This is a genomic window from Delftia sp. WSY_22 (assembly GCF_043104185.1).
In the GTDB taxonomy this organism is placed as follows: Bacteria; Pseudomonadota; Gammaproteobacteria; order Burkholderiales; family Burkholderiaceae_C; genus Comamonas; species Comamonas tsuruhatensis.
Genome location: NZ_JBICKN010000018.1, coordinates 278,853 through 462,649 on the forward strand (window position 1 = coordinate 278,853; position 183,797 = coordinate 462,649).

Annotated in this window: 162 protein-coding genes, 2 pseudogenes and 2 riboswitches (1 of these 166 only partly in view); of the genes and pseudogenes, 95 read left to right on the forward strand and 69 right to left on the reverse strand. The window is 67.5% G+C overall.

Features of this window, described 5'->3' with window-relative positions; all coding sequences use genetic code 11:
• Positions 1–232, forward strand: the end of a protein-coding gene (locus ACF8NF_RS11125) for an arylamine N-acetyltransferase (protein WP_392450599.1). The gene continues 563 nt to the left of window position 1, outside the view; the window shows 232 of its 795 coding nt (coding positions 564–795); its start codon lies off the left edge, out of view; its stop codon occupies positions 230–232.
• A 4-nt stretch (positions 233–236) separates the two neighbouring features.
• Here the strand turns inward: ACF8NF_RS11125 and ACF8NF_RS11130 are convergent, their stop codons facing one another.
• Positions 237–1,241 (reverse strand): LacI family DNA-binding transcriptional regulator, encoded by a 1,005-nt coding sequence (locus tag ACF8NF_RS11130; RefSeq protein ID WP_392450600.1) that lies wholly within the window; start codon positions 1,239–1,241, stop codon positions 237–239.
• 229 nt (positions 1,242–1,470) lie between these two features.
• Here ACF8NF_RS11130 and ACF8NF_RS11135 point away from each other — a divergent pair, with 229 nt between their 5' ends.
• The 4 genes from ACF8NF_RS11135 (at position 1,471) to ACF8NF_RS11150 (ending at position 4,931) form a co-directional block, all read left to right on the forward strand.
• On the forward strand, positions 1,471–2,439 hold the full coding sequence (locus ACF8NF_RS11135; RefSeq protein WP_343740140.1) for a tripartite tricarboxylate transporter substrate binding protein: 969 nt from the start codon (positions 1,471–1,473) through the stop codon (positions 2,437–2,439).
• Between the two features lie 43 nt (positions 2,440–2,482).
• Positions 2,483–3,640, forward strand: coding sequence for a mandelate racemase/muconate lactonizing enzyme family protein (locus ACF8NF_RS11140; protein WP_392450601.1), 1,158 nt, complete (start codon positions 2,483–2,485; stop codon positions 3,638–3,640).
• Positions 3,641–4,056: 416 nt separating this feature from the next.
• Positions 4,057–4,515, forward strand: coding sequence for a T6SS effector amidase Tae4 family protein (locus ACF8NF_RS11145; RefSeq protein ID WP_080518216.1), 459 nt, complete (start codon positions 4,057–4,059; stop codon positions 4,513–4,515).
• A gap of 5 nt (positions 4,516–4,520) precedes the next feature.
• Positions 4,521–4,931 carry a hypothetical protein gene (locus ACF8NF_RS11150; RefSeq protein WP_392450602.1) on the forward strand — a complete coding sequence of 137 codons (411 nt, stop codon included), beginning with the start codon at positions 4,521–4,523 and terminating at the stop codon, positions 4,929–4,931.
• Positions 4,932–4,978: 47 nt separating this feature from the next.
• On the opposite strand, the gene ACF8NF_RS11155 is transcribed toward ACF8NF_RS11150, so the two are convergent.
• The 4 genes from ACF8NF_RS11155 to ACF8NF_RS11170 all read right to left on the reverse strand — a co-directional run bounded on the left by ACF8NF_RS11155 (position 4,979) and on the right by ACF8NF_RS11170 (position 11,590).
• Complete coding sequence (locus ACF8NF_RS11155; RefSeq protein ID WP_392450603.1) at positions 4,979–6,325, reverse strand: sigma-54-dependent transcriptional regulator; 1,347 nt, start codon at positions 6,323–6,325, stop codon at positions 4,979–4,981.
• The gene (locus ACF8NF_RS11160; protein ID WP_133073555.1) at positions 6,322–8,202 is read right to left on the reverse strand and encodes an ATP-binding protein; all 1,881 of its coding nucleotides are present in this window, start codon (positions 8,200–8,202) and stop codon (positions 6,322–6,324) included. Before ACF8NF_RS11160 ends, ACF8NF_RS11155 begins: the two co-directional genes overlap by 4 nt.
• Before the next feature lie 46 nt (positions 8,203–8,248).
• Positions 8,249–9,556 carry a dicarboxylate/amino acid:cation symporter gene (locus tag ACF8NF_RS11165; RefSeq protein ID WP_016446285.1) on the reverse strand — a complete coding sequence of 436 codons (1,308 nt, stop codon included), beginning with the start codon at positions 9,554–9,556 and terminating at the stop codon, positions 8,249–8,251.
• A 459-nt stretch (positions 9,557–10,015) separates the two neighbouring features.
• Complete coding sequence (locus tag ACF8NF_RS11170) at positions 10,016–11,590, reverse strand: methyl-accepting chemotaxis protein (RefSeq protein ID WP_392450604.1); 1,575 nt, start codon at positions 11,588–11,590, stop codon at positions 10,016–10,018.
• A gap of 259 nt (positions 11,591–11,849) precedes the next feature.
• Here ACF8NF_RS11170 and ACF8NF_RS11175 point away from each other — a divergent pair, with 259 nt between their 5' ends.
• The 5 genes and pseudogenes from ACF8NF_RS11175 to ACF8NF_RS11195 all read left to right on the forward strand — a co-directional run bounded on the left by ACF8NF_RS11175 (position 11,850) and on the right by ACF8NF_RS11195 (position 15,381).
• The gene (locus ACF8NF_RS11175) at positions 11,850–12,833 is read left to right on the forward strand and encodes a MerR family transcriptional regulator (RefSeq protein WP_392450605.1); all 984 of its coding nucleotides are present in this window, start codon (positions 11,850–11,852) and stop codon (positions 12,831–12,833) included.
• On the forward strand, positions 12,794–13,426 hold the full coding sequence (locus ACF8NF_RS11180; RefSeq protein WP_160852366.1) for a lipocalin family protein: 633 nt from the start codon (positions 12,794–12,796) through the stop codon (positions 13,424–13,426). The genes ACF8NF_RS11175 and ACF8NF_RS11180 overlap by 40 nt, the downstream gene beginning before the upstream one ends.
• Entirely contained in the window at positions 13,423–14,472 is a 1,050-nt protein-coding gene (locus tag ACF8NF_RS11185) for an NAD(P)/FAD-dependent oxidoreductase (RefSeq protein WP_244388086.1), read from the forward strand. The genes ACF8NF_RS11180 and ACF8NF_RS11185 overlap by 4 nt, the downstream gene beginning before the upstream one ends.
• 86 nt (positions 14,473–14,558) lie before the next feature.
• Positions 14,559–14,672: pseudogene (locus tag ACF8NF_RS11190) on the forward strand (DUF2256 domain-containing protein); the annotation flags it as partial.
• 100 nt (positions 14,673–14,772) lie between these two features.
• A complete protein-coding gene (locus tag ACF8NF_RS11195) occupies positions 14,773–15,381 on the forward strand; it encodes a DUF4337 domain-containing protein (protein WP_012206105.1) in 609 nt (202 codons plus the stop codon).
• 97 nt (positions 15,382–15,478) lie between these two features.
• On the opposite strand, the gene ACF8NF_RS11200 is transcribed toward ACF8NF_RS11195, so the two are convergent.
• Positions 15,479–15,970 carry a hypothetical protein gene (locus ACF8NF_RS11200; protein ID WP_016446290.1) on the reverse strand — a complete coding sequence of 164 codons (492 nt, stop codon included), beginning with the start codon at positions 15,968–15,970 and terminating at the stop codon, positions 15,479–15,481.
• Positions 15,971–16,269: 299 nt separating this feature from the next.
• On the opposite strand from ACF8NF_RS11200, the gene ACF8NF_RS11205 reads away from it, so the two are divergent.
• Positions 16,270–16,764 carry a MerR family transcriptional regulator gene (locus ACF8NF_RS11205; RefSeq protein ID WP_310044072.1) on the forward strand — a complete coding sequence of 165 codons (495 nt, stop codon included), beginning with the start codon at positions 16,270–16,272 and terminating at the stop codon, positions 16,762–16,764.
• 25 nt (positions 16,765–16,789) lie between these two features.
• On the opposite strand, the gene ACF8NF_RS11210 is transcribed toward ACF8NF_RS11205, so the two are convergent.
• Positions 16,790–17,485, reverse strand: coding sequence for a type 1 glutamine amidotransferase domain-containing protein (locus ACF8NF_RS11210; protein WP_310044069.1), 696 nt, complete (start codon positions 17,483–17,485; stop codon positions 16,790–16,792).
• Positions 17,482–18,408: an NAD-dependent epimerase/dehydratase family protein gene (locus ACF8NF_RS11215; protein ID WP_252651980.1), complete on the reverse strand. Its 927-nt coding sequence runs from the start codon at positions 18,406–18,408 to the stop codon at positions 17,482–17,484. The genes ACF8NF_RS11210 and ACF8NF_RS11215 overlap by 4 nt, the downstream gene beginning before the upstream one ends.
• 832 nt (positions 18,409–19,240) lie before the next feature.
• Between ACF8NF_RS11215 and ACF8NF_RS11220 the strand changes: the two genes are divergently transcribed.
• Positions 19,241–19,657, forward strand: coding sequence for a jacalin-like lectin (locus ACF8NF_RS11220; protein WP_074922946.1), 417 nt, complete (start codon positions 19,241–19,243; stop codon positions 19,655–19,657).
• A 129-nt stretch (positions 19,658–19,786) separates the two neighbouring features.
• Here ACF8NF_RS11220 and ACF8NF_RS11225 read toward each other — a convergent pair whose 3' ends face one another.
• The gene (locus ACF8NF_RS11225) at positions 19,787–20,671 is read right to left on the reverse strand and encodes a LysR family transcriptional regulator (RefSeq protein WP_017407463.1); all 885 of its coding nucleotides are present in this window, start codon (positions 20,669–20,671) and stop codon (positions 19,787–19,789) included.
• Positions 20,672–20,790: 119 nt separating this feature from the next.
• Between ACF8NF_RS11225 and argC the strand changes: the two genes are divergently transcribed.
• Complete coding sequence (gene argC, locus ACF8NF_RS11230; RefSeq protein WP_209801951.1) at positions 20,791–21,759, forward strand: N-acetyl-gamma-glutamyl-phosphate reductase; 969 nt, start codon at positions 20,791–20,793, stop codon at positions 21,757–21,759.
• A gap of 78 nt (positions 21,760–21,837) precedes the next feature.
• On the opposite strand, the gene ACF8NF_RS11235 is transcribed toward argC, so the two are convergent.
• The 12 genes from ACF8NF_RS11235 to ACF8NF_RS11290 all read right to left on the reverse strand — a co-directional run bounded on the left by ACF8NF_RS11235 (position 21,838) and on the right by ACF8NF_RS11290 (position 36,182).
• Positions 21,838–23,019: a DUF993 family protein gene (locus ACF8NF_RS11235; RefSeq protein WP_209801952.1), complete on the reverse strand. Its 1,182-nt coding sequence runs from the start codon at positions 23,017–23,019 to the stop codon at positions 21,838–21,840.
• A gap of 13 nt (positions 23,020–23,032) precedes the next feature.
• Positions 23,033–24,646, reverse strand: a complete 1,614-nt coding sequence (locus ACF8NF_RS11240) for a GMC family oxidoreductase (protein ID WP_016446298.1) — start codon at positions 24,644–24,646, stop codon at positions 23,033–23,035.
• 11 nt (positions 24,647–24,657) lie between these two features.
• Entirely contained in the window at positions 24,658–25,443 is a 786-nt protein-coding gene (locus tag ACF8NF_RS11245) for a 3-ketoacyl-ACP reductase (protein WP_338500504.1), read from the reverse strand.
• Entirely contained in the window at positions 25,440–26,975 is a 1,536-nt protein-coding gene (locus tag ACF8NF_RS11250) for a GMC family oxidoreductase (RefSeq protein ID WP_343740132.1), read from the reverse strand. The genes ACF8NF_RS11245 and ACF8NF_RS11250 overlap by 4 nt, the downstream gene beginning before the upstream one ends.
• The gene (locus ACF8NF_RS11255) at positions 26,972–28,087 is read right to left on the reverse strand and encodes an ABC transporter ATP-binding protein (protein WP_343740131.1); all 1,116 of its coding nucleotides are present in this window, start codon (positions 28,085–28,087) and stop codon (positions 26,972–26,974) included. Before ACF8NF_RS11255 ends, ACF8NF_RS11250 begins: the two co-directional genes overlap by 4 nt.
• 28 nt (positions 28,088–28,115) lie before the next feature.
• A complete protein-coding gene (locus ACF8NF_RS11260) occupies positions 28,116–29,000 on the reverse strand; it encodes a carbohydrate ABC transporter permease (RefSeq protein ID WP_047216922.1) in 885 nt (294 codons plus the stop codon).
• Positions 28,993–29,865: a carbohydrate ABC transporter permease gene (locus ACF8NF_RS11265; RefSeq protein WP_016446303.1), complete on the reverse strand. Its 873-nt coding sequence runs from the start codon at positions 29,863–29,865 to the stop codon at positions 28,993–28,995. The genes ACF8NF_RS11260 and ACF8NF_RS11265 overlap by 8 nt, the downstream gene beginning before the upstream one ends.
• Positions 29,866–29,879: 14 nt before the next feature.
• Entirely contained in the window at positions 29,880–31,127 is a 1,248-nt protein-coding gene (locus ACF8NF_RS11270) for an ABC transporter substrate-binding protein (protein WP_392450606.1), read from the reverse strand.
• Positions 31,124–32,683: an aldehyde dehydrogenase family protein gene (locus ACF8NF_RS11275; RefSeq protein WP_392450607.1), complete on the reverse strand. Its 1,560-nt coding sequence runs from the start codon at positions 32,681–32,683 to the stop codon at positions 31,124–31,126. The genes ACF8NF_RS11270 and ACF8NF_RS11275 overlap by 4 nt, the downstream gene beginning before the upstream one ends.
• A 103-nt stretch (positions 32,684–32,786) precedes the next feature.
• A complete protein-coding gene (locus tag ACF8NF_RS11280) occupies positions 32,787–33,566 on the reverse strand; it encodes an enoyl-CoA hydratase/isomerase family protein (protein WP_043791169.1) in 780 nt (259 codons plus the stop codon).
• Positions 33,559–35,154, reverse strand: a complete 1,596-nt coding sequence (locus ACF8NF_RS11285) for an acyl CoA:acetate/3-ketoacid CoA transferase (protein ID WP_046985419.1) — start codon at positions 35,152–35,154, stop codon at positions 33,559–33,561. Before ACF8NF_RS11285 ends, ACF8NF_RS11280 begins: the two co-directional genes overlap by 8 nt.
• The gene (locus ACF8NF_RS11290) at positions 35,151–36,182 is read right to left on the reverse strand and encodes a Gfo/Idh/MocA family protein (protein WP_392450608.1); all 1,032 of its coding nucleotides are present in this window, start codon (positions 36,180–36,182) and stop codon (positions 35,151–35,153) included. Before ACF8NF_RS11290 ends, ACF8NF_RS11285 begins: the two co-directional genes overlap by 4 nt.
• Before the next feature lie 110 nt (positions 36,183–36,292).
• Here ACF8NF_RS11290 and ACF8NF_RS11295 point away from each other — a divergent pair, with 110 nt between their 5' ends.
• The 3 genes from ACF8NF_RS11295 to ACF8NF_RS11305 all read left to right on the forward strand — a co-directional run bounded on the left by ACF8NF_RS11295 (position 36,293) and on the right by ACF8NF_RS11305 (position 39,658).
• A complete protein-coding gene (locus ACF8NF_RS11295; protein WP_016446309.1) occupies positions 36,293–37,309 on the forward strand; it encodes a LacI family DNA-binding transcriptional regulator in 1,017 nt (338 codons plus the stop codon).
• 208 nt (positions 37,310–37,517) lie between these two features.
• Entirely contained in the window at positions 37,518–38,501 is a 984-nt protein-coding gene (locus tag ACF8NF_RS11300) for a DUF1852 domain-containing protein (RefSeq protein ID WP_034366714.1), read from the forward strand.
• 104 nt (positions 38,502–38,605) lie between these two features.
• Positions 38,606–39,658, forward strand: coding sequence for a methionine synthase (locus tag ACF8NF_RS11305; protein WP_343740126.1), 1,053 nt, complete (start codon positions 38,606–38,608; stop codon positions 39,656–39,658).
• A 36-nt stretch (positions 39,659–39,694) separates the two neighbouring features.
• Here ACF8NF_RS11305 and ACF8NF_RS11310 read toward each other — a convergent pair whose 3' ends face one another.
• On the reverse strand, positions 39,695–40,276 hold the full coding sequence (locus ACF8NF_RS11310) for a GDSL-type esterase/lipase family protein (RefSeq protein WP_312841470.1): 582 nt from the start codon (positions 40,274–40,276) through the stop codon (positions 39,695–39,697).
• Between the two features lie 148 nt (positions 40,277–40,424).
• Entirely contained in the window at positions 40,425–40,844 is a 420-nt protein-coding gene (locus tag ACF8NF_RS11315; protein WP_312841471.1) for a thioesterase family protein, read from the reverse strand.
• A gap of 217 nt (positions 40,845–41,061) precedes the next feature.
• Between ACF8NF_RS11315 and ACF8NF_RS11320 the strand changes: the two genes are divergently transcribed.
• The 4 genes from ACF8NF_RS11320 (at position 41,062) to ACF8NF_RS11335 (ending at position 46,111) form a co-directional block, all read left to right on the forward strand.
• Positions 41,062–42,762, forward strand: a complete 1,701-nt coding sequence (locus tag ACF8NF_RS11320; RefSeq protein ID WP_343740125.1) for an electron transfer flavoprotein-ubiquinone oxidoreductase — start codon at positions 41,062–41,064, stop codon at positions 42,760–42,762.
• A gap of 404 nt (positions 42,763–43,166) precedes the next feature.
• Entirely contained in the window at positions 43,167–44,138 is a 972-nt protein-coding gene (locus ACF8NF_RS11325) for an ABC transporter substrate-binding protein (protein WP_016446314.1), read from the forward strand.
• Positions 44,139–44,262: 124 nt separating this feature from the next.
• Positions 44,263–45,147: an ABC transporter permease gene (locus tag ACF8NF_RS11330; RefSeq protein ID WP_016446315.1), complete on the forward strand. Its 885-nt coding sequence runs from the start codon at positions 44,263–44,265 to the stop codon at positions 45,145–45,147.
• A gap of 169 nt (positions 45,148–45,316) precedes the next feature.
• Complete coding sequence (locus ACF8NF_RS11335) at positions 45,317–46,111, forward strand: ABC transporter ATP-binding protein (RefSeq protein ID WP_016446316.1); 795 nt, start codon at positions 45,317–45,319, stop codon at positions 46,109–46,111.
• 67 nt (positions 46,112–46,178) lie between these two features.
• Here the strand turns inward: ACF8NF_RS11335 and ACF8NF_RS11340 are convergent, their stop codons facing one another.
• The 3 genes from ACF8NF_RS11340 to ACF8NF_RS11350 all read right to left on the reverse strand — a co-directional run bounded on the left by ACF8NF_RS11340 (position 46,179) and on the right by ACF8NF_RS11350 (position 48,978).
• Positions 46,179–46,565, reverse strand: a complete 387-nt coding sequence (locus ACF8NF_RS11340) for a cupin domain-containing protein (protein WP_160852402.1) — start codon at positions 46,563–46,565, stop codon at positions 46,179–46,181.
• A 76-nt stretch (positions 46,566–46,641) separates the two neighbouring features.
• The gene (locus ACF8NF_RS11345) at positions 46,642–47,454 is read right to left on the reverse strand and encodes an AraC family transcriptional regulator (protein ID WP_392450609.1); all 813 of its coding nucleotides are present in this window, start codon (positions 47,452–47,454) and stop codon (positions 46,642–46,644) included.
• Positions 47,455–47,514: 60 nt separating this feature from the next.
• Entirely contained in the window at positions 47,515–48,978 is a 1,464-nt protein-coding gene (locus ACF8NF_RS11350; RefSeq protein ID WP_343740122.1) for an MFS transporter, read from the reverse strand.
• A gap of 91 nt (positions 48,979–49,069) precedes the next feature.
• Between ACF8NF_RS11350 and ACF8NF_RS11355 the strand changes: the two genes are divergently transcribed.
• Both ACF8NF_RS11355 and ACF8NF_RS11360 read left to right on the forward strand, forming a co-directional pair.
• Positions 49,070–49,960 (forward strand): LysR family transcriptional regulator, encoded by an 891-nt coding sequence (locus tag ACF8NF_RS11355; RefSeq protein WP_016446320.1) that lies wholly within the window; start codon positions 49,070–49,072, stop codon positions 49,958–49,960.
• A gap of 257 nt (positions 49,961–50,217) precedes the next feature.
• A complete protein-coding gene (locus tag ACF8NF_RS11360; protein ID WP_047216913.1) occupies positions 50,218–51,699 on the forward strand; it encodes an amino acid permease in 1,482 nt (493 codons plus the stop codon).
• A 50-nt stretch (positions 51,700–51,749) separates the two neighbouring features.
• Here ACF8NF_RS11360 and ACF8NF_RS11365 read toward each other — a convergent pair whose 3' ends face one another.
• The 3 genes from ACF8NF_RS11365 to ACF8NF_RS11375 form a co-directional block, all read right to left on the reverse strand.
• Complete coding sequence (locus ACF8NF_RS11365) at positions 51,750–52,106, reverse strand: VOC family protein (protein WP_392450610.1); 357 nt, start codon at positions 52,104–52,106, stop codon at positions 51,750–51,752.
• Positions 52,107–52,191: 85 nt separating this feature from the next.
• Complete coding sequence (locus ACF8NF_RS11370; RefSeq protein WP_313282483.1) at positions 52,192–52,959, reverse strand: helix-turn-helix domain-containing protein; 768 nt, start codon at positions 52,957–52,959, stop codon at positions 52,192–52,194.
• A gap of 5 nt (positions 52,960–52,964) precedes the next feature.
• The gene (locus ACF8NF_RS11375; protein ID WP_012206124.1) at positions 52,965–53,420 is read right to left on the reverse strand and encodes an Lrp/AsnC family transcriptional regulator; all 456 of its coding nucleotides are present in this window, start codon (positions 53,418–53,420) and stop codon (positions 52,965–52,967) included.
• A gap of 584 nt (positions 53,421–54,004) precedes the next feature.
• Between ACF8NF_RS11375 and ACF8NF_RS11380 the strand changes: the two genes are divergently transcribed.
• Positions 54,005–55,525, forward strand: coding sequence for an ATP-binding protein (locus ACF8NF_RS11380; RefSeq protein WP_392450611.1), 1,521 nt, complete (start codon positions 54,005–54,007; stop codon positions 55,523–55,525).
• A gap of 51 nt (positions 55,526–55,576) precedes the next feature.
• Here the strand turns inward: ACF8NF_RS11380 and ACF8NF_RS11385 are convergent, their stop codons facing one another.
• A complete protein-coding gene (locus ACF8NF_RS11385) occupies positions 55,577–56,068 on the reverse strand; it encodes a DMT family transporter (protein WP_343740120.1) in 492 nt (163 codons plus the stop codon).
• 98 nt (positions 56,069–56,166) lie between these two features.
• Here ACF8NF_RS11385 and ACF8NF_RS11390 point away from each other — a divergent pair, with 98 nt between their 5' ends.
• Positions 56,167–57,084 carry a LysR family transcriptional regulator gene (locus ACF8NF_RS11390; RefSeq protein WP_343740119.1) on the forward strand — a complete coding sequence of 306 codons (918 nt, stop codon included), beginning with the start codon at positions 56,167–56,169 and terminating at the stop codon, positions 57,082–57,084.
• Between the two features lie 15 nt (positions 57,085–57,099).
• Here ACF8NF_RS11390 and ACF8NF_RS11395 read toward each other — a convergent pair whose 3' ends face one another.
• Positions 57,100–58,704 (reverse strand): fatty acid--CoA ligase, encoded by a 1,605-nt coding sequence (locus ACF8NF_RS11395; RefSeq protein ID WP_343740118.1) that lies wholly within the window; start codon positions 58,702–58,704, stop codon positions 57,100–57,102.
• A gap of 169 nt (positions 58,705–58,873) precedes the next feature.
• Positions 58,874–58,985, forward strand: a riboswitch (glycine riboswitch).
• Between the two features lie 15 nt (positions 58,986–59,000).
• A riboswitch (glycine riboswitch) is annotated at positions 59,001–59,119 on the forward strand.
• A gap of 25 nt (positions 59,120–59,144) precedes the next feature.
• Here ACF8NF_RS11395 and gcvT point away from each other — a divergent pair.
• From gcvT to ACF8NF_RS11470, 15 genes are all read left to right on the forward strand, one after another.
• The gene (gcvT, locus tag ACF8NF_RS11400) at positions 59,145–60,311 is read left to right on the forward strand and encodes a glycine cleavage system aminomethyltransferase GcvT (protein ID WP_209801978.1); all 1,167 of its coding nucleotides are present in this window, start codon (positions 59,145–59,147) and stop codon (positions 60,309–60,311) included.
• A gap of 133 nt (positions 60,312–60,444) precedes the next feature.
• Positions 60,445–60,819 carry a glycine cleavage system protein GcvH gene (gene gcvH, locus ACF8NF_RS11405; RefSeq protein ID WP_012206130.1) on the forward strand — a complete coding sequence of 125 codons (375 nt, stop codon included), beginning with the start codon at positions 60,445–60,447 and terminating at the stop codon, positions 60,817–60,819.
• A 71-nt stretch (positions 60,820–60,890) separates the two neighbouring features.
• Positions 60,891–63,782 carry an aminomethyl-transferring glycine dehydrogenase gene (gene gcvP / locus ACF8NF_RS11410; protein ID WP_046985417.1) on the forward strand — a complete coding sequence of 964 codons (2,892 nt, stop codon included), beginning with the start codon at positions 60,891–60,893 and terminating at the stop codon, positions 63,780–63,782.
• Positions 63,783–63,937: 155 nt separating this feature from the next.
• Positions 63,938–66,166, forward strand: a complete 2,229-nt coding sequence (locus tag ACF8NF_RS11415) for a PAS domain-containing sensor histidine kinase (RefSeq protein ID WP_017404836.1) — start codon at positions 63,938–63,940, stop codon at positions 66,164–66,166.
• The gene (locus ACF8NF_RS11420) at positions 66,163–66,864 is read left to right on the forward strand and encodes an RluA family pseudouridine synthase (protein WP_034366148.1); all 702 of its coding nucleotides are present in this window, start codon (positions 66,163–66,165) and stop codon (positions 66,862–66,864) included. The genes ACF8NF_RS11415 and ACF8NF_RS11420 overlap by 4 nt, the downstream gene beginning before the upstream one ends.
• A 340-nt stretch (positions 66,865–67,204) precedes the next feature.
• Positions 67,205–68,326, forward strand: a complete 1,122-nt coding sequence (locus tag ACF8NF_RS11425) for a branched-chain amino acid ABC transporter substrate-binding protein (RefSeq protein ID WP_016446333.1) — start codon at positions 67,205–67,207, stop codon at positions 68,324–68,326.
• Between the two features lie 100 nt (positions 68,327–68,426).
• Positions 68,427–69,353 (forward strand): high-affinity branched-chain amino acid ABC transporter permease LivH, encoded by a 927-nt coding sequence (gene livH / locus ACF8NF_RS11430; protein WP_016446334.1) that lies wholly within the window; start codon positions 68,427–68,429, stop codon positions 69,351–69,353.
• Positions 69,353–70,591, forward strand: a complete 1,239-nt coding sequence (locus ACF8NF_RS11435; protein WP_016451503.1) for a high-affinity branched-chain amino acid ABC transporter permease LivM — start codon at positions 69,353–69,355, stop codon at positions 70,589–70,591. The genes livH and ACF8NF_RS11435 overlap by 1 nt, the downstream gene beginning before the upstream one ends.
• Positions 70,592–70,643: 52 nt before the next feature.
• Positions 70,644–71,411, forward strand: a complete 768-nt coding sequence (gene livG / locus ACF8NF_RS11440) for a high-affinity branched-chain amino acid ABC transporter ATP-binding protein LivG (protein WP_016446336.1) — start codon at positions 70,644–70,646, stop codon at positions 71,409–71,411.
• Positions 71,412–71,419: 8 nt separating this feature from the next.
• Positions 71,420–72,121: an ABC transporter ATP-binding protein gene (locus ACF8NF_RS11445; protein WP_026062223.1), complete on the forward strand. Its 702-nt coding sequence runs from the start codon at positions 71,420–71,422 to the stop codon at positions 72,119–72,121.
• A gap of 167 nt (positions 72,122–72,288) precedes the next feature.
• Complete coding sequence (gene pdxK, locus ACF8NF_RS11450; RefSeq protein WP_016446339.1) at positions 72,289–73,209, forward strand: pyridoxine/pyridoxal/pyridoxamine kinase; 921 nt, start codon at positions 72,289–72,291, stop codon at positions 73,207–73,209.
• Positions 73,206–73,982 (forward strand): SDR family NAD(P)-dependent oxidoreductase, encoded by a 777-nt coding sequence (locus tag ACF8NF_RS11455; protein WP_046240202.1) that lies wholly within the window; start codon positions 73,206–73,208, stop codon positions 73,980–73,982. Before pdxK ends, ACF8NF_RS11455 begins: the two co-directional genes overlap by 4 nt.
• A 292-nt stretch (positions 73,983–74,274) precedes the next feature.
• Entirely contained in the window at positions 74,275–75,249 is a 975-nt protein-coding gene (locus tag ACF8NF_RS11460; RefSeq protein ID WP_016446341.1) for a hypothetical protein, read from the forward strand.
• A gap of 134 nt (positions 75,250–75,383) precedes the next feature.
• Complete coding sequence (ligD, locus tag ACF8NF_RS11465) at positions 75,384–78,068, forward strand: DNA ligase D (RefSeq protein ID WP_392450612.1); 2,685 nt, start codon at positions 75,384–75,386, stop codon at positions 78,066–78,068.
• Positions 78,065–79,054 (forward strand): Ku protein, encoded by a 990-nt coding sequence (locus ACF8NF_RS11470; RefSeq protein ID WP_310043981.1) that lies wholly within the window; start codon positions 78,065–78,067, stop codon positions 79,052–79,054. The genes ligD and ACF8NF_RS11470 overlap by 4 nt, the downstream gene beginning before the upstream one ends.
• Before the next feature lie 202 nt (positions 79,055–79,256).
• Here the strand turns inward: ACF8NF_RS11470 and ACF8NF_RS11475 are convergent, their stop codons facing one another.
• Positions 79,257–79,715 carry a hypothetical protein gene (locus ACF8NF_RS11475; RefSeq protein ID WP_193584794.1) on the reverse strand — a complete coding sequence of 153 codons (459 nt, stop codon included), beginning with the start codon at positions 79,713–79,715 and terminating at the stop codon, positions 79,257–79,259.
• Here ACF8NF_RS11475 and ACF8NF_RS11480 point away from each other — a divergent pair.
• The 6 genes from ACF8NF_RS11480 to ACF8NF_RS11505 all read left to right on the forward strand — a co-directional run bounded on the left by ACF8NF_RS11480 (position 79,623) and on the right by ACF8NF_RS11505 (position 86,035).
• A complete protein-coding gene (locus ACF8NF_RS11480) occupies positions 79,623–81,710 on the forward strand; it encodes a catalase (RefSeq protein ID WP_392450613.1) in 2,088 nt (695 codons plus the stop codon). The two genes, ACF8NF_RS11475 and ACF8NF_RS11480, sit on opposite strands and share 93 nt — an antisense overlap.
• A 345-nt stretch (positions 81,711–82,055) precedes the next feature.
• A complete protein-coding gene (locus ACF8NF_RS11485; protein WP_016446347.1) occupies positions 82,056–83,117 on the forward strand; it encodes a DNA topoisomerase IB in 1,062 nt (353 codons plus the stop codon).
• Positions 83,118–83,279: 162 nt separating this feature from the next.
• A complete protein-coding gene (locus ACF8NF_RS11490) occupies positions 83,280–84,875 on the forward strand; it encodes a sigma-54 dependent transcriptional regulator (protein WP_016451495.1) in 1,596 nt (531 codons plus the stop codon).
• A gap of 95 nt (positions 84,876–84,970) precedes the next feature.
• Positions 84,971–85,498 (forward strand): hypothetical protein, encoded by a 528-nt coding sequence (locus ACF8NF_RS11495; RefSeq protein ID WP_016446349.1) that lies wholly within the window; start codon positions 84,971–84,973, stop codon positions 85,496–85,498.
• 70 nt (positions 85,499–85,568) lie between these two features.
• Positions 85,569–85,847: a GlsB/YeaQ/YmgE family stress response membrane protein gene (locus ACF8NF_RS11500; RefSeq protein ID WP_016446350.1), complete on the forward strand. Its 279-nt coding sequence runs from the start codon at positions 85,569–85,571 to the stop codon at positions 85,845–85,847.
• Between the two features lie 44 nt (positions 85,848–85,891).
• Entirely contained in the window at positions 85,892–86,035 is a 144-nt protein-coding gene (locus tag ACF8NF_RS11505) for a hypothetical protein (RefSeq protein WP_349335670.1), read from the forward strand.
• 92 nt (positions 86,036–86,127) lie between these two features.
• Here ACF8NF_RS11505 and ACF8NF_RS11510 read toward each other — a convergent pair whose 3' ends face one another.
• Entirely contained in the window at positions 86,128–87,747 is a 1,620-nt protein-coding gene (locus ACF8NF_RS11510) for a hypothetical protein (RefSeq protein WP_392450614.1), read from the reverse strand.
• A gap of 233 nt (positions 87,748–87,980) precedes the next feature.
• On the opposite strand from ACF8NF_RS11510, the gene rpoN reads away from it, so the two are divergent.
• From rpoN to ACF8NF_RS11545, 7 genes are all read left to right on the forward strand, one after another.
• The gene (rpoN, locus tag ACF8NF_RS11515) at positions 87,981–89,315 is read left to right on the forward strand and encodes an RNA polymerase factor sigma-54 (protein WP_017404821.1); all 1,335 of its coding nucleotides are present in this window, start codon (positions 87,981–87,983) and stop codon (positions 89,313–89,315) included.
• A gap of 184 nt (positions 89,316–89,499) precedes the next feature.
• Complete coding sequence (locus tag ACF8NF_RS11520; RefSeq protein WP_047216897.1) at positions 89,500–89,808, forward strand: hypothetical protein; 309 nt, start codon at positions 89,500–89,502, stop codon at positions 89,806–89,808.
• A 49-nt stretch (positions 89,809–89,857) separates the two neighbouring features.
• Positions 89,858–90,052 (forward strand): hypothetical protein, encoded by a 195-nt coding sequence (locus ACF8NF_RS11525; protein WP_016446355.1) that lies wholly within the window; start codon positions 89,858–89,860, stop codon positions 90,050–90,052.
• Positions 90,053–90,385: 333 nt separating this feature from the next.
• The gene (locus tag ACF8NF_RS11530; RefSeq protein WP_392450615.1) at positions 90,386–94,225 is read left to right on the forward strand and encodes an ATP-binding protein; all 3,840 of its coding nucleotides are present in this window, start codon (positions 90,386–90,388) and stop codon (positions 94,223–94,225) included.
• A gap of 93 nt (positions 94,226–94,318) precedes the next feature.
• The gene (locus tag ACF8NF_RS11535) at positions 94,319–95,596 is read left to right on the forward strand and encodes a Zn-dependent hydrolase (protein ID WP_392450616.1); all 1,278 of its coding nucleotides are present in this window, start codon (positions 94,319–94,321) and stop codon (positions 95,594–95,596) included.
• A gap of 254 nt (positions 95,597–95,850) precedes the next feature.
• Positions 95,851–96,834, forward strand: coding sequence for a tripartite tricarboxylate transporter substrate binding protein (locus ACF8NF_RS11540; protein ID WP_016451487.1), 984 nt, complete (start codon positions 95,851–95,853; stop codon positions 96,832–96,834).
• Between the two features lie 60 nt (positions 96,835–96,894).
• Positions 96,895–97,449, forward strand: coding sequence for a bacteriohemerythrin (locus ACF8NF_RS11545; RefSeq protein WP_223275325.1), 555 nt, complete (start codon positions 96,895–96,897; stop codon positions 97,447–97,449).
• 90 nt (positions 97,450–97,539) lie between these two features.
• Here the strand turns inward: ACF8NF_RS11545 and ACF8NF_RS11550 are convergent, their stop codons facing one another.
• The 3 genes from ACF8NF_RS11550 to pobA form a co-directional block, all read right to left on the reverse strand.
• A complete protein-coding gene (locus ACF8NF_RS11550) occupies positions 97,540–97,977 on the reverse strand; it encodes a universal stress protein (protein ID WP_016446360.1) in 438 nt (145 codons plus the stop codon).
• Between the two features lie 99 nt (positions 97,978–98,076).
• Positions 98,077–98,859, reverse strand: a complete 783-nt coding sequence (locus ACF8NF_RS11555; protein WP_043791151.1) for a 2OG-Fe dioxygenase family protein — start codon at positions 98,857–98,859, stop codon at positions 98,077–98,079.
• 131 nt (positions 98,860–98,990) lie between these two features.
• Positions 98,991–100,166 (reverse strand): 4-hydroxybenzoate 3-monooxygenase, encoded by a 1,176-nt coding sequence (pobA, locus tag ACF8NF_RS11560; RefSeq protein ID WP_392450617.1) that lies wholly within the window; start codon positions 100,164–100,166, stop codon positions 98,991–98,993.
• A gap of 170 nt (positions 100,167–100,336) precedes the next feature.
• Here pobA and ACF8NF_RS11565 point away from each other — a divergent pair, with 170 nt between their 5' ends.
• The gene (locus ACF8NF_RS11565) at positions 100,337–101,119 is read left to right on the forward strand and encodes an IclR family transcriptional regulator C-terminal domain-containing protein (protein WP_016446366.1); all 783 of its coding nucleotides are present in this window, start codon (positions 100,337–100,339) and stop codon (positions 101,117–101,119) included.
• Between the two features lie 34 nt (positions 101,120–101,153).
• On the opposite strand, the gene ACF8NF_RS11570 is transcribed toward ACF8NF_RS11565, so the two are convergent.
• Positions 101,154–102,053: a LysR family transcriptional regulator gene (locus tag ACF8NF_RS11570; protein ID WP_046985988.1), complete on the reverse strand. Its 900-nt coding sequence runs from the start codon at positions 102,051–102,053 to the stop codon at positions 101,154–101,156.
• Positions 102,054–102,256: 203 nt separating this feature from the next.
• On the opposite strand from ACF8NF_RS11570, the gene ACF8NF_RS11575 reads away from it, so the two are divergent.
• Positions 102,257–103,264, forward strand: a complete 1,008-nt coding sequence (locus tag ACF8NF_RS11575) for a tripartite tricarboxylate transporter substrate binding protein (protein WP_267179130.1) — start codon at positions 102,257–102,259, stop codon at positions 103,262–103,264.
• 75 nt (positions 103,265–103,339) lie between these two features.
• On the opposite strand, the gene ACF8NF_RS11580 is transcribed toward ACF8NF_RS11575, so the two are convergent.
• Together ACF8NF_RS11580 and ACF8NF_RS11585 are read right to left on the reverse strand one after the other, a co-directional pair.
• Positions 103,340–104,482: a DSD1 family PLP-dependent enzyme gene (locus ACF8NF_RS11580; RefSeq protein WP_392450618.1), complete on the reverse strand. Its 1,143-nt coding sequence runs from the start codon at positions 104,480–104,482 to the stop codon at positions 103,340–103,342.
• Positions 104,483–104,493: 11 nt separating this feature from the next.
• Positions 104,494–104,898, reverse strand: a complete 405-nt coding sequence (locus ACF8NF_RS11585) for a GFA family protein (RefSeq protein ID WP_016446370.1) — start codon at positions 104,896–104,898, stop codon at positions 104,494–104,496.
• A 110-nt stretch (positions 104,899–105,008) separates the two neighbouring features.
• Between ACF8NF_RS11585 and ACF8NF_RS11590 the strand changes: the two genes are divergently transcribed.
• From ACF8NF_RS11590 to ACF8NF_RS11635, 10 genes are all read left to right on the forward strand, one after another.
• Entirely contained in the window at positions 105,009–105,548 is a 540-nt protein-coding gene (locus tag ACF8NF_RS11590) for a DUF6886 family protein (RefSeq protein ID WP_016451480.1), read from the forward strand.
• A gap of 165 nt (positions 105,549–105,713) precedes the next feature.
• Positions 105,714–109,802 (forward strand): TOMM system kinase/cyclase fusion protein, encoded by a 4,089-nt coding sequence (locus ACF8NF_RS11595; RefSeq protein WP_392450619.1) that lies wholly within the window; start codon positions 105,714–105,716, stop codon positions 109,800–109,802.
• 17 nt (positions 109,803–109,819) lie between these two features.
• Complete coding sequence (locus tag ACF8NF_RS11600) at positions 109,820–110,605, forward strand: BMA_0021/BMA_0022 family TOMM bacteriocin (protein WP_016446373.1); 786 nt, start codon at positions 109,820–109,822, stop codon at positions 110,603–110,605.
• Positions 110,580–111,446 (forward strand): class I SAM-dependent methyltransferase, encoded by an 867-nt coding sequence (locus ACF8NF_RS11605; protein WP_392450620.1) that lies wholly within the window; start codon positions 110,580–110,582, stop codon positions 111,444–111,446. The genes ACF8NF_RS11600 and ACF8NF_RS11605 overlap by 26 nt, the downstream gene beginning before the upstream one ends.
• On the forward strand, positions 111,403–113,613 hold the full coding sequence (locus ACF8NF_RS11610) for a TOMM precursor leader peptide-binding protein (RefSeq protein ID WP_392450621.1): 2,211 nt from the start codon (positions 111,403–111,405) through the stop codon (positions 113,611–113,613). The genes ACF8NF_RS11605 and ACF8NF_RS11610 overlap by 44 nt, the downstream gene beginning before the upstream one ends.
• Positions 113,614–113,732: 119 nt before the next feature.
• Complete coding sequence (locus ACF8NF_RS11615) at positions 113,733–114,677, forward strand: FHA domain-containing protein (RefSeq protein ID WP_016446376.1); 945 nt, start codon at positions 113,733–113,735, stop codon at positions 114,675–114,677.
• Between the two features lie 198 nt (positions 114,678–114,875).
• Entirely contained in the window at positions 114,876–115,211 is a 336-nt protein-coding gene (locus tag ACF8NF_RS11620; protein WP_223275358.1) for a hypothetical protein, read from the forward strand.
• Positions 115,212–115,305: 94 nt separating this feature from the next.
• Positions 115,306–115,713 (forward strand): GFA family protein, encoded by a 408-nt coding sequence (locus ACF8NF_RS11625; protein ID WP_016446377.1) that lies wholly within the window; start codon positions 115,306–115,308, stop codon positions 115,711–115,713.
• A gap of 189 nt (positions 115,714–115,902) precedes the next feature.
• A complete protein-coding gene (locus tag ACF8NF_RS11630; protein WP_392450622.1) occupies positions 115,903–117,888 on the forward strand; it encodes a HEAT repeat domain-containing protein in 1,986 nt (661 codons plus the stop codon).
• Between the two features lie 205 nt (positions 117,889–118,093).
• On the forward strand, positions 118,094–118,534 hold the full coding sequence (locus ACF8NF_RS11635) for a hypothetical protein (protein WP_043793056.1): 441 nt from the start codon (positions 118,094–118,096) through the stop codon (positions 118,532–118,534).
• Between the two features lie 36 nt (positions 118,535–118,570).
• Here ACF8NF_RS11635 and ACF8NF_RS11640 read toward each other — a convergent pair whose 3' ends face one another.
• Positions 118,571–119,050: a GNAT family N-acetyltransferase gene (locus ACF8NF_RS11640; RefSeq protein WP_074931903.1), complete on the reverse strand. Its 480-nt coding sequence runs from the start codon at positions 119,048–119,050 to the stop codon at positions 118,571–118,573.
• A 129-nt stretch (positions 119,051–119,179) separates the two neighbouring features.
• Positions 119,180–122,680, reverse strand: a complete 3,501-nt coding sequence (locus tag ACF8NF_RS11645; protein WP_392450623.1) for an IPTL-CTERM sorting domain-containing protein — start codon at positions 122,678–122,680, stop codon at positions 119,180–119,182.
• 504 nt (positions 122,681–123,184) lie between these two features.
• On the opposite strand from ACF8NF_RS11645, the gene ACF8NF_RS11650 reads away from it, so the two are divergent.
• On the forward strand, positions 123,185–123,484 hold the full coding sequence (locus ACF8NF_RS11650; RefSeq protein WP_392450624.1) for a hypothetical protein: 300 nt from the start codon (positions 123,185–123,187) through the stop codon (positions 123,482–123,484).
• A 34-nt stretch (positions 123,485–123,518) separates the two neighbouring features.
• Here the strand turns inward: ACF8NF_RS11650 and ACF8NF_RS11655 are convergent, their stop codons facing one another.
• The 3 genes from ACF8NF_RS11655 to ACF8NF_RS11665 all read right to left on the reverse strand — a co-directional run bounded on the left by ACF8NF_RS11655 (position 123,519) and on the right by ACF8NF_RS11665 (position 125,934).
• Complete coding sequence (locus ACF8NF_RS11655) at positions 123,519–124,223, reverse strand: SDR family oxidoreductase (RefSeq protein WP_016446383.1); 705 nt, start codon at positions 124,221–124,223, stop codon at positions 123,519–123,521.
• A 30-nt stretch (positions 124,224–124,253) separates the two neighbouring features.
• Entirely contained in the window at positions 124,254–125,255 is a 1,002-nt protein-coding gene (locus tag ACF8NF_RS11660) for an NADP-dependent oxidoreductase (RefSeq protein WP_392450625.1), read from the reverse strand.
• A 73-nt stretch (positions 125,256–125,328) separates the two neighbouring features.
• Positions 125,329–125,934: a TetR/AcrR family transcriptional regulator gene (locus tag ACF8NF_RS11665; RefSeq protein ID WP_392450626.1), complete on the reverse strand. Its 606-nt coding sequence runs from the start codon at positions 125,932–125,934 to the stop codon at positions 125,329–125,331.
• A gap of 70 nt (positions 125,935–126,004) precedes the next feature.
• On the opposite strand from ACF8NF_RS11665, the gene ACF8NF_RS11670 reads away from it, so the two are divergent.
• The 4 genes from ACF8NF_RS11670 to ACF8NF_RS11685 all read left to right on the forward strand — a co-directional run bounded on the left by ACF8NF_RS11670 (position 126,005) and on the right by ACF8NF_RS11685 (position 129,779).
• Entirely contained in the window at positions 126,005–127,315 is a 1,311-nt protein-coding gene (locus ACF8NF_RS11670; protein WP_016446386.1) for a flavin-dependent oxidoreductase, read from the forward strand.
• A 98-nt stretch (positions 127,316–127,413) separates the two neighbouring features.
• The gene (locus ACF8NF_RS11675) at positions 127,414–128,316 is read left to right on the forward strand and encodes a glutamate ABC transporter substrate-binding protein (protein ID WP_016446387.1); all 903 of its coding nucleotides are present in this window, start codon (positions 127,414–127,416) and stop codon (positions 128,314–128,316) included.
• Positions 128,317–128,319: 3 nt separating this feature from the next.
• The gene (locus tag ACF8NF_RS11680; protein WP_034348097.1) at positions 128,320–128,982 is read left to right on the forward strand and encodes an amino acid ABC transporter permease; all 663 of its coding nucleotides are present in this window, start codon (positions 128,320–128,322) and stop codon (positions 128,980–128,982) included.
• Complete coding sequence (locus tag ACF8NF_RS11685; RefSeq protein WP_016446389.1) at positions 128,979–129,779, forward strand: amino acid ABC transporter permease; 801 nt, start codon at positions 128,979–128,981, stop codon at positions 129,777–129,779. The genes ACF8NF_RS11680 and ACF8NF_RS11685 overlap by 4 nt, the downstream gene beginning before the upstream one ends.
• A gap of 19 nt (positions 129,780–129,798) precedes the next feature.
• Here ACF8NF_RS11685 and ACF8NF_RS11690 read toward each other — a convergent pair whose 3' ends face one another.
• A complete protein-coding gene (locus tag ACF8NF_RS11690; protein ID WP_016446390.1) occupies positions 129,799–130,035 on the reverse strand; it encodes a hypothetical protein in 237 nt (78 codons plus the stop codon).
• Between the two features lie 174 nt (positions 130,036–130,209).
• On the opposite strand from ACF8NF_RS11690, the gene ACF8NF_RS11695 reads away from it, so the two are divergent.
• The gene (locus tag ACF8NF_RS11695; protein WP_016446391.1) at positions 130,210–131,592 is read left to right on the forward strand and encodes a PLP-dependent aminotransferase family protein; all 1,383 of its coding nucleotides are present in this window, start codon (positions 130,210–130,212) and stop codon (positions 131,590–131,592) included.
• Here the strand turns inward: ACF8NF_RS11695 and ACF8NF_RS11700 are convergent.
• Positions 131,573–133,051, reverse strand: coding sequence for an MFS transporter (locus ACF8NF_RS11700; RefSeq protein WP_392450627.1), 1,479 nt, complete (start codon positions 133,049–133,051; stop codon positions 131,573–131,575). The genes ACF8NF_RS11695 and ACF8NF_RS11700 overlap by 20 nt on opposite strands.
• Positions 133,052–133,179: 128 nt before the next feature.
• On the opposite strand from ACF8NF_RS11700, the gene ACF8NF_RS11705 reads away from it, so the two are divergent.
• From ACF8NF_RS11705 to ACF8NF_RS11725, 5 genes are all read left to right on the forward strand, one after another.
• The gene (locus tag ACF8NF_RS11705; protein ID WP_046238351.1) at positions 133,180–134,082 is read left to right on the forward strand and encodes a LysR family transcriptional regulator; all 903 of its coding nucleotides are present in this window, start codon (positions 133,180–133,182) and stop codon (positions 134,080–134,082) included.
• Between the two features lie 149 nt (positions 134,083–134,231).
• Entirely contained in the window at positions 134,232–134,705 is a 474-nt protein-coding gene (locus tag ACF8NF_RS11710; protein WP_223275322.1) for a BLUF domain-containing protein, read from the forward strand.
• Positions 134,706–134,765: 60 nt separating this feature from the next.
• Complete coding sequence (locus ACF8NF_RS11715) at positions 134,766–136,550, forward strand: putative bifunctional diguanylate cyclase/phosphodiesterase (RefSeq protein ID WP_392450628.1); 1,785 nt, start codon at positions 134,766–134,768, stop codon at positions 136,548–136,550.
• A 177-nt stretch (positions 136,551–136,727) separates the two neighbouring features.
• A complete protein-coding gene (locus ACF8NF_RS11720) occupies positions 136,728–137,135 on the forward strand; it encodes a PRC-barrel domain-containing protein (RefSeq protein WP_016446396.1) in 408 nt (135 codons plus the stop codon).
• A gap of 120 nt (positions 137,136–137,255) precedes the next feature.
• On the forward strand, positions 137,256–137,630 hold the full coding sequence (locus tag ACF8NF_RS11725) for a c-type cytochrome (RefSeq protein WP_392450629.1): 375 nt from the start codon (positions 137,256–137,258) through the stop codon (positions 137,628–137,630).
• Positions 137,631–137,632: 2 nt separating this feature from the next.
• On the opposite strand, the gene ACF8NF_RS11730 is transcribed toward ACF8NF_RS11725, so the two are convergent.
• Positions 137,633–138,568, reverse strand: a complete 936-nt coding sequence (locus ACF8NF_RS11730; RefSeq protein WP_016446398.1) for a LysR substrate-binding domain-containing protein — start codon at positions 138,566–138,568, stop codon at positions 137,633–137,635.
• Positions 138,569–138,657: 89 nt separating this feature from the next.
• Between ACF8NF_RS11730 and ACF8NF_RS11735 the strand changes: the two genes are divergently transcribed.
• Both ACF8NF_RS11735 and ACF8NF_RS11740 read left to right on the forward strand, forming a co-directional pair.
• Positions 138,658–140,028: an MFS transporter gene (locus tag ACF8NF_RS11735; protein ID WP_392450630.1), complete on the forward strand. Its 1,371-nt coding sequence runs from the start codon at positions 138,658–138,660 to the stop codon at positions 140,026–140,028.
• A complete protein-coding gene (locus ACF8NF_RS11740; protein WP_016451462.1) occupies positions 140,025–140,663 on the forward strand; it encodes a LysE family translocator in 639 nt (212 codons plus the stop codon). The genes ACF8NF_RS11735 and ACF8NF_RS11740 overlap by 4 nt, the downstream gene beginning before the upstream one ends.
• Positions 140,664–140,706: 43 nt before the next feature.
• Here the strand turns inward: ACF8NF_RS11740 and ACF8NF_RS11745 are convergent, their stop codons facing one another.
• The gene (locus ACF8NF_RS11745) at positions 140,707–141,600 is read right to left on the reverse strand and encodes a LysR family transcriptional regulator (RefSeq protein ID WP_016446401.1); all 894 of its coding nucleotides are present in this window, start codon (positions 141,598–141,600) and stop codon (positions 140,707–140,709) included.
• Between the two features lie 133 nt (positions 141,601–141,733).
• Here ACF8NF_RS11745 and ACF8NF_RS11750 point away from each other — a divergent pair, with 133 nt between their 5' ends.
• From ACF8NF_RS11750 to ACF8NF_RS11765, 4 genes are all read left to right on the forward strand, one after another.
• Positions 141,734–142,588, forward strand: a complete 855-nt coding sequence (locus ACF8NF_RS11750) for an amidohydrolase (protein WP_034366747.1) — start codon at positions 141,734–141,736, stop codon at positions 142,586–142,588.
• A 77-nt stretch (positions 142,589–142,665) separates the two neighbouring features.
• Entirely contained in the window at positions 142,666–143,670 is a 1,005-nt protein-coding gene (locus tag ACF8NF_RS11755; RefSeq protein WP_392450631.1) for a Bug family tripartite tricarboxylate transporter substrate binding protein, read from the forward strand.
• 11 nt (positions 143,671–143,681) lie between these two features.
• Entirely contained in the window at positions 143,682–144,200 is a 519-nt protein-coding gene (locus tag ACF8NF_RS11760; RefSeq protein WP_016451460.1) for a carboxymuconolactone decarboxylase family protein, read from the forward strand.
• 4 nt (positions 144,201–144,204) lie between these two features.
• Positions 144,205–144,879, forward strand: a complete 675-nt coding sequence (locus ACF8NF_RS11765; protein WP_392450632.1) for a hypothetical protein — start codon at positions 144,205–144,207, stop codon at positions 144,877–144,879.
• Positions 144,880–144,908: 29 nt separating this feature from the next.
• On the opposite strand, the gene ACF8NF_RS11770 is transcribed toward ACF8NF_RS11765, so the two are convergent.
• Positions 144,909–145,904, reverse strand: a complete 996-nt coding sequence (locus ACF8NF_RS11770) for an NAD(P)H-quinone oxidoreductase (protein WP_392450633.1) — start codon at positions 145,902–145,904, stop codon at positions 144,909–144,911.
• A 140-nt stretch (positions 145,905–146,044) separates the two neighbouring features.
• Between ACF8NF_RS11770 and ACF8NF_RS11775 the strand changes: the two genes are divergently transcribed.
• The gene (locus tag ACF8NF_RS11775; RefSeq protein ID WP_016446407.1) at positions 146,045–146,920 is read left to right on the forward strand and encodes a LysR family transcriptional regulator; all 876 of its coding nucleotides are present in this window, start codon (positions 146,045–146,047) and stop codon (positions 146,918–146,920) included.
• Positions 146,921–147,046: 126 nt separating this feature from the next.
• Here the strand turns inward: ACF8NF_RS11775 and ACF8NF_RS11780 are convergent, their stop codons facing one another.
• On the reverse strand, positions 147,047–147,310 hold the full coding sequence (locus tag ACF8NF_RS11780; RefSeq protein WP_310043904.1) for a VF530 family protein: 264 nt from the start codon (positions 147,308–147,310) through the stop codon (positions 147,047–147,049).
• Between the two features lie 123 nt (positions 147,311–147,433).
• Here ACF8NF_RS11780 and ACF8NF_RS11785 point away from each other — a divergent pair, with 123 nt between their 5' ends.
• The 6 genes from ACF8NF_RS11785 (at position 147,434) to ACF8NF_RS11810 (ending at position 153,475) form a co-directional block, all read left to right on the forward strand.
• Positions 147,434–148,990, forward strand: a complete 1,557-nt coding sequence (locus tag ACF8NF_RS11785) for a methyl-accepting chemotaxis protein (RefSeq protein ID WP_016446409.1) — start codon at positions 147,434–147,436, stop codon at positions 148,988–148,990.
• A gap of 55 nt (positions 148,991–149,045) precedes the next feature.
• Positions 149,046–149,351, forward strand: coding sequence for an NIPSNAP family protein (locus ACF8NF_RS11790; RefSeq protein WP_016446410.1), 306 nt, complete (start codon positions 149,046–149,048; stop codon positions 149,349–149,351).
• A 111-nt stretch (positions 149,352–149,462) separates the two neighbouring features.
• Positions 149,463–150,455 (forward strand): ABC transporter substrate-binding protein, encoded by a 993-nt coding sequence (locus tag ACF8NF_RS11795; protein ID WP_016446411.1) that lies wholly within the window; start codon positions 149,463–149,465, stop codon positions 150,453–150,455.
• A 19-nt stretch (positions 150,456–150,474) separates the two neighbouring features.
• Positions 150,475–151,338 carry an ABC transporter permease gene (locus ACF8NF_RS11800; protein WP_034366761.1) on the forward strand — a complete coding sequence of 288 codons (864 nt, stop codon included), beginning with the start codon at positions 150,475–150,477 and terminating at the stop codon, positions 151,336–151,338.
• Positions 151,335–152,060 carry an ABC transporter ATP-binding protein gene (locus ACF8NF_RS11805; RefSeq protein ID WP_013801847.1) on the forward strand — a complete coding sequence of 242 codons (726 nt, stop codon included), beginning with the start codon at positions 151,335–151,337 and terminating at the stop codon, positions 152,058–152,060. Before ACF8NF_RS11800 ends, ACF8NF_RS11805 begins: the two co-directional genes overlap by 4 nt.
• 47 nt (positions 152,061–152,107) lie before the next feature.
• Positions 152,108–153,475 (forward strand): LLM class flavin-dependent oxidoreductase, encoded by a 1,368-nt coding sequence (locus ACF8NF_RS11810; RefSeq protein ID WP_267179122.1) that lies wholly within the window; start codon positions 152,108–152,110, stop codon positions 153,473–153,475.
• Positions 153,476–153,506: 31 nt separating this feature from the next.
• Here ACF8NF_RS11810 and ACF8NF_RS11815 read toward each other — a convergent pair whose 3' ends face one another.
• On the reverse strand, positions 153,507–154,400 hold the full coding sequence (locus ACF8NF_RS11815; protein ID WP_392450634.1) for an amino acid ABC transporter substrate-binding protein: 894 nt from the start codon (positions 154,398–154,400) through the stop codon (positions 153,507–153,509).
• Positions 154,401–154,581: 181 nt separating this feature from the next.
• On the opposite strand from ACF8NF_RS11815, the gene corA reads away from it, so the two are divergent.
• Both corA and ppk2 read left to right on the forward strand, forming a co-directional pair.
• A complete protein-coding gene (corA, locus tag ACF8NF_RS11820) occupies positions 154,582–155,556 on the forward strand; it encodes a magnesium/cobalt transporter CorA (protein WP_012206223.1) in 975 nt (324 codons plus the stop codon).
• A gap of 114 nt (positions 155,557–155,670) precedes the next feature.
• On the forward strand, positions 155,671–156,591 hold the full coding sequence (gene ppk2 / locus ACF8NF_RS11825; RefSeq protein WP_017404332.1) for a polyphosphate kinase 2: 921 nt from the start codon (positions 155,671–155,673) through the stop codon (positions 156,589–156,591).
• Between the two features lie 138 nt (positions 156,592–156,729).
• Here ppk2 and ACF8NF_RS11830 read toward each other — a convergent pair whose 3' ends face one another.
• Positions 156,730–162,807, reverse strand: coding sequence for a DUF4011 domain-containing protein (locus tag ACF8NF_RS11830; RefSeq protein ID WP_392450635.1), 6,078 nt, complete (start codon positions 162,805–162,807; stop codon positions 156,730–156,732).
• Positions 162,808–163,004: 197 nt separating this feature from the next.
• The gene (locus ACF8NF_RS11835; RefSeq protein ID WP_348649967.1) at positions 163,005–163,280 is read right to left on the reverse strand and encodes a metal/formaldehyde-sensitive transcriptional repressor; all 276 of its coding nucleotides are present in this window, start codon (positions 163,278–163,280) and stop codon (positions 163,005–163,007) included.
• Between the two features lie 45 nt (positions 163,281–163,325).
• Between ACF8NF_RS11835 and dmeF the strand changes: the two genes are divergently transcribed.
• Entirely contained in the window at positions 163,326–164,357 is a 1,032-nt protein-coding gene (gene dmeF, locus ACF8NF_RS11840) for a CDF family Co(II)/Ni(II) efflux transporter DmeF (RefSeq protein ID WP_047216872.1), read from the forward strand.
• A gap of 2 nt (positions 164,358–164,359) precedes the next feature.
• Here dmeF and ACF8NF_RS11845 read toward each other — a convergent pair whose 3' ends face one another.
• Positions 164,360–166,030 carry an ABC transporter substrate-binding protein gene (locus ACF8NF_RS11845; protein ID WP_016451452.1) on the reverse strand — a complete coding sequence of 557 codons (1,671 nt, stop codon included), beginning with the start codon at positions 166,028–166,030 and terminating at the stop codon, positions 164,360–164,362.
• A gap of 115 nt (positions 166,031–166,145) precedes the next feature.
• Entirely contained in the window at positions 166,146–167,648 is a 1,503-nt protein-coding gene (locus ACF8NF_RS11850) for a leucyl aminopeptidase family protein (protein WP_392450636.1), read from the reverse strand.
• Between the two features lie 213 nt (positions 167,649–167,861).
• Here ACF8NF_RS11850 and ACF8NF_RS11855 point away from each other — a divergent pair, with 213 nt between their 5' ends.
• Positions 167,862–168,200, forward strand: coding sequence for a DUF6616 family protein (locus ACF8NF_RS11855; RefSeq protein WP_017404661.1), 339 nt, complete (start codon positions 167,862–167,864; stop codon positions 168,198–168,200).
• 55 nt (positions 168,201–168,255) lie between these two features.
• Here the strand turns inward: ACF8NF_RS11855 and ACF8NF_RS11860 are convergent, their stop codons facing one another.
• From ACF8NF_RS11860 to ACF8NF_RS11870, 3 genes are read right to left on the reverse strand one after another with little or no spacing between them, the layout of a single operon-like run.
• A complete protein-coding gene (locus ACF8NF_RS11860) occupies positions 168,256–168,930 on the reverse strand; it encodes an RraA family protein (protein ID WP_392450637.1) in 675 nt (224 codons plus the stop codon).
• 39 nt (positions 168,931–168,969) lie between these two features.
• Positions 168,970–169,956 (reverse strand): Bug family tripartite tricarboxylate transporter substrate binding protein, encoded by a 987-nt coding sequence (locus tag ACF8NF_RS11865; RefSeq protein WP_392450638.1) that lies wholly within the window; start codon positions 169,954–169,956, stop codon positions 168,970–168,972.
• A gap of 47 nt (positions 169,957–170,003) precedes the next feature.
• On the reverse strand, positions 170,004–170,882 hold the full coding sequence (locus ACF8NF_RS11870; protein WP_288899280.1) for an NAD(P)-dependent oxidoreductase: 879 nt from the start codon (positions 170,880–170,882) through the stop codon (positions 170,004–170,006).
• A gap of 188 nt (positions 170,883–171,070) precedes the next feature.
• Between ACF8NF_RS11870 and ACF8NF_RS11875 the strand changes: the two genes are divergently transcribed.
• On the forward strand, positions 171,071–171,727 hold the full coding sequence (locus ACF8NF_RS11875; protein WP_012206234.1) for a GntR family transcriptional regulator: 657 nt from the start codon (positions 171,071–171,073) through the stop codon (positions 171,725–171,727).
• 6 nt (positions 171,728–171,733) lie between these two features.
• Here the strand turns inward: ACF8NF_RS11875 and ACF8NF_RS11880 are convergent, their stop codons facing one another.
• From ACF8NF_RS11880 to ACF8NF_RS11905, 6 genes are all read right to left on the reverse strand, one after another.
• Positions 171,734–172,987: an MFS transporter gene (locus ACF8NF_RS11880; RefSeq protein WP_392450639.1), complete on the reverse strand. Its 1,254-nt coding sequence runs from the start codon at positions 172,985–172,987 to the stop codon at positions 171,734–171,736.
• An 84-nt stretch (positions 172,988–173,071) separates the two neighbouring features.
• The gene (gene aroQ, locus ACF8NF_RS11885) at positions 173,072–173,509 is read right to left on the reverse strand and encodes a type II 3-dehydroquinate dehydratase (protein ID WP_074924075.1); all 438 of its coding nucleotides are present in this window, start codon (positions 173,507–173,509) and stop codon (positions 173,072–173,074) included.
• A 26-nt stretch (positions 173,510–173,535) separates the two neighbouring features.
• On the reverse strand, positions 173,536–174,597 hold the full coding sequence (locus ACF8NF_RS11890; RefSeq protein ID WP_074924077.1) for a Gfo/Idh/MocA family protein: 1,062 nt from the start codon (positions 174,595–174,597) through the stop codon (positions 173,536–173,538).
• Positions 174,598–174,608: 11 nt separating this feature from the next.
• On the reverse strand, positions 174,609–175,760 hold the full coding sequence (locus ACF8NF_RS11895; protein WP_212645280.1) for a porin: 1,152 nt from the start codon (positions 175,758–175,760) through the stop codon (positions 174,609–174,611).
• A gap of 91 nt (positions 175,761–175,851) precedes the next feature.
• Entirely contained in the window at positions 175,852–176,685 is an 834-nt protein-coding gene (locus ACF8NF_RS11900; protein WP_154834055.1) for a shikimate dehydrogenase, read from the reverse strand.
• Between the two features lie 35 nt (positions 176,686–176,720).
• Positions 176,721–178,115 carry an MFS transporter gene (locus tag ACF8NF_RS11905; RefSeq protein ID WP_017404655.1) on the reverse strand — a complete coding sequence of 465 codons (1,395 nt, stop codon included), beginning with the start codon at positions 178,113–178,115 and terminating at the stop codon, positions 176,721–176,723.
• 186 nt (positions 178,116–178,301) lie between these two features.
• Between ACF8NF_RS11905 and ACF8NF_RS11910 the strand changes: the two genes are divergently transcribed.
• Both ACF8NF_RS11910 and ACF8NF_RS11915 read left to right on the forward strand, forming a co-directional pair.
• Positions 178,302–179,072, forward strand: a complete 771-nt coding sequence (locus ACF8NF_RS11910) for an IclR family transcriptional regulator C-terminal domain-containing protein (protein ID WP_012206241.1) — start codon at positions 178,302–178,304, stop codon at positions 179,070–179,072.
• Between the two features lie 22 nt (positions 179,073–179,094).
• Positions 179,095–179,532, forward strand: coding sequence for a DUF4440 domain-containing protein (locus ACF8NF_RS11915; RefSeq protein WP_392450641.1), 438 nt, complete (start codon positions 179,095–179,097; stop codon positions 179,530–179,532).
• 16 nt (positions 179,533–179,548) lie between these two features.
• On the opposite strand, the gene ACF8NF_RS11920 is transcribed toward ACF8NF_RS11915, so the two are convergent.
• The 5 genes and pseudogenes from ACF8NF_RS11920 to ACF8NF_RS11940 all read right to left on the reverse strand — a co-directional run.
• Complete coding sequence (locus ACF8NF_RS11920; RefSeq protein ID WP_074924087.1) at positions 179,549–180,574, reverse strand: aldo/keto reductase; 1,026 nt, start codon at positions 180,572–180,574, stop codon at positions 179,549–179,551.
• A 74-nt stretch (positions 180,575–180,648) separates the two neighbouring features.
• Positions 180,649–181,545, reverse strand: a complete 897-nt coding sequence (locus tag ACF8NF_RS11925) for a sugar phosphate isomerase/epimerase (RefSeq protein WP_016450427.1) — start codon at positions 181,543–181,545, stop codon at positions 180,649–180,651.
• 65 nt (positions 181,546–181,610) lie between these two features.
• Positions 181,611–182,495: a 4-hydroxyphenylpyruvate dioxygenase gene (locus tag ACF8NF_RS11930; protein WP_034366790.1), complete on the reverse strand. Its 885-nt coding sequence runs from the start codon at positions 182,493–182,495 to the stop codon at positions 181,611–181,613.
• A gap of 167 nt (positions 182,496–182,662) precedes the next feature.
• Positions 182,663–183,622, reverse strand: coding sequence for a Gfo/Idh/MocA family oxidoreductase (locus tag ACF8NF_RS11935; RefSeq protein ID WP_016450429.1), 960 nt, complete (start codon positions 183,620–183,622; stop codon positions 182,663–182,665).
• Between the two features lie 82 nt (positions 183,623–183,704).
• A pseudogene (locus tag ACF8NF_RS11940) lies at positions 183,705–183,797 on the reverse strand (protocatechuate 3,4-dioxygenase); the annotation flags it as partial.

Below are 183,797 nucleotides of genomic sequence, written 5' to 3' on the forward strand. Positions count from 1 at the left end.
TTTCGCCCCCGCCAACTACCTGAACTCCACGCACCCGGATGCCATCTTCGTGCAAAAGCGGGTGGTGGTGCTGCACCAGCCGGCCGGCCGCATGATCCTGGTGGGCGACGCGCTCAAGACCATCACGGCCAGCGGCACCGAGACCAGGCAGCTGGCCCCTGATGAAATCCAGCACGCGCTGGGCAGCCTGTTCGGGCTGGCGCCCGAGCGCCAGGCGGCTGCCCTGTGCTGACCCTCTAAGCCAGGCGGGTCGAATCCCGCTCGATCAGCTCGAACCCCAGGTCGAACGCCGAGCGCCCGGCACTGCGGCCCTGGCAGCGTGCCAGCACGAGTTCGGCGGCCAGGCGGCCTATGCCCGGCCCGTCCACATGCACGGTGGTCAGCGACGGCAGCAGATGGGCCGCGAAATCGGCATTGCCGAAGCCCGAGACGGCCAGATCCACGGGCACGCGCAGGCCGCGCGCCTGGGCTTCCACCAAAATGCCGTGGGCCAGCATGTCCGAGCTGCAGACCACGGCCTGCAGATCAGGCTGCTGCGCCAGCAACTGGTCCAGCGCCTGCCGGCCCAGCTCCAGGCTGCCGGGCGCGGACACGGTGACCGTGGGCACCTCGCGGCCCCAGGCTGCAAGAAAGCCCTCGCGCCGCTGCTGGGCCCGGTGGTCGCTGCCCGTGGCCATGCCCACGCGCTGCAGGCCGCGCGAGAGGAAATAGCCGGCCAGCGCGCTGCCCACCTTCAGGTGGGAAAAGCCCACCACCATGTCCAGCGGCCGGTCGCTGAAGTCCCAGGTTTCCACCACGGGAATGCCGGTCCTGCGCAGCTGCTCGCGCGCCTTGCCGGACTGCACCAGGCCCATCATCACAATGCCGTCGGGCTGGCGCCCGATCATGGCGTTGAGCACCTCCTCCTCGCGCTGCTCGTCGTAGAAGGTCTGGCCCAGCAGCAGCTGATAGCCCTCCTGCGCCAGCGTGGCCGTCAATGACTGCACCGTGGGCAGGAACTGCGACACCGACAGCGCGGGCACCACGCCGGCCACCATGCGGCTGCGGCGGGACTTGAGCCCGCCGGCCAGCAGGTTGGGGATGTAGCCCGTGGCCTCCACGGCCTGGCGCACGCGCTCGCGCGTCTTCTCCGAAACGATGGAAGGATTGCCCAGGGCGCGCGAGGCCGTGATCAGCGAGACGCCGGCCGCCTCGGCCACGTCGTGCAGCGTGGCGGGCCTGGGGGGTGTGGGTGTGTTCATGGGCAAGCGCGATCGCGGGCGGGTATCGGGGACGGGCCTGAAGATAGCAGACCGCCCTCTACGCACGGGCGCCAGGCCTGCCCTGCATCGCAGAAATCGTGATTGACAGCCAAAATGACAACGATATCATTTTGCTGAAAGCGCAAATCCTTGCATCTAAAAAATGGCATCGGCGCTTTTTCATTTCCCCGGAAATGACAACGATGTCATTCACAAATCAGGAGACAAGATGAATCACATTCTTCGTGCCATGGCGCTGGCCCTGGCCGCACTCGCTGCCTTTTCTGCGTCGGCCCAGGCCTGGCCAGACAGGCCGGTCACCCTGGTCGTGCCCTTCCCCGCCGGCGGCTCCACCGACCAGGTCGCGCGCGCCGTGGCGCCCAGGCTGGGCGACAAGCTCAGGCAGTCCTTCGTGGTGGAGAACAAGGCCGGCGCCACGGGCACCATCGGCGCGGCCTTCGTGCAGCGCGCGGCGGCGGACGGGCAGACCTTTCTCGTCACCTCGCTGGGCCCGCTGGTCATCGTGCCCCACCTGATCAAGAACCTGCCCTACGACGCGCTCAAGGACTTCGACCTGATCACCGTGGCCGTGCAGTCGCCCAACGTGCTGGTCGTGCCCGCAAGCTCGCCGCACAACAGCGTGGCCGACGTGGTCGCCCACCTCAAGGCCCATCCGGGCAAGATGAGCTTTGCCTCGGCCGGCCACGGCTCCAGCGACCACCTGACGGCCGAACTGTTCTGGCAGCAGACGGGCACCCAGGGCGTGCACATCCCCTACAAGGGTGGCGCACCGGCCCATGCCGACCTGATCGGCGGCCAGGTCGATGCCTCGTTCCAGAACATCAATGCCGTGATACAGCACATCCGGGCCGGCAAGATGCGTGCCCTGGCCGTAACCAGCCCGCGCCGCTCGCCCGTGCTGCCGGACCTGCCCACGCTGGCCGAGGCCGGGGTGAAGAACGTGGAGGTCGCCTCCTGGCAGGCCATCGTCGCGCCCAAGGGCCTGCCGCCTGCGCTGCGCGACAAGGCCCATGCGGCCTTTGTCGAGGCGCTCAACGATCCCCGGGTGCGCGAGCAGTTCGTCTCCATCGGCTACGAGATGGTGGCCGGCACGCCCCAGCAGTTCGCCGAGTTCCAGCGCCAGGAATACGCTCGCTGGAAGTCGGTCATCGAGGCCGGAAAGATCAGCATCGACTGATGCCTGCCCCTGTCCTTTTCCCAACCCCCGCACTCCCGCAGCCATGACTTCTTCCGCGCTCTCCGAAACCACCAGCCAGGACCGCATCCAGTGGATACGCCTGTCGTCCTGCTACCTCCCCCTGGCCCGGCCCATCAGCGATGCCAAGGTGCTCACGGGCCGCCAAAAGCCCATGACCGAGGTCGCCATGCTGTTCGCCGAGATCCAGACCCGCGACGGCCACCGGGGCCTGGGCCTGAGCTACGCCAAGCGCGCAGGCGGCCCCGGCCAGTTCGCCCATGCCAGCGAGATCGCGCCCACCCTGCTGGGCGAAGACCCCAGCGACATTGCGCGGCTGTGGACGCGCATGTGCTGGGCCGGCGCCTCCGTCGGCCGCAGCGGGCTGGCCGTGCAGGCCATCGCGGCCTTCGACGTGGCGCTGTACGACATCAAGGCGCGCCGCGCGGGCCTGTCGCTGTCCAAGCTGCTGGGCTCGCAGCGCGAATCCGTGCGCTGCTACAACACCTCGGGAGGCTTTTTGCACACGCCGCTCGATGAACTCAAGCGCAACGCCAGCGCCTCGCTGGAGCGCGGCATTGGCGGCATCAAGCTCAAGGTGGGCCAGCCCGACTGCGCGCTGGACATACGGCGCGTGGAGGCCATGCGCGCCCACCTGGGCGATGCCGCGCCCATCATGGTCGATGCCAACCAGCAATGGGACCGCCCCACGGCCCAGCGCATGTGCCGTGTCTTCGAGGAATTCAACCTGGTCTGGATCGAGGAGCCGCTGGACGCCTACGACCACGAAGGCCACGCCGCGCTGGCCGCGCGCTTCGACACGCCGATTGCCACCGGCGAGATGCTGACCAGCGCCGCCGAGCACGGCGATCTCATACGCCACCGCAGCGCCGACTTCCTCATGCCCGACGCGCCGCGCGTGGGCGGCATCACGCCCTTCCTGCAAATCGCCGCCCAGGCCGAACTGGCCCACCTGAGCCTGGCGCCCCACTTCGCCATGGAACTGCACGTGCACCTTGCCGCCACCTGCGCCAACGAGCCCTGGGTGGAACACTTCGACTGGCTGGAGCCGCTGTTCAACGAACGCCTGGAAATCGCCAATGGCCGCATACTCGTGCCCACCCGCCCTGGCCTGGGGCTGAGCCTGAGCGAGCAGGCACGGCACTGGACGCGCGAAAGCGTGGAGTTCGGGGAGCGGGGTTGAGGGAATTGGGGGCGTCAGGCCTCAAAGGCTTACGCCCCGTACTGCAGAGAAATCGCGCCATCAGTCACTGGAGTAGGCCCAGACTCAATGGGACCTACTTTCATTCCAGCGGCCATTCGAGATAGATGTAATTACCTGAAACAAAAAAGAAAAGGTCGGACAGAAGATTGTTACGATGCTTGCCGCCAGACAACGATCCGCCCCATTGGGGATTGCAAACCTGCACGCCAGCCTGCCGATCAAGGGAAAAATGCGAGTGGTAAGCCCCCGTCCCGATTGCAGCCAGCCCGGACACTCTCCATCACTTTGCGGGATCGACATGAAGATTGGCGTATAGCAACGAAAGGCTAATTTTGATCAAACCAAATTTTCATCGGCTATGGCAGGAGTTTCCTGACCACGTCAGATTCAAGACCATGAAAGATCTATACACAGAACTGGGTGGTGCTGCCGAGAAAAATATCTACTTACCAGGCTTCGGTCCCAATGGAAACACATGTGCCAGCCGGTTGAGCGTTGCCTTCAACAAGGCCGGTGCGCCGATCAACGCAGCCTTGGCGGGTACGGCTGGTGCACGGACATTGGGAACAAAAGACGGTTCTCGCATCATTTATGGCGTAGCAGATTTTCGATCCTATCTTTTGAAATCACTTGGCAAACCATCCACTGATGCCGTCAGCCCATATGATGACAAATTTCGCGGCCTGAAAGGCATCATTGCCTTCAGCGTGAACTGGAGTGGCGCCACAGGTCATATCGCCTTATGGAATGGAGTCCATTATCGTGAACCGGGCTATGACAACTACTCCACTTACACAAATCCGGACAACCCATCCATCAAAACTTCACTTGGTGAATTTTGGGAGCTCACTTGATGCGCATGGCTTTGCTGGCATGTGGTCTGGTCATCGCCGGATGCACCCCAGACACGAATCCCGCAGGTGGCGCTCGCACGCAAGTGCAGCGCGACGTTGAAAGCTATGCCATCGCAAGCTGCCTGACCCAGCAGACTGAGCCCTATCTCAAGGACCAAGGAGATGCCTGGGCATCCGTTGTCGTGCAGCGCATGCACGGGGATATCGAAGTGCTGGCGGGCATTGCCGAACAGGTGCAGAGGGAGAACACCAAGGGCGCCAACGGCGATATGGCCGTCATGCGCGACGAAACCCGTCCCGGGCAGGGCAAGCCATTGCCCGTGCTGCACTGTGGCGAGGTGATCGACCGGCCCGCCGTGCGCGCTGCGATTCAAAAGGCGATTGCGGCACTGCGCCCGTCCTACGAATCCAGGTAGGCCAAGCCGTTTCCCGAAAATCCGGGTTGGAGGCGGGCAACCAGCCCCTACCCATCCAGCCCGTACTTGCGGATCTTGTCGTGCAGCGTGGTCTTGGGCATGGACAGGGCTTCGGCCGTGCGCGCCAGGCTGCCGCCGTGGCGGCGCAGGGCGTCGGCGATGAGGGCGCGCTCGAAGGCCTCGACGGTGGCGGACAGCGGCCGGGGCGCGGTGTCCTGCCCGGTGGTGCCGGCCGGCTGGCCGAAGGGGGGCGAGCCGGCCTCGATGCCCAGCACCGTGCGCTCGGCCACGTTGCGCAGCTCGCGCACGTTGCCGGGCCAGTCATAGCCCAGCAACTGCTGCACGCGCGCGGTGGTCAGCTCGGGCACGGGCCGCTGGTGGCGCGCCGCGCCCTGCAGCGCGAAATGCTCGAACAGCAGCGGCACGTCCTCGCGCCGCTCGCGCAGCGGCGGCAACGAGACGGTGGCCACGTTCAGGCGGTAGTAGAGGTCGGCGCGGAACAGGCCCTGCCTGCTGAGTTCGAGCAAATCCACCTTGGTGGCCGCGATCACGCGGCAGTCGATGGGAATAAGGGTGTTGGAGCCCAGGCGCTCCAGCACACGCTCCTGCAGCACGCGCAGCAGCTTGATCTGCATGGGCACGGGCATGCTCTCGATCTCGTCCAGGAACAGCGTGCCGCCGCTGGCGTGCTCCAGCTTGCCGATGCGCTTCTTGCCCGCGCCGGTATAGGCGCCGGCCTCGCTGCCGAACATTTCGCTGTCGAACAGCGTGTCGGGCAGGCCGCCGCAGTTGACGGCCACGAAGTTGCCATCGCGCCGCGCGCTGGCCTCGTGCAGGCAGCGCGCCACCAGTTCCTTGCCCGTGCCGGTCTCGCCCTGGATCAGCACATCGGCCGCGCTTTGCGCCAGCCCCGTGAGCATCTGGCGCAGCTGGCGCATGTTGGGCGCGCGCCCTATCAGCCGGTGCTCCAGGCTGTCGCGCTGCTGCAGTTGCTGGCGCAGCGCGCGCACCTCCAGCACCAGGCGGCGGCGCTCCAGGGCGCGGCGCACGGCGCCGACCAGGGTTTCGGGGGCGAAGGGTTTCTGGATGAAGTCCTGGGCACCGTCCTTCATGGCCTGCACGGCCATGGAGATGTCGCCGTGGCCGGTGATCAGCACCACGGGCAGCTCGGCATCCATGGCCACCAGTTCGCGCAGGAAGGCCATGCCGTCCATGCGCGGCAGGCGGATGTCGCTGACTACGATGCCCGCGAAGTCGCGCGACAGGCGCCGGCGCGCCTGCTCGGCGCTGCCCACGCTTTCGCAGGCGATGCCTTCGAGCTGCAGCGCCTGCTCGCAGCCGAGCACGATGTCGGGGTCGTCCTCGATGATCAGGACTTTGAGGGCGTCGGTCATGGTGTGTCGGCAGAGGGTGTGGAGGGAGCCAGGGCCAGGCTCAGCGTGAAGACGGCGCCGCCGCCCGGATGGTTGCTGCCCGTCAGCGTGCCGCCGCATTCACGCACGATGCCGGCCGACAGCGCCAGCCCCAGGCCCAGGCCCACGCCCTCTTCCTTGGTGGTGAAAAACGGCTGGAACAGATGGGCCTGCGCCGCTTCGCTCAGGCCCGGCCCGTGGTCGCGCACGGTGACCTGGGCGCGGCCATCGGCCACGGCGCAGGCCAGCTCCAGGCAGGGCGCGGGCTGGCCGCGCATGGCGTCCAGGGAATTGTTGATCAAGTTGATCAGCACCTGCTCGATGCGGTTGCGGTCGCACCAGGCCACGGCCTCGGGCACGCCGTCATCGCGCAGGATGCGGGCGCCGGTCTCGGCCACGCGCGACTCCAGCACGGCCAGCGCATTGTCCAGGGCACGCGCCAGCGACACGGCCTGGCTGGCGCCGCTGGACTTGCGCGCGAAGTTGCGCAGCTGGCCGGTGATGCGGCCCATGCGGTCGGCCAGTTGCGCCATGCGCTCCAGGTTCACGCGCGTGGTTTCGGTATCGCCGCGCTCCAGAAAGCGCTGGCTGTTGCCGGCCAGGGTGCGCAGAGCCGTCAGCGGCTGGTTGAGTTCATGGGCCACGCCCGTGGACAGCTGGCCTATCACGGCCAGCTTGCCGGCCTGCACCAGTTCGTCCTGGGCGGCGCGCAGCGTGGCCTCGGCGTGGGTGCGCTCGGCCACCTCGGCCTGCAGCGCCTCGTTGGCGGCCGACAGGTCGGCCGTGCGCTGCTCCACCTTGCGCTCGAGCTCGTCGTGCGCGGCCTGCAGCGCCTCGCGCGCGGCCAGCCGGTCGCGCAGGTGGCGGCGGCGCTCGTTGACCATCATGGCCAGCAGCAGCACAAAGGCCGCGCCCACGGCCGCGGCCAGCGCGCGGCTCTGGGCCAGCTGGTCGACCTGCTCCAGGTGCGATAGCACGGTGATCGTCCAGGGCGTGCCCGGCAGCTGGCGCGACTGGGCCAGGAAGCGGCCGCTGACCGGGTAGACCGAGCCCGGCGATTCCTCGCCATGGCGGGCAATGCGCACCAGGCGCGCGCCCTGGCCCAGGTCGCGCAGCACCTGCAGGCCCAGCGGCTCCAGCGCGCGGCGGTTGTACTGGCGCGTGTGGTCGAAGGCGGCGCGCGTGCCCTCGTCCAGCGTGCGCAAGGTGGTGAATTTCCAGTCGGAGACCGTGCCCAGGATGACGACGCCGTTCTCGTCGCCCACCAGCACGGGCGCCTCCACCGTGGACCACGATTGCTCCAGCTGGTCCAGGCTGACCTTGACCACGGCCACGCCCAGCGTGTGGGTGTCGTCGCCCAGGGTGGAGGCCAGGTAGTAGCCGGGCTCGCCGCGCGTGGTGCCTATGCCGAAGAAGCGCGCGCTGCCCGTGGCCATGGCCGTGCGGTAGTAGGGGCGAAAGCTCAGGTCCTCGCCCATGTAGCTGTCGGAGCGCCGCCAGTTGCTGGAGGCCACGACGTGGCCGCGCGCATCGACCAGGTAGGCGGTCAGCGTGCCCGCGCGGTCGTTGAGCTGCTCCAGGTAGGCGTTGACGCGGTTGGTGAGCTGCTCGTCGCCGGGCTCGGCCAGCAGCCTTTGCACATTGCCTTCCAGTGCCAGCACGTCGGGCAGGAAGGCGTATTTGCCGATCTCGCGCTGCAGGCTGGCGCCGTACAGCTCCAGCCGGTGCATGCCCGTGGCACGCAGATCGGCGATGCCCAGCCGCTGCGCCATCAGGTACGCACCCCAGCCGCTCAGCCCGCTCAGGGCAAGCCACAGCAAAAGCAGGATGAGCTGGCGCAGGGGGCGGCGGGCGGGCATGGTGAAGGCACCAATGTTATCAGTGCCCCCCAGCGCCGCCTGGGCCTCAGGCCGAGACAGCGGGCCGCCCTTCCTGGGAGTGCTCCATGGGCAGCAGCGACTCGTCGTCGTCCGTGGTGGCATTCGGATCGACCGCGCCTTCCCACTTGGCCACCACGGCCGTGGCAATGGCATTGCCCAGCACATTGGTCAGCGTGCGGCCCATGTCCAGGAAATGGTCGATGCCCAGGATCAGCAGGATGCCGGCCTCGGGCAGGCCGAACATGGGCAGCACGGCGGCCACCACCACCAGCGAGGCGCGCGGCACGCCGGCAATGCCCTTGCTGGAGACCATCAGCACCAGCAGCATGGTGATCTGGGCCGTCAGCGTCATGTCGATGCCGTAGGCCTGGGCGATGAAGATGGCCAGGAAGGTGGTGTAGACCATGGAGCCATCGAGATTGAACGAGTAGCCCAGCGGCAGCACGAAGCCGATGATGCGCGGCTTGATGCCGAACTTCTCCAGCTGCTCCATCAGCTTGGGATAGGTCGATTCGCTGCTGGCCGTGGAAAAGCCCACCAGCAGCGGGCCGCGGATCAGGTTCAGCAGGCGGAAGATGTCACGGCCCAGCACGACGTAGCCGGCCACGATCAGCAGCACCCACAGCGTGGCCAGGGCCAGGTAGAAGCACAGCATGAACTTGCCGAACACCGACAGCATGCCCAGGCCATGGATGGTGATGGTGCCGGCCACGGCGCCGAACACGCCCACGGGGGCGAAGCGCATCACGTAGTCGGTGACCTTGAGCATGATGTGGACCACTTCGTCCATCAGGCCCACCATGGAACGCGCGGCCTGGTTGTGCAGGTTGCCCAGCGCAATGCCGAAGAACAGCGCGAACACCAGGATCTGCAGCACCTCGTTGGTCGCCATGGCCTCGAAGATGTTCTTGGGGAACACATGGGCGATGAAGTCCTTGAGGTTCAGCGCCGAGGTCTTGAGGTTCAGGCCCTCAGCCGACGACGGCAGGGCCACGCTCAGGCCATGGCCGGGCTGCAGCACGTTCGCATAGATCAGGCCGATGGCCAGCGAGCAGAACGAGGCCACGATGAACCAGCCCAGCGCGCGGCCGCCGATGCGGCCCACGGCCTTGGCGTCGCCCATGTTGGCCAGGCCCGACACCAGGGTGGCGAACACCAGGGGCGCGATGATCATCTTGATCATGCGCAGGAAGACATCGGTGAGGATGCCGAAGTAGCTGGCGATTTCCTTGGCGGCCTCGGGCGTGGGCGCGTAGCTGTTGCAGGCATAGCCCACCAGCACGCCGAGGACCATGGCCACGAGCACCATGGTGGTCAAGCGATTGAATTTCATGCGGATTTTTTCGTTGGACGTATTTCGGTCTTGCAAGCGAGCCCGGTCCGCCGCAGCCCCCGGGCCTCTGCCGGATGCCATTGCGAAGACGGGCTTGTCTCCCTGCACACACAACCACGACGCACGTGGCCTGCGCCTGACAGTGCACAGACCGTGCCAGCCGCATCCGGCACCTGCGCCACGCGCTAACTGCTTGATTCGCCTATATCGACCTTACTTTTATGCATAAGGTGGAACGGAAATCCGAACAATGAAATGCAGGCTCCGTTCGGAAAACCGGATGGCGCGATCTGCGGGCTCCGGCCCTCCCGGGCCATGGCGCAACTGTTTGAACGCCGGCCGGTGCCCGGGCAGGACGGCAGCAGCGGCTGATGCTCCGGCGCCTGTAGAGAGGCCCGCTCTCCCAAAGTCCCGCACCGCGTCTTCACCAGGTGCATCACACCCTGCGCCATCCCTGCCTCAACCCTGCGTCTGGGGCCCCAGGCGAAAAACGCTCACGGACTGCACAAGGTCATGCGCCTGCTGGCGCAGGCTCGTGGCTGCCGCCGCCATTTCCTCCACCAGGGCCGCATTTTGCTGCGTCGCCTGGTCCATCTGCGTGACCGCCTCACCCACTTGTGCCACGCCGCTGCGTTGTTCGGCAGAAGCCGCGCTGATCTCGCCCATGAGGTCGGTGACGCTGCGTATGCTCATCACCACTTCAGCCATGGTGCCCCCCGCGCGGTCGGCCAGCACAGAGCCCTGCTCGACCCGCTCGACGCTGTCGGAGATCAGGGCCTTGATCTCCTTGGCCGCCGCCGCGCTGCGGCCGGCCAGGCTGCGGACCTCGGAGGCCACCACAGCGAAGCCGCGGCCCTGTTCACCGGCACGCGCAGCCTCCACCGCAGCGTTCAGCGCCAGGATGTTGGTCTGGAACGCGATGCCGTCAATGACGTTGATGATGTCGGCGATGCGGCGCGAACTTTCACTGATGCCCTTCATCGTGTCCACGACCTGGGTGACCACCTCGCCCGCCTGCCCGGCCACGCCGCTGGCCTGCTGCGCGAGCGCGTTGGCCTTGCCCGCGCCATCCGCGTTCTGGGTCACGGTCGCTCCGAGCTGCTCCATGGAGGCCGCCGTCTGTTCAAGCGCGCTGGCCTGGCTCTCGGTTCGCGAGGACAGGTCGGTGTTGCCCTGGGCAATCTGCGTGCTTGCACTTGCCACGGATTCGCTGCCGCTGCGCACGACGGCCACGACCTGCGATAGCGCATCACTCATCTCGCCGAGGCTGCGCAGCAGGGTCCCCACTTCATCATGGGTGGTGGCCTCCACCCGCTGCGTCAGATCCCCGCAGGCCACCGCGCGTGCCACCTGGATGGCCCGGCCGATGGGGCCGGTGATGGAGCGCGTGACCCAGGTGCCCAGCAAGGCGGCCAGCACGACGGCCACCAGCGCGCCCCCCAGCTCGAACGCCAGCGTCATTGCCGCCAGCGACTCGGTGCGTGTCAGGCGCTCGGCCATGAGCTGCTCCTCCTCCCGCACCAGGTCCGCCTGCAGTGCGCGCAGCCCATCCATGGCCGCCTTCTCGCGCCCCAGGGAGAACTCGCGAACCAGATCCTCGACGGTCGCCGTGCCGTCCTGAACTTGCCGCCGCAGCGCCTGCAGCGGCTGCACCGCCTGCACGAATTCACGGTGGCGCAGCCGGATTCCGTCGAGCCGGCGCTGCTGGGCGGGGTTGTCCTCGGTCAGGCGTACGGCCTCCTGCCAGGAGGCCTCGAACTCCTTGAGTCCTTCGTCCCAGGGGGCCAGAAAACGGGAGTCGCCCGACAGGAGATAGCCCCGCGAGGCCGTCTCCATGTTGACCATGCCCGTGAGCATGCGCTGTCCCTGGGACATCACCTTGAAGGTGTGCTCGTTCCATTGCTGGGCCTCCTTGAGCCGGGCCTGGCTGCTCACGGCCAGCGCGATGACAAGAAGAAAAATGGCGATGACGCATGCGAAGGCAGCTGCGAGACGGCGGGCCAGTGGCCAGTTGGACAAATTCATGATGATCATCGGTACGGACTGCGTGGCCGGAAAGACTGCACACGGGCGCGGCGATCACGATGTCAAGCCTCGCCTGCGCCTGGGGCAGTCATCTCCTGGCCGGGATCTACAGAGCACTCGCGCCAGCGGCTGCCGGGTGGCGGCCAGCAGGCCTGCGCTTTGTTTCTCTATGTAATATATTGGACAAAACATATTTTTGTCCTAGACAATTCGCAAAATCCCTCAAAACATTCCGGCCATGGCCGGACGTTTTGTTCCCTTCAGATCAATGACGCCACTTTCTGACCCCCTGCCTTTGGCGCCTGGTCCCGGGCTGCCCATCTCGGCCGTCGAACGCGAGACCGGACTTGCCAAGGACACCCTGCGTGTCTGGGAAAGACGCTACGGCTTTCCAAGGCCTGAACGGGATTCGGCAGGCGATCGCCGCTACCCGGCAGACCAGGTTCGACAACTGACCCTGATCCGGCGGCTCATGGATACGGGGCTGCGCCCCAGCAAGCTGATGGGGGTGGACCTGGACGGCCTGCAGGCGCTGCTGGCCCGCGCCGACACCTCGCCAGCCATGGATTTGTCCAGGACAAATTCAGAGAATGCAGCAGACTCTGAACGCTTTGCACCCATGCTCAACGCCATTGCTGCCCATGATCCCGCCCAGCTCAGGCATTGCCTGAGCCTGGCCCAGTCGCGCATGGGCCTGGCCGGTTTCGTGACCACGCTCGTGGCCCCGCTGACCACGGCGGTCGGCGATTTCTGGGCACAGGGGCGTTTTGAAGTGTTCGAAGAGCACCTGTACACCGAGGTGCTCACCGGCGTCTTGAGGCAGGCGATCGCCTCGCTCGTCCCGCCTTCCCCGCCGCCCGCGCCCAAGGTGTTGCTGACCACGCTGCCGCAGGAGATGCATGGACTTGGGCTGCTCATGGTCGAAGCCCTGCTGACCCTGGAAGGCTGCAACTGCGTATCGCTGGGCACCCAGACGCCCATCGGCGACGTGGCACAGGCCGCGCGGGCGCATCGCGCCGACATCGTGGGGCTGAGCTTCAGCAGCGCGCACAACGGAGCGATGGCGCAGGCTTGCCTGGGCGAGCTGCGCAGCCACCTGCCGCCGGCCATCGAGTTGTGGGCCGGTGGAGCATGCCCGGCGCTCTATTCCAACCCTGTCACGGGCATCACGCCGGTGCGCCATCTCACGGATCTGCAACCGCTGGTCGCCCGATGGCGGCAGACGACAAGAACATCAAGGACATCCGCATGAACTTTCCCGCCCCCCGCCCCGTCTTCATCGCCAGGCGGCGCACCCTGCTGGCAGCGACCCTTGGCGCCGGCCTGCTGGCCAGCGGTTGCGCCAGCATGCGCCCGCCAGGCTCGGTCACGCCCGTCTCACCGTTCGACCTGCAGCGCTACCAGGGCCTGTGGTACGAACTGGCACGGCTGGACCATGGTTTCGAGCGGGGCATGACCGATGTGACCGCCGAGTACACGCCGCAGGCAGACGGCAGCGTGAAGGTGGTGAACCGGGGGTTTTCCGTGCCCCGGGGCCAGTGGCAGCGCGCCGTCGGCAAGGCCCTGTTCACGGGCAAGCCGGACACGGCTTCGCTCAAGGTCTCCTTCTTCGGTCCGTTCTACGGCGGCTACCATGTGGCCGCCCTGGACCCTGACTACCGCTGGGCGCTGGTCCTCGGGCCGGACACGCAGTACTGCTGGATACTGGCCAGGGAGCCGAAACTGCCCCCGCAGACCCTGCAATCCATCGTCGCCAAGGCCGCGGAACTGGGCGTCGATACCGGCGCGCTGATCTGGGTCAGCCATGATCGGCACCAGGAAGCGCGCAGCCAGGAGGCCTTGTGAACAGCCTGCCCCCCGTCGCGGTGATCGGCGCAGGAATGGCGGGTTTGGCCTGCGCACAGTTGCTGGCCGAGGCTGGCTGCCGCGTGGATATCTTCGAGAAAAGCCGAGGCCCATCCGGGCGCATGAGCACACGGCGCGCGCAGGATCCGCAGGGTGCGTGGCAGTGCGATCACGGCGCCCCATCGTTTGCAGCCCAGGACCCGGAGTTCGTGCAGGAGGTGCGCCAGTGGGAGCAGCACGGCGTTGTCGCCGCCTGGCGTCCGCGCGCAGTGCGCCTGCAGGGCACAGACGCGGTGCCCGCAGAGGCAGGCCCCGACCGCTGGGTGGGCGTGCCGCGCATGACCTCTCCCGCAGCGTTTCTTGTCCAGCGGCTTGGACAGCAGGGGCATGGCGTACGGCTGCACCTGCAGGCCACGGTGCAGCATTTGCAGCACGGGCCTGCCCGCTGGACAGTGCACTGTGCCGAACAAGGGCAGATGGGGCCGGAATACTGCGCCCTGGTGCTGGCAGTGCCTGCACCGCAGGCGGCAGCCTTGCTGGAGCCGGTCTCGCCCTATGCTGCGGCACTGGCCGCCAGCGCACGCATGCAGCCTTGCTGGGTGGCCATGCTGCGCACCGACGCCCCCCTGCCGCTGGACTGGGATGCGGCAGAAATCACGGATGGCCCGCTGTGCTGGGTGGCACGCGACAGCGCCAAGCCAGGGCGGCAAGGGCAACAAGGGCAGCAGACCTGGGTACTGCATGCCAGTGCACGGTGGAGCCAGGATCACATCGAATCGGACGCTGAATCCGTGGCCCGGCAACTGCTGCAGGCATTCGAGGCCCTGGCCGGCTCTCTGTCCGACTCCCTGCCAGGCGGCCTGCGCGTCACTGCCCACCGCTGGCGCTATGCGCTGCCGGCACCCCACCTGGTCAACCGCTGCTGGTGGGACGCGCCTGCGGGCCTGGGCCTGTGCGGCGACTGGATGTGCGGCGCAGGCGTCGAAGGCGCCTGGCTCAGCGGACGGGCGCTGGCCCGGCGCGCCCTGGCCACGCTGACGCGCTGAACTGCAGGAACGCCCGCGCCATGCACAAGAAGCCCCACCTTCCCTCCAAGCTGTGTGCGTGCTGCGGTCTTGCGTTCACATAGCGCAAAAAATGGGCACGTGATTGGGACGAGGTCAAATACTGCTCGCAGCGCTGCCGCAACGCGCGACTGCCGCCTGATCCCACTCCCCCATCTGCAGGCCGTCAGCCAAGGCGCTGACCTCCAAGCGGGCCATGCGCCCGCACATCCTGGGAGCCCTGGATTGTCGCAAGGCCGGCCCCATAATGCGCCACCCCATTGCATCAAGGAATTGGCACCTATGTCTTCCGGCGGCTTTCACGTCCACGGCCCACACGATCACGAACTCGAACATGCTGCCCAGGGCGAGCATGGCCAAACCGCCCACCACGGCATCGGCGGCGGCAGCCTGACCAACCAGATCGCCATGTGCACGGCAGTCATCGCCACGGTGGGCGCCATCTTCGCGTACATGGGCGGCGCCACCCAGGCCAATGCCGGGCTGTACAAGAACGACGCAGCCATCAAGAAGACCGAAGCGGCCAACCAGTGGGCCTTCTTCCAGGCCAAGAGCACCAAGCAATCGCTGTCCGAGTTCGCGCGTGATCTGGCGACCACGGAGGACAGGCGGGCGGCCTACCAGGCCAAGGTGGAGCGCTACGAAAAGGAAAAGGACGACATCAAGCGCGATGCCGACCGCCTGGAAGCAGAGGCCCGGCAATGGGACGAGAAGTCAGAGATGCAGATGCACCTGCATCACCGCTGGGCGCAGGCCACCACCGCGCTGCAGGTCGCCATTGCCCTTGCAGCCATCGCGCTGCTGACCAAGAAGAAATGGCTGGAATACGCCATGCTCGGCGTGGCAGCGCTGGGCCTTGGCGTGGGCGGGCTGGCCATGCTGCACATCTAGAGCGTGTGGCAAAGCCGCAAAGCCGCATATCCGCATATCCGCCCTGGAAGGCAGCTGTGAAACAGCCCCCCCCCGATTCCCCGGCCTTGCCCGCGGCTCAGTCCTCGCTGGGACGGGGGTAGCCTGCCTCTGCCCAAGCTTGCGCAGACGTCCGGGTGAGCTGATGGTCCGGCCTGACTCCCACCTTGGCCAGCTCGCTGCCGTCGGCGGCAGTGGCGGTGAGCGTGGCGCTGGGATTGTCCTCATCGGGCTCGATATCCAGAGAGACGGTCACGCGTGACCCGCCCACCACGATCTGCACATCCTTGTGCAACTGCGCTGCCAGATGCTGCTCATGCCGGCGCATCACCTCGTGCGCCGTCTTCACGAGCGTGTTGAAGGCGGAAACGTCCAGCGGCTTGGGATTTTTCTTGTCGCGGCCCATGGTCCACGGGCCGACCAGGCTTGGCTCCGCCTGGCCGTCCTGGGTCATGGCAACGGCCCAGCCATCGTCGTCTTCATTCTTGATGACGCGGGCCTCCCAGCCGTTGTGATGCCAAAGGCGGTCTTCGAAGATTGAGACGACTTCTTGTTCGAGTTCTGCGGACATGTCCAGACCCTTCCCTTGTGGAAACTATCGAGCCCGAAATTCTACTGTCCATCCATACAGTTCGCGCGCAGGGGTCTATTGCGCAAGCGGCGGCTTCCACGGGGCCATGACACCCGGCAGATACGGTAGCCACGGCAGTCAAAGCAGGCGTGCAGGCTGGTCAGCGGCTGACCGAGCTGCGTCAGGTTGCCTCGCTTGCACGTTGCACTCGCCGCAAATTGCCGCTGGAGCGAAGGGCTTGCGAATGCGATAAGCTTCAAGTCTTATTGAAGGTCAAGGCATCCCTGCCGAGGTCACGTATGAACATTGGCGAACTGAGCAAACGCACAGGCCTGTCCACATCACGCATTCGTTTTTATGAGCAAAGCGGTCTGCTGCAAGCGGCTGAGCGTGGCTTGAATGGCTACCGCAGCTATCCGCCTGAGATGGTGCAGATGCTGGAGCTGATTGCGATGGCGCAGGGCGTGGGTTTCAGCCTGGATGAAATTCGTGCACTCTTGCCGCCCGGCCTGCAAGGCTGGGACCATGAGGCCGTCGTGGGCGCGCTGCGCCAAAAAATTGCCGATATCAAGGCCATGGAGAAAAAGCTGCAGACCAGCAAAAAGCAGTTGCAGGCTTTGTTGTCCGATATTGAAGCGCGGCCAGACAACATGGATTGCCACGACAACGCACGCCGTGTGCTCTCCCATGTACTGGCCCAGCAATCCGAATCCCTGGCCTCTGAAGCAGCGGCCGAAGAAAAAATGAGCAAGCTCATGCGCACCGGACACAAGAAGCGGGCAAGCGCGGCATAGGCCTTCGGCAGTTTGGAACGCGGCCCTAGCGCCTTGCCAGAGCCTGCACCACCTGCTTTGCAGTCGCTTTGGCCGACCCCGGGTTTTGCCCGGTGATGAGGCGGCCATCGGCCACCACATACGACATAAAAGGCAGCAAGGCTTTCTGATAGCGCGCACCGCGCATCTTCATTTCCTGCTCGGCGTTGTAGGGCATGGACCGGGCCACTCCGGCCAGGATTTCTTCCGTCCATGAAAAACCCGTGACCCGTTTGCCCGCGACCAGCAAAGAGCCGTCGCTGAGCTGCGTATTGAGCAGGCCGCAGTAGCCGTGGCAAACCGATGCAACGATGCCACTTCGCTCCCAGATGCTGCGTGTGATGCGCTGCAGCCCCGCACTATCGGGAAAATCCCACATCACCGCATGCCCTCCGGTGAAGTAGATGGCATCGAAATCGTTCGCATCGATATCGGCAGGTGCCGCAGTGTTCGCCAGCAGGGCCATGCGCGCGGGATCATCGAGCCAGGCTTTGGCCGAAGCATCGAAGTGCGGCCATTGGAGTGCGCGCGGCTCCAGCGGTACGGCGCCACCCAGCGGGCTCACCAGTTGCTGCAGATACCCTTGCGCAGCAAACACATCCCAGGCATGGGTCAGCTCCGACAGCCACAGCCCTGTGGCGTGCGCAGGGTCGTCGTAATGAGCGACATTGGTGACGACATGCAAGATACGTGGCGTGCTCATGATGACTCCTGCGCGATGTGCTTGAGGCCCTGTGCGTAGCTGGTGATAGCAAAGTCGGGAAAGCGGCGCTTGAACTTGGACGAATCAAACACATTGTCGTGCGCGTAGCGTGGCAGCAGTTCACGCAGTTCGCGCACGGGCTTGGAGACCCAGCCAGCAACCACCATGGCCAGGTGGCTCAGTACCTTGTAGCGCGGCTCAACCCCAAAGGTTGCAGCCGCCAGGTTCACAAAGGCCTGATAGGTCAGCCGCTCGTCCCAGCAAGGCAGATGCCATGTCTGACCATACGCATCTTGCGCATTGCCAATGGCTGCCATGGCGCGGCTTGCATCGGGCGTCCAGATCAGGGTGCGCAGCTTGTCGTCACGCACCGGCACTTTGGCCTTCTGGCCCGCCTTGAGCGGGCCGATCACCAGGGTGTTGGTGATGCTTTGGGTTTTGCCGGGGCCGTAGAACTCTGGCGCGCGGGCAATGGCGACGGGGATATCGCCGCGCTGCATCTCGGCCAGCACCATCTCGGCCATCAAGGCGCGCACGCGCCCCTTGCGGCCCACCGGGGCAAAGGCGGTTTCCTCGGTCTGCCGCTGCGCGGTTTGCGGGTACATGTAGGTGTTGTCGAAGTAGACAAACTTGGCCCCCGCTGCCCGCGTGGCATCGAGCGCGTTGCGCAGCATGGCAGGAAATTGCCCCTCCCATAACTCTGTGTCTGGTGGCAGGCCAGCGGTGAAGTACACGACCTCGCTGCCACGCACGGCCTCCAGGGTTTGCGCGGAATTCATCAGGTCGGCGGACACCAGCTCGTCCGTATCGTTCACCTTGCGCGGCTTGCGGCTGACCAGGCGCAGGTTCTGCGTGTAGTTGCGGTGGAGCTCGCGCGCCAGCTCCACAGCGATCTGGCCATTGGCGCCCAAAATGGTTTGCATATCGATCCTTGCAGCATCTTGTGTGATGAGAGGATATGGAGCTTAAGCTTCAACTTGAGTTGAAGGTCAAGCGGCAAAACTGCAGTTCCCTGATATCAGGTCGAAGCCCCCTGCCGGCTCGCTGGCTGTCTGAAGAAACCCGGCACTTCCATCATGTCGGGGAGCCTGGGGCCTGGACACTGCGGCCTGCTTTGGTGCACCTGGTGAAGGCCCGGTTCGGGTCGGCAGCGCCTGTGCATGAGCCGCGATGGTGGACTTGCCTCTTTGCGGTTGCTCATCTGTGGTCCGAACTTGTCGGCTTTATCGAGACTGCCACCGCACACCGCCATCAATTGCTGCAATGGGTGCAATGCGAGCAATGGCAGTAATGTGTGTACAGCAGCTATTTGATGCAATCAGAATGCACCACCACCATTGAAAAGAAGAAGCCATTCTCAATCCAACGATTGAATTGACAACTTCCGATGGACGCCGCTTATTCAATGTGACAGAATGAAACGCCAGCAATGAATGGCCTGAAGACCTCTGATGATGGCAGTGGCAAATACCGCCATAACGATCGCAATGACAGGACGAAAAACCGGATGTGCCGCTATTGAGATCCAGAAATCAAATCGTGTTGACTTCGCGCATTTCGGAGGGATCGTTTGGTCAATGAACGTCAGAGCGTGCTCTTGTCGACCGCACCTCATTTGCACTGGAAGCGCACTACGGCCATTGTCGCAATTCGGCCAATAATTGAATTCAGCCTCTGGCTTTCGAGCCTTACGCTTCTATGAACATCGCCCCGTAGAAGCCAAAAAACCAAGGGCGATTGACAACGGAGATTTATATGCCTTACAAGAAAAGTCAACAAGTCGGCGGTCAGGGTGGAGACGAATTTTCCGATGATCTGACCCAAGTGGTTCGAATTGTGAGGATTTCGATCAGGCATGGAGCCAGAGTCGATGCCATCCAAACCACATGGCTTCTGACAGACGGAACACAGCTCACTGGTGCACGCCATGGTGGCGGGGGCGGCGAAGAAACTGTGATCGAGTTTGGCAGCAACGAGCACATCGTTACGATACAAGGGCGAAGCGGAAGTCGAATTGATTCCCTGACCATTACCACCAACAAGAAGTCCTACGGCCCCTACGGAGGCGACGGAGGGAAACCCTTCGGCCCCATTCCTGCTGAAGCAGCGGGTGGATTCTTTGGTCGTTCCGGCACAAATGTTGACGCGATAGGCGTTTTCATTCCAGCGTAGTGTCAAACCGGTGATGGTGCCATCGCATCAACAAGGCACCGAAACGGACTGGGATGAAGCCGAGGTTTATTCCAGTCCGCTCATCGGCTCTATGGATTCCTGCTGTCAATCAGGCATCAATCAGCAAAGTCAACGCCCCCGCATCCCCATCAAAACCTCAATCGTCACCGTCGTCGCGTCGTCATCCGGCCTTTTGCGATGCGCGATGCCCAACGCCCTTGACAGTGCTGGCCGCAGGGGTCGCGTGGTGATGCGGGGGTCAGGCTGCGGTGCGCCGGCCTCGTGGGGCAGCAGCGCGGCGCCGTAGCCCGCTGCCACCAGGCTCTTCATTGCGTCGTTGTAGTTCAGCTCGATGCGTGCCTGCGGCCGGGCGCCGCCTGCGGCAAACCATTCGGCGGTCTGGCGCGACAGCCGGGTGCCACGGTCGTTGGCGATCAGCGGGCGGGCCGCAAGCCAGGCGGGCGTAATGTGCCGCGGCGGCTTCCAGGCGGCCGGGATGAAGGCCAGCACCGGGTCCTGGCGCCAGGCCTGCACCTGCAGCCCGCGCAGCACAGGCTGCGGCAGGGCAACGATGCCGATGTCCAGGCTGCCGGCCGCCAGGCGCGCCAGGGCTTCCTCGCTGGTCATCACCGCCACTTGCACGTCGATCTCGGGATGCCGGGCGGCCAGGGTTTCCAGCGCCTGGGGCAAGAGGTGCGCGAGTGCGCCAGTGGAGGCGCCCAGGCGCACGCGGCCCCCGCGCGTGGCGATCTGGCGCTGCACGGTCTGCAGGAGATCGTCGGCCTCGGCCAGGAGCTGGCGCGCCTTGTCTATCAGCAGGCTGCCGGCCGATGTGGCGGTGACGCCGGCCGGTGCGCGGTGCAATAGACGAGTTCCCAGACGCTCTTCGAGCTGCGCCACATGCAGCGTCACCGTGGGCGGCGCCAGGTGCAGCACCTTGGCGGCGGCGGCGAATGAGCCCAGGTCGGCCACCGTCAGCAGGGTGCGCAGACGGTCCAGATTGATTTCGCGCATGGTGCGGTGTCCCAGGTTGCCAGCAATTCAGGAATCATGAATCCGTAGTTTGTCAGATTCAACTGGCCTGCATGCGGCAGGCGCTGCACCATGCGCTCCACACCCAATCGGAGCAACCCATGACCTCTCTTGTTTTCATCGATGGCGACCAAGGCACCACCGGCCTGCAGGTGCGCGAATGGCTGGCGGATCGGACCGACCTGCGCCTGCTGCAGCTGCCGGCCGACCAGCGCAAAAGCACGGCGCACCGCGCCGAGGCGCTCAACGACTGCGACATCGCCTTGCTGTGCCTGCCGGACGAGGCTGCGCGCGAGGCCGTGGCGCTGGTGCGCCGGCCCGGCGTGCGCGTGATCGATGCGAGTTCTGCGCATCGCACCGCGCCGGGCTGGGTCTATGGCCTGCCGGAACTGGAGGCAGGCCAGGCTGAACGCATCGCCCATGCCCGGCGCGTCAGCAATCCCGGCTGCTATCCGACAGGTGCTCTGGCACTGCTCAGGCCCTTGATCGACGCGGGCCTGCTGCCCCCCGACTACCCGCTGGCCATTCACGCGGTATCGGGCTATTCGGGACGGGGCCGCGCAGGGCTGCTGGACCATGAGGGCGCTGCCGCCGCCACTGCCGTGCCCCTGCAGGTCTATGGCCTGGGGCTGCACCACAAGCACGTGCCCGAGATACAGCAGCATGCCGGCCTGGCCCATGCGCCGGTGTTCGTGCCGGCCTATGGCCACTACCGGCAAGGCATCGTGCTGACCATCGCCCTGCATCTGCGGCTGCTGCCCGCCGGTGTGACCGCCCGCAGCCTGCACGCTGCGCTGCAGGCGCGGTACCAGGACCAGCCGTGCATCGAGCTGCAACCCCTGGAGGAGGACGCCGATGCGCAGCGGCTCGATCCGCGCGCGCTCAATGGCAGCAACCGGATGCGGCTGGCGGTGTTCGGACAGCCGCAGGAGCAGCAGGTGCTGCTGACCGCCGTGTTCGACAACCTGGGCAAGGGCGCCGCCGGCGCGGCGGTGCAGAACCTTGATCTGATGCTCGGGCTGCAGCCGATGCTGCAGCCAGGATGCGATGAATCCCTGAGCGTGGTGTGAGCCTGGTGTGAGCGTGGAGTGTGTGCGGTGTGAGCTGCCGGCCTGGGGAAGACGGGGCAAGATCCGGGCAATCCTGCTTCAAGCCTCGACGCCACAGGCCACTGACAGATAGCTTTTCATGCGCGCGCTGGCCCGTTCCGGGTCCGCCAGCGCACCGCAGGCATCGGCCAGCTCGAACACCTTGGCAAAGTGCACGGCCCCGCGTGCAGACTGCATTCCGCCGGCCATGGAGAAGTGCTTCTGGTGGCCATTGAGCCAGGCCAGGAACACGATGCCTGCCTTGTAATGCCGCGTGGGCGCGCAAAAAATCTCGCGCGACAGCGCCACCGTGGGATCCAGCAGTTCCCGGAAGCGTCCGCTGCGGCCCTGGGCCAGTTCGGCCAGCGCCACGGCCGCCACCGGGGCGATGGGGTCGAAGATGCCCAGCAGGCCGTGGGAGTGGCCGCCCTCACCGGCTGCCGTCCCATCGCCGGCCATGAGTTCGGCGTAGTGGAAATCGTCACCCGTGTACATCTTCACGCCCGCAGGCAGCCTGCGGCGCAGCGCCCTCTCCCATTGCGCATCGAGCAGCGATACCTTGATGCCTTCGACCTTGGGCGCCTTCGCTGCGATCAGCGCGGCGACGGTATCAAGGGCCTGCACCAGGTCCGTACTGCCCCAGTAGCCGCGCAGCGCAGGGTCGAACATCTCGCCCAGCCAGTGCAGCACCACGGGCTGGTCGGCAGCGTCCAGCAGCCGGTCATAGAGTTGCAGATAGTCCTGCGGGCCGCGCGCGGCCTGGACCAGGGCGCGGCTGGCCATGAGGACCACGGGGCAGCCTTCGGCCTGCACCACATCCATCTGCTCGCGGTAGGCCCCCTCGACCTGTGCCAGCGTGACCCCGGGTTGCGCCGCCAGCTGGTCGGTGCCCGCGCCGCAGGCCAGCTGGCCGCCCACTGCCCGCGCATGGCGCGCGCTGCGCTGGATGAGTTCGCGTGCCGATGGCCAGTCCAGGCCCATGCCGCGCTGGGCCGTGTCCATGGCTTCGGCGACCTTGAAGCCCAGGCGGTACAGATGCTCGCGGAAGGCCAGCGTCGCCTCCCAATCGATGGCAGGCGGGCCATCCCAGGGATGCGTGGTTGCCAACGGGTCGATCACCACATGGGCCGCTGCGTAGACGCTGCGGTTGAAGGCAGGGGCCGGGCCCGCGGGAGCGATGGGACTGGCCTTCATGGCCAGTGGCACGAGACGGCCGTCGCTTCGGGGAAGGAGGATCTGCATGGGGTCTCCTGCCTCAAGCCAGTCGGCCGAGGATGTGGTCGGCAGCCTTCTCGGCCACCATGATGGTGGGAGCGTTGGTGTTGCACGAGGGGATGAAGGGCATCACGGACGCATCGGCCACGCGCAGCCCCTCCATGCCGATGAGCTGCAGTTGCGGCGTCACCACGCTGTCCGGATCGTGCTCGGGGCCCATGCGGCAGGTGCCCACGGGATGGTGGTCGGTCTTGGCATGGGCGCAGGCGTAGTCAGACAGTTCGGCATCGCTGTCCCGATGTCCGCCCGGCAATACCTCGCCGTGCACGTAGCGCCGCAGCGCTGGCTGGCCCAGCAGCTTGCGCGCAAGGCGCAGGCCCTTGATGGACATGGCCCGGTCATGCGGGTCTGCCCAGTAGTTGGGATCGATCAAGGGCGCCGACGCCGGGTCAGCATCCGCGAGCCGGACCGTGCCACGCGAGCGGGGGCGCAGGTAGGCCGTGTTCAGCGTCACGCCCGCGTTCTCCAGCCCGGTCATTCCGGCTTCTATGCCCGAGCCCAGCCCCAGATGGAACTGGATGTCGGGCGAGCGCGCGAGCGCATCGGGGTCGGCATACCAGAAGCCCCCGGTCTCGAAGAGGCTGGAGGCGGCCGGCCCTTTCTTGAGCAGCAGGTACTGCAGGCCCGCCCAGGCCGCGTGCCAGGGGCGCTGGTATTTGTCGTAGGTGTGGTCGCCCGTGCATTCGGCGATCACGAACAGGTCCAGGTGGTCCTGCAGGTTGGAGCCGACACCAGGGAGGTCATGCACAGGCGCAAGCCCCACGCTGCGCAGATGGTCGGCAGGGCCTATGCCGGAGTGCATCAGCAGCCTGGGCGAGCCTATGGCGCCCGAGCAGACGATGACTTCGCGGCTGGCGTGCACGCTGAAAGGCGTGCGGCTGGTGCCCGAGACCGCCTCCACGCCAACCGCGCGCCTGCCCTGCACCAGCACGCGCAGCGCCTGGGTCTGCAGCTGGATAGTCAGATTGGGGCGGCGCATGCGCACCGGATCGATGAAGCCCGTGGCGGCCGACGCACGGCGCGCATTCCACTGCGTGAGCTGGTAGTAGCCCAGGCCCTGCTGCGCGGCGCCGTTGAAGTCAGGGTTGAAGGGCATACCCATTTCCTGGCCGGCCTGGAAGAAGGCCTCGCAGATGGGCAGCGGGCTGACGGGGCAGGACACGCCCAGCGGGCCGCCGTAGCCGTGGTACTCGTTGGCAAAGCGCTGGTTGTTCTCCGACCGCTTGAAGTACGGCAGCACGTCGCGCCAGGACCAGCCCGTGGCGCCGCCCAGGCGCTCCCAGTCGTCATAGTCTGCCGGCACGCCGCGCGTGTACAGCTGGGCGTTGATGGTCGAGCCGCCACCGATGACCTTGGCCTGCGTGTAGCGCAGCACGCGCTGGTTCAGATGCCGCTGCGGCACGGTCTGCCATCCCCAGGAGCCCCGGCCCCGGGTCATGCGCGCAAAGCCCGCAGGCCAGTGGTACAGAAGATGCGAGTCCCAGCCCCCGGCCTCCAGCAGCAGCACGCGCACCGAGGGGTCGGCGCTCAGCCGGTTGGCCAGCACGCAGCCGGCCGAGCCCGCGCCCGTGATGATGTAGTCATAGCTGTCCATGGTCATCCTCCTCACAGCCGCGCGATGGAGAGCGCGCCATCCACATGCAGCACCGACCCCGTCGCAAACGCCAGCCTGCCGCTTGCCAGCGCGCCGGCGGCCTGCGCCACGTCCTCGGGCCGGCCCCAGCGGCCCATGGGCACAAGGCCCGCAGCGATCAGGCCGTCGTACCGATCGGCAGCGCCCGCCGTCATGGCCGTGCGGACGATGCCGGGGCGCAGCTCGAACACGCCAATGCCGTGCGCCGCCAGGCGCAGCGCGAACAGGCGCGTCAGCATGCCCAGGCCGGCCTTGGACAGGCAATACTCGCCGCGCTCCACCGACGCCATCTCGCCGCTGACCGAGGACACGGTGACGATGGACCGCGCAGCGCCCGAAGGCGCAGCCAGCATGCGCTGCGCCACGGCCTGCGTGAAAAAGAAGCTGCCGCGCAGGTTGGTGGCCATCACCCGGTCGAAGTCCTCGGCGCGGATGTCCAGCAGATCGCCGCGGCGCGGCGATCCCATGCCTGCGTTGTTGACCAGGCAGGACGGCACACCGCCCCAGGCGCAGACCGCATCGAGCACACGAGCGTGGTCGTGCACGTCGGCCAGGTCGCCGCGCACATGCAGCGCACGCGCGCCGCAGGCCTGGATCTGCGCGACGCTGGCGCCGTCACTGGCACCATCGTCCTGCAGCGTGGTGATGGCCACGTCAAAGCCGTCGTGCGCCAGTTGCAGCGCAATGGCGGCGCCTATGCCCTGGCTGCCGCCGGTGACCAGGGCCACGGGGCGCCGTGCCGTCGATTGCGGATTCATGGCAGCAGCTCCTGAAGGTGGTGACGCAGGTGACTGCCCACGCGCAGGGCCTGGGCAGCCACGGTCAGCGCGGGGTTGACTGCGGCCGAGGACGGGAAGAATCCCGCATCGACCACATACAGGTTGTCCAGCTCCCAGGCCTTGCAATGCGGGTCCAGCGCCGAGGTGGCCGGATCACTCCCAAGGCGCACCGTTCCGCACTGGTGCGACACCACCTCGGTGCCGAAGCCGCGCGACAGCACCAGCGGGTAGCCGGTGCCGCGCAGTATCTGGGCGCAGCGCGCCACCCAACGCTGGTGGGCGCGCAGGTTGGTGCGGTGCCAGTGCAGGTCGATGGCTCCGTCTGCGCGCAGCGTGACGCGGCTGCTGGGGTGGGGCAGGTCCTCGCTTTGCGCGTACCAGTCCACACTGCGCTCGGCCAGCGCGCTGCGCAGCCACCTCGGGGTGCCCGGCAGGGCGGCACGCAGCATGGGCTCGCGGATCTTTCCCAGCAGTTGCAGGCTGCCCAGCGGCGGGCCGCCCGCGCCGTCGCCGAAATAGAAGTCGTGCAGCGCCAGCGTCTTGGGAAAGCGCGTGCGGTTGCGCCTGAACGGGTGCCATGCCATCAGGGCCGTGGTGTTGTGCGTCATGTAGTGGCGGCCCACCACGTCGCTGCCATTGGCCAGGCCGCGCGGATGCCACGCATTGGCCGAGCGCAGCAGCAGGGCCGCCGAGTTGATGGCGCCGGCACTGAGCACGAACAGCCCCGCCGTGATGCGGCGCGCCACGCCGCGGTCCACCACCTCCGCCGCGACGACGCGCCGCCCGCCCGCATCGGTGAGCAGGCGCTGAACGTGCACGCCGGTGTGCAGCCGCACATTGCGGTGCGCCAGCGCAGGCCGCAGCAGGCAGGTTTCGGCATCGCCCTTGGCCCCCACCATGCAGGGCACGGCGTCGCAATTGGCGCAGCGCCGGCAGTGCCCGCCCGGTCCCAGGTCGATGGCGCAGGGCATGGGAAACGGCCGCAGGCCCTGGGCACGCAAGCGCTGCTCGATGCGCGAAAGCAGCGGCTCGTGCGGCACCGGGGGATGGGCATAGGCCGTGCTGCGCGGCGGCTCCGTGGGGTCGGCGCCGCCCTGGCCGCGCACGCCGAACAGCTGCTCGGCCAGGGCATACCAGGGTTCAAGATCGGCATAGCGCAGCGGCCAGGCGGGCGAGATGCCCTCCTCATGCTCCACCGCCTCGAAATCGCGCTGCCGAAAGCGCAGCATGGCCGTGCCGTAGAACTTGGTGTGCCCGCCCACGAAATAGAACATGCCGGGCCGAAACGCCCGCCCGCTGGCGTACCAGACCTCGTCGGTCTGGTAGCGTCTTTCGGCGAAGACGGCCTCGATGTCCCAGTTCTGCGCCTCGCGCGGCAGCACCGGGCCGCGCTCCAGCACCCATACGCTCGCACCGCTGTCCGCCAGTTGCAGGGCCACGGCCGAGCCGCCCACGCCCGAGCCGATGATGAGCACATCGCAGTCCAGCCCGTTGTGCGCCATGGCGGTCATGCGATCAGCGCCTGGGTGGCGGCATCGAAGCAGACCAGCCGAGACAGGTCGATCAGCAGGCGTGCCCTGTCCCCGGCGCGCAACGGCGTATCGGGCGGCAGCCGCGCGGTGAACGCATGGCCACCGAGCTCCAGCAGGGCCAGCGTGTCCGATCCGGTGGGCTCCAGCAGTTCGACGCGGGCCTCGGCCAGGCCCTGGCCGGGGGCGGCCGGCACGCCTTCGGGCGCCAGGCCCACGGCCTCGGCACGTATGCCGGCAATGACTTCGCGGCCCGCATGGCCCTGCAGCGCGGTGGCCAGCGGCTGCGGCAGGGGCAGGGACTGGCCGCCGATATCGAGGAAGGGACCGCCCTGCCCCTCACCCGCCCCCTCACCCACGCGCGCAGGCAGCAGGTTCATGCGCGGCGACCCCATGAAGCCCGCCACAAAGGTGTTGGCCGGCCGGTTGTAGACCTGCTGCGGCGTGCCCAGCTGCTGCAGCACCCCGCCCTTCATGACGGCGATGCGCGTGGCCAGGGTCATGGCCTCGATCTGGTCGTGCGTGACATAGATGATGGTGGCGCCCAGGCGCTGATGCAGCTTCTTGATCTCGGCGCGCATGTCCACGCGCAGCTGGGCATCGAGGTTGGACAGCGGCTCGTCGAACAGGTAGAGCTGCGGCTCGCGCGCCAGCGCCCGCCCTATGGCCACGCGCTGGCGCTGGCCGCCCGACAGCTGGCGCGGCTTGCGCCCCAGCAGGTGCTCTATCTGCAGCAGCCTGGACACCTCCTGCACCCGCGCAAGGCGCCGCGACTTGTCCACCTTGCGCATCTCCAGCGGAAAGCCGATGTTGCCCGCCACGGTCATGTTGGGGTACAGCGCATAGGACTGGAACACCATGGAGATGTCGCGCTCGGCCGGCGCTGTGTGGGTGATGTCGCGGCCGCCCAGCGCCAGGCGGCCGCCGCTGGGCGGCTCCAGGCCCGCGATGATGTTCATCAGCGTGCTCTTGCCACAGCCCGACGGGCCGACGAGGACCAGGAATTCGCCCTCCTGCACGGCAATGCTGATGTCCTGCAGGATGCTGGCCGCGCCGAAGCGCTTGTGGATGCGGTCGAGATCAAGGAATGCCATGGAATGCCTCACTGCAAGATGCTGGGCATCAGCCTTTGACGGCGCCGGCCATCAGCCCGCGCACGAAGAACCGGCCCGATACCAGGTACACGGCCAGCGTCGGCAAGGCCGCAATGAACGCCCCCGCGAAGTGGACGTTGTATTCCTTGACACCGGTGCTGCTGTTGACCAGGTTGTTCAGCGCCACGGTCAGCGGGTAGGAGCTGAAATCGCTGAACGAGGCGCCGAACAGGAACTCGTTCCAGATGCTGGTGAACTGCCATATCGCGGCCACCACGACGATGGGCAGGCTGTTGGGCAGCAGCACGCGCCACAGCAGCCCGAAGAACCCCGCGCCATCCATGCGCGCCGAGCGCACCAGCTCGGCCGGGAAGGCCGCGTAGTAGTTGCGAAAGAACAGCGTGGTGAAGCCTATGCCGTACACCGTGTTGACGAAGACCAGGCCCTTGAGGCTGCCCGCCAAGCCCAGCGCCCCCAGCATCTTGGCCATGGGGATCAGCACGATCTGGAATGGAATGAAGACCGACAGCAAGATGGCGCCGAACAGCAGGTCCGCCCCCCGGAAACGGAACTGGGTCAGGATGCAGCCGTTGAGCGCGCCCAGGGCCGTGGACAGCAGCACGGATGGCACGGCCACCAGGAAGGAATTGAGGAAGAACGGCCGCAGCCCCGTGGCCTGCACGCCGATCTGCGCCGTGCTCCAGGCGCTGCGCCAGGGCGCCAGCGTCCACTGCCCGGGCAGCGCCAGCAGGTGGCCGCTGCGGATCTCGTCGAGCGGCTTGAACGAATTGGCCAGCATCACATAGACCGGCAGCAGGAAGACCGCCGCCAGCAGGACCAGCGCCGCATACAGCAGCACGCGCCAGGGCTGAAGCCGCCGTGTCAAGGACCAGGGTGTGCGCAGCTCAGTCATGGCGACCTCCTGCGCTGCGCATGGCGCCCCAGAGATAGGGCAGGACGATGGCGCCCACGGCCAACAGCATCAGCACCGAGCTGGCCGCGCCCACGGCCATCTCGTTGCGGGTGAACGAGTATTGATACATGAACACCGAGGGCAGCCAGGTCGAGCGGCCGGGCCCGCCATTGGTCAGCGCAATCACCAGGTCATAGGACTTGATGGCCATGTGCGCCAGGATCACGAAGGCCGATACGAAAACCGGCCCCAATTGCGGCAGGATGATGCGCCAGTAGACCTGCCAGGTGCGCGCGCCATCGAGCCGCGCCGCATGGATCTGCTCGGAGTCCACCCCGCGCAGGCCCGCCAGGAACAGGGCCATGGCAAAGCCGCTGGTCTGCCACACGGCGGCGATGACCACGCAGTAGATGGCCATGTCGCCGTCCTTGATCCAGCCGAACGCAAAGCCCTGCCAGCCCAGCAGGTGCATGGATTTTTCCAGGCCCACGCCGGGGTCGAGCAGCCATTTCCACGCCGTTCCCGTGACGATGAAGGACAGGGCCATGGGGTACAGGAAGATGGAGCGCAGCACGGCCTCGGCGCGGATCTTCTGGTCGATCAGGATGGCCAGTACCAGGCCCAGCGCCATGGCAATGGCGATGTAGAGGCTGGCGAACACCGCGAGGTTGTTCGCCGAGATCTTCCAGTTCTCCAGCCCCAGCAGCCGCGTGTAGGCAGCGGTGCCGGCCCATTCATGGCGCGGCAGCAGGGTCGATGCCGTGAACGACAGATAGACCGTGAACAGAATGCATCCGTACACGCACACCAGCGTGAGCAGCACGCTGGGGCTGAGAAGCAGCCTGGGGAGCCAGCCGGCCTTCATGGCAGGGTCCTCCATCAGTCGGCCAGGGCCGAGGCCAGCTCGGCCACGGCCCTGGCATCATCGATCTGGCCGTTGAAGTGGCGCGTGACCACGTCATAGATGGCGTTCTTGGCCGATGCGGCCGTCGCATGGCCCAGCGCAATGGAGCCCAGCATGCTGCGCCGGCCATCGGCCTCGGCCACGTCGCGGATGGCCTTTTTGCCGCATTCGTCGAAGGCCGTATCCGCCACGTCCAGGCGCGCAGGCGCCGCACCCTTGACGACATTGAACGCCGACTGAAAGGCCGGCTCCATGATGGCGGCCGCCAGCTTGCGCTGAGCGGCCGCCTTGCCCGCGTCGGACAGCCTGAACATCACGAACTGGTCGGAACTGAAGGCCACCATGCCCTGGGTGCCCGGGAAGCGGTAGCAGGCAAAGTCCTTGCCGGGCTGCTTGCCGGCGTTGAGGAACTCGCCCTTGGCCCAGTCGCCCATGATCTGGAAGCCCGCCTTGCCGGCGATGACCATGCCCGAGGCCACGTTCCAGTCGCGCCCCGAAAAATCCTTGTCCACCAGGCTGCGGATCTGCGCCATGCGCTGGAATACCTTGCGCGTGGTCGCCGACCGGATGGTGGCCGGATCGCGCTCGATGAAGGCCTTGCGGTAGTAGTCGGCGCCGCCCGTGGACAGGGCCACGCTGTCGAACACGATGGCCTCCTGCCAGGGCTGGCCGCCATGGGCGATGGCGATGAAGCCGGCCTGGCGCACCTTGCGCGCCGCCGCGATGAATTCGTCAAAGCTCGCCGGCTGGGCCGTCACGCCCGCCTGGGCCAGCACCTGCCGGTTGGCCCACAGCCAGTTGGTCGAATGGATGTTGACCGGCGCCGCGATCCAGCGGCCCTGGTAGCGCGAGAATTTCTGCACCTCCTGCGGCACGCTCTTGTCCCAGCCCTCGCGCGCGGCCAGGGCATCCAGGTCGGCGACCACGCCCTGTCCACCCCAGTCCAGGATGTCGAAGCCCAGCATCTGCACCGCCGTGGGCGGGTTGCCCGAGGTCGCGCGGGCGCGCACCGCCGTCATGGCCGCCTCGCCGCCGCCACCGGCCACGGGCATGTCGTTCCAGCGCACGCCCTGCTTTTCCAGCCCGCTCTTGAGCAGGTTCAGCGCGGCGGCCTCGCCGCCAGCGGTCCACCAGTGCAGGACCTCGACGCTCTGCCCGGCCATGGCGGCCGGCGGTGTGGCAAAGGCCATGGCCAGCGCCATGGCAGTCAGTGGCCGCTTCATGCCGTGCCTCCTTCGTGGATGGGCAGATACCAGTGGCTGCGCGCCCCCAGGTGCATGTGCAGGGTCTTGGCCTGGGTGTAGTCCTCGGCGGCACGGCGGCCCAGCTCGCGGCCCAGGCCGCTTTGGCGGTAGCCGCCGAAAGGCAGCTCGGCATGGCCTTCGAGGAAGGTATTGACCCAGACCGTGCCGGCCTTGATGCGCCGCGCCGCCGCCAGGCAGGTGCTGAAGTCACGGCTCCAGACGGCGGCCGACAGGCCGTAGAGCGTGGCGTTGGCCAGGTCGATGGCATCGTCCAGGTCCTCGAAGACCAGCACCGCGAGCACGGGCCCGAAGACCTCCTGCCTGGCAACGGCCATGTCCGGCGTCACGCCGGCCAGCACCGTGGGCTCCACATACAGGCCCGGGCGCGCCATGCGGCCGCCGCCCAGCACCACGCGGGCGCCGGCCTGGCGCGCGGCCTCGATGTGGGTAAGGATGGCGTCCAGCTGGCGCTGCGTGGTGATGGCGCCCACCTGCACGCCCTGGTCCAGCGGATCGCCCACGCGCACCTGCCGAGCGCGCTCGGCCACGGCAGCCACGAAGCGCTCGGCGATGGCCGCCTGCACCAGCACGCGGCTGCCGCTGTTGCAGCACTGGCCGGCATTGAAGTGCATGCCCAGCACCGTGGCATCGACGGCCGCCTCGAAGTCGCAGTCGGCAAAGACGATCTGGGGGTTCTTGCCGCCCAGCTCCAGGGACAGCTTCTTGAGCGTCTGCGCCGATGCTGCGGCCACCTTCCAGCCTGTTTCCGTGGAGCCCGTGAAGGACAGCATGTCGATGTCCGGGTGCGCGGCCAGGACCTCGCCGACAGCGCCACCGCCGCCTGGCAGGATGTTGACGGCACCGGGCGGCAGGCCGGCGTTCATGAGGATCTCGCCCAGCATCAGCGTGGTGGCCGATGTTTCCTCGGCCGGCTTGACCACGGCCGTGCAGCCGGCGGCCAGCGCAAAGGGCAGCTTCTGGCTGACGATGAGCAGGGGAAAGTTCCAGGGCGTGACGATGCCGACCACGCCCAGCGGCTCGCGCAGCACCACACCCAGCGTCTGCTCGCCCAGCGTGTCATAGCTGTCGCCATGCAGGTTGCGCGCCAGTGCGGCGGCGTAGTGCCACAAGTCGGCCGCCGCGCCCACCTCGTCCAGCGACTGGGCCAGCGGCTTGCCGGTCTCCAGCGTCTCCATACGCGCCAATTCCTGCCTGCGGTCCAGCAGGCGTTCGGCCACGGCACGCAGCACGCTGGCGCGCTGCGCACCCTTCATGCGGGGCCAGGGCCCGTGGTCCGCAGCGCGGCGTGCTGCGGCAATGGCACGCGCGGCATCGGCCCGCCCGGCCCGCGCATGGATGCTGGCCACGGTGCCGTGGGCCGGGGAGCGGCGTTCCAGCGTCGCGCCGTCGGCCGCATCGGCCCAGGCGCCATCGATGAGCAGCCGGCCATGGAACGGGGGCCTGTGGACGAGGCCGGCCATGGCCCCTGCATTCACTGCAGGTGCATGGGCTGGAGGCAGGTTCGCGGCAGTCATGGTGGCGGTCTCCTTGGGTGGTTCAGGGGTGAGGCAAGGGCGGGACGGCGAATCGGCAGGTCGGCAGGTCGGCAGGTCGGCAGGTCGGCAGGTCGGCGCAGATTCAGCGGCCCAGGTAGCGCGGCACGCGCTTTTCCTTGAAGCTGAGCAGGCCTTCGGCTGCATCGGCCGTGCTCGCGGCCAGGGCTGCGGCCATGGCTTCCAGCGCGGCGGGTGCGTCTTCGCCGGCGGCGGCATTGATCAGTTGCTTGGTCAGCTGCAGTGCCACGGGCGCCTGGCCTGCCATGTCGTGGGCCAACGCAGCAGCGCGCAGGCCCAGTTCGCTGGCCGGCACCCGTTCATGCACCAGCCCGCAGGCCAGCGCCTGATCGGCGGACAGCCGCACGCCGCCCAGGGCCAGGTACTTCGCGTGGCCGGGGCCGATCAGCCGCACCAGCCGCTGCGAGCCGGACCAGCCGGGACAGGTGGCGATCGATGCCTCTGGCAGCGCGAACTGCGCCGTATCGACGGCGATGCGCACATCGCTGGTGATGGCCAGCTCCAGCCCGCCGCCGAACGCATGGCCGTTGAGCGCCGCAATCACGGGCTGGCGCAGCCGCGCCCACCGGTCGAACACCTGGTGGCCACGGCGCACCCACTGCCGCCACATGTCCAGCGGCTGCAGCGCGGCCCAGGCATGGATGTCGGCGCCCGCGCAAAAGGCCCTGTCGCCACGGCCGGTCAGCACCACGGCACGGATGGCGCCATCGGCCTCGATCTCGCGCGCCATGTGCTCCAGTGCGTCAAGCATGCAGGGGGTCAGCGCGTTCAGCCGTGCGGGCCGGTCTATCGTGACCTGGGCCACTGGGCCCTGGCGCACCAGTTGAACCAGGGTCTCAGCCACGGCGGACCTCCCGGGCCTGCAGGGCCAGGCCAAAGGGCGCATCGTGGAACAGGCGCTCATCCATACGCCGCAGGTCGGGCGCCACCTGCAGCGCCATGCCGGCCTGCTCCAGCACATCGCGCTGCAGGTCCACGCCGGGCGCGATCTCGCGCACGACCAGTCCCTGGTCTTCGAGGTCGATGACGCAGCGCTCGGTCACATAGCGCACCCGCTGCCCGCGCTGGCGCCCGACCAGGCCGCTGAAGCTGATGTGCTCGGCCGTGCCGACGAACTTGCGCGTGCCGCCCTCCTCGAGGATGTCCAGCCGCCCGTCTCCCACGCGCAGCCTGGCGCCGGCCGTGAAAAGTCCGCAGAAGACGATGCGCCGCGCATGGGCCGTGATATCCACAAAGCCGCCGCAGCCGGCCGTCAGATAGGGCCTGGCGCCCAGCCGCGAGACATTGACGCTGCCATCGCCATCCACCTGCAGGAAGGACAGCAGCGTCACATCGAAGCCCCCGCCCTGGAAATAGGTGAACTGCTGGGGCGAGGCCACGATGGCATCGGCATTGGCCGCGCAGCCAAAGGCAAAGCCCAGCAGCGGCATGCCGCCGACGGCGCCCTGCTCTATCACCCAGGTCACCTCGCCATGCAGGCCCTCCTCGAGCAGGATGCGCGGCACATTGGCCGCAATGCCAAAGCCCAGGTTGGCGGCATGCCCGTGCGCCAGTTCCATGGCGGCGCGGCGCGCAATCACCTTCTCGGGCCCCCAGGCCTGGGGCTCGAAGCCGGACAGCGGTTGCGCAACCTCTCCGCTGATGGCCGGGTCATACACCGTCTGCGTGGTCTGCCACTGATCGGCATCGACCACCACATGGTCCACCAGATGGCAGGGGACGCGGACATCGTGCGGCCTCAGGTGGCCGGCCCTGACGATGCGCTTGACCTGGGCGATGACGATGCCGCCGTTGTTGCGTGCGGCCATCGCCTGCTCCAGCGCACCCAGCAGCGCGCCTTCGTGCTCATAGCCCAGGTTGCCGCGCTCATCGGCCGTGGTGGCGCGCAGGACGGTCACGTCGGGCGCCACAGCGGGAAAGAACAGCCAGTCGCGCCCGTCGAAATGCTGCAGGCGCACTACCGGATGGCGGCTGGCCGGCTCGTTCATCGCGCAGCCCTGCTGTGCGGGATCGACAAAGGTGCCCATGCCCGCCTGGGTCAGCACGCCCGGGCGCCGCGCAGCCGCCTCGCGGTGCATGTCGAACAGGATGCCGCTGGGGATGTTGTAGGCCTGGATCTGGTTGTCCACCACCATGCGCCAGATCGCAGGCATGGGCAGCGAGGACGGGCCGCTGGGATACGAGCCGGCCAGGACACGCGACAGCAGCCCGGGCCGGGCCAGATGGTCCATTCCCTTGATGCCGTACATATCGCCGGCCGCAATCGGGTGCAGCGTGGTCAGGTTGCGCGGAGCACCCTCGCGTTCGAAGCGCTCGCCAATGGCGGCCAGCACCTTGTCGGGGCAGCCCAGCCCGCTGGACGAGCTCACGCTGACGATGTCGCCGTCGCGCAGCAAGGCTGCAGCCTGTGCGGCGGTGATGTGCTTGCTCATGCGGCTGCCCCCCGTTCCCGTGCCAGGGGATTGGCTATGGGCACGGCCCGGCCCGTGCGGCAGGCCTGGGCCATGGCCACCGCCGCCGCCAGCGAGCGCACGCCGTCCTCGCCGGTGGCGGCAGGCAGGCCTTCGCCACGCAGCGCGGCGCAGAACGCGGCCACCCCATGCGCGTAGAGACCGTGGTGCTCCACGGCAATGGCCTGCTCGCCGGCCCCATTGCGCAGCAGCACCTCGCCGCCCGGCCGCTGCGTCATCACATCGCGCCCGATGAGCGAGCCCGAGGTGCCATGGATCTCGATGCCGGTTCCCGCATGCGCCACGGTGAATGCCGCATGCAGTTGCGCCAGCACGCCGTTGTCCAGCCGCAGCACGGCCATCACGCCGTCCGCCACGCCGTTGCGAGACAGCGGTCCTTGCTGCTCCAGCGCCACCGCCTCCACCGGCTCAGCCCCCAGGATGAAGCGCAGTGCATCCACGTCATGCACGCCGATGTCGAGGATCACGCCACCGGCCTCGGGCCGCTCCAGCCGCCAGCCCTGCACAGAGGGCGGCAGTTCGATGGCGTGGAAGACGCGCGCAAACAGCGGCTGGCCCACGGCGCCATCGCGCACCAGCTCGCGCATCCTGCGGTGCGTTGCCGCGTTGCGCAGGTGGTGGTTGGTGCCCAGCACCACGCCCGCGGCCCGGCATGCCCTCACCATGTCCAGCGCATGCTCCACGGTCAGCGCCAATGGCTTCTCGCACAGAACATGCTTGCCGGCCGCTGCCGCAGCAAGGACCTGGGCGTGGCGCAGTTCGTTGTCGGAGCTGACGTAGACCACCTGGACTGACGGGTCGGCCAGCAGGGCGGGCACCGAGTCGTAGGCGCGGGCAATGCCCTGCCCGGCAGCAAACTGCGCCGCGCGCTTTGCACTGCGGCTGGCGACCGCCGCCACCGTGTGCCCGCGCTGCGCGCGGATGGCACCGATCATGTGATCGGCAGCAATGGTGCTGGCCCCTATCAATCCCCAACCGACCTCGCTCATGATCTCCCTCCATGTATTGATAATTTCTATTGGAACGTTCTAATTGATTATTGGAACGTTCCAAAAGAAGATCAAGCACAATCGCGCCGACCCAGGGAAAACACCGAACCATGATGAACAAGCCCCCTTCCGTGCGCGCCGTGACCATCCTTGACGTGGCGGCTGCGGCCCAGGTCTCCAAATCAACGGTGTCGCTGGTGCTCAAGGGCAGCCCCCTGATTCCGGCCGAGACATCGGAGCGCGTGCGTGCAGCGGCAGCGCAGCTCGGCTACGTCTACAACCGCCGCGCCGGAGAGCTGCGGCGCCAGTCGTCCAACATGGTCGGTGTCGTGATCAACGACCTGATGAACCCCTTCTTTGCCGAGGTGCTGGCGGGGCTGGAGCGCAGGCTGGCCGATGCCGGCTTCATCACGCTCATGGCCCACACCAGCGAAAGCCTGGAGCGCCAGCAAAAAGTGCTGACCACCATGCGCGAGCACAACGCGGCCGGCATTGCGCTGTGCCCGGCGCTGGACACGCCGGCCTCGCTGGCGCAGGACCTGCAGTCATGGGGCATTCCCCTGGTGGTCATGATCCGCACGCTGGGCGAGGGAAGCTACGACTTCGCAGGCGCCGACAACGCCCACGGCGTGATGGCGGCCACGCGCCACCTGCTGGCGGCCGGGCATCGCCGCATCGGTTTTCTGGGAGGGCTGGACGGCCTGATGCTGGAGCAGCGCCTGAGCGGCTGCAGGGCCGCCTTTGCCGATGCGGGCCTGGCTTTCGATGAAGACCTGGTTTTCTCCGCCAGCCCCACGCGCACGGGAGGGCATGACGCCATGCGCAGCCTGCTGGCCGCGCAGCCAGCCATCAAGGCGGCCATCTGCTACAACGATCTGGTGGCCTTTGGCGCACTGTCTGCCCTGGACGAAAACGGACTGCGCGCAGGCAAAGACTTCGCGCTCATGGGCTTCGACAACGTGTTCGATGCCGCGCATTCCCATCCCCCCCTGAGCACGGTGGACGTGCGCCCCGCCGAGCTTGGCGAACAGGCTGCCACCTTGCTGCTGGCACGCATGGCCCATCCGGGCCAGCCCCGCCAGCAGTTGTTGGCCAGGCCCAAGCTGGTGCTGCGCCAGTCAGCCTGAAGACCGCGGCGCGGTCGGAACTGGCCCGGATACCGACTGGCTCCACCGCGCTGAGCGGGATGCGCTCTGGCCTGCCGGCTTTTGATGAACCAGGCTCATGGTTTCATGAGATAAGACCACTTTACTTCATCGATTGCCGTCCATAACATCCGCACCTATTGCTTGCCCGCAGTTTTCGGCAAGGGCATGAATCAGGTCGCAGATCACAATGAACCAAGAACTCAGCTTCCATCTCAAGCGCATTCGTTTCGATGAAGACTATCAACCATCGGACAGCACGCGAATTACCACCAACTTTGCCAATCTGGCCCGTGGCGATTGCCGGCAGCAGAACCTGCGCAACACGCTGAGGATGATTGACAACCGCTTCAACGACCTGGCCCACTGGGACAATCCCACGGGAGATCGCTACTCGGTGGAGCTCGAGATCATCTCGGTCGAAATGGGAATTGGCGCCAGAAACGGCCTTGGTGCGTTTCCGTTGATCGAGATATTGAAGACCAGCATCCTCGACAAGAAGAACCACAAGCGCATAGACGGCATCGCAGGGAACAATTTCTCCTCCTACGTGCGCGACTACGATTTCAGCGTTGTGCTTGCGCAGTACAACGCCAACCGATCCGAATTCGGCACCCCCGATGATTTTGGCGACTTGCATGGAAAGCTGTTCAGGCAATTTTCCAGTTCAGGCACCTACAGGCAGCACTTCGACAAGCCGCCCGTCATCTGTATCAGCGTGTCCACCAGCAAGACCTACCAGCGCACCGGAAACCGGCACCCCATACTGGGCATCGAGTATCGGCAGAGCGAGTTCTCCTCGACCGACCGGTATTTCGAGAAGATGGGAATGCAGGTTCGCTTCTTCATGCCTCCAAATGGCGTTGCGCCACTGGCCTTCTACTTTCACGGCGACCTGCTGAACGACTATACGAATATCGAGCTGATCGGCACGATCAGCACCATGGAGACCTTCCAGAAGATTTATCGCCCCGAAATCTACAACGCGAATTCTGCAGCCGGGATGCTCTATCAACCCAGCCTGAAGAATCACGATTACTCGTCGACGCAGATTGTCTATGACCGGGAAGAGCGCAGCCAGTTGGCTGTCAAGCAGGGCAAGTTTGCAGAGCAGCACTTCATCAAGCCGTACAAGAATGTGCTTGAGCAATGGGCTGCCGATTTCGCCCTGTAGCCACCCGCCGCCATGCCTGCCATGGCACCCAATCCGTGGCGGGCCGGGAAAACCGTCCCGGAGCACGCCCGCCATACCCCTGTTTGATTTGAAGGAATTCCCAGATGTTCGAAACCTCGATCGCCGGCAGCCTGCCCAAGCCCGCCTGGCTGGCTGAAACCAACAAGCTCTGGCCCCAGTGGAAGGCCGAAGGCGATGCGCTTCGCCAGGCCAAGGCCGATGCAACCCTGCTGTGGATCAAGGCCCAGGAAGACGCAGGCCTGGACATCGTGTGCGACGGCGAGCAGTCGCGCCAGCACTTCGTGCACGGCTTCCTGGAGCAGGTCGAGGGCATCGACTTCGAGAACAAGGTGAAGATGGGCATCCGCGACAACCGCTACGACGCGATGGTGCCGCAGGTGGTGTCGGCCCTGCGCCTGAAGGGCCGCGTGCATGCCTTCGAGGCCCAACTGGCACGCGCGCACACCAGGAAGAAGCTGAAGTTCACGCTGCCCGGCCCCATGACCATCGTCGACACCGTGGCGGACCGCTTCTATGGCGACAGGGTGAAGATGGCCTTCGCCTTCGCCGAGCTGCTCAACCAGGAGGCCCTGGCGCTGCAGGCCGACGGCGTGGACATCATCCAGTTCGACGAGCCCGCCTTCAACGTCTACATGAAGGACGCCGCCGACTGGGGCGTGCAGGCGCTGGAACGTGCGGCGCAGGGCCTGACCTGCACGACGGCCGTGCATATCTGCTACGGCTACGGGATCAAGGCCAATACGGACTGGAAAAGCACCCTGGGCGATGAATGGCGCCAGTACGAGACGGTGTTCCCCGCGCTGGCCAGGAGCCGCATCGACCAGGTGAGCCTGGAGTGCATCCACTCCCACGTGCCGCCCGACCTGATGAGGCTGCTGGCCGGCAAGGACGTGATGGTCGGCGTGATCGACGTGGCCAGCGACGTGGTCGAGACCCCCGAAGAGGTGGCCGACACCATCGGCCGGGCGCTGGAGTTCGTGCCGAAGGAGCGGCTGTTCCCCTGCACGAACTGCGGCCTCGCACCCATGGGCCGCGACGTGGCGTGGCGCAAGCTGCAAGCGCTGGCAGCAGGCACGCGGCTGGCAAAGGAGCGGTTGGCGGCGGCCCCACATCAGGCACTGCGAGACACGGCCTGAGTGCCCCACAGCTTGAAATGGCCCGGCTCTGCAGGCTCAGCGCGGTAGCCCGTCAATCGTCTGGATCAGCAGTTGCGCCAATCGGTCGCTGGCCGCCTGCGTGCGGTGCACGCCATCCGGGTTCAGGTCTTCGTCACCCCGAAAGTCCGCATCCCAGCCGGCGTGCGGTATGCCCTGTTGCGTGGCGACGTCGTGCATCACCGCGTTCAGGGCGTCCAGGTTGTCCGTCCATTCCACGGGAAAGCGCCCCAGCGGCATGCCGGGCAGGCCCGTGAACACGGGAGTGGAGCCACATTCCCGGCTGATGCGCACGGCCTCCAGCAGGTCGGCCCGGTACTCGTCTGGCGGAACCAGGCCGAAGCCGTCATTAGCGCCCAGGGCGATGACCGTGACGCGGCTGCTATGCGGCACGTCGGCAAACGTCAGCATGAGTTTTTGCAACCGCAGGCCGTTGATGCACCTGTCATCCAGCGTCCACCAGGGGCGTGCCGCCTGGATGCGCTGCACCGGCGTGATGTCCACGCCGTAGCCGTTGAGAATGCTGTCGCCGTTGAGCTCGATGCTCAACGGGCAGCGATAGCCAAACAGCCGGCACAGCAGCTTTTGCAACCAATCCATATCGAACCTCCTGGGGAATGCGGGCATGGACGACACGGCATGTGTCGTTCACCCGATGATCCGCGAGGCTCCCGCGCCCACAGGCACTCCGGGCGCCACGGCCTGGCGTGCAGTCCCCAGGTACATCATCTGAAGGGCGCCAGGGCCGCTATCCCACCATCTCCCGCACCCAGCCCGGCAGCTCGACGGCCTTCTGCCTGGGAAAGTCCACCCAGATGACGGTGCCGCCACCGGCCGCGCAGATCACGCCGGGTTCGGAGACGCGTTCCATGGTTCCCCAGGTCTCGAAGGTGGTGCGGCCGGGGTCGCTGACGTACATCTTGAGCAGCACTTCGTCGGGATAGGCCAGCTGCTGGTGGAAGTTGCAAAAAGCATTGACGATGACCGGCCCCTGCCCACCCGGCGTAGGCGCCATGCCCGCTTCAACCATCCAGTCGATGCGTGCAGTCTCCAGATAGCGGAAGTACATGGCGTTGTTGACATGGCCCATGGCGTCCATGTCGCCCCAGCGCACTTTGAATCGCATCTCGTGAACCCATTTTTTATATTCTGGAATCTCTATGCGCATGCCTGCAGTCTCCTTGTTGTAGCGCCACCGCAAGGCACCATGCCCCGCAGCCCCCGGTCACTGTGCAGCAGGGCGGATTCCCGCGCTGTCACCTATCAGCAACGGCAGGGTCCAAGCACGTCATAGAATCCACCGCATTGCGGCTTTTGCGCTGCAACCGAACAAACGTTCGGTCTGCCGACCATCCTGTTTTTCAATATCCAAGCGAGACACCCCGATGACGAACGAAGAAATCCTGGCCCAGTACGGGCCGCGCGAAGCCATGGAATACGACGTGGTGGTGGTCGGCGGCGGCCCCGGCGGGCTGGCCACGGCCATCCGCCTCAAGCAGCTGGCGGCCGAAAAAGGCCAGGATGTCTCCGTCGTCGTGCTGGAAAAGGGGTCGGAACCCGGTGCCCACATCCTGTCGGGCGCCATCATGGACCCGCGTGCGCTGACCGAGCTGATCCCTGACTGGAAGGAAAAGGGCGCGCCCCTGACCCAGCCCGTCACCGATGACGCCATGGTCTTCCTGGGCGAGAAATCCGCCCTGCGCACGCCCAACTTCCTGCTGCCGGCCTGCTTCCAGAACCATGGCAACTACATCGTTCGCCTGGGCTACGTGGTCAAGTGGCTGGGCGAGCAGGCCGAGGCACTGGGCGTTGAGATCTTCCCGGGCTTTGCCGCTGCCGAAGTGCTCTACAACGAGGACGGCTCGGTCAAGGGCGTGGCCACCGGCAACATGGGCATCGGCAAGGACGGCGAGCCCACGGGCGAGTTCCAGCTGGGCATGGAGCTGCACGCCAAGTACACGATCTTTGCCGAAGGCTCACGCGGCCATCTGGGCAAGCAGATCATCGCCAAGTACCAGCTGGACGCCGGCAAGGACCCGCAAAGCTACGGCCTGGGCATCAAGGAGCTGTGGGAAATCGACCCGGCACGCCACAAGCCCGGCTTCGTGATGCACACGGCCGGCTGGCCCATGGACAGCAAGACCTACGGCGGCGCCTTCCTCTACCACCTGGACGACAACAAGGTCACGCTGGGCTTCATCACGGGCCTGGACTATGCCAACCCCTACCTGAGCCCCTTCGAGGAATTCCAGCGCTGGAAGACCCATCCCAACATCCGCTACTACCTGGAAGGCGACGAGTCCAAGGGCATCAAGCCGGCCAAGCGCCTGGGCTACGGCGCGCGCGCCATCACGGCCGGCGGCCTGCTGTCCCTGCCCAAGTTCGTGTTCCCGGGCGGCGCGCTCGTGGGCTGCGACGCAGGTTTCCTGAACGTCAGCCGCATCAAGGGCAGCCATGCCGCCATCAAGACCGGCATGCTGGCCGCCGAGGCCGCCTATGACGCCATCGTCGCGGGCCGCCAGGGCGACGAGCTGGGCGCCTATGTCCAGGCCTTCGAGAACAGCTGGCTGTACGAAGAGCTGAACAAGTCGCGCAACTTCAAGGCCTGGTTCAAGAAGGGCCTGACCACGGCCACGCTGATGAACGGCATCGAGCAGTTCGTGCTCAAGGGCAACATCCCCTGGACGCTGCACCGCGACAAGCCCGACCACGCCTACCTGAAGCCGGCGGCCGAGTGCAAGCCCATCGACTACCCCAAGCCCGATGGCAAGCTGACCTTCGACCGCCTGTCCAGCGTCTTCATCAGCAACACCAACCACGCCGAAGACCAGCCCGCCCACCTGACGCTCAAGGACGCCTCGGTGCCCGTGGCCATCAACCTGACCAAGTACGCAGGCCCCGAGCAGCGCTACTGCCCAGCCGGCGTCTACGAGTTCGTGGACGACACGGCCCAGGGCGGCAAGCGCCTGCAGATCAACGCCCAGAACTGCGTGCACTGCAAGACCTGCGACATCAAGGACCCCACGCAGAACATCGTCTGGGTCACGCCCGAAGGCGGCGGAGGGCCGAACTACGCGGGCATGTGATCCGCGCGCCACACCGGCCCTTCTCTGAAGCCTGCCCAAGCCTGCTTGTGCAGGCTTTTTCTTTGAGCCTCGTCAAAGCAACATCGGTGCAGAAAGCATAGAAGGCCATCCGAAATGCCATCGCACGCAATAAAAATGCACGGCAAAGCCAAAAACAGGCCCTTGAAGACGCAAACCTGCATCGCCAAACCTGTCCAAGACGCATGAAAAAGTTGCACCTAGGGCATTCCCCGCAGATTTCATGCCAATTTTTAGATACAAACCTATAGGTGAAAACCGGGTCGTCCAAACGCCAAGGCGTACAGGGCGGCTGCAGTAGACTTTGCCGCGAAGCGCCGCGACCGTCCTGTGCGGCCTTCTGCTGAGCAAACAGGAACAACCACAAGCACGTTGGAGATACACGTATGAAGCACTTGTCTTGGGCGCCCCTGGGCGCGCTGGCCCTGGCAATTTCCGCCATTGCGGGCGGCGCCCACGCCGCTGACGAGAAGTCGGTCGCAGTGACCGCCATCGTCGAGCATCCTGCACTCGACGCCGTGCGCGACGGCGTGCAGGCCGCGCTCAAGGAAGCAGGCTACGAAGCCGGCAAGAACCTCAAGTGGCAGTACCAGAGTGCCCAGGGCAACACCGGCACGGCCGCGCAGATCGCTCGCAAGTTCGTCGGCGACAAGCCTGATGCCATCGTCGCCATCGCCACGCCCTCGGCCCAGGCCGTGGTCGCCGCCACCAAGACCGTGCCCGTGGTGTTCTCCGCCGTGACCGACCCCGTGGCCGCCAAGCTGGTGCCCAGCTGGGAGCCTTCCAAGAACAACGTGACCGGCGTGTCCGACCTGCTGGCCCTGGACAAGCAGATGGAGCTGGTCAAGCAGGTCGTGCCCAACGCCAAGCGCGTGGGCATGGTCTACAACCCCGGCGAGGCCAACTCCGCCGTGGTCGTCAAGGAACTCAAGACCCTGCTGCCCAAGCTGGGCATGACCCTGGTGGAAGCCGCCGCTCCCCGCTCCGTGGACGTCAGCAGCGCTGCACGCAGCCTGGTCGGCAAGGTCGATGTGATCTATACCAACACCGACAACAACGTGGTCTCGGCCTACGAGTCGCTGGTCAAGGTCGGCCAGGACGCCAAGATCCCGCTGGTGGCCTCGGACACCGACTCCGTCAAGCGCGGCGCCGTGGCTGCCCTGGGCATCAACTACCGCGATCTGGGCGAGCAGACCGGCCGCATGGTGGTGCGCATCCTCAAGGGCGAGAAGCCCGGCGACCTCAAGACCGAAGTCAGCACCAAGATGGAGCTGTTCGTGAATCCGGGCGCCGCCGAGAAGCAGGGCGTCAAGCTGTCCGACGCGCTGGTCAAGTCGGCCGCCCAGGTGATCAAGTAATACCCGGGGTTTGCCTGCCCGGGACCAACCCGGGCAGTGCGCCCACGGTGGCAGGCGCCATGGCAACATGGCCCTGCCCTTTTTTTAAGTCGTTTTCCGTTCCCACGCGCCTGTCGCTCTTCCTATGTCCCTCTTTTCATTGCTCGGTGCCGTCGAGATCGGCCTGATCTTCAGCCTGGTGGCGCTGGGCGTCTTCATCTCGTTCAGACTGCTGCGCTTTCCCGACCTCACGGTGGACGGCAGCTTTCCGCTGGGCGGCGCCGTCTGCGCCATCCTGATTTCCACGGGCACCAATCCCTGGCTGGCCACGCTGGCCGGCACGGCCGCTGGCGCCGTCGCGGGCCTGATCACGGGCTGGCTCAATGTGCGCCTGAAGATCATGGACCTGCTGGCCTCCATCCTGATGATGATCGGGCTGTACTCGGTCAACCTGCGCATCATGGGCGGCCCCAACGTGCCGCTGATCAACGAGACCACGCTGTTCACCCTGCTGCAGCCCGACAGCGTGGCCGACTATGTGATGCGCCCGCTGATCCTGTTCGTCATCGTCGTGCTGGCCAAGCTGGGCCTGGACTGGTTCTTCGCCACCGAACGGGGCCTGGCCATCCGCGCCACGGGCTCCAACGCCCGCATGGCACGCTCGCAGGGCGTGAACACCGGCGCCATGATCCTGCTGGGCATGGCGATCTCCAACGGCCTGGTCGGCCTGGCCGGCGCGCTGTTCGTGCAGACCCAGGGCGGCTCGGACATTTCGATGGGCATCGGCACCATCGTCATCGGCCTGGCTGCCGTGATCGTGGGCGAGTCCATCCTGCCTTCGCGCCGCATCGTCTGGGCCACGCTGGCCGTGGTGGTGGGCGCCATCGTGTACCGCTTCTTCATCGCAGCGGCCCTCAACAGCGATTTCATCGGCCTCAAGGCCCAGGATCTGAACCTTGTCACCGCGCTGCTGGTGACCGTCGCCCTGGTGATCCCCCAACTGAAGCGCAAGTTTGCGCAAAGGAAATGACACCCCCTGAGCGGCTATGCCGCTTCCCCCTCTCTACTCGCTGCGCGAGGGAGGGGAACGACGCCATCGCTGCGGGGCGGCCCTTGCTCGGCGTCCCTGAGTTTGGACCGCGTCAGTTCAAGCACCACGCCTTGAGCGACTGAACGAAGAAATACCGGAGATTGCACTCATGCTGAGCGCACAACAACTCGAAATCACCTTCAACCCCGGCACGCCCATCGAAACGCGGGCGCTGCGCGGCATGTCGCTGGACATTCCCGACGGCCAGTTCGTCACCGTCATCGGCTCCAACGGCGCCGGCAAGTCCACCTTCCTGAACGCCGTCTCGGGCGACCTGTCCGTGGACAAGGGCCGCATCGAGATCGCCGGCCAGGACATGACGCGCCTGCCAGTGTGGGCACGTTCCGAGCGCGTGGCCCGCGTCTTCCAGGACCCCATGGCGGGCACCTGCGAGGACCTGACCATCGAGGAAAACATGGCCCTGGCCCAGCGCCGCGGCACCTTCCGCCGCCTGAGCCGCGCCGTCAAGGCCGAGATGCGCGACAACTTCCGCGAACGCCTGTCCATCCTGGGCCTGGGCCTGGAAAACCGCCTGACCGACCGCATCGGCCTGCTGTCGGGCGGCCAGCGCCAGGCCGTGAGCCTGCTGATGGCGGCGCTGCAGCCTTCGCGCATCCTGCTGCTGGACGAGCACACCGCCGCGCTCGACCCGCGCACGGCCGACTTCGTGCTGCAGCTGACGGCGCGCATCGTCTCCGAGGCCAAGCTCACCACCATGATGGTCACCCACAGCATGCGCCAGGCGCTGGACGTGGGCGAGCGCACCGTGATGCTGCACCAGGGCCAGGTCGTGCTCGACGTCAGCGGCGAGGAACGCGCCCGCATGGACGTGCCCGACCTGCTGCAAATGTTCGAGAAAGTGCGCGGCGAAAAGCTGGCAGACGACGCGCTGCTGCTGGGCTGAGCGCTCCGCACTCCAGGAAACAAGGGGCGCTGCGGCGCCCTTTGTTCATGGGATGGCTACGGGCTGGCTAAACCCACACGTCGTTCAACGCCGTCCTCTCGCCGCCTTCCTCCCCGGTGTTCAGCACGCCGCGCGGCTCGATCAGCATGAGGCGGGCTTCCCGCTCGGCGCTGGGCTTGTGCTCCGTGCCTTTGGGGACCACGTAGAGCTCGCCCTGGCGCAGCAGCACATGGCCATCACGGAAGTCGATGCGCAGCTCGCCGTCCAGCACCAGGAAGGCTTCATCCGTTTCGGCATGCGAGTGCCAGATGAACTCGCCCTGCACGCGCACGATCTTGAACTGGTAGTCGTTCATCTCGGCGACGACGCGGGGGCTCCACTGGCCGGTGAAGCGGCTGAATTTGTCAGGGAAGTTGATGGCCTCGTAGGGGCGGTTTTCAACGGGGAACGTCATGGGCAGACCTTATGAAAGCGTGTGAAGCCTCCATGCTAGGAAGCGCCTTCCCTGCGGTCTTGCACGATCGTGCAGCTCAGGCCGCGCCCAGGCGCCTGAGCCAGCGTGCGGGCGGCACGCCATAGGCCATGGCGAACTGGCGTGCCATGTGGCTCTGGTCGAAGAACCCGGCCTGCAGGGCAGCCTCGGCCACGGGCTGCCCCGCCAGCAGTAGGCGCCGCACGGTGTCCAGCCGGCGCATGCTCAGGTAGCGGTAGGGGCTGGTGCCGTAGAGCGCGCGGAAATCCCGGCACAATCGCCAGCGGTCCAGGCCGCTGGCCTGGGACAGCGCCTCCAGGGTTACGCCCTGCTCCAGCGAATCATGGATGCAGGCGCGGGCGCGCTCCACGGCCACCAGGTCCGGCAGACGCCTGAGCTTGCGCCGACCGGCCACGGCCTCCAGGGCCAGCGCCAGGTCGTAGAGGGCATCGTCGCGTGCCAGCGGCTCAAGGTCCTCGCCCAGGCATTGCAGCAAGGGCAGCAGCGCAGCCTTGAGCCGGGGATCAGCCGAAAGTCCTCCCTCGACGAAAGGCAAGGGCCTGCCGCCCAGCATCTGCTGGATCAGGGCCGGCTCCACATAGACCATGCGGTAGCGAAAACCTGCGTCGGTGCCCGCGTGGCCGTCATGCAATTCGTCAGGGTGCAGCACCATGGCGCCACCGGGCAGGCTGTGCCGCTGGCTGCGGCGGTAGGCAAAGCTTTGCACGCCGGACAGCGTCAGGCCCAGCGCGTAGGTGTCGTGCCTGTGGGGCGCATAGCCGTGCCCGCCGAAGTAGGCCTCGATGCGCTCCAGGCCTGCGCCCAGCTGCGAATGCCGGACCCAGTCGCTGGAGATGCTCGTTTCTGCCATGTGGGTTGGTGGTGAGGGGTGTGCAAAGCCGCCGCAGATGGTAACTGCGGGCCAGTGACCTCAAGGCGAGCAGGCAGGCTGCTCCGCGCCCGGCACGGACTGGATTGCCGGTGCGCGGCGCATGGCCGCCGACACCACCCACCCCAGCAGCGCGATCAGCGCGGCACCCCATTCGGCCTGCTGCAGCCCCCGGGCCGTGGCCTCGCGCAGCGCATCGGGCGCCGTGATACCGGCCAGCGGCGCCGTGGCCACCATCACCAGCAGGGCCAGCCCCATCGCTGCGCCCACCTGCTGGGCCGTGGCCGCAATGCCCGAGGCCACGCCCTGCTGCGCAGCCGCCACGCCCTGGCCGGCGACCACCCACATGGCGGTCCAGCTGGCGCCCTGGCCCAGGCTGAGCACCACAAAGCCCGGCACCAGCCAGACATAGCTGCCGCCCAGCGGCAGTGCCCAGGCCATGTACGCCAGGCCGAGGGTGCCTGCGGCCCAGCCGCCCATGAGCACGGTGCGCGGCGTGGAGCGGTGCAGCCAGTGTTCGGCCCAGCGGATGCCCAGCGTGCAGACCGCCGTGGGCAGCAGGAAGGCCAGGCCGGCCTGCAGCGGGCTCCAGCCGTAGATCTGCTGGAAGTACAGCGCCAGAAAGTAGTACTGCACGCCAAAGCTGCTCATGAAGATCATGGTCAGCAGCATGGCCGAGCGCAGGCTGGGCACGCGCAGCAGGGACAGCGGCATCAGCGGCGAGGCGATGCGCGCCTCGATGCGCCAGAACAGGACCAGCGCCGCCATGGCCACGGCCAGCGTCCCCAGCGTGGCGGCGCTGGCAAAACCCCATTCAGGGCCTTGCACCAGGGCCGTCACCAGCAGGCTGCTGCCCACGGTCACGCTCAGGCAACCGGCCAGATCAAAGCCCTGGCCCGGTGCGGCACGCCCGGTACGGGCCGAGGGCGGCAGAAAGCGCAGCGCCGCCATGGCACACGGCCAGGCCACGGGCACCAGCACCCACAGCACCCAGTTCCAGCCCAGCGTCTGCGTGAGCACGCCGCCCAGCAGCGCGCCGGCCGCCAGCCCGCCGGCCGACGCCATGCTCCACACGGCCAGGGCGCGGTTGCGCTCGGGCCCGGCCGCATACAAGGTATTGATCAGCGACAGCGTGGCCGGAAACAGCAACGCCCCTGCCACGCCCTGCCCTGCGCGGCCCAGCACCAGTTGCCAGGGCTGGGAGGCGAAGCCGCCGACCAGCGAGGCCAGGCCGAACAGCGCCATCCCCGCCACATACATGCGCCGCTTGCCCAGCAGGTCCGCACAGCGCCCGCCCAGCAGCAGGCAGCCGCCAAAGGCCACGCTGTAGGCACTGACCACCCATTGCAGGTGGTGCGCATCCATCTGCAGCTGCTGGCCCATGGCGTCGAGCGCGACGAAGACGATGGTGGCATCCAGCGCAATCAGCAACTGGGACAGGGACAGCAGCGCCAGCGCGGCGCGCGGGTGGCGCAGGGCGCCAGCGGGGGAGTCGTTCACAAGCATGGGAGCGATCCTAATTAATGCATTTCTGAAGATAAACATCAGATATTCATTTTTCTTATGCAAAATCGAATCAATCAAACTTGCCATCGCCATGGACCTCAACGCCGTTCAATTGCTCATCAAGGTGGCCGAAAGCCGCAGCTTCACCCAGGCGGCAAGCCTGCTGGGCACCAGCCAGTCCCGCATATCGCGCGCCGTGGCGCAGCTGGAGAAAGACCTGGGCACGCGGCTGCTGCACCGCAATACGCGCAGCGTGTCGCTCACGCCAGACGGCTGCGCGCTGGTGGACCGCTGCGCCCCGCTGATCGCCGGGCTGGAGGAGGCGCGCCAGCTGGTCAGCGACCGGCGCTGCGCGCCCAGCGGCGTGCTGCGCATGACGGCGCCGTCCATGCTGGGCCGCATCGTGCTGGTGCCGCTGCTGGGGCAGTTGCTGCGCGAGCATCCGCAATTGCAGATCGACACCAGCTTCACCGACCGCATGGTGGACATGGTGGAAGAAGGCTTTGACGCGGCCGTGCGCATCGGCCCGCTGGCAGACAGCCGCATGATCGCCCGCGCCCTGCCGCCGCTGCGCTGGGTGACCGTGGCCTCGCCCGCCTACCTGGCGGCGCGCGGCACGCCGCAGACGCTGCAGGAGCTGGCACAGCACAGCTGCATGGCCGTCTACAACCACTACCTGGGCCGGCGCGTGCCCTGGCAGTTCCTGGCGGGCAACGGCGAGATGCTGGACTGGCCGGCGCCGCAGACCGTGACCTTCGACAGCGGCGATCCGCTGGTGGAAGGCTCGCTGGGCGGCCTGGGCGTGGCCCAGGTCATGGAGTTCGCGGTGCGCGAGCACCTGCAGGCGGGCAGGCTGGTGCGGCTGCTGCCCCAGCACGAAGGCCGCGCCCGCGAGCTGTCCCTGGTCTACCCGCGCACGCGCCAGGCTTCGCCGCGCATCAAGGCACTGGCACAACTGCTGCTGGCGCAGACACAGTGGTGAGGCGGCAGCGGCCAGCCGAGCTGGCGTGGCGCCGCACACACAGTGGGTGCTGATTCAGATCGGCTTATGCGGGTGAAGGGAGATTAAACTGCTGCCTTTCCACGATGGCTGCGTTCTCGGACAATCACGCCTTTTCGTGGTGCATGCACCTTGATGGGGCCGCGACAGCGCGGCTCTTTTGTTTTTACCTGTTTTGCATTCCTGCCCCCGCGCCGGCCAGCGGCCACGCGGGATCTGATCCAACCATCGACACATCCATGGCAGCAGACAACTCCAAGAACGCCGCTCCCACCGCACTCAGGCGCGAACTCAAGGCGCGGCATCTGTCCATGATCGCCATCGGCGGCTCCATCGGCACCGGCCTCTTCGTTGCCTCGGGCGCCACCATATCGCAGGCCGGCCCCGGCGGCGCCCTGCTGGCCTACATGATCGTGGGCCTGATGGTCTACTTCCTCATGACCAGCCTCGGCGAAATGGCCGCGAACCTGCCCGTCTCGGGCTCGTTCGCCACCTACGGCGCGCGCTACGTGGACGAAGGCTTCGGCTTCGCGCTGGGCTGGAACTACTGGTACAACTGGGCCGTCACCATTGCCGTGGACCTGGTGGCCGCCCAGCTGGTCATGGCCTACTGGTTCCCCGACGGCAACGGCATGCTGTGGAGCGCCCTGTTCCTGGCCATCATGTTCGGCCTCAACGCCATCTCGGTCAAAGGCTTCGGCGAGGCCGAGTACTGGTTCGCCGCCATCAAGGTGACCACCGTCATCCTCTTCATCGGCGTGGGCGTGCTCATGATCCTGGGCATCGTGCGGGGCGGCGCGCCTGAAGGCATCTGGGGCAACTTTGCCCTGTGGAGCCAGGGCGATGCGCCCTTTGCAGGCGGTTTCTCGGCGCTGATCGGCGTGGCCATGATCGTGGGCTTTTCCTTCCAGGGCACGGAGCTGATCGGCATTGCCGCTGGCGAATCCGAGAACCCCGCCAAGAACGTGCCCCGCGCCGTGCGCCAGGTGTTCTGGCGCATTTTGCTGTTCTACGTCCTGGCCATCCTGGTCATCAGCCTGCTGATCCCCTACACCGATCCGCAACTGCTCAAGAACGACCTGGGCGACATCAGCGTGAGCCCCTTCACCCTGGTCTTCGAGCGCGCGGGCCTGCTGTCGGCCGCCGCCGTGATGAACGCCGTGGTGCTGACCTCGGTGCTGTCGGCCGGCAACTCGGGCATGTACGCCTCCACGCGCATGCTCTATACGCTGGCCTGCCAGCGCATGGCGCCGCGCATGTTCTCGTACGTCAACAAGCGCGGCGTGCCCACGATGGCCCTGCTGGCCACCACGGTCGTGGCTGCGCTGTGCTTTCTGACCAACATCTTCAGCCCCCAGCTGGTCTACATCTGGCTGCTGAATCTGTCGGGCATGACGGGCTTCATCGCCTGGCTGGGCATCGCCATCAGCCACTACCGCTTCCGCAAGGGCTACGAGGCCCAGGGCCTGGACCTGAACCGGCTGCCCTACCGTGCATCGTGGTTCCCGTTCGGCCCCATCTTCGCCTTCGTGCTGTGCATGGTGATCACGCTGGGCCAGAACTACGAGGCCTTCATGGCAGACCGCATCGACTGGACCGGCGTGGTCGCCACCTATATCGGCCTGCCGTTGTTCCTGCTGATCTGGGGCGGCTACCGCCTGGTCAAGGGCACGCACATCGTGAAGTACAAGGACATGCAGCTGGGCTCCAACGTCGACTGACGCCCTCCCAGTCCCCATGAAAACAGCCCGCAGATGCGGGCTGTCGTCTTTCAGGCATCGGCCGACCACACGGCCAGCTCGTAGCTGTCCGGATCGGTGAAGTGGAACCTGCGCCCCCCCGGGAACGCGAACACCGCGCGGCTGATCACGGCACCGGCCGCTTCCACGCGGCGCTGCGCCTCGGCCAGATCGTCGGCGTAGAGGATGACCAGCGGGCCGCCGGGCCGCACCTCCTCGCCCGTGGTGAAGCCGCCCGTCAGCCGGCCGTCGCTGAACTCGGTGTAGCTCGGCCCGTAGTCGGTGAAAGTCCAGCCGAAGGCCTCGCCGTAGAACGCCTTGCTGCGTGCGATGTCGGCCACGTTGAATTCGATGTTGTCGATCTGGTGGTTGTTGCCCCTGATGCCCATGTGATGCTCCATTGAATGTCGGTAGGCCGCCATCATCGGCCACGCAGGGGCATGGCATCTTGAACAAAACGGCCAGCCGGGCCGCTCAATCCAGCAGTTGCTGCAGGGCAGCGCGGGGCGTGATGCCGCACAGCGCCCTCACCTCGCGCGACAGATGCGCCTGGTCCGCATAGCCGGCCTCCGCCGCCAGGGCCGCAAGACCTGCCTGCCGGTCAGACCGTGCCAGGGCCAGCAGGCGCTGAAAGCGCAGCACGCGCTCCAACGTCTTGGGGCCGTAGCCAAACTGCGCGTGGCACAGGCGGCGCAGGCTGCGCTCGGACATGTCCAGCTGCGCGCGCATGGCGGCCAGCACACCGGATTCGTCCCGCCCGGCTGCAGCCGCCACACCGAACAGCTGCATGGCCTGCCGGTCCGGCACTGGTGCGTCGCGGCCCATTTGCAACAGTCCATGGATGAACACGGCCTGCCCTGCGCCCGGCTGCGCATCGTTGATGCGATGCACCCACTCGCGCGCGCGCGGCCCCAGCAGATCGCCCAGTTCCACCGCCTGCCCCACGATCTCGTCCATGGGCAGGCCCAGCCAGGCGCTGGCCGCACCGGGGCCGAAGCGCGCGCCCCATACCTCGGACCCCGGCACGAGCGCGGGCCGCGCAGCCACCCTGTCAGGCCCCACGGCCAGCAGCCGCCCGCCCTTGCAGACGATGTCCACGCAGCCATCGGGCACCACGAGAAAGCCGCCGGCATAGTCCGGGGCCACGGTGCTGCTCCACAGGCACTGGAAGTGCGGCTGCAAGGCGGGCGGCGGGGAGTGTTCGCGGTAGGGAGCGGGCGGCGGCGCCTGGCCAGAGGGCATGGACTTCAGACCCCCAGCGGCAGGTCGGCCTTCTTCAACGTGCGCAGCACAAAGCTGGACTGGCTGTGGCGTATGCCCTTGATCTTGTAGAGCTTCTCGCGCAGGAGGCGCTCGTAGTCGCGCGTGTCCTTGACGACGACGCGCAGCAGGTAGTCGTACTCGCCCGAGACCAGGTGCGCCTCCACCACCTCGGGAATGGTCGCCAGCATCTCGCCGAATTTCTCCAGCGTGTTGTCCGAATGGCTGTCCAGCGTGACCTGCACCAGCACCGTATCGCCCAGGCCCAGCGCCAGCGGGTTCAGGCGCACGGTATAGCCCTCGATCACCCCCGCCTCTTCCAGCTTCTTGATGCGTGCCCAGCAGGGCGAGGCGCTCAGGCCCACGGCCGCGCCGATTTCCTGCAGGCTGGCGCGCGCGTTGGCCTGCAGGGCGGAAAGAATCTTTCTGTCGAGGATGTCCATGGCCGGCAATCTACTGCAAAACAGGCAGGTGCAGAATAATTTTCTGTAGCAACGCCTGTTTTGAAGAAATAAAGCAGCATTTTCTGAGGCCAAACGCGCACACTTGTCTGCATGGGAGCACGCTTACCGGCGCAGCAAAACCATTCACCCAGCCCCGCCGACTACCGCCAGCGCCCGGATGCGTGATCCCCTCAGGAACCCGTTACAGGCCGCCCCGCTTATCCGCAGTGGGGCGGCCTGTTGCATTGGGGCACCCGGCAGGCATCCGCAGACACCCGGCAGCGCTTTCCCGCAACGGCGGCCGGTGCACAATGCCTCCCGCAAACGTGCACGCCCATGCACTGACCCTGACGTCGGGCATGCATGGGCGCTCGCCACATCAACCAATCGGCCCCTTGATCCACACCCAAGACAATCCCACCGAAGGCCGCCGGAGGCACTGGCCAACGGATTCTGCAATGCGATGGCTGGCGCAAGCCCTGGCAGCCGCAGCGCTTCTGGCACTGCTCACCCGCTTGCTGCCCAACCCCCAGGCAGCCCAGGGCATTGCGGTCTTTCCCGGCAGAAGCATGGCGCCGGCCGCCATGCTGCTTTACGCGTACATGGGCTCGGCCCTGGCCATCACGCTGATGAGCCTGATCCTGTGGTGCTGGCTCAGGGAAAGGCTCTACATTCTTTGCGCCGCGCTCCTGGCAGCCGGTTTTGCCTACGCTGCTTTCCGTTACCGGCCCGAAGGCCTGTGGCTGCCCGGCGCCGACCAGCCCCAGCATGCGCTGTCCATCGCCTACTGCAGCTTCTGTGTGGTGGCGACGGTGTTTTTCAGCCAATTGTTCGAGTTCCGTCGCCATTGGATCTGGGCTGCGCACCTCTTCAGCGTGGTGGCCTGGCTGAATGCCATCGCACTGGGCCTGGCACTGTTGGGTGGCTATGCGCAGATCTCGCGTGCCGTGGTGTTCACGGCCCTGGTGTCCACATCGTTCGGCGCCGTCTTCGTGCTGTACCTGCTGGTGGTCCGAAGGCAGTGGCAATACCTGCCGGGCGCGCTGGCGTTTGCCGTGCCATCCGCCCTGGGCATCCTGAACCTGCTGAGAACCCAGGGCCTGCTGCCCGATGTCGCGCTGCCATCGGCCCAGATGCTGTGGTTTGCCGGGCGTGTTTCCGAGGCCATCCTGCTGGGAATGGCGGTGACCAATCGCACGCGGGTGGCGGAGCGCGCCCTGCGCAGTGAGCGGATGCAGGCCCTGTCACGCGCCCAGGCGGCCGAGCGCGAGCTGGAGTCCAAGGTCCTGCAGCGCACCGCACAGCTGCAAACGGCCCAGCAGGCCCTGCAGACGGCCTTGCACAGCGAGCGGGAGATGCGGCTGGAACAGCGCCAGTTCTTCAACATGATCAACCACGAGTTCCGCACCCCGCTCACCATCGTGGACGGCGCCGCGACCGAGCTGCAGACGTTCCCGACGACGGATGCGGACTCCCTCATCGAGCAGGCGTCCCAGATACGCAGGGCTTCGCGCCGGCTGATGACCCTGGTGGACACCTGCCTGATCAGCGACCGGCTGGACGCGGGCGCGTTCCGGCTGCAACTGGAGCAGACGCCATTGGATGAACTCCTGGAGGAGTCTGCAGAGCTCGTCGGCTGGTCCCGGCGGCATCGCCTGAAACTGGATCTGGAACAAGGCCCGCAGCAATGGCAATGCGACCCTGTCCTGGTGCGCATCGCCATCTCCAACCTTGTCGGCAACGCCATCAAATATGCCAAGGCGGGCGACATCACCCTGGCCGCCCGCTGCGATGCGTCCGGTGACCTGCTGATTTCCGTCAGCGACCAGGGACCGGGCCTTGCACCCGAAGCGGCAAGACAGGTTTTCGAGCCCTATGAACGCGCAAGCGCCACCCGGCACGTCAACGGGCATGGCCTGGGCCTGTCCGTGGTCAGGCGCATCGCCAGGCTGCACGCAGGCGACGCGTTCTTCCAGCCGGCTGCCGCAGGCGGGGCCTGCTTTGTCATCCGGCTGGGCCGGCTCCCGCCCGGCACGGCAGATGCCTGCCAGGAATGTCCGCCAGCGGCAAGGCCGGCCGCCGTGCCGCCGGGCATGCCCGCCTGACGCGGGCAAGGCCGGGGCCTTTGCCCCTGAAGCAGGGCGTGCTCGCTGCGCTCATGGCGCCGCCGCTGCACGGGCCGTCCCGCCCTGCACCACCAGCAGCACGCCACCCAGGATCAAGGCCACGCCTGCCAGGCGCGTCGCACTGACCGGCCGTGCGCCCAGGCCCATCAGGCCGAAGTGGTCCACCAGCACCGAGACCACGATCTGCCCCGCCACCACACAGACCAGGAAGCCGCCTGCGCCCAGCTTGGGTGTCACGGCCGCCGCGCTGGCCACATAGATGGCCCCCAGCACACCGCCTATCCATAGCCACCATGGCCCTGCTGCCGCCTGGGCCATGGCCGGAGCGGGCGCGCGCAGCACCCACAGTGCAGGCACCACGACCATGACGCTCACGGCCAGCGAGGCCAGCGCGCCCCACAGCGGGTGGCCCAGCAGGCGGCCCACCAGGGCATTGCTGGCAGCCTGGAATGGCAGCATGGCCCCCGCCAGCAGCGCCAGGGCCACGGGAGCAAGGGCGGTGAATGTGCTTTTACCTGTCATGCGGCAAGACCTTTCTTCTTCTGTCAATCGATGCCTGCATGCTCTCGCATCCAGCACGTTGATGGAAATCATTTGTGTGCACGGTCTATATTCATGGAATGGATGAACTGCGCCGGATCGACCTCAACCTGCTGCTGGCCCTGCACGCCCTGCTGGCCGAAAAACATGTGACGCGCGCGGCCCTGCGGCTGCACAAGAGCCAGCCGGCCATGAGCCATTCGCTGGCGCAGTTGCGCGAGCATCTGGGCGACCCGTTGCTGGTGCGGCGCGGCGGCCGCATGGCGCTGACGGCACGCGCACAAGGCCTGGTGCAACCGCTGGCGGATGCGCTGGGCAGCCTCAACGGCTTGCTGGCACAGGCGGAGTTCGACCCGGCCCACGCACACGGACGGCTGCGGCTGGCGCTGTCGGACTACGCATCGCGCATCGTGCTGCCGCCGCTGATGCGGCATCTGCGCCAGCACGCACCCGGGCTGGACCTGGCCATCAGCCAGTCCACGCGCGAGGTGATGCTGGCCCAGCTGGCCGATGGCGAACTGGACCTGGCCCTGGGCCCCTTCCCCGACGCACCCGACCTGCCCGAGGGCATCGAGGTGCAGGATCTGTTCCAGGAACAGTTCGTGAGCGTGGCCGACCAGGCCGTGCTGCCGGCACGCGGCGGGCTGTCACTGCAGGACTGGCTGCAGCGCCCGCACGTCATGCTGGCCATGCGGCCCGACGCCAGCGAGGAGATCGAACGGGCGCTGGCCGCCCAAGGCCTGAGCCGCCGCGTGGTGCTGGCCCTGCCCCACTGGAGCGCGGCGCTGGAGGTGCTGGCAGGCACCGACCTCGTGCTGACCGTGGGCAGCCGCGCCATCGGTGACCTGCGCCGCCACAAAACGCTGCGCCGCTTCACTCCTCCGCTGGAGCTGCCCGAGTTCGCCTACCAGCAGGCCTGGCATGTGCGCAAGCAGGGGGATGCCATGCATCGGTGGCTGCGCAACTCGATGGCGCAGTGCTGTACTGCGCAGAAGTAAACGCAGGCCGCAGCCTCAGGCTGCCACCACCACCCTCAGCAACTGCTTCTGTATCTTCCCGCTGGCCGTCTTGGGCAGGGCCTCGCGGAAGTGGTAGCGGCGCGGGCGCTTGTAGGCAGCCAGGCGGTCGCCGTGGACCAGGAAGGCGTCCAGCGCCTCGGCCGTGGGTGTGGCGCCCGGCTTGGCAACCACGTGGGCGGCGACGATCTGGCCCCAGCGCTCGTCGGCCTCGCCGATGACGGCGACCTCGAGCACGTCGGCGTGTTCGACCAGTGCGTCTTCCACTTCGCGGGGATAGACGTTCTCGGCACCCGAATTGATCATGTAGTCGATGCGGTCGCGGATCCAGAGATAGCCGTCGTCGTCGATGTGGCCCAGGTCGCCCGTGTGGTACCAGCCGTGCGCCAGGGCGCGGGTGTTGGCGTCGGGGCGGTTGAGGTAGCCGGCCATCATGCAGGGGCCGCGCACGAGGATTTCGCCCACCTCGCCGGGCAGGCAGGCCTCGGCCGGGTCGGTGGGGGCGTTGTCTTCGCGCAGGCGGGCCACGATGAGGTCATGGCCCATGGAGGGCAGTCCGGCCGAGCCCGCGTGCGAGAGTTGCTCGCGCGGCAGCAGGACGGACATGCAGGGGCCCATTTCCGTGGTGCCGTAGACCTGGACCAGGTCGCAGCCGACCTTGCGCGTCCATTCGCGGATCAGGTGCGGCGCCATGGAGGCGCCGCCGTACTCCACCAGCCTCAGCGCGGGCGCCTGCTCAGGCGAGGCAATGGGGTCGGCCAGCAGCATGGTGATCATGGTGGGCGCCGCGAAGAAGAAGCTCACGCGCTCTTCGCGGATCAGGCGCCAGGCCTCGGCCACGTCGAAGCGGCGCAGCAGCACCTGGGTGGCGCCGGCCTGCAGGCGCGGCAGAAAGCTGGTGTGCAGCTCGGCCGTGTGGTTGAGCGGCGCCATGGCCAGGCCCACGTCGTCGCGCGTGAACTGCATGGTCTGGTGCATGAGGGCGTTGTGCGCCAGCTTGCTGCGGTGCGTATGCAGCACGCCCTTGGGCCGGCCCGTGGTGCCGCTGGTGTACATGAGGATGCAGGGGTCGCTCTCGCGCACATGGGCCTGGGGCGGCGCGCTGCTGCGGCCCCTGGCCAGGGCGGACAGGCGCTGCGTGGCCCAGACCGGCAGCGGGTCGGCCGGGGCATCGTCGGCAAAGATCCAGTGCTCGATGCCCGTTCCAGTGCCGCCGCCTTCGGCCTTGAGCAGGGCCTGGGCGCGTGCGGCCACCTCGCCGCCCTCGTGCTCGAAGACCAGGGCGCGCGCTGCGCCGTCCTTGAGGATGAAGGCCAGCTCCTGCGCCGCCAGCCGGTAGTTGATGGGGTTGAAGATGGCGCCCAGGCGCGCGGCCGCCAGCATGGTGAAGACAAAGGCCGGCGTGTTGTAGAGAAAGGCTGCGACCACGTCGCCATGGCCTATGCCCAGCTCGGCCAGGCCATGGGCGTGGCGGTTGACTTCGGCATCGAGCTGGGCGTAGGTCCAGGCGCGGCGCTCGCCGCCCTCCCACGCGACCAGGGCTTCCTTGTTCGGCAGGTAACGTGCCGGCCAGGCCAATGTGTCTCCCAGCGTCTGCTGCATGTGCGCTTCTTCCTTCTCGCTCACGAGATTTCATATATCGATGCACCTCAATGTAGGAGATTTTTTAGACAGTTATGCAATTTGCAAATGCATCCATGCAGGCAAGCGCATGGAGTTGCAGTCGGCCCGCGGAAATCCCGAAGCCGCGCGGACGCTGGCCGCAGCTAGAATGCGCCGGTCAGGAGAGAGTGCCCGCCCGGCCGCAACGGTCGCAGGCAGCGGCACCGCCGAAGGCGCAGGGTTCGCCCCGAACGCTCAGGCAAAAGGACTGGCACCGCCTGCCGCCACGGCCGCAGGCGTTCCTAGCTGGAGAGAGATGCAGGGCACGGCGGTGTGCCCCATCCACCGAAGGAGCAAGCCCCACGCATGGAAGGTGCGGGTGAATCTCTCAGGTAAAGCGGACAGCAGGGCAGCACATCCCGGAGGACCGGGATGGCGTTATGCCTTGTTCCTTGCCTGAAAGAGAGCCCTCCTTGTCCGCTGCCTCCACCACCGATCTGCTCAGGACCCCGCTGTTCGACCTGCACCAGGAACTGGGCGCGCGCATGGTGCCGTTTGCCGGCTACTCCATGCCCGTGCAATACCCGCAGGGGCTGATGGCCGAGCACCTGCACACGCGCGAGGCGGCAGGCCTGTTCGATGTCTCGCACATGGGCCAGATCAGCCTGCGCGGCCCGGATGCCGGCGCGGCGCTGGAATCGCTGCTGCCCATGGACGTGCTGGGCCTGGGCGAACACCGCCAGCGCTACGGCCTGCTGCTCAACGACGCGGGCGGCATTCTGGACGACCTGATGTTCGTGCGCCGCGAGGACGACCTGTTCCTGATCGTCAACGGCGCCTGCAAGCATGAAGACCTGGCGCACATCCAGGCCCGCATCGGCCAGCGCTGCGAAATCGAGCCCCAGTTCGACCGGGGCCTGCTGGCGCTGCAGGGCCCGCAGGCCGCAGCCGCCATGGAGCGCCTGCTGCCCGACACGGCCGGCCTGGTGTTCATGACAGGCGGCCACTTCGACTGGGAGGGGGCCGAGCTGTACATCACGCGCAGCGGCTACACCGGCGAGGACGGCTTCGAGATCTCCTTGCCCGCCAGCCACGCCGAGGCCTTTGCCCGTGCCCTGCTGGCCCAGCCCGAAGTCAGGCCCGTGGGCCTGGGCGCGCGCAATTCGCTGCGCCTGGAAGCCGGCCTGTGCCTGTACGGCAACGATCTGGACACGACCACCACCCCGGCCGAGGCCGCCCTGAACTGGGCCGTGCAGAAGGTCCGCCGCGCAGGTGGCGAGCGCGAAGGCGGCTTTCCCGGCGCGGCCACCGTGCTGGCCCAGCTGCAGTCGCCCGAGCTGCTCACGCGCAAGCGCGTGGGCCTGGTGGCCCTGGAGCGCGTGCCCGTGCGCGAAGGCACGGAGCTGCTGGATGCCGGCGGCCGCAAGGTCGGCCAGGTCACCAGCGGCCTGCTGTCGCCCACGCTGAACCAGCCCGTGGCCCTGGCGTACGTGGAGCCGGGCAGCGCCGCCGTCGGCACCACGCTGCAGGCCATGGTGCGCGGCAAGGCCGTGCCCATGCAGGTGCAGGCCACGCCCTTCGTGGCGCCCCGCTATCACCGCGGTTGAGGACAGCCTGCGCGCTTGGCGTGGATCGAGTTCGGCGGATTCGTTTTTCCTGCCATCGCATGCCGCTACAGTGCGCACTGACCTTTCTCAAACCGCCTTTCACAGGTTTTTTCAGTTTCTATCGGAGCAAGCCATGAGCATCCAGTATTCCAAGGACCACGAGTGGATCAACGCCGCCAACCCTGACGCGGCCATCGTCGGCATCACCCTCCACGCGCAGGATGCGCTGGGCGACGTGGTGTTCGTCGACCTGCCCGCCGTGGGTACCAGCTTCAACCAGGGCGATGTGGCCGGCGTGGTCGAGTCCGTCAAGGCCGCCGCCGATGTCTACATGCCCGTCAGCGGCGAGATCGTCGAAGTCAACGAGGCCCTGCGCGACGACCCCTCCCTGGCCAACAGCGACCCGCTGGGCGAAGGCTGGTTCTTCAAGGTCAAGCTCAGCGACGCAGGCCAGCTGGCCGCGCTGCTCGACGAAGCCGCCTACACGGCCTTTGCCCAGAGCAACTGACGCCACTTTCCGGCCAGGACGGGCGCCAGGGCCCGCCCTGGCGCTTTTCAGCTTTTGAGACAGGTCCCTCCATGCTGATGTCCTCCACCCAGCCCCTTGCCGCCCTCGAGAACGCCACCGAATTCGTGGCCCGCCATATCGGCATCGCGCCCGAAGACGAGGCCCACATGCTCAGCGCCATCGGCGCGGCATCGCGCGATGCGCTGATCGACGCCATCGTCCCGCCCTCCATCCGGCGCCACCAGCCCATGGCGCTGCCGCCAGCGGCCACCGAGGCCCAGGCGCTGGCCGAACTCAAGGCGCTGGCAGGCCGCAACCAGCTGCTCAAAAGCTTCATCGGCCAGGGCTACTACGGCACGCACACGCCCGGCGTCATCCTGCGCAACATTCTCGAGAACCCCGCCTGGTACACGGCCTACACGCCCTACCAGGCCGAGATCTCGCAAGGCCGCATGGAGGCCCTGGTCAACTTCCAGACCATGGTCTGCGACCTGACGGCCATGCCGATTGCCAACGCCTCCATGCTGGACGAGGCCACGGCGGCCGCCGAGGCCATGACGCTGGCCAAGCGCTCCGTCAAAAGCAAGAGCAACCGTTTCGTGGTGGCCGGCGATGCCCACCCCCAGACCATCGAGGTGATACAGACGCGCGCCGCGCCGCTGGGCATCGAGGTGCTGCTGGCCAACTCGCTGGAGGAATGGAACCAGCTGATGGAGGGCGACTACTTCGCCGTGCTGGCCCAGTACCCTGCCACCAGCGGCCGCATCGACGATCTGCGCGCCGACGTGGACAAGGCCCATGGCAAGCAGGCCGCCTTCATCGTGGCCACCGACCTGCTGGCGCTGACCCTGATCACGCCGCCCGGCGAATGGGGTGCCGACATCGTGGTGGGCACCACCCAGCGCTTTGGCATGCCCATGGGCGCCGGTGGCCCGCACGCCGCCTTCATGGCCTGCCGCGACGAGTTCAAGCGCTCCCTGCCCGGCCGCCTGGTCGGCGTGAGCGTGGACGTGCACGGCAAGCCCGCCTACCGCCTGGCACTGCAGACGCGCGAGCAGCACATCCGCCGCGAAAAGGCCACCTCCAACATTTGCACGGCCCAGGTGCTGCCCGCCGTGGTGGCCAGCATGTACGCCGTCTACCACGGCCCCGAGGGCCTGGAGCGCATCGCCCGCCGCGTGGCCTCGTACACGGCCATCCTGGCGCGCGGCCTGGCCGAGCTGGGCGCGCCGCTGCGCGAGGCGCCCAGCTTCGACACGCTGAGCCTGCACACGGGCGCGGCCACCCAGGCCATCGTGGAGCGTGCCGTGTCCCTGGGCGCCAACCTGCGCGTGTATTTCAAGGAATACCTGTGCATCTCGCTGGACGAGACCACCACGCGCGCCGATGTCGAGCTGCTGTGGAAGATCTTCGCCCGGGACGGCCAGGCCCTGCCCAGCTTCACCGCCTTCGAAAAGGGCGTGGAGCCGCTGATTCCCGACGGCCTGCGCCGCAGCAGCGCCTTCCTCACACACCCGGTGTTCAACACCCACCGCTCCGAGACCGCCATGCTGCGCTACATCCGCCAGCTGTCGGACAAGGACCTGGCGCTGGACCGCAGCATGATCCCGCTGGGCTCCTGCACCATGAAGCTCAACGCCACCAGCGAGATGATTCCCATCACCTGGCCCGAATTCGCCCAGGTGCACCCCTTTGCCCCGGCCGACCAGCAGCAGGGCTATGCGGAACTGGACAAGCAGCTGCGCGACTGGCTGTGCCAGGCCACGGGCTACGCCGGCATCAGCCTGCAGCCCAATGCCGGCAGCCAGGGCGAGTACGCGGGCCTGCTGGCCATCAAGGGCTGGCATGCGAGCCGGGGCCAGTCGCACCGCAACGTCTGCCTGATTCCCAGCAGCGCCCACGGCACCAACCCCGCCAGCGCGCAGATGGTGGGCATGCAGGTGGTGGTCACCGCCTGCGACGCCAACGGCAACGTCGACATGGCGGACCTGGCGGCCAAGTGCGAGCAGCACAGTGCCAACCTGGCCTGCATCATGATCACCTACCCCAGCACGCACGGCGTGTTCGAGACCCAGGTCAAGGAGCTGTGCAAGCTGGTGCATGACCACGGCGGCCGCGTCTACGTGGACGGCGCCAACATGAACGCCCTGGTGGGCCTGGCCGCGCCGGGCAGCTTCGGCGGCGATGTCAGCCACCTGAACCTGCACAAGACCTTCTGCATCCCGCACGGCGGCGGCGGCCCGGGCGTGGGCCCGGTCTGCGTGGTCGAGGACCTCGTCCCCTTCCTGCCCGGCCATGCCACCACGGGCCTTGCGGGCGGCACGGGCGCGATCAGTGCCGCGCCGCTGGGCAATGCGGCCGTGCTGCCCATCAGCTGGATGTACATCCGCATGATGGGCGCCCAGGGCCTGACCCTGGCCACCGAGACCGCCATCCTCAGCGCCAACTACATCAGCGCCCGGCTGCGCGACCACTACCCCACGCTGTACGCGGGCGAGCACGGCCATGTGGCGCACGAGTGCATCCTGGACCTGCGCCAGTTCAAGGAAAGCACGGGCGTCATGGCCGAGGACGTGGCCAAGCGCCTGATCGACTACGGCTTCCATGCGCCCACGCTGTCCTTCCCCGTGCCCAACACGCTGATGGTGGAGCCCACCGAAAGCGAAAGCCTGTACGAGCTGGACCGCTTCGTGGACGCCATGATCGCCATCCGCGAGGAAATCCGCGCCATCGAGCAGGGCCGCCTGCCCCAGGACGACAACCCGCTCAAGAACGCGCCGCACACGGCCGAGACCCTGCTGGCTTCGGAATGGACCCACCCGTACAGCCGCGAGGCCGCCGCCTACCCCGTGGCTGCCCTGCGCCAGTCCAAGTACTGGTGCCCCGTGGGCCGGGTGGACAACGTCTACGGCGACCGCAACCTCTACTGCAGCTGCATCCCGGTCGACGCTTACCTGAGCTGAAGCACCTGCCACCCAAAGGGGCGCTTGTGGCGCCCCGCCCGGCGCGCGTACACTGCGGCCCTGCCCGCGCCGGGCCCCGGTCCATCTGCCGGGCGCCAGGCGCGGGCGACCAGGATTTGTGCGGCAGATGCCGCTTTCCCCAGCGCCAGCACGCGATGAGCAGCCAAGACCCTTCCGACCAGCCTCGCGACGACGAGCACCTGCCCCTGCATGCCTTGCTGGCGCCCGGCGCCGACCTGCCCCCCGTCGAACGTTTCCCCTCCTTCCAGCCCGAAGACGATCCGCTGCAGGCCCTGGTCGCCGAGCTGCGCAACTACCAGCGCGAGCTGGAGATCCAGAACCGCGTGCTGGACTACAGCCAGGCCGTGGCCGAAAGCGCCTCCGAGCGCTTCGAAGCCCTGTTTGCCAGCATTCCCCTGCCCCTGCTGGTGGTGGACGAGCACGACATGGTGGTGCAGGCCAACGCCATGGCGCACAGCGCCTTCCAGCCCACCGAGCATGACCGGCTGCTGGTCAATTTCGCGCCCTTCGTGCACCCTGACGACGCCGAGCGCGTGCGCGAGACCTTCGTTGCGGCACGCGAGCTGGGCCGCACCGAGGCCCACGAGGTCTGCTTCGACATCACCGAGCAGCACCAGCTGCGCGCCGACCTGCATGTGGCCTGCATCGCCATCCCGCAGCAAAGCGGCCCGCCCATTGCGCAGTACCTGTGCGCCGTGGTCGACCAGGGTCCGCTGCTGGCCGAGCGCCTGGCGCTGCAGCAGCGCAACCACCAGCTGTTCCTGAGCGAGCGGCGGCTCGAATCGGTCATCAACTCGGCCCTGGACGCCATCATCTGCCTGGACCACGAGCAGCGCATCACCGTCTTCAATCCCACGGCTGCCGCCCTGTTTCTGTGTCCGCCGCACGACGCGCTGGGCAGTCCGCTGGAGCGTTTCCTGCCCGATGCGGCCCAGGCCCTGTCCTTTGCGCCACTGACCACGCAGGCCGTGCTGGGCGAGATGACGGCACGCACGGCCAGCGGCCGCGAAATCCCGGTCGAGGTCAGCGTCTCCTTCGAGCACCACAGCGGCGGCGAGACCACCACCGTGTTCGCGCGCGACCTCACCAGCCGCAAGAAGGCCGAGGCCCAGCGCAACGAGCTGGAAGACCAGCTGCGCGAATCGCACAAGATGCAGGCCCTGGGCACCATGGCCGGCGGCATTGCCCACGACTTCAACAACATCGTGGGCGCCATCCTGGGCAATGTGGAGCTGGCCAAGGCCGACTGCGGCGGCAATGCCGCAGCCATCGAAAGCCTGCAGGAGATCGAAAAGGCCGGCCGCCGCGCGCGCGACCTGGTGCGCCAGATCCTGACGTTCAGCCGCAATGAACCGCCGCAGCGCAAGCCCGTGCAGGCGCGCGAGGTCATGGGCGACACGGCGCGGCTGCTGCGCGTGACCCTGCCGCCCGCCGTGGAGCTGCAGGTGCACGTGCCGCCGCAGATGCCGCCCATGCTGGCCGACGCCATGCAGGTGGAGCAGGCCCTTTTCAACCTGTGCACCAATGCCATGCACGCCCTGGGCGAGCGGCGCGGCCTGATCCAGATGGATGCCGACCTGGTGCGCCCGGACCAGCGCCTGTGCGAACGCCTGGGCCTGCCGCCCGTCAGCTACGTGGCGCTGTCGGTGCAGGACAACGGCCCCGGCATGGACGCACGCACGCTGCAGCGCATCTTCGAGCCCTTCTTCACCACCAAGCCCGTAGGCCAGGGAACGGGCCTGGGCCTGCCCGTGGTGCACGGTGTCATGCGCAACCACGGCGGCGCCGTGGACGTGTACAGCATCCCCGGCCAGGGCAGCCGCTTCACGCTGTACTTTCCTCCGGCCGACCCCCTGACGCCGGCCGACTCTGCACCGGCCGAGCCCCTCGCCGCCCAGGCGCTGCCCAGCGCACCCGAGCCCCTGGCGGCCGCGGAAACCCCGACCGGCCCGCAGTTCGCCCTGCTGCCCGACCCGCAGGCCGCGCAGCAGCATGTGATGTACGTGGACGATGACCAGGCCCTGGTCTTTCTGGTGCAGCGCCTGCTGCGCCGGCGCGGCTACCAGGTCAGCGGCTTCACCGATCCGCACGAGGCCATCGAGGCGCTGCGCGCCGCGCCCCAGGACTGCGACCTGCTGGTCACCGACTACAACATGCCCGGCTACAGCGGCATCGACCTGGTGCACGAGGCCCTGTCCATCCAGCCGCAGCTGCCCATCGCGCTGGCCTCGGGCTACATCACCACCGAGATCGAGCAGGCCGCATTGGCTGCAGGCGCCAGGGCCCTGGTCCACAAGCCCAACGACGTGGAAGAGCTGTGCGCCACGGTGCACAGGCTGCTGAATGAGCGGGGAACGGCTTGACCCCTGAGCAACGCGATGGCGGCGCCAGTGCAGGTGACGGCGCAGGCGTCATCTGCCTGCACGAAGATGCCGAACTGCTGGTGCTGGACAAGCCCAGCGGCCTGCTGTGCGTGCCCGGGCGCGGCCCAGACAAGCAGGACTGCCTGAGCGCCCGCGCCCTGCAGCGCTGGCCCGATGCGCTGGTCGTGCACCGGCTGGACCAGGCCACCTCGGGCCTGGTGATCATGGCGCGCAGCCTGGCCAGCCAGCGCCTGCTGAGCGAGGCCTTTGCGCAGCGCCGCGTGCACAAGCGCTATGTGGCCGTGGTGGCAGGCAGCCCCACCGCGCGGCAAGCCGGCGCATGGCAGAGCATCGACCTGCCGATTGCAGCCGACTGGGAGCGGCGCCCGCTGCGCATCATCGATGCCGTGCAGGGCAAGCCCAGCCAGACCCTGTGGCGCGCCCTGCCAGGCGCGCAAGCCACCGAAGTCCGGGACGCAATCACCGCGCGGGTGCAGCTGCAGCCCGTGACGGGGCGCACCCACCAGCTGCGCGTGCACATGGCCGCGCTGGGCCATCCCATCCTGGGCGATGCGCTCTATGCCGATGCCGCCGTGCAGGCGCTATCGCCGCGCCTGCTGCTGCATGCGCAGCTGCTGGAGCTGGCGCATCCCCTGTCTGGCGAGACGCTGCGTTTCGAATCCGCCGCGCCGTTCTGATCCATCGCAGGAACACGCAAATCATCGCCACCGCGTACGTTGCTGCAATGCAACATTCAGCGTACGTGTTTCCCCTTCTTGCAGTTGGTCATATTGACTTCATGAAGCACCGTCAGGGTGCATCGTCGGCATCAGCCGTTTTCTTCGGCCAAAACAGCCCCCGCCCGACGGCGCAGGCCGCGATGGGAGCCTTAGCGAAAAGCCTGTTGCCGCGCCAGCCCCGGGATACCCTGTTGCCATTGGTAACCAGGCGATTAACCTGTGCTTCTTTGCGCGGCTAGCCCCTACAGGAGCCACCGCGTTTTTCAGAACGCTTTACCCAAAGTTGAAGGAAGTACTCATGAGCATTCCGTTCCGCATGCACACCGTCGTCGCCGCCCTGGGTTTGGCTGGCGCCGCCCTGTTCTCCACAGCGCATGCGCAAATCAAGATCGCCATGGTGGTTCCCACCACCGGCCCGCTGACGCAGTACGGCGACATGGTCAAGGAAGGCGTGAACACCGCCGTGGAAATGGCCAATGCGGCCGGCGGCGTCAACGGCAAGAAGATCGAGCTGGTGTCCGTCGATGACGCCTGCGAACCCAAGCAAGGTCCCGTGGCCGCCAACCGCGTGGTCAACGCCAAGATCGGCTACGTGATCGGCCCCGTCTGCTCGGGCGCATCGATTGCCGCAGCCCCGATCTACAACAACGAAGGCGTGGTCGTGGTGACCCCCTCGGCGACGTCCCCCGCCCTGACCGACGGCAAGAACTACCACTTCATCTTCCGCACCATCGGCCGCGATGACCAGCAGGGCCCGGCCGCCGCCAAGTTCATCCTGGAAAAGGCCAAGCCCAAGAAGGTTGCCGTGCTGCACGACAAGCAGTCGTATGGCCAGGGCATTGCATCCTCCGTGCGCGACGACCTGAAGAAGGCCGGCGTGGAAGTGGCCCTGTTCGAAGGCATCAACGCCGGCGACAGCGACTACTCCGCCGTCATCACCAAGCTCAAGAGCGCCGGCGTGGACTTCATCTACTACGGCGGCTACCACCCCGAAATGGGCCTGCTGCTGCGCCAGGCTTCCGAGCAGGGCCTGAAGGTCCGCATGATGGGCCCCGAAGGCGTGGGCAACCCCGAAGTCAACGCCATCGCCGGCAACGCCGTCGAAGGCATGCTGGTGACCCTGCCCGCAGACTTCTCGGCCAACCCCAAGAACGCCGCCGTGGTCAAGGCCTTCAAGGACAAGAAGCGCAATCCTTCGGGTGCCTTCCAGCTGACCGCATTTGCCGCCACGCAAGTGCTGCTGGACAGCATCAAGGCCGTGGGCGACAGCCCCGCCAAGGTGGCTGACCACCTGCACAAGTCCAACTTCGAGACCGTTCTGGGCTCGGTGGGCTGGAACAAGCAGGGCGACCTGAAGTCCTTCGACTTCCAGGTGTTCGAATGGCACAAGGACGGCAGCAAGTCGGTCGCTGCCAAGTAATCCCCCTCCGTCTGACTGACCGGGGCACGCATTCGGCGTGTCCCGGTCGTCTGCATCCTGGCCTTTTAGGCCTTTTCCTGTTTTGGGGCGGCATTACACCATGTCAGAACTCTTACCTCAGCTGATACAGCAGCTGTTCAACGGACTGTCCCTGGGCGCCATCTATGCCCTGATCGCCATCGGCTACACGATGGTCTACGGCATCATCGGGATGATCAACTTCGCCCACGGCGACATCTACATGATCGGGGCCTACATCGGCCTGGTCACGCTGTCGGCCATAGGCACGCAAAGCGGCCTGCCGGTGTGGGCCATCATCGGCCTGATGCTGGTGGTCTCGGTCTTCGTCACCGGCGTCTATGGCCTGGTGGTGGAGCAGGTGGCCTACAAGCCGCTGCGCCGCAGTCCCCGCCTGGTGGCCCTGATCTCGGCCATCGGCATGTCCATCTTCTTGCAGAACTGGGTGGCCCTGGGCCAGGGTGCGCGCGACATGGCCGTGCCCTCGCTGCTGCCGGGCGCGCTGCGCTTCGGTGCCGAAGGCGGCTTCGAGATCTATGTGCCCTACTCGCGCATCCTGATCATCGTGGTGGCCATCGTGCTCATGGTGCTGCTGACGCTGTACATCCGCCACTCGCGCATGGGCCGCGCCTCGCGCGCCTGCGCCCAGGACATGCACATGGCCAGCCTGCTGGGCATCGACACCAACCGCGTGATCTCGTTCACCTTCGTGCTGGGCGCCATGCTGGCGGCCGTGGGCGGGGTGCTGATCGCGCTGGCCGTGGGCAAGCTCAACCCGTTCATCGGCTTTCTGGCCGGCATCAAGGCCTTCACGGCCGCGGTGCTGGGCGGCATCGGCTCCATCCCCGGCGCCATGCTGGGCGGCGTGCTGCTGGGCGTGGCCGAAACCTTTGCGGCAGCCTACATCTCGTCCGAGTACAAGGACATCGTGGCCTTCGGCCTGCTGGTGCTGATCCTGCTGTTCCGCCCCACGGGCCTGCTGGGCAAACCTGAAGTGGAGAAGGTCTGATGAAAACCAAACCCACTTTGAACCTGCGCGACGCCCTGATCGCCACGGTGATGACGGCCGTGGTCGTCACGCCCATCTTCGGCCTGCACCTGGAACGCGCCGGCACCCGCACCATCATCAACCCCGACTGGACGGTGGTGGCCTGGGCCTGCGCCCTGGTCTTCCTGGTGCAGCTGCTGCGCCCGCTGATCGCGGCGAAGATGCCCAAGGTCTCGCTGCCCTCGCTGCCGCAGGCGCGCCCCAGCCACCGCAACGGCCTGATGCTGGCGGCCCTGCTGATCGCCGTGTCCTGGCCGTTCTTTGCGGGCCGCAACGCGGTGGACATCGCCACGCTGGCCATGATCTACGTGATGCTGGGCCTGGGCCTGAACATCGTCGTGGGCTTTGCCGGCCTGCTGGACCTGGGCTTCGTGGGCTTCTACGCCGTGGGCGCCTACACCTATGCGCTGCTCTTCCACTGGGCCGGCTGGTCCTTCTGGGAAGCGCTGCCGCTGGCCGGTGCCGCTGCCGCGATGTTCGGCTTCGTGCTGGGCTTTCCGGTGCTGCGGCTGCGCGGTGACTACCTGGCCATCGTGACCCTGGGCTTTGGCGAGATCATCCGCCTGCTGCTGGTCAACCTGACCAGCATCACGGGCGGGCCGGACGGCATCTCCAGCATCCCCAAGCCCACGGTGCTGGGCCTGGAGATGACGCGCACCCCCTCCACCGAGGGCGGCACGACGTTCCACCAGTTCCTGGGGCTGGAGTTCAGCTCGCTGCACATGGTGATCTTCCTGTACCTGATGGCGCTGCTGCTGGCCGTGGTCACGCTGTGGATCTCCAACCGCCTGGTGCGCATGCCCATAGGCCGCGCCTGGGAGGCACTGCGCGAGGACGAGATCGCCTGCCGCTCGCTGGGCCTGAACCCCATGAAGATCAAGCTGTCGGCCTTCACGCTGGGCGCCATGTTCGCCGGCTTCGGCGGTGCCTTCTTCGCGGCGCGCCAAGGCATCGTCAACCCCGAGTCCTTCACCTTCATCGAGTCGGCGCTGATCCTGTCCATCGTGGTGCTGGGCGGCATGGGCTCGCAGCTGGGCGTGATCATCGCGGCCATCTTGCTGACGGTGCTGCCCGAGCTGGCACGAGAGTTCTCCGAGTACCGCATGCTGATCTTCGGCCTGGTGATGGTGCTGATGATGGTCTGGCGCCCGCAGGGCCTGCTGCCCATGCGCCGTCGCCATGTGGAGGTGCGCTCATGAGGCATGCCGACACCATGATTTTTGGGACAACAGATAGCAGCAAGGGCCGGCAATGAGCGAGTATTTGCTAGAAGTCAAAGACCTGTGCATGCGCTTCGGCGGCCTGCTGGCCGTGGACCACGTGGGCTTCAACGTGCGTCCGCAGGAAGTGTTTGCCATCATCGGCCCCAACGGCGCCGGCAAGACCACGGTGTTCAACTGCATCAGCGGTTTCTACCAGCCCAGCAGCGGCTCCATCGCGCTGGACGGCAGCGCCATCGAGGGGCGCAGCAGCCACCACGTGGCCAACCACGGCGTGGTGCGCACCTTCCAGAACGTGCGCCTGTTCAAGTCCATGACGGTGCTGGAAAACCTGCTGGTGGCACAGCACCGCCGCTCGGGCGTCAACCTGCTGTCGGGCCTGTTCAACACGGCGGGCTACCGCCGCAGCGAAGAGGAAAAGATCGAGAGCGCCCTGCACTGGCTGGACGTGATGGGCCTGCGCGAGTTCGTCAACCGCGAGGCCGGCAACCTGGCCTACGGCCACCAGCGCCGCCTGGAGATCGCGCGCTGCATGATCACCAAGCCGCGCGTGCTCATGCTCGACGAACCCGCCGCCGGCCTGAACCCGCAGGAGAAAAAGGACCTGCAGGGCCTGATCGACCAGCTGCGCCGCCAGTACGGCATTGCCGTGCTGCTGATCGAGCACGACATGGGCTTGGTCATGGGCGTGTCCGAGCGCATCCTGGTCATGGAGTACGGCAAGCCCATCGCCATGGGCCTGCCGGATGCCATTCGCAACGATGAACGGGTCATCAAGGCCTATCTGGGAGAAGCCTGATGCCTGCCATGCTGCAACTGGAGAACATCTCCACCCACTACGGCGCCATCTGCGCGGTCGACAGCGTCAGCCTGCACGTCAACCAGGGCGAGATCGTCTCGCTGATCGGCTCCAACGGCGCCGGCAAGACCTCGCTGCTGATGACGGTGTGCGGCAACCCGCGCGCCAGCTCGGGCCGCATCTCGTTCGAGGGCGAGGACATCACCCAGCTTCCTTCGCACCACATCATGCGCAAGGGCATTGCGGTCTCGCCAGAAGGGCGGCGCATCTTCTCGGACCTCACGGTCACCGACAACCTGAAGATGGGCGGATTCTTCCTGGACAAGCCGCAGATCGAGGCCGGCATCGAACATGTGTTCGGCCTCTTCCCGCGCCTGCGCGAGCGCGCCCACCAGCGCGCCGGCACCATGTCGGGCGGCGAGCAGCAGATGCTGGCCATCGGCCGCGCGCTGATGAGCAAGCCCCGCCTGCTGCTGCTGGACGAACCCACGCTGGGCCTGGCGCCGCTGATCATTGCGCAGATCTTCGAGATCATCCAGACCATCCGCGCCGCTGGCGTCACGGTCTTCCTGGTCGAGCAGAACGCCAACCGCGCCCTGCAGATCGCCGACCGCGGCTATGTGCTGGAGACCGGCAAGGTGGTGCTGGAGGACACCGGCGCCAACCTGCTGACCAACGACGCCGTGCGCCGCGCCTACCTGGGCGCCTGACAACGCACAGGCGCCCAGCGCTCCACGGGCCCGCCCTTTGGCGGGCCTTTTTCTTTTCACACGCAGATCGCACAGTGGTCTGGTCCTGCGCGGCCGATTGTGGGGTCTGCGGCCTGGGCGCAGGCGTTATAAAACACGTCCCTGCCTCTCATTGCTCCCCCACGCCCATGAACGCCCCCGCCCCCCATGACATGCTGCAACCCCTGGCCATCGACGTGGTGTCCGTGCAGTCCCAGGTCGTCTACGGCCGCGTTGGCAACAACGTGGCCATGCCCACGCTGCAGGCCCTGGGGCTGGCGGCGGCGGCCGTGCCCACGGTGGTGTTCAGCAATACGCCGCACTATCCCAGCATCCACGGCGGAGCAATTGCCGCCGAGTGGTTTGCGGGCTATCTGCAGGACCTGGGCGCGCGCGGCGCGCTCGGGCAACTGCAGGCCGTTCTGGCCGGCTACCTGGGCGGGCCGGACCAGGCCGGGCTGCTGGCGGACTGGGTGGCGGGCCTGCTGCAGCAGCGCCCCGGCCTGCGCGTGGTGGTGGACCCGGTGATTGGCGACCACGACAGCGGCATCTATGTGGACCCCGCCATGGTCGAGGCCTACCAGCGCCACCTGCTGCCCCTGGCCGACGGGCTGACACCCAACCATTTCGAGCTGGAACGGCTGACCGCGCGCCCTGTGCACGGCATGGACGATGTGGTCCAGGCCGCGCGCAGCCTGCTGACCGGCCGCACGCAGTGGGTGGCCGTGACCAGCGCGGCGCCCGAGCTGGGCGGCGAGCATGCACTGCGCATGCGCGTGGCGCTGGTCACGCGCGAGGACGTGCATGTGGTCACCCACGCGCGCGTGGATGCGGTGCCCAAGGGAACGGGCGACTTGTTCAGCGCCGCGCTCACCGGCCACTGGCTGCAGGGCGCCAGCCTGCGCGAGGCGGCCGAGCGCGCCTGCGAACGCATCGTGCAGGCGCTGGAGCGCACGCGGCAGGCGCGCAGCGCCGAGCTGCTGCTGCCCTCGGACCCCGTCGCCGCCCGGGCAATGACCGCGCAGGCAGCACCGGCAGCACGGGCACAAGCGATACCATCGCCCGCATGAACAATGCATCGCCTCTCCTTTCCCTGACGATTCTCACGGGCGCTTCGCGCGGCATGGGCCTGGCCATGGCCCGGCAACTGCTCGATGCCGGCCATGAGCTGGTCACGCTGTCGCGCTCCACCAGCGAAGACCTGAACCGGGCCGCCGCCACGGCAGGCGCCCCGCTGCAGCAGTGGAGCGTGGACCTGGGCGAGCCCGAGGCAGCGGCCCGCAGGCTGGGCGAATGGCTCGCCGGGCTGGACGCCACGCGCTACGCCAGCGTCACCCTGATCAACAACGCGGGCGTGATTCCGCAGATCGCGCCGCTGTCGCAGCTGCGGCCCGCCGACATCGCCCAGGCCATGCGCGTGGGACTGGAGGCGCCCATGCTGCTGACGGCCGCCTTCCTGGCCGCCACCGAAGGCTGGACGGCCGTGCCGCGCAAGGTGCTCAACATCTCTTCCGGCCTGGGGCGGCGCGCCATTGCCTCGCAGGCCTCCTACTGCGCGGCCAAGGCCGGCATGGACCATTTCAGCCGCAGCGTGGCGCTGGACGAGGCGCTCAAGCCCCACGGCGCGCGCATCTGCTCGCTGGCGCCCGGCGTCATCGACACCGACATGCAGGTGCAGCTGCGCAGCGCCGATGCCGCAGCCTTTCCCGACGCAGGCAACTTCGCCCAGCTCAAGGAGGGCGGCAAGCTGTCCACGCCCGAGCAGGCCGCCACCCTGGTGCTGGGCTGGCTGCAGCGCGCGGATTTTGGCGAGCAGGTCGTGGCCGACGTGCGCCAGCCCTGAACGCACGGGTCTGGCAGGCCCGATGCCGCAATGGAAATCCCGGCAGCAGACAGAAACATATCGCCGTGCTGCCGGAAACAATCCAGCCATTCGCCCTGGAAAATATTCCGCAAGTTTTACCGGTTGCAGGAATCATTTCCCATATCCAGGCCGCGCATTGCCTTCAAAAACGTCATCTGGCAAAGGATGACGTTTTTCGTCTGCGTTTGCCAGTCCCGCTTTTCCAATCCTCCTACAGTGGCATTTATTGCGGCTGGCAAGAATGGGGCACTCAACTCCAGGAAATCCAGCCATGTCCATTGCCTATTCCGATCCCCTGGCAACGCCAGTGGTCCCTGCGGCCAATACATCCGTCAGCGGTGTTTCATGGGCGGCGATATTCGCGGGCGCCATGGCGGCGGCCTCGCTGTCGCTGCTGCTGTTCATTCTGGGCACGGGCCTGGGCCTGTCGTCTGTCTCGGTATGGACCGGCCAAGGCATGGATGCCGGCGCCCTGGGGTGGACGGCCGTGGCCTGGATCGCCTTCACCCAGCTGGCCTCCGCCGGCGTGGGCGGGTACCTGGCCGGGCGGCTGCGCACCCGCTGGCAAGGCGTGCATACGGACGAGGTCTACTTCCGCGACACGGCCCACGGCTTTCTGTCCTGGGCGCTGGCCACGCTGGCCATGGTGGCCCTGATGGGCGCTGCGGCCGGTGGTGCGGTGTCCGGCGCCTTCAAGGCGGCGCAGACCGTGGCCACCAGCGCCTCCAGCGTGGTGGGTGGCGCGATCGGCGCCGCCGGCGGTGCGGCTGCTGGCGGTGCCGCAGCCATGGCCGGTGCCTCGGGCGCCGATGCCTCGCCCCAGGGCCTGGCCTACTGGACCGGCAGCCTGTTCCGCAATTCCGCGGCAACCTCCGGCAGCACAACGCCTGCCGACATGGCCAGCGCCACGCGGGAGGCCGGCGTGATCTTTGCCCAGTCGCTGCGCACCGGCCAGCTTTCTGCGGCCGATGAGCAATATCTGGCCCAGCTGATTGCGCGCAATTCCGATATTCCGGTGGAAGAAGCGCAAAAGAAAGTGCGAAGCACCTTTGATTCCGTACAGATGCAGATAAAGCAGGCCGAGCAAAAGGCAGAAGAGGCCAAGCAAAAGGCCAAGCAGGCCGCTGAAGAAACGCGAAAGGCCACCGCCCATTCCATGCTCTGGCTGTTTGTTTCCCTGATGCTGGGCGCCTTTGTGGGCAGCCTGTGCGCCACCTGGGGTGGCCGCCAACGCGATGCCATTTGATTTTGCATCGCAGTCAACACCATCCAACCATTCATTGAACGGAGGCCATTCATGCGATCCATACTGCTTTTTCTTCTGGGCGTGCCCATTCCCATCATCATTTTGATTGCACTGATGTTCTGAAGGAGCGCCGCATGCCCGCACCGCGCCGCAGCAACCCGGTCACGCAGCAGCCGCGGCGGGCTGCTGCGGCCGGCGGGCAGGACAAGGCTGCCGCTTCGCTGGCGGCCTACCGGCAAAAGCGCGACTTCACGCGCACGCCGGAGCCCTCGGCAGAACCTTCCAGCGACGCGATTGCAGGGCAGCCCGGCACGGGTGTCCTGCAATTCGTCATTCAAAAGCACTGGGCCAGCCATCTGCACTACGACTTCCGGCTGGAGCTGGACGGCAGCATGAAAAGCTGGGCCGTGCCCAAGGGCCCCAGCTACGACCCGGCCGACAAGCGCATGGCCGTGCAGGTGGAAGACCACCCCATGGCCTACAACCGCTTCGAAGGCCAGATTCCGCCGGGCCAGTACGGCACGGGCAAGGTCATCATCTGGGACCGGGGCACCTGGTGGCCACAAGGCGACGCCGCCGAGGGCCTTCGCAAGGGCAAGCTCAAGTTCGAGCTGCGCGGCCACAAGCTGCAGGGCCGCTGGACCCTGGTGCGCATGCGCGGCAAGGACGATGCCAAAAAACCCGCGTGGCTGCTGATCAAGGAGCATGACGGGCTGGAACGCGCCGCCGGCGAATTCAGCGTGGTCGAGGACATGCCCGACAGCGTGGCGGGCCTTCCCCTGGAACCTGCAGCAGCGGCAACGACAGAAACAGAAACAGAAACAACAACAGCAACAGCGCCAGCGCCAGCACGAAAGCAGCACGCCGGCACCGCGACCATGCCGCAGGAGATCGCCCCCCAGCTGGCGACCTTGGTGGACCGCCCGCCCACGGAGGCCGGGCAATGGATCTTCGAGAGCAAGTTCGACGGCTACCGCCTGCTGGCGCGCGTCGACAGCGGTACCGTGCGGCTTGTCACGCGCAACGGCAAGGACTGGACCGCCAGAATGCCTGCCTTGGCCCGCGCCTTGGCGGCCCTGCCCTTGCAAACAGGCTGGATCGACGGCGAGGTGCTGATGCTGGACAGCGACGACCGCCCCGACTTCCAGGCCCTGCAGAACGCCTTCGACGGCGAGCACACCGACCTGCTGGTCTTCTTCGCCTTCGACCTGCTGTGGCACGACGGCCAGGACCTGCGCCAGCAGCCCGTGGAACAGCGCCGCCAGCGGTTGCAGGAGCTGCTGCACAAGGCGCCGTCGGACCGCGTTCGGTTCAGCCAGGCCTTTGACGCCCCGCCCGCCGACCTGATGGCCGCCGCCTGCCGGCTGGGCCTGGAGGGCGTGATCGGCAAGCGGCGCGGCAGCGCCTACGTCTCGCGGCGCAGCATGGACTGGATCAAGCTCAAGTGCGGCCACCGTCAGGAGTTCGTGATCGCCGGCTATACCGATCCCCAGGGCTCGCGCACCGGCCTGGGGGCCCTGGTCCTCGCCGTGCATGGCGAGGACGGGCAGCTGCACGCGGCCGGCAAGGTCGGCACGGGTTTCAACGCACGCACCCTGGCCGACCTGCGCCAGCGCCTGGACGGCCTGGCCACCGGCACATCCCCGCTGGCAGACACCCGGGGCCTTGGCAGCCAGGTGCACTGGGTGCGCCCCACCCTGCTGGCCGAAGTCTCGTTCGCGCAATGGACCGCGGACGGCCGCATCCGCCACGCCGTATTCCAGGGCCTGCGCACGGACAAGCCTGCGCGCCGCATCGCAAAAGAGGAGCCACAGCACGTGCCATCGACCGCATCTTCACCCCGCACCGCAACCCGCCACAAAGCCGCCCCGCCCCGCATGGCCAAGGCGGCGCGCCTGCCCGCCACGATCGCCATCACCCATGCCGAGCGTGTCATCGACCCCTCCACCGGCATCACCAAGATGGAGCTGGCGCGCTACTACGCCACGGTGGCCCCCTTCATGATCACCCACCTCAAGGCCCGGCCCGTGGCCATGGTGCGCGCGCCGGAGGGCATCGAGGGCGAGCTGTTCTTCCAGAAACACATGGACCAGACGCCGCTGCAGGGCATTGCCGCCCTGGCGCCCGAACTCGATCCCGGCCATGCGCCGCTGATGGAGGTGGCGCGGCGTGAAGGCCTGGTGGCGGCCGCGCAGATGAACACCATCGAATGGCACACCTGGAATGCCCGCCGGGACCGCATCGACCGGCCCGACCGCATGACCTTCGACCTGGATCCCGGCGAGGGCGTGCCCTGGACGCAGGTGCAGGAAGCGGCCACCTTGCTGCATGTGCTGCTGCAGGAGCTGGAGCTGCCGGCCTTCCTCAAGACCAGCGGCGGCAAGGGCCTGCATGTGGTCGTGCCGATCAAGCGGCTGCTGGACTGGGACACGGTCAAGGCCTTCTCCCAGGCCGTGGTCCAGCACCTGGCCAGCACCGTGCCCCAGCGCTTCGTGGCCAAGAGCGGGCCACGCAACCGCGTGGGAAAAATCTTCGTGGACTACCTGCGCAACGGCTTTGGCGCCACCACGGCCTGCGCGTGGACAGCGCGTGCGCGGCCCGGCATGGGCATCTCCGTGCCCGTGGGCTGGAACGAGCTCGACAGGCTCACGGGCGGCGCGCACTGGACCATTCGCTCGGTGGACCAGCGCCTGCGCCTGGGCAACTCGCCGTGGGAGCACTACGGCACGGCGGCCACCAGCCTGGGCCGCGCCATGAAGGCGCTGGGCTTCGAGGCACCGGCCCGCGAAGAGCCGCCAACGAGGAAAGCACAACGATGACCAGGAAAGCCACATCTCCCCGCACGGCCCCGGCCGTCTCCTCGCGCAGCCTGTGGAAGGGGGCCATCAGCTTTGGCCTGGTCCACATCCCGATAGGCCTGTATGCGGCCACGGCCAGCACGGACATCGACTTCGACTGGCTGGACAAGCGCAACATGCAGCCCGTGGGCTACAAGCGCATCAACAAGGTCACGGGCAAGGAGGTGGCCTCGGCCGACATCGTCAAGGGCGTGGAATTCGAAGAAGGCCGCTACGTGGTGCTGAGCGCCGAAGAGATTGCCGCCGCCTTTCCCAAGACCACGCAGACCATAGAGATCGAGGCCTTTGTCGATGCCGACGATATCCCCTTCATCTACCTGGAGCGGCCCTACTACACCGCCCCCCTGCACCGGGGCGGGAAGGTCTACGCACTGCTGCGCGAGGCGCTGCGCAAGAGCAACAAGGTGGGCGTGGCCAAGGTCGTCATCCAGGCCAAGCAGCACCTGGCCATCCTGATCCCCTGCGGCCGGGCGCTGGTGCTGAACCTGCTGCGCTGGGGCGGCGAGATCCGCTCCTTCGAGCAGCTGGACCTGCCGCCGCTGGACGCAAGGGCCGCAGGCATCAAGGCCGCCGAAATGACCATGGCCCTGGCACTGATCAAGGACATGAGCCAGGCCTGGGACGCCGACCAGTTCCGCAACTCCTTCAGCGAGGAAATCCACCAGCTGGTGCAGGCCAAGGCCCATGCGGGCGACGTGCAAAGTGTGCCAAGGCAGCAGGACGCGCCCGCCGCACCCGCCAACGCAGCCGTGCTGGATCTGACCGCCCTGCTCAGGAGCAGCCTGGGCAAGGCAGGCAGCGGGGCCCCCGCCTCCGCGGCCAAGGAAAAAAATACCGGGGCGGCGGCAAAAGCTGCAAAAGCTGCAAAAGCGCCCGCGACCCGGACAACGCCCAAGCCCCGAAAGCCAGCGTCCAAGGCGCCTGCAAAACGTTCAACATCCAAATGAAACGGACCATTGCCGTTTTGCATAATCTACAAATGGCATTTCATGATAAAAAATACATGCATTTTTTGCCGCAAAAATGGATTCCACGATATGCATAGCAAATTCCAATGATTTACCAAAAGTAATCTTCCGAATTTCCTACACGCCGTGGATTTTTCAGGCAGCACAATGAAATTGCAGTGATGACGGCATCGCTGTTTACTTAAGGAGTATGGAAATGACGCAACAGACCAATAACCCTCAAGGCAACACGGCCAGCAACCAGCAAAACGACAAGAACAAGCAGAACCAGCAGCAGCAACAAAACAATCCGGGGCAGCAGCAGCAAAGCAATCCCAATAATCCCAACCATCAGCAACAGCAGAGCAACCCCCAGCGCAACCAGCCGGGTCAGCAGCAAAAGCAGGACAGCCACCAGCAGCGTTGAGCCGCAGGTTGCATGACCTGAAAAAAGGGTCCTCCGGGCCCTTTTTTTATTTTCCCATTGCGGCAACTGAAAAACATACCGTTGCTCCGCTTGAAATATCCGCGTCAAAAGAACATGGCGTTCATTCCCAAGGAGTGCATCATGGCCAAGAAAGCCCCAGCTGAAAAGAAATCCCCATCCCAATGCCCCGTTGGCCACGGCGGAGAACTCCAGCAGCAGGCCGAAGCCTCTCATCCTGTATTGACGACGCAGCAGGGCATACCGGTTGCGGACAACCAGAATTCATTGAAGCAAGGGCCAAAGGGACCCACGCTTCTGGAAGATTTCATATTGCGCGAGAAAATCACGCATTTCGACCATGAGCGCATTCCGGAGCGGATCGTCCATGCACGCGGCACAGGTGTCCACGGTTATTTCCAGCTGACCGATTCACTGGAGCAGTACACCACCGCAAAGGTGCTGACCGAAACCGGCAAGCAGGTGCCAGTCTTCGTGCGCTTTTCCACCGTGGCCGGCGGCGCAGGCTCGGTGGACACCCCGCGGGACGTGCGCGGCTTCGCCATCAAGTTCTATACCGAAGAGGGCAACTGGGATCTGGTCGGCAACAACATTCCGGTGTTCTTCATCCAGGACGCCATGAAATTCCCCGACCTGGTCCATGCCGTGAAGATGGAGCCGGACCGGGGCTTTCCACAGGCTGCCACGGCGCACGACACGTTCTGGGACTTCATCTCCCTCATGCCCGAGTCCATGCACATGGTCATGTGGATCATGAGCGACCGCACCATCGCGCGCAGCCTGCGCATGATCGAGGGCTTTGGCGTGCACAGTTTCCGGCTGGTCAATGCGCAAGGCAAAAGCACCTTCGTGAAATTCCACTGGCGGCCCGAGCTGGGCATCCAATCCACCGTCTGGGACGAGGCCCTGAAGCTGCAGGCCGCCGACAACGACTACCACCGCCGCGACCTGTTCGAGGCCATCGAGGCCGGCGACTACCCGGCCTGGGAGCTGTGCGTGCAGCTGTTCTCGCAGGAACAGGCCGACGCCCTGCCCTATGACCATCTGGACCCCACCAAGATCATTCCGGAAGAGGAGATACCGCTGCGCAAGATCGGCCGCTTCGTGCTGGACCGCTGGCCCGACAACTTCTTTGCCGAGACCGAGCAGGTCGCCTTCTGCCCGGCCAACCTGCCCCCGGGCATCGACTTCAGCAACGATCCGCTGTTGCAGGGCCGCCTTTTCTCCTACCTGGACACCCAGCTGTCGCGCCTGGGCGGGCCCAACTTCACGCAGCTGCCCATCAACGCGCCCAAATGCCCGTTTGCCCACGACCAGCGCGACGGCCATATGCAGACCCAGGTGCCCAAGGGCCGCGTGGCCTACGAGCCCTCCAGCCTGCAGGCCGACAGTCCGCGCGCCTCGGCGGCGCGCGGCTTCAGGCACTTTGCCCAGGATGACGGGGACGGCGCCAAGGGCCGCATCCGCCCCGAAAGCTTTGCCGACCACTACAGCCAGGCGCGCATGTTCTACGCCAGCCAGAGCGCGGTGGAGCAGGCCCACATCGCCAGCGCCCTGGTGTTCGAGCTGTCCAAGGTGCAGACGCCGCATGTGCGACTGGTCGTGGTGGGCCACCTGCAGGTGATAGACGCCGACCTGGCAAAGCGCGTGGCCGACGGCCTGGGCCTGCCCCAGCTGCCGCCTGCCGCCAAGCCTGCCGTGCCCCCGCAAAAGCTGCCGCCCAGCCCGGCCACGCGCATCATCGACCGCATGAAGCCCACGCTGCAGGGCCGCTGCGTGGCCATCCTGGTGGATGAAGGCTCCAGCGCCCGGCACATTGCCGCCTTCCACAAGGCCCTGGTGGCGCAAAAGGCCAGCGTGAAGATCATTGCGCCCAAGATCGGCGGCGCCACGCTGGACGACGGCAGCCACCTGCCCGCAGACGGCCAGCTGGCCGGATCGCCCTCGGCGCAGTTCGACGCCGTGGTGTCCATCCTCACGCCCCAGCGCGGCGAAGCCCTGGCCCGGGAAGCGGCCGCCCAGGACTGGTTCCGCGATGCCTTCGGCCACCTCAAGGCCATTGCGGCCTGCAAGGCCACCGGGCACATCCTGCAGACCGCGGGCATCACGCCGGACGAGGGCGTGTTTCCCATCGACACGCCCAAGCCCTTTGTCGAAGGCGCCAAGAAACGCTTCTGGGACCGCGAGCCCACGCTGAGGACGCTGGCCTGAGGCCGCAGGCCACCGGTTTTCGCGAATCATTGCTACCAAATGTCAACGCTTCGGCCCCGTGCAAGGGTCCGGGCATGGCGATTGCTGCAGCGGCTGCATGGCCGCTGCGGCCCGCCACCATCACAGGAGAAACCGTTCCATGATCGCTGCACCACCCACACCGCCTGCCACACCTCCCGTCGCTCCGCCGGTCAATCCGCCGCCGACCGAGCCGCTGGTGCCACCCGTGGGTGATCCTCCGCCGGCTCCGGCGCCTTCACCCTATTCCGATCCCCCCATCGCACCTCCGCCGCCGCCGCCGCAGGGGTTGCACTGACTGCAGACCTCATCCATGTCAACGACCGCATGCCCGGCTGGCGCCGCGTGCGGCGTGGCAAAGGCTTTTCCTATGTGGACCAGGACGGCAGGCCCGTGCGCGACGCCCAGGCGCTGGAGCGCATCCGCAAATTGGCCATTCCACCGGCCTATGTGGATGTATGGATCTGCCCTGACGCCCGGGGCCACCTGCAGGCCACGGGCCGCGATGCCCGCGGGCGCAAGCAATACCGCTATCACCCGCAGTGGCAGGAGCAGCGCAAGCAGGTCAAGTTCGACCGCATGCGCGAGTTCGGCCGGCATCTGCCCGCCATTCGGCGTGCCGTGGCGCGGGACCTCAGGCCGGGGCGGCCGCAGCTCGAAACCGTGGTGGCCACCATCGTCTGGCTGCTGGACTGCACGGCGCTGCGCGTTGGCAATGACGAGTATTCAGAAGCCAATGGATCCTTCGGCCTGACCACGCTCAGGAACCGCCACGCCCAGGTGCGCGCCGGAGAGCTGACGCTGAGCTTCAAGGGCAAGAGCGGCGTCGCCCAGCAGGCCCGCGTGTCCGACCGGGCCGTGGCCCGCATCGTCAAGCGCTGCCAGGACCTGCCGGGGCAGCGGCTTTTCCAGTTCGTGGACGACGAGGGAGATGTTCACCATGTGCGCTCCGAGCACGTGAACGACTACATCCGCAGGATCTGCAGCAAGGCCGGGGCAGACGAGGCAGACGGACCGGACTTCAGTGCCAAGGACTTCCGTACCTGGCATGCCAGCGTGTACGCGCTGGAGCTGGCCATGGCCGCCGCAGCGTCACCGGCGGGCAGCCGCCATCCGGGCGCGCTCACCTTCACGGACCTGATCGCCGAGGTGGCGCGGCGCCTGGGCAATACCTGTACGGTTTGCCGCAAGTTCTACATCCATCCCCAGGTACTGGCCCTGTGCGAGCAGCCCGGACAATGCCCGCCCGCCGCGACCGCTGCACCCGCACGGCGCACGCGCGGGCTGAGCGCCAAGGAATGCCTGTTCCTGGGCCTGCTGGAGCCCCAGCCCCGGCCCCGCAGGACCCCGCCCCGCCGTGGCCAGGGCGCCAGCCGCCGGCCCGCCTGATCCGCTTGATCCCCTCTTTGCGGCGACGGCGGCGGGGACCGGACCACCCGGCAAGCACTGTGCCTGTGGACTGACACAGATGCATACATCCCAGCCCCTAAACTGCCGGATCATGAATTTTTGTCAAAACAGGCTGCGGCCAGCAGCTCTGGAGGCCATGGAATGAACCACGTGCTGATCGTCGATGACGACGCGGACTCGGCAGCCACCATGCGCGAACTGGTGGGCGTGGACCGCTTTTCGGTCGCCGTGGCCCACACCCTGCGCGATGCGCGCCGCCAGATGGCCATGCAGCCGCCCAGCCTGGTTCTGCTGGACCTGCAGCTGCCCGATGGCAACGGCATGGACCTGTTCGGCGACCGGCAAGTGCCGCAGGACTCGCAGATCGTGCTGGTGACCGGCCATGCCAGCCTGGACTCCTCCATCGAAGCCCTGCGCCGAGGCGCCATGGACTATCTGGTCAAGCCCGTGGGCATAGGCCGGCTCGAGGACATTCTTTCGCGCTTTCTCATCCCCACGCCGGGCCTGTCGGGCGCGGACAGCCGCAACGGCGCAGGCCCGGCCTCCGATCAGATCACGGCACAAGACCATTGCGCACCCGCTGGCAGCTACTGCGCGCAGGAAGGCCGCTTTGGCCGGCTCCTGGGTCAATCGCCTCCCATGCAGCGCCTGTACCAGCAGATGGAGCGCGTGGCGGGCACCTCGGTCACGGTGTTCCTCACGGGGGAGAGCGGCACCGGCAAGGAGGTCGTGGCGCAGACCCTGCACGACTTGAGCCAGCGGCGCAGCCGCCCGTTTCTTGCCGTGAACTGCGGCGCCATTTCGCCGCATCTCATCGAAAGCGAGATCTTCGGCCACGAAAAGGGCAGCTTCACGGGCGCCGACCGCCAGCACCAGGGCTTTTTCGAGCGCGCGGCCACGGGCACGCTGTTCCTGGACGAGATCACGGAAATGCCCATGGAGCTGCAGGTCAAGCTGCTGCGCGTGCTGGAGACCGGCCGCTTCATGCGCGTGGGCTCCACCCAGACGCTGCAGACCGATGTGCGCGTGATCGCCGCCACCAACCGCTGCCCCTTCGAGGCCGTGGCCAGCGGCAGGCTGCGCGAGGACCTGCTGTACCGGCTGAACGTCTTTCCCATCGAGCTGCCGCCGCTGCGCGAGCGCCTGTCCGACGTCCCGCTGCTGGCCCAGCACTTGCTGCAGGCCATCTCGCAGCGAGAGGGCCAGACCAAGCAGTTCACGGCGTCGGCCCTGAGGCAGTTGGCACAGCACAGCTGGCCCGGCAATGTGCGCGAGCTGCGCAATGCCGTGCAGCGTGCCTACGTCATGGAGCCCGGCCCGCAGGTAGGCACCGAATGGCTGCCCCGCCCACCGGTGGCCATTGCCCAGCCCGCCCCCATGCCGGTGTCATTGCACGCATCCGTGCACACATCCGTGCCTGCACAGCTGGCCGCCAACGCCCCGCAGTTGCCGCCCACTGCGCAGGCCGCGCCTGTCGCCGTGCATCCGTTCGCCGACCACGGAGCGGCAGGCGACGCCTACGACCTGCCCGATATGGAGCCGGCCACCATACAGCTGCCCATCGGCATGACCATGGCGCAGGCCGAGCGGCTGCTGATCCAGGCCACGCTCAAGCAGTGCAAGTACCAGAAGGAACGCACGGCCGCCGTGCTCGGCATCAGCCTCAAGACGCTGTACAACCGGCTCAAGGACTATGCGGGCGGCAAAAAGGACAGGACGGACGCCGAACCCGGCTGACACGTGCGCAGACGCGCACAGCACCTGCTGCCGTTGCCTTGCGGGCACGCTGCTTGCCACCCTGCAAGCACCTTTGAGCAACCAAGGACAAGCCCATGGACTCCTCTCCTGCCCGCGCCTACGGTGTCTTCAAGCCCGTGGGCCACATGGTGGTCTCTTTTCCCACGGCTGCGCAGGCCGATGACGGCATGGCGGCGCTGCAGGCGCTGAACCTGCCCGAGCAGGACGTACGGCGCTACACCGACCGGGAAATGCTGGCCCAGATCGACCAAGACCTGCGACAGGCCAGTCCCGTGGCCGCCGTGGGCCAGGAACTCAATCTGGTCAAGGCCCACCAGGCCCTGGCCGAGCGCGGCTACCACTGGCTGGTGGTACGGGTGGACAGCGACGAGGCCGCACGCAACGCCGCCGATGCCCTCAAGGCCGCCGGCGCCGAGCGCGCACAGCTCTACGGCCGCTTCATCATCGAGGAATTGATAGAACACGCCGCCGATCTGCCCCAGGTCAGCGAGTCGCCCGACCGGGGCCTGGACGCCCAGACACCTTCAGGCCGCGAAGCCGAGCGTGCACAAATCCGCCCTGCGCCGGCCCGGGGCAACGGCACCCCGCAACCGGAGCGCTGAGTCGCTTGCGACTGGCAGGCACGCCGATTGCCATTGATATTCAACTGCAACTTTTGTCAAAGGCGATGCCATGGATTTCCTCATCTGGCTGATGGTGGGCGGGCTGATCGGCTGGATCACCAGCATGGTCACGAACACCCAGGCCCAGCAAGGCATTTTGCTCAACGTGGCAATAGGCGCCATCGGCGCCTTGCTGGGCGGCTGGCTGCTGGCGCCGCTGCTGGCGCCCTCGGCCATGGATGCGCAGGCGCAGGTGCCGGCCACATCCATGTCCATCTTCATTTCCATGGCCAGCGCCGTTGCGCTGCTGGCCATCTTCAACCTGTGCAAACCGCGCATGCGCCACTGAGCCGGCCCGGCCACGGGCCATTGACTTGCAGGAAAGGAGCCTCCATGAGCAAAGATCCCTTCCAGACCAGAAGTACCGCTGGCAGCACCGACCTCTCCCGCCATGGCAGCGCCGTGTGCAAGAAACCGCTGCGCTCCATTGCCACGGCGCTGGCGGCGGGGCTGCTGATCGCGCGCCTCGCACGCTGACCGGGCTCGGCCCTCCTCTCTTTTTCGACTTTCCTGCTTGCTGACTGCGCGCCCCGGCGCGCAGTCCTGTTTCCAGGGCCGCGAATGCCAGCTCAGTCCAGGCTTTGCGCAAGACAATCCTGCGCCGCCATGGGCACGCGCGGCAGGACCAGCGAGACGGCCAGGCCGCCGCTGGCTCCATCGCCGTCGCCTCCCCCGCTGCCGCCCTCGGCCCACGCCACGCCACCGCCAGCCAGGCACAGCCGGCGCGCCAGGGCCAGGCCGCAGGAGGCATCTGCATCGGCGTCGCTCAAGCGCACGCCGGGGCGGGATTCCTGCGGCCGCTGCGGCGCCTCGGCGCTGGCTGCGGCCACTACGCCCGCTTCGCCCCCTTCGCCCGCTTCGCCCGCAGCGCCCGATTCGCCCGGACCCGCCCCCTCCGGCCCCGGCCCGGCGCCCTGCCAGTGGGCCACGGCCTCGATGCGGATCTCCACCTGCTCGCCCTTGGCGGCCGATGCCGCAAGATGTCCGCCCACGGGATGTGCCGCCATGCGCACGCGGGCGCCATCGGGCAAGGCCTCGCGCACGGACAGGAAAATGCTGATCAGCGCCAGCTCCAGCTCGTCAGGGTCCACATACACGCCCAGGCGCGCGGCCGGCTGGCCCGGCGGGCTGGCCTCGGCGGGCTCAGCCACCTCCAGCGCCACGCGCTTTCCCAGCACCACGGCCAGCGTGCCCCGCACCCCCGGCAACCAGCGGTACAGATCCACCACCAGCGCATGCGTGCTGTGGCGCGGCCCGAAGCGCAGCAGCTGCTGTGTCAACCGGCTGGCCGTGTCCACCGAACGCAGCATGGCCTGTGCAGGCAGGCGCAGGTTCGGGTCCTCCGAACGACGCTCAATCAGATAGGCGCTGTTGCTCAGAACGCCGAGCTGGTTGTTGAACTCATGGGAGAAGCGGCCTGCCAGCCGGCCGACCACCTGCAGGCGCTCATTCTGGATATGGGCCTCGCCGGCTTCGTTGTCCCGCTCCCCCGGTGCGCCGCCGGCCTGGCTGCGCCGGGCCGGCCTCATCGGGTCCGCCCTGCCACGCAGGGCCAGCCCCGCCAGGCCCAGGCCGGCCAGCGCAAACAACACGATCGCCGCCCAGATCACGCCCCTCAGGAGCGGGGAACACGCCGGATCCAGCGCGGAACAGGGAACCCAGCTCACCCAGGTCCAGCCCTGGGCCGTCCTGCTGAAGAAAACGCGCAGGGTGCCGCCCTGCGCATCGGGCACATCCAGCCAGCCGTGCGCCAGGCTGGAAGCCAGGCGCTCGCTGAAATCAGCGGGCAAGGCAGGCTGACCCGTTGCCGCAGCCGTGCCGGCCGGCACCGCACGGCCCGCGCTGTCCACCAGAAAGCCGGACCATCCTGCCTCCAGCAGCGGTTGGACGGCAGCCAGCGCCTGCTCGGCATTGGCAGCGCGTGGCTCCTGCCTGTCCAGCAGGCGGGCCGCGGCCATGCTGGCGATGCGAACGGCCTGCTCCTGCGCCGCGTGCCCGGATTGATAGGCGCGCAACAGCAGCCAGGACGAGGCAGCCAGCACAAGCACCAGCAAGGCCAGAAGCAACAGGGCCCGTCTCAGGCGCATGGACATGGATGGCCCGCGTGCGGCGCCGCGCGCCCCGCCTTGCGGGACTGCATTGAGGGTTCCCGGCGGCGGGACCGTGTGAAAACCGGTGGATTGGTACATGGCAAAGTTTGCAGAAAACCTTGCGCCCGAGCGGAAATTTTTACCGCAGGCGCCTTGAGCGGCCCTGCTGTTGCAAAGCCGATACCCGCAGCGACGGCCGAACCCCGGGCCCCTGTGCCTTCTGCGCAGCAAGTACGCAGCAGGTTTCGTGCCCAAAGTGTATCCAGACGATTCGCCACGCTGATCGGGGCATGAACGTTGCGTCCTTGTGGCCATCGCAACAAGGAGACGAGATGGGTTCCATGCACCTCAAGGCGGACATACGCCAGTCCCAGACGCTTTCCCCGCGCTTGCAGCACGCGGTGCGCATGCTGCAGATGTCCTCGCTGGACTTTGCCGCGATGGTGCGCAGCAAGATGGAGGACAACCCATTCCTGGAAGATGCCGAGCCCGCAGATGACCGCGACCTGTGGGTGGCCGACATGCACCTGGGCGCGCGCCAGGCCGTTGACGCGGAAGGCTCCGCCATGGACACGGCTGCCTGCGAAACCACGCTGGCCATGCACCTGCACGGCCAGCTCAACGTGACGGCCATGACGCCACGCGACCTGTGCATGGCGCGCGCCATCGTGGAATCGCTGGACGACGACGGCTATCTGCGCACGGACCTGCAGGAGCTGGCCGGCCTGCTGGCGCTCAGCCCGGCGCCCGATGCGCAGGAAATGCTCATCGCCCTGCGACTGGTGCAATCGCTGGATCCGGCGGGCGTGGCCGCGCGCAGCGTGGGCGAATGCCTGTTGCTGCAATGCCCGCAGATGGCCGACGCCACGCTGCGCCAGCTGTCGCAGACCCTGCTGCAGCACCACATGGACGCGCTGGCCGCGCGCGACGTGCCGCGGCTGGCCAAGGCGCTGCAGGTGCCGGCGGCCCAGATCGTGCAGGCCATGGATGCCATACGGCGCCTCAACCCCAGGCCTGGCTGGAGCTTCGGCTCCACGCGCGTGGACTACATCGTTCCCGACGTGATCGTGCGCAGGGGACCGAGCGGCTGGAATGTGCAACTGAACCCCGCCGTCGTGCCGCGCGTGCGACTGAACAGCGTCTACGAGCAGCTGTTCCAGCGCCACCGCTGCACGGGCCAGGCCCAGCTGGCCGACCATCTGCAGGACGCGCGCTGGACCGTGCGCAATGTGGAGCAGCGCTTTTCCACCATCCTGGACGTGGCCCGGGCCATCGTGCGAAAGCAGGAGCTGTTCCTGGAGTTCGGCGCCATGGCCATGAAGCCGCTGGTGCTGCGCGAAATTGCCGAGGAAGTGGGTGTGCACGAATCCACCGTCTCGCGCGTGACCAACAACAAGTACATGGCCACGCCCACGGGCGTGTTCGAGCTCAAGCACTTCTTCTCGCGCCCCATGCTCAGTGCCAGCGGCAGCGCCTGCTCGGCCACGGCCATCCGCGAGCTGATCGGCGACATCATCGCGGCCGAATCCGATGCCCGGCCCCTGTCCGACGTCGATATCGCACGCCAGCTGGGCGCCCAGGGCCTGGTCGTGGCCCGCCGCACCGTCACCAAGTACCGCCAGCTGCTGCGCATAGCGCCGGCCGACCGGCGCAGGCGCCACGGCTGACACGGCACCTGCCGTCGCGGCCGCGGCCTTGCGATGGCCCTTGGCGCCGCTGCCCGTGGCGGTGTGTCCTGCCAAGCCCCACTGCCGTGCAGCGGCTTGTCGCTCCCCCAGGTCCTGCCTTGTCCGACAGTTGCAGGCCGCCGTCCGGCCTAAGGTGAAGGCTCATGGATTGAAGGAGACCGCCATGGACACCCCTCCCCGCAGAGTGCACGCCCCCCTCGAACGCCAGCGCAGCGAGAACAACCACATCCGCGATGGCCGCTGGCCGCTGCGCATCGCCGCCCTCACGGCCGCCGTCGCACTGATCCTGGTGCTGATGTTCAACTTCATGGCACCCAGGGGGCGGCTGGATGCGCCCAGCGCCACCGGAACGCCAGCGACAGAACCCACCTCCTCTGCCTCGCCGGCCGCACCTGCCGCACCTGCCGCGCCGTCCATGACGCCGCCGCAGGCCGATCCGGCCACCGCACCCGCCACCACCGCGCCACGCTGAGCCCGCCTGCGCACTTGTATCAACCCTTCCCCTCAGGACAGCAGCAGCCATGAACCACCCCCTGCCCCACGCACCCAATATTCCCCAGGTGCCGACCACGCCCAACGACCCCGTGGCACCCGACGATCCCAACCGCCAGCCCGGCCGCCCGCGCGGACCCGAGCCGATAGATCCCCCCACCACGGCGCCCCCCATAGAATTGCCGCCCGCGCCCGAGCAGGAACAGACCCGCAAGGGAGAGTGACATGCCCCGAGGAGACAAATCCACCGATACCCATGAGCGAAAACGCCAGGCCCGGCACATAGTGCCCAGCCACGAATCGCGCGGCGCAGGCCATGAAGAGGCCGAAAGGCGCCTGTGGGCCACCGTGGACAAGGACAGCGGCGGCGGCAGGCAATCGGGCTGCGGCCGGGGCCGGCAAGCAGCGCATTGCGCTGCCCGCAAGAGCGCCCGCAGGCGAGGCGCCGCACCTGCAGCGCAATCCGCCTCGCGATAGCTGCGCCGCCCCCGCGGCCCCGGCGCCTGGATCAACGACACAGGCCGGCCCGCGAAGTCGGCAATCCCGTGGGAGAACCCGTGAATTCAGAAGACAGTTTTGGATTCCTGCCGCAGCGCGGCGAAATGGCGGCACGCGTGCGCGCCCACGACTGGGAGGGCACGCCCCTGGGCTCGCCGCAGAGCTGGCCGCAAAGCCTGCGCAACGCCGCCAGCCTGATGCTGGGCTCGCGCTTTCCCATCATCATCTGGTGGGGCGATGACTTCCGGCTGATCTACAACGACGCCTACATTCCCTTCCTGGGCACCAGCAAGCACCCCAAGGCGCTGGGACAGGCCGGCGCGCAATGCTGGAGCGAGATCTGGGACGACATCGGCCCCATGCTGGAGGGCGTGCTGCGCACGGGCCAGGCCACCTGGTCCACCGATGCGCGCTACTTCTTCGACCGCGAGCTGCCGCAGGAAGAGGTCTTCGTCACCTTCACCTACGGCCCCATCCTGGCCGATGACGGCATCACCGTGCAGGGCGTGTTCTGTCCCTGCACCGACACCACCGAGAAAATCGTCAGCCGGCGGCGCCTGGAGACGCTGCACCGCCTGGGCATCCGCACGCTGGACATGCGCAGTGCCAAGGACGCGGGCGAAAAGGTCTGCGCCGTGCTGGATGAAAACCCCTACGACGTGCCCTTCGCCATCATCTACGAATGCCAGGCCGCCCCGGATGCAGGCAGCGCAGACACCGCTCCCCCGGCCTTCCAGCTACTGTGCTCCACCGGCATGGACACCGACCTGGCGGCCGACCCCGCGCCCTGGCCGCTGGCCCAGGCCGTGCAATCGGGCCAGCCGGCCAACGTGGACCTGGCGCAGCTGGGCCTGACCCTGCCTGGCGGCCCCTGGCCCGAACCCTCGCGCCTGGCGCGCATCGTGCCCGTTCGCTGGTCGGGCGACGGCCAGGCCTCGGGCGTGCTGGTGCTGGGCGTCAGCCCGCGCCGCCCGCTGGATGCGGAGTACTGCGCCTTCCTCGATATGGTGGCAAGCCACACGGGCGGCGTTGTCGCGCACGCCGTGGCCTATGAGCAGGAAGCGCGGCGCGCCCGGGCCCTGGCCGAGGTGGACCGTGCCAAGACCGTGTTCTTCTCCAACGTCAGCCACGAGCTGCGCACGCCGCTGACGCTGATCCTGGGGCCGCTGGACGATGCCCTGCGCGAGCACGGCGGCCACCTGCCGCCCGATCAGGCGCAGATGGTCCACCGCAACGCGCTGCGCCTGCAAAAGCTGGTCAACGCCCTGCTGGACTTCGCGCGCATCGAGGCCGGGCGCATGCAGGCCAGCTACGAGCCCACGGACCTGGCCCGCGCCACGGCCGAGCTGGCCAGCGTGTTCCGCTCGGCCATGGAGCAGGCGGGCCTGCGGCTGCGCGTGGACTGCCCGCCACTGCAAGGGCCGGTCTACGTGGACCAGGACATGTACGAAAAGATCGTGCTCAACCTGCTGTCCAACGCCTTCAAGTTCACCTTGCAGGGCGAGATCGCCGTGGCGCTGCACGACGCGGGCCCTGCGGTGGAGCTGTCCGTCAGCGACACCGGCTCGGGCATTGCGCCCCAGCACCTGCCCCATCTTTTCCAGCGCTTTCACCGCATTCCGGGCAAGCCAGCCCGCACGCACGAGGGCACGGGCATCGGCCTGGCCCTGGTGCAGGAACTGGTGCGGCTGCATGGCGGCACCATCACGGTCACCAGCACGGAGGGCGAGGGCAGCCGCTTCACCGTGCGGCTGCCCAAGGGCAGCGCGCACCTGCCGGCCGAACAGGTGAACCCCATCGCGTCACCGTCAACCCCGCCGCCGCCGGGGCACGGCGCGGGCGCCCCGGCCGCACGCCAGCTCGTGGACGAGACGCGGCAGTGGGTGCCGGGCGAATCGCCCACGCACGCCCCGCACGCCCCGCACGGCGTGCCGGCTGGTGCCGAACCGCAAGGCCCCCGGCCGCGCATCGTCTGCGCCGACGACAACGCCGACATGCGCGGCTACATCGGCCAGTTGCTGCGTCCGCTGTACGAGGTGGAGGTGGCGGGCGACGGCCGGGCCGCGCTGGACTGCATCCGGCGCCAGCGGCCCGATCTCGTGATTGCCGACGTGATGATGCCCGTGCTCGACGGCTTCGAGCTGCTGCATGCGCTGCGCAGCGACGAGGCCACGCGCTCCATCCCCGTCATCATGCTGTCCGCGCGTGCAGGCCAGGAGGCCCAGGTCGAAGGCCTGCGCGCAGGCGCGGACGACTACCTGGTCAAGCCCTTTTCGGCGCGCGAGCTGCTGGCGCGCGTCGCCTCGCTGCTGCAGCTCGAGCGCGTGCGCGAGCAGGCCCATGCCGCCCTGCGCGCCAACGAGAAAAGGCTGCGCGCCATCATCGACCAGATGCCGGCGGGCGTGGGCGTGTCCGACATGGGCGGCACCATGGTGCTCAGCAATGCGCTCATGGACCGATTCGTCCCGCGCGCCATCCCGTCCACCCTTGCCGACCGCGTGCAGCGCTGGCGCGGCTGGGACGACAAGGGCCGGCCCATACCGCCCGAGAACTGGCCCGGCAGGCGCGCGCTGCGCGGCGAGGTGGTCATGCCGGGGCTGGAGATGCTGCACACCGACGACGAGGGCCGCGAATGGTGGATGCGCGTCAGCGCCGCTCCGCTGCGCGATGACGGCGGGCAGCTCGTGGGCACCTGCTCCGTCATCCAGGACATCACCGAACTCAAGCGCGCCGAGCAGCACCTCAGGGAGGCCGACCGGCGCAAGGACGAGTTCCTGGCAACCCTGGCCCACGAGCTGCGCAATCCGCTGGCACCCATCAGCCACGGCCTGCAAATCCTCAAGCGCACCGTCCATGGCGACGACAGCGCGCGCCGCAGCCAGGAGATGCTGGAGCGCCAGGTCAACCACATGGTGCGCATGGTGGACGACCTGCTGGAGGTCTCGCGCATCACCACGGGCAAGGTCCAGCTGCGCAAGGAGGTGGTGGACCTGAACAACGTGCTGCAAGGCGTGGCGGCGGCCAGCCATGCGGTCATGGAATCCGGCGGCCACCAGCTTCGGCTGGAGCTGCCCGCCGAGACCCTGCTTCTGCCGGCCGACCCCGTGCGGCTGGCGCAAATGGTCACCAACCTTCTCAACAATGCCGCCAAGTACACCGATCCCGGCGGCCACGTCGTGCTGGCGGCCTGGGCAGAGGGTGCGCAGGCCGTGATCTCCGTGCGTGACGACGGCATAGGCATCCCCGCCGCGCTGCTGGACAGGATCTTCGACATGTTCATGCAGGTGGACCGCGGCGGCCGCCGGGGCCAGGGGGGCCTGGGCATCGGCCTGACACTGGTGCGCAGCCTGGTGGAGATGCACGGCGGCAGCGTGCAGGCGCTCAGCGAAGGTCCGGGCCAGGGCAGCGAATTGCGGCTGCGCCTGCCCTTGCCGGCCCATGCACCTGCCGATGCATCCGCCCATGCACCCGCCGATGTGCCCTCCCTGCCCGGCCCGGCCGCAGGCGCGCAGTCCGGGGATGCGCCAGCCTTCGGCCGCATCCTGGTGGTCGATGACAACGCGGACGCCGCCGACACCCTGTCCATGCTGCTAGGGCTGCTGGGAGCCGAGGTCGAGATCGCCCGCGACGGCCCCGGCGCGCTGGCCATGCACGACGCCTTCAGGCCCGACGTCGTGCTGCTGGACATCGGCCTGCCCGGCATGGACGGCCTGGAAGTTGCGCGCCGCATCCGCGCCCGGCAGGACCGCGACCAGGTCCTGCTGATCGCCCTCACGGGCTGGGGGCAGGAGGATGACCTGAGACGATCGCGCGAGGCCGGCATGGACCACCACCTGGTCAAGCCCGTGAGCTTCGACACGCTGGAGCGGCTGCTCAGGAGCCTGCGCACGTCTGCATGAGCACCGCCTTTGCGCGCGACAATCCCCGCTTCGCCCAGCCTGCCTGCGCTGCCTGCGCGGCTCGCGCGCCTGCCGCAGAACTCACCGAGACCCATGACCGCCCTGCCCCCCATCAATGCCGAGCGCCTTTGGCGCCGTGTCCAGACCCTGTCCACCTTCACCCTGCCCGACCGGCCCTGGACCCGCCGCGCCTTCTCGCCCGAGTTCGACCAGGCCCGCGCCTGGCTGCGCGCCGAGTTCGCGGCCGCGGGCATGCAGGTGCATCTGGATGAAGGCGGCAATCTGGTCGGCCGCCTGCCGTCTGCCCAGGCCGCTGCGGGCGGCGCAGAACGCGCCCCCATCTCCACCGGCTCGCACTGCGACACCGTGATGATGGGCGGGCGCTTCGACGGCATCATCGGCGTGCTGGCCGGCATCGAGGTGGCGCACTGCCTGCATGAAAACGGCATCGCCCTGCAGCACCCGTTCGAGGTGATCGACTTCCTGTCCGAGGAGCCCAGCGACTACGGCATCTCCTGCATCGGCAGCCGCGCGCTGTCGGGCAAGCTGGACGCCGCCATGCTGGCGGCACGCAACCCGCAAGGCGAAACCCTGGCCGAAGGCATGCGGCGCATCGGCGCACGGCCCGAGGCGCTGGACCGCCCGCTGCGCAGCGCCGGCGGCACGGCCGCCTTCGTGGAGCTGCACATAGAGCAGGGCCCGGTGCTGGAGCAGCGCGGCCTGCCCATTGGCGTGGTGACGAACATCGTGGGCATACGCCGCGTGGGCTTCACCGTGCACGGCCAGGCCGACCACGCAGGCACCACGCCCATGGACATCCGACAGGACGCGCTGGTGGGCGCGGCGCGCATCATCGATGCGGCCAACCGCAAGGCCGCTGCGCTCAATGGCCAGCCCCACTATGTGGTGGCCACCGTGGGCCGGCTCTCGCTCACGCCCAATGCCTCCAATGCCGTGCCCGGCCTGGTCGAGATGATGATGGAAGTGCGCAGCGACCACGCCGGCGTGCTGGAGAGCTTCCCCGAGGAACTGCTGGCCGAAGTCCTGCCCGGCCTGGCCGCCCTGCGCGTGCGTGCCGAGATGGCCGACGTGAGCCGCTCCCAGCCCACGGACTGCGCTGGCCTGGTCATGCAGGGCGTGGAGCAGGCCTGCGACAACCTGGGCTACGCCCACATGCGCATGCCCAGCGGCGCCGGCCATGACGCCGTCTACATGGCGCCCACCGGCCCCATGGGCATGATCTTCATCCCCTGCCTCCACGGCCGCAGCCACGCGCCCGAGGAATGGATAGAGCCGTCCCAGCTGCTGGACGGCACCCGGGTTCTGTACGAGACGGTGCGCGTGCTGGACAGGCAGTTGGCGCAGGGCTGAGCGCCTGGCCTGCGGCCAGGCACCAAGGCGGCATAAAATAGCCCGCTTCCCTCTGGAGCAGGCACAAGCTGCTCCTTGGTGGAAGCCCCTGTGGCACAGATTGCGGAAATCCGCCCAAATAGCGGGTTTCCCAATGCAAGATGGCGGAACCACCCTCCCCGATCATCGACAACCCACCGCATGGGCGACCCGGCGCTGCCGGTCCGCTGCGAGAGGGTTGCACCGCCCCATCAGACCCTGGAGTTTCTTCTTTCATGTTCCGCCAACTGATCACCTGCACCGCCGTGGCCGCCGCCATGGGCCTGAGCTTTTCCGCAGCCGCCCAAGGCGCGGCGGCCGACTATCCGAACAAGCCCGTGCGCATGATCGTGCCCTTCCCGCCCGGCGGCGGCACCGACATCCTCGCGCGCGTGGTGTCCAACAAGCTCACCGAAGTCAGCAAGTGGACCGTGGTGCCCGACAACCGCGCGGGCGCAGGCGGCACCATCGGCATCACCGAGGCCGCCAAGGCGGCGCCCACGGGCTACGACATGGTCATGGGCCAGAAGGACAACGTGGTCCTGGGCCCCTACCTCTACAAGAACCTGCCCTGGAACCCGGTCAAGGACCTGGTGCCCGTGGCCCACGTGGCCTACACGCCCATCGTGATCGCCACCAGCGTGAACTCGCCCTACAAGACCCTGGCCGACATCGTGGCCGCTGCCAAGCAGCACCCGGGCAAGGTGACCTACGGCTCGCCGGGCAATGGCACCAGCATCCACCTCTCGGGCGTGCTGCTGGAGAAAGCGGCGGGCATCCAGCTGGTGCACGTGCCCTACAAGGGCTCCAACCCGGCCCTGATGGATGCGCTGGCCGGCAACGTGGACCTGCTGGTGTCCTCCGTGCCCTCGGCCATCGGCCAGATCAAGGCCGGCAAGCTGCGCGCCATCGCCGTGACCTCGGCCAAGCGCTCGTCCTCGCTGCCCGACACGCCCACGCTGGCCGAATCGGGCCTCAAGGGCTTTGACGTGAGCACCTGGTACGGCCTGTTCATGCCCAAGGGCACGCCCACGGCCATCGTGACCAAGGTCAACGCCGAAGTGAACAAGCTGCTGGCCATGCCCGAAGTGCGCGACGCCATCCAGACCCAGGGCGCCGAGCCCCAGTCCATGACCGTGGCCGACTTCGACAAGATGTTCCAGGCCGACTTCAAGCAGTCCAAGCAGATCGTCGAGTCCTCGGGCGCCAAGATCGAGTGACGCCGCGTCTCCTTGATGCAGATCAGACTGATCTGCATCAAGGGGCGATGTGACAGTCCCGTGAATACTTCTCCGGAAATCATCGAATTCCTGGAGAACGCCATGGCATTGCTGGTCTGGGTCCCCGAGCTGGACACCGGAATTGCAGAGATCGACAGGCAGCACCGCCGCATCGTCGACTACATCAACAAGCTCTACGAGCTGCGTTCGTCGCCCGACCGCGAGGCCCTGGGCGATGTCATCGGCGAGATGATCGACTACACCGTCTCGCACTTCGTGTTCGAGGAAAGCCTGATCGAGAGCGCCGGCTACATGTTCGCCGGCCCGCACAAGAAGGTGCACGAGCTGTTCACGCGCCGCGTGATCGAGATGCAGACCCGCTTCGATGCCGGCGAGGACGTGGCCGCCGAGCTGCACGGCATGCTCTCGCGCTGGCTGTTCAACCACATCCGCAACGAAGACACCGGCTACGTGGACTCGGCCAAGGCCTATCTGCGCATGGCGCGCGAGTCCAGTCCTGCCGCCGAGAAGGAAAGGCTCAAGAACGAAGTGCTGCAGGAGCTGGAACTGCAGCGCAAGAAAAAGGGCTGGCTGGCACGGCTGCTCAATCGCTGATCGCCCTCTCCCCCTGCAGCGCACCAATAAAAACGGCTCCCGAAGGAGCCGTTGACGTTTCACCCGGCGAAGGGCCGAGCGGTCCGGTGATTACTCGCGCACCACCAGCACCGGCACGCGCACGGCGCCCAGCACGCGCTGGGTCACGCTGCCCAGCATCAGCTTTTCCAGGCCACGGCGGCCTTGCGAGCCCATGATGATCAGGTCGGCGCCCGTGCTCTCGAGCACGCGCACGATGCCTTCGTGCACCGCATGGCCTTCGCCCACCACGGTGGTGGCGGTGATGCCGGCCTCGTCGGTGATCTTCTTGACGGCGTCCAGCGTGGTGTTGGCCTCGGCCGTGGCCGCGCTCAGGTACTGCGACTGGCCGTAGGCGAAGTCGGCGCCCACGCCCGTGAACGGATAGGGGTCCACCACGTAGACCGCCGTCAGCGTGCTGCCAAAGACCTTGGCCAGCTCCACGCCCTTGTGGACCGCCAGCATCGAGCTGTTGGAGCCGTCCACGGGAACCAGGATGTGCTTGAACATGCGTTTTCTCCTTTGTGCTTGGCCGCCCTCAGGAATCGGGGGCGGCCGGGTCGATGAACCAAAGTGTGCGCCCATCATGCGCCAGCGTCTTGAGCTGCATCAATCCTTGCGGCGACGCGTCAGCTCCGAGCCCTGGAAACCCTGGCGGCGATAGGTCAGCACCAGGGTATCGCGCACACCGCCCGGCTGCTCGGGCTGTATGGGCGTGGTCTCGTGGATCATGCGGGCATCGTCCAGCAGCATCACCGACCAGGGCTCGGTCAGCGTGAAGCGCTGGCCGCTGGGGCCCGTGGCCTCGAAGATACGCGTCTCGCCGCCCTTCACGCCCTCGCGCCCGACCAGGATCACGGCCACCAGGTCCACGCCGTCGCGGTGCGCGCCTTCGGGCGTGGGCCGGCCAATGCCGTCCGTGGTGTCGATGCGGAACTGGTGGGACTCGATGAACCAGCGCTCGTGCTGCACATCATCGCCCTGGGCGCAGAACACCTGGTCGGACAGGCCGGCCAGCGCCAGCAGCAGGCGGCTCCAGGTGGCGCTTTGCGCCGTGGCATCGCGCATGGGATCGAACATGCGCAGCATGCCGCCATGCAGGGCGTTGTATTCCACCGGCTGCCAGTGCGCGCGGTGCTCCACCTGCTGCAGCCCGTCCTGCCCCGCGATGAAGCAGGAATGGCGGCGGCGCCGGTAGCGCCCGCCGTCCTTCAGAAAGGCATCGGGCGGCAGCTGGGCCCAGTCGGCATCGAGCGCATGCAGCTCGGTCAAGGACACGCCCGCCCAGGCCGCGAATTCATCGGGGCGCAGCACCGCGTAGCCTGCGTCGCGCAGCGACTGCGCTGCATTCTGGGGAGCGATATAGGGAGGGGGAAACGTGATGTGCGCCATAACCTGCCAAGCTTACTCCTCGCCCGCACCCGTCCGGGCGAGGCGGGCTGCAAATTTGCGCAATGCTGTGGCGACAGGCGCGCATCAATGCGGGCGCAGCCTCGGCGGCGCCCGGGGCCCCACGCCGGCCCTCACACCAGCGGCAACCCCACATAGTTCTCCGCCAGCGAGGTCGAGCCTGCCCGGGAGTTGACGATGTAGTCCAGTTCCGCCTCCTGCACCTTGGTGTCGAAGCCGCCCGCGTCGGGGAAGCGGTGCATGAGCGAGGTCATCCACCACGAAAAACGCTCGGCCTTCCAGACGCGGCGCAGGCATTGCTCGGAGTAGCCGTCGATGCCTTCGGGCGCCTTGTCGCGGTAGTACTGCGCGAAGGCGCTGGACAGGTAGCCCACGTCCGAGGCGGCCAGGTTCAGGCCCTTGGCGCCCGTGGGCGGCACGATGTGGGCCGCGTCGCCGGCCAGGAACAGGCGGCCGAAGCGCATGGGCTCGGTCACGAAGCTGCGCAGCGGGGCAATGCTCTTTTCCAGCGAGGGGCCGGTGACCAGGCGCTCGCGTGCCTCGGGGTCCAGGCGCAGGCGCAGTTCGTTCCAGAAGGCTTCATCGCTCCAGTCCTCGACCTTTTCGGTCAGCGGCACCTGCAGGTAGTAGCGGCTGCGCGTGGCGCTGCGCTGGCTGCACAGTGCAAAGCCGCGCTCGGTCTGGGCGTAGATCAGTTCGTGCGAGACGGGCGGCGTGTCCGACAGCAGGCCCAGCCAGCCGAAGGGGTAGACCTTCTCGAAGGTGCGCACCTTGTCCTGGGGCACGCTGGCGCGGCAGATGCCGTGAAAGCCGTCGCAGCCGGCGATGAAGTCGCATTGCAGCTCATGGACCTGGCCGTCCTTCTCATAGCGCACGACGGGGCTGTCGCCATCGAAGCCCACGGGCTGCACGTTGGCGGCCTCGTAGACCGTGGCCAGGCCCTCGGCGGCGCGCACTTCCATCAGGTCGCGCGTGACCTCGGTCTGGCCGTAGACCATGACGCGCTTGCCGCCGGTCAGGCCGTGCAGGTCGATGCGGTGGCGCTGGCCGCCGAACAGCAGCTCGATGCCGTCGTGCGGCAGGCCTTCGGCGCGCATGCGGGCATCGGCGCCGGCCTGCTCCAGCAGGTCCACGGTGACCTGTTCCAGCACGCCGGCGCGGATGCGTCCCAGCACGTAGTCGGCGCTGCGCTGCTCGATGATGACGTTGTCTATGCCCGCGTGGTACAGCAGCTGGCCGAGAAGCAGGCCGGCAGGGCCTGCGCCGATGATGGCGACTTGGGTACGCATTGATCTGTCTCCGTTGCGTTGTTCGATGTCATGGCCGGTTCATGCCATGGCCTGGTCCCAAGACTAGTTTTGAGGCAGCGCAAAGACGAGGGGCTGGCACATGAGTTGCGCGGTGATCGCGCAATCTGCGCGACAATCGCGCACTACCTGCATGCCCGCCCTCCCCGCCCATGAACCAGCCCTTTCCCATCGACCCCGATGACTTCATCGCCGGACTGGCCAAGGGCCTGGCCGTGCTGGAGAGCTTCGACACCGAGCGCCAGCGCCTGAACGCCACCATGGCGGCCGAGCGCTCGGGCATCACGCGCACGGCCGCGCGCCGCCATCTGCTGACGCTGGCGCACCTGGGTTACCTGGAGACGGACGGCAGCCATTTCTGGCTGGCGCCCAAGGTGCTGCGGCTGTCGGGCAGCTACCTTGCCTCGGCGCGGCTGCCGCGCATCGTCCAGCCCGTGCTCTACCGGCTGGCGGCGCAGACCCAGCTGTCGTTTTCCTGCGTGGTGCGCGATGGCCACGAGGTGGTCATCGTCGCGCGCAGCGCCCTGCACGAGCGCGGCCAGCGCCTCATGGCCCACGGCCTGCACCTGGGCAGCCGCCTGCCCGCCCACGCCACCTCCACGGGCCGCGTGCTGCTGGCCGCCCTGCCTGCGGCCGAGCTCAGGCAATGGCTGGCCTCGCACGACCTGCGGCGCCTGACCGCCCACACGGTCACCGACAGCGCAGCGCTCGAAGGCGTGCTGGACGAAGTACGCCGACAGGACTTCTGCCTGGCCCTGGAAGAGCATGAGCTGGCCGTGCAGGCCCTGGCCGTGCCGCTGCGCAACATGGAGGGCCGCACGGTGGCCGCGCTCAACATCGTGACCTCGCCCCAGCGCATGGCGCCGGCCGACATGGTGGCCGAGCTGCTGCCGCTGCTGCAGGAGGCGGCGCGGGAGCTGCGGCCGTTGCTCTGAGGCCTGGCTGAACTGCCGCCGTCGCTGCAACCGCTCAGAGCGGCGCGCACACCAGCCGGCTCAGTTCGCGCAGGGCCAGAGAAGTCTTGCGGATCAGCGGCGTGGCCTTTTTCTTGGCCGACTGCGCCAGGCACAGCGTGCTCACCACATGGGGCGATTCGATGGGAATGCCCACCAGCTCGGCATCGGTCAGGTGGCTGCGCATGGCGCTGTCGGTCAACGCGGCGTAGCCGTAGCCGCCGCGCACCAGGTCCAGGATGGCCGGCACGCTGGACACTTCCCAGACCACGTTGAGCTTGACCTGGGACAGCGTGGCCTGGGCCTCCATCAGCTTGCGGAAGATCTGGCCGTGCTGCGGCATGATCAACGGAAACTGCGACAGCTCGTCAAAGCGCACGCTGCTGCGCCCGCCCAGCGTGCGCGCCGGGCCGATCAGGCACAGGCGCTCTTCCAGCACGGGCGTGACCTCGATGTGCGGATGCGGCTCGGGCGTATAGACCAGGCCCAGGTCCATGCGGCCCGAGGTCAGCCATTCGGCGATGTTCATGGAAAAGCCCTCGACCACGGCCAGCCGGGCCTTGGGCATGTCCTTGCTGAACAGGTCGATCAGCGGCAGCGTCAGGCGCCGCGCCAGGCTGGGCGGCAGGCCCACCACGATGCGGCCCACGGGCTCGTCGCGCTGGCTGCCCAGATCCTCCTTGGCCAGCGCCACGCGCTGCATGATGGCGTGGCCGTGCTCCAGCAGGCGGCGGCCCGCGTCGGTCAACGTCACGCCGCGGCCGGTGCGAATCAGCAGGGTTTCGCGCAGCTCGGTCTCCAGCGCCCGCACCTGGCGGCTCAGTGCGGGCTGGGCCGTCTCCAGCAGCACGGCCGCCTTGCTGAAGCTGCCGGTCTCGGCCACATGCACGAACGTCTCTATCTGCTGCAAATTCATGTTCTCTCGCCTCCTCACTTATGCCATTTTGCTATAGCTGCTAGCGCCAGCCACGGCTAGGTGCTTTGCAACGAACTGACACAATGCGGCGACTGGATGATCCAGCCGCTCCCGCAAGAGAGCGTAAAAACAAGAGCAGCCTGTGCCTTGCCGGCATAGGACCAAGCCCCCCAGCAAGCCCAACAGCGACTCGGAGACAAACCATGAAAGACAGCGCCTTCCGCATCAATCGCCGCCAGGCGGGCCTCGCCCTTGGCGCCCTGGCCATGGGCGCCCTGGCACCCGCGCGTGCCCAGTCGGGTGCCGCCGCCAACTGGCCCACCAAGCAGGTGCGCATCATCAACCCCTTCCCCGTGGGAGGCGGGCCGGACGGCACCTCGCGCCTGGTGGCCGACAAGCTGGCGCGCCTGTGGAACCAGCCCGTCATCGTGGAAAACCGCCCGGGGGGCAACGGCTTCATCGCCATCGAGGCCTTCAAGCGCGGCGCCACCGACGGCACGGACATCATCCAGCTGGACAACGTCCACCTGGCCGCCTATCCCCACCTGTTCAAGAAACTGCCCTACAGCATCGACAAGGACTTCGAAGTCGTCCTGCCGCTGTTTCGCACCTTCTTCTTCGTCTGCGTGCCGGTCAACAGCCCCTACAAGACCGTGGCCGACCTGATTGCCGACGCCAAGGCGCGCCCCGGCAAGCTCAACTACGGCTCGTGGTCCGTGGGCAACCCGGTGCACCTGGGCTCGGCCCTGCTGGAGTCGCTGACGGGCACCAAGATGGAACACGTCATCTACAAGGAAACCAGCCAGCTGTACACCAGCGTGGCCACGGGCGAGCTGGCCTTTGCGCTGGGCTCCTCGGGCACGGCCGGCCCGCTGATGCGCTCGGGCAAGCTGCGCTTTCTGGCCGTGCTGGCGCCCCACCGCCTCAAGGGCTATGAAGACGTGCCCACCGTGGCCGAGTCCGGCGGCCCGGCCGATGCCGTGGTCACCGGCTGGAATGCCTTTGCCGTCTCCAAGTCCACGCCGCCGGCCGTGGTCGAGAAGATCCGCCAGGACACCATGAAGGCCCTGCGCGAGCCCGACATCCAGCCCAAGTTCCAGACCTTCGGCTACGAGAACTACTTCCCCACGAACGAAGAGTTCAAGGCCTTCATCGTCGAAGAGAACAAGCGCTTTGGCGACGTGATCCGCCGCGCCAAGATCGAGCTGTAAGCCACAGGCCACAGCAGGCCGCAGACGCAAAAAAGCCGCCGCGCCGCAAGGCCGGCGGCTTCTTTCATGCCGTCTTCAGCGCGACATCCCGCGCGCCGCAATCGGCCACAGCGCGTGCACCGTGCCGCCCTGCAGCAGCACCAGCTCGTCGTGCAGGTTGAATGTCGGGTCCACGTGCGAGGGCAGCAGCTGCAGCACGCTGCCCAGGGCGGGCGCCTGGGCGCCAGGCTCCACGCATACCACGCTGTGCTCGTCATTGATGGCCACGCAGCGCAGGCCCGGCGTGCCGTAGACGGCGGGCGGGCCGCATTCGGCCGAGGTGGATTTCAGGCCCGCATCGAGGATGACGCGGTCCGGCGCGGGCGTGCTCATCACCGTGGACAGCAGGAACAGGCTGCGGCGAAAGGCCAGCGCCCCGCCCCATTCGTTGGCGCCGTAGTCGCCATCCATGAAGGCATAGGAGCCCGGCTGCAGCTCGGTGTAGACGCCGCTGGCCGCATCGAACTCCACGCTGCCCGTGCCGCCGCCCGTGATGGTGTGGCAGGCCAGGCCGTTGTCGCGCAGCAGCTGCGCGCAGGCCGCCGCCCGGCTCGCAGCCTCCTGGCAGGCCTGCGCACGCTCTTCGCGGCTGCGCCGGTGCTGCGCCGCGCCGTGGTAGGCCTGCAGGCCCGCGAAATTCAGGCCCGGCAGGTCACGCGCCTGCCGCGCCAGGGCCAGCACGGCCTCGGGGCCCGTGACGCCGCAGCGGCCCTGGCCCACGTCCACCTCGACCAGCACGTCGATCTCCACGCCCGCCTGCGACATGGCCTCGGACAGCTGCACCAGGTTGGCCGCGTTGTCCACGCACACGGCCATGCGCGCCGTGCGCGCCAGCCGGGCCAGCAGCGCGTGCTTGGCGGGTCCCACCACCTCGTTGCTGATCAGGATGTCGCGCACGCCGGCCGCCACAAAGGGCACGGCCTCGCTCACCTTCTGGCAGCAGATGCCACGCGCGCCCAGCGCCAGCTGGCGCAGCGCGATCTGGGGGCACTTGTGCGCCTTGGCATGCGGGCGCAGCGCCACGCCATGGCGGTCGGCCCAGTCCTGCATGGCGCGCAGGTTGGCATCGAAGGCCGTCAGGTCCAGCGCCAGGCTGGGTGTGTCGATGCGATCGAGCGGATCGCCGGGCCGTGCGGCAGGCTCCAGTGCCAGGCCGCTGGCGTCATCGTGCAAGGGCATGGTGCTGTGCCTCATTCCTGCGGGGGCGCGTACTGGGCGATGACCTCGGCCTCGGTCATGGTCGGCGTCTGGTTGGCGAAGTCGTAGTAGCCGGGCTTTCTGTCGATGTAGATCTGCGTGGCCAGCTCGAAGTCCTGCGACTCGAAGGCGCCGGCCGGCACGAAGTACTCGCCCGTGGCGTGCAGCCGGTAGTACAGGTGCGTGCCGCATTGCCTGCAGAAGGCGCGCTCGGCCCATTCGGAGGAGGCATAGGTGCCTATGTGCTCGCCGCCCTCGAACTTCACATCGGGCCCGCAATGCACCGCCAGCATGGGGCCACCGCCCCAGCGCCGGCAGTACCCACAGTGGCAGGCCCCGATTTCCCGGGCCTGGGGAGAGACAAAGCTGACAGCGCCGCAAAGACAGTGACCGTTCATGGTGCATGGACCTTTCCGTGGGTTGCGAGTACCTGGGATTATTCACAGGTGTCGCGCATCATAGGGGATGGCGGGCCGCCTGCAAATCGCCGCGCCCTACACTGCGCGCCATGCGACTTTTTCATTTCAGCGAAGACGGGGACATCCGGCAGTTCCAACCCCGCCCGGTCCTGAAGGCGGCCCCCCGCCGCCAGGGACAGGAGTGGCTCAACGGCCCCCTGGTGTGGGCCATCGCACAGACGCATCAGCGGCTGTACCTGTTTCCGCGCGAATGCCCGCGCATCGTCATATGGCCGCACGAGCACAGCACCAGCGAAGACAGGGCCCAATGGCTGAACGCCCTGCCCGATGGAGCGCTGGCCGTGGCCTATGTGGAGACCGCCTGGGCCGCGCGCCTGCAAGCGGCCCGGATACACCGGTACGAGCTGCCGGCCGATACGTTTGAAAGCCTGGAGGACGCCGGCATGTACGTGAGCCGGCAGGCCGTGCAGCCCCTGCGCCGGGACCTGCTGGTCGATCTGCCGCAAGCGCTAGCGGAATGCGGCACCGAGCTGCGCATCGTCGATTCGCTGCAGCCGCTGCGCGGCGTCTGGGACAGCTCGCTGCATGCCAGCGGCATACGGCTGCGCAATGCGGCCAGCTGGGCCTGAGCGCCGGACGCCACGGCGACGGCAACCATGGGCAAGCACGTAGGCAAAAACAGGCAATTGCATTCGGACGTACGCTATAGTAACGAACGGTATCAAAAGCACGGTCTGCCGTATGACAAATGGACGACTGGATACCCTCCAGGAGGATACCCAACCGAGGCTGAAATGCACGATGCCATCACCAACCCCACGCAAGCTGCGGTGACCCCGGTGGCGCCAGCCCCCCTGGAAATACCCGATTACGAACTGCTGGAAACCTTGGGATCGGGTGGCTACGGCACCGTCTACCGTGCGCGACACCGGCGCACGGGTGCATCGGTGGCCATCAAGGTCGTCAGGCTGCAGGAAGGCGGCCGCCAGGTGGAGCGCTTCCACCGCGAGACCATGCTGTGCGCGTCCCTGCACCATCCGCACATCGTCCAGTTGCTGGACAAGGGCGAGCAAGGCGACTGCGTCTACGGCGTCTTCGAATATGTGCCCGGCGAGACCCTCAAGAGCCTGATCCGCCGCCAGGGCGTGCTGACTGCCGCCGAGGCCGGCCGCCTCATGGCCGAGGTGCTCGATGCGCTGGACTGCGCGCATGCCGCCGGCATCGTGCACCGCGACCTCAAGCCCGACAACGTGATGGTCACCTCCACGGGCGCGGTGCGCCACGCCATGGTGCTGGACTTCGGCATTGGCACCGTGATCCCGCAGTTTGCCGGCCCGCAGGTCTCGCAGCTCACCATGGGCGACGAGTGCCTGGGCACGCCCGCCTACAGCGCGCCCGAGCAGCTGCGCGGCGAGCCGCCCAGCGCACGCACCGACCTGTATGCCTGGGGGCTGATGTTCCTCGAATGCCTGACGGGCACGCCCGCCGTGCAGGGCGCCTCGGTGGCCGAGATCGTGCACCGCCAGCTCAGCCCGCAGGAAGTGCAGCTGCCGCCGGCCATCTCCACCCACCCCATCGCCACCTTGCTGCGCAAGGCGCTCAAGAAGCGGCCCGCGGAGCGCAGCGACTCGGCGGCGGCCCTGCTCAGGGACCTCATGCGCGTGCGGCTGGACGATCTGGTGGGCCAGTTGCCCGCCGCCGCCCAGGTGCAGCAGGCGGACCTGACACGCACCGTGGCCACCACACGCGTGTTCTCCGAAGTGCGCCAGCTCACCGTGCTGTGCTGCAGCGTCTCCCTGTGGCCGGGCAGCGACATCCACGGCATGGACAGCGCGGCACGCACCGCAGGCCAGCCCTCGCAGGGGCTGAACATCGAGGACATCGAACTGCTGCAGCGCGAGGAACTCACGCTGTTCTCCGACGTTGCCACCCGGCGCGGCGGCATGCTGGCGGGCACGCTGGGCGACCGCATGCTGGTGCTCTTCGGCTACCCGCACACCAGCGACACCGATGCCCGCCAGGCCGGCATGACGGCGCAGGAGCTGCTGACGCTCAGCCGCAGCCGCGCGGCTGCCATCGAGCAGGTCCACGGACTGCACCTCGGAATCCGCATGGGCCTGCACACCGGCATGGCCGTGGTGGTCGGCGGCGAAGCACCCTCGGGCCATGCCGTCAACGTGGCCATGCGGCTGGAGGCCATCGCCGATGCGGGCACCCTGCTGGCCAGCGAAAGCAGCCACCGCCTGCTGTCGCGCCATGCGCGCTTCGAGAAGGCCGGCAGCCTGCGCCTGCCCGGCCAGCCTGCGGGCATGCAGACCTATCGCCTGGAGCTGGAGCAGCCAGCCGAGCTACTGCAGGGACCTGTGTCCGATGCGGCCTTGCAGTGCATAGGCCGCGAACCCGAACTGCAACGCCTGCACGACGCATGGGCGCGGGCCCGCGAAGCCGGGGGCAATGCGCTGTGGATTCGCGGCGAGCCGGGCATCGGCAAATCCTGCCTGGCCGACATGCTGCTCGTCCACGCCAGGACACAGGGCGCGAACACCGTGGTGCTGCAATGCCAGCCCGAGCACCGCAACACCGCGCTGACCCCTTTCCTGGGCCTGATACGGCAGCGGCTGGAGGCGGCAGATCCCCCGCAGGACCACCGCGAACAGATGCGCGAAGCCCTGCGCGCCGCAGGCTGCGATGCCGAGGCCGCCCTGCCCATTCTGTGCGCCTGGCTCTCGCTGCCCCTGGGCGACTGCGAGCCCAGCCGCATCTCGGCCGTCATGCAAAGGGCGCTGCTGCTGCAGTCCACCGCGCAATGGCTGCTGCACATGTCCGAAGCCGAGCCCCTGCTGCTGGTCGTCGAGGACGTGCACTGGGCCGACCCCACCAGCATCGAACTGCTGGAGCAACTGGTAGCGCGCCTGCCCGGGCGGCGCGTGCTGCTGGTGCTCACGGCACGTCCGCAGTGGCAACCGCCCGAGGGCCTGCAGGCCGACTGCGTGGACGTGCGGCGCCTGGAAGACGCCCAGGCCACCGAACTGGCCCGCCAGACGCTGGCACCGCGCCGGCTCAGCCCTGCCGTGATCCGCCACGTGGTGGAACGCACGGACGGCGTGCCGCTGTTCATCCAGGAAATGGCGCGCATGCTGCTGGATGCCCACCTGGTGGAGGAAGACGGCGTCTGGGACTTTCGCCATGCCGAGCTGCCGGCCGCCATTCCGCTCACGCTGCGCGACTCGCTGGTCAGCCGCTTTGACCGCATCGGCCCGCTCAAGCCCCTGCTGCAGCTGGCCGCCACCATGGGCCGGCACTTCGACTTCGACCTGCTGTGCGCCTGCCTGGAACGCCCGCAGGGCGAAGTCGGGCAGGAACTGGCCGCCCTGGGCCAGGCCGGCCTGGTGATTGCCGACGAACGCGCGGGCCCGGGCGCCTACATGTTCCGCCACGCGCTGATCAGGGACACGGCCTACGAATGCATGCTGGTATCGCAGCGCCGGCTGCTGCACCGCGACGTGGCCCTGGCCCTGATGCAGCACCAGCCGCAGCGCGTTGCGGCGGAACCCGCAGGCGTGGCCCAGCACTGGGCGGACGCCGGCGACCACGCCCAGGCCGTGGCCCTGGCCGTGCGGCAGTTGCGCATCACCCAGCTGCGCTCGCTCAACGATGAAACCATTGCCTACGCGCGCCATATCGACGACTGGCTGCAACAGCTCCAGGGCGTGGCCCAGCGCGAGGCGCGGCTGGACGTCAACAGCTACGTGACCCAGGCGCTGATGAACAAGCACGGCTGGGCCCATGCCCAGGTGGTGGAAAGCATCGCGCTGTCGCAGGAGCTGCTGGCCGGCCCGGGCGCCAACGCCGTGGCCGACTACAAGCAGGTGCAGCACCTGTGGATGCTGATCACCTACCACCACGTGGCCAGCAACCGCGAGGAAGTGCGCCAGCTCAGCCACCGGCTGCTGGAGCAGGCCGTGCGCCAGCAGGACACGGGCGTGCTGGTGGCCGCCCAGACCTACCTGGGACTGGCCCACTACTCCGACGGCCGATTCGAGCAGGCCGAAGAAGCGCTGACCGACGCCATCACCCGCTACGACCCCGTGGCCCATGCCCACCATGCGGCCGAGTTCGGCTTCGACACCCGTGTCTGGGCCACCTGCGGGCGCGCCCTGGTGCGCTGGTTCGCCGGCTTCGGGCAGGCCGCGCTGGCCGATGCGGCCGACGCCGTGCGCCTGGCGCACGAGGTCTCGCACATTCCCTCGCTGAGCATGGCCCTGCTCTACCAGGGCCTGGTCCACCAGGCGCGCGGCGACCGGGCCAGCGCGCTGGCCACCACGGGCGAGCTGCTGGACATCACGGCCCGCTACGGCCTGCCAGCGTTCTCGGGCTATGCGGACATCATCCGCTGCTGGGCCCTGGGCGAGGGCACGGCAAGCGAAGACAGCGAAGGCATAGCGCGCGCCAGCGCAACGGCGCAGGTGCTCTGGGACATGGGCTGCCGCTACTGCCAGACCTACTACCGCTCCTTCGTCGCCGAAATGCTGGCGGCCAGCGGGCGCTGGACCGAGGCCCTGGACAAGATCGACGAATGCCTGCGCCTGGCCGACGTGCTGGACGAGCGGCTGCACAGCAGCGAGCTGCACCTGAAGAAGGCCCGCTTCCTGCTGGCCATGGGCGCCGACCACGCGGCCGTGCAGGACAGCCTGGCCCAGGCGGCCGGGACTGCGCGCACTGCCGGCAAGTACCGCACCGAAACCGAGGCACTGGCCCTGTCGCAGGCCCTGGCACCCGCCAGGCCTGACGTGGCCGCGCGCCTGAGTGAGCTGGCCGCGCTGCGGCCTGAACTGTCCGTGCACCTGTCCGGGCCCCTGCCCGGCCAGGCGCATTTTTCTTGAACCGAGGATGAAGTCACATGACCACCCAGCTGCAGAATACTGAACCGTTGCTCGCATTCCGCCTTGCCTACCTGCGGGCCATCGCCCGCTCCTGGCAGGATGACGCCTACCGCCGTGACCTGCTGGGGCAGCGCGACATCCAGCCCATGCTGCACCGCGACTTCAACCTGCCGACCCAGTGGCCCCAGGTCGATGTGTCGCTGCGCCTGAGCGACGACCCCACCCAGCGGGCCGAATGGAAGCCCGTGCTCACGGCCGGCTGGATCGGTCCCGACGATGAATTCGTCATCGTCCTGCCCCAGGCGCCCCAGACCCATGCCTCCGAGGCCCTGGCCGCCTACTACCAGCTGTTCCCCAACTTCATGGGCGTGAGCACCTCGTTCGAGGAGCCGAACAACGGCATGCTCAGGGCTGCCCTGCCCACGGGCCTGGGCATCCCCGGCGGCGGCCCCGACTCGCTGCTGGCCTTCGGCGGCGTGGTGCTGCGCGCCATCGCCCTGGCCTGGCAGTCGCCCGAGTTCCACGCGGAGCTGACGCGCGACGACGGCAAGGACAAGGCCCCCGTGCTGAGCCAATGGCTGGGCTACAACAACCCGTTCAACTTCCAGGTCCGCTTCGAGACCGAACAGGCCTTCACCTGGGACGCCGCGCGCGGCGAATGGAACCTGCAGCGCGCAGACGGCACGGCCATCAAGAACGGCATCGTGCTGAACTACCCGGTGGCACCCGCCGAGCAGGACCTGTGGGCCATCGCCCTCACCTCCTACAACAACACCGGTGACGCCTATCCCTTCACCTGCTGATACGGCACCGGCGCAGCTGCAAGGGGCCACGGCCACCTTGCTGCTGACGCTGGCGGCACGTGCCCGCGCTGCAGGTGCGGCAGCTCCCCCGGAGCTGCACGACCTGCCGCCCTTTGCCGACCCCGAGGCGTGCCGCATCGCGGCGGCGCTGCCCCAGGCCAGCGAGGCGCACGCCGCCGACCCCGCCTTTGTGCGCAGCGTGGTGCTGCGCACGCAGCTGTTCGACCGGCTCACCACGCAATTCCTGAGCGCGCATCCGTCCGGCCTGTGCATTGCGCTGGGCGCGGGCCTGTGCACGCGGCGCAGCCGCCTGGCGGCCCTGGCCGGCACCGCACGCTGGCTGAACGTGGACCTGCCCGACGCCATTGCGCTGCGCGATCAATACATGGACGGCGACGAAACCCGCCTTGCCTGCTCCATCCTCGACACCTCCTGGCTGGACGCCGCCGCCCTGCCCGGCAACCAGCCCGTTCTGGTGCTGCTCGAAGGCGTCTGCCCCTACCTTCCCCGGGCGCCGCTGGAGGCCATGCTGCAGCAGCTGGCCCAGCGTTTTGCCGCGCCCGGCAGCCCGCCGTGTACCGTGGTGCTCGACCATGTGCACCCGGCCCTTGCACGGCTGCCCATGCAAGTGGGCGGCATGCGGCTGCCCGTCGTCTCCGGCTTTGCGGACGGCGCCCAGATGGAGCGCATCCACCCCGCCATCCGCATCAGCCTGCAGGAGCACCTGTATGCCCGGTTCTCGCAGCAGCACCAGCTGTTCGAGACCGCCTTCCACGCCACCACCGGCCAGCATCCGTATGCCGTCGTCCGCCTTGAACTGGGAGCCCCGTCCCTTGCCTGAGCCTGCGGCCCCGGACCTGTTTGCCGACGCCTTCCGCTGGCACGAGAAATTCCTGTCCCCCGTGCAGCAGGGCGACCGCCTTTTGCTGACCAGCGAACGCGACACCCTGGCCCTGGGCTCCGCCGCCGTGCTGGCGCTCAACGCCCCGCTGCAGGCCGGCACCAGCCTCATGCAGCACTGCGCCACAGCGCCCGATGCACCGCTTGCGCAGATGCTGCACGCCCTGGGCGCCCTGCTGCGCCAGGGCCTGGTCCAGCCGGTGCTGCACAGCGGCTTGAACGGCCACGGTTATCTGCAACCGGATTTCTCGGCCCCGCCCGTGCGCCTGCAGGCATCGGAGCAGATCGACATCGTCCTGCTGACTGCAGCGCTGGACAGCACAGCCGCCTGCCACTGGGCTGCGGCCGTGGCCACGCAGTCACCCGCCCCCGCCCCGCTCACCATCGTTTTCTGCGACGACTACCTGGACCCGCGCCTGGGCGCCATCGACGCCGGCCAGCGTGCCGCAGGCCGGCCCTGGCTGCTGGTCCGGCCCGCGGGCGAGCAGGCCATGGCCGGGCCCTTGTTCACGCCCCATGCCGGCACCGCATCGGCCTGCTGGCATTGCCTGGCGCACCGCTGGCAACGCAACCATCCCGCACGCGCCGCGCAAGGCGGCCCGCCGCACGACAGCGGCCGCTGCCCGCCCGTGCGCGCCGGCGCCGACCTCATCGCCACGCGGCTGCAGGCCCTGCTGCCCACGGTGCAGCGCCTGCTGGCGCACACCGATGCGGCGCAAACCGTGTGGACGCTGGAGCCCCCCCAGGCCCACCCCGTGGCCGCCCGCCCGCAATGCCCGAACTGCGGCACACCGGGGCTGATGGCACTGCGCCAACGCGAACCCATTGCGCCAGTTCCCGGCACGCATGCCGCGCGCGCCGACGGCGGCTGGCGCAGCGTGCCGGCCGAGACCACGGTGCAGCGCCTGTCCCGGCACGTCAGCCCGCTGACCGGCGTGATTGCCCGGGTCACGCCGCTGACGGCCGAGACCGACGAAGCGCTCACCGTCTACCGCAGCGAAATCTTCAGAACGCCCGCGCCTGGCAGCGGCTTCCTGGCAGCCCCCCCGACACAGCTGTGCCTGGGCAAGGGCCTGTCGGCCATGCAGGCCCGCGCCAGCGCCATGTGCGAAGCCGTGGAGCGCTACGCCGCCTTCCACCAGGGCGATGAAGCCGTGGTCGTCGCCCCCGCCGCGCAGCTGGATGCGCCCTGCATTCCTCCCACAGCGCTGGCCCGCTTCAGCGACCGGCAGACCGCCCGCTTTGCCACCGACAGGCCGCCGCATGCCGTGGCCCCCGGCGCCGGCCAGGGCGAACCCCTGTGGTGGGCGCCCGCCTGGTCCCTGACCGCCGATGCGCGCCGCTACCTGCCGCTGGGCTTTTGCCTGGCCCATGCGCCCGCGCAAAGCCAGCACCATGTGGGCTGGACCTCCAACGGCTGCGCGGCCGGCAACACGCGGGAAGAAGCCATCCTCCAAGGCTTCATGGAACTGGTGGAGCGCGACGCCGCGGCCATCTGGTGGTACGGCCAGATCCGCAGGCCCGCCATCGCGCTGGACGGCATCGCCGCAGCCACGCGCCAGCGCCTGGCGCGCAGCTGCGGCCCGCAATGGTCGTACTGGCTGCTGGACATCACCCATGACTTCGGCATACCGGTCGTGGTCTGCGTGGGCCGCCACGCGGATACCGGCCATTGGGCCGTGGGCTTTGGCTGCAGCCTGGACCGCGCCCTGGCCTGCGAACGCGCCCTCACCGAAATCAGCCAGCTGATCGCGGCGGGCAAGGGCTTTGCCGTGCCGCAGCAGGTGCAGGCCTTTCTGCATCCGCTGGACGGCACCGATGCGCCGCCGCAACAGCCTGCGCAGCAGGCGGACACCGCGCCGCCGGACGTTGCCCGGGCCATTGCGCACTGCGTGGACATCGCACGGGGCCTGGGCCTGGAAACCATCGTCTACGACCACTCGCGCCCCGACATCCCTCTGTACACCGTCAAGGTCGTGGTTCCGGGCCTGTGCCATATCTGGCCGGAACTGGGCAATCCACGGCTGCGCGACGTGCCCGTGGCCCTGGGCTGGCGCAGCCGGCCGCTGCAGGAATCCGAGTTCAATCCGCAGGCGCTGTACGTTTGACAAACTGAAACGCGCAGCGGGCATGTACTCTCTCGGCTTGGCAACAGGCTGCCGGCTCCGGGCCAATGCGCCCCCAGCCCACCCCCTGTTCACACAAGCCCCAAGGAGAATTCGAGGCGATGGCCCTCTTTCGTAACCAACTCGACGGCAGCATCGTCGTGCTGCGGCCCCTGCATACCTTCGGCCGCCACCCCTCGGTCTGCCAGACCGTCATGAAGGCGCCCGACGTCTCCCAGGTCCACGCCCTGTTCCGCTGGAACCGGCAGACCTGGGAAATCGTGGACCAGAGCCGCAACGGCACCATGCTCAACGGCGTGCGCCTGGTCGCCGGCCGCTGGACCGTACTGACCGTGGGCGCCAGGCTCAGCATGGGCGAAGGCGCAGAAGCGGCCTGGACCGTGCAAGACCTGGGGCCGCCCGTCACCTGCCTGAGCCCCGGCCCGGGCCTGCCCCAGGACGCCCCCCTGGCCCTGAACCCGCGCGGCACCCTGCTGCCCGACGCCCAGGAGCCCGAAGCCAACGTCTTCTTCGAAGACGGCCGCTGGCTGCTGGAGTCCGGCGACGGCACCGAGCCCCTGGTGGACGGCGCCATGGTCCACACCTCCGCAGGCAGCTGGGAATTCGTGCAATGCGACGACCTGGAATCCACGCGGGAAAGCAGCTTCGACCCGCATGCGCCCAAGCCGCCGGACGTGTCCTTTCGCTTCCACGTCAGCCAGAACGAGGAGCACGCCAGCCTGACCGTCATGAGCGACGGCAAGCCCATCGCGCTGGGTGAACGCATACACCACTACACCCTGGTCACCCTGGCCCGCGTGCGCCAGCAGGACGCCCACAAGGGCCTGGCCCCCGCAAGCCAGGGCTGGATAGAGCTCGATGCGCTCTCGCGCATGCTGGGCGTGGATTCGTCGTACGTGAACATCCAGATCTTCCGCGCCAAGCACCAGATCCTCAGCGCCCTGCCCGAATGCGCGGCCTTGCCGGCCCTGGTGGAGCGGCGGCGCGGCAGCCTGCGCTTCGGGGACTTTGCGTTCGAGATCGAGGGCGGCGCGCGCAGCGCCTGAACGGCGAACTGCAACGGAGAACGGCAGGCACACGGCGCATCGCTCGCCGTATGTAATCAGCTGTAATTTTCTTGTTGTGCACACGTCAATAAAGTGGGAACCGGTTCCTGCCGCCTGCGGCAAGGACCTCTCACCCTCCTCCCGGACCGGGTTGCCCGAGTCCACTGGCGCACCTGGAAACCGCAAATGAGCATGGACATGCGACGTGTACTGTTGATCCCCGCCAGCGCGCGGCCCGTTGACCCTGGCCTGGCCAGCCTTTCCATGGACGCACAGGTCTGGGAAAACGGCTATCCCCTGGTCGTCGGCAAGGCCCGCCACGGCCTGCTGCAGGACTTCTGGCGGCACTACTACGGCGAATCCGCCGCCATGTTCGTGGCCTCGGACCAGCTGCTGGAACTGCACAACGACATCATGGCCGCCATCCCCGCCTGCGTGGGCGAGATGCCGGTGCTGCGCTTTCTCAACGACCTCGGAAGAATGTGCCTGCAGGCGCATGGGGACGGCAGCGGGCTGCAGGTCATCGGCGACTGACGAAACGGATGACTCCTGGGGTTGCCGCGCATCCCTGTCGCGGCATTGGGGCGCATGCACAATGGCATGCGCCTTTTTTCGTGCCCGCCCGACCATGAGCAACGCCCCGGATAGCCCCCCTCTTGCCCTGACCGGCAGCTGCCTGTGCGGCGCCATCGCCTATGCACTGCGCTCCACGCCCCAGGCCGTCTCGCACTGCCACTGCCGCATCTGCCAGAAGGCCCACGGTGCCGCATTCGCCACCTACGGTAGCGTGCCGGCAAAGGACCTTGTCTTCACCCGGGGCCAGGAGCAATTGCGCTCCTTTGCCTCATCGCCCGGCATCACGCGCTGCTTTTGCCAGCAATGCGGCTCATCGCTGTCATGGCACAGCCAGCATTACGAAGAAGGCGCATGGATCTCCGTCGCACTGGCCACGCTGGATTCGGAGTTTGTCGTGGGCAGGCAGCGGCATGTGAACCGGGGGGCGGGGATGGCGTGGGTGGATGGTGGGACAAGGTGATCGGGCGGATGGGGTCGGCCAAAAGCGGCCGGATGCCAAGGCCTGCCCGGCCGGTCGACCGGTGGACGACTTGTCCAGTGGCGGCCCTGGGGCGGCACCTATGATGCAGGGCGCGCCAGACGAGCCTGTGCTGGTGGTCTTCTCGGACAAGCAGAACCAGGGCAATCCGGACCGGCCCTTCCAGTACTTATGAACGACAACCCAAGCCAGGCACTCGCAGAGCAGCTGCAGAGCTCCACAAAAAACGTCGATGTGTTCTTGGCGCTGCAAGCGCTGTCCTGCGCTGCCCCCGCAGTGGCTTTCGAGGCCATCACGACATTCATGAGGTCCGCACCGGCAAATCAGCTGCCCCTGGCCCGAAATGCACTGCTGGAGCTGGCGGACCGCGCTCCCGCGCTCCTGGTGAGCGCGACGCTGGACGAAGACGCAAAGGTGGCTGACGCGGCCAGGCAGGCCTTGTTGATCCGTCCCTCCAATGAGGCACTGCCCCTGTACCTGCGCATGGCCAAGTCCAAGAGCGTTGACGAAGCCTGCTCGGGCTGCATGTACCTGGGCCGTATCTCCTCGCCACAGGCCCGGGCGCCTTTGTTCAAGGCCTTGGGCCACCGCAGCGCAGCGGTGCGCGAGTATGCGGCGACATCCATTCACAGCCACGCCGACGAACACTGGATCGCCGACCTGCTGGAGGCCATCCGCACGCTGCGGCGTGAGGAGACCGACAAAAAGAAAGACTTTGGCGAGGTGATCAACACGCTGTGCAGCGCGGTGGTCCAGAAATCCACACACGCCTGCCTGGACCTGCTGATGGAAGGACTCCACGATGCGGACGCCAGAGTCCGCGGGACCTGCATCAGCGCACTGGGGCGCCTGGGCGATACGGCAGCCGTGGTCCCGCTGATCGAGACGCTTGAACACCCGCGCCGCGGGATGCCGCGGGAGCTGAGGACGGCATTGGTCAAGGTGCTTGGCGAGTTGGGCGACGCGCGTGCGATCGCGCCACTGCTGCGTGCCGGAGTGACCGTTGCAGCACCGGCGCTGGGCCCGCTGAAGGCGCAGGAAGCCGTGCCTGAACTGATGGCCGCGCTGGAGCAGGCAAGGACACCGCGCGATGCCGACGAGCTGGCCGAGGTGTTGGCCCAGCTGCAAGGGCCCGGCGAGTCGCAGTGGCCCCGCGCAGGGTTGCGCACGGCGTCGCTGCAGGTACGCCGAGCCGCCGCGCTGCAGCTGGCGCGCACCGCGCCCCAGGAAGCGGCCCAGCATCTGCGCGCCATGCTGCCCCAGCTGTGCGGCGGCGACGCCGTGGGCGTGGCCGAAGCGCTGGCCTTGATGGGCTCAGCAGAGGGTTTCGAAGGCTTCGCGAAGGCATTGGCGGACGACCCCCACCACTGGAATGCCAGCGCCGTGGCGTACGCCTGCCAGAATCTTCGCGGCCCCCAGGTGCAGGCCCTGCTCCTGGGGCTGATACCCGGCATCCGCAACGAATACGTCCACCACGTCTGCAAAGCGCTGGCAGCGCAAGGGGCTGACGTATTGCCTGCGCTGATCGCTGCAGCCCAGGCAGCCGGCGACAGCTTGCGATACCGCTACGTGATGGCGCTTGCCGAATTCCGCGACCCCCAGGGGGCCGGTTTGCTGGCGCCTCTGATGGTCCGCCGCAACCCGTTGCGGGACGCCGCCATTCTGTCGCTGTCAGCCACGCCCAGCGCCGAGGCCAGCGCGGCGCTGGCTGCGGCATTGCTGCAAGCCGAATCGCCGGCTGATGCCCGGCTGATCACCGAAACGCTGGCGAAGGCAGCCACGCGCGAGGCGATTCCCGACCTGATACGGGCGCTGCAGGCCGACCTCGCCACCGAAGAGATATTGGAAGCCTTGGGCCGTCTGGGCAGTCTGGGCGACCAGGCGGTTGTGCCTGCACTGATCGATCAACTGAGCAGCCCCAACGCGCGCCGCCGCCAGGCAGCAGCCATGGCGCTGGGGCAGATCGCGGACCCTGCGGCAGGGGCACCGCTTGTCCGCCTGCTGCTGAAAGAGTTTCATCTGGAGGTGGCGCAGGCCGCAATGCAAGCCTGGCTGGCCATGGGCGCGCAAGATGGTGGCGTACTCGATGGGCTGGGCGCGCCGGGCACGCGCGCATTCCTGTTGGCCAGTGCCAGACAGCTGCGCAGGGAACGCTGACACGCACATCCCCGCACGGATTGCGGTGCGCCCGGTCAGGATCTGCCATCGCTGTAGAGCCGGCATTTGGTGCGGCTGCTTGAGGCTGAGAGCTGCCCGGCCCCTTGACGAAGATTCACCGTGCCTTCAGGCAAAATCCAGACGATCGGGAAAGCTTGGCGTCAGGTCTGCCGGGAAGCCGAACTTGAAGAAGGGAACAGTATCAATGGCACTGACGAAAAAGGGCGAGTTCTGGTACGGGACAACGTCCGGCGACACCCAAGCCGAGCTGCGCAGCTACAGCGTTGCGAATCGCCATGAGGCCGTCCGGTTTGCCTCGTCCAAATGCGATTGCGGCTGCCGGACTTTTGCGCTGCAGACGGATGAAGAAGCCGGCGTGGCCATCCGCACCTGCACCGACTGCGGGCAGGAACACCTGATGGGCGACAGCGCGGAACATGTTGAAGAGGCCACCCCTGAGGCACACGAGTGCGTGTGCGAGAACGAGACGTTCGAACTGATGTCCGGCGTCTCCGTGTACGAAGGCACACACGACGTGCGCTGGTACTACATCGCTTGCCGCTGCGTGGAGTGCAATCTGGTTGGGGTCTTCGCAGACTGGAAGTGTGAAGCGGGTGATGCAGCGGCCTTCCTCGCCAAGGTATGAGCGCGCGGGATCAAGACGCGCTGCTCAAAGATCTGGTCAAGCGGGTTTGCCGGGTGCATGCAGGCGATAGCGCAAAAAGCGAGTCCCCTCGATATCCAGTGCGCCATCTGGCCGAAATCCCAGCTTGAGAATCCCTTTTATTCTGGTTCTTGAAGGTGGCAGCAAAATCGTGATGGAGCTCAGCCCCAAGCCAGTGAATGCACGTTTCACTATCTCTTGATAGATGGCTTTGCCACTTCCCCAGAATTTGGGGTGAAGCACCAAAGCGAGGTCGGCATCACCTTCCTCGTACTGCAAACCGCCCCAGCCGGCAAATTGCTGATCAATTTCAAACGCCCATGGCCCATAGCCGTATTGCTGCCACTGGGCATCCTTTTGCCGAGCCCATTCATTTGCTTTCGCCAGGTCGAAATTCGCACTTCCAAGCGGCATTTGTCGCAGCACATCTGGATTGTTGTTCAGCGAAACAATGTGAGCCGGATCAACTTCAGTGAGCCGCTTAAATTTCAAATTCATGCCTGTATCTGGTTGTCTATCCATCAAATTCAAAGCCTACCAAAACGGTGGTTGCCGACCGTCTATCTGAGCGTCAACCAAGGGGCAGCAGTCCACAGTGCGGGGTTGCTGCCGCTGCAAGCCAAGGCTTCACTTTCTGATCGGCGGTGCGCAACCACTGCTCGACGCTCGGCAACGCACCGCCACCAGACCCGCTGCCAGCAGCGAAAGCAACGCCAGCGCCCAGGGGCCGAGCGCGGGGATGGCCTGCGGGGCCAGCAGCACGGGCAGGCCGGGGTCGGTGATCTGGTTGGGCACGGAATCGCTGTCACCCACGCCGCCATCGGCCAGGGTGAAGGTCACGCTCAGGCCGTCGGGCGCAAACTGCGCGCCGGGCAGCGCATACCAGTGCGGCTGCGCGCAGGCAGCGCCGGTGCAGCCCAGCCCATCGGGGCTGGGGCCGTATTTGTAATAAACGGCCCCCTGCGGCACTGGTGTGGTGAAGTGCACGGTCACCTGTGCATCTGCATTGCCAGCGACACGCCCCAGCACCAGGCCCAGCGGCGCGTGCACCGCACGCACATGGGACGGCAAGGGCGCGGGCAAGGTGGAGGCAAAGGCGGCGCTGCTGATCTCCCAGCCGTTCGCACTGTCCACCTCCACCGCCCCCAGATTGCCGTTGCCGCCCGCACCCTGCCACGGTGCGCTGCACTGCTGCGCTGCGCCGCCATATTCACCGCTGCACTGCCATTTGTGTTGGCCGCCGGCGGATAGCACGGTCCCTGGCGTACCCGTGGCGCACAGATTCGCGCTGGGCTTGAAGGCCACAGCGCCGTTGGCCGCTGAGCCGCAGGTCGCATCGACCGGGTCGTGGGTGAACGTGGCCGAAACGCTGCGCGGACTGGTCACGTTGGTGAGCTGGCATGCTCCCGTGCCCGCGCAATCGCCTGACCAACTGGTGAAGTGATAGCCCGCATCGGGCGTGGCGGTGCAGCTTGCGTCCTGGCCGTGGGTGACGGGGTTGGGCGCGCAGGTGACCGTGCCGTTGGCCGGGGCGGGGGTGATGCTGATGGGGTATGTGTTCAGCGCGAAGGTGGCACTCACGCTGCGCGGGCTGGTCACGTTGGTGAGCTGGCATGCACCCGCCCCCGCGCAATCGCCTGACCAACTGGTGAAGTGGTAACCCACATCAGGCGTGGCGGTGCAGCTTGCGCCCTGGCCGTGGGTGACGGGGTTGGGCGTGCAGGTGACCGTGCCGTTGGCCGGGGCGGGGACGATGCCGATGGAATAGGTGTTGAGCACAAATGTGGCACTCACGCTGCGCGGGCTGGTCACGTTGGTGAGCTGGCAGGTGCCCGTGCCCTCGCAATCGCCCGACCAACTGGTGAAGTGATAGCCCGCATCGGGCATGGCGGTGCAGCTTGCGTCCTGGCCGTGGGTCACGGGGTTGGGCGTGCAGGTGACCGTGCCGTTGGTGGTGGCGGGGGCGATGCTGATGGGGTAGGTGTTCAGCGCGAAAGTGGCACCCACGCTGCGCGGGCTGGTCACGTTGGTGAACTGGCATGCCCCCGTGCCCGTGCAATCGCCTGACCAACTGGTGAAGTGATAGCCCGCATTGGGCGTGGCGGTGCAGCTTGCGTCCTGGCCGTGGGTGACGGGGTTGGGCGTGCAGGTGACCGTGCCGTTGACGGCGGCGGGGGTGGCGATGGAGTGGGTGTTGGGCGTGAAGGTGGCCGAGACGGTGCGCGACGCGGTCACGCTGGTGAACTGGCATGCACCCGTGCCCGTGCAATCGCCCGACCAACTGGTGAAGTGGTAGCCCGCATCGGGCGTGGCGGTGCAGCTTGCATCCTGGCCGTGGGTGACGGGGTTGGGCGTACAGGTGACTGTGCCGTTGGCCGGGGCGGGGACGATGCCGATGGAATAGGTGTTGAGTACAAATGTGGCACCCACGCTGCGCGGGCTGGTCACGTTGTAGAGAATGCACGCGCTGGCAGTGCCCGCGCAATCGCCCGACCAATGGGTGAAGTGGTAGCCCATCGCGGGCGAGGCGACGCAGATGGTGTCTTGCCCATGGGACACGGGGTTGGCCGTGCAGTTCACGCTGCCGCCGGTGACGGCAGGGGTGGCGATGGCGTAGGTAATCGGCGCGAAGGTGGCTCCCACGCTGTGCGCGCTGGTCACGTTGGTGAACTGGCATGCACCCGTGCCCGCGCAATCGCCCGTCCAGCCGGTGAACTGAAAGCCCGTTTGCGGCGTGGCAGTGCAGCCAGCGGCCTGGCCGTGGGGCACGGGATTGGGCGTGCAAGACATGCTCCCGCCCGTGGTGGCAGTGGTAGTGATGGCGTAGGTGATGAGCGTCGTGTTGGCAGAGACGGTGGTAGCCCCGAGCACCACGGGCTGGCAAGCCCCCGTGCCGCTGCAGGCGCCGCCCCAACCGCTGAAGGGGCGGGCGACAGGGTCGTGCGCCGTGGCCGTGCAGGTGGCGCTGGAGCCATGGGTCACGGGGTTCGGGGTGCACTGTGCGCTGGCGATGCCCGCATCCGTGTTGACTGTCACCATGTACTGGCGCGGTGCCAGGCAAGCGGCCGTGGTGCCGCCGCTGATGCCCGCGCAATTCCAGCGGAAGGCATCGGACGCGGCAGACTGGTTGGTGGCCGAACCGGCGCTGCACAAGAGGGTTGGCAAGGTGAGCGAAGGCGCAGTGCTGCCACACGCGCCATTGGTGGGCGGCGGGGCGAAGGTGGCGCTGATGGTGCAATTGCCGGTAATGGTCGCAGTGGTGTAGGTGTTGCCCGCAAGCGATCCGCCGCAGCCGCTGACCTGCACCGTATAGCCCGGTGGCGTGGTGAGCGTGAAGCTGGCCTGCTGCCCCGCCGCTACATCGCGCCCCGCCTCGATGCTGCCGCCGCCCGTGGCCTGGGAGGTAACGAGGTAGGCGCGAGGCACGGAGCATTGCGGCGAAGGGTTGCCGCCGTAGCTGCTCTGGCACACCCAGGAGAAGGAGTAGGTTTCACCCATCACGCCGCTGGTCGTGCCCACGCTGCACAGCAAGGCGTCTGGCGGATAACGGCGAGGCGTGGTGCTGCTGGCACTGCCGCACACGCCATCGAGCTGCACGGAGCCGGCCTCGACCGTCATCCCGATGGAGGTCTGCGGCTCGGCCACCCAGGCCGGCTTGTGGCTCGCGCCTGAATACCAGGTCAGCCCGTCGTTGGTGGCCGTGGTGATCTGGCGGCGGATCATGGTCTGGCCGATGCTGCGCACCACCACCCAGGCAAAGTCGCCCGCCGCCACGATGCGGTCGCCCGTGAACACGCGCATGCCCGGCGTGGCCGCGTCGGCGGTGAAGGGGGCACAGGCCGTCATGTCCACGAACGGCGTGGCGGCGCTGGCGTCGGTTGCGCACACTTGCAGCTCGAACTGGTCGATCTGGGTGAGATTCATCTTCACCTGCGTGATGCGCAGCGACTGGCTGCCAATCGGGATGCGGTTGGCCACCCACAGTTTGGTGTGGTAGCTGGAGTTGTGCTGGATGAGCCACGGGTCATTGGCGGCTGCCAGGTTGTCGAATACCGTGACTGCACCAGCAGACACTGAAGCCGCCGCCGTCAGCAGCAGCATGGCAATTCGAAGGGCAAGGGTTTTCATGGCGATGGGGTGGGTGGGTGGAGCGGTGTTCCACCCAGCCGCGATCGGCCATGAAAAATGCTTTCAGCACTTGTGTATCAAGCGCTGAAAGCCATGTTGATGCAAGCGTGTGGCACGGGTGGATGCGCACTGCCGGCCATCTTGCGGGCGCGCAGCCCTGGCGGCTTGACTGTGCGTTCGTGCCGCGCTTGACTGGACGTTTCGCAAGCCTCACCCCCCCAAAAAAAGGGGCGTTCCCCTCCCCTCCCGCGCTATCATCCGCCCCGGCCCCCTGTCCCGGGGCTGATGCTTCAAAACATCCGTCGTATAGCGGCACAGCCTCTCCGAAAGCGAGGCTTGGTACACCGAATCCATCAGTCAACGCAGATGCGATGGCCTGTGGATTCGATCCGCAATGGAGCACGGAACAATGAACGCCGTTTCTCTCGCCTGCGCGCCGTCTTTTGGCGCAGCCCCTCCCTCATGCCAGGCCTTTGTGCCCGGCCAACTGCGGAGGGACATGGCATGAACCCCGCCCAGCCCTCCCCCACCACGGACAGCCACAGCACCCGGCAGCTGTCCAACGCCCTCACCCAGGTGGACAATCTCGTGCAGCAAGGCTGTGCAGAAATCTCCGCCATCGCCCAGTTGGCCCTGGCATGGCTGGAGCCCCCCAAGGGCCATCGCCACCTGGACGTGGTGGCCCGCGCCCTGCAAAGCATCCGCGACAGCGCCGACACGCTGGCCGACTACGCCGGCACCGAGGCCCAGACCATGGGCTGCGGATCTGCCATGGCGCGCACTTCATGGCCCGGCCTGTGTTGATGGTCCGGCCACGGGCTGCGACGCTCATCCAGGCTCAGGCGCCCTGCGGCAGATAGCTTGGCCGGGCCGCCGTCATGCCGCGCTTGACCTGCTGGGTGAGCTCGTCGGCCAGCACTTCATCGAGCCCGGCCTCCAGTCCGTCCAGCGCGCGGCTGACGATGTCCTCGGGGCTGGACTTCGGTGCGTCAAGCCCGCGCGTGAGGTCGGTATCGACATAGGCCATGTGCAGGCCCAGCACCTGTGTCTTCTGCCCTGCAAGCTCGCTGCGCAGGGCGTTGGTGAGCGACCAGGCGGCCGACTTGCTGGCCGAGTAGGCGGCCAGTTCGCCGCCATTGACCCAGGAGGCCACCGACAGCACATTGAGCAAGGCCCCGCCGCCGTTGGCCTTGAGAACCGGCGCAAAGGCCTGGCTCATGCGCAGCACGGCGAAGAAGTTGGTCTCGAAGATGCGCCTGGCGACCTCTTCGCTGTCGGGCGCCAGAAAGCCGCCGGGCTGCGCGATGCCGGCGTTGTTGATCACCAGCGTGACGTCCGACGCCTGCGCTGCGGCGGCGGCCACGTCCTGCGGGCGGTTCACGTCCAGCTGCAGGGCATGCACGCCGGGCTGGGTGACGGTGGCGGGGTCGCGCGCGCCGGCGTAGACCTTGCGGGCGCCACGGGCAAGCAGCTCGCGTGCGAAGGCCAGGCCGATGCCGCGATTGGCACCGGTGACGAGAACAACAGCGTTTTCAATTTTCATGGAGCACTCCAGGGGTGGGGGGAAACAGATTCAACGGATCTTGATGACGACCTTGCCCTTTGCGTGGCCGGCTTCGGCATAGGCAAGGGCCTCGTTGGTGGACTCGAATGCGAAGACCTTGTCCACGACCGGGCGGATGGCGCCCGCCTCGATGAGGCGGGTGATCTCGCGCAGCTGGCCGCCGTCGGCCTTCATGAAGAGAAAGGAGTAGTCAATGCCACGGCTTCGCGCCCGGCGCCTGATGCCGGAGCTGAGCAGCCGCATCACCAGCTTCACGAACAAGGGCGCCGCGATTGCCCTGCCAAATGCGGGATCGGGCGGGCCGGAGATGGAGATCAGCTTCGCGCCGCCCTTGAGCACGCGCAGGGATTTGCCAAGCGTCTTGCCGTCCTGGCTGTTGAGCACCACGTCGTAGTCGTGCAGGACGTCCTCGAAGTCCTGCGTGCGGTAGTCGATGACGACATCCGCGCCCAGGCCCCTGACCAGCTCGAAGTTGGCCGCGCTCGTCGTGGTGGCCACAGCGGCGCCCAGGTGCCGGGCCAGCTGGATGGCGAACGTGCCCACGCCGCCGGAGCCGGCCTGGATGAAGACCTTCTGCCCCCTGGCCAGCCGTGTCGTCTCGACCAGGACCTGCCAGGCCGTCAGGCCCACCAGGGGAATGGAGGCGGCCTCTTCCATCGTGAGCCCCTTGGGCTTGGGCGCCAGCGATGATTCCCTGACCGGCACGAACTCCGCGAACGTGCCGATCCGGAAATCGTCCGTGCGTGCATAGACCTCGTCACCGGGCTTGAACTGCCGCACGCGCGGGCCGGCCTTGACCACCACGCCGGCCACGTCGTGGCCCAGGATCAGGGGCAGGCGATAGGGCAGGATGAGCTTGAATTGCCCGTCTTTGATCTTGGAGTCCAGCTGGTTCACGCCTGCGGCATGGACCTGGACCAGGACTTCGTCGTCACGCAGCTGCGGCTCGGGTACGTCTGCCAGCTGCAAGGCGCGGTTCGCTCCATAGCTTTCCAGAATGAATGCCTTCATGGCTCTCCTTTATATGATGATCATCATATGTAAAGACGAAAAAAATCCAGGCACATGCACTGGGCATGCGCCATCACTGGCTGGCCGGCGCCAGGTGCTTGAGTGCTGCCTCGCGCAGGCTGTCGGACAGGGCCGGATCGTCCACCGCCCGTGCCAGCAGCAGGCTGCCGACCATGGTGGACAAGGTGACGAGCGCGCGCTCGTGGGCACCGGGCTGTCCCCAGTCCGGTGATTGGCGGGCGATGAGATCGACCATTTCCTTGATGTGGCCCGTGGCCACGCGGCGCACCTCCGGCGCCTGGCGCGAGGTCTCGGAACCCAGGGCCGCCAGGGGGCAGCCCACCTCGGCGCGCTGGACATGTTCCTTGGAAAGATAGGCGGCCAGCATGGCATGCAGCGCCATGCCGGGCGGCGCCTTGGCCACCACGTCGGCGACAGCGGCACAGGACTCGGCGCAGGCCTTGCCCGCAGCTTCCGCCAGCATGGCGTCGCGCGAGGCGAAATGGGCGTAGAAGGCGCCATGCGTCAGGCCCGCCTCCTTCATGATGTCAGCCACCCCGGTGCCGCCATAGCCGCTGCGGCGGATGGCACGCGCCGCCACGGAGACGATGCGCTCATGCGTGGCCTCCTTGGCGGAAGCCCGGGTGCTGGAATTGGTGTTTCGCATGATGGTCATCATACATTGTTTGCGCCATGCACGCGCCGCAGATGGGACATCCGCCCGCAGCCATTGCATGGACAATCCCGGCATGTCTGCTGCTGCTTCACACCACAATCCATCCCGCCCCGTGCTCATTGCCGGCGGCGGCATCGGTGGCATGGCCACTGCCCTCACGCTGCACCAGATCGGCGTGCCCTGCATCGTGTTCGAGTCGGTGGCGCAGCTGCAGCCGCTGGGCGTGGGCATCAACCTGCAGCCGAACGCGGTGCGGGAACTGCATGACCTGGGCTTCGGCAACGATGTGCTGGACACCATCGGCCTGCAGGCCCGGGAATGGGCGCTGGTCGGGCGCAACGGCAACGAGGTGTATGCCGAGCCGCGCGGGCTGCAGGCCGGCTACCGCTGGCCGCAGTACGCGGTGCACCGGGGGCAGCTGCAGATGATGCTGTTCAACGCCGTCAGGCAGCGCCTGGGCGACGACGCCGTGCAGCTGGGCCGGCGCGTGGTGGGCTACCGGCAGGATGCCGAGGGCGTGACCGCCCTCATCGACACCCGCGATGGCCAGCGGCTGGAGGTGCAGGGCTCGCTGCTGGTGGCGGCCGATGGCCTGCACTCGGCCGTGCGCGCGCAGATGCACCCCGCGCAGCCGCCCATACAGTGGGGCGGCGCCATCATGTGGCGCGGCACCACGCCCGGGGTGCCGGTGCGCACCGGCGCGTCCTTCGTGGGCGTGGGCTCGCTGCGCCATCGCGTGGTGCTGTATCCCATCACGCCGCCGGACCCCGTCACGGGCCTGGCCACCATCAACTGGATCGCCGAGATCACGGTGGACAACCAGGGCGGCTGGCGGCAGGGCGACTGGAACCGGCGCGTGGCGCTGGAGGAATTCATCCACCACTTCGACGGCTGGGACTACGGCTGGCTGGACGTGCCGGCCATGCTGCGCGGCGCCACGGATGTCTTCGAGTACCCCATGATCGACCGCGACCCCGTGCCCACCTGGGTGGACGGCCGCGTGGCCTTGCTGGGCGATGCGGCGCATGTGATGTACCCGGTGGGCTCCAATGGCGCCAGCCAGGCCATCGTGGACGCGCGCGTGCTGGGTGCGCAGTTCCTTGCCCACGGCGTGGGCCCGCAGGCGCTGCGCGCCTATGACGACAAGCTGTGCAAGGACCTCTCGGCGCTGGTGCTGCGCAACCGGGGGGCCGGCCCCTTCGGCCTGCTGGGGCTGGTGGACGAGCGCTGCGGCGGCGTCTTCGACCATATCGACGAGGTGCTGCCACGCGAGGAGCGCGAGGGCTTCATGGCCCGGTACAAGGCCGCTGCCGGCTTTGCGATCGAGACGCTCAACGCCGCGCCCCCCACCATTGCGCCGGGGCAGCGCGTGGCCGGGGCCTGAGCCCTTGTGCGGCGGCAAGGGCCGCGAGTCGCCATAATCGGCCCTTGCCCCTGGCAGCCATCCCCAGATTTACATCACAGACCCAGCAGGAAGACCCCATGCCGATCCAATCCATTCTGAAATCCACCGTGGTGGCACTGGCGATCGTGGGCAGCGGTTCGCTCTTTGCGCAGGGCGCGCCCCTGAACACAGCGGCGTTCGACGCCCTGATTGCGCAAGGCCCCGTCGCCGACGCCGCGACCATCGCATCGAGCACCTGGGCCAGCAAGATCAAGCAGGCCGGCACGCTGCGCCTGGGCAGCACCCAGACCTCCAATCTGTTTTCCCTGCTCAACGAGAAGGACGGCAAGATCCGCGGCTTCGACGCAGGCCTGGCCCAACTGCTCACGCGCTACATCCTGGGCGATGCCTCCAAGTACCAGTTCGCGCAGGTCACCTCGTCCACGCGCGAGCAGGTGCTGATCAACAACCAGGCGGACATGGTGATTGCCACCTACTCCATCACCCCTGCCCGTGCCGAGAAGATCTCGTTTGCCGGCCCCTACTACACCTCGCAGGCCGGGGTGCTGGTCAAGGCAAGCAACAAGACCGTGCAGTCGTACAGCGATCTGGGCGGCAAGAAGGTCGCCACGCAGGCCGGCTCCACGGGGCCTGCCATCCTGGCGCAGCACGCGCCCAAGGCGGTCGTGCAGGAGTTCCAGACGCACCAGGAAGCGCTGGACTCCCTGCGCCAGGGCCGCGTGGACGCCTATGTGACCGACTACACCCTGCTGCTCAACACCCTGAGCCTGGGCACCGGCGACGCGCGGCTGGCGGGCGCGCCCTTCGGCACGCAGGATTCCTATGGCATCGGCCTGCCCAAGGGCTCGGACGGCGTGGCCTTCATCAACGCCTTCCTGAAGAAAATCGAAGCCGACGGCACCTGGGCCAAGCTGTGGACCATCTCCATCGGCCAGCGCACCGGCAGCACGGCCGTTCCCACGCCGCCCGCCCTGCCCTGAGCGATGGGTGACGTCTCCCGGCTCCTCGCCGACCACGGGCCTGCCTTCTGGCAGGCCCTCTTGCTGACCTGGAAGCTCACCGCGTTCTCGTTCCTGCCCGGCTTCCTGCTGGGCGTGGTCGTCACGGTGCTCAGGTTGCTTCCGCTGCCGCCGCTGCGCTTCGTGCTGACCGCCTACGTCGAGATCTTCCGCAACATCCCCAGCGTGGCGCTGCTGATCTTCATCGTGTTCGCGCTGCCCGATCTCAACGTCGTGATCGACTATGAGCCCAGCGTGGTCCTGGCCCTGGCGCTGGTGTGTTCCGCGTTCACGGCGGACTATCTGCGCGCGGGCATCAACACCATTGCCGGCAGCCAGATCGAGGCCGCGCTCAGCCTGGGCATGCGGCCCATGCAGATCATCTCGGCCGTGGTGCTGCCGCAGGCGCTGCGCTCGGTGGTGCAGCCGATGACGTCGCTGCTCATTGCGCTGATGCTGTCCACCTCGCTGGCATCCCAGGTGCCGCTGGCGGGCCGGGAACTCACCTCGCTCGTGTCCAAGATCGCCAACGACTCCGCTGCCGGCATGGCCGCCTTCGCCGTGGCCGCCGCGATGTACGTGGCCACCGGATTGCTGATCGCCTGGGCGGGCGCCATCCTGGAAAAGAAGCTGCGGATACTGCGATGAGCCGTTCTCTGGAAGACATTCTGTTTGGCGCACCCAGCCCGCAGGCCCGGCGGGTCACGCAGGTGGCCAGCCTGATCGCGGCGGCCCTGCTGCTGGCGCTGGCCGCGGGCATCGCGCTGCGCTTTCATTCGGCAGGCCAGCTCGAGGCCCGGTTCTGGGAATTCTTCGCCTGGCCCACCACCTGGGCCTTTCTGGCCAAGGGCCTGCTCGGCACGCTGGCATCGTCGGCCATGGCCGCCGTGATTGCGCTGGCCCTGGGGCTGGTGCTGCTGGCGGGGCGCCTGGCGCGGCCCCGCATCGTGCGCTGGCCCAGCGTCGCCGTCATCGAATTCCTGCGCGGCACGCCCACGCTGCTGCTGATCTATGTCTGCTTTCTGGTGCTGCCCGCCGCCGGCATCAAGCTGAGCACCTACTGGATGCTGACCCTGCCCATAGGCCTGAGCACCGCCGCCGTGGTGGCCGAGGTCTACCGCGCGGGCGTGCTTGCCGTGCCCCGCGGCCAGACCGATGCCGCGCGAAGCCTGGGACTGACCGAGGTACAGGTCTTCCGGCTCGTCGTCTTCCCCCAGGCGGTGCGCTTCATCGTGCCGGCGCTGGTCGCGCAACTGGTCATCGTGGTCAAGGACACCACCTTCGGCTACATCGTCACCTATGGCGAGCTCATGCAGAACGCCAAGGTGCTCATTGCCAACTACCACGCGCTGGTGCCCGTGTACCTGGTGGTGGCGGTGCTCTACTGCCTTGTGAACTACGCGATATCCAGGGCGAGCAGGCGGCTGAACCGGCCCGTGCACTGAGGCCCGCCAGTGCCTGCCCTCAGGGAAGGCTCAGATCCATGCCGAGCATCCTGGCAAGGCCGAAGGTGAAGGCCAGCACGCACAGCAGCAGCAGCGTGAAGACGGCAGCGATCTTGCCGCCCGCAATGAGCAGCTCGCGCCTGTCCGCCCCCTTCTTCTTGCCTTGGTCGTAATGCCACTTGATGGCGAAGAACATAGCCGTGCCGAATACGAGCGCCTTGAACGTGACGAAGACTACGGGGATCCAATCGATCATTTTGAGAACTTCCAGCCAATGACTTGGCACTGTCCACGGTGGGGAGCCCCCCTCCCGGACATGAGAGGCAGAGCGTCAGCAACGGCCATGCAAGCACGGTGCTGCCACACCTTGTGGCGCATACTACCCAAAAGCAATTTCCATACATGGACCCCAACATCGCTGCTGAAAACCATGCAAGATGACTCTTTGCCAAGCTGGCTGCCGCGCCTGGCCGTGCAGCGCGGCCCCCGTTTTCTGCAGATTGCGGATGCCTTGCAGGCAGCGGTGGCGGACGGATCGCTGAAACCGGGTGACCGCCTGCCTCCGCAGCGCCTGCTGGCAGCGCAGCTGGATGTGGACCTGACGACCATCACCCGCGCCTACGACGAGGCCCGGCGGCGCCACCTGCTGGAGGGACGCGGCGCGCGAGGCACCTATGTCGCGGCGCCGAAGGTCGAATGGAGCTCGGTGCTCGACCTGAGCATGAACACCCCGCCGCCGCCCGAGGGCGTTGACTTCGACGACATGCTCAAACAGGGCTTGTCGCAGGTATTGATGAGGGCCGATGCCCAGCTGCTGATGACCTACCACCTGGGCGGGGGCAGCGACTCCGACCGCAAGGCCGCAGCCCAATGGCTGGAGCCGATGTTTGGGAGTCTGGATGACCGGCAGATCGTTGTCTGCCCCGGGGCGCAGGCGGCGATCGCCGCCCTGATTCTTGCGCTGACCGCGCCGGGCGACGTGATCCTGGCGGAGCCCGCCAGCTATCCCGGCCTGCGTGCCGCAGCGGCCCAGTTCGGCCGGCGCATCCTGGCGGTGCAGGCGGACAGGCAGGGGATGGTGCCGGAGATGCTGGAGCAGGCCTGCCGCGAGCACAGGCCGGCGCTGGTCTACCTCAATCCGACACTGCAGAACCCGACCGCCATCACCATGTCGGAAGGCCGGCGCAAGCAGCTGGCCAGCGTGGCCAGGCGCTGCCAGGTGCGCATCGTCGAGGACGACCCCTACTGGCTGCTGGCCGACGCCCCGCCGCCGCCCATTGCCGCATTCGCCCCGCAGCAGGTGTACTACATCTCGACCCTGTCCAAATGCCTGACGCCCGGCCTGCGCGTGGCCTTCGTGCTCATGCGCGACCCGCATGAACGCCAGCGCTTCCTGGTGGCGCTCAGGTCCTTTGCGCTGATGGCCACCCCCGTGACGGCCGCGCTGGCCACGCAGTGGATCCTCGATGGTTCGGCCGGGCAATTGATGGACGGCGTGCGCAAGGAGGCGCGCCTGCGCCACCGGATGGCCAGGGACATCCTGGCGGGGCGGTACAGCGGCGCCGGGGACGGCCTGCATGTATGGCTGGAGCTGCCGGGGTACTGGACTAGCGCCCAGCTGGCACGTGCCGCCGACAGCGAGGGCATCGCCGTCACGCCCGCGCAGGCATTCGCCACCGGCAGCGAATCCGTGAATGCCATCCGCATCTCCCTGGGCAGCATCAAGGACCGTGGACGCCTGCACGCCGGTCTTCAACGGCTGTCCCATCTGCTTGCACGGCTGCCGGAGTCGTTCAGCGCTGCCGTGGTGTAGCCGCGCCGGTCGCGGGAGCGCGGCTTGCGGCCGCAGCCGCAATCGCAATCGCGAGCGCAGCCACGACCAGCACTGCCGCGACTGCGAACGTGATCCGCATCGCGTGGGCAATGGCCCCGGGATGCGCCGCGGCGATGTCGGCCGTCCCTGACGCGAACGCGAACACCATCCCCATCACGGATGCGCCGGTGACGAGCCCAAGGTTGCGCGACAGCCCGAGCATGCCCGACATCACGCCACGCTGGTCCGCAGCGACATCGGCCATGACGGCCGTGTTGTTGGCGGCCTGGAACAGCTGGTAGCCAGGGGTCAGGACGGCGATGGCGGCAACGTAGCCCGCAACACCGAACATCGCCGCAAGCACGGACAGGGCGAATGCGCCCGCCGCCATGGCGATGAGTCCGGCGATGACCATGGGGGCAGCGCCCAGGCGATCGACGACACGGCCGGCCGGGACACCGCTCAGGATGGCGATGAACGGGCCCACCGACATCACGAGCCCGACCGTGGTTTCGTCAAGCCCGAGCCCGCGAGACAGATAGAACGGCCCGACCACCAGCGTCGCCATCATCACCGTCGAGACGAGCGCATTCATGGCCAGGCTCGCGCTGAAGCCCGGATCGCGGAACCGCTCCAATCGGATCAATGGCGATGCGGCTGCCGCCTGGGCCCTCGCGAAGAGCACGACGCCGAAGGCCGCAGCCGACAGCAAAGCCCCGTTGAGCGAACCGAAGCTTGCGCGCCCCAGCGTCATGGCGAGTGCATAGGCCACAAGCGTCAGAGCGAGCAGCAAGGTGCCCAGGTGGTCGAAGCGCGCCCGATCCGCCTGCGCCCCTTGGCGATGCACGGGCAGGTATCGATGCGCGAGAAGGAATGTCAGGACGCCCAGCGGCAGGTTGATGAGGAAGATGGCCCGCCAGCCGGGTCCGGCGATCAGATATCCGCCGAGTGCTGGACCGAGGGTGGTGCCCATCGCGGACATCGTTCCGAGCAGGCCCATCGCGCTACCGGTCCTTGCCTTCGGAACCGTCTCGGCAACCAGCGCCATGGAGAGGGCCATCATGATGGCCGCGCCCAGGCCCTGCACCGCCCGGGCGGCAATCAGCAGCCAGAGAGTGGGAGCCAGGCCGCAAAGGACCGAGGCCAGCGTGAACAGGACGATGCCGGCCAGCAGCAGCCGTCGACGGCCCAGGACATCGCCAAGCCGGCCGGCGCTGACGGTCAGGGCGGTGATGGCCAGCAGATAGGCCAGGACGATCCACTGGACCTGCTGGAAGGACGCGTTGAACGCCTGCGCGAAGGTGGGCAATCCCACGTTGGCGATGCTGGTGCCCAGCGAGGACAGCAGCATGGACAGCGAAAGGCTGGCCAGCACCCACCGGACCGGCGGCCCCTGTTGCGCACCGCCGGCCCCTGCCCCACCTGTTCCGGCACCGATCGGTTTCGACGTGGACTTCATCTTTGGCGACTCCCATATTCAAGTTCTCAGGAGCCTAGTGCCGTGCCTGGCATGGCGGAAGGCGCACTGCTCTCACTTTATTCATGCGTTTGACGCCATGTCGCTACCCGCTGTGCTACGGTCAATCCATGCCGAAGCCCGATCTCAACCTGCTTGTCACCCTGGATGTGCTCCTTGCGGAGGGAAACGTTGCGCGCGCAGCCCAGCGGTTGCGGCTGAGCCCTTCGGCAATGAGCCGGGCGCTGGCGCGGCTGCGTGAGACCACCGGCGATCCGCTGCTGGTCAGGGCCGGGCGGGGTCTCGTTCCCACACCGCGAGCGCTTGAGCTGCGCGAGCGGGTCAGCCAGCTGGTGCAGGACACGGAAGCTGTTCTGCGCCCTGCCGGGCAGCCCGACCTCGGACAACTGGTGCGCACGTTCACGCTGCGCACCAGCGAAGGCTTCGTGGAGAATTTCGGACCGGACCTCATTGCCCGCGTGGGCCAGCAAGCGCCCGGCGTACGGCTTTGCTTCGTGCAAAAGACCAACAAGGACAGCGGCCCGCTTCGCGACGGGACGGTCGACCTGGAGACCGGCGTTGTCGCAAGCACGATAGGTCCGGAGGTGCGCGCGCAGGCGCTGTTCCGAGACCGTTTCATCGGCGTCGTGCGCCAGGGCCATCCGCTGAGCCAGGGCGAGATCACACCCGCGCGCTATGCGAGCGGCAGGCATATCCTGGTGTCCCGGCGGGGGCAGGAAAAGGGGCCCATTGATGAAGCCTTGAATGCGCTCGGACTGCAGCGGCAGATCGTTGCGACCGTCGGCGGCTTTTCCAGCGCGCTGGCCCTGGCCCGCGCCAGCGACCTGATCGCCAGCGTTCCCGAACGGCACACCGGCAACCTGCGCGCGCAAATGCACAGCTTCCCCCTTCCGGTCTCCATGCCGCAGATCACGGTTTCATTGCTCTGGCATCCCAGGCTGCATGCCGATCCTGCGCACCGCTGGCTGCGCGGGTGCGTACGGGAGATTTGCGCAAAGGCTGATTCGCCATGAGCGCCCGCAGCCAGCGGGCTGCCATCGCCGCACCCATGCACCCATGCAGATACCCATGCAGATGGGCCAGCCCATCTGCAGACCAAGGCTGACCAGCGCCAGATGCAGCAGGCGCTGGAGGCCGGGATGGTTACATATGCAACAACGGGTTGCACACCTACGTGGACCGTCCTGCGCAGGCCATACCATCGCCGGCCTACAACACAGAAAGGCGCGAGGTTATGCAGGAGAGTTCTCTGGAGTGCTTCCTCTATCACAGTCAGTTGGCACCAGGGGCCGACACCACCTGCATCGCGGGCATCATCAAGACCGCACGCTCGTTCAACGGGTCGGCCGGGATCACGGGCATGCTGGTTTTCGACGGGGAACGTTTCTTTCAGTATGTCGAAGGGCCGGCACGGCAATTGGGTTTGCTGGTGGAGTCGATCTCGCGCGACGAAAGACATATCAACTTCACGCCGATGTTCCCGCAAACGCGCATTGATCAAAGGCGTTTCGCCAAGTGGTCCATGGCCTATGTGATTGTGGAAGATACAGAACATCTGGGCACGATTTCCAAGCTTGAAGGCCCTGGTGCGCTGGCCAAATTGCAGGAGCTGTTGCCGCTGCTGGATGTTCAGTAATTCCTTGGGCCAAAGCGGAGCGGGATTTTCATGATGTGGGTTCACTGAGGCAGGAAATCGATGCTCACCCGTTGGACTACCGAATCCGAGAAAGAGCAACTGCTCGGACTTCAGACCGCTGAAATCCTGGACATGACCGCCAGACGGGAATTTCAGCGCATCACCCAGCTGACCAGCCAGATGTTCATGGTGCCGATTGCCATCATCACGGTTCTGGACGAGCACAGGCAATGGTTCAAGGCGCCCGTAGGTGTGGACATGGACGGCAGCCTGCGCACGGACGCCTTCTGCGACCACACCATCAGAAACGAAGGAATCATGGTGATTCCTGACACGCACCTTGACCGCAGGTTCTCAGGCAATGCGCTGGTAACCGGCCAACCGAACATCAGGTTCTATGCCGGCGTTCCCCTGATCATGAAATCCGGCCATGCCATCGGCAGCCTGTGCATCATCGATACCCGACCCAGAACCTTCTCTGAAGAGCAAGGCCGGCAACTGGCCGCCATGGCTGCGATAGTGCAGGCTCAGATCCAATACCATCACAGCATTGGAAAAGTAGACGAGGTCACGGGCTTGCAAAATCGCTCGCAGCTCCAGTCCGACCTGAACAGCCTTTGCATTGTGGCCCCGCAGGAGGCACGCAGCCTGGTATTGATGGAAGCGATCAACCATTGCAGCCTGCTGGAAATGAGCAATGCGCTGGGCTTGAATTATGTCGAGCAGCTCCTGCGTGACATTGCGAAGGCCGTCACGGACATGACGGGACCGCGCGCAACCGTGTACCACGTGGGCTTGGCCAGGTTTGCATGGATCATCAGCGCAGGCAGGCAAGAAGATGAAGAGGCCCTGGTCAGGCAATTGCTGAAACACCTGCAAAAGCCCATCACCAGTGCCGATCTCCGGTTCGAACTTCAGCCCCGGGCAGGCGTGGTGCGGTTCCGCCTGGCCCAGGCCGAGGTCGATGATGTCATTCGCAAGGCCATGGTGTCCGTGCAGCAGGCTGGCCACGACCATCGGTCACTTCACCGCTATGAGGAGAACGAGGACAGCCGCCAGCGAAGATCCTATCGGCTATTGCGGGACTTTGGGCATGCGCTGGACAAGGGGCAGCTGCGGCTGGTGTACCAGCCCAAATTCGACAACCGCAGTTTCAGCTGCAAGGGGCTGGAGGCGCTCATCCGCTGGAAGCACCCGGAAATGGGGGAAATCCCGCCCAGCGAATTCATCCCCCTGGTGGAAGCCACGCCGTTGATCCATGGCCTGACGCGGTTCGTGATCAAAACGGCGCTGGCGCAGGTTGCGGCCTGGAAAGCGGAAAGTCTCGACCTCCAGGTCTCCATCAATGTCTCGCCGCGCAATCTGGACGAGGTCGATTTTCCGGACTACCTCAACGCCATGTGCAGTCAATATGGCGTTGCCCTGGAAAATATCGTGATCGAGTGCACCGAAAGCGATGTGCTGACAGGCCATGGCACGGTCCAGGCGCTTCAGCACATCAGAAAACTCGGAATCCAGGTCGCACTGGATGATTTTGGTGCCGCCTACTCCAATCTTGCGTCACTCAAGAATCTGCCTGCCGAGATATTGAAGATAGACCGCTCCATGGTCTGCGACGTCGATACCAATGAACGGGCGCTGGCCGTGCTCAAATCCATCATGACCATGGCCTCGGACCTTGGCTACCGCCTTGTGGCAGAAGGCGTTGACAGCGCCGAAGTCTTCGATCTGCTGGTTTCGCTGGGGTTCGATGAGATACAGGGCTACTATTTCAGCAGGCCCATGGAGGCATCGGAAATCAGGAAGTTCGTCGAAGAGCGCAATCGATACGCACAGGGGAAATGAAGGGCCTTGCCCATGGCATGCCGGGCGCAGGCGCAGGCAATTGGCGGGACGACTGTAGGCAGTCTCCTCACCGTGGCGCTGGATCGGCTGACATGGCTTTGCTTGGTTTTCCGATCTCGCCGCTGCCGGGCTGCGCTCCTAATGAGGGCTTCAAATTTTGTTTTCCAGGAGTTCTCTATGACAGGTCTCAAGACGCTGAAGATGGGTTTGATCGCAACCGCGCTGATCGCAGCCACGGCCTCGACCAGCTGGGCACAGCCCGTGGCGGGCACCACCACCTTGGGCGTGGCGGCCACCGAAGTCCAGGCCGTGGCCACGGGCTGGAGCCTGAAGAAGTCCGTGCTGGGCAAGAGCGTCTACAACGAGGAAGGCAAGGCCGTGGGCAAGATCGACGACGTGATCGTCGCACCCGACAAGGCGGTCTCCTACGCCATCGTCGGCGCCGGCGGCTTCCTGGGCATGGGCAAGCATGACGTGGCCATTCCGGTGAACCAGTTCCGCGTGGAAAACAACAAGATCACGCTGCCCGGCGCCACCAAGGACGCGCTGAAGGCGCTGCCCAAATTCGAGTACGCCAAGAAGTAAGCCGGGCGCGCGCCCTGCTTCTTTGACAAGCCCTGCGTTGCAGGGCTTTTTCGTGGGCGGCCGTGCAGGACCATATGATCGCGGCGGATCAGATTCATACCAAAAAATATCCGCGAGTCAATGAAAACAATCGTCGCCGTATCCTTGGAAATATCGCTGTGCATTCAGGCATTGCCCTGCCTTGCAGACAACAGCAATGGAAAGCAGCTCTACCTGTCCAGATGCGCCATGTGCCACGGGGCAGACGCCAAGGGTACGGGCCCGCTGGCCAACAAGAGCAATCCACCCACCCCCGACCTGGCGACCGCCGCGTTCAGAAAAAGGCTCCATGACTATCCGGGCGTGATCGTCTCGTCCGTCATTCTTCGCCCCAATGGCGACCTGATTCCCAGGACCTTGCGGGAAAACGGGGTGAAGGTGCCGCCCCATGCCTGGACCGTGAAGGATTTCCGCGACCTCAATGAATACTTCAGTGGCCTGGTTGCGAAGAAGTAGCCCTATATATCGAGTTTCTGCGCGCGCATATGCTCGCGCACCGCATCGACCAGGATGCTGGCCAGCCGGTCCACGGGCGCCGGCGCATCGAGCGTGGCACGGCCCAGGATCAGATCCATGGACGGCAGGGCCGGCAGGCCCAGGGCCTGCGCATCCAGCGGCTTGACGTGCGCGGGCAGGCCGAACGGCGTGCGCACGGACAGGCCCAGGCCTGCAGCCGTGGCGGCCCAGACGGCGGACAGGCTGGCACTGTTGAAGGCATGGCGCCAGGCCATGCCCTTCTTGTCCAGCGCAGCCGTCACGATGTCCCGCAAGGGGCAAGGCGCATCGAGCATGGCCAGGGGCAGCACGTCGTCGTCCTGCGCTGCACCACTGCGCCAGCGTGCCCAGCCGGCGTCGGCCGCGTCCATGGATGCCGGGCCAATCCACTGGAGCGGCAGCCGCATGATGTGCTCCCCATGCACGCACGCGTGGTTCACGCCCGCATCCCATAGCAGGGCCAGGTCGAATTGCCCGAGGGCGATGCGCTCGCGCAGTTCATCGCTGCGGGCCACGCTGGCTTCGATGCGCACATGGGGATGGGCGCGCGCGAACTGCCCCAGCACATGGGGCAGCACGCTTTCGCCCAGGTCCTCCTGCAGGCCCAGGCGCACCAGGCCCCGCAGTTCGCTGCCGCGCACGGCCGCCACGGCGCGGTCGTTGAGTTCGAGCAGGCGCAGCGCGTAGCCGCGCAGGGTTTCTCCGGCCTCCGTCAGCACCAGCCCCCGGCCGGACTTGCGCAGCAAGGGCGTGCCGCATTGGGATTCCAGCTTCTTGAGCTGGGCGCTGACGGCCGAGGTGGAGCGGCCGAGCTTGTCCGCGGCGCGGGCAAAACTGCCCAGTTCGACGCCGGTGCAAAACGTGCGCAGCACATCCAGGTCATAGAGCACACGTGTCATTGCCAAGCCTTCATCGTGCTAAAAAACTGGATTATAGATACGAAATTATTTGATTTTCAGGATGGTTGGGGCTGACCATACTGCCGGCCATGACCTCTTCTCCTGCCGGCCGCAGCGCCAATCCCAGCCCCTTGGCTTCCCCCCACCCGCCCCGCCACCGATGGAAGGTGCTGGCCGCTGGCGTCATCGCCAACGCCGCGTTTTCCGTGGCTTTCAGCGGCATCCCCATGACGGCCATCCTCATGCGTTCGGGCTACCAGCTGGACACGCAGACGCTGGGCCTGGCGCTGGGGCTGATGGGCCTGGGCATTGCGCTCAGCGAACTGCCCTGGGGCCTGCTGACGGACCGCTGGGGCGACCGGCCGGTGCTGCTGCTGGGCCTGTGCGGCACGGCCTTGGCCCTGGCGGCGATGGCGCTCTGGGCCTCGCCATCGCCGGACCATATCCCTTCGTTCGGCCTGCTGGCCGGCGGGCTGGTGCTGGTGGGCCTGCTGGGCGGCAGCGTCAACGGTGCCAGTGGCCGGGCCGTCATGGGCTGGTTTGCCGAAGGCGAGCGCGGCCTGGCCATGAGCATCCGCCAGACCGCCGTGCCCTTGGGCGGCGCCATTGGCGCCCCCTTGCTGACCGGCCTGGCCACGCATGCAGGCTTTGCCGCCGTCTATGGCGTGCTGGCGGCGCTGTGCCTGGCGGCGGCGGTGTTTGCAGCGCTGTGGATTCAGGAGCCATCGCATGCACCGGCCTCAGGCAAGGCCGCTGCGCCAGGCCGGGCCGGGCCATCCGCGCCAGGGCCCCTGCGCGATCGGCAAGCCTGGCGCATGGCCGCCGGCATCGGCATCCTGTGCGCCCCGCAGTTCGCCGTGCTCTCGTTCGGAACGGTGTTTCTGCATGACCATGCCCACCTGGGGCTGGGCGTGGCGGCGGCCGTCATGTCGGTCGTGCAGCTCGCCTCCATGGCCCTGCGCATCTGCAGCGGCCGCTGGACTGACAGGCGCCAGAACCGCCCGGCCTTTCTGCGCGCCTGCTGCCAGCTCACCCTGGCGTTGTTCGCGGGCATGGCGGCCCTGAGCTGGAGCAGCCATCCGGGCGCATCGGCAGTGTCGCCCGCCATGGGCCTGGTGCTGATGGTGATGCTGGGCGTGTGCGGTATCTGCGTGTCCGCCTGGCACGGCGTTGCCTACACGCAGTTGGCCGGGCTGGCCGGCGCGGCCCGCGCGGGCACGGCGCTGGGCATGGCCAATACCTCGGTGTTCGCGGTGTGCTTCCTGGTGCCGCTGGCCGTTCCGCACTTGCTGTCGGCCCAGGGCTGGGGGCTGGTCTGGGCCTGCGCGGCGGCCTGCGCGGGCTGGGCCATGCATCTGTTTGCACGGGCCGGGGCGGCCGGCAACCCCGGGGCCACGCAGGGGGCGTTATTGAACGAGAATACCGGCTGTCTTCCCACGGCCTCCTCGCACCGACCATGACCATCGCCCACTGGCTTGTTTTCTGCGGCGTCTCGCTGCTGATGTGCTTCACCCCCGGCCCGGCAGTGCTGCTGGCCATCTCCAACTCGGTGGACGTGGGCGCCAGGCGAACGGCCCTGAGTTCGCTGGGCAGCTCGGTGGGCATCTTCGTGGTCTCCGGGCTGGCCATGATCGGCATGGGCACCATTCTCAGCATGTCGGCCCACGCATTTCTGGTCATGAAGGTGGCAGGCGCCATGTACCTGATCTGGCTGGGCGTCAAGCGCTGGCGCAGCAAGGACGCGCTGCTGGGCAGCGACGCCGGCCTGGCGCCTGCCCACCGGCGTGAACGCGGTAACTGGCAGCTGGTGGCGCAGGGCCTGGGCGTGTCGCTGACCAATCCCAAGGCCATCCTGTTCTTCTCCGCGCTGTTCCCGCAATTCGTCATCCCGGGCGAGCCGCTGCTCACGCAGTACCTGGTGCTGACCACCACGTTCGCGGTGTGCGCCCTGATCTCGCACGCCTGCTATGTGCTGCTGATCTCCATGATCAAGGGCCACGTGCTGGCGCACGCCAGGCTGTTCAACCGCATCGTGGGCGGCACCTTCATCGCGCTGGGCCTGGGATTGCTCAGGACGCGGCACAAGCTGGGCTGAGTGCGGGCCAGGGCTTCGCACTGGCCGTTCAACAGCTGTCGGATCAACCCGGCAAGCCCAGCCGCTCGCTCACCACCCGCTTGATCAGCTGCTCTGCAAAGCGCGTGACGCGGGTGGACGGGCGTGCGCGCGGAATGGCCAGCACCAGGCGGTTGCGCACGACGGGCGAGATGATCTGCGCGATCGACAGCTGCGAAGGCGAGGCCGTGCCCTGGATGGCGCTCAGCGGCAGCACGGAGTCGCCCATGCCCCGGGCCACCAGCGAGAGCACGGTGTGCACGGAATCGACCTCGGCCAGCATGTGCAGCGGCACGCCGCGCGGCACGGTGTAGCTCTCCAGCAGCTTGCGCAGCGCGTTGGGGCCGCGCGCCATGACGAGCTTGCGCTGGGACAGCGCCGCCATGCGGACCTTGGCGGGCAGCGCATGCCTGCTGACCAGCACCAGTGGCTCGCGCAGCAGGGTCTCCGTGGTGATCTGCGGCGAGTGCGGGGGATCGAACAGCAGGGCCATGTCCACGCGCCCGGCGATCAGCCATTCGCGCAGGCTGATGCTCAGGTTCTCCTCGATGGAGATGGTGACGTCGGGGTACTGCTGCAAAAAGCCCTGCACCAGGTCTGCGGCGATGGAGCGCGCCACCCAGGGCGGCAGGCCGATGCTGATGCGCCCGCGCGGGCTGCGCAGCCGGTCCTGCATGTCCGATTCGGCCTGCGCGGCCAGCGCAAAGATGCCGGCCGCATGCTGCAGCAGCGCCTGGCCCGGCTCGGTCAGCACCACGCCGCGCCCGGTGCGCTCCAGCAGCCGCTGTCCCAGCTCCCCCTCCAGCAACAGCACCTGTCGGCTGAGGGCCGGTTGCGACAAATGCAGGGCGGCGGCGGCGCGGCTGAAGCTGCCGGCCTCGGCCACCGCAGCGAAATAGCTCAGGCGCGTCAGGTCCATGGTTCTCCTTGGCAAGGGCTTTCAGCATGCTTTTGGCTGATAGCAGGTATCAGCCAAGTCTATGCCTCATTCGCGGCAAGCCCGCCCACAATCGCCACAAGCCTTCGCTGTCGCTGCCTTGTTGCAAAGCCCCATGCCTGAACTCACCTACGCCCTGTCCCCCTCCAAGCCCGCGCTGCAGCTGCCTGCGGGCGCCTGCGATACCCATGTGCATGTGTTCGGTCCCGGCACCCAGTTTCCCTATGCGGCCGGGCGCAGCTTCACCCCGGCGGACGCGGGCAAGCACACGCTGTTTGCACTGCACCGCCACCTGGGCGTGTCGCGCTGCGTGATCGTGCAGTCCGCCTGCCACGGCCTGGACAACAGTGCGGTGCAGGACGCGATTGCCGCCGGTGGCGGCAACTACCTGGGCGTGGCGCTGGTGGCCGCCGATGTGTCCGATGGCGAGCTGGCGCGGCTGGCGGGTGCGGGGTTCCGGGGCGTGCGCTTCAACTTCATGCGGCACCTGGCCGGCGCCTGCATTGAAGACGTTCTGGCACTGACCCCGCGCCTGGCCGCGGCCGGCCTGCATCTGCAGGTGCATTTCGAAAGCAGCCTGGTGCATACGGTGGGCCGGCAGTTGCAGGCCAGTGCCGTGCCCGTGGTGATCGACCACATGGGGCGCGTGGATGCGCGCCTGGGCGCAGGGCATGCAGATTTCCAGGCGCTGATGCAGCTGCTGGCCGACCAGCCGCAGTTCCACGTCAAGGTCAGCGGCGTGGACCGCATCGACAGCCAGCCGCCCTATGCCCAGGGCAAGCCGCTGGCGCGCCTGCTGGTGGAGCGCTTTCCCACGCAATGCCTGTGGGGCACGGACTGGCCCCACCCCAACCACACGCACGTGCCCGACGACGGCCTGCTGGTCGATGCGCTGGCCGACATCGCGCCCACGCCAGCGCTGCGGCAGGCCCTGCTGGTGGACAACCCGCAGCGGCTGTACCGGTTCTGAGGACCGCACACGGCGCCCGTCGCCTGTGGCTCATCGCCGGTCGCCCTGCCCACAGATACCCATAAAAGGAGACATCCATGACAAGCATCCCTTCCACCCGCCGCAGGCGCTGCCTGTCCATGGCGCTGGCGGCCCTGGCGCCCCTCGCTGCCCTGGTTTGCGCCGTATGGCCCGCGCTTGCGCCCGCGCAGCCGCAGATGACGCGCATCGTCGTGGCCTTTCCGCCGGGCGGCCCGGTGGACTTCGTGGCGCGCACGCTGGCCGAGCAGTTGGGCAAGGAGCTGGGCAGCATCGTCGTGGTCGAGAACAAGGCCGGTGCCAACGGCGCCATTGCGGCCGAATACGTATCGCGCGCACAGCCGGACACGCGCACGCTGTGGCTGACCAGCGTGGGCGCCGTGGCCATCAACCCGGCGCTGTACCCCAAGCTCGGCTACAAGCCGGCCACCGACCTCGCACCGGTGTCGCTGGTGGTCAGCAACGTGGAGATGCTGGTGGTCAACGCCAAGGCGCCCTACGGCAACGGCGCGCAGTTCGTGGCAGCCGCACGCCAGGCCCGTACACCGCTGACCATGGCCTCGTCCGGCACGGGCAGCGTGCCGCACCTGGCCATGGAATTGCTCAAAGAGCATGCGGGCATCCAGCTCGCCCACATTCCCTACAAGGGCGCCGCGCCCGCCATCACGGATGTGGTGGCGGGCCATGTCGATGGTTTCTTTGGCGACATTCCCGGGCTGATCGGACAGATCTCCGCCGGCAAGCTCAAGCCCGTTGCCATTGCCGCCAGCCGGCGCCACCCGCGCTTTCCCGAGGTCAGGACCTTTGCCGAGATCGGCATCACCGGCGTGGATTCGGACAACTGGTACGCCCTGTTCGCCCCCAAGGGCACGCCAGCGGCCGAGACCGAAAAAATGAGCCAGGCCGTGCAGCGGGCGCTGAACACGCCCTCGGTCAAAAGCCGCCTGGAAGCCGCTGGCACCGAAGTCGTGGGCAGCACGCCGGCCGAGCTGGCCAGGGCGCTGCAGGCCGACACCCTCAAATGGAGCCGCGTGGTACGCGCCAACGGCATCACCCCCGACTGAAGCGAGCCCCCATGAGAATCCAACCCGTACTCCCCGGAACCCGCCCCGAACTGGCGGCTGTGGAATCGCGCATCCTGGCCGAACGCGGCCGCATTTCCGAGCTGTACCAGGTGCTGCTCAACAGCCCGCCCATCGCCCACGGATGGGAGCAGATGCTGTCGGCCGTGCGCAATCGCAGCAGCCTGGATGCAGGGCTGCGCGAGCTGGTCATCCTGCGCGTGGCCGTGCTCAACGGCGCGCCCTATGAATTCAATGCCCATGTGCCCCATGCCCACAAGGCGGGCAAGAGCGATGCGGCCATCGAGGCGACCCGCAGCATCCCCTGCGCCGCGGATGCGCCGTGGACCGAGCAAGAGCACCTTGCCATCCGCCTGACCGATGCCATGACGCGCGACATCACCGTCGCCGACGCGCTGTTCGCCCAGGTGCAGGCCCGCTTCAGCGCGCAGGAGCAGGTGGACCTGGTGGCCACCATCGCGGCCTACAACATGGTCTCGCGCTTTCTCACCGCATTCCATATCGGGCACTGAAGGCATGGCTGATTCCCGCATACCTGCCGACTGCCTGCTGCTGCGATGGACGATGGCAGCGCCCTGCCTGGCAAGCGCCAAGGCACTCGCAAGAAGCGCCTACGGTCCTGCGTTTGGCGACGCCCTCACCCAGGCGGCAGGCCTGGGCGTGCGCCTGACCGTCCAGCGATTCGCCTGGTCGGCCAGCACGGGGCGCATCTACGTCTATGTGGAGCTGCCGGGCCGCATCGGCGTCTCGCGGCCTGCAGTGCTTGCCGTGCAGGCGGCGGCGCAGGCCATGCTGCCGGCCGCATCAAACCTTGGGGCGTCCAGGCTGACGCTGGCCTTCGACCGGCCCGGCGCCTCGCACGGGCAGCAGCGCCATGCCCACTACACGGTGGAGATGGACCCGGCCGAAGGCTGGGCGCCCGAGATCTTTCGCTGGTACGACGAAGAACACATGCCGGGCCTGGCCGCCGTGCAGGGCAACATCCATTCACGCCGCTACCTGAACCACGACGGCGGCCCGCTGTCCCTGGCCTGCTATGACCTGCAAAACCCCGGCGTGCTGGGCTGCCCGGCCTGGCTGCAGGTGCGCGCCACGGCCTGGAGCGACATCACGCGGCCGCATTTCACGCACACCGTGCGCACCATGTTCGCGACCGTGGACGCGGGGGATGCGGCCTGGCCGCCCTATTGAGCGCCCTATTGAGCGCCCTATTGAGCGCCCTATTGACCGCCCTGCCCGGGAATCAGCAGCAGCTTGCCCACGCTCTGGCCCGACTCCATGCGCCGGTGCGCCTGCGCGGCCTCGGCCAGCGGCCAGGTGCTGTCGATCACGGGGCGGATGGTGCCGGCAGCCAGCGCGGGCAGCCAGCGCTGGGCAAAGCGCCGGACCATGGCCTGCTTGACTTCGGGCGGGCGCGACTTCATCACCGTGCCGAAGATCCTCAGGTGCCTGTACAGCAGCACGTCCATGGGCACGGCCGCCGCCAGCGCGCCGCCCAGCAGGCCCACGCAGACCATGCGCCCGCCCATGGCCATCGAGCGCAGGTTGCGCTCCAGATACGGGGCGCCGATGAAGTCCACCACCACATCCACACCCTGGCCGCCGGTCTGCTCGGCCACCACGGCCTGGAAGTCTTCGCTGCGGTAGTCGATGAACACGTCGGCGCCAAGGCCCATGACAGCCGCCCGCTTGTCGCCGCTGGCCGTGGCGAACACGCGCGCCCCGGCCGCATGCGCCAGCTGCACCGCCGCCGAGCCCACGCCGCTGCCGGCCGCGTGGATGAGCACGGCTTCGCCAGGCTGCAGTTGGGCCAGGTGGAACAGCGCCTCATGCGCCGTCACGAAGACTTCGGCCACCGCGCCGGCATCCGTCAGCGAAAGGCCCTCGGGCACATGCATGGCCATGCGGTGGTCGATGCGCGACAGCTCGGCATAGGCGCCGCCGCCCACGATGCCCATGACGCGGTCGCCCACGGCGAAGCCCTGCACCTCGGCGCCCACTTGCACCACCGTGCCGGCGATCTCCAGGCCCATGAGGTCGGATTCGCCAAAGTGGGCGCGGCCATAGGCGCCCTTGCGGTGCGAGACATCGGCACGGTTCACGCCGATGGAGGCATTGCGCACCAGAAGGTCATGGGGCCGGACTTCGGGCCGGGCCACGTCGCGGACCACGAGCACTTCGGGGCCGCCGAAATCGTCGAAAACAATGGCTTGCATGCGGGCGTCGTCATTCATGGCGAAAGAGTGTCCAAAAACAGGTTGAAGAAACGAATGCCCCAAGCTTACGACTGCCGCCAGCCGCTCGAACGCAGCGATTTCGCTCTACAGTGCTGCAAATCTGCATCACGCCAACCGCCATGAACTGGGATGACACCCGCATCTTTCTCGCCCTGACACGCGCCCCTTCCCTGCGCGCGGCCGCACGCATCCTGGGCGTGGACCAGGCCACCGTGGGCCGCCGCCTGAACGCGCTGGAGGCCGAGTTGGGCAGCAAGCTGTTTTTGCGCGCCAGGGATGGCTACCTGCTCACGGCCGCTGGCGAGGCAGCGCTGGGCGCGGCGCGACGCATGGAGGGCGCGGCGCTGGACCTGCGCACGCGCATCGAAGGCCTGGACGACAGCCCGGCCGGCCTGGTGCGCGTGACCAGCACCGACTCGATTGCCACAGAATTCCTGCTGCCCGCCATCGAGCGCCTGCAGCAGCGCTGGCCCGGCATCCGCGTGGACCTGGAGGTGTCCACCCAGATGCTCAACCTGGGCCGCCGCCAGGCCGACATCGCGTTTCGCAACGTCCGCCCCGAGGCGCCCGAGCTGGTGGTGCGCCGCGTGGCGGCATGGCCGGTAGGGCTGTTTGCGAGTGCCGCCTATGTGGCGCGCTTTGGCGAGCCCGTGGCCGAGGACGAACTGCGCGGCCACCACCTCGTGGTCTACGGCCCCTTCCTGGAGCAGCGGCCCGTTCCCACCATGGTGGACGTGCCCGCGCGACAGGCCAGGATCGCCATGGCCGCCAACTCCAGCCTGCTGGTGCGCAAGGCCGTGGCGGCCGGCATAGGCCTGGGCGAAATGCCCGTGAGCATGGGCGAGCGCGAAGGCCTGCTGCGCATCTGGCCGCAGCGCCAGCGCTCGGACGACTACGAGGTCTGGCAGGTCATGCACCCCGACCTGCAGCGCACGGCCCGGGTGCGCGTCACGGCCGAGTTCCTGGCCCAGGCGCTGGGCGCGGAGCCTGCGTGATGCAGAGCTTGTCCAGGGCGGCGGCAATCACGGCGGCAGGGATGCAGGCATGCAGCGGGAGCCGATGATCGGCAGAACCTGCGCCAGCGCACCGGACAGGCTGCCCGGTGGCCACCGGCTTCGCCTTCAGTCTTGGGAAGCAGGCCTGGGCCTGTCCTTGCGCAGCATCTCCAGATAGAGCGCCTCCACCTTCTCGCGCGCCCAGGGCGTCTTGCGCAGGAACTTCAGGCTGGAGCTGACGCTGGGGTCCAGCGCAAAGCAGCGCACCGGAACCTGCCGCGCAAGCCCGGCCCAGCCGTAGCGGGCCTCCAGGGCAAGGACGATGGCTTCGAGCGTGACGCCGTGCAGCGGATTGCGGGGCTGGGCGACGGGAGGCGGGGTTTCTTGCATGGCGCGATTTTCGCCCGCCTTTGCAGTGCTGCGGACCGCAGCTTTATTTGTAATTACATGCAACCACGCCGTAAGTTTCTGTAGCATTGTGGCGTTCCTGGCCTTCTGCTGCACTCCCCGACCATGCCCGCCCTGTCCCTTCGCCAGAAACTGCTGGCACCGCTGGTTTTCTGCCTTCTCGCGCTGCTTGCGCTCACCCTCTTCAACGCCTACCAGGCACGCGACAAGGCCTACGAGGCCCGGCAGCAGGCGCTGCGCGACTTCGTCGATGCGGGCGACAGCCTGATTGCGGCGATTGCCGCCGAGGCCAAGGCCGGCAAGCTGACAGAGGAAGAAGCCAAGGCCACCGCCATTGCCCGCGTGGGCCAGTTGCGCTATGCAGGCGGCGCAGGCTACATCACCAGCATCACCACGGATTCCGTGGTGCTGAACAATCCCGCAAGCCCGGGCATCAACGGCAAGAACATGGGCGGCTTCCAGGATGCCAAGGGCAACTACCTGTACCGCAACATTGCCGCCGTGGGCGCGTCGGCCCAGGGCAGCGGCTACCTCACGTACTGGTGGCCCCGCCCCGGCGCCAAGGAGCCCAGCGAGAAGCTGGCCTATGCCAGGCGCTCCACGGCCTGGAACTGGGACCTGATCGCTGGCGACTATGTGGACGACATCCAGCAGGCCTTTGTCGCCACCATCACCAAGTCGGTAGCGGCGCTGGCCGTGCTGGGCGCACTGCTGTCCCTGATTGCGTGGCTGGCCACGCGCAGCGTGCTCAATGCCATTGGCGGCGAGCCGGCGGTGGCGGCCGAGATTGCCAACCGCATCGCCTCGGGCGACCTGTCGCAGTCGGGGCTGGCGGGCGCAGCCCAGGCCCCCGAAGGCAGCGTGATCGCCGCCGTGCAGCGCATGAGCGAGCAGCTGCGCCAGCTGGTGACACGCATCCATGACACGGCCGGCGTCATCCACCGCTCGGCCGGCGAGATCGCCACGGGCAGCGTGGACCTGTCGCAGCGCACGGAGCGCCAGGCCAGTTCGCTGGAAGAAACCGCCGCCTCCATGGAGCAGCTCACGGCCACCGTGCACCAGAACGCCGAGAACGCCCAGCACGCCAGCCAGATCGCCTCGGGCGCCTGTTCCGTGGCCGAGCGCGGCGGCTCCGTGGTGGACCAGGTGGTGGCCACCATGGGCGAGATCAACAGCTCCTCGCGCCGCGTGGTGGACATCATCGGCGTGATCGACGGCATTGCCTTCCAGACCAATATCCTCGCGCTGAATGCGGCCGTGGAAGCGGCGCGCGCGGGCGAGCACGGGCGCGGCTTTGCCGTGGTGGCGGGCGAGGTGCGCACGCTGGCACAGCGCAGCGCCTCGGCCGCGCGCGAGATCAAGACGCTGATCCAGACCTCGGTGGAAAGCGTGGACGCCGGCGCCACCCTGGTGGACCAGGCCGGCCAGACCATGCGCGAGGTGGTCACCACGGTGCGCAACATCACGGGCATCGTGACCGAAATCGCCTCGGCCAGCCGCGAGCAAAGCAGCGGCATCGAGCAGGTGGGCCATGCCGTGACCGACATGGACCGCGTGACCCAGCAAAACGCCGCCCTGGTCGAGCAGTCCTCGGCTGCCACGCAGGTGCTGCAGGAAGAATCGGAGAAGCTGTCGCGCCTGACGGCTTCGTTCAAACTCTAGAGCCGGCTCTGCCCTCCCTGCCTCCCCTTTCCTTACCTCCCCTTCTTCCATCCCCATGATCACCTGCTACCTGCGCTACATCATCGACCCGTTCAAGGCCAAGGAATTCGAGCACTACGGCAAGACCTGGATTCCGCTGGTCGAGAAGTTCGGCGGCAAGCACCACGGCTACTTCCTGCCGTCCGAAGGTGCCAACAATGTGGCGCTGGCCATGTTCAGCTTTCCCAGCATGGCGCTGTACGAGGAGTACCGCATCAAGTCCATGCAGGACCCCGAATGCCAGGCGGCCTTCCGCTACGCGGAGGACACGCGCTGCATCCTCAGCTACGAGCGCAGCTTCATGCGCCCGGTGTTCGGCTGAACCTCCCCCGCGCCACGCCCATGTGCGTGGCGCGCGTTTGCAAATACGGAATCGGTATTTTCACAACTGAAGCACGCTAACTAGCATCCATCCCATTGCAATCTTTTGAGGATGGAGCGCGTGAACAAGCGTCGTTTCCTGCTGGCCGGCCCTTCTCTGCTGGCCGCTGCCGCCCTGGCTTCCACCACCGCCGCGCGGGCTGCGGCCGACCCCAGGACCCGATTGGTCGTCGCCGACCAGAGCGAGCTGCTGCGCCACCTGCTGGATGCCAGCGGCGAGCGCAAGCGCCTGGGCTTTCAGCTGGAGCTGCCCAACTTCGCGGGCGGCCCGGCCATCTTCGAGGCCATACGCGCAGGCGCGCTGGACATTGCCTATGTGGGCGACACGCCGCCCATCCAGGCGCGCGCCGCCGGTGTGCAGCTGCCCATCATCGCCACCTTCACGCGCGAGCGCGCCCAGTACCGGCTGGTGCAGCGTGCCGATGCAGGCATAGAGCGCCTGGCCGACCTGCGCGGCAAGCGCCTGAGCTATGTGGAAGGCTCGGGCCGCCAGGTCTTCCTGATCGAGGCATTGACACGCGCGGGCCTGACGCTGGCCGACGTGAAGCTGGTCAACCTGCGCGTGGCCGAACTCAACGACGCGCTGCGCGCCAAGGCCGTGGACGTGGCCGTGCTCATGGAGCCCCATGTCACGCGCCTGGGCAAGCAGATCGGCGCGCGGCCCGTGCCCGATCCGCAGGAGCGCACGCTGCTGCCCGCCACCTCGTACCTCTATGCCCGGCCCGAGGTGCTGGCCGACCCGGCCAAGTCCCAGGCCATCGTCGATTTCCTTGGCGCCTTCGTGCGCGCAGGCAAGTGGAGCAATGGCCACGAGCAGGAATGGGGCCGCCACTACTACACGCAGTTCCAGCGCATCGATGCGGAGAGCACGGCGGCCATCCTGGCATCGCAGTCCGACCTGCTGTTCCAGACGGCCGCCGAGGCGCAACCCCACCACCAGAAGCTGATCGACATCCTGCACGCCGCCGGCAGCCTGCCGCAGCGGCTGGATGCGGCCGGCTCCTTCGTGTCCACCTACGACCGCGTGATCGTGGCCAACCGATGAACCGGCCAGAAAACACACGATGACGCAAGCGCAACTGGATATCAACGCGGCCGGTCTGGCACCGGCCACCGCAGCCACCGCTCAATCCGAGCCCGCCACCCGGGCCGCCGTGCAACTGGTGCCCGCGCGACTGTCGCAGGGCGCGCTGCTGGTGGGCCCCGGCCTGCTGCTGGTGCTGTGGGAGGCGGCCTCGCGCCTGGGCTGGCTGTCGCCCGAGACACTGACCGCGCCCTCGCAGGCCCTGGTCGCCGGCTACGGCATGGTGGCCGACGGCAGCCTGCTGCCCCACCTGCTGGCATCGGCAGGCCGTGCCTACAGCGGGTTGCTGCTGGGCGTGGTGGCTGGCGTGCTGCTGGCCCTGGCCTCGGGCCTGACGCGCACGGGCGAGGCCCTGCTCGACGGCCTGGTGCAGATCAAGCGCGCCGTGCCCACGCTGGCGCTGATTCCCCTGGCCATCATCTGGCTGGGCATTGGCGAGTCCATGAAGATCTTTCTGATCTTCACGGCCGTGCTGGTGCCCGTCTACATCAATACCCACGCGGCCCTGCGCGGCATCGACATCGGCCATGTGGAGCTGGCCCAGACCCTGGGCCTTTCGCGCGCCGAATTCATCCGCAAGGTGGCGCTGCCGGGCGCGCTGCCGGGCTTCTTCGTGGGCTTGCGCATTGCCGTGTCGCTGTGCTGGACGGCGCTGGTGGTGCTGGAGCTGATCAACACGCAGACCGGCATCGGCTACCTCATGAACCGCGCCCGCGACTGGGGGCAGACCGATGTGATCGTGGTGGGCATCCTCATCTACGCCCTGCTGGGCCTGCTGTCCGACGCCGTGGTGCGCCGCGTCGAGGCGCATGTGCTGTCCTACCGGAGGTCGCTGGGATCATGAGCCATCACCCCACCCCGGGCGCCGTGCGGCTGCAGCGCTTCACGCGCAGCTTTGGCGGCAAGAACGTGCTGGACGCCATCGACCTGGACATTGCCCCGGGCCAGTTCGTGGCCCTGCTGGGCGAGTCCGGCTCGGGCAAGACCACCTTGCTGCGCGCGCTCGCCGGGCTGGACGGCCATGCGCAGTCCAGCGGCGCGGCCAGTGCGCAGGGCAATGTCTCCGTGCTGTTCCAGGACGCGCGCCTGCTGCCCTGGCTGTCGGTGCTGGACAACCTCACGCTGGGGCTGGACGCCCGCGCCGTGCTGCCCGCAGCACGGCAAATCCTGCACGACGTGGGCCTGCAGGACAAGGCTGGCGCCTGGCCCGCCACGCTGTCGGGCGGCCAGAAGCAGCGCGCCTCGCTGGCCCGCAGCCTGCTGCGCGACCCGCACGTGCTGCTGGCCGACGAGCCCTTCGGCGCGCTGGACGCGCTCACGCGAATGCGCATGCACGGCCTGCTGCTGCGCCTGGTCGAGCGCATACGGCCCACGGTCATCCTCGTCACGCACGACGTGGACGAATCCCTGCTGCTGGCCGACCGCATCCTGGTGCTCAGGGACGGCCGCATCGCCGAGGACCACGCCGTGGACCTGCCCCATCCCCGCCGCCCCGACCATCCTGCCTTCATGCAGCTGCGCGCCACCTTGCTGCGCAGCCTGGGCGTCGAGACAGAGATCGCCTGACGCCGGCCCCGCCCGCGAAACAACCCACACAACAAAGGACTGCTCCCATGTCTCGGCAACTGCACCTGAACCTGTTCCTCATGACGCGCGGCCACCACGAAGGCGCCTGGCGCCATCCCGGCGCCAACCGCAAGGCGCTCACCGACCTGGAGCTGTACGTCGATGCCGCACGCATCGCCGAGGCCGCCAAATTCGACGCCGTCTTCCTGGCCGACAGCCTGGTCGGGCCCGAGAACGGCCAGCAGATCACCTCGGGCCTGCTGGACCCGCTGGTGCTGCTGACGGCACTGGCACTGCGCACCGAGCGCATCGGCCTGATCGGCACCGCCTCCACCACCTACAGCCATGCCTACACGCTGGCGCGCCAGTTCGCCTCGCTGGACCATCTGTCCAAGGGGCGGGCGGGCTGGAACATCGTCACCTCCTGGGCGCCCAATGCGGGCCTGAACTACGGCCTGGCCGACAGCGTGGACCACGGCGACCGCTACCGCATCGCCGAGGAATTCGTGTCCGCCGTCGATGCGCTGTGGCGCAGCTTTCCGGCCAGCGCCCTGCTGGACGACACGGCGGCCGGCCAGTTCCTCGACGCATCGCAGATCCGGCCCATCCACTTCGAGGGCAAATACATCCGCACGCGCGGCCCGCTCAACGTGCCCGGCAGCCCGCAGGGCCGGCCCGTCTTCGTGCAGGCAGGCCAGTCCGAATCGGGCCGTGCCTTTGCCGCGCAATGGGCCGAGGCCATCTTCACGGCCCATGGCTCGCGGGAATCGGCCCAGGCCTTCTATGCCGACATCAAGGGACAGGCGCAGCGGCTGGGCCGCCGCCCGCAGGACATCGTGATCCTGCCCGGCATCAGCGCCGCCATCGGCTCCACCGAATACGAGGCGCGCCAGGTCTGGGAAGAGCTCGACAGCCTGACCAGCATCGAGGTCGGCCTGGCCCGCCTGTCCGCACGCTTTGGCGGCCACGACTTCTCGGCCGTGCCGCTGGACCGCCTGCTCACGCGCGACGACTTCCCCGATCCCGACAAGGTCGAAGCCTCGCGCAGCCGCGCCGTGGGCTACGTGGAAACCAGCCTGCGCGACGGCCTCACCCTGCGCGGCCTGCTCAGGCGCCTGGCCGGCGCCCGCGGCCACCTGGCCGTGGCCGGCACGCCCGAACAGGTGGCCGACATCATCGAAGACTGGTTCAGGCACGGCGCAGCCGATGGCTTCAACGTCATGCCGCCCATACTCAACCAGCAGTTCGAGCTGTTCACCAGCGAAGTCGTCCCCCTGCTGCGCAAGCGCGGCCTGTTCCGCGAGGAATACGAAAGCCGCACGCTGCGCGGGCATTTCGGGCTGGGGGAGCTGGCGGGGACGGGGGCGGGTGGTGCCCCAGCCGCCCGCCCAAGGGAGCGAGCGCTGGCGGCTTGACCGATGCGGCGCTGCGGCTGCACAGACGGGCCTACAGCAGAATGTCCGCCGTGGGGTACTTCCAGAAGTCGCGCAGCAGGTAGCTGATCGGCAGGTTCAGATTCGTGGAGCTGGGTGGAATCGGCTGCAGGAACCACTTCTCGTAGATGGGGTGGATTTCGCGGCTGGTGATGATCCGCTTCATCTCTTCATCGACCAGTTTCTTGAACGCGGTATCGGCCTTCGGCAGCATGATCGCCAGGGGTTCGGTGGACAGGAACTTGCCCACCACCTTCAGGGCACGTGGATCGGGCCGTGCAGCGGCCAGCCCGTTGAGAAGCACGTCATCCATCACGAACGCGTCGGCTTCGCCCTTCTCCACCATCTCCAGGGCCCTCGCGTGATCGGGGGCCTCCACAATGGTGATGCCCATGAGGCGCTGCCTGTTGGCCTGCGTCACCAGGGCCATCGGGCTGGTGCCCTTGGTGGAAACCAGCTTTTTGCCCTTGAGATCCTCCATCGCGTTGATGGTGCTGTCGGCCTTCACGAGCATCCGGGCGCCGGTGATGAAATGGGGAACCGTGAACGCCACGGTCTGGCGCCGCTGCGCGTTGTTCGTGGTCGAGCCGCACTCCATGTCGGCCTTGCCCTGCTCGATCACGGCCATGCGATTGGCGGGCGTGACCATCAGGAACTCCACCTTCATGTCCTTCCTGCCTGTCTGCTTGCGCACCGCCTCGGCCAGGCGAAGGCACAGATCCAGCGCATAACCGACGGGCTTGCGGCTGCGGGTGTCGATGTAGGAGAAGGGAACCGACGATTCCCGGTGCGCAATCACCAGCGCGCCACCGGCCTGGATCTTGTCCAGCACACCGGCTGCAGATACACCGCTCAAGGCCCACAGGCCCAACGCACCCAACGCAATACCCCACTGGCGAAAGATCATCTGAGTCCTTGGCTCGCAAGCGCCGGGCGGCGCCCAGCAGGTTGTGACAGGTTATACACGTATTGTTACTAGGTGCGCAAACCTGGGCTGCTGGCTGTTTCGGTGGCAGCTTGGGCACTGGCTTTTCCCCCTCCCCCGTTATGGCAGGATCACCAGCACCAGAATTACCGAGGGAATTCCCATGCTGATCAACTGCGTTGCCTACGAAAACGGGGCCAAGCTGGCGGACATTCCCGTCGCCGACATCAGCAACTACATAGAGCGGCCCGGCTGCTTCGTCTGGGTGGCGCTGGCGGACGCCACGCCGGCCGAGCTGGAGGAGATGCGCCAGGAGTTCGGCCTGCATGCCCTGGCCGTGGAGGATGCGCTGCACGGTCACCAGCGGCCCAAGCTGGAGGAGTACGGCAGCTCGCTGTTTGCCGTGATGCACCTGCTGGAGCCCGAGCCCGAGCGGCCCGGGCACTTCAACCATGGCGAGGTCGATGTCTTCGTGGGCTCCAACTACGTGCTGTCGGTGCGCAACCGCAGCAAGCGCGGTTTCCTGGGCGTGCGCGAGCGCTGCGAGAGCGAGCCGGAGCTGCTGCGCCACGGCTCGGGCTTTGTGCTGTATGCGCTGATGGATGCGGTGGTGGACCGCTACTTTCCCATCATCGACGCGCTGGAGGTGGAGCTGGAGCAGATCGAGCAGCAGATCTTCACCAAGGGCGCGGCGCGCGACAACATCAAGCAGCTGTATGAACTCAAGGGCCGCGCCATGGACCTCAAGCACGCCGTGGCCCCCCTGCTGGAAGCCGTGGGCAAGCTCAACGGCGGGCGCGTCCCCCAGATCTGCGTGGGCTCCAGGGACTACTTCCGCGATGTGATGGATCACCTGGGCCGCATCAACGCCCAGATCGACACCATGCGCGACACCGTGGGCACGGCCATCCAGGTGAACCTGTCCATGGTGTCCATCGAGGAAAACGAAGTCACCAAGCGGCTGGCAGCCTGGGCCAGTATCTTCGCCATCTGCACGGCCTTCTTCGGCGTCTGGGGAATGAACTTCGAGAACATGCCCGAACTGAAGTGGCAGTACGGCTATCCGGCCGCACTGCTGTTCGTGCTGGGTGTTTGCGGCCTGCTCTACTACAAGTTCCGCAAGGCGGGGTGGCTGTAGGCGGCGGGAAGGCGAGCGGTGCCAGGGTATTCACCCAGCCGCACCGTCACAGCCGCGTCACACATCCACGCCACCATCCCAGGCGCCAACTCCTGGACGCCCGGATTCCCCACCATGTACGACGAACTTCTGCCCGACCACCATGATTCGCTGATGCAGCGCATCGAACGCGATCTGCTCGACAGCTACGACGAAGAACTGGAGATGGAGATAGACGACGCCCGCCTGGGCAGCGGTGGCGACGATCTGGACGGTGCCGACACCGTGAGCCGCCAGACCTACTTCCGCGAGCTGCTGCGCCTGCAGGGCGAGCTGGTCAAGCTGCAGGACTGGGTGCAGCACCACAGGAAAAAGGTGGTCATCCTCTTCGAGGGCCGCGATGCGGCCGGCAAGGGCGGCGTGATCAAGCGCATCACCCAGCGCCTGAACCCTCGCGTGTGCCGCGTGGCCGCCCTGCCCGCGCCCAACGACCGCGAGCGCACGCAGTGGTATTTCCAGCGCTATGTCTCCCACCTGCCTGCGGGCGGCGAGATCGTTCTCTTCGACCGCAGCTGGTACAACCGCGCGGGCGTGGAGCGCGTGATGGGCTTTTGCTCCGACGAGGAGTACGAGGAGTTCTTCCGCTCCGTGCCCGAGTTCGAGAAGATGCTGGTGCGCTCGGGCATCACGCTGGTGAAGTACTGGTTCTCCATCACCGACGAGGAGCAGCACCTGCGCTTTCTGGGCCGCGTGCACGACCCGCTCAAGCAGTGGAAGCTCAGCCCCATGGACTTCGAGAGCCGCCGCCGCTGGGAGGACTACACCAAGGCCAAGGAAGCCATGCTGGAGCGCACCCACATCGCCGAGGCGCCCTGGTGGCTGGTGCAGGCCGTGGACAAGAAGAAGGCCCGGCTCAACTGCATCTCCCACCTGCTGACGCAGTTGCCCTACGAGGAGATAGAGCACCCGGCCATCGTGCTGCCCGAGCGCACGCGCAACCCGGAGTACACGCGCAACCCGGTTCCCCAGCACATGTACGTTCCGGACAAGTACTGACACCCCCTGAGGCGCTTCGCGCCTTCCCCCTCTCTACCCGCTTTGCGGGGGAGGGGGACGACACCCTCGGTGCGGGGGCGGCCCTTCCTTGGTGTCTCTGGCTTCAGCAAGTGCCCATTTCATGCGCACGGCCGACTTTCAGACCTTATGTGCCTCGCCGTCCTCCACGGATGCCTCGGGCCACTCAGAGGACGCGGAGGGCTCGGAAGACTCGGACGCCTCAGGCGTCTCTGGCGCTGGCTCTGCCTCGGCGACTGCAGCCGCCTGCGGCACCTCGGCAACCTCTACAACCTCGGCCGCACGCTTGCGCCGGTCCTGCTCCAGCAGCGCGGTCAGCGCCGCGTGGATGCGCTCCAGCTTTCCGCCCGGGTTGACCCACCAGTCCGTGGACCAGATGCGCAGAATCTGCCAGCCCAGGCCGCGCAGCACCTGCTCGCGCAGCTTGTCGCGGTCGCGCGCCGTGGCCGAGCGGTGGTAGGTGGCGCCGTCGCACTCCACGCCCGCCAGGTAGCTGCCCGCATGGTCCGGGTGCACCACGCCCAGGTCCACGCGGAACGAGGATGCGCCGATCTGCGTGTGCACGCGCCAGCCCTTGCGCTCCAGCGCCTGGGCCACGCTGGCCTCGAAGGGGCTGTCGAAATCGCCCTGGCTGCCATGGTGCGACTCGGCCAGCGCGCGCGGGCCGCGCTCGGCAAATTCCAGGAAGTGCTTGAGATCGCGCACGCCCGCCGCCTGGGTGCGCGACAGGTCCATCTGCTCGCCGCGCAGGCTGGAGAAGATGCGCAGCTCCTGCCGCGCGCGCGTCACCGCCACGTTCAGCCGCCGCTCGCCGCCGTCGCGGTTGAGCGGGCCGAAGTTCATGGATACCGCGCCCGAGATATCGGGCCCGTAGGTGATGGAAAAGTACATGATGTCCCGCTCGTCGCCCTGCACGCTTTCCAGGTTCTTGACGAAGACGGGCTCCAGCAGCGCATCGGAGAAAAACGGCTCCAGCCCCGGGTCCTTGCGGCGCTCTTCGTCCAGCAAATCCTCGATCAGGCTTTGCTGCTCGGAGTTGAAGGTGACCACGCCGATGGTGGCGCCCGACTGCGCAAACCCCGGCGACTTCAGCCGCGCCACCAGGTCGGCCACCAGGGCCTTGGCCTCGGGCTGGTTGATGCGGGCGCCACCTTTTTCATAGCGGCCCTGCACGGCGTGGAAGCTGACGGCGCGGTCATCGGTGACGGGCGAGGGAAAGGTCACCAGCCCGCCGCCGTAGTAGCGGTGGTTGCTGAAGGCGATCAGGCTTTCATGGCGCGAGCGGTAGTGCCACGACAGGTTGCGCGTGGGCAGGCTGGCGCCCAGGCATTCGTCCAGGATGCTTTCCATGTCGCCTTCCACGCCCTGCGTGTCCTCGTCGAAGGTGTCGGAGGTGTCGGCGCGGCCGAAGAAGCTGGTGGGCGGCAGCTGCTTGGGGTCGCCCACCATGACCACCTGCTTCGCACGCGCCATGGCGCCGATGGCGTCCCAGACGGGAATCTGCGAGGCCTCGTCGAAGATGACGATGTCGAAGTTGCTGGTCTCGGCGCTCAGGTACTGGGCAATGGACAGCGGGCTCATCAGCAGGCAGGGCGTCAGGCGCAGCACGGCCGAGGGGATCTGCTCCAGCAGCTGGCGCAGCGGCAGGTGCTGGCGCTTCTTGGTGATCTCGCGCCGCAGGATGCCCCACTCGCTGTTGCGCTGGATGCTGTCGGCCGACGGCAGGCCCGCGCACAGCCGCGCACGTATCCACTGGCGCGTGACCGAGGTGAATTCATCGTCCAGCGCGCGGAAGTCGGCAATGCGCCGCTCATGCTCGGCAGAGACAAAGCGCTTGAGCACCTCGTCCTCGTCCACGGCCAGCGCCAGCCACCAGCGCGCGTAGTTGACCTCGAAGGCCTGGGGCGCCTGGGCCGGTTCCAGGCTGCCGGACTCGATGGCGTCGGCCAGCGCACCCAGCCCGCCCGCGCGGGCCGTGGCCTGGGCATTGCGCCAGGCGCACCAGGCATGCAGGCCGCCCTGCCCGGCCAGCACGCCGCCCGCCGTGGCCGCCAGCTGCTCGGCCGTGCGCTGGGCCAGGGCACGCTGCTGCGGCTCGCCATGGGCTGCCGCCGCGCTGAAGGGGTCTATGGCCGCGTGCAGGCCGGCCAGGCTGTCCAGCAACTGCTGGCAGGCCATGCCGACCGCGGCACCCTCGCCCAGCTCGGCGCTGCGCAAGGCCAGCACCTGGTGCAGCGCCTGGCGTGCCTGGGCCAGCTCGGCCTCCTGCCAGCCCAGCCCGGTCAGCCCTGCCTGCAGCGATCCCTGCAGGCGCAGCGCATGCTCCACGGCTTGCGGGCGCGTGTCCAGGCCGTCCCAGACGCCGGGGCAGCGCAAGCGCAGATCGTCCAGCGCCAGCAGCTGTTCCTCGATGGCGCTGCGGGCCGCCAGCTGCGCATGGGCCTGCTGCAGCGCCGCACCACAGCGGCCCTGGGCCACGGCGGCGTGCGATGCCATCAGGCCGCCGCGCCGCGTCAGTTGCAGGCGCTCGCGCTCGAAGGCCAGCGCGTCCTGCAAGGCCTGGGCATCGGTTTCCAGGCCGCGCCACAGGCCGTGGCTGGCATCGGCCAGCGGCAGGTAGCCATCGAGCTGGCGGTCGATCTGGTACAGGGCCTGCAGGCGCTGCACTTCGGCCGCCCAGCGCTCACCGCCGTGGCCTTCGGCCACGGCCTCCAGTCCATCGAGCGAGAAGGATTTCTGCGCGCGCGCGGCCAGCAGGGCCGCATTGGCCTTCAAGGCGCTGCGCGCATGGTCGGTGCGCGTGCGGTGTCCGGCCCACAGGCCGTCGGCTGCGGCGCCGGGCTGGATCTGGTCCAGTTCCTCGCGCAGGCCCCGGATGCGCACCAGGGCGGCCAGGTCATCGGCCACGCGCGGCTCGCCCGCGCCTTCGATGGTGGCCTCCAGCGCCGCGCGCACCTTGCGCCGGCCCAGCCAGGACAGCGGCCACAAGGACTTGCCGGCCCTGGCCCATTCGCGCTGCAGCTGCGAGACATTGAGCTGGCCCACGCCCGGGCCGTACTTGACGGACAGGCCCTGGCGCAGCGCCGCGATCTCGTCGATGCACTGCAGGCCGCGCTCCAGCTCGTCGCCCAGGGACACGGGCCAGGGCGTGCCCAGCCCGGCCTGCAGGCGCCGGCGCTGCGCCAGCAGGTCCAGCGCCTGGGCCAGGCGCGTCTGCAGCTCGGCCGGCCAGGGCGCCGGAATCTGTGCGGACAGATCACCGTGCTGCGCCAGCAGCTGCAGGCCCGATTGCAGGGATTCGCCAATGCGCGCGCCGTCAGGCAGCACGCAGAAAGCCAGGTTGCGGCCTGCGGCCGCAGGCAGCGCGCGCGCGATCACGCCCAGCGCCGAGCGCGCCTGGCGCCCCAGCGCCGGCCACTCGATGCGCAGCAGCCGGCCCAGCTGCTGCGCCGCCTCGGCAAAGCCCTGGCCTGCATCGTGCAGGGCCTGGGCGGCATCCACCATCTGCTGCTGCCAGCGCACGGACCAGTCGCTGGCCTGCACCGTGGCCAGCGGCCCGTCCTTCAGATGCTGCGCGCCCACGGCCTGGGCATTGGCCTGCAGGCGGCCCGCAGTCTCGCGCAAAAGGGCCAGGCCCGCTTCGTCATGGGCCTGGGGCGTGGGCCAGTGAAATCCCAGGCGCGGCAGCGCCTGGCCACCGGCCACGGCGCCAATGGCGCGGTAGATGGTCCAGCCGTTGGCGTGGCGCCGGTGCAGGCGCTCCACATAGGCCGACAGCTGCTCGCGCAGGCGGCCGAGCTGGCTGGCCTTGGCGGCCCAGGCCTCGGCATCCACCTGGCCATGCGAGTCCCAGGATTTCTGCAGCTGGCCCAGCACGTCGAGCTTGCGGCTCTTGTTGGAGTGCAGCTCCAGGCAGAACTCGCCCAGGCCCACTTCGCGCAGGCGGCGGTAGACCACGTCCAGCGCGGCGATTTTCTCGGCCACGAAGAGCACGCGCTTGTCCTCGGCCAGGCACTGCGCGATCAGGTTGGCAATGGTCTGGCTCTTGCCCGTGCCCGGCGGGCCGATGAGCACGAAGTCCTTGCCGCGCGCAGCGGCCATCACGGCCGACAGCTGCGATGAATCGGCCGGCAGCGGGCTGAAGACCTGCTGCGGCGCGAACTCCTGGTCCAGCCGCCGCGTGTCGGGAAAGGCGATCTCCGAGCGATAGGGCTCGCGCGGCGTGTCGATCAGGTGGGCGACCACGGGCGAGCTGCGCAGCTGGTCGGCGCGCTCGGCCAGGTCCTTCCACATCAGGTATTTGGCGAAGGAGAACATGGACAGCACCACGTCCTCGCTGACCTCCCAGCCGCGCACGTCCTTGATCGCCTCGCGCACGCGGGCCCAGATGCCGGTGATGTCCAGTCCGGCCTCGTCGCGCGGCAGGTCGCCTGCGGGCACGCCCAGCTCCAGCTGGAAGTCCTGGCGCAGCATCTCGACCAGCGTGGGGTTGAAGCGCGGCTCGTCCTCATGCGCCTGCAGCGTGAAGCCCGAGCGCGCGCTCTTGCGCTCCAGCGTGACGGGCAGCAGGATCAGCGGCGCGCGCACGCGCACATCGGGCTTGTCGGGCCGGCTCCAGACCAGAAAGCCCAGGGCCACGAACAAGGTGTTGGCGCCGCCTTCCTGCAGCGCGTTGCGCGCGCCGCGAAACAGCTCCACAAAGCGGCTGTCCAGCTCCAGCGGCTCCAGGTCGATGAAGACCTCGCGCCGCTGCAGCGCCTCTTCGGCGTGCGCGCCGCGCAGGTCTTCCAGGCTGCGCGCCTCGTGCAATGGCTGGCTGCGCGGGTCCTTGCCCTGCATGAGCTCGGGGCTGGGCAGCAGCTTGAGCACCTGGCCCCGGGCCAGCGTGTCCTCCAGCGCGGGCGCGGCCACCTGCAGCAGCAGCGATTTCTTGCCGGGCTTGAAGTTGAGCAGGGCATTGCGCAGCGACAGGTCCAGCAGCCGGCGCTGCCAGCGCGCCAGCCTGTCCTTGGGATCGAGCTGGGAGGTGGGCACTTCGCGTGTCTGCGCCTGCGCCAGGAGTTCGGGCGGCGGCTCCACGGTGAGCCGTGGCTCGGCCTGTCCTTCGCCGGCCTCGGGCGCGGCGTCCTGCGGCTGGGCCAGCGCCAGCGGGCGGATGCGCTGCATGCGTGCGCGCCGAACGTCCACCAGCAGCTCGAACTGGTCCTCATGCTCTTCGGCCAGCTGGCGCGCGCCCTGGGCAATGGCCTGGCTGAAGGCCACGGCCTGGCCTTGCGCGGCCAGCGTGGTCTCGAAGACCACCAGCTCCTGCAGCTTGAGCCGCTTGCGCACGGCCGTGATGTCATCGACCACGGCGGTCGAGAATTCCTGCCTGCCCAGCCACAGGCCCACGAAGGCATGGCCGCGCGTGAAGACCAGCAGCGGGTTCAGGTGCGCCTGCTCCAGGCAGGAGGCGAACAGCAGCGTCAGGTCCAGGCAGGTGGCCAGGCCCGCATCCAGTACCTGGGACGCGCCGCGTATCTTCTGGCCCGCATGCTCGAAGCTGGCCGGCGGCAGCGCGTAGTTGAGTTTCTTCTGGAGCACGGAGGTCCAGATGGCCGAGGCCAGTTCCCAGGCCCGCTGCGGCCCCTGTTCATAGCCGTTGATGGCGCCGGACTTGCCCGCCGCCTCCAGCGCCTGCGCCGCGCCCTTGAGGATGCGGTCCACGGCCGGATCATTGGGTTGCACGAAGGCCGCCACCATCTCGGGCAAATGCCCCAGGCCGCCCCACTGGTTGCGGGCCAGCAGTTCCAGCGGGTGTTCGTGCCGGGCCAGCACCGTCTCTGCCGGCTGGCCGCTGCGCAGCTCCAGCCGCAGCACGGCAGGCTCGGCCTCGGTCAGGCGCGAGAGCAAGGCGCCGTCCAGCGCCACATCCAGGTCGGTCAGCGCATAGGTGCTGTGCGCGGCCACCGACTCCAGGCGCCACGTGCGCGGCTTGATGAAGGCAGGCTCCGAGGCCAGGTGCAGGCTCAGCGCCTGCAGCGGCAGCTCGCCCTCGTTGACGATGGCCAGCTCCAGCAGCGCGGGCACGGCGTTCTGGAAGTCGGCGAGATTGAGCTTGGCGACGGTGCCGATGCGCAGCTGCGGGGCCGTCTGCGGCGCCTGGGCGGCGGCGGGGGCGGCATCTGCGGGGGAATCTCGGCGGGGGTCTTCTGTCATGCGCGGTAGTCCTTGGCTGGCCAGCAGGCGGCGGGAACTGTCGAAATCCCGTCATATTCCTGGCCTGACGATTGTCCGCTGCGAATGGGGCGCCGTGTCCGAGATGGGCGGTTTTCAGGGGTCACTGTTTGCAAAAAATGAGAGCAGGAAACCGCGCCGAGAGCGCCAATCCGCAGGGCCGGCCATCACTTCATCAATCACTTCATGTACGAGCGCATCACCGACAGCACCAAGTCCACGTCGTCTTCACGGGCCTGGCTGCCGGCCGTGCCATCGCCCAGATGGGTGCGTACATGGCCCTCGAGCACCTCGAAGATCATGCCGTTGACGGCGCCGCGCACGGCCGCCAGTTGCTGGAGGATGGCCGCGCAGTCGTGCTCGGCCTCGAGCGCGCGCTCCAGCGCCTGGGCCTGGCCCTGGATGCGGCGGATGCGCGTGAGCAAGCGCTTCTTGTTCTGAATCGTATGTGCCATGAGGGCCATTCTAGGCGCCTGCACATACTGGGGTACAGTATCTTCATGCACAGCATTCCATCCCTCTCGACCGCTGGCGGCGCCAGCCCCAGGCAGCATTCACACCGTTTCGACGAAGGCAACCCGCTGGGCGAGCGCCGTGCCATGCTGGCTGCGGGGCTGACGGCGGCCATGATGGTCGGGGAGATCGCAGGCGGGTACGGATTCAACTCCATGGCGCTGCTGGCCGATGGCTGGCACATGGGATCGCACGCGCTGGCGCTGGGGCTCTCAGCTGGCGCCTATGCGGCCGCGCGCAGATTGGCGGGCGATACGCGCTTTGCCTTCGGCACCTGGAAGATCGAGGTGCTGGCCGGCTACACCAGCGCCATCTTGCTGCTGCTGGTGGCGGGCGGCATGGCCTGGCAGTCGGTGCAGCGCCTGTTCTCGCCCTCGCCCATCCATTACGAGCAGGCACTGGGCGTGGCCGCGCTGGGCCTGCTGGTCAACCTTGTCTGCGCCTGGCTGCTGAAGGGCGGGCACGGGCATCACCATGGTCACGGTCACGGTCACGACCACGGACATCACCACGGGCACGGCAGGCATGCGCACGGCGGCCACGCGGGCGACCGCCATCACGGCGACCATGGCGACCACAGCGATCTCAACCTGCGCTCGGCCTACCTGCATGTGCTGGCCGATGCCGCCACCTCGGTGATGGCCATCGCCGCCCTGTTCGGCGGCATGGCCTGGGGCCTGGGATGGCTGGACCCGGCCATGGGCCTGGCCGGCGCCGTGCTGGTGGCGGCATGGGCCATGGGCCTGCTGCGCGACAGCAGCCGCGTGCTGCTGGACGCCGAGATGCACGCCCCCGTGGTCAGCGAGGTGCGTGAGGCCATCGCCCAGGCGCCGTTTGCCGCGCAGATCTCCGACCTGCATGTCTGGCGCGTGGGCAAGGCGCGCTACGCCTGCATCGTGGCACTGGACGCGCCCGCAGGCGTGGACCCCGATGCCGTGCGCCAGTTGCTTGGCGTGCACGAGGAACTGGTCCACGTCACCGTGGAGGTCAACCGGCCGCAGCCGGCTGCGACACACTGAGCCTACTGCGCGCCGGCCACCGCAGCCTGGCGCGCACCGGGCTGCTTGAACAGCTTGAAGTAAGGCGTGTTCGACGGATTCACCGGGATGTCGAACTTGCGCACCATGGCATAGGTCTGGATCTGGTCGTGCAGCGGCAGGTAGATCAGCTCCTTTTGCACCGTGCTCCAGATGGAGTGGATGGTGGCATCGCGCTTGCGCGCATCGCCCTCGGAGGCCAGGGAGACGATCTGGCTGTCCAGCTCGGCATTGCTGTAGCGCGTGGCATTGGTGTTGCCCCGGCCATTCTTGCCGCGCGTGTGCACCAGGTAGTCGAAGACGTAGGCCGAGTCATAGGTGGGCACGCCCCAGCCGTAGAGGTAGAAATCCGTCTCCTGGTTGTTGATGGCCGCCGTCTGGATGGCCAGCGGCCGGGACGACACGGCCGTCTTCACGCCGATGCGGCCCAAAAAGCCGGCGATGGCCTGGCAGATGGCCTCGTCGTTCAGGTAGCGGTCGTTCGTGCAATGCAGGGTGATGCCGAAGCCGTTGGGATAGCCGGCCTCGGCCAGCAGCTTCCTGGCCTGGGCCAAGTCGGCCTTGCCCACGGCGCCAAAGGATTTCTCGTAGCCATGCACAAAGGGCGGCGCAATGATGTTGGTGGGCACGGACAGGCCGCGCATCACGGCGCGCTGTATGGCCTGCCGGTCTATGGCCAGCTGGAAGGCCTGGCGCACGCGCAGGTCAGCCAGCGGGTTCTTGTCCTTCACATCGGAATGCGACAGCGGGGCGGCGCCCACGTTCAGGCCCAGGAAGATGGTGCGGTTCTCGGCGGCCTGGTTGATGCGAAAGCGCGGGTCGGCGCTCAGGCGCGCAATGTCCTGGATGGGCAGGTCCTGCACGAAGTCCACCTCGCCCGACAGCAGCGCCGCCACGCGCGTGGCCTGGGACTTGATGGGCAGGTAGACCAGTTCGTCGATCTCCAGCGGGAACAGCCCCTTGCCCCAGTAGCCGGGAAACTGCCGCAGCACGGTGCGCGTGTCCTGCTCGCGCGAGGCGATGACGTAGGGCCCCGTGCCGTTGGCGTTGCGCGTGGCGTAGTTCTCTTCCTTGGCCAGCGCGTTCTGCGGCTGCTCGGCACCATGGGCCTTGGCCCAGGCGGCGCTCAGGATCTGGATGTTGATGAGGCTGGCCGGCAGCAGCGGGTTGGGCCCGTTGGTCCTGATGTGCACGGTGAAGGCATCGACCTTGGTCACGTCGGTGATCGAGGTCAGCAGCGAGCGCATGTCCGAGGTGGCCGAGCGCGCGCGGCGCAGCGAGAACAGCACGTCGTCGGCCGTGAACAGGCTGCCGTCATGAAACTTCACGCCCTTGCGCAGCTTGAACTCCCAGACCGAGGGGTCGGCAGTCAGCGCCCAGGACGTGGCCAGGGTGGGCAGCAGCTTGCCATCGGCCGTGCGGATGATCAGCGGCTCGTAGATCTGGTGCAGCAGGTTGTGGTTGGGGCCGTTGTTCAGCGCGTGCGGGTCCAGCGTGGATGCGTCGGTGGAGCGCGCCCAGCGCAGGGTTTCGGCCTGGGCGGGCGGTGCGCACAGCAAGGCTGCGGCCAGGGCGGGGAGCAGTGCGGAAGTTCGCAGGGTGCGCAAGTGGGTGCGCAGCAGGGAAAGGCGAGGCAGGAAGCGTCTTTGGGTCATGAAGTGTCCTGGCAGCCGGAACAAGATCGCAGAAATGCGGCGGCGGGTGCCGCGCCGGCTGCACCAGACGGCCGATTGTGTGGAGCCACCAGCCCGCCGCAAAGCCCGATTGCGCCTATGCAAATGCGCTGCGCGCAGATGCAAAGCGCTGCGACAGCAGGGCGTACAGCGCGCGCAGGCCCTGGGCTTCGCCGCCCCTGGGCCGGCCGGGGCGCTCCTCCAGATTCCAGGCGAACAGGTCCAGGTGCAGCCAGGGCAGCTCGGGCGGCACAAAGCTCTCCAGGAACAGCGCAGCCGTGATGGCGCCGCCCTGTGGCGTGCTGGCGGCGTTGAGCAGGTCGGCCTGGTCGGAGCGGAGCATGCGGCGGTACGGCGCCCACAGGGGCAGGCGCCACAGCGGGTCGGCCTGCGCGCGGCCCTGGGCCAGCAGCTCATCGGCCCAGCCGTCATGGTTGCTGAACAGCGCGGGCAGGTCCGGCCCCAGCGCCGTGCGCGCAGCGCCCGTGAGCGTGGCCAGGTCGATCAGCAGCGCGGGCGGCGTGGGCGCGCTGCGAATGGCGTGGTGCAGCGCATCGGCCAGCAGGAGCCGGCCTTCGGCATCGGTGTTCTCGATCTCCACGCGCCGGCCGTCACCGGCCTCGATAATGTCGCCGGGCCGCAGCGCACCGGCACCCACGGCGTTCTCCACCGCAGGCACCAGCAGCTTCAGGTGGATGGGCAGGCCCGCCTGCATCAGCAGATCGGCCAGGGCCAGGGCGTGTGCGGCGCCGCCCATGTCCTTCTTCATCCAGCGCATGCCTGCGGCGGGCTTGAGGTCCAGCCCGCCGGAGTCAAAGCACACGCCCTTGCCGATGAGCACCACATGGGGCAGCGCGGCATCGCCCCAGGTCAGCTCGGCCACGCGCGGCGCCTGGGCCGCCCGGGACGCCGCCCGACCCACGGCGTGCACCAGGGCAAAGCCTGCGGCGGGCAGCTCGTCGCCCACCCATTGCCGGTAGCGCGCGCCATGGCGCGCGGCCAGGTCGGCCACGGCCTGGGCCAGCTGTTCGGGACCCAGCTGGTTGGCAGGCAGGTTGACCAGCCGCCGCACCTCGCCAATGGCGGCGGCCATTGGCGCGACGGCGGCCTGCTCATCGGGGCTTGCCACCAACCGAGCGAGTGATAGAGCGAGTGATGGAGCGGTTGCCGCATCCGACTGCCGCGCCTGGCGGGTCGATGGCAGCGCGCCCAGTGCCCAGCCCAGCAGCAGATGCGGCCTCTGAGCCTCATCCGCATCGGCGAGCGCATAGGTGCCGGGCGGCAGCGCAGCCGGCAGGCCGGCCAGCTGCCACAGCAGCTGGTCCGGGTCCACGCCGACCAGCACGCCAGCGAGGGCAGTGCCCTCGCCCTGCCCTTCCCTCTGCACTTCGCTCTGCATGCCGGGCAACAGCAGGATGCGGCCCGGCTGCGCATCAAAGCCTGCGGCGCGCGCCCATCGGGCCTGGGCCGGGGGTAGTTGCTCCAGCACGGCCGCCAGCGTGGCGGGCGTGGCACGGTGCAAGGCCGTGGCGGGTTGGGATGAAATGGCAAAGGCGCCGGGGCGGGAATCGGAATGGACGGTTGTGACGGGGCTGGACATGGCGTGGTCAAAGCGCGCCAGCCTAAAGGCCAACCTGGCTATCGCAAACAAGCCTGCCGCATATGGATATGCGCAAACCCCTGATGGAAGGCAGCGCCAGAGCACAGCCATCGACGGCACAGGATGCCTGCCATGGTGCCAGCATATAATTAGCTACCATACAATATGCCAGCATCACACCCGGCGCACAGCGCCTCAACCCCAGGAAACACCATGTCCCACTATCTGGTCGAGCTCTATTCCCCCAACCCCGCCTGGCTGGCCCTGCCCGCCGCGCAGCGCCAGCAGTTTCTGGACGCGGTTGCCAGCGCCATGGGCGGCCTGGCTGCCATGGGCGTGCAGGTGCTGGCCCTGGCCGAGACCGAGCGCGGCCTGGACCAGGCCAGCCCGCACCGCTTCCTGGGCATCTGGCGCTTTCCCGATACCGCCGCGCGCGATGCCCTGCTGGCGGGCATCAAGGCCAGCGGCTGGTACGGCTACTTCGACCATGTGAACGCGGCCAGCGGCACCGGTGGCCTGGAAAGCCATCTGAAGGCGCTGGCCGAGGTCTGAGGCGGACGGGCGATGGGTGATGAATGGGTGCAGGATGGATGCTGCAGCGCCGGCGCTACGGCTGAATCGGACACCCCAGACGCTTGAGCGTCTCGTCTATCCATGGCGCGCTGTAGGTGCCGGCAGCGATGTCGGCCACCATCCTGGCCTCAACCACCTGCTTCCCGAGTGCTGCATCCAGCAGGGCCTGCGCCTGCGCATGCGGTACGCACAGCAAGCCATCGTCGTCGCCAATCATGAGGTCACCGGGCTCGATCACCATGCCATCGATGGCGATAGGCACATTGATTTCGCCCGGGCCGTCCTTGTAGGGTCCGCGGTGCGTGACGCCCGCGGCGAATACCGGGAAGCTGCCAGCACGAATCCATGCCGCGTCCCGGATCGCGCCGTTGATCACGACGCCGCCCAGCTGGCGACGCATGGCGTCTCCCACCATGATTTCTCCGATGAGTGCGTTGGTGAGGTCGCCACCGGCATCCACCACGATCACGTCACCTGGGCTGGCCAGTTGAAGTGCCTTGTGGAGCATGAGGTTGTCGCCCGGGCGTGTCTTGATGGTCAGCGCGGGGCCGGCCATGCGCCCGCCGCCGTGCATGGGGCGCAACCGCGCGCCGCCCGCCGTCATGCGGGCCATGCAGTCGCTGACGTTGGCAACAGGCACGTCGAGATAGCGCCTGGCAATATCAAGGCTGACAGCGCGCTGCCGCTTCAGAATTTGAAGACCGATCATGGTGTGGTGCTCAGAGTGATGGAATGAAAGCCGTGCCGCTCAATCGAGCGTGGTGCCAGAGCTCTTGACGATGGGTGCCAGGCGTGCGCGGTCGCTGGCGTAGAGCCTGGCCATGTCCTGCGGTGTGCCGGTGATGAGTTCGGCGCCGGAGTCGGCGATCTTCCTGGCCGTGTCGGGTGCGTTCACCACCTTGTTGATGGCCTCGTTGAGCTGCTTGACGATGGCGTCGGAGGTGCCGGCCGGGGCCATCACGCCCCACACGCTGGCCAGCTCCACGCCCTTGATGCCGGATTCGGTGTAGGTCGGCACGTCGGGCAGCAGCTTGGAGCGGCTCGCGGTGGTCACGCCGATGGCGCGCACCTTGCCCGACTGGATGTGCGACAGCAGCGTGGGGATGGAGCCCATGTACATGTCGATGCGCCCGCCCAGCAGGTCGGGCATGGCCTGCGCCATGCCGCGAAACGGCACGTGGGTGAACTTCACATTCGAGCTTTTCTGCCAGGCCTCGCTGATGAGGTGCGAAATGGTGCCGGTGCCCGGCGTGGCAAAGCTCAGGCGCCCGGGGTCCTTCTTCGCCGCCTGGACGATGGCGTCCAGGGACTTGTACGGCGAATCGGCATTCACCACGAGCACGGCCGGGCCGGCTGCGACCAGGGCCACGGCGCGCAGGTCCTTGTCGGGGTTGTAGGTGAGCTTGGAGTACAGCAGCGGGTTGAGCACCACGTTGTCGGTCTGCGCCATCACCAGGGTCAGGCCGTCGGCGGGGGCCTTGGCCACCTGGTCCAGAGCCAGGTTGCCACCGGCCCCGGGCTTGTTCTCCACCACGATGGCCCACCCATGGGCCTCGGTGAGCTTGGTGCCGACCAGCCGCGTGAGGTTGTCGGTGCCGCCACCGGCCGGAAAGGGCACGATGAACCTGATAGGCCGCTGCGGATAGGTGCCCTGGGCATGGGCCGGGGCCACGGCGGCAGCGGTCAGTGCCAGCAGGCCGGCGAGGGCCAGACGGCGTCGGGTCGGGGTCGTCATTGCGGATGTCTCCTTTGGTGGTGTCGGTTGGCGCAGGGGTACGTTGATCAGGGGCGGCTGGCGAGCACGTGGCTGCCCAGCCAATCGATGGCCTCGTCGGTGGAGGTGCCGGTGAAGGGCTGCGCCGCATGCGCCCGGGCCGTGTCGGCGAACAGCGCCTCGACGGCGGTCAAGGCGATGGGCGCCAGGCCGTTGCGGGCCATCTGCTGCCGGGCCTCGGCCACCTCGTTGCGGCGGCGTGCGGAATGCGGGATGTGTGTGCGCACCATGGACTCCATCAGCGTGCGCAGCGGTGTCTCGTCGATGTCCTGCAGCACGGCATGCAGCTGCTCGCGCAGGCCCATCTGCTGGGCCGTCACCAGGCACTCCACGGCCAGCGCCTCGGCCCCCTTGGTGTAGATGCTGCGCAGGAGCTTGAGCGCGGCGGCATCGCCCGGCTGTCCGCCCACCACGCGAACGGAGCCGCCAAGGGGCAAGAACAATTCCTGTACAAAACCGGCCTTGCCACCGGCCACGAGCAGCGGCGTCTTGCTGCCGCCCAGGTTGACCGCGCCGGTGATGGCCACGTCCACGAAGTGCACCGCCCTGCCCTGGGCGACGCGCCGGGCCAGCTCGCCGCATTCGCGCATCTCCTGCGGGTCGGCCGTGGTCATGTCCACATAGACCACGCCATCGCGCAGATGGGGCAGGCAGGCCTCGAACAGGCTGCGCGCCACGGTGCCGAACACGGCGCTCACCACCACGTCGGCCTCGGCCAGCCAGGCGCCGGGCGCGGCATGCACCTGCGCGCCAGCGGCCTGCACGGCGTCGGCCACCGCAGCGTTGGGCTGCAGCTCGCACAGGCACACCAGGCTGTGCCCCTGCTCCAAAAAGGCCTGCATGTAGCAGGCGCCGACCATTCCACCACCCAGTATTGCGAACTTCATAAAAATACAAATTTAAAACATTTATCGCAGTCTACGGAGCACATCTCCTTTTTCTTCCTAGAGATTTCCCGTAGAACTTCGAATATTTGTACTTGTTTTGTATTTTTCGGAATGAAGCGCAGCTCGGAGAGCCCTTCCGTCGTCACCTAGAATCGGCGCACCATCCCCACCCATCTGGTGCAAACACAGTGCAAAACGTGAAAGACAAGGCGTACGAGGTTCTGCGGCAGCGGCTCATCGGCGGCCACTACCGACCCGGCGAACAGCTCAAGGAGGAACCCATTGCCCGCGACCTGGGACTGAGCCGCACGCCGGTGCGCAATGCGCTGCACCGCCTGGTGGAAGATGGCCTGGCCACCGATGGCGCGGGCCAGGGTATCCGCGTGTCGGAGTGGAGCGACTGGGATGTGGAGGAGACCTTCCAGCTGCGCATGCTGCTGGAGCCGTACGCCTCGTTCCTCGCGGCCACGCGCGGCGGCGAGGGGCTGGCCGATGAGCTGGAGGCCAGCAACCAGCGCATGGAGGCCGGCATTGCCGCTGGCCACGACGGCATTGGCGAGGTGCAGTCAGCCAACCGGGATTTTCACCACGCGCTGATCGAGGCATCGGGCTCGCCGCGCCTCAAGACCATGCTGGCGACGATGATCGACATGCCGATCATCAAGCGGTCGTTCTACATCTACACGCCCGAAGAGCTGGTGCAAAGCCTGCACCACCACTGCGACCTGGTGATCGCCATACGTGCCAGGGATGGGGAGCTGGCACGCCAGGTGATGCAGCTGCACCTGCGCATGTCCTACCACCGGTTCATGAAGCATCGAGGGGAATACCGCGCGGATGCATGAGCAGTGTCATGACCGGGGCTGAACCCTTTGCGCTGACCGCACCCGGTACAGCTGCGGCAGCCAGACAAAGGCGATGAGGACCAGCACAACGCCCGCCAGCGCCATGGGCAGCACCATCGGCCAGGCACCGTGGCGCATGGTCGGATCGACAAATTGCGCCGCCAGCTGGCCGGCGCAGAAGGCCACGCACATGATCGCGAAGCCCGAACACGACACGGCCCGCCCGGCCAGCTGCGGCGGCAGGCCACCCACCGCGCCCGCCTGGCCGCAAGGCTGGTGCAGGCCATGGCCCAGTGCATACACCGCGTGCCCCAGCAGCAGTGGAAAGGGCGAGGCCGGCGCCAGCACGCAGCCGGCGATCTGGATGCACGGCCCCAGCAGACTGAGCGAAGCGCCCAGCTGCACCGTGCGCACCGGCCCGTGGCGCGACAGCAGGCGCCGGCACCATGTGATGCCGAGGATGTAGACCAGCGAGCCGCCCGCTGGAATCCAGCCGTAGAGCACGGGCGACAGGCCGAACAGGTCGACGTACACCATCGGCGACAGCAGCAAAAAGCAGAAGATGCCGCCGTAGGTGGTTGCGGCCAGCGCCGTCCAGGCGCAAAAGCCGGGGTCGGCGAACACCTGGCGCACACCGCCAGCGGATACGGATACGGGTACGGATGCGAGGACCGGGGCAGACTCCGCCGGCGCTTGCCGCGTCTCGCTGAACATGCGCCAGCACAGTGCCAGCAAAGCCAGCGAGTAGACACCCATCGCCCCCAGCACCCAGCGCCAGCCGGCGGCCTGGACTGCCCATGCACCGGCAATCGGCGCCACCAGGGCCACCAGCCCCAGGCCCATCAGGCCGCGGGCCATGATGCGCGGCCCTTCATGGGCCGGATACAGGTCGCGCACCGCAGCCCGTGCGCACACCAGGATGGCCGCCATGGCCGCGCCCTGCATGGCGCGCCAGGCCACCAGTGCGTCCGCGCTGCCCGCCAGCGCACAGCCTGCCGCCGCTGCCGTGTAGCAGGCCAAACCCGTCAGCAGAACGGGCCGGCGCCCGAAGCGGTCGGCCAGCGGCCCGCACACCAGCTGGGCGACACCGAAGGCCAGCATGAACACGGTCAGGCTGCTGCTGGCCGAGCCCAGGTCGCGCGCGATCTCGGGCAACGCCGGCAGATAGCCATCGGTGGCGACCGGCTGCGCGGCCAGCAGCAGCGGCAGCAGCAGGAGAAAGGAAACGGAGCGGCGCGGGCCGGGATCAGCGAAGTTCATCTCAATGAAGCCTGGTCACGGCATGCGGCGCGTCGAGCGAGGGAGTTCGAAGGACGATACATGGCCAGTTGCGCGCCATGCATCCTATGCGACGGCGGACAGCACGGCCCGCAGGCCCAGCAGATAGCTGTCCGCGCCGAAGCCGCAGATCTGGCCCCGGACGATGTCGGCAAACACCGAGTGGTGGCGGAAGGGCTCGCGCGCATGGATGTTGCTCATGTGGATCTCCACCACGGGCACGGTGAGCATGGCCAGCGCGTCGCGGATGCCGTAGCTGTAGTGCGTCCAGGCACCGGCGTTGATGAGCACGCCATCGACGCCGTCCCGAAAGCCCTGGTGGATGCGATCGCACATGGCGCCTTCGCAATTGGTCTGGAAGCTGTCCACCTCGCAGCCCAGCTGGCTGCCCAGGCTGCGCAGCGAGGCGTCGATCTCGGCCAGCGTGACCGTGCCGTACTGCGCCGGATCGCGCTGGCCGAACATGTTGTGGTTGATGCCGTGCAGCATCAGGATGGTCTTCATGGGGTGTCCTCGATTCAGGGATTCGTTCATGCCACCGGGGTCTCGACGGCGGCACCGGTACGCGCCGCCTCTGCAATGGCCTCGGTGATCTGCAGGTTGCGCAGGCCGTCGTGCACGCTGACCAGCGGCTGCGCCAGGCCGCGCGCCACCTGCGCGAAATGCGCCATCTGGCGCACCAGCGGGTCTTCGCGCTCCACGGCGGCCACATCCAGGTCGAATGGCTCATTCCAGGAGCGCTGGCCGGCCGATGCATAGGTCTTCAGCCGCATGCTCGGTATGGCCAGCGAGCCGAAGGTGCCCGCCACCAGGTAGCAGTCTTCGTCCTCATAGCTGGCATAGGCCTTGTTCTCCTGCGAGGTCTGCTCCCAGCTGCGCGCGCTGGCGGCCGTGTCCGAAAGCACAAAGCTGCCCAGCGCACCGCTGGCAAAGCGCAGGTTGATGGCCACCGTGTCTTCCACGGCAAAACCGCGCGTGGCATGCGAGGCGAAGGCCTGCACGGCCACGATGTCGCCGCACAGCATGCGCAGGTTGTGGACCTCGTGGATCATGTTGAGCAGGATGGGGCCGCCACCGGCCTCGCGACGCCAGGAGCCTTCCTCGAAGTAGGCGTCCGGCTTGTAGAACAGGGCCGCACCGGTCACGGCCACCAGGCGGCCCAGCCGCCCCTGGGCGATGAGGGCTGCGGCCCGCGCCATGATCGGGCTGTGGGCGCGGTGGTGGCCCACCAGCAGCCGGGCGCCGCAGCGATCGGCCAGCGCGGCCAGCCGCTGGGCCTCGGCCACGGTGGCGGTCACGGGTTTTTCCAGCAGTATGGGCAGGCGCGCATGCATGCACTGGGCCGCCTGCGGGGCATGCAGGCGGTTGGGCGTGGCCAGCACCACGGCGTCGGGCCGGTCATGGGCGATCAGCTCGCCCAGGTCGCGCCACAGCGGCACCCCGGCCCTTTGGGCAAGCTCCCGGGCTGCGGGCGCCGGGTCCACGATGGCGGACAGGCGGCAATCCGCCTGGGCCCCGATGGCGGCGATATGGGCCTGGCCGATCGCGCCGGCGCCGGCCACGGCAATGCGAAGCGGGTGCAGCTGTGCCATGGCATGCCCCCTCAGAAGCGGTGCAGCACGCCCAGCTGCACGCCCTTGATGGTGCGGCCGTTGACGTCGTCGGCCGATGTGAAGTTGGGCTTCATGCCGCCCGAGGCCGCCAGCCTAAAGCCCGCATTGCGGTCGTTCTTCAACTGCTCGGCCACCGCGTAGAGCATGGTGCGCCTGGACAGATCGTAGTAGGCCGCGATGGCCCCGCCCGATGCGCCGCGCCCGCTGTCCGAGCCATCCTGTATGCGGCCCCACAGTGCGCCCACGCGCAGCTGCGGCGTCACGCGGTAGTCGGCCGACAGCTGCCAGACGCGGTAGAAGCGGCGCACATCGGCATTCGTGCCCGCCACCAGCCCGCCCACATTGCCCAGCACCGTGCCCGTGTTGTTGCCCGCCGAGCCCGCCGTGCTGTTGTTGGACCGCACAAAGGCCAGCTGGACCTTGCCCTTGCCGTAGTCGTAGTTGGCGTAGAGGTTGTCGTAGCGGACCGCGTCGGTATAGGCCGCGCTCTGCGGCGCACGCGCATACAGCCCGGCATAGCCGACGCGGTAGGGGCCGTTCAGGTAGTCCAGGCCCAGCTGGTAGATGGCCTGGCGCGCTGGAGCACCGGTCTCGGCCATGGCGTAGTGGGCCTCGAACAGGAAGCCGGCCATGCGCGGCGAGGTGTAGGAGATGTCGTTGTCGAAGCGCGAGGGCACGCCGAAGTTGTTGACCATCGATCCCAAGGTGCGCGAGGTGAAGTCGATGTAGTCGCCGCGCCCGAAGATCACCGTGTTCTGCCGGCCCAGCCGCACCTCGCCCCAGCCGCCGCCCAGGCCCACCCAGCTTTGGCGGTCGAAGCCGCGCGTGCTGTCGGCCTGCGTGCCGTTGTCGGCGTTGATGCCCATCTCCAGCTGGAACTTCGCGTACAGGCCACCACCCAGGTCTTCCTGACCGCGAAAGCCCAGGCGGCTGCGCAGCAGGGCGCCGTCCTCCAGCGTGGTCATGGATGCGCCCGAGCTGCTGCGCATGTGGTTGATGTACTGGTCCACGCTGCCGTAGATGGTGACCGAGGACTGGGCCTGGGCGCCCGCGCCCCAGGCGCCCAGCACGGTGGTCAGGGCCAGGATGCGAAGGGCCCCGCGCTGCGGCACTCGCGGTGTCTGGTGCATTTGCTGTTGCATGGTCTTGTCTCCTTCTCTGTGAAAACTGCTTTTTCGGGCGTGGCTGCGCCCTGCCCCGGACGCATCCAGGGCCGGTTGTCTGTCGGCTGGATCAGTAGGAGATGTGGGCGGTGGCGCGCAGCTCGTCGGGCGTGGCGCTGCCGAAGCCGAAGAATTCGAGGTAGGCGGGAATCATCTCGAACAGCATGTCCGTGCCCACCTGGAAGTCGCAGCCCTTGTCGCGCACGGCGCGCAGCAGCGGCGTGAACTCGGACTTCATCACCACCTCGCCCACAAAGGCGGTGGGTGCGATGCGCTGCACATCGAACGGCAGCGGGTCATCGTCCTTCATGCCCAGCGGCGTGGCGTTGACGACCACGTCAAAGCCCCGCGGGTCCCTGGAGCCCGTGCCCACCTTCATCCTCGGGTAGTAGGCAGCGAGCCGCCCTGCCAGGGCCTGCGCGCTCTCGTCCCGCGTATCGAACAGCATCAGCTCGCCCACGCCGGCCGCCGCCAGCGAGGCGGCAATCGCCGAGCCCACGCCACCCGCCCCGGAAATCAGCACCCGCGCGCCCTGCAGCTGCCGCCCCTTGCGCAGCACGCCGCGCACAAAGCCCGCGCCGTCGAACTGGTCGCCCAGCAGCGTGCCGTCCTCGCGCCGCAGCACGGCATTGCAGGCGCCTGCAATGTGCACGGCGGGCGTGACCTCGTGCACCAGGTCCACCACGGACACCTTGTGCGGCATGGTGATCAGCGCGCCGCGCAGGTTGGTGAAACGCATGATGGCGGCAAAGTCGCCGGCGAAATGCGCCGCCTTCACGCCCATGGGCACGACGCAGGCATCAATGCCCCGGCTGTCGAACCACGGGTTGTAGATCATGGGCGACTTGAAGGTCTCGGTCGGGTCGCCGATGTGCGCGATGAGGGTGGTTTTTCCGGAAATCATTTCCTGGGGCCTTCGGATGCCTTGGGTTGCAGGATTCAGCGGCCGGACTGGGCCAGGGCCTGGTTGCGCAGGCGGTCGTACTCGGCAGCTGCCACGGGCTGCGCACCGGCCTCGCCCAGGTCTTCCATGCGCACGCGGTAGGTCTCGCGGGCGCTCCACGCGGCCAGGGCGGCCACCACGGTGATGCCGAAGGCGATCAGGCCCACGGTCAGCCAGATGTTGTGCGCACCCGGAGGCGCCACGGCCGTGAACAGCGCGGGCAGCATGGCGGTGATGGCCGTGCCCACGTTCTGCGAGATGGCCATGGCCGAGACGCGGGTGCGGGTGGGGAACAGCTCGGGGTAGAAGCTGGGGAACACCGCGTTGTAGCCCTGGTAGACCACGCCCCACATCAGGATGGACATGGCGAAGGCCAGCGGCATGTTGCGTTCGCTGATGGCGTAGAGGTAGCCGATGGCCAGCAGGCCCGACAGCAGCGCGCCGAAGATGATGGGCGGGCGCCGGCCGATGCGGTCGGACAGGTTGCCCACCATGGGGATCACCAGCACCGCGACGATGTTGCCCACCACGGGAATCCACAGGTACATGTCCTTGGCGAAGCCGATGCCGTAGGCGGGCTGCACGGCGTAGGCCGCGCCGAAGATGGTGGCCACCACCGGGATCACGTTCATCAGCGCCATGCAGACCACGCGCAGCATGTCGGGCGAATGGTGGCGGAAGGCCTCGACCACGGGCGAACGCGGACGCGCCTCGCTGCGGCCTGCGGCGGTGAAGGCCGGGGTCTCGTTGACCTCGCGGCGGATGATCCAGCCCGCGATGATGACGACGAAGCTCAGGATGAAGGGAATGCGCCAGCCCCAGCTGTTGAACTGCTCGGTGGGCATGTAGTGCGCCAGCGGCAGGAACACGGCCGCTGCCAGGATCTGGCCGGCCTGCACGCCCTGCAGCGTGAAGCTGGCGAAGAAGCCGCGCCGCCCGAACGGGGCATGCTCCAGGATCATGGAGCTGGCGCCCGAGATCTCGCCGGCCACCGCGAAGCCCTGTATCAGCCGCATCAGCACCAGCAGCGCGGGCGCCCACAGGCCGACCTGGTCATAGGTGGGCAGCAGGCCCACGGCGATGGTGGAAAAGCCCATCAGGAACATGCACCACACCAGCACCTGCTTGCGCCCGTGCGTGTCGCCCAGGTGGCCCAGCACGAAGGCGCCGATGGGCCGCGCCACATAGCCCACGCCATAGGTGGCCAGCGAGGCGATGATGGCAATCGCCGGATCACCCTGCGGAAAGAAGATCTGCGGAAAGATCAGCGCAGCCGCCGTGGCGTAGATGAAGAAGTCGTAGTACTCCAGGGCCGAGCCTATCCAGCCGCTGGTGGCGGCCTTGCGCGGCTGGTGCCCGGTGGGCTGTGTGTGTATCGGGGTTGCGCTCATGTGTTGTCTCCTCCATGTAGAAAAGGCCCCTGCCCGATGCTTGCGGCCAGGCCGGCGGGATGTAAAAAATGTAGTTCCCGCCTATGGATGCGCCCAAGCCAATTTCGAAAGGCATGTGCGCTGATCGCACCGCGCTGTTCGATAATCGCACGCACCCAGGGTTAATACGGAAAAATCAAAACCGTCATGACAACACCTTCCACCCTCGCCCAGCGCGACTGGATTGCCGGACTGGAACGCGGCGTATCGATCATCGAAGCCTTCGACGACGCCCACCCGCGCATGACGGCCGCCGAGGCCGGCCAGCGCACGGGCATGACGCGCACCGCCGCGCGGCGCTACCTGCTGACGCTGCAGCACATGGGCTACGTGGCGGGGGACGGCAAGCTGTTCTGGCTCACGCCGCGCGTGCTGCGGCTGGGGCAGTCGTACCTGGAGTCGGCGCGGCTGCCGCGCATCGTCCAGCCGTTCCTGCAGCGCGTGGCCGCCGGCACCCATGAAACCGCCTACCTGGCGGTGCTGGACGACGACGAGGTGGTCTACATCGCGCGCAACGGACCCAACCGCAACATGAACACCGGCTACGTGCTGGGCGCGCGCGTGCCGGCCCAGGTCACGGCGGCCGGCATGCTGATGCTGTCCATGCGCAGCGACGCCGAGCTGGAGCACTGGCTGGACAACCGCGCGCTGACGGTCTTCACCTCGCACACCATCACCTGCCCCGCCGAAATGCGCCGCGAGCTGGCCTTGATCCGCACCCAGGACTGGGCCCTGTGCGAGCAGCAGCTGAACCTGGACTCGCGCGGCATTGCCGTGCCGCTGCGCGACCGCCACGGCGCGCTGGCCGGCGCCCTCAACATCACCATGCCCATGGGCCGCGAAACCGGCAAGGACGCCGTGGCGCGCGTGCTGCCCATGCTGCGCGAGACGGCGCAGGCCATGCGGGATTTGATCTGATCTGATGGTGAACGACATGGCCATGGCGCAACTTCCTGGCCTGGACATGCATGGCGACGACGACCATCTGCTGCAGCATCTGCAGGCACTGGAAGTGCGGCTGCACGATCCGCAGGTGCGATCGGACGCAGGCCAGCTGCAGGCGCTGCTGCATGAAGACTTCCTGGAATTCGGCCGATCGGGCGGCATGCACGACCGGGCCGCCACCGTGGACAGCCTGGCGGATGCCTTGCCAGCACAGGCCCCTGCCCGGCTGGTGTCAGGCGGCTTTGCGCTGGCGCGCCTGGGACCGGACAGCGCGCTGCTGACCTACCGCTCGGCCAGCGTGGCCGAGGATGGAACGGCCGGCCGGCATACGCTGCGCTCTTCGGTCTGGCTGCGCACGGCGCGGGGCTGGCAGATGCGCTTCCACCAGGGCACGCCCACGGCGCCATTCGACCTGGCCGCATCCATGCCATGAGCGGCCTGCGGCGTGTTCAGACGGTCTCGAACGCGTACTTTTCCGTATCCACCTCGCGCTGCGAGGCCACGGCATAGCGGTCGCCCTGGATGCGCTCGGGCTTGAAGAGGTCGTCCAGTTCGGCCAGCAGGGCCGCATCCAGGCGCACGGCGCCGCCGCGCAGGTCTTCGTGCAGGTGGTCCACGCTGGTGGTGCCCGGCAGGGCAATCACATGCTCGCCCTGGTGCAGCACCCAGGCGATGGCCAGCTCGGCCAGCGTGCAGTCGGCGCGCTCGGCAATGGACTGCATGGGCGCGAGCAGCTGCAGGTTCTTCGCATAGGCCTCGGGCGCAAAGCGCGGCATGGCGGCGCGGATATCGCCCTTGACCAGGCCCTGGACCTCCTGGAGCTTGCCGGTGAGGAAGGCGCGGCCCAGCGGGCTGAAGGCCACGTAGGCAATGCCCAGTTCCTTGCAGGCCTGCAGCGTGCCCAGCTCGGCATTGCGCGACCACAGCGAATACTCGCTTTGCAGCGCGGCGATGGGGAAGGTGGCATGGGCGCGGCGCAGCGCGTCGGCGCCGATCTCGGACAGGCCCAGGGCGCGCACCTTGCCCTCTTCCACCAGGCGCGACATCTCGCCCACCGATTCCTCGATGGGCACGCGGCGGTCCCAGCGGTGCAGGTAGTAGAGGTCGATGACATCGGTGCCCAGGCGCTGCAGGCTGTCTTCGCAATTGCGGCGCAGGGTCCTGGGGTGGCCATCGATCACGCGGCGCACCACGCCGTCGTCGCCGCGCACGCCGGCCATGCCGCATTTGCTGGCCAGGGTGATGTGGTTGCGGTGGGACTTGAGCACGGGGCCGACCAGGGATTCATTGGCGCCGAAGCCATACAGCGCCGCCGTGTCGAACAGCGTGACACCGGCGTCCAGCGCCGCATGCAGCACGGCCTTGCCCTGCTCGGGCGACGGCGGATGGCCATAGGCGTGGCTGAGGTTCATGCAGCCCAGGCCGACGGCGCTGACGGAGAAGGGACCCAGGTTTCGTGTGGACAGGTTGGTCATGGTGGCTCACAGGGAAAAGAAGAAAGGGAGCGGCCGGCGCTCCCCTGCAGTGCATTCGCACAACGATTTTGCCGTCAAACCGCAGCGCCCCGCACGCCCGTGCGCGCCCAGGCCGGCAGCGGCACGGGCCGGTGCAGCACGTCGTCGTTGAGCCACTGCGCGCTGCGGCGCGCGCGCTCGGCCACGGTGTCCAGCGGCAGTTGCTGGTAGTCGTCGTTGAAGACCTCGAAGCTGTAGTCGCCACGGTAGCCCAGGCGGTCCAGGCGCAGCACCAGGTCGGCCAGGCGCTCGCTGTGCACGCCCTCGCCCGGAAACACGCGGAAGGTGCGCGCCGTGGCCATGCGCTCCTCGAAGGTGGGCGCGTCATGCCACATGAAGTCGGACAGCTGCACCAGGAAGATCTTGTCGCGGTCGATCAGCTCCAGCGCATCCAGCGGCGTCTTGGCGGCCAGGATGTGGAAGGAGTCCAGGCCGATGCCCAGGTTGGACATGTCGGCGCGGCAGACCACGTCCCAGCTGGTGGTGAATTCGTTGACGTTGCGGCCCCAGGACAGGCCCTCGTAGGCGATCTTCACGCCCAGCGGGATGCCGAGCATGGCCAGCTTGCGCAGGTCGCGCGCAATCACGTCGAGATCGCCCGTGGCATGGCGCGAGGTGGACGAGCAGGCCAGCAGCACGGGGCTGCCGATCTCGGCGCACATCTCCAGCATGGATTTGGCGATGTCCACCTTGTAGTGGTGCAGGTGGTCGGACAGGCCCTCGAAGTCGCGCAGCACCTGAAAGCCCGTGGGCCGCAGGCCGCTGGCGCGCACCGCCGCCGCAGCCGCCTTGACGCCGCCCGGGTGGCCGGCCAGGTCGCGCGCGCTGAGCATGACCTGGGTGAAGCCCGCGCGCCGGATGGCGTCGAGCTTGGCCTCCAGCGAGCCATTCAGAGTGATGGTGTCCATGCCATAGCTGTCCAGCAAGCCCATGTTGCCCTCCAGGATCGTTGTGTGTATCGGCGGTTGAATCGGACGGCGGCGCGCCAGGCTTTGCGCTAGGCGTCGCGGTGCACCAGCTCGAACACCACGGTACCCATGGCGTTGCGCGTGAGCGCGCCGCGGTCATCGGGGTGCAGGCGGCTCGATTCCACGAACTCCACGCCGCGCTGGCGCAAGGCCTGCACGGCAGCAGGCACGTCGGTGGTGCCCAGGCCGATGCGCTGCAGGCGCTCGGGCATGTCGTCCCACTCCAGGCCCGGATCGGGCTCGATCAGCTGCCACAGGAAGCGCTTGCAGGGACTGCGCATGAGCTTGCCCTTGGGCAGGATGCCGAAGCGCTGCGCATCGGGCAGCAGGTGGAAGTCGAACATGCGTTCGAAGTAGGTGATCCAGTCGGCGCTGCGGCCACGCCCTATGTACTGGACCACGCCGAAATAGCCCAGGCCGGCCAGCGCCGGCGGATGGGGATCGGCCCCGGCAACGGGCTTGAAGTCGATGTCATAGATGGAGAACTCCTGCCATCGATCGACAAAGTAGAAGCGGCTGCCACCCGGGCCGTGGATGGCCGGAATGTGCAGCTCCATCGCCTGGGCCTGGCTGGGCGCCGCCCAGGCTCCCAGCTCGATGCAGCGCGTATGCGCCTGCAGGGCATCCTGCACGCGCAGCGCCACGGCCGAGATGACGGGCTGCCCGTCCGAGGCGGCATGGGCCAGCGCATCGGCGGCGCCCGCATTGACCACCAGGTTCATGTCCCCCTGCCGGTACAGCGTCACCTCGCGCGAGCGGTGCCGCGCCACGGGGCGAAAACCCAGCCCCTCCAGCACCTGGCCCAGGGCCTGGGGCTGGCTGGTGGTGTACTCGATGAACTCTATGCCGTCGATCCCGAGGCGATTGGACGCCTCGGGCACGTCTTCCCGGCTGCTGGAGGAGGAATCGGTCATTGCGGTACTCCGGGTGGAAACATGATCGTCGTGCCACGTCCAAGTGGCATCGCTCTCCTACGATCAAATACGCGTAAAACTGGCGCGGCCCAACTCAGAGACACCGAGGAAGGGCCGCCCCGCACCGAGGGTGTCGTCCCCCTTTCAGGGGGAAGACGCGAAGCGGCTCAGGGGGTGAGCTGTTTTTCCAGATCGTGCAGGACCTGATAGCAGGGCAGCACCTGGGCCACGCTGGAATTGGGCTCGCGGCCTTCGCGGATGGCGGCGAAGAACTCGCGGTCCTGCAGCTCGATGCCGTTCATGGACACGTCGACCTTGGAAACGTCGATCTTCTCTTCCTTGCCGTTGACGAGGTCGTCATAGCGCGCGATGTAGGTGCCGGTGTCGCCGATGTAGCGGAAGAAGGTGCCCAGCGGGCCGTCGTTGTTGAACGACAGGCTCAGCGTGCAGATGGCGCCATTGGCGGCCTTGAGCTGGATGCTCATGTCCATGGCAATGCCCAGTTCCGGGTGGATGGGGCCTTGCACGGCGTTGGCCTTCACGATGGGGCTGCCGGCCTGGTAGGCGAACAGGTCCACGGTGTGGGCAGCGTGGTGCCACAGCAGGTGGTCGGTCCAGCTGCGGGCCTGGCCCAGCGCGTTCATGTTGGTGCGGCGGAAGAAGTAGGTCTGCACATCCATCTGCTGGATGTTGAACTCGCCGGCCGCGATCTTCTTGTGCACCCACTGGTGGCTGGGGTTGAAGCGGCGCGTATGGCCGCACATGGCCACCAGGCCGGTCTGCTTTTGCAGATCGGCCACGGCCTGCGCGTCCTTGAGGCTGTCGGCCAGCGGGATCTCCACCTGCACATGCTTGCCGGCCTTCAGGCACTCGATGGCCTGGGCGGCGTGCATCTGCGTGGGCGTGCACAGGATGACGGCGTCCACCTCGGGCAGGGCCAGGCTGTCGGCCAGCTCGGTGGTCACATGCTGGATGCCGTACTTGTCGGCCACTTCCTGGGTCTTGGCCAGCTCGCGGCCCACCAGGGAGACGACTTCCACGCCGTCGATGTTCTTGATGCCGTCCAGGTGCTTGATGCCGAAGGCACCGGCGCCCGCCAGGGCGACTTTGATGGTCTTGTTGCTCATATGAGTCTCCGTAGAGCCGCCTCAAGGAGGCGAAGGCCCCCTCGGGGGGCAGTGAATACACGCAGTGATGAACGTGGGGGCCTCAGCCGTTCTCCAGGATGAGATGTCCCACGGCCGTATTGGACGCGGGCACATGGTAGAAGCGGTGGTTGACCTTGGGCAGCGGCGCGGGGCC

Bases quoted from the DNA above. Each gene is read 5' to 3' on its own strand.
- ACF8NF_RS11130 (WP_392450600.1), bottom strand. From the start codon at position 1,241: ATGAACACACCCACACCCCCCAGGCCCGCCACGCTGCACGACGTGGCC.
- ACF8NF_RS11135 (WP_343740140.1), top strand. From the start codon at position 1,471: ATGAATCACATTCTTCGTGCCATGGCGCTGGCCCTGGCCGCACTCGCT.
- ACF8NF_RS11140 (WP_392450601.1), top strand. From the start codon at position 2,483: ATGACTTCTTCCGCGCTCTCCGAAACCACCAGCCAGGACCGCATCCAG.
- ACF8NF_RS11145 (WP_080518216.1), top strand. From the start codon at position 4,057: ATGAAAGATCTATACACAGAACTGGGTGGTGCTGCCGAGAAAAATATC.
- ACF8NF_RS11150 (WP_392450602.1), top strand. From the start codon at position 4,521: ATGGCTTTGCTGGCATGTGGTCTGGTCATCGCCGGATGCACCCCAGAC.
- ACF8NF_RS11155 (WP_392450603.1), bottom strand. From the start codon at position 6,325: ATGACCGACGCCCTCAAAGTCCTGATCATCGAGGACGACCCCGACATC.
- ACF8NF_RS11160 (WP_133073555.1), bottom strand. From the start codon at position 8,202: ATGCCCGCCCGCCGCCCCCTGCGCCAGCTCATCCTGCTTTTGCTGTGG.
- ACF8NF_RS11165 (WP_016446285.1), bottom strand. From the start codon at position 9,556: ATGAAATTCAATCGCTTGACCACCATGGTGCTCGTGGCCATGGTCCTC.
- ACF8NF_RS11170 (WP_392450604.1), bottom strand. From the start codon at position 11,590: ATGATCATCATGAATTTGTCCAACTGGCCACTGGCCCGCCGTCTCGCA.
- ACF8NF_RS11175 (WP_392450605.1), top strand. From the start codon at position 11,850: ATGACGCCACTTTCTGACCCCCTGCCTTTGGCGCCTGGTCCCGGGCTG.
- ACF8NF_RS11180 (WP_160852366.1), top strand. From the start codon at position 12,794: ATGGCGGCAGACGACAAGAACATCAAGGACATCCGCATGAACTTTCCC.
- ACF8NF_RS11195 (WP_012206105.1), top strand. From the start codon at position 14,773: ATGTCTTCCGGCGGCTTTCACGTCCACGGCCCACACGATCACGAACTC.
- ACF8NF_RS11200 (WP_016446290.1), bottom strand. From the start codon at position 15,970: ATGTCCGCAGAACTCGAACAAGAAGTCGTCTCAATCTTCGAAGACCGC.
- ACF8NF_RS11205 (WP_310044072.1), top strand. From the start codon at position 16,270: ATGAACATTGGCGAACTGAGCAAACGCACAGGCCTGTCCACATCACGC.
- ACF8NF_RS11210 (WP_310044069.1), bottom strand. From the start codon at position 17,485: ATGAGCACGCCACGTATCTTGCATGTCGTCACCAATGTCGCTCATTAC.
- ACF8NF_RS11215 (WP_252651980.1), bottom strand. From the start codon at position 18,408: ATGCAAACCATTTTGGGCGCCAATGGCCAGATCGCTGTGGAGCTGGCG.
- ACF8NF_RS11220 (WP_074922946.1), top strand. From the start codon at position 19,241: ATGCCTTACAAGAAAAGTCAACAAGTCGGCGGTCAGGGTGGAGACGAA.
- ACF8NF_RS11225 (WP_017407463.1), bottom strand. From the start codon at position 20,671: ATGCGCGAAATCAATCTGGACCGTCTGCGCACCCTGCTGACGGTGGCC.
- argC (WP_209801951.1), top strand. From the start codon at position 20,791: ATGACCTCTCTTGTTTTCATCGATGGCGACCAAGGCACCACCGGCCTG.
- ACF8NF_RS11235 (WP_209801952.1), bottom strand. From the start codon at position 23,019: ATGCAGATCCTCCTTCCCCGAAGCGACGGCCGTCTCGTGCCACTGGCC.
- ACF8NF_RS11240 (WP_016446298.1), bottom strand. From the start codon at position 24,646: ATGGACAGCTATGACTACATCATCACGGGCGCGGGCTCGGCCGGCTGC.
- ACF8NF_RS11245 (WP_338500504.1), bottom strand. From the start codon at position 25,443: ATGAATCCGCAATCGACGGCACGGCGCCCCGTGGCCCTGGTCACCGGC.
- ACF8NF_RS11250 (WP_343740132.1), bottom strand. From the start codon at position 26,975: ATGACCGCCATGGCGCACAACGGGCTGGACTGCGATGTGCTCATCATC.
- ACF8NF_RS11255 (WP_343740131.1), bottom strand. From the start codon at position 28,087: ATGGCATTCCTTGATCTCGACCGCATCCACAAGCGCTTCGGCGCGGCC.
- ACF8NF_RS11260 (WP_047216922.1), bottom strand. From the start codon at position 29,000: ATGACTGAGCTGCGCACACCCTGGTCCTTGACACGGCGGCTTCAGCCC.
- ACF8NF_RS11265 (WP_016446303.1), bottom strand. From the start codon at position 29,865: ATGAAGGCCGGCTGGCTCCCCAGGCTGCTTCTCAGCCCCAGCGTGCTG.
- ACF8NF_RS11270 (WP_392450606.1), bottom strand. From the start codon at position 31,127: ATGAAGCGGCCACTGACTGCCATGGCGCTGGCCATGGCCTTTGCCACA.
- ACF8NF_RS11275 (WP_392450607.1), bottom strand. From the start codon at position 32,683: ATGACTGCCGCGAACCTGCCTCCAGCCCATGCACCTGCAGTGAATGCA.
- ACF8NF_RS11285 (WP_046985419.1), bottom strand. From the start codon at position 35,154: ATGAGCAAGCACATCACCGCCGCACAGGCTGCAGCCTTGCTGCGCGAC.
- ACF8NF_RS11290 (WP_392450608.1), bottom strand. From the start codon at position 36,182: ATGAGCGAGGTCGGTTGGGGATTGATAGGGGCCAGCACCATTGCTGCC.
- ACF8NF_RS11295 (WP_016446309.1), top strand. From the start codon at position 36,293: ATGATGAACAAGCCCCCTTCCGTGCGCGCCGTGACCATCCTTGACGTG.
- ACF8NF_RS11300 (WP_034366714.1), top strand. From the start codon at position 37,518: ATGAACCAAGAACTCAGCTTCCATCTCAAGCGCATTCGTTTCGATGAA.
- ACF8NF_RS11305 (WP_343740126.1), top strand. From the start codon at position 38,606: ATGTTCGAAACCTCGATCGCCGGCAGCCTGCCCAAGCCCGCCTGGCTG.
- ACF8NF_RS11310 (WP_312841470.1), bottom strand. From the start codon at position 40,276: ATGGATTGGTTGCAAAAGCTGCTGTGCCGGCTGTTTGGCTATCGCTGC.
- ACF8NF_RS11315 (WP_312841471.1), bottom strand. From the start codon at position 40,844: ATGCGCATAGAGATTCCAGAATATAAAAAATGGGTTCACGAGATGCGA.
- ACF8NF_RS11320 (WP_343740125.1), top strand. From the start codon at position 41,062: ATGACGAACGAAGAAATCCTGGCCCAGTACGGGCCGCGCGAAGCCATG.
- ACF8NF_RS11325 (WP_016446314.1), top strand. From the start codon at position 43,167: ATGAAGCACTTGTCTTGGGCGCCCCTGGGCGCGCTGGCCCTGGCAATT.
- ACF8NF_RS11330 (WP_016446315.1), top strand. From the start codon at position 44,263: ATGTCCCTCTTTTCATTGCTCGGTGCCGTCGAGATCGGCCTGATCTTC.
- ACF8NF_RS11335 (WP_016446316.1), top strand. From the start codon at position 45,317: ATGCTGAGCGCACAACAACTCGAAATCACCTTCAACCCCGGCACGCCC.
- ACF8NF_RS11340 (WP_160852402.1), bottom strand. From the start codon at position 46,565: ATGACGTTCCCCGTTGAAAACCGCCCCTACGAGGCCATCAACTTCCCT.
- ACF8NF_RS11345 (WP_392450609.1), bottom strand. From the start codon at position 47,454: ATGGCAGAAACGAGCATCTCCAGCGACTGGGTCCGGCATTCGCAGCTG.
- ACF8NF_RS11350 (WP_343740122.1), bottom strand. From the start codon at position 48,978: ATGCTTGTGAACGACTCCCCCGCTGGCGCCCTGCGCCACCCGCGCGCC.
- ACF8NF_RS11355 (WP_016446320.1), top strand. From the start codon at position 49,070: ATGGACCTCAACGCCGTTCAATTGCTCATCAAGGTGGCCGAAAGCCGC.
- ACF8NF_RS11360 (WP_047216913.1), top strand. From the start codon at position 50,218: ATGGCAGCAGACAACTCCAAGAACGCCGCTCCCACCGCACTCAGGCGC.
- ACF8NF_RS11365 (WP_392450610.1), bottom strand. From the start codon at position 52,106: ATGGGCATCAGGGGCAACAACCACCAGATCGACAACATCGAATTCAAC.
- ACF8NF_RS11370 (WP_313282483.1), bottom strand. From the start codon at position 52,959: ATGCCCTCTGGCCAGGCGCCGCCGCCCGCTCCCTACCGCGAACACTCC.
- ACF8NF_RS11375 (WP_012206124.1), bottom strand. From the start codon at position 53,420: ATGGACATCCTCGACAGAAAGATTCTTTCCGCCCTGCAGGCCAACGCG.
- ACF8NF_RS11380 (WP_392450611.1), top strand. From the start codon at position 54,005: ATGCTGCTTTACGCGTACATGGGCTCGGCCCTGGCCATCACGCTGATG.
- ACF8NF_RS11385 (WP_343740120.1), bottom strand. From the start codon at position 56,068: ATGACAGGTAAAAGCACATTCACCGCCCTTGCTCCCGTGGCCCTGGCG.
- ACF8NF_RS11390 (WP_343740119.1), top strand. From the start codon at position 56,167: ATGGATGAACTGCGCCGGATCGACCTCAACCTGCTGCTGGCCCTGCAC.
- ACF8NF_RS11395 (WP_343740118.1), bottom strand. From the start codon at position 58,704: ATGCAGCAGACGCTGGGAGACACATTGGCCTGGCCGGCACGTTACCTG.
- gcvT (WP_209801978.1), top strand. From the start codon at position 59,145: ATGCCTTGTTCCTTGCCTGAAAGAGAGCCCTCCTTGTCCGCTGCCTCC.
- gcvH (WP_012206130.1), top strand. From the start codon at position 60,445: ATGAGCATCCAGTATTCCAAGGACCACGAGTGGATCAACGCCGCCAAC.
- gcvP (WP_046985417.1), top strand. From the start codon at position 60,891: ATGCTGATGTCCTCCACCCAGCCCCTTGCCGCCCTCGAGAACGCCACC.
- ACF8NF_RS11415 (WP_017404836.1), top strand. From the start codon at position 63,938: ATGAGCAGCCAAGACCCTTCCGACCAGCCTCGCGACGACGAGCACCTG.
- ACF8NF_RS11425 (WP_016446333.1), top strand. From the start codon at position 67,205: ATGAGCATTCCGTTCCGCATGCACACCGTCGTCGCCGCCCTGGGTTTG.
- livH (WP_016446334.1), top strand. From the start codon at position 68,427: ATGTCAGAACTCTTACCTCAGCTGATACAGCAGCTGTTCAACGGACTG.
- ACF8NF_RS11435 (WP_016451503.1), top strand. From the start codon at position 69,353: ATGAAAACCAAACCCACTTTGAACCTGCGCGACGCCCTGATCGCCACG.
- livG (WP_016446336.1), top strand. From the start codon at position 70,644: ATGAGCGAGTATTTGCTAGAAGTCAAAGACCTGTGCATGCGCTTCGGC.
- ACF8NF_RS11445 (WP_026062223.1), top strand. From the start codon at position 71,420: ATGCTGCAACTGGAGAACATCTCCACCCACTACGGCGCCATCTGCGCG.
- pdxK (WP_016446339.1), top strand. From the start codon at position 72,289: ATGAACGCCCCCGCCCCCCATGACATGCTGCAACCCCTGGCCATCGAC.
- ACF8NF_RS11455 (WP_046240202.1), top strand. From the start codon at position 73,206: ATGAACAATGCATCGCCTCTCCTTTCCCTGACGATTCTCACGGGCGCT.
- ACF8NF_RS11460 (WP_016446341.1), top strand. From the start codon at position 74,275: ATGTCCATTGCCTATTCCGATCCCCTGGCAACGCCAGTGGTCCCTGCG.
- ligD (WP_392450612.1), top strand. From the start codon at position 75,384: ATGCCCGCACCGCGCCGCAGCAACCCGGTCACGCAGCAGCCGCGGCGG.
- ACF8NF_RS11470 (WP_310043981.1), top strand. From the start codon at position 78,065: ATGACCAGGAAAGCCACATCTCCCCGCACGGCCCCGGCCGTCTCCTCG.
- ACF8NF_RS11480 (WP_392450613.1), top strand. From the start codon at position 79,623: ATGGCCAAGAAAGCCCCAGCTGAAAAGAAATCCCCATCCCAATGCCCC.
- ACF8NF_RS11475 (WP_193584794.1), bottom strand. From the start codon at position 79,715: ATGAGAGGCTTCGGCCTGCTGCTGGAGTTCTCCGCCGTGGCCAACGGG.
- ACF8NF_RS11485 (WP_016446347.1), top strand. From the start codon at position 82,056: ATGCCCGGCTGGCGCCGCGTGCGGCGTGGCAAAGGCTTTTCCTATGTG.
- ACF8NF_RS11490 (WP_016451495.1), top strand. From the start codon at position 83,280: ATGAACCACGTGCTGATCGTCGATGACGACGCGGACTCGGCAGCCACC.
- ACF8NF_RS11495 (WP_016446349.1), top strand. From the start codon at position 84,971: ATGGACTCCTCTCCTGCCCGCGCCTACGGTGTCTTCAAGCCCGTGGGC.
- ACF8NF_RS11500 (WP_016446350.1), top strand. From the start codon at position 85,569: ATGGATTTCCTCATCTGGCTGATGGTGGGCGGGCTGATCGGCTGGATC.
- ACF8NF_RS11505 (WP_349335670.1), top strand. From the start codon at position 85,892: ATGAGCAAAGATCCCTTCCAGACCAGAAGTACCGCTGGCAGCACCGAC.
- ACF8NF_RS11510 (WP_392450614.1), bottom strand. From the start codon at position 87,747: ATGTACCAATCCACCGGTTTTCACACGGTCCCGCCGCCGGGAACCCTC.
- rpoN (WP_017404821.1), top strand. From the start codon at position 87,981: ATGGGTTCCATGCACCTCAAGGCGGACATACGCCAGTCCCAGACGCTT.
- ACF8NF_RS11520 (WP_047216897.1), top strand. From the start codon at position 89,500: ATGGACACCCCTCCCCGCAGAGTGCACGCCCCCCTCGAACGCCAGCGC.
- ACF8NF_RS11525 (WP_016446355.1), top strand. From the start codon at position 89,858: ATGAACCACCCCCTGCCCCACGCACCCAATATTCCCCAGGTGCCGACC.
- ACF8NF_RS11535 (WP_392450616.1), top strand. From the start codon at position 94,319: ATGACCGCCCTGCCCCCCATCAATGCCGAGCGCCTTTGGCGCCGTGTC.
- ACF8NF_RS11540 (WP_016451487.1), top strand. From the start codon at position 95,851: ATGTTCCGCCAACTGATCACCTGCACCGCCGTGGCCGCCGCCATGGGC.
- ACF8NF_RS11550 (WP_016446360.1), bottom strand. From the start codon at position 97,977: ATGTTCAAGCACATCCTGGTTCCCGTGGACGGCTCCAACAGCTCGATG.
- ACF8NF_RS11555 (WP_043791151.1), bottom strand. From the start codon at position 98,859: ATGGCGCACATCACGTTTCCCCCTCCCTATATCGCTCCCCAGAATGCA.
- pobA (WP_392450617.1), bottom strand. From the start codon at position 100,166: ATGCGTACCCAAGTCGCCATCATCGGCGCAGGCCCTGCCGGCCTGCTT.
- ACF8NF_RS11565 (WP_016446366.1), top strand. From the start codon at position 100,337: ATGAACCAGCCCTTTCCCATCGACCCCGATGACTTCATCGCCGGACTG.
- ACF8NF_RS11570 (WP_046985988.1), bottom strand. From the start codon at position 102,053: ATGAATTTGCAGCAGATAGAGACGTTCGTGCATGTGGCCGAGACCGGC.
- ACF8NF_RS11575 (WP_267179130.1), top strand. From the start codon at position 102,257: ATGAAAGACAGCGCCTTCCGCATCAATCGCCGCCAGGCGGGCCTCGCC.
- ACF8NF_RS11580 (WP_392450618.1), bottom strand. From the start codon at position 104,482: ATGCCCTTGCACGATGACGCCAGCGGCCTGGCACTGGAGCCTGCCGCA.
- ACF8NF_RS11585 (WP_016446370.1), bottom strand. From the start codon at position 104,898: ATGAACGGTCACTGTCTTTGCGGCGCTGTCAGCTTTGTCTCTCCCCAG.
- ACF8NF_RS11590 (WP_016451480.1), top strand. From the start codon at position 105,009: ATGCGACTTTTTCATTTCAGCGAAGACGGGGACATCCGGCAGTTCCAA.
- ACF8NF_RS11595 (WP_392450619.1), top strand. From the start codon at position 105,714: ATGCACGATGCCATCACCAACCCCACGCAAGCTGCGGTGACCCCGGTG.
- ACF8NF_RS11600 (WP_016446373.1), top strand. From the start codon at position 109,820: ATGACCACCCAGCTGCAGAATACTGAACCGTTGCTCGCATTCCGCCTT.
- ACF8NF_RS11610 (WP_392450621.1), top strand. From the start codon at position 111,403: ATGCCGTCGTCCGCCTTGAACTGGGAGCCCCGTCCCTTGCCTGAGCCT.
- ACF8NF_RS11615 (WP_016446376.1), top strand. From the start codon at position 113,733: ATGGCCCTCTTTCGTAACCAACTCGACGGCAGCATCGTCGTGCTGCGG.
- ACF8NF_RS11620 (WP_223275358.1), top strand. From the start codon at position 114,876: ATGCGACGTGTACTGTTGATCCCCGCCAGCGCGCGGCCCGTTGACCCT.
- ACF8NF_RS11625 (WP_016446377.1), top strand. From the start codon at position 115,306: ATGAGCAACGCCCCGGATAGCCCCCCTCTTGCCCTGACCGGCAGCTGC.
- ACF8NF_RS11630 (WP_392450622.1), top strand. From the start codon at position 115,903: ATGAACGACAACCCAAGCCAGGCACTCGCAGAGCAGCTGCAGAGCTCC.
- ACF8NF_RS11635 (WP_043793056.1), top strand. From the start codon at position 118,094: ATGGCACTGACGAAAAAGGGCGAGTTCTGGTACGGGACAACGTCCGGC.
- ACF8NF_RS11640 (WP_074931903.1), bottom strand. From the start codon at position 119,050: ATGAATTTGAAATTTAAGCGGCTCACTGAAGTTGATCCGGCTCACATT.
- ACF8NF_RS11645 (WP_392450623.1), bottom strand. From the start codon at position 122,680: ATGAAAACCCTTGCCCTTCGAATTGCCATGCTGCTGCTGACGGCGGCG.
- ACF8NF_RS11650 (WP_392450624.1), top strand. From the start codon at position 123,185: ATGAACCCCGCCCAGCCCTCCCCCACCACGGACAGCCACAGCACCCGG.
- ACF8NF_RS11655 (WP_016446383.1), bottom strand. From the start codon at position 124,223: ATGAAAATTGAAAACGCTGTTGTTCTCGTCACCGGTGCCAATCGCGGC.
- ACF8NF_RS11660 (WP_392450625.1), bottom strand. From the start codon at position 125,255: ATGAAGGCATTCATTCTGGAAAGCTATGGAGCGAACCGCGCCTTGCAG.
- ACF8NF_RS11665 (WP_392450626.1), bottom strand. From the start codon at position 125,934: ATGATGACCATCATGCGAAACACCAATTCCAGCACCCGGGCTTCCGCC.
- ACF8NF_RS11670 (WP_016446386.1), top strand. From the start codon at position 126,005: ATGTCTGCTGCTGCTTCACACCACAATCCATCCCGCCCCGTGCTCATT.
- ACF8NF_RS11675 (WP_016446387.1), top strand. From the start codon at position 127,414: ATGCCGATCCAATCCATTCTGAAATCCACCGTGGTGGCACTGGCGATC.
- ACF8NF_RS11680 (WP_034348097.1), top strand. From the start codon at position 128,320: ATGGGTGACGTCTCCCGGCTCCTCGCCGACCACGGGCCTGCCTTCTGG.
- ACF8NF_RS11685 (WP_016446389.1), top strand. From the start codon at position 128,979: ATGAGCCGTTCTCTGGAAGACATTCTGTTTGGCGCACCCAGCCCGCAG.
- ACF8NF_RS11690 (WP_016446390.1), bottom strand. From the start codon at position 130,035: ATGATCGATTGGATCCCCGTAGTCTTCGTCACGTTCAAGGCGCTCGTA.
- ACF8NF_RS11695 (WP_016446391.1), top strand. From the start codon at position 130,210: ATGCAAGATGACTCTTTGCCAAGCTGGCTGCCGCGCCTGGCCGTGCAG.
- ACF8NF_RS11700 (WP_392450627.1), bottom strand. From the start codon at position 133,051: ATGAAGTCCACGTCGAAACCGATCGGTGCCGGAACAGGTGGGGCAGGG.
- ACF8NF_RS11705 (WP_046238351.1), top strand. From the start codon at position 133,180: ATGCCGAAGCCCGATCTCAACCTGCTTGTCACCCTGGATGTGCTCCTT.
- ACF8NF_RS11715 (WP_392450628.1), top strand. From the start codon at position 134,766: ATGCTCACCCGTTGGACTACCGAATCCGAGAAAGAGCAACTGCTCGGA.
- ACF8NF_RS11720 (WP_016446396.1), top strand. From the start codon at position 136,728: ATGACAGGTCTCAAGACGCTGAAGATGGGTTTGATCGCAACCGCGCTG.
- ACF8NF_RS11725 (WP_392450629.1), top strand. From the start codon at position 137,256: ATGAAAACAATCGTCGCCGTATCCTTGGAAATATCGCTGTGCATTCAG.
- ACF8NF_RS11730 (WP_016446398.1), bottom strand. From the start codon at position 138,568: ATGACACGTGTGCTCTATGACCTGGATGTGCTGCGCACGTTTTGCACC.
- ACF8NF_RS11735 (WP_392450630.1), top strand. From the start codon at position 138,658: ATGACCTCTTCTCCTGCCGGCCGCAGCGCCAATCCCAGCCCCTTGGCT.
- ACF8NF_RS11740 (WP_016451462.1), top strand. From the start codon at position 140,025: ATGACCATCGCCCACTGGCTTGTTTTCTGCGGCGTCTCGCTGCTGATG.
- ACF8NF_RS11745 (WP_016446401.1), bottom strand. From the start codon at position 141,600: ATGGACCTGACGCGCCTGAGCTATTTCGCTGCGGTGGCCGAGGCCGGC.
- ACF8NF_RS11750 (WP_034366747.1), top strand. From the start codon at position 141,734: ATGCCTGAACTCACCTACGCCCTGTCCCCCTCCAAGCCCGCGCTGCAG.
- ACF8NF_RS11755 (WP_392450631.1), top strand. From the start codon at position 142,666: ATGACAAGCATCCCTTCCACCCGCCGCAGGCGCTGCCTGTCCATGGCG.
- ACF8NF_RS11760 (WP_016451460.1), top strand. From the start codon at position 143,682: ATGAGAATCCAACCCGTACTCCCCGGAACCCGCCCCGAACTGGCGGCT.
- ACF8NF_RS11765 (WP_392450632.1), top strand. From the start codon at position 144,205: ATGGCTGATTCCCGCATACCTGCCGACTGCCTGCTGCTGCGATGGACG.
- ACF8NF_RS11770 (WP_392450633.1), bottom strand. From the start codon at position 145,904: ATGCAAGCCATTGTTTTCGACGATTTCGGCGGCCCCGAAGTGCTCGTG.
- ACF8NF_RS11775 (WP_016446407.1), top strand. From the start codon at position 146,045: ATGAACTGGGATGACACCCGCATCTTTCTCGCCCTGACACGCGCCCCT.
- ACF8NF_RS11780 (WP_310043904.1), bottom strand. From the start codon at position 147,310: ATGCAAGAAACCCCGCCTCCCGTCGCCCAGCCCCGCAATCCGCTGCAC.
- ACF8NF_RS11785 (WP_016446409.1), top strand. From the start codon at position 147,434: ATGCCCGCCCTGTCCCTTCGCCAGAAACTGCTGGCACCGCTGGTTTTC.
- ACF8NF_RS11790 (WP_016446410.1), top strand. From the start codon at position 149,046: ATGATCACCTGCTACCTGCGCTACATCATCGACCCGTTCAAGGCCAAG.
- ACF8NF_RS11795 (WP_016446411.1), top strand. From the start codon at position 149,463: ATGGAGCGCGTGAACAAGCGTCGTTTCCTGCTGGCCGGCCCTTCTCTG.
- ACF8NF_RS11800 (WP_034366761.1), top strand. From the start codon at position 150,475: ATGACGCAAGCGCAACTGGATATCAACGCGGCCGGTCTGGCACCGGCC.
- ACF8NF_RS11805 (WP_013801847.1), top strand. From the start codon at position 151,335: ATGAGCCATCACCCCACCCCGGGCGCCGTGCGGCTGCAGCGCTTCACG.
- ACF8NF_RS11810 (WP_267179122.1), top strand. From the start codon at position 152,108: ATGTCTCGGCAACTGCACCTGAACCTGTTCCTCATGACGCGCGGCCAC.
- ACF8NF_RS11815 (WP_392450634.1), bottom strand. From the start codon at position 154,400: ATGATCTTTCGCCAGTGGGGTATTGCGTTGGGTGCGTTGGGCCTGTGG.
- corA (WP_012206223.1), top strand. From the start codon at position 154,582: ATGCTGATCAACTGCGTTGCCTACGAAAACGGGGCCAAGCTGGCGGAC.
- ppk2 (WP_017404332.1), top strand. From the start codon at position 155,671: ATGTACGACGAACTTCTGCCCGACCACCATGATTCGCTGATGCAGCGC.
- ACF8NF_RS11830 (WP_392450635.1), bottom strand. From the start codon at position 162,807: ATGACAGAAGACCCCCGCCGAGATTCCCCCGCAGATGCCGCCCCCGCC.
- ACF8NF_RS11835 (WP_348649967.1), bottom strand. From the start codon at position 163,280: ATGGCACATACGATTCAGAACAAGAAGCGCTTGCTCACGCGCATCCGC.
- dmeF (WP_047216872.1), top strand. From the start codon at position 163,326: ATGCACAGCATTCCATCCCTCTCGACCGCTGGCGGCGCCAGCCCCAGG.
- ACF8NF_RS11845 (WP_016451452.1), bottom strand. From the start codon at position 166,030: ATGACCCAAAGACGCTTCCTGCCTCGCCTTTCCCTGCTGCGCACCCAC.
- ACF8NF_RS11850 (WP_392450636.1), bottom strand. From the start codon at position 167,648: ATGTCCAGCCCCGTCACAACCGTCCATTCCGATTCCCGCCCCGGCGCC.
- ACF8NF_RS11855 (WP_017404661.1), top strand. From the start codon at position 167,862: ATGTCCCACTATCTGGTCGAGCTCTATTCCCCCAACCCCGCCTGGCTG.
- ACF8NF_RS11860 (WP_392450637.1), bottom strand. From the start codon at position 168,930: ATGATCGGTCTTCAAATTCTGAAGCGGCAGCGCGCTGTCAGCCTTGAT.
- ACF8NF_RS11865 (WP_392450638.1), bottom strand. From the start codon at position 169,956: ATGACGACCCCGACCCGACGCCGTCTGGCCCTCGCCGGCCTGCTGGCA.
- ACF8NF_RS11870 (WP_288899280.1), bottom strand. From the start codon at position 170,882: ATGAAGTTCGCAATACTGGGTGGTGGAATGGTCGGCGCCTGCTACATG.
- ACF8NF_RS11880 (WP_392450639.1), bottom strand. From the start codon at position 172,987: ATGAACTTCGCTGATCCCGGCCCGCGCCGCTCCGTTTCCTTTCTCCTG.
- aroQ (WP_074924075.1), bottom strand. From the start codon at position 173,509: ATGAAGACCATCCTGATGCTGCACGGCATCAACCACAACATGTTCGGC.
- ACF8NF_RS11890 (WP_074924077.1), bottom strand. From the start codon at position 174,597: ATGGCACAGCTGCACCCGCTTCGCATTGCCGTGGCCGGCGCCGGCGCG.
- ACF8NF_RS11895 (WP_212645280.1), bottom strand. From the start codon at position 175,760: ATGCAACAGCAAATGCACCAGACACCGCGAGTGCCGCAGCGCGGGGCC.
- ACF8NF_RS11900 (WP_154834055.1), bottom strand. From the start codon at position 176,685: ATGATTTCCGGAAAAACCACCCTCATCGCGCACATCGGCGACCCGACC.
- ACF8NF_RS11905 (WP_017404655.1), bottom strand. From the start codon at position 178,115: ATGAGCGCAACCCCGATACACACACAGCCCACCGGGCACCAGCCGCGC.
- ACF8NF_RS11910 (WP_012206241.1), top strand. From the start codon at position 178,302: ATGACAACACCTTCCACCCTCGCCCAGCGCGACTGGATTGCCGGACTG.
- ACF8NF_RS11915 (WP_392450641.1), top strand. From the start codon at position 179,095: ATGGCGCAACTTCCTGGCCTGGACATGCATGGCGACGACGACCATCTG.
- ACF8NF_RS11920 (WP_074924087.1), bottom strand. From the start codon at position 180,574: ATGACCAACCTGTCCACACGAAACCTGGGTCCCTTCTCCGTCAGCGCC.
- ACF8NF_RS11925 (WP_016450427.1), bottom strand. From the start codon at position 181,545: ATGGGCTTGCTGGACAGCTATGGCATGGACACCATCACTCTGAATGGC.
- ACF8NF_RS11930 (WP_034366790.1), bottom strand. From the start codon at position 182,495: ATGACCGATTCCTCCTCCAGCAGCCGGGAAGACGTGCCCGAGGCGTCC.
- ACF8NF_RS11935 (WP_016450429.1), bottom strand. From the start codon at position 183,622: ATGAGCAACAAGACCATCAAAGTCGCCCTGGCGGGCGCCGGTGCCTTC.